The organism is Stenotrophomonas sp. NA06056, from assembly GCF_013364355.1.
In the GTDB taxonomy this organism is placed as follows: Bacteria; Pseudomonadota; Gammaproteobacteria; order Xanthomonadales; family Xanthomonadaceae; genus Stenotrophomonas.
Map to the genome: position 1 here is coordinate 1,538,855 of NZ_CP054931.1, position 226,780 is coordinate 1,765,634.

Here is a 226,780-nt window from a genome sequence, read left to right on the forward strand (position 1 = left end):
TAGGAATGGTCGAGGAAGGCAATGTCCTCGCCCAGCGGCTCGCGCCGGTTCATCGCCGCACGCAGTGCCGAGCCTGCGCCGTCGGCACCCACCAGCGTATCGAAGCGGATATCGTGCGGACTGTCGTCACGATCATCGATGAAGCGCGCGTAGCCGGCATCGAAATCGACCGTGTGCAGGCGGCGGTGGAAATGCACAGTGGCACCAGCCTGCTCGGCCAGCTCCAGCAGCGTGGTGTTCAGGTCGCTGCGATGGATCGACCAGATCACTTCGCTGTCGTCGCGACCGTAACGCTGCAGCTGTGGCTCGCCCTCGCGCGGGTGCACCATGCGTCCGCGCATCATCACCGCGCGCGCCATCACTTCCTCTTCCACACCGGCCTGGCGCAATGCATTGCGTCCGCGCTCGGCCAGGGCCAGGTTGATCGAGCGGCCGCTTTCATAGTCGGCAATGCGCGGATCGCCACGGCGTTCGTACAGGGTGATGCGCCAGCCCTGCCGTGACAGCAGGATGGCCAGCAGGGAGCCGGCCAGGCCAGCGCCGACAATGCTCAGCGAGCGGGATGCATGTGCGATCAACGAACTGTCCAGCAGTAAGGGGAGGGCGGCTTACAGGCCGGCCCAGGCTTCCACTTCCTCGACGAAGTGGTGCACGTCGAGGTAGCGGTTGTAGAGCGGAGTGGGCGAGATGCGGATCACGTCCGGCTCGCGCCAGTCACCCAGCACGCCGATGGCGCGTAGATGTTCGAACAGGGCGCGCCCTCGCTCGCGGCCGCCGATCACGCGCAGCGACAGCTGGCAGCCGCGCCGCTCTGGCTCGGCCGGGGTGACGATCTCCAGCACCTGCGGCAAGCGCGAACGTACCAGCGCGTCGAGCATGCCGGTCAGTGCCAGCGACTTGCTACGCAGCGATTCCATGCCAGCGCGTTCAAACAGGTCCAGTGACGCACGCAGCGGCGCCAGGCCGAGGATCGGTGGGTTGCTCAGCTGCCAGCCCTCGGCGCCGACCGCGGGCTGGAACTGCGGGGCCATCTGGAAGCGGGTGGCTTCTTCATGGCCCCACCAGCCGGCAAAGCGTGGCAGCGTGGTGTCGCGATGATGGCGCTCGTGCACGAAGGCACCGGCCACGGCGCCCGGGCCGCTGTTGAGGTATTTGTAGTGGCACCACACGGCGAAGTCCGGGGCGACGTCATGCAGGTGCAGCGGCAGGTTGCCGACCGAGTGCGCCAGGTCGAAGCCGATGCGCGCACCCTGCAGGCGTGCCGCGCGGGTGATCGCATCCAGGTCGAAGGCCTGGCCGCTGCGGTACTGCACGCCAGGCCACAGCACCAGCGCCAGCCGCGGACCGTGCGCGGCGATCGCGCGTTCGATGGCGGCCATCGAGATCGTGCCGTTGGCTTCATCCGGCTGCACTTCCACCAGGCAGTCGGCCGGGTCGAAACCGTGGAAGCGGATCTGTGCTTCCACTGCATGGCGGTCGGTGGGGAATGCACCGGCTTCCATCAGGATCACCGGGCGCTCGGCTGTTGGCCGGTAGAAACTGACCATCATCAGGTGCAGGTTCACGCTCAACGTGTTCATCGCCACCACTTCGCTGGGCAGTGCACCGACCACGCGCGCCAGCTGCGCGCTGACCAGTCGGTGATACGACAGCCATTGGGTCGGCCCGGTGAAGTGCCCTTCCACCGCCAGTTCACCCCACTGCTTCATCACTTCCTGCACTGCCGCTTGCGCACCGCGCGGTTGCAGGCCCAGTGAGTTGCCGACGAAGTAGGTCTGTTCACCGCCGCCATGGCGCGGAATCAGGAATTCCTGCCGCAGCGGCCGCAGCGGATCGGCGGCATCAAGGGCAATGGCGTGGGTGCGGCTGAGCAGGTCGGACATGGTCGGGCAACAGGCTGCAACGGGGTTGCCAGTGTAGCGCCTGGGGCCAGCGTGATGCCGCGCGGCGCGCTCGCCGGGCATGGCCCGGCGCTACCTGGGAATCACGCACACCGGTAGCGTCGGGCCATGCCCGGCGGACGCATCAGGCGTCGCGATGCCCGGCGAACGTTCAGCCCGCCGCCGGTGCCGGCAACGGATCCACATGGCCGCATTCACTGCAGGTACGCAGTTCCAGGCTGGCCTGGTAGCGCGCAAACACCTTCGGCAGGTCGGTCTCGATGTTCTGCAGCGTGAAGTACTCTTCGTACAGCTTGTGGTTGCAGCGTTCGCAATGCCAGATCACGCCATCGCGCTCATGCGGCAGGCGCTTGCGCTCCACCACCAGGCCGACGCCGCCGGGTGGGCGCCGCGGTGAGTGCGGCACCTTGCCCGGCAGCAGGAAGATCTCGCCGGCGCGGATCGGAATATCGCGCACCGCGCCGTCCTCCTGCACCTTCAGTACCATCTCGCCTTCCAGCTGATAAAACCACTCCGGGCCCTCGTCGTAGTGGAAATCGGTGCGGCTGTTCGGGCCGCCGACCACCATCACGATGAAATCACCGTTGTCGATCATCTTGTTGCCCACCGGCGGTTTCAGCAGGTGGCGGTGTTCTTCGATCCAGGCATGCAGGTTGATCGGCGATGCGAGCATGGTTGTCTTCCGTAGGGAATCAGTCGCGCTTGCCTTTGCGCGGGACGTAGGACAGGGCCTTCTCATAGGCCGGCTGCAGCTCTTCCTGCGAACCCACGTCGATGCCCATTTCGCGAACGCGGCCGTCCTTCAGGCTGTACACCCAGCCATGCACCATCAGTTTCTGGCCGCGGGCCCAGGCATCCTGCACGATGGTCGAGCGGCACAGGTTGGCGACCTGTTCGATCACGTTCAGTTCGCACAGGCGCGCGTGCTTGAGTTCGTCGGTCTCGATGGCATCGAGAATGGCTGTGTGCTTCTGCATCACGTCGCCGACGTGGCGCAGCCAGTTGTCGGCCAGGCCGACGCGGGTGTTGTGCAGGCAGGCATGCACGCCGCCGCAACCGTAGTGGCCGACGATCAGGATGTGCTTCACCTTCAGCTGGTCCACCGCGTACTGCACTACGCTCAGGCAGTTCAGATCGGTGTGGGCGACCACGTTGGCGACATTGCGGTGCACGAACACCTCACCCGGGGCCATGCCGATGATCTGGTTGGCCGGAACGCGCGAGTCGGAACAGCCGATCCACAGGTATTCCGGATGCTGCTGCTTGGCCAGCTGATGGAAGAAGTCCGGGTCTTCCTTCTCGATCCGGTCCGCCCAGTCGCGGTTGTTCTGCAGCAGCTTGTGGATGTCTTTCATGTTCGGGGTCCCTGACGTCGGGTGGGGGCAAGGCGCGGCCGATCTGGTCGCGTCGTCGCGGGAAACAGCGCGCTCAGCTGCCTGCGGCGGCTTCGTCGCGATACCGGCGCATCCACTGCGCCAGTTCGGTTGAATGGGCATTGTCCAGGCTTTCCAGCTCGGTAATCACCGCCTGCTGGTTGGCCTCGGGGTGGTTCTGGCTCAGCTTCAACTTCAGCTGCACCTGTTCGACGGTGAAGCGGAAGCCGACGATGCCGCGCAGCTGGCGACGGTGATCATCACGTTCGGGCTCGAACCGCCACGCCTGGCCGACGCTGGCTTCGAAACGGTCGCCGGTATCGCTGACCAGCTGGGCCAGGGCATCGGTATCGTCGAAGGTCTGCAGCTGGCCGTGCAGCTCGGCGGCGGCGTAGTTCCAGGTAGGCACCCGCGCCGCTGGCTCCTTGTCCGGGTACCAGCTGGCCGAGACATAGCCATGCGGCCCGTCCACCAGCACCTTGGCCGCACCGCTGTGGCGTGCCTGCGGGTTGGCGCGGGCCCAATGGCCGCGCAGCTCGACGTGGTCGCCGTCGCGCTGGTACAGCACGGGCAGCCGGGTCAGTTCCGGCAGGCCATCGCCACCGGCGGTAAGCACGGTGACGAATGGATCACGCGCCAGCAGGCGATCCAGCCACAGCAGGTCGGTCTCGGCAAAGGCGCGTGGGGTGAACATTGGCTGGCCTCAGGCGCGGCTGCCGAGCGACTGCACCATGCGCCCGCGCAGGCCTTCGTCGCTGCCCGCCTGCGGTGGCTGCACTTCATGCAGCGAGAAGCCGCGTACCAGCGCATCTTCTTCGTCCAGGCCGTCGTACTCGACGAACTCGGCATCGAACAGCTGCGAGCGGGCGGTGTCCTCGCTGTCGTAGCTCAGCGTATTGCCGTCGCTGTCGAGCACCTCGGCGGTGCCGGCCTCGCGGATGCGCAGGCGCGCCCAGATCAGGGTGTTGCCGAGGCTGGCCAGCCACCAGCTGTCGCGGACGTGGGAAAGGTCGTTCATGTGTGTCTTACCAGAGCGAGGCCAGCCAGAGCAGGGCAGCCATGCCCAGTCCGGCCAGCAGGGTCAGCAGCGATACCCAGGCGGGCGTCGCCAACCCGGACAGCGACCGGTCCGGCTGGGTGCGGTATTCGCGCCGCAGCAGCCAGCCCAGCGCATCGGGCTTGAGGAAGGCGCCACTGCCGAAGCGCTGCGCCAGCGCCGGATGGCGATCGCGCACATGCACCAGGGTCAGCGGCCAGAAGATCACGAAGGCACTGAACCCGGCCACTGCAACGCCGACGAAACACAGGGCGAAGAACAGGGTCATGGGGGCAGTACCTCCGTGGTCGTGGGTGTGGGCTTAGAAGTCCGCGCTGCCCGGGGCGCGCGGGTAGGGGATCGCATCGCGGATGTTGGACAGGCCGCAGACGTAGACCACCAGGCGCTCGAAGCCCAGGCCGAAGCCGGCGTGCGGCACCGAACCGTAACGGCGGAAATCGCGATACCAACTGTAATGCTCGCGATCCAGGCCGAACTGCGCCATGCGCGCGTCCAGTACATCCAGACGCTCTTCGCGCTGGCTACCGCCGATGATCTCGCCGATGCCCGGGGCCAGCACGTCCATCGCAGCGACGGTCCTGCCGTCATCGTTCAGGCGCATGTAGAAGGCCTTGATGTGCTCGGGGTAGTTGGTCACCACCACCGGGCGGCCGACATGTTCCTCGGTCAGCCAGCGCTCGTGCTCGGTCTGCAGATCCAGGCCCCATTCGACCGGGAAGTCGAACTTCTTGCCGGACTTCTGCAGCAGGCTGACCGCATCGGTGTAGTCGATGCGCTCGAACGGCGCGTTGATGAAGTCTTCCAGCTTGGTGATCGCGTTCTTGTCCACGCGCTCGGCGATGAAGGCCAGGTCGTCACCGCGCTCGTTGAGCACCGCACGGAACAGGTACTTCAGGAATTCTTCGGCCAGGCGCGCGTCTTCAGCCAGGTCGGCGAAGGCGATTTCCGGCTCGATCATCCAGAACTCCGCCAGGTGGCGGGTGGTGTGGCTGTTCTCGGCGCGGAAGGTCGGGCCGAAGGTGTAGACCTTGCTCAGCGCCAGGCAGTAGGCCTCGACGTTCAACTGGCCGGACACGGTCAGGAAGGTTTCCTTGCCGAAGAAGTCGCGGCTGAAATCGATCGCGCCCTTCTCGTCGCGCGGCAGGTTCACCATGTCCAGGGTGGACACGCGGAACATCTGGCCGGCGCCTTCAGCGTCGGATGTGGTGATGATCGGGGTGCTGATCCAGTTGAAGCCGTTCTCGTGGAAGAAACGGTGCACGGCCTGGGCCAGGCAGTTGCGGATGCGGGTAACCGCGCCGAACAGGTTGGTGCGCGGGCGCAGGTGCGCCACTTCACGCAGGAACTCCGGCGACATCGGTTTGGGCTGGATCGGGTAGGTGAGCGGGTCTTCGACCCAGCCGACCACCTCCAGCGCGCTGGCCTGGATCTCGAACGACTGGCCCTTGCCCTGCGACTTCACCAGGGTGCCGGTGGCGATGACCGAGCAGCCGCTGGTCAGGCGCTTGATCTCGTCGAAATTGCCCAGGGTGTCGTTGGCCACGACCTGGATCGGCGCGAAGCAGGAACCGTCGCTCACATTGACGAAGGCCAGATTCGCTGAACCGCGCACCGTGCGCACCCATCCGCGTACCGTGACTTCGCCACCTTCCGGGATCTTCCCGGCAAGCGCATGTTCAACGCTGACCACCGTCATGACTTGAATCCTCTGCTGATCGACTCGATCTGTGAACACGGGAGTTTACCGGTTGCAGCGTTCTGCTTGCGAGGCATTTCTGCGCCGCTCGGATCCTTATAATGTCCCCGTATCCTTGGAGTGAGCCTCATGGCCGTCAGCCTGACCCCCATCGCCTTCGAGCGCGTGCAGCGCTTTGTTGCCCAGACCCCCGGCGCGCTGGGCCTGCGTTTTGGCGTGACCAAGACCGGTTGCTCGGGCTGGGGCCACATCACCGACCTGGCCCGCGACGAGCGCGCGGACGACACCGTGTTCGAACAGGACGGGGTGAAGATCTACGTCGACGCCAAGAGCCTGGCCCTGGTGGACGGCACCGTGATCGACTTCGGCAAGCAGGGCCTGAGCGAGACCTTCACGTTCAGCAACCCCAATGCCACCGCCGAGTGCGGCTGCGGCGAGAGCTTCACCACCGACGCCGACAAGGCCTGACGCGCGGTTTTGGCGCCCGCCGGGCATGGCCCGGCGCTACCGCCTGGCAGGTGCCGACCTTGGTCGGCACGAAAGGACCCACGGATGGAACGCCCGGTTTTCACCTATCACCCCAACGCCTACGCACTGTCCTTCGAGGACATCGGCGGGGTCTGCGACTGCTGTGGCGAGCCGCGGACACTGCGCTACCGGGGACCGTTCTACACCTGCTTGGCCCCGGATTACCTGTGCCCATGGTGCATTGCCGATGGCAGGGCCGCAGCCAGTTACGACGGCGAGTTCACTGGATGGAGTGATATCGAGGGGGTGTCGCCGGACCCGGCCGACCCGCCGCCGAGCATTGCCCGCCCGCTGCTGCTGGAAATCTGCGAGCGCACGCCGGGCTATGCCTGCTGGCAGCAGTCGGTCTGGCTCACCCACTGCGAACGGCCCTGCGCCTTCCTCGGCTATGCCGGCAACGAGGACCTCCAGCCCATCCTCCACGAGGTCCGGCCGGACGTGGCCGAGGCCAACCCGCGCGACGCCGACTGGGTGCTGGAACATCTGAGCCGCGATGGCCCGATGGTCGGGTGCCTGTTCCAGTGCCTGGAATGCGGCCAGCATCGCCTTCATGTCGATCTGGAGTAGCCCAGGGCGGTTTCAGGGTTCGCCGCCGCCCGGTTCAGGTTGCTTGGCCCCCGCCGGTTGCCCATCCGCCCCCATCTGCGCCATAATGCGCGGCTTCCTGCCTCCCTGGCAGGATCCCTTGCCCCACCGCGGTATCAACGGCGGGGGGCTGTCCGGCCGCAAGGCCACATCCGAAAGGTAGAAGAAACATGAGTCGTCATTACGAAATCGTGTTCATGGTCCACCCGGACCAGAGCGAGCAGGTCCCGGCCATGATCGAGCGTTACAAGTCGCTGGTCGAGAACGGCAACGGCACCATCCACCGTCTGGAAGACTGGGGCCGCCGCCAGCTGGCGTACCCGATCCAGAACCTGGTGAAGGCGCACTACGTGCTGCTGAACATCGAAGTCGACCAGGCCGTGCTGACCGAACTGACCGAGAGCTTCCGCTTCAACGACGCCGTGCTGCGCAACCTGGTCATCAAGCGTGACGAGGCTGACACCGAGCAGTCGCTGATCATGAAGAGCAAGGACGAGAAGGGCGACAAGCCCGAGCGTGGTGAGCGTCGTCGTCGTGATGACGAAGAAGGCGAAACCACCCCCGCCGCTGACAACGATGCCGGCGACGACGCCGCTTCGGCCGCCTAAGGAGCACTGACATGTCCAAGTTCTTCCGTCGCCGCAAGTTCTGCAAGTTCACGGCCGAAGGTGTCAAGGAGATCGACTACAAGGATCTCAACACCCTGCGCCAGTACCTGACCGAGAACGGCAAGATCGTGCCGAGCCGCGTCACCGGTACCAAGTCGAAGTACCAGCGTCAGCTGGCGACCGCCGTCAAGCGCGCTCGCTTCCTGGCCCTGATTCCGTACACCGACAACCACGACGTCTGATGCCGGCGGGGCAGCTTCGCGCTGCCCCCGCTGTGCCAGCTATTCGGACAGCCTTTGTTGCGGGGCACGCGCCTCGCTAACGAATAACTTATCTGGAGCAATACCATGCAGCTGATCCTCCTGCAGAAAGTCACCAACCTCGGCAACCTGGGCGACCTGGTCGACGTGAAGCCGGGCTATGGCCGTAACTTCCTCGTGCCGCAGGGCAAGGCCGTTCCGGCCACCGAGAGCAACAAGGCCGAGTTCGAAGCCAAGCGCGCTGATTACGAAGCCAAGGCCCAGTCCATCCACGCCGAAGCCGAAGCCCGCAAGGCCAAGCTGGAAGGCGCGAGCGTGACCGTCGCCGCCAACGCTTCGACCGAAGGCAAGCTGTACGGCTCGGTCGGCGCCCGCGAAATCGCCGATGCCTTCACCGCTGCCGGCCTGCCGCTGAGCAAGAGCGAAGTCATCCTGGGCGAAGGCGCCTTCCGCAACATTGGTGAGTACGACGTCCTGGTGCACCTGCACGCTGACGTGGAAACCACCGTCAAGGTTGTGGTCGAAGCCGAAAAGGCCTGATCCCACGCCGCAAGGCCTGGTATCACCAGAACGGGCGCCCGCAAGGGTGCCCGTTTTGTTTTGGGCAATGGCGCCCCGGCGCTTGTCGCGCGCCCCGGCACGTAGCGTCGAGCCATGCGCGATCGGCCCGAGAGGGAACGTCGATCCGCCCCTTGTTGATTCAGCATGAATCCATTGATATCAACGCGTTGCGTTCAGTCTCAGGGCGCTGACGGGTGTTCTGAAGTGCCTCAGGCGAGACCGGGTAGCGGAAAAGGAGGTCGAGCGTGGAGCCTCCTCCCCGGTCATCCCGCCCGTGGAACATTCGCCCCGCTATACTCATTCCATTGCGTCACCCTTGGCCTTGTTGAATTCTTTTGAAATCAACGGCTTGAGGTGCTGGCTGACCTGACATCCACTATGGTGGCGGCCGTAAGGCCCTTGCCCGGAACCCAATCACGCCATGCGTCTTTCCACGATCAAGCTGTCCGGCTTCAAGTCCTTCGTCGATCCGACCACGCTGCACCTGCCGACCAACATGACCGGCGTGGTGGGCCCCAATGGCTGCGGCAAGTCGAACATCATCGACGCCGTGCGCTGGGTCATGGGCGAGAGTTCGGCCAGCCGCCTGCGTGGTGACTCGCTCACCGACGTTATCTTCTCTGGTTCCAATGCCCGCAAGCCGGTTTCGCAGGCCACTGTCGAGCTGATCTTCGACAACTCCGATCACACGATTTCCGGCGAGTACGCCTCGTTCAACGAGATCTCGGTCAAGCGCACCGTCAGCCGCGACGGCAGCAGCAACTACTACCTCAACGGCACCAAGTGCCGCCGCCGCGACATCACCGACCTGTTCCTCGGCACCGGCCTGGGGCCACGCAGCTACTCGATCATCGAGCAGGGCATGATCAGCCAGATCATCGAGGCGCGTCCGGAAGACCTGCGCGTGTACCTGGAAGAGGCTGCAGGCATCTCCAAGTACAAGGAGCGCCGCAAGGAAACCGAGACCCGCATCCGCCACACGCGCGAGAACCTGGATCGCCTTGGCGACCTGCGCGAGGAAATCACCAAGCAGCTGGAACACCTCAAGCGGCAGGCAAAACAGGCCGAGCAGTACCAGGCGCTGCAGGAAGAGCGCCGGGTCAAGGACGCGGAGTGGAAGGCCTTGGAATATCGTGGCCTGGACGGTCGCCTGTCCAAGCTGCGCGAAGGGCTGTCGCAGGAAGAAACCCGCCTGCAGCAGCTGATTGCCGATCAGCGTGACGCCGAGGCCCGGATCGAGACCTCGCGCGTTCGCCGCGAGGAGGCTGCCGACGCGCTCAACGCCGCGCAGGCCGAGGTCTATCAGGTGGGCAGCACGTTGGCCCGTCTCGAACAGCAGATCCAGCACCAGCGCGAACTGTCGCAACGCCTGCACAAGGCGCGCGATGAAACCCGCCAGGCACTGGCCGAACTGGGCCAGCACATCAGTGGTGACGAAGCCAAGTTGATGGTGCTGCGCGAGGCGGTCGATGCGGCCACCCCGCAGCTGGAAGAACTGCAGGAAGAAAACGAGATCAAGCAGGAGGGCCTGCGTGAGGCCGAAACGCGGCTGTCCGATTGGCAGCAGCGTTGGGAGCAGCACACGTCGCAGAGTTCGGAGGCCTCGCGTGCCGGTGAGGTTGAGCGCACCCGCGTGGACTACCTGGACAAGCAGATTCTTGATGCCGATCGTCGCCGCGAAGCACTGGCGGCCGAGCGCGCTGGCCTCGACGTGGATGCGCTGGACGAGGTCTTCGAGCAGCTGCACCTGCAGCACGAGACTCAGAAGACCGCGCTGGATGAGCTGACCGAACAGGTCGAGGAGCGCAAGCACGGTGTTGCTGCGGTGCAGGAGCAGCAGCGCAATGGCCAGAACGAACTGGCTGAACTGCGCAAGCAGGTCAATGGTCTGCGCGGGCGCCTGTCCTCGCTGGAAACCCTGCAACAGGCCGCGCTTGGCCAGGAGCAGGGCGCGGCGGTGGCATGGCTGAAGTCGCGTGGCCTGGATTCGGCCGCACGCGTGGGTGAACGCCTGGATGTCGATGCCGGCTGGGAAAACGCAGTGGAAAGCGCCCTCGGCCAGTTGATCGAAGGCGTGCTGGTCGACGACCCGGCCAGCCTGGTCGATGCGTTGGGCGAGCTGGGCGAAGGCCGCATCGCGCTGGTTGCCAATGACGGCGCGGACCTGAAGGTCGCACCGACCTCGCTGGCTGCGCGTGTGCGTGGCCCGGCACCGATCCGTCGCCTGCTGGCGCGCCTGCACGGCGCGCGCGACCTTGCCGAAGCCAATGCATTGCAGGCCAGCCTGCCTGAGGGCGATTCCATCATCACCCAGGGCGGTGAGCGTCTGGGCGAGGGCTGGGTGCGCGTGTCGCGCTCCGGTGCCGCCAAGCAGGGCGCGCTGCTGCGCGAACGCGAAATCAACGAGCTGCGCGAGCAGATCGAGCAGCTGCAATCGCGCGAAGCCGAACTGGAAGAACAGCTGGCCGGTTTCCGTGAGCATCTGCTGGCGGCCGAACAGCAGCGCGAGGATGCGCAGCGGGCGCTGTACCTGGCGCACCGCGCGGTGTCCGAACTGGCGGGCCAGCTGCAGGGCCAGCAGGGCAAGGTCGAGGCTGCACGTACGCGCATCGACCGTATCGAAGGCGAGCTGAGCCAGTTGCTGGAGACCCTGGACATCAACCGCGAGCAGGCGCGTGAAGCGCGTTCGCGGCTGGAGAATGCGGTCAACAGCATGGGCGACCTGGAGTCGAACCGGCAGGGCCTGGAGGGCGAGCGCCGTCAGCTGACCGAGGCGCGCGATCTGGCCCGCGACGCCGCCCGCGCAGTACGCGAGCGTTCGCACGCCTTGGCCCTGACCCTGGAATCGCAGCGCGCCCAGGTGGCCTCGTTGAGCCAGGCGCTGGAACGCATGAGTACCCAGCGCGGCCAGCTGGATTCGCGCTTGGGCGAACTGCATTCGCAGCTGGACGAAGGCGATACACCGGTCGAGTCGCTGCAGGCCGAGCACCAGAACGCGCTGGAAGAGCGGGTGCGTGCCGATCGCGTGCTGACCGAAGCACGCACGCTGCTGGATGGCATCGACGCCGAACTGCGCAATTACGAGCAGACCCGCCACCAGCGCGACGAGCAGGCGTTGTCCCAGCGCGAGCGTATTTCGCAGCGCAAGCTGGATCAGCAGGCATTGGTGCTGAGTGCAGAAACCCTGCAGGGTGCAGTGGAGAAGGCCGGTTTCGTGCTGCAGGATGTGATCAACGCGCTGCCGGAAGAGGCACGCCTGGGCGACTGGGAGCAGGCCGTGCACCAGATCGATGGCCGCATGCGCCGGCTGGAGCCGGTCAACCTGGCGGCGATCCACGAATATGGCGAAGCCTCGCAGCGCTCGGAGTATCTGGATGCCCAGCACGTGGATCTGACCACCGCGCTGGAGACTCTGGAAGATGCGATCCGCAAGATCGACCGTGAGACCCGTGGCCGCTTCAAGGACACTTTCGATCGCGTCAACGCCGGGGTCCAGGCGTTGTATCCGCGCCTGTTCGGCGGCGGTCACGCCTACCTGGAACTGACCGGCGAAGACCTGCTCGACACCGGTGTGACCATCATGGCGCGCCCCCCGGGCAAGCGGGTGTCGAGCATTTCGCTGCTGTCCGGTGGCGAAAAGGCGATGACCGCGGTGGCGCTGGTGTTTGCCATCTTCCAGCTCAACCCCGCGCCGTTCTGCCTGCTGGACGAGGTGGACGCGCCGCTGGACGAAGCCAACGTCGGCCGCCTGGCCAACATGGTCAAGGAAATGAGCGAAAAGGTGCAGTTCTTGTTCGTCAGCCACAACAAGGCCACGATGGAAGCGGCGCACCAGTTGTCGGGCGTGACGATGCGCGAACCGGGTGTCAGCCGCCTGGTCAGCGTGGACCTGGAAGAAGCCGCGCGATTGGCGGGCGCGGCCTGACGTGCCATCCTAGTTACCTGAATGAACTAGCCGGAGAACCTAACGAATGTCCGACACGGCACTGTTGCGCATCGGCATCCTGGCCGCCGGCCTGCTGTTGGTCGCTGCGATCTTCCTGTTTGGCCGTCCCAAGAAGAAGCCCCAGGGCCGTCGCTTGGACAGCGCCGAGCCGACCGCCGGCGAGCGCCGCGAGCCGGTGCTGGGCGAGGATGGCGTGCCTGTGGCCGACGCCCGCGTCGAGCCTGGCATGGGCGATGCGGTCGAGCAGGCCGAACTGGGCCTGCCCGATGTCGATGGCGCGGCCAACGACCTGGGCAAGCGTGCGACGCAGGATTTCGACAAGATCGTGTCGCTGTTCGTCGCCGCCCGCGCTGGCGAGCAACTGCGCGGCGAAGACATCGTCGTGGCCGCGGAAAAGACCGGCCTGGTGTTTGGCCACATGAATGTCTTCCACCGGCTGGTCGAGGGTCATCCCGAACGCGGCCCGATCTTCTCGATGGCCAGCATCATGAAGCCGGGCAGCTTCGACATGGGCAACATCCGCGCAATGGAAACCCCGGCCATCGCCTTCTTCCTGACCCTGCCGGCGCCGCTGACCGCGCTGGATGCATGGGAGAAGATGCTGCCGACCGTGCAGCGCATGGCCGAGCTGTTGGATGGCGTGGTGTTGGACGACAGCCGCAACGCGCTCGGTCGCCAGCGCATCGCCCACATCCGCGACGAACTGCGCGCCTACGACCGTCAGCACCAGGCCCCGCCGTTGACCAAGACCCCACGCTGGTAGGCACAGCAGGTCCTGGCGTGCCGACCAACGGTCGGCACCCACCAGACCAGTAGATCCACGCCATGCGTGGATTCGGTCAGGCCGGTACGCCCGCCACTTTCGCGAACGCTTTGCGGAACGCCGCCATCTCTTCCTCGGTACCCACGGTCACGCGCACGCGCTGCGGCCAGATCGGCCAGCTGCGGCCGATCACTACGCCGTTGTCCGCCATGGCCTTGGCGAAGGCGGCTCCATCGCGCTGCACATCCACCACGAAGCAGTTCGCTTCCGTTGGCAGGCAATGGAAGCCACGCTTGCCCAACCAGGCGATGGTGGCCTGCCGTGCCTTGGCATTCTGCAGGCGTCGCTGCGGGATCAGCTGCAGGTCGCGCAGGCTGGCCAGTGCCGCCGCCAGGGCAGGCACCGGCAGCGGATTCTCGCCCAGGCTGGCCAGCTCGCGCAGGCGCTCGGGATGCGCCGCCGCCACGCCAAGGCGCAGGCCGGCCATGCCGTACAGCTTGGAGAAGGTGCGCAGCACGATCAGATCATCGCGCCGGGCCACCTGTGCAATCAGGCTGGGCTGTTCGCTGTACTGCAGATAGGCCTCGTCCAGCAGCACGCGGGTACTGGCCGGCTTGTTGGCCAGCAGCCAGGCCAGTTCGTCGGCGGGACTGATCGAGCCGGTAGGATTATTGGGATTGCACACGTACAGCAGGCCGGTCGGTCGCGCGTGCGCGGCGGCTGCCATCGCGCGCAGGTCATGTGCGCCATCGCTGCGCAGTGGCACCTTCTGCACATGGGCGCCGCGTGCGGCTGCCTTCTCGCCCAGCGTCTCGAAGGTCGGGTCGGCCACCACCAGGCCCGCCTGCGGGCCAGTCCACAGGGTCGCCGCACGGTTCAGCGGTTCGCTCGAGCCCGGATACAGGCGCACATGGTCGGCGGGGATGCCGGCCTGGGCGATGAAGGCGTCGCGCACTTCACCGGCCAAGGCGAAGCGGTAACGGCCGCAGCTGGCGATGCTGTCGCGCGCCGCCTGCTGGGCAGCAGGCGAGGGGCCGTAGGGGCATTCGTTGAAGTTGAGCAGCACCGCGCCCGTATCGGCGTTGGGCGGGGCCACGGTCGCCGGCTGTGCATGGGCCGGCCGAGGCAGGCCGCTGCTGGCGAGCGCGAGGCCGGCGCCGGCCAGTTGCAGGAAGTGGCGACGGGAGGCGGGCAGGGTCACAGGCACGGTTCCGGAAGGGCGACCGACGCACGCTAGCGCCGGCAGTGTTGGCCGGCAAGTAGTTGTGTAGAGCCGCTGCCAGGCTCGACTGTTGTTCGCCGTCCGTTGAGCCTGGTTCGACGCTGCAGACAGGGCCTGACGCGCAGGCGCGGTAGAATTCCCGGCCATCCCAGAACCCGCAGATTCCGATGAGCATCAGCCCCGCCGAACGTGCCGAAGTCCTGCGCCGGCAGATCGCCCAGGCCAATCGTGCCTATCACGAGCTGGATGCGCCGGAGATCCCCGACGTCGACTACGACCGCTTGGTGCGTGAGCTGGAGGCACTGGAACGCGAGCATCCCGACCTCGCCCGTGCCGACAGCCCGACCCAGCAAGTGGGCGCCCGCCCGTCGGGTCGCTTTGCCGAAGTCACCCATGCGGTGCCGATGCTGTCGCTGTCCAATGCCTTCAGCGATGAGGAAGTGGCCGACTTCGTGCGCCGCATCGATGAGCGCCTGCGCCGCGGCACCCTGCGTTTCTCCGCCGAACCGAAGATGGACGGCCTGGCGATCAGCCTGCGTTACGAGGACGGCCATTTCGTGCTGGGCGCCACCCGTGGCGATGGCAGCACCGGTGAGGATGTGACCGCCAATCTGCGCGAGATCGGCGACATCCCCAAGCGCCTGAAAGGCAAGGACTGGCCGGATGTGCTGGAAGTGCGTGGCGAGGTCTACATGGCCCGTGCCGACTTCGAGGCCTACAACGAGCGCGCGCGCCTGCATGGCGGCAAGGTACTGGCCAATCCGCGAAATGCCGCCGCCGGTTCGCTGCGCCAGCTTGACCCGAAGATCAGTGCGCAGCGCAGGCTCAGTTTCTTCACCTACGGCACCGGTGACGTGCAGGCCGGTGAGCTGCCCGATACGCATTCGGGCACGCTGGCGCAGCTGCGCGAATGGGGCTTTCCGGTCAGCGACCTGTGCAAGGTGGTGGAAGGCAGCGACGGACTCCTGGCGTATTACCGCGACATCGGCGAGCGTCGCGACAGCCTGGCATTCGATATCGATGGTGTGGTCTACAAGCTCGATGACCGCGCCGGTCAGCAGACCATGGGCTTCGTTTCGCGCGCACCACGCTGGGCCATCGCGCACAAGTTCCCGGCGCAGGAGCAGAGCACCACGCTGGAAGCCATCGAAATCCAGATCGGCCGTACAGGTGCTGCCACCCCGGTGGCGCGTCTTGCGCCGGTCGCAGTGGCGGGGGTGATCGTCTCCAACGCCACCCTGCACAACGCCGATCAGATCGCGCGCCTGGACGTGCGGGTGGGCGACAGCGTGATCGTGCGCCGTGCCGGCGATGTGATCCCGGAAGTGGTCAGCGTCATCCTCGACCGCCGCCCTGCGGGCACCATGCCCTGGCAGATGCCGACCAGCTGTCCGGTGTGTGGTTCGGAGATCGTGCGCGAAGAAGGTGCTGCCGCATGGCGCTGCTCGGGCGAGCTGTCCTGCCCGGCACAGCGCAAGGAGGCCATCGCCCACTTTGCCTCACGACGGGCGATGGATATCGACGGTCTCGGTGACAAGTACATCGAAACCCTGGTGGACGCCGGCATCGTCAAGAGCGTGGCCGATCTGTATCGCCTCACCCGTGATCAACTGCTGCACCTGAAGCTGGTGCTGGATGCTGAAGATCCTTCCGCACTCGCTGCCAGCCTGAAACTGCACCTGCCGGCCGAAGGCAGCGGCGCGGTGCTCAACGCGGTGTTGAAGCTGGATGGCAGCGATGCAGGATGGCGTGCGCAGGCATTGGCGCAGCCGGCAGCCTTCGAATGGAACACGAAAAAGATCGCCACCAAGTGGGCGGACAACCTGATTGCCGCGATCGATGCCAGCCGTGACGCAACGCTGGAACGACTGCTGTTCGCGCTGGGCATCGAGCACGTTGGCGAGAGCACCGCCAAGGCGCTGGCGCAGTGGTTTGGCGATCTGGCGTTGATCCGCCGTCTGCCGTGGCCGCTGTTCAAGCGCGTGCCGGATATCGGTGGCGAAGTGGCGCGCTCGCTGGGCCACTTCTTCGAACAGGAAGGCAACCAGCAGGCCATCGATGCGCTGCTGCAGGTGGGGCAGGTACGCATCAGCGACGTGCATCCGCCAAGCGCCAAGCTGCGCGAAGGCCTTGACCTGGCCCAGCTGCTGGTTGAAGCGGAGATTCCCGGTATCACCCGCCTGCGTGCGGAGAAGCTGGTCGCCGCATTGCCCAGCGCACAGTCGGTGCTGGACGCCGAGCACGGTCAGTTCGTCAACGCCGGGTTGCCCGACGATACCGCCCGAGGCGTCGCTGACTGGCTGGACAGCGATGGCCATGGCGCGATGCTGCTGGCGGCCGAAGCGGAGATGAAGCACATCCTGGCTACTGCACCGACACTGGCCGACGTGGTGGCCGGCCCGCTGGACGGGCAGACGGTGGTGCTCACCGGCACCCTGGCCCAGCTCAATCGCGATACCGCCAAGGAGCGCCTGGAGGCGCTGGGCGCCAAGGTGTCCGGCAGCGTATCGAAGAAGACCAGCTTCGTGGTTGCCGGCACCGAGGCGGGTTCCAAACTGGACAAGGCGCAATCGCTGGGCGTTCCGGTGTGGGATGAAGAGCGTCTGCTGGCCTACCTCGCCGAACACGAATGACGAACCGGCCGGGCGCGCAGGCGCCCGGCACGCAACCTCAAAGGAACACTGATGCAGACCGCCCCGCTGGATTTCCGCCTGGCCACCCGTGCTGACGAGGAACTGCTGATCGCGCTGATGCGCGATTTCTACGCCGAAGACAAGATCGAATTCGACGATGCGCGCGTGCGCCGTGGTGTCGATGCACTGCTGGCTGATCCGCGCAACGGCGAGGTACTGCTGTGGCTGGACGAAGTTGCGGCCGTGGTGGGCTATGCGGTGATCGCGATGGGCTTCAGCCTGGAGCAGGGCGGTCATTTCATGCTGCTGGACGAGCTCTACCTCAGCCATCGCGCGCGTGGTCGTGGCCGTGGCAAGCGGGCACTGGCCATCTGCGAACAACGTGCGCGTGGGCGCGGGGTCAGCCGGCTGCGTCTGGAGGTCAACCATCACAACGAACTGGCGCGCCGCCTGTACCTGGCCAGCGGCTACATCGATGACACCCGCGATCTGCTGACCCTGCCGCTGGACCATCCGCGCCCGGAGGGCATCCTGTGAGCGAGGCACTGCTGCGCAACCTGCAACAGCGAGCCACCCTCAATGCGCTGGTGCGGCGCTTCTTCGCCGAGCGTGGCGTGCTGGAAGTGGAAACGCCGATCCTGTCGGTGGCGGGCAACACCGAGCCGAACATCGACAGCTTCCACACCGATTTCAGCGGCCACGTCGATGCGGGTGGTCGCCGCCGCTGGCTGCGCACCTCGCCGGAGTTTCCGCTCAAACGCCTGCTCGCCGCCGGCGTTGGCGATTGCTATGAGCTGGGCCGGGTGTTCCGCAATGGCGAAGCCGGCGGCCGCCACAATCCCGAGTTCACCATGCTGGAGTGGTATCGGCTTGGCTGGGACCATCATCGGCTGCTGCAGGAAACCGCAGAGCTGGTTGCGCAGGCGCTGGCGCTGGTTGGCCGCAGCGCGAGGTTGCATGTGTTGAGCTATCGCGAACTGTTCCAGCAACAGGCCGGCGTGGACCCGTTCGATGCCGACGAGGCAGAACTGCGGGCCGCGCTGGGCGAAGTGCATATCGATCCGGTGGGCCTGACCCGCGATGACTGGCTGGATCTGTTGATGACGCACCGTATCCAACCGCATTTCGATGACGCGGTCATGACCGTCGTCCACGACTGGCCCGCCAGCCAGGCGGCGCTGGCGCGCATCCGCGCTGGCACACCGCCGTTGGCCGAGCGTTTCGAGTTGTACCTGGGCCCGGTGGAACTGGCCAATGGTTATCACGAACTGAACGATGCGACGGAACAGCGCGCGCGTTTCCAGCATGATCTGCAGCGCCGCCACGCACGGGGACAGGTGCAGCCCGCACTGGATGAAGCGTTGTTGCAGGTGCTGCCCTCAATGCCGTCCTGCGCCGGCGTTGCCGTTGGCGTTGATCGCCTGTTGATGGCGATGCACCGTACGCCGCGCATCGCCGACGTGCTTGCATTCGATTTCGCCCACGCATGACCTGATGATTTCCCATGGACCTTGCAGGCTGAACGAAAATGGGCTTTCTCGCGCTTGATTCAGCAAGCACGATGATGCTCTTATCACAGTCGATACCGCACACTTGCGTCGTGGTTCATCCATTCATGGGGAAGGCTTTGGTCAAGTGGTTTGCGGTCGTGGCTGCACCGATGTACTCCATGGCGATATGGGGTGCTCTGCTTCCGTCGGCCGCATCGGCGCAGTCGATTGGCTATGACGGCGAAGTGGTGACCTGCGAATCCCGCGACATGGGCTGGGTGCACTGCGATATCGACGTCAGCAACGGCGTCGACCTGATCCGCCAGTTGTCCAGCAACAGCTGCATCCGTGGCAGCGAGTGGGGTACTGACCGCAGTGGCGTGTGGGTGACCCTGGGCTGCCGTGCCGAGTTCCGCGCGCGCCCTGCAGAAAATGCCGCCGCGCCATCGGCCGAGGGGCGCAAGCGCCTGGTGCGGCGGGTGGTGCGCTGTGAGTCCAATGGTCGTCCGCAGAGCTGCCCGGTACGCCTGGATGGTGCGCCGGTGAGGTTGCTGCGGCAGCTGTCCGTGCTGCCGTGCCGGGAAGGGCAGGGCTGGGGCTACAAGCGCAACGAGGTATGGACCACCCGGGGTTGTCAGGGTGATTTCGAGGTGGCCGACGAGCAGGGCCGTTTCGTCGACATGCCGCGCCGGCTGACCTGCGAATCCAAGTCCAAGAAGCGCCGCTTCTGCGGTGCCAGCATCTCCACCAGCGCTACCATCTCCAACCAGCTTTCCAGTACCCCGTGCGAGGAAGGCAGTACCTGGGGCTGGAACCGCAACGGCATCTGGGTCGACGGCGGCTGCCGCGCCGAATTCTCGGTGAATTGAATCCCGGCGGGGTCCATCCGCGCGTGGCGTGGCCCTACAATGGGGCCATGAACACTGCCTCCGACCTCGACTACGCCCGCTACGACCACATCCGCCCGATTCTGTGGACCGGCGATGCCCTGCAACTGCTTGACCAGCGCAAGCTGCCGTTCGTGGTCGAGCATGTCGCCTGCCATGACAGCGATGAGGTCGCCGCTGCCATCCACGCCCTGACCGTGCGCGGTGCGCCGGCCATCGGCATTGCCGCTGCCTGGGGTGTGGTACTGGCCGCGCGAGATGTGCAGGCGGCCGACGGAGCGCATGCCCTGCAGCAGCTGGAACCCGCGCTGCAGCGGCTGAACGCCTCGCGCCCGACCGCAGTGAACCTGGCCTGGGCGCTGGCACGCATGCGACGTTGCCTGAGTGCTGCCGGTGCCGATTGGAAGGCGCTGCTGGAGGCTGAAGCACAGGCCATTGCCGAGGAAGACCTGGCCGCCAACCGCCATATGGGCGCGCTCGGTGCCGGCCTGATCGAGGCCGGTAGCGGCGTGTTGACCCACTGCAATACCGGTTCGCTGGCCACCGCTGGCTTTGGTACGGCGCTGGGCGTGATCCGCGCCGGTATGGCCCAGGACCGCATCGCCCGCGTGTTCGCCGGTGAGACCCGGCCGTGGCTGCAGGGGGCGCGCCTGACCGTATGGGAGCTGCAGCAGGACGGCATCGACGCGACCCTGATCGCCGACTCGGCCGCCTCGCACCTGATGAAGACCGGTGCCGTGCAATGGGTGATCGTGGGCGCCGACCGGATCTGCGCCAACGGCGATACCGCCAACAAGATCGGCACCTACCAGCTGGCCATCGCGGCCCGCCATCACGGGGTGAAGTTCATGGTCGTGGCGCCGTCCTCGACGGTGGACATGGATACCGTGGACGGCAGCCAGATCGAGATCGAACAGCGCGATCCGGGTGAACTGTACGGCGTGGGCGGCACCCGCACCGTGGCCGAGGGCATCGCGGCCTGGAATCCGGTGTTCGATGTCACCCCGGGCGAGCTGATCGATGCCATCGTGACCGAGCGCGGGGTGATCCTGAACCCGACCGCGGAAAACATGCGCGCCGCCTTCGGCGGCTGACGCGGGCGGGGGCGGCTCCCTTTCCGCAGGAAGGGGCTCTAACCCCTGACGGGTCCCATCCATGCATGGCGTGGATCTACCGACCTTCGTCCCTGGTAGTGCCGGCCACTGGCCGGCAGTCCCTAAGTTCCTGATTTGTGCCGGTAAAATCACCGTAAAAGCAGGCGGAAAACGGCCCCGTGTGGTAGAATCCAGCGGTTGAATCGAGGTTCCGGCACGACCGCCCCCGGGTGGATGCGCCGGACTGGACCGCTACCAGACAACGGAACCCGAATGGCAGAAACCGCCAAGGAAATCATCCAGGTCAACCTGGAAGACGAGATGCGCAAGAGCTACCTCGATTACGCCATGAGCGTGATCGTGGGCCGCGCGCTGCCAGATGCGCGCGATGGCCTCAAGCCGGTGCATCGTCGTGTGCTGTTTGCGATGAATGAACTCAACGCGCACAGCAACAAGCCCTACTTCAAGTCGGCACGTATCGTCGGTGACGTCATCGGTAAGTACCACCCGCATGGCGACCAGTCGGTGTACGACACGCTGGTGCGATTGGCACAGCCGTTCTCGCTGCGCTACATGCTGGTCGATGGCCAGGGTAACTTCGGTTCGGTCGACGGCGACTCCGCCGCAGCGATGCGATACACCGAGGCGCGCATGTCGCGGCTCGCGCATGAGCTGATGGCGGACATCGACAAGGAAACCGTCGATTTCCAGCCCAACTACGACGAAAAGGAACTGGAGCCGACGGTCATGCCGACCCGGTTCCCGAACCTGCTGGTCAATGGTTCGGCCGGTATCGCGGTGGGCATGGCGACCAACATTCCGCCGCACAACCTCACCGAATCGATCAATGCCTGCATCGCGCTGATCGACAATCCTGACATCGATATCGACGGCCTGATGGAGTTCATCCCGGGCCCGGATTTCCCGACTGCAGGCATCATCAACGGCACCGCCGGCATCATCGCCGGTTACCGCACCGGCCGTGGCCGCGTGCGCATCCGTGCCAAGGCGGATGTCGAAGTGGCCGACAACGGCCGCGAATCGATCATCGTCACTGAAATTCCTTACCAGGTGAACAAGGCGCGTCTGATCGAGAAGATCGCCGAGCTGGTCAAGGAAAAGAAGATCGAGGGCATCAGCGAGCTGCGCGATGAGTCCGACAAGGACGGCATGCGCATCTACATCGAAATCAAGCGCGGCGAGTCGGCCGAGGTTGTGCTCAACAACCTCTACCAGCAGACCCAGATGGAATCGGTGTTCGGCATCAACATGGTGGCGCTGGTCGACGGCCGCCCGCAGCTGCTGAACCTGAAGCAGATGCTGGAGGCCTTCGTCCGCCACCGTCGCGAAGTGGTCACCCGCCGCACCGTGTTCGAGCTGCGCAAGGCGCGTGCCCGTGCCCACGTGCTGGAAGGCCTGACCGTTGCGCTGGCCAACATCGACGAGATGATCGAACTGATCAAGACCTCGCCGAACCCGGGTGAAGCACGCGAGCGCATGCTTGCGCGCCTGTGGGAACCGGGCCTGGTGGGTTCGATGCTCGGCGCCGCCGGTGCCGAAGCCTCGCGTCCCGATGACCTGCCCAAGGGTGTGGGCCTGATCGAAGGCGGCTACCAGCTGACCGAGATCCAGGCGACCCAGATCCTGGAAATGCGCCTGCACCGCCTGACCGGGCTGGAGCAGGATCGCCTGACCGAGGAATACAAGCAGCTGCTGGAAGTGATCGCCGGGCTGATCCATATCCTGGAAGATCCCGACCGCCTGCTGCAGGTGATCCGCGAAGAGCTGATCAACGTGCGTGCCGAGTTCGGTGACGAGCGCCGTACCGAAATCCGTCACAGCGAAGAAGACCTGGACATCCTCGACCTGATCGCCCCGGAAGACGTGGTGGTCACCCTGTCGCACGCTGGTTACGTGAAGCGCCAGCCGGTCAGCGCCTACCGTGCCCAGCGTCGTGGCGGCCGTGGCCGCAGCGCGGCGTCGACCAAGGAAGAGGATTTCATCGAGCAGCTGTGGCTGGTCAATACGCACGACACGCTGTTGACCTTCACCAGTTCGGGCAAGGTGTTCTGGCTGCCGGTGTACCAGCTGCCCGAAGCCGGTTCCAACGCCCGCGGCCGTCCGATCATCAACTGGATTCCGCTGGAGCCGGGTGAACGCGTGCAGGCCGTGCTGCCGGTGCGGGAGTACGCCGATGGCCAGTTCGTGTTCTTCGCCACGAAGAACGGTACGGTCAAGAAGACCCCGCTGGGCGAGTTCGCCTTCCGTCTGGCCCGCGGCAAGATCGCGATCAACCTCGACGAGGGCGATGCCCTGGTCGGCGTTGGCCTGACTGACGGCGAGCGCGACATCCTGCTGTTCGCGTCCAACGGCAAGACCGTGCGCTTCGGTGAAGACAAGGTCCGCTCGATGGGTCGTACCGCTACCGGCGTGCGCGGCATCAAGATGCCGGCCGGCGAAGAAGTGGTCAGCCTGATCGTGGCCGAGAGTGCTGGCGGCATCGAGGATGAGAACGAGGACGACAACGGTGTCGAGGAAGCCATCGCCACCGGCGATGCGTTGATCGAAGGTGCCGACGACGCCAACCTGCGTTATATCCTCACCGCCACCGAAAACGGCTACGGCAAGCGCACCCCGCTGCCGGACTACCCGCGCAAGGGTCGTGGCACGCAGGGCGTCATCGGCATCCAGACCACCGAGCGCAATGGCAAGCTGGTCGCCGCGGTGCTGATGGGCACCGACGATGAAGTCCTGCTGATCTCCGATGGCGGCACCCTGGTGCGTACCCGTGGCTCGGAAATCAGCCGCGTCGGCCGCAATACCCAGGGCGTGACCCTGATCCGTCTGTCCAAGGACGAGAAGCTGCAGGCGGTGGAGCGCATGGATGCCTCGATCGACGAGGACGAGGACGAGGTGGCTGTTGCTGCCGCGGCCGCGACCGACGGCGCACCGGCTGCTGCCAGCAGCGAGGACGCCGCGCAGGAGTGATCCTGTCGCGACACCGAGGTACCCGACGACGCCGGCCTTGCGCCGGCGTCGTCGTGTCTGCCGTCGAAAATACGCACGCACTTCACGGTGACGATGGCATAAGGGCGCATGCTGCCCCCGGAGATCGTCGATGTCCGCCACGCCGCAGTCCGCTTCCGTCGCAACGCCCACCTCCCGCCACCCGCTGATCACCGTCCTGGCCTTGTTGCTGATCGTGCTCGGCCTGATCATCGGCGGGCTGGGTGGCTGGCTGGCCAGCCTCGGCGGCTCTTGGTACTACGCCATCGCCGGCCTCGGCCTGCTGGTCTGCGGCATCCTGCTGTGGGGCAATCGCCGCAGCGGTGCACTGCTGTATGCACTGGTCTTCCTCGGCAGCCTGCTGTGGACCTGGTGGGAATCGGGCAGCGACTACTGGCGCTGGGTGCCACGCCTGGGCCTGGTGACCGCGCTCGGCATCGTCCTGGCATTGCTGGCGCCGACCCTGCAGGCACCGGTATCCAAGCGCCTGTCGCGCAGCGTGGCTGCCGCGCTGATGCTGATCTTCGTGGCCGCCTTCGGCCTCGCGTTTGCCCCCCATGGCCTGGTCGATGGTCACCAGCCGTTCCCGGAGCCTGCCGTCAGCGCCGGCCTCGATCCGACCCGTGACACCACTGGCTTGCAGCCGGCCGATCAGCCGGCGGAGGGCGATTGGCCTGCGTGGGGGCGCAGCAATGCGGCAACGCGCTATTCGCCGCTGCAGCAGGTCACGCCTGAAAACGTCGGCACCCTGCAACTGGCCTGGCAGTTCCGCACCGGTGACCTGCCGAAGAAGCGCTGGGGTGCGGAAACCACGCCCTTGAAGATCGGCGACCGACTGTACCTGTGCACCGCCCGCAACCAGCTGATCGCCCTTGATGCAGGAAGCGGGAAGGAACTGTGGCGTTTCGATCCGAAGGTGAAGGATGCCTCGATCCCGTACACGGCCGCCTGCCGTGGCGTGTCCTATTACGAACAGCCCAGCGCACCCACCTATGCCGATGCAGCGTTGGCCGATGCCGCCGCCGATCTTGCCCTGCCAGCACCACCGCCGACGCCATCCGGTCGCAGCGCAGCGCCCGGCAGTCGTCCCGCCTGCAGCGCACGCATCATCGAAGGCACGCTGGACGGACGCCTGATCGCGGTGGACGCCGACAGTGGCCGTCCCTGCGCCGGTTTCGGCAACAACGGCCAGGTCGACATCACCCTGGGCATGGGCGACGTGCCGCCGGGCTACGTATCGATCACCTCGCCGCCGGCGATCGTCCGCGGGGTCATCGTCACCGGTCACCAGGTGCTGGATGGCCAGCGCCGTGACGCGCCCTCCGGCGTGATCCAGGCCTATGACGCAGTCAGCGGCAAGCTGCGCTGGGCATGGGATATGGATCAGCCCGAGCGCAGCGGTCTGCCACCGCGCGAGCAGACCTACACGCGTGGCACACCGAACATGTGGACCACTGCGACCGGTGATGAAGCACTGGGCCTGGTGTACCTGCCGATGGGCAATTCAGCGGGCGATTACTGGAGTGGCTCGCGCACGGAAAACCAGAACACGTACGCGACCTCGCTGGTCGCCATTGATGTAGCCAGCGGCAAGCCGGTCTGGCATTTCCAGGCGGTGCGCAAGGACGTCTGGGATTACGACCTCGGTTCACAGGCCAGCCTGATTGAGTATCCGACAGCATCGGGCAAGGTGCCGGCGATCCTGCTGCCCACCAAGCAGGGCGACCTGTACGTCCTCGACCGTCGCAACGGCCAGCTGCTGACTCCGGCCGAAGAGCGCAAAGTGCCGCAAGGCGGCGTAGAGCCCGAGCAGCGTGCCGCTACCCAGCTGTTCTCGCTGTACCACACGCTGCGGCGCGACGAGGCGCTGACCGAGCGCGACATGTGGGGCATCACCCCCATCGACCAGCTGGTCTGCCGCATCCAGTTCCGCAAGGCGCATTACGAAGGGTTCTACACGCCGCCCAGCAGCGATCACCATTCCATCGAATACCCCGGCTACAACGGCGGCTCGGACTGGGGCAGCGTGGCCATCGATACGCGGCGCGGCGTGATCGTGGCCAACTACAACGACATGCCCAACTACAACCGGCTGGTGCCGCGCGCCGAGGCCGACCGCAAGGGCTGGCTGCCGCGCGAGAAGATCCGGTTCGACAAGGGTGGTGCAGAAGGCGCGGGCGACCCGCAGGTGGGCACGCCGTATGGCATCCAGGTCAACGCTGGTTGGCGGCTGCCGTTCACCGGCCTGCTGTGCAAGCAGCCTCCCTATGGCGGTATCCGTGCCATCGACCTGCGTACCGGCAAGTTGCTGTGGGACCGTCCATTCGGCAGTGCGCGCGGCAACGGACCGTTCGGCATCCGCTCCGGCCTGCCGATCGAGATCGGCACGCCTAACAATGGTGGTTCGGTGATCACCGCCAGCGGACTGATCTTCATCGCCGCAGCAACCGACGACCTGCTGCGCGCGATCGACCTGAAGACCGGCAAGGAACTGTGGCACGCGAAGCTGCCGGCCGGTGGCCAGGCCAATCCGATGGTGTATGAGCAGGGTGGGCGCCAGTACGTGGTAATCGTCGCAGCCGGGCATCACTTCATGGAGACCCCGAAGGGTGACTACGTGATGGCCTATGCATTGCCCAAGTAGAGGCGACCAACGGTCGCCTCCGTTCTGCGACGGTTGATCAAACCGTCACCACCACCTTGCCGATCTGCTCGTTCGATTCCAGGTAGCGGTGCGCGTCCTGGATCTGTGCGAACGTAAACACCTTGGCGATCAGCGGCGCCAGCACGCCCTTTTCCAGGCCGTCGACAATGAACGCCTTCGCACGCGCCAGCGCTGCGTCGTCAGACACGATTTCCGAGTACAGGTAGCCCTTCAGCGTCAGCGACTTGCCCAGTACGTTGAACAGCGGGAACGGCGTCGGCTCGCTGCTCAGCGCGCCATACTCCAGCAGGATGCCGCCGCGTGCCATCGCCTCGGTGAGCGGCACGAACTGAGGGCCGCCGATGGGATCGAATACCACGCGCGCGCCCGCACCTGCGGTGATGCGTGCAACTTCGGCCACCAGGTCCTGTTCCTGGGTGGCGATGACATGGGCGGCGCCGGCATCGAGCAGCGCCTGGCGCTTGCCTGGGCCACGGGTTACCGCAATCGGCGTCGCGCCCACCGCATTGGCGATCTGGATGGCGGCCAGGCCAACGCTGCTTGACGCTGCGGTGATGATCACGAAATCGCCGGCAGCCAGCTTGGCCTGCTCCAGCAGCGCGCCCCAGGCGGTGACGTACTGCATCCACACCGCAGCGGCCTGCTCGAAGCCCAGTGACGTTGGATGCTTCACCACCAGCCGCGCCGGTATGTTGGCCAGCTCGCCGTAGGTGCCCCAACGGGCGATGTCCAACGGCGGCACCACGCTGACCGCATCGCCTGCAGCGAAGCCGGTCAGCGCGCTGCCCACGGCTTCAACCACGCCCGCCGCTTCATAGCCGAGGCGGCTCGGGAACTCGGCCTGCTGCAGATAGGCGCCGTTGCGGAACATCACCTCGGCGCGGTTCAGGCCGATGGCCTTGACCCGGATCTGGATCTCATCGGTGGCAGGAGCGGGTACGTCGATATCGTCAACGCGCAGCACATCGGCGTCGCCATAGGCGTGGATGCGGACAACCTGGGTCATGGGGGTCTCCAAAGGGAACGCCGGCTGGTGGCCGGGCAGGGGGAACAGAGCGCTACTGTGCGCGTGGCCGACGAACGATAGAAGGGGTAATCTGGCGTTTCATTGGAAAACAATAGTTTGCAATGGACCTGATCGTACCCCTGCGCAGCTTCGCCAAGGTGGCCGAGGTGGGCTCGTTCGCCGCCGCTGCCGACGCATTGGACCTGTCGCCGCAACTGGTCGGCAAGCATGTGCAGACGCTGGAACAGCATCTGGGCGTGCGCCTGCTCAACCGCACCACACGCAAGCAGAGCCTGACCGACTTCGGGCAGGCGTACCTGGCCCGCGCCCGGGTCATCCTGGAGGAAGTGGAGAGTGCCGAGCAGTTGGCCGAAATCGCGCGCGGTCGACCGATGGGCCGGCTGCGGATCAGTGCGCCGGTCACCTTCGGCGTGCACGCGCTGGGGCCGGCGGTGGTGGCCTACATGCAGCAGTATCCCGACGTGCAGGTGGATCTGAACCTGTCCAACAGCCTGGTCAACGTGGTTGAAGACGGCTACGACCTGGTGTTCCGCACCGGTGACCTTGCCGACAGCGGCCTGGTCGCGCGGCGGCTGGGGCCGTACCCGCTGGCCCTGTGCGCCGCGCCCGGCTATCTGGCCGCACGGCCGCCGATCGTCCACCCGCAGGACCTGAGCCGGCACGAATGCCTGGGCTTCGCCCACTCGATGATCCGTACGCGGTGGAGCTTCCATGACCCGCAGGGCGGGGTGTTGACCGTGCCGGTCTCCAGTCGCTTCATGGTCAACCAGGCCGAGCCGTTGCTGACCGCTGCGGTCGGTGGGCTGGGACTGATCCTGCAGCCGTTCGAGATGATGTCTGCTGCCCTGGCCAGCGGCGGACTGGTGGAGGTGCTGCCTCGGTTCGTGCCCGTATCCACCTCGATCAACCTGCTGTATCCCCGCGACCGCCAGGTGACGCCGAAGCTGCGCAGCTTCCTGGACTTCTGCGTGGCGCGCTTCACCGAACGGAGCATGGCGCGCGTGTGTTGATTGAAGCATGCGCAGCGAGCGGAGGCCTCGGTCGTTTACGATGACGTCTCGCTCCATCTGCAGAGGATCTGCCATCACCGTGTTGCATCTTTCCGCGTCCTGTTCTGTCCGCCTCGGATGCGGCGTTGGATTGCTGCTGCTGATCGGCAGCGCCGTCACTGCCAACGCACAGACGCCCGCCGCCGCGATCGCAGAGTGGGAATTGCACGGGCGCGCGGAAGGCCTGGCCCGGCCGGACACCGTCTGCCAGGATTTCCTCCAAGCGATGGGGCGAAAACCTGCCGAACTGGAGTACATCGGCTGCACGCAGGACGACGCCTCATACCTGCAGCCGATGGAAGCGCGGTATCGCGTCAGCGGCGCATCGGCGGCGAGGATTGAAGCCTACCTGCAGCAGACCTTCGGCATGCCGCCATTAACGTATGTCTGCTGTGGCTGGAGCAACGGCGCACCCTATTTCTGGCGCCAGCGGCCGGGCAGCGTCAATTACCAGATCGGCATGGGCGTGGAATCGCTGCATCATCCGCGCGGGCAGTGGAGTGCGATTCCCTACTTCGCGGTGACCGTTGCGGTGAACCGGAAAAGCCCGTGATGGCGTACGCTTGGGCACCGACCACTGGCGTACATGGAATGACGAACATGCCTCCGATGCTGCTCCGCGTTGCTGCCATCACGCTCACCCTGGCGATGAGTCCGATGGCCATCGCCGCCACCGCTGAACCGCTGCAGTTGCAGCAGGCCGAAGCGCTGACGTACTGGAAGCCGGTGGAGGGCACTTTCCGCCCACGACTGAATGCCGATCCCGGGCGCGTGCAGTTCGCAGAGGAGGTGACCGTGGCCTATTCGGTCAACAAGCGCGGCCGGACCTATGACGTGAAGGTGGTGGATGCCAAGCCATCGACGGCCTTCAGCGGCTGGGCGTTGAATGCGGTCAAGGCGATGCGCTTCACTGCAACGGACAGCAACACCGAGCGTACGCCGATCCGCAGCGAAATGACCGCACGCTGGGGCGGCAGCAGCAAGTAGCGCGTCAGGTCGGTACCCGCACCATCTTCGCCATCAGGTGTTCAACCACGCCCGCTGGGTCCGCCGTGCGGCCCACATGCGTGCTGGACATCTGCACCACCGAGCTGCGCTTGGCGGTCAGGAAATGGAAGCGCGCGCGCGCGGGCAGCTGCGCGATGGGGCCGGCGCTGGCATCGCCCCGGCAGATCGCCACGATGGCATCCAGCCACGGCTGCAGGGCTTCAATATCCAGCGCGGGCGCGAAGGCCTGCAGGCGCGCGGCATCGATCTCGATCGCCGCTTCCAGGTGACGTGCCCCCGGGCAGGACACGATCACGCCGACGTTGATGAACTCCTCGCGCTCCACCCGCGGTACCACGCGGATGACCGCATAGTCATACGTGTGCAGCGTGGGCACGGATGGCCTCCTGCACGAACACCGCCCGCACCTTCAGGCGATGCTTCAGATAGTTGATGTAGCCCTGCCGGTAGGCCTGGGGACTGTCGAACGCTGGCTCATCCACCAGCCAGCTGTCCGGCACCTGGCCGACGATGCGTTCGATTTCGGCATCCGGCAGGCGCGCGGCCAGCTCGGCATCCACTTCGGCGATGCGGCTTGCGAACGACAGCAGCACGTGGTCACGAATCAGCACGAAGGGTTTTTCGCAGGCATCGCCGGCATTGGCCCAGTCGTGATGGAAGTACATCGCCGCGCCGTGGTCGATCAGATACAGCTTGCGGTGCCAGACCATCAGGTTCGGATTGCGCGTGGTGCGGTCGACGTTGCTGGTGAACGCATCGAACCAGACGATGCGCGAGGCCAGGTCAGCGTCCACCGGCATCGCCGCCGGGTCATAGTTGATCGCGCCGGGCAGGTAATCCATACCCAGGTTCAGGCCCTCGCTGGCGCGGATCAGGTCCTGGATCTCCGGGTCGGGTTCGGTGCGGGCGAACTCGCTGTCCAGCTCCACAAACAGGATTTCCGGAATCGGCAGGCCCACCGCGCGTGCCATCTCGCCCGCGATCAGTTCGGCAATCAGCGCCTTTGGCCCTTGGCCGGCACCACGGAACTTGAGCACCGCCATGCCGTCGTCGTCGGTCTCGACCACGGCGGGCAGTGAGCCACCTTCCCGCAAGGGGGTGATGTAGCGGAGGGCATGGACAGTACGCATGGGCGCATTCTAGCGTGGCCCATGGGTGGGGTGCGCCGGGCGATGCCCGGCGCCATCCTTGACCTCAGTGCGACAGCGCGCTGCGCTGCTGTTCCTGCACCTGCTGGCGCGTCTGCTCTTGCGAGGCGTGGTCGGCCTGGCGCTGGTTGACGATAGCGAGGCTGTCCAGGCTTTCCTGCACCGGCCGCTGTACGGCTTCAGCGGTGGCTGCCGATGCGCGCAGCGACGCAGGATCATCCAGCGCGCCCTTCACCACGAACACATTCTGCGCCGCGGCGATATCCCCCGACTGTCGGCTGAGCACCACATGATCCACGCGGTCCAGGCCGTTCTCGCGGGCCAGCACCAGCAGGCTCGCGCTCAGGCGTTCACTGGAGGCGTCAAAGCTGCGGCCGTTGGCGGCATCCAACTCTGCCACCTTGCCGCGGATCTGATCGTGCAGGGCGCGGTCGTTGCCGCCCGCCAGCGGTGCTGTCTGCGCCGTGATCGGCACGTGGGCGTAGGTGCCCACGGTGTGATCGAAATAGTGCAGCGTGGACGGCGAGGTGCTGGTGTCGAAGTAGGGCTGCCGTGGTGGCGCGCCTTTACCCAGAGAGAGGCCGTTCTGTTCCAGCAGGCTTTCCTGCAGGCCCAGCTGCGCCATGTTCACCGACATCCGGCTGATGCCATCAGGTGCGGGGTTCTTGGCTTCTTCCTCGCAGGCGCGGCCGATGGCATCGGTGGCGTAGTAGTTCTGGTAATCCGAATTGCCGTTGGGACCCAGCCGCGACGACACGCCTTCGTCGTAGTAGTGCTTGCCCATGCCCTCGATGTTGGCGGCAGTGGCGGTCATGCTCAGGTCTTCATTGAGTGTGAGGTCCGGATGCGCGGTATAGGTCATCGGTGGGCCAGGCTGCACGCGCACGAATTCCTTGGCACGGGTACTTGCTCCGTAGACATCCTGCAGCGTGGCGTCCGGGTTGGCGGTCTTGACCATGCCTACCAATGCGTTCCAGCCCTCGATGTTCGCCGATGCCTCATCGCGCCGGTTGGCTGCGAGCAGGGTGCCGATGGCCTGGGTGTAGTCGTGGGTCGAGTCGCGTGCGGCAATGTCTGCAATATCGGCATCAAACTGCTTATAGGCAAGTTCGGTCGCTGCATCATTGAACCCATGCTGCAGCTCATGGCCCAGCACGAAGGTCAGCTCTGCAGCGTCGTGCCTATCCGGGGCTGTTGGGGTGGACAGACTGGATGCTGGCAGGCTGATCGTCTTTGCGCCGCCGTCGTACTCGCCGCCCACGCTGCTGTCGGCAGGCAGCAGCTCAAAGCGCTGCAGATGACCGGCGGCGATGGCCGCGTCGACCTGGGTTGCCAGCGCCGGAGAATTGGCAATGGCCCTGCGAAGGTTGTCGACCTGATCGGTCGTTACATCGGGTTTTCCTGCAAATTCGGTCAGCAGGCGTTCCGTATCCGCTGAAAGCGTAGGCATGGTGCGGTGCTCCTTACTGCACGGTGACAAGGCGGACGCAGGCATGCGCCGGCTCGCCAGACGGGGTCGGATTCTCGGCCATCGTGTCGACCTTGATGATCAGGTTCGGGCGATCGAAACGGTCATGGATGACGCGGCCGTGCTCGCCGCGCGTTGTTTCGCGCTTGAAGCCCGCTGCCTGCAGGCCCGAGGCGAACTGATCGAAGTCGACCTGGCAGATCGCCGTTGCGTTGGCTTTGCGCTCGGCGGTGGTATCGATGAAATTGAGATCCAGGCGCGCATCGGCGGCGCCAGCCTTCCTGATTTCGAGGCCGTAGCTCCATTCCGGCGTCAGTGTGCCGCCGTAGCCGAAATGACCCGGGCCGAAACTCTGCGCAGGTGCCTGCATGGCGTGCGATACCCGTTCAAGGGTCAGTTCACGGGTGGAGGTGGTGTCCTTGATCAGATCCAGCAGACGCAACAGGAGTTGGTCTGCGGTGAGCGCAGACGGCGTTGCGGCGTCGGAGGCGGTCGATGCCATGGTAACGGGTCCTTGAGAAGTCGACGAACGATCAGTCGCATGTGTGCAGGCGCAGAGCGAGGCCGAACATAGGGCGATTGCCCACGGCCGTGTGAATGCGTACCCAAACATAAGCGTTCCCTGCATGTTGAGCGCTGACCCTAGAGTGGGTCAGGTGAATCACAGGTTAAATGCAATTGACGATTGCTGGAATCGGGGCAGGATGCATTCGGCTCAGGTAGTTGCTGCAAGCGGAGTGGCCGGGCCCGGAAGCCACGGAATTTTCTTCACTTCGCCATTCCGTCAGCGGTGGCAGCATCCAACCGTGTAGACGATCAAGCGCAGGCGTGGCCTTGCGTAGCGGGTGTCCCTGCCGCTTTCCCGCGACCGGCACTCCGCAACCAGTTTCCGGCACATTGCGCAGCGTTGAACGTGGCCCTGCGAGGCCACTCCCCCGGCAAGGAGGCCCGCGATGCACAGTCCTGTTCACGCGTATACCCACCGCATCAGGGACCGGCCTGTGGCACAGGCAGCGGGTGCGGGTGTTTACGAATTTGCTGAAACCGCTGCTGCGGTTCATGCAGCCTCAGACAGAATTCTTCCGTGAGTTGAGCACCGATGGTCGGCTCTGCATCCCGCCGTGCGCAGAGCCGCTACATGCATGCGAGTCGCCCCACGATGCTGTTTCGTTCGCAGCACTGGGCGCGCATCTCGTCCACGATGTCCACGCAGGCTTCCGAGGTGCACGATGAGCAACGAATCGAGAGGAGCCCTGCCGCCCCTGGATCTGGATGATGCCAAGGCCGAGCAGATGATTGGCAAGCTGGTACTGGTGGGCGTCACCCGTTTTGGTGGCGATGGCCAGGTGCAGGGGCTGGAACAGTTTGCTGGCACCGTGCTGCGGGTCAGCGCCGAAGAGGGACTGGTGCTGGCCGATGGTGATGACGGGCATGAGCGCTACCTGCCGCCGATGCTGGACCAGTACCTGCCGGCCGCGCCGGGTGAGTACCAGTTGCGGTCCAGTGGCGTGACGGTGATCGATCCCGATTATCTGTCCACCTGGGAACTGCACGCACGGCAGTAGGCGAGGGGCATCCGGGGTGGGGGCAGGCCAGGTGTGGCCATAGCTTTGCAGGATGGGGCGACTAGTCCTTCCGGCCCATTTGCCGATGGGCAGGGGGTGCTAGATTCGGCCCATGCCCGCAGTGCGGGTATCCAACTCACTCCCAGGGGATAAGGATGCTCATCCGTCGTACCTCTCTGGCGGCGGCCGTTGCCGTTGCCACGCTCGGCCTGCTGGCCGCCGGCCCGGCGCTTGCCGACTATGCCAAGCCGCCCGAGCACCTGCTGAAGGTGCTCAAGGCCCCGCCGCCGCCAGCACCGAACATCGATCCCAGCGGCCAGCGCCTGCTGCTGACCACCGCGCAGACCTATCCGTCCATCACCCGCGTGGCGCAGCCGTACCTGAAGCTGGCCGGTGTGCGCCTGGAGCCGAAGAACCGCAGCCGCCACGACACCCCTGGCGGGTACGGTATTCCGGCCTGCGTGGCCGACTTCACCCTGGTCGAGATCGTCAGCGGCAAGAGCACCAAGGTCAACCTGCCGCAGGGCTGCGCCACCGGCGCGCTGTGGTCGGCCGACGGCAGCCATTTCGCCTTCCAGAACGCGGTCGATACCAGCGTGCAGCTGTGGGTGGGTGACGCCGCCACCGGCCAGGTGAAGCAGGTGCCGAATGTGCAGCTGAACCCGATCTTCGGCTACACCGTGCAGTGGCTGGGCGGCAGCCAGCGCCTGCTGGTGAAGATGGTCCCCGCCAACCAGGGTCCGGCGCCGTCCAACGGTGGTGTGCCGACCGGTCCGGATGCGCAGGAATCGCTGGGCAGCAGCGGCGAGAGCAGCACTTATGAAGCCCGCGACACGCTGACCAGCGTGCATGACGAAACGCTGTTTGCCTACTACGGCGCCTCGCAACTGGCCGTGGTCGATACCGCCGCCGGCAGCGTGCGCCCGGTCGGGCAGCCGGCACTGTTCAACGAAGTCAGTGCCGCCCCCGATGGCGTGCACGTGCTGACCGAAACGATCAAGGCGCCGTACTCGCATGCGGTGACCTACCAGCGCTTCGCCAATGACGTGGCGGTGCTGGACGCCAGCAATGGCCGCAGCACGCCGATTGCCAGCCTGCCGCTGGCCGACCGCGTGCCGGTGCACGGCGTACCGGAAGGTCCGCGTGGCTTCGACTGGCGCGCCACCGACCCGGCCACCCTGATCTATGCCGAAGCGCTGGACAAGGGCGACTGGAAGGTCAGCGTGCCGCACCGCGACCGCGTGCTGACGCTGAAGGCACCGTTCACTGGCAAGCCGGTCGAGATCACCCGCACCGCGCAGCGCTTCGAAGGTTTCGCGTGGACCGCTGACCCGGCTGTGGCGTTCCAGTACGAGAACGACGAGAACCGTCACTGGATGCAGACCCGCATCGTCGATGTGGACCAGCCCAAGAAGGAAGGCCGTCTGCTGTGGGACATGTCCAGTGACGAGCTGTACGGCAACCCGGGCAACCTGGTTTACAAGCGTCTTCCCAATGGTGCACAGGTCGTGCGCCAGGAAGGCAACTTCGTGTTCCTCAGCGGCCGTGGCGCATCGCCACAGGGCGACCGTCCGTTCCTGGATCGCCTGGACCTGGGCTCGTTGAAGAGCGAGCGCCTGTTCCGCAGCAGTGCCGACGCCTACGAGCAGTTCCTCGGCTTCAGCAACGCGCCGGGCCGCTACCTGACGTGGCACCAGTCGGTGATCGATCCGCCGAATGCCTTCATCCGCCAGCAGGGTGAGGCGGTGGCCGATGCGAAGACCGGTGAGGCGCAGTTCGCGTCCACCGCGACCGCGTTGACCACGCTGGCCGACCCCACCCCGGAGGTGCGGAAGATCCAGAAACGCCTGGTGACCTACAAGCGCGCCGATGGCGTGGACCTGTCGTTCACCCTGTACACGCCGCCGGGCTACAAGGAAGGTCAGCGCGTGCCGGCGATCCTGTACGCGTACCCGGCCGACTTCGCCAACGCCGCACAGGCCGGCCAGGTATCCGGTTCGCAGCAGACCTTCACCCGTCTGCAGCCGTACCGCCTGATGCTGCTGGCCGGTTACGCGATCATCGACAACGCCTCGTTCCCGATCGTGGGTGACCCGAAGAACGCCTACGACACCTATCTGGAACAGCTGGAAGCCGACGCCAAGGCGGCGGTGGACAAGGCGGTGGAACTGGGCGTGGTCGACCGCAATCGCATCGGCGTGACCGGCCACAGCCATGGCGGCCTGATGACCGCCAACCTGATCGCCCACACGAATCTGTTCAAGGCCGGCGTGGCAACCAGTGGCTCGTACAACAAGACGTTCACCCCGTTCGGTTTCCAGAACGAACGCCGCTCGGTGTGGCAGGCGCAGGATGTGTACCTGAAGGCCTCGCCGTTCTTCTACGCCGACAAGATCAAGCTGCCGCTGCTGCTGGTCCACGGCGAGGACGATGCCAACCCGGGCACCGAGCCGTTCCAGTCGCGCAAGCTGTACCAGGCGATCCGTGGCAATGGCGGCACCACCCGCCTGGTGATGCTGCCGAACGAGCCGCACTGGTACACCGCGCTGGAGTCGAACGAACAGCTGGTCCATGAAATGCTCAACTGGTTCGATACTTACGTGAAGAACGCGAAGTGATCCGGAAAGGCCGCCCTTCGGGGCGGCCTTTTTGATTCTGGCGCCCTGTCCAGGTATCCCCCTGTGCGTGTTGCGTAACCATCTGTGATGCAGGCGCGAACCGGCCACAAAGCTGCGGTACGCTGCGAATCTGATGTCCGCTACGGGTTCGCTCCATGAAGGCCTTCATCCTCGCCGTATCGCTGTCGATGTCCGTTGTCCCGGTCGCTGCATTGGGCCAGCCGCTGCCCGGTGAGCTGGCTGCGCTGGGCATCACCCCCGGCATGCCCTATACCAAGGCCAAGCGGCTGCTTGATGCCGCAGGATGGCAGGCGAGCCCGCCACGCGACGCGCCCGAAGCACTGGAGGGCTTCCCGGAAGTCGGCTGCCAGAAGGGCGGCAGCAACTGCAGCAGTACCTTCGCCAAGGATGGGCAGCAGGTCGCTATGCAGGTGGGAACCACGCTGGCGGGTCAGCCCTTCGTGCAGGGCGGTCGCTGAGCGCGACGCGCGCTTATCCCAGCGGGAGGTTCTCCAGCGCACGCGACATCCGATCATGCAGGTCGCGTACGCGTTCGGCCTTGGCATCCACACGACGCTCGTCGCCAAAACTGCGGACATAGGCGCATGCGGCGAAACCGGCACTTTCCCTTTCGTATTCGGCAATCCACGCCAGGCGGTCGGGGTTGCTGGCCTGCTCGGCCGACCAGGCCGCCACCGGCGGACGGATGCGGGCGATGATGCCAAGCCGCCACGGTTTGGGTGTCAGCCGCGCACGGAAGCAATGCTGCAGTGTGCACATGCGTGCATACAACGCGTCGGTACCCAACGCCTTGAAGAAGGCATGCACCTGCGCATCCTGTGGTTCGAATGTGGCGTGCATTGCCAGCACGCGCAGCCCGGCTGGGGTGCGGTAGGCACGCAGATGCCAGTCGGGGTGACGCGCGACGAACGCCTGCACGCCCTGCAGCGCAATGCCTTCGGCGCCACCGGAGCGGGCGAGCCGGCGCTTGCGCCGCTGCGACATGATCGCGTTGACCAGGACCATGGCGATACCGCCGGCCCCCAGGCCGATGTTGAAGTTGCCCAAGGCCCCACCGATCAGTGCACCGGCCGCCAGCAGCCCCACTGCACCGAGCAGCGGCAAGGCACAGCCTGACGGGGTGGGTACGTGGTCGATATCGGCAAACAGCACATCGGGGGTATTCAGGCACAGCGCGCCGTAGCTGTTGCGGGTGACGATGACATCATCGCTGCGTTGCACGATCTGCTCGCGGATCGGGATGCCGTCGACACCGTAGTTGGTCCGTCGCTCGCGACGCGGCACGGTCTGGCCGCTGAGGATGGCATCGAGCGCTTCGCGTGCACGCGCATCGGCATGGGCCTGTGCCGCCTCGGGGCCGTCGTCGGACCAGCCGAATCGGCGAACCACCACCGGCCGGCCCCGGTACCTGTCCTGCAGGCGGGCTTCGGCCCAGTACGCTGGCACGATCATCATCCTGTCTTCCCCTTGCTTCCATGGCCGCCGGTCGCCGGGAGTCTGGCACAGGAGAGGAGGGGGTTGCACGATACGGCAGCGCATGCGCTGCCACAGTGATAGATTGCGCGCTTCGCGTGCACTCCACCAAGGACGGGGCCATGTTCGTGTTGTTGCGTTGCCTGCTTGCCCTGGCCCTCGGCGGGTCGATCGCGACGTCCCAGGCGGCGGTGTCGGGACCAGAAATACTGATTACCGATGCCACCCGCTTCTACGCGTTGTATGAGTCGGCTGGCGGCAAACCCAGCGTGGCCCAGCTGGAGCAGTATCTGGCACAGGGCACGCCGAGCCTGGCGCAGTTTGCGAAGCTGCGCCGGGTGACCGCCGAGCGCATGGCCGAAGCGATGGCGCGCGAACCTGCGGTGTATGCCAATGGACGGACCTGCCTGGCGGAACTGCCCGCAGTCCGGCAGCGACTGGTGCAGGTGTTTGCCAACCTGCAGGCAATCTACCCGCAGGCGAAGTTTCCGCCGGTGGCGATCGTGGTGGGGCGCGGCAAGCCGGTTGGCATGACGTATCCCGACGGGGTGGTGATCGGCCTGGAAGCGCTGTGCGCGGCAGATTTCATGAGCGCGAACGCGCAGGATCGCTTCGTACACGTCATCGCGCATGAGTACGTGCATATCCAGCAGACCGGCGTGAGCGAGTACGAACCGGGCGACCCACAGGCGACGGTGTTGCGTGAGTCGCTGGGCGAAGGTATCGCCGAGTTCATCGCCGAGCTGATTTCCGGCGACGTCGGCAATGGTCGGCACGCTGGATGGACGCGGGGCAGGGAAGTGCATATCGAAAGCGCGTTCGCGCTGGATATGGATAACACCGATCTTAAGCCCTGGCTGTACAACTACACGCCGGGTTCGAAGGAACCCTACGACCTGGGCTACTGGGTGGGCTATCGCATCGCCAAGGCGTATTACCTGCAGGCCGACAACAAGCGCGATGCGGTGCGGGCGCTGATCCAGCAGGACAACCCGAAGACGATCCTGGAGGCCAGCGGCTGGACGCCGGGCATGTGGATGCCGGCCAAGGTGACGGGCGTGGCGGCGAGGGCTGCCCGATGATCTGTTCCATAGGAAAGAAACCATGATCGCAGGAACGTGGAAGGATACTGCCCATGCACCAATTTGATCCGAATGAAAATCCATTCGTGGATGACCTCCTGCGCCTGCTTGACTCGGCGAGGGGGCGGTTCTCCCAGGGGCACATGCGCGCGCTGGCCCGGGTCTATGTTTCAAGGTTGTATGGCGTGGATCCAGCTGGCTTCCTGCAGGACTTGCGCGGACAGTCGGAAGCTCCAGTGCGCTGCAGTATCCGTGTGATGCTGGATGGGGATGACCTGTCGATACGCGAGGTTGGCGGGTGGATTCGCCAAGAGCACGTGCGTGATTCTCCGCCGGACCGCACACGATTGATTCTTGTCCATGTCGGTACCGAAGGTGTGACAGAGCTCTTCAGCGGTCGACGCCACGTGTTGCGCCAACAGCTGCGTGAACTGGCCATTCGCCTTGGGATCGAATCCCACCGTGTCTTGCGGTCATGGATCCGCCATCCCGCGCTGTCCGCTGTGTTGGACCTTGTCGCTGATGAAGAGGGACGTGTTGTACCGCTCGATGGTGCTGCGGCGCGGGACGCCTACTGGCGCGATGACTCTGACGAAGATGTGGGCGCTTGGGAGCATCACGAGTACGATCCTCCGCGTGCCGACACAGACGACGGTCGAGGTCGCCACGGAGGTTCCGGCGGCGGACGCGGTGGAGACGGCGAAGGTCCGCGAGGCCCCGACGATCGCGGTGAACCGGCGTCGGGTCGGGGCGGCGTGATGGAAGTGCTTGACCACCCGATTCTGTTTTCAGCCGATCCACTGCTGTTGTCCAACATCCTGGGGGATCTGTGATGAGCACGGTCATCTCTGCTTCTGAACCTGATGATGCGCTGGATGTGCTGACCTTGCTTTCGCTGAAGATCGCGCCGCGGCAGTTCGACTTGAGCTATCGGTTCTCCAACATCAGCATCCGTGACCAGATCGTGCGAGCACAGATGCTTATCCAGCAGCTTAAACAGCTCGGTGCAGTGGGTGCTGATGCGGACAGGTCTGATCCACGCCCGTCATTCGATCTGCTGATCTGCGGCGCCGGTGCGGCGGGTCTGGCTGCGGCGCTGGAAGCGGAGCGGCTGGGTCTGCGCTTCGTCCTCATGGATACCGATGCCCGGGCGGGAGTGGGGGGTGTGCTGCGTTCCCCTGCTGCCAGGTACGTCAGTGCGGCCATGTACGAATGGCCGCACAGCAACCATGAAAACCACCGTTATCCGCTCCGCTCGACCGCATTCGGCGTTTCGAAAGTAGCACTGCAGCTGGACATGGTCGCGCCCTTGCAGGCAGCGCAGGTTGGCAGTGCAATCAATGCTGCCTACAACACGGAAGTGACGAACTGGACCCAGCGTGCGTTGAACTGGGGCGCGCAATCCTACGTCCGCGGCGAGTCGTGCTTCGTGCGGGATGCAAAGCTTGAATCGTGGTCCAAAAGGCGCCTGCAGGAGATGACCAGCAGTCGGGTGAGCGTGCACGGCCTACCGCTGAAATTTCGCTCGCTTCCCGCTCTGTGCGTGACGTCTGGAGGGAGGACGGAGGCGCACCGCTTCCGCTTCGTGGTCTACGCCATGGGCTATGCGAAAGAGAAGAACCAGTACGCGGATGGAAAGGATTGCCCAGTCGCCTACTCGAATGCCGGATTCTGGGAGTGCGACAAGATTCTGCAGCCTTCGCTGGGGTTCACGCACTCCCCGCGGGTTGCGATTCTGGGTTCTGGTGACGGCGCTTTGCAGGATGCCTTGCGGTGCCTGTTGAAGGCCGATCATCCGCTTCACGCTTGGAACAAGATCATTGCCAACCCGGCGGTAGCCGCGTCCGTCGAGATAAGCCAGGCGCTGCGTGAGCTGGCAACATTCGACATGCATGCGACGGTGGCAGCCACATGGAGTGCCTCGCCCCGGCTCTTCAAGCGCTTGGACCTTCGCTTTGCCAAGGTCGCAAAGAAGTTGCTGGCGTCAGCCGCAGTGGGCGCAGCTGTTGCCTCGGCCGTGCTGGGGATGCTTCGATCCGATGTCAAGGAAGTGGTGTTGATCACCCACTCAGGATATTTCAGCAAGGCATACGCGCTGAACCGTTTTCTGGTGATCCTTCTGTACATGGTGTTGAAGAACACCGCGGCAGGTAGCGCACCTGGTCTGCTTTTCAGGCGTGGACCTGTGAAGAATTTCAGCGTCGCCGGACATGCCATGATGCAACGCGGCGGGACGCTGCAGCTTACCTCGGGCAACGAGAAATTCGACCTGATCATCATCAGAGGCGGATTGAAAACGGATACGCTCGATGCGTTCCCGCATAGAGTTGGCCTGACAGGACGCGATACGGGACGTGCCGGACTTGGACGTGTTCCGCTTCCGATCCGTCCGCCGCTACTCTGAAGGAGAATTCATGATGGGAATTGGGAAGTATCTGGGGTTTCTGCTTGGCCTGCTTGTCGCCAGCGGCGGTGTTCGTGCAGATCAAGGTGCTGCTGTGTCGAGGTTGCTGGTGACACCTGTCGATCAACTCAGCAGGGATGAGGTGAGCTATCTGCAGCGAACCGTCGCTGATTTCGCGCAACTGCAGAAGTACCGCGCCGCCAACACCGCACTGCCAGCGCCACGGGGCGGCCACCCACGCGTGGTGTTTTTCGGCGATTCGATCACCGAAGGCTGGGGCGCGGACGGCAGCAGTACCTTCTTCCCAGGCAAGGGCTACATCAATCGTGGCATCAGCGGGCAGACCACCGCACAGATGCTGGTGCGCTTTTCGCAGGATGTGCTGGCGCTGCGCCCGAACGTGGTAGTGATACTGGCCGGCACCAATGACATCGCCGGCAATACCGGCCCGGCGACGCAGGCGATGATCGAGGACAACCTGCAGGCCATGCTGGACCTGGCGAAAGCGCATGGCATTGCGGTGGTGCTGGCGTCGGTGTTGCCGGTCAGCGAGTACCCGTGGATGCCGGGCATCGCACCTGCGCCCAAGGTGCGTGCATTGAATGCCGCGCTGAAGCGCGAAGCCGATGCACGGGGTCTGGTCTATCTGGACTATTACGCGGCGATGGCCAACCGTGCCGGTGGGCTGGATGCGCAGTTGGCAACCGATGGCGTGCACCCGACGGCGAGGGGCTATGCGCTGATGGCACCGCTGGCCGAGGCCGCGATCAAGCGCGCGCAGGCGAACGTGCCCAAGCGCTGAGCCTGGCTCGTGCCGGCCGCTGGCCGGTAACCTGTTCGGCATGCACATGGAGGTTGCCGGCCAGCGGCCGGCACTACCCGATCGGAAGCTCGACCAGCAGCCACTCACAGAACCGCATCACCAGCGGATCGCGGGCGCTGTCCTCATGCAGCAACCAACTCCAGCGCGGTCCTCGTACATAGGCCTCGTCCAGCGGCTGCAGCAGGCCCTGCGCGCGCGCGGGTGCGGCCAATAGTTCGCTGACCAGTGCGATGCCCAGGCCCTGGCACGCGGCATCCAGCAGTTGTCCTGGCTCGGAGAAATTCAGGCCTTCGCGCTGCTGGCCGACGTCGGCGCCGCCCTGCACCTGCCACTGGCTCCAGTCCATCTCGCGCTCGCCGTGCAGGGTGCTGCGCTCGGCAACAGGTAGCGCCAGCACACCGGGGTGGCAGGCCGGATACAGGCGGTCCTGCAGCAGCACGCGATGCTCGCAATGCGCCTGTGCCTGCAGATCATCGCGAACGCTGATGTCCAGCGTCTGTGCGGTCATGTCCGGTGCCTCTTCGCTGGTCAACAGCCACAGGTCGGCCTGCGGATGCTGGCGGCGGAAGTCGCCCAGCCGCGGTACCAGCCAGTGGCGCGCGAAGGCGGGGCTGGTGTTGACGATCAGTTGATTCGGCTTGCGGTACTGGTCGAGCCGGCGGATGCCACTGGCCAGCTGCCGCAGCAGCGACTGCGTGGTTTCCAGCAGGTCGATGCCTGCATCGGTCAGGGTTACGCTGCGGCCCTGGCGGAAGAACAACGGCTGTTCCAGGGAGTCTTCCAGCCCGCGGATCTGCTGGCTGATGGCAGACTGACTGAGGTGCAGTTCTTCGGCGGCACGATGGAAGCTGCCGAGCCGAGCGGCAGCCTCGAAGCCGCGCAGGGCGTTCAGTGGGGGCCAATGCTTGAGCATAATTGATAAGCCTGGCTGATCATTTTTCCGCTGAATCTATCGTTTGTTCTTGTCAATCTGCAAGTGCAGCATGGGCTTGTCGCGCATCAGCCGGTGCGCCTGAACCGATCAGCTGGACTTCACGGTCCGCCTCTGGAGCCTGTCATGCCTACCCGTCGTCATTTCATCACCCAACTCGCCGCAACCGCCGGCCTGGGCGGCTTGGCCGCGCTGGGTCTGACCGGACTACCCGCCCGCGCCCGTGCCGCTGCACCGGCCGGGTGGCAGATGCCCGATGAGCACGGTCCGCAGGAGCGCGTGTTCCTGGCCTTCGCCGCACAGCCGCGGGTATGGGGCGCGCAGGCCGATGCAGTGAACAATGCTGTCGCCCGTCTGGCGCGCACCATCGCCCGCCATCAGCCGGTCAGCGTGCTGTGCCGTCCTGCACAGCGCCGGCAGGCGCAGGAGCGCTGCGGCAGTGACAACATCGAATTCCTCGACGTGCCGCTGGACGATATCTGGGTGCGCGACTACGGCGGCTGTTTCGTCACCAACGACAACGGCGGGCTCGGCTTGGTCGACTTCAACTTCAATGGCTGGGGCGGCAAGCAGAGCGCGCGCAACGACGGTGCAGTAGCACCATGGCTGGCGCAGATGACCGGCGCGACGCTGCTGGAAAGCGATCTGGTGGGCGAGGGCGGTGGCATCGAAGTCGATGGCCACGGCACCGCGATCCTGACCGAAAGCTGCTGGGTAAACCGCAACCGCAATCCGGGCTGGTCACGCGCGGATATCGAAGCGGAGTTGAAGCACCACCTGGGCCTGCGCAAGGTGGTCTGGTTGCCCGGCATCGCTGGCGAAGACATCACCGATGCGCATGTGGATTTCTACGCACGCTTCGTGCGCCCCGGCGTGGTGATCGCCAACCTGGACAATGATCCGGAATCGTACGATTACGATCTGACCCGCGAGCATCTGCAGATCCTGCGCGAGGCCACCGATGCCGACGGTCGCAGGCTGCAGGTGCGCACGCTGCCGCCGCCGCTGGGCGGGCGCGACAATGTGCACACCCGCGACAATGACGATCTTGCCCGGGGCTACATCAATTACCTGCCGATCAACGGTGCGGTGATCGCACCGCAGTTTGGTGACGCGAAGGCCGATGGTTACTGTCGTGAACTGCTGGAAGACCTGTATCCCGGCCGCACCATCGAGCAGGTGGATATCGATGCGATTGCCGGTGGCGGCGGCGGCATCCATTGCGTGACCAAGAACATGCCGCGGGTGTAATGCGTCGGCGCGGCGAGGCTGCGATACAGTGTCTGCCGAGCCGGCCGCGCACGGTGGCCGCCAGGGACGACGAGGCAGGGAATGCGGAAGGGAATCGGCAGCAGGCTGCGCGTGGCCAGCGTGGCCACGGTACTGATGCTTGCAGGTCAGGCGAGCGCCATTGATTCGCCTGCAACGTCAGCGGTCACGCGGGAAGCGGTGGATGGCGTTTCGCTGAGCGAATGGACCGCCCGTTGGTGGCGCTGGGCCAATGCGCAGAGGGTGGCACCCTACATGGATCCGGACGGTCGCCTCTGCGAACTGGGACAGGAGGGACCGGTCTGGAACCTGGCAGGGACCAATGGCCGCTTCCAGCCGCGCAGGCAGTGCGTGGTGCCCGAGGGCAGACACCTGTTGCTGCCCATCATCAACATGGCCAGTTACCAGACCGGGGAAGACGTAACCTGCGAGGAGTTGCAGGCCGGTGCGGCGATCAACAACGACTATCTGGTCAGTGCGGTGGTGCTGCTGGACGGGCAGCCGCTGGGTGACATGCGCCTGCACCGGGTGAAGAGCGATGGTTGTTTCCGCATGGATCCGGACGACGACGATTCGCGATTGGCGGCGGCCGATGGCTACTGGCTGATGCTCAAGCCACTGACGCCGGGTCGGCACACCGTGAGCGTCGGCGCCAACTACGGCGCGCCTGAAGGTGGCGCGTACAGCCAGATGCGGCAGACCTTCGAGTATGTGCTGCATGTGGGTGGCCGCACGCAGATTACCCTTGTCGCGCCCCCCGCGATGATGGAGGCGTCTGCACCCTGAAATTCGCGGCAGGGCTCAATCATGGTCCTGTTTCAACGCCAGATCGGCCGCCAGCAGTGCCTCGGCTGCTGCACTCAGGGCCGGCGAGGGCGGGGCAACCACGCCGATCGATTCCATCATCTGCGGCATGCCGACGAACTGACGTGCGCGGCGGTCGTAGATGCCGGTGATCAGCAGCGCGCGCGTGGCGGTTTTCTGCTCCGGACCGATCAGCACGCGCTGCTCCATGATGCCGCGTGAGCCGACCCAGCCGACCAGCCGCGTTTCCAGGGTGAAGCGCTGGAACGGCTTCAGCTCACGGCGGAACTGGATGGTGCCGGCGCCAACGATCGGCGCCCACTTCTCGCGCAGCGCCACTTTGCCCAGGCCCATGCGCAGGATCAGGTCCAGCCGGCCCAGGTCGAAGATGTTCCAGTAGCGGCCGTTGGTCATGTGCAGGTTGCTGTCCAGGTCATTGGGCAGCACCCGGAATGACAGGCGCGAGACCGCGAATGGCGCGTCGAGCTTCGGTCGGAACAGGCTGCACAGCAGCAGGTGGAGCAGGCGGAACCAGAGATTCATGACTATGACGACTGTTATAGAACGGTCAATACGCTAGTCTATGACGACTGTCTTAGCAAGGAGCCTGCCATGAGCCCGCGCTCGTCCGATGCCCCCCAGCGTGTGATCGATGCCGCGGCGCAGATGCTCGCGCGGGTGGGCCTCAATGCCACCAGCATCCGCGAAGTGACCAAGCTGGCTGAAGCGCCACTGGGCTCCACGTACCACCACTTCCCGGGCGGCAAGCAGGAACTGCTGGCACGGGCCACCACGATGGCTGGCGACAAGGTGGAGACCCTGCTGATCGAGCTGCTGAAGGAAGGCGCGGTGCAGGGATTGCAGCAGTTCCTGGCGCTATGGCGCGAGCGCCTGCTGCGCAGCGGTTTTCGCGCCGGCTGCCCGGTGCTGGCGGCGGCGGTTGAAGAGCCGGTGGAAGCTGCGCCCAGCCAACCGCGCGCAGCCGCCGCCGAGGTATTCGCGCGCTGGCAGGGCCACCTGACCGAAGCGTTCGTTGCCGAAGGACGCGCGCATGCCGATGCGGCAGGCTTGGCCAGTCTGGTGATCGCCAGCGTGGAAGGGGCGGTGGCGATGAGTCGCGCACGGCAGGACATCGCCCCGTTCGACCAGGTGGCAGAGCAGCTGCTGCGGGCTGCATCACACCGCTGAGGGTTGCACGGTCTACTTGAAGAGCATGTAGGCCCAACCTGCAAACATCGGTAACAGCACGGCGATCATCGATGCACCCAGCCAGCGCGCATAACGGCGGGCTGCGTCGCCACCTTGCCTTTTCAGTGCCCAGGCGTGCAGGGGCAAGATCAGCAGGGCCTGCAGAACGAAGGCCGCCAGTGCGGCAAGCCACAGCGCAAATACGCCCAGGCAGCCGTCACTGAAACAATAGGTGCCGAACCACGATCCCCAGCCCGCCAGGCCGATCATCGGCAGGAACATCACGCTGGCGACAGGGCGGGTGAACTGGGACGCTTGCATGCTGGGGCCGATCCATTCCGTGGCTGCCCAGAATATAGGATCTACACCATGCTGCGGTTGCCTTGGGGCCTGCGGGAATGCGATTGGATGAGGACTGTAGACGCGCCGCCACGGCAGGGTAGAATCCTGCCAGCGCAGCCCGCGCGTGCTTGGCAAGGATGTCTGCATGCTGCATCACCTCTCGCTGGGTGTCCGCGATCTGGACGCTGCCGGCTGCTTCTACGATGCGGTGCTCGCAGCCCTTGGCTATCGCCGCGTCTTCGAAGACGACACCGCAATCGGCTATGGCTTGGTCGATGATGAAGACCTGCTCTGCCTGAAGCTGCGCGACGATGCGGCTGCGCCGGGACCTGGCTTTCATCTGGCGCTGGCGGCAACCACGCGTGCAGCCGTTGATGACTTCCATCGTGCGGCCCTGGCAACCGGAGGCCAGGACAATGGAACTGCGGGCATGCGCCCGGATTACGGCGACCATTACTACGCCGCCTTCGTGATCGATCCTGATGGCCATCGCATCGAGGCAGTGACCAAGGCGGCGATATGAGCAACCGACGCCCGCCCGTTTCCCTGCCGAGCAGCCGCAGCACCGAAGCGATGCGTGCACGCCGACAGCTGCAGCATCGTGGCTGGCCGCGGCTGCAGATGGCCTTGATCGTTGCGTTGACTGGAGCCGCCGGATTCCTTGCATCGCACCTGCTGCGGCTGGCGGGCATCGACGCGATGCTGCTGCGCTATCCCCTGGCCGTTCTGCTGGCCTATGGCGTGTTCCTGCTGCTGATGTGGATCTGGATCCGTTGGCGCTGGGATGCCGTGGCCGACGGACTGGGTTCCGGGCCTGATGGCAATGGCAGCCAGGGATCGCCGTGGAGCGGCAGCGGTGGGCACTCCGGCGGGGGCGGCGCGTCCGCCTCCTGGGGCGACGCTGCAGCGTCCTCCAGCACGAGTGCCGACAGCACGTCGTTGTTGGACGTAGCCGACGGCGAGGCAGGCCTGCCGCTGCTGGCCGTTCTCGGCATCGTTGCGCTGGTGGCTACGGTGCTCTTGGCCAGTGTCTGGGTGGTCTGGTCGGCGCCGGTACTGATGGCCGAACTGTTGGTGGATGCGGCCATCGCCGGTGGTCTGTACAAGCGTATGCAGGGCATGCAGGCGCAGGGCTGGTGGCGGCTGTGTTTGTCCCATACGATCTGGCCGCTGCTGGGCCTGCTGGTGTTTTTCGCCGGGCTGGGCTGGCTTGCGCAGGAGCTGGCGCCCGGTGCGATCAGTCTGATGCAGGTGTTCAAGGCGTTGTAGCAGGAACGGCCCCGACGTTGAGTTTCAATCACACGCAAGGAGAAGCGCATGGATGTCGCTGCACGCGGTAACAGGAAGTTCGTTCGTTGGTTGATGGTGGCGATGTTTGCCCTGTTGATGCCCTTCGCGGTGATGGCTCAGTCCGGGCCTACATCGAACCCGCCCACAGCGGAGGCGGCCGCAGAAGAAGCCCAGTGCCGCGCCTGCGCCTATGAACGCATTGGGCACAAGATGGACATCGGCCTGGTGGCGCTGGTGTCTTTGCTGGTGGTTGCGCTGCTGGTGGCCATTTCCCGCGAGTGGGGCACGACGTCGCAGCGCTGGACCTGTCGCACCATGGCGCTGCTGCTGGTGGGACTGGGGGTGGCGCTGCTGTGGTGGGCAGGCAGCATCATCTACCTCGGCTACAACCCTTGGCAGGAGGACGCCGCTCCGCTGGATTCAGCGTTGACCTCCACACTGCTCAGCACGTCGCCGAAGTGGCTGGCGGCAATGGTGCTGATCGCTTTTGCGCCAGCCATCTGGAAGCGCAGCGAACGACTGCCAGCGTGGCGTATCGGCTGACCTGGGATCAGCGGCGCCGGATCATGTCCGGCGCCGCCTGCTGGAATCAGTCGAAGCGCCAGCGCACGCCCGCATACACGCCGCGGCCTTCGCCGGGCGTGGAGCGTGCCACGTCCTTGCCGGCATCGTTGTAACCGGGGGTGACGGTGGCGGCGTAGTGGCGGTCACCGATGTTGCGCATCTCCGCCCACAGTTGCCAGCGGCCGCCCGGTGCGTCGTAACCGATGCGACTGCCGAAGATGACGTGGCTGTCGGACCAGTAGCTGTTGGCATAGTCCACCGCGATGCGCGAGGCGTACTCGGTGTTCAGTGCGGCATACGCGCCCGAGGCGTGGTCGAAGCGCAGCTCGGCCTGGTAGGCATGGCGCGGTAGGCCAGGCAAGCGATTGCGGCCGAAGCGCGCGTCATGGCGATAGCGGAAGTCGCTGAAGGTATAGGCCTGGCGCAGCGACAAGCGGCCCGGCGCGGCCTGCCACACGGTGCTGTCCAGACCCGCCTCGATGCCACGGTGCACGGTGGGACTGGCGTTGTTCTCGGCGATGAACAGGTTCGGCACCGGCTGCAGCTCCACGCTCAGCAGTTCGTGCTTCACGTGCGCGTAGTAGCCAGTCAGTTCCCAACGGCCCAGCGCGGCGTCGCCCCGCGCACCCAGTTCCAGCGTCGTGGCGGTCTGGTTCTGCATCGGAACCGGCGCGCGCTGGCGGCCGGTGGACGGGCCATTGCCAGGCCCGAAGTACTGGTTCGAGCCCCAGATCATCGACCACGGATGCGGCGCCTCAACCGAGCGGCTGAGGTTGCCGAACCACTGCATCTGCGGCGTCTGCTGCCAGGTGAAGCCCAGCCGCGGCGCGTAGTCCCAGTCGTGGTCGCGCAGGCGGCCACCACTGCTCGGCCAGGTCACCTGCACATCGCGGCGGGTGTTGATCAGCGCCAGCCCGGTCTGCACGCGCAGCCGATCATTCAGCGCCAGGTTGTTGCCGATATGCAGCGTGCTGTCGGTACCGTGATGGCGGAAATCGCGGGTACGGGTACCGGCGGCATAGCCGTTGTTGGCAAAGCGCAGCGACTCCCGCACATCGGCATCCAGGTCGTGGGTGACGCGCAGGCCGATGGTGGTCTCGCTGTCCAAACCGAACAGCGCATGGCGGCGGCGGTAGTCCAGCGTGGCGTTGAGGTTGGCGTAGTCCAGCTGTTGGCGGTACAGGCTTTCGTTCAAGTCCATCGGGTACTTGTGATAGACCAGCCCGGCCTGCAGCGAGGAATTCTCATCGATCTGCAGGGTGGTGACGTTGCCCACCCAGGTGCTGCCGGGCTGCGGGCGGCGCGCATCGATGGCGAGGTTGGCAGGGTTCGCCGCGCGCGGATCGTTGCGGATCTGTTCGCGGGTCAGGCGCCCGGGCGTTTCGTGGTTGGTTTCGCGGTAGCGCACGAAGAAGCGGGTCTGCAGATCCGGGGTGATCTGCCAGCCGATGTTGGCCATCGCGCCCTTGCCATCGCCAGAGGCATGCCGTTGGTAGCCGTCGAATTCGGTATCGGTATAGGCCAGGAAGTAGTCGACGTCGCCACTGACGCCGCCCCAGCTGAGGCCGCGCTTCTGGTAGCCACGGCTGCCGGCTTCGTAATGCAGCTGCACGCCAGACGAGTCGCGACCGCTGCGGCTGATGTAGTCGATGGCACCGCCAAGTGCCAACGCGCCGCGCTCGAAACCGTTGGCGCCGCGCAGCACTTCCACCCGCGACAGCCACAGCGGTTCCAGCAGTTCGTAAGGCGTGCCGCCTGGACCGGTCAGCGGCAGGCCGTCGACCGATACCGCGATGCCGGAAGCATGCGCGCCCGGGCCACGGTTGATGCCGGAGCCGCGGATCGAGATCTTGGTGCCCTCGTTGCCTGGCGACTGCGCGCTGATGCCGGGCTGGTAGGCCAGCACATCGGCACTGCTGGACAGGCGGCTGTCAGCCTTGGCCACATCGATGACGTTGCTGGCGCCCGGCACGCGCTTCAGCGCTTCGCGCGCCTGTGCGCTGGCATCGGCGGCAGCGGTGACCCGTACGGCATCCAGCGTGGTGGCCTGCGGGGCCGCAGCGGCGGTGGAGGAGAGGCCGAGGGAAACGGCCAGGAACAGCAGCGAGGGGGTGGGGCGGTACGACGAGAGCGACATACGGGAATGCTGTAAACCACAAAAGTGGCGCGCAAGTTAACAGGTCGAGGGCGTCACGTCACCCATCGGCCGCGTATGGGCCGCCCGCAGCATCCATGTAGAGCCGAGCCTATGCTCGGCTATCGCGCGCAGCGCGGGCTTTCTGCCATCGCAACGAAGAGCAGCCGTGCATGGGCTCGGCGCTACAGCAGGGTCTACGGCGAAGGCTTCGCCAGCGCCTTCGACTTCGCATACAGCCGCTCAGCGGTTTCCTTCTCACCCAGCACGGCATGACACTCGGCCAGGCTGTCCCACACATTGGCCGAATCCGGATACAGCTCGGTGTTGAGGGCGAACACCTTCAACGCCCTGCGTGCACCAAGGCTCTCGCGGATGGCATAGCCATCGGTATTGATCGCGCGTTCCAGTTCGTTGGCTGCCATGCCGCTGCTGTCGCGCAACCACCTGCGCAGGGCTGGTGCAGCGCCTGCATCATCATCCAGCGCATAAGCGATCAGCCGCTCGGCCAGCACTGCATGGGGGAACTCGTTCGGTGCAGCCACCGCCATCGTGCTTTCCACCAGTGTGCTCGACCAGACATTGCGGGCACTGCCGTTGGTCAGGTACACGAACACCCAGTAGCCATTGGCCAGCGTGCCCTTGTAGGCCAGTCGTGCACGCACGCGGGTGCCGCCATCGTGACCGACCTGGGTGTAGCCGTCGCTGCGGGTGGTGTCCCAGCCGGTGGAGAAGAAATTGCTGCCACCACTGCTCAGCTTCTGCGGTTGCCACAGTGTTTCCAGCGTTGCCGTGCGTAACAATTTGCCGGTCGCCAGGGCCTGCAGGAAACGATTCATGTCACCCACGGTGGTCTGCAGGTCGGCATGGCCCCAGCCGTAGTTCGGCCACGGATCTTCGTTGGCGGGCTGCAATGTGCCGTCCTTGCCGATGTACGGCACCGCCGCGTGTTGGCCTGGCACGCTCGCCACGCCCCAGGAAGTGCGGGTCATCTTCAAAGGCTGCAGGATGCGTTCGCGCGCGATGGCGGGGTAGGGCTTGCGGTAATGCGCTTCCAGCAATGCGGTCAGCACCAGGTAGTTGGCCTGGGTGTACTGCACGCGGCTGCCGGTGGCGAACTGCATCGGCGCGGCAGCGGCCACCTTCAGCGCAGCAGCAAGATCCGGAGCCACACCGGTGTAGCCCTTGCTGAGCAGACGATTGTCCGCCCGATCGTAGTACTCGCCGATGCCCGAACTGTGATTGAGAAAGTCGCGCACGGCGATCACCTGCCAGACGGCCGGCAGATCCGGCACATAGCGGCTGGCCGGCGCATCCAGATCCACCTTGCCTTGATCCACCAGCTGCATCACCAGCGTGCTGGTCAGCAGTTTGGCCATCGACTGCGCAGTGAAAACGGAATCGACGGTGGCCGGCGCGTGGGTGGCCGGGTCACGCTCGCCGCTGGCGCCCTGGTACAGCACCTGGCCGTTGTGCGCGACCAGCACCGCCTGCCCCGCGATGCCGTACCGATCACGGTTGGTCTGCAGCTGCGCGTCCAACCGGCTGGCCACGTCGGATGGGGCGGCGAACGCGGCGCCCGGCAGCAGGCAGAGCAGGGCGACGGTGTGGCGAAGCAGTCGGTTCATGGCACATCAACCCGAGGGTGAGGCCGCACTATGGAAATCCCACCGTGGCCGGTCAAGGGCCATCGGTGGGGTGTGCGATGCCGGCCGCGGGTCAGCGACCGAACGCCTTCTCCACGCCCAGCAGCACCGACTGGTCGTTGCCGCTGCTGTTGTCCAGGCGCACCTGGTACTCGGCGCGCAGCATCCAGTCGCTGGCCGTACGCAGGCCGATACCCGCGCCGAGCAGGCCATGGTTGCGTGACTGCCCATACAACGTGGTGCGGTACAACGGGCCGCCGGGCAGATCGGCGTAACCCAGCCGCGCGTCCTGCGCGCCCTGCAGGTCATGGCCGAATTCGGCGCGCAGTTGCGGCGACCACACCGCCTCGTCGCGCTTGATGGCCCAGCGTGCCAGCGCACCCACGGTGGCGGTGGACAAGGTCACCGTCTGCGCCTGGTAGGCCAGCACGTACACCGCGTCGCCCTGTTCGGTGAAGCCATCCAGCCGTGCACGTGCCGCATCCAGCCGCGCGTAGGGTGTGAACACCAGTGCCTTGCCGATGAAGCGGTAGCCAGTGGACAGCGAGCCGAACCACTGCGTGCCATCGCGGCTGCCCTGCACCTGGCCGCCGCTGTCGGTTACATGGCGGCGTGAATCCAGCGACAGCCACTGGTAGCCCAGCAACGCATCGATGAACACCGCATCGGAAGGCCGGTAGCTGGCGTACAACGCGGCGCTGTAGCTGTCCACCGTGCTGCGGCTGCCCTTGTTGCCGATATCCGAACTGTCATGGCCGTAGCCGATGCCACCGCCCACCGACAGTTGGCCGCTGATGGCGCGGTCCGCGCCCAAGCTCAGCCCGGAGGTGGTGAAGTCGGTGCCGCTGTCACGTCCGCCACCGCCTGCCGTGCCGAAGTTCAGTGCGCCGCCGGTCCATAGCGACCATTCGCCGAGCAGGCCATCGGGCGGCAGGCCGGCTGCGAACGGCGTGGCCGGTGATTGCGCATCGGCCTGCAGCAGATAGCGGCGGCTGGCGTCCTGCAGATCCTGGGGCATCGTGTTGCGGGCCGGCTGGCGTGCGGCACGGGCCGAGCCCAGGGTGATGCCGTTGCTGAAACCGGTGCCGTCGCCGCTGTGCAGTTGCTCCAGGCGGCGCTGGAAGTTGTTGATCTGGCCCAGCGCCATGCGTCGGGTGGCGTCGGCCTGCGCCGACAGGATGCCTCGCACCTCCGCGTCCTGGCTGGGGTCGCTGCGCGGGGTCACGGTGACGGTGACCGTGCCGGCGGCCGAGGTCGCGTAGGCATTGCTCAGCGTGTAGCTGATCAGTGCGGTACCGCCGAAGGAGGAAGCGGCTTCGAAGCTCAGCACGTAGCCGTCCGGCGTGGACTGCACGCGTGCGCTGCCCGCCGTGGCCGGCGCGACCGACAGCACATTGGCTGCGGTGAAGGGCCCACCGCGGGCGGTGCGGCTGAGGTTGATCTGCACGCTCTGTCCGGCCAGTGCACTGGCCGCCACCGCGGCAACCACCGGGGCCGGGTTGACGGTCAGGGTTACCCGCGCCGGCTGCGAGGCGCCAAAGGCGTTGCTAAGGGTGTAATCGAAGGTGACCACACCGTTGAAATCGGCCGCAGCGGTGTAGCGCAGATCGGTGCCCTGCACCTGCACGCTGCCGGTGGCAGGCGCAGTGACGATGGCGGCTGCGGTGAAGGGGCCATTGCTGGCACCGTCGGCGGCCTTGAGGGTGACGGTCGTGCCCGCCAGCACGGTGGCGGTCTGTGTGGCGGCTACCGGCGCTGGCCCTGCGCTGACGGTCACGGTCACCGTGGCCGGCGTGGAGGTGCCGCCCGGACCGGTCGCGGTGTACTGCAGCGTGTCGGTGCCGAAGTAGTTCTGCGTCGGCGTGTAGGTGATCCGAGTGCCTGCGACCACGGCGCTGCCGTGGGCGGGCGCCTGGGTGATCGCGAGCTGGCTGATCGGCCCGCTGTCATTGCCGGTCACATCCAGCGTGACGCTGCCGTTGGCGGCGACGGTAGCCGCATCGTCCACCGCGATCGGTACCGGTTGGGCCAGGTTGATGGTGTAGGCCTGCTGGCCGGTTGCGCCGAAACTGTCGGTCGCTGTGACGGTGAAAGTAGCCGGGCCTGCGCTTGTCGGCGTGCCGGACAGTACACCGGTCGTCGACAACACCAGGCCGGCGGGCAGGCTGCCGCCGGTGATGGCGAAGCTGTACGGGTTGATGCCACCGGTCACGCTCAGCGTCGTCGATGGGTAGGCCGCGCCGACCTGCCCGTTGGACAGGGTGAGCGGAGTGAACACGAAGGACGGAGTGATGATGTTGAGAACGAAAGTCCGGGTAGCGGTCTGCCCGGCCTGGTCTTGAACCTGCACGGTGAAGGGGTAGGTGCCGGACCCCGTGGTTGTGCCGCTGATCAACCCGGCAGGGTTCAGTACCAGCCCGTTGGGCAGCGCGCCGCCGGTGATGGTGAAGGTGTACGGCTGCGCGCCGCCCTGTGCGATCAGGGTCTGCGAATACGGCACGCCACGCGTCGGACTGGGCAGTGACGTGGTGGCAATGGTCACCGCGCCGCCGGGAATGGTGATCTGGAATGACTGCGTCACATCCATGGCAGGGTGATATGTGCCGTTGCCTGCCTGGCGTGCAACGACCGTGCAGCTGCCAGGAGCTTTGGCACGCAACTGGTTGCCATTGACGATGTCGCAGATGTTCACCGTCTGTGAGTCCAGTTGCACCGGCAGGCCGGACGTGCTGCTTGCGACCAGCGGTGTAGTGGTGCCGAAGTTCAGCGAACCGGGATTGTTGAAGGTGATGTACTGCGTGATCTGCGGTGTGATTGGGGGCGAGGGCATCGATGCCGGACTATCGCCATCGGCATTGCGTGCGGTGACGGTGAAGGTGTAGGTGGTGCCGCGGGTCAGGCCGTTGACCGTTATCGGACTGGCGGCACCGGTCGCGATCAGGCCCTCGGGACTGGAAGTGACGGTGTAATCGAGGATCTGGCTTCCCCCTGTGTTGCCCGGTGCGCTGAAGCCCACGACTACCGAGGCGGGTGTGGCCGCGCTGCCGCCTGACGTGCTTACGCTGGTGACGGTTGGCGCATCGGGCACGGCCGCCTGGCTGCTGGCTGGTGCCAGACTGCACAGGATCAGGAACACCAGCGCCAGCAACGGCACCACGACTGACTTGCGGCCCAGCGCGCCTGCGCCGTTCCGTTCGAAGAATCCGAACATGTATCCCCCTGGTGCGGACCGCCGCCGCATCGGACAACGCGCCCCCTGCGTGTCGACAACATCCGCTGTGATCGATGTTTCCCCTGGCCTGCGTGGGGCGGGCCGAGTGCATCATACCCAAACGCCCGCCATACGCGAGGTTGGTCACATTATCGGCGGCAGCAGCGCGGTACCGACCGACGGCGGGGTTGCGTCGCAGGGAGGTGCCGGCCAGCGGCCGGCACTACCACATGTTCCGGAAGTGCCGGCCTCAGGCCGGCAACCCCGCATCAGCCAAGAATTCCTGGCAGATCCAATCCCTTTTCCTTCGCGCACTCAATCGCGATCTCATAACCCGCATCGGCATGGCGCATCACGCCGGTGGCCGGGTCATTCCACAGCACGCGTGCAATACGCTTTGCTGCCGCCTCGGTGCCGTCGCAGACGATCACCATGCCGGCGTGCTGCGAGAAGCCCATGCCCACGCCGCCGCCGTGATGCAGCGACACCCAGGTCGCGCCACTGGCGGTGTTGAGCAGGGCGTTCAGCAGCGGCCAGTCGGAGACCGCATCGGAACCATCGGCCATCGCTTCGGTTTCGCGGTTCGGCGAAGCCACGCTGCCAGAATCCAGATGGTCGCGGCCGATCACCACCGGCGCTTTCAGTTCGCCGTTGGCGACCATCTCGTTGAAGGCCAGGCCCAGGCGATCACGGTCGCCCAAGCCGACCCAGCAGATGCGCGCCGGCAGGCCCTGGAACTTGATCTTCTCGGCGGCCATGTCCAGCCAGCGATGCAGGTGCGGGTTGTCCGGAATCAGTTCCTTTACCTTGGCATCGGTCTTGGCGATGTCTTCCGGGTCGCCACTCAGCGCCGCCCAGCGGAACGGGCCGATGCCGCGGCAGAACAGCGGACGGATATACGCCGGTACGAAGCCGGGGAAGTCGAACGCGTTGGCCACGCCTTCTTCCAGCGCCATCTGCCGCAGGTTGTTGCCGTAGTCCACGGTGGGCACGCCCAGCGCGTGGAAGCCGAGCATGGCGCGGATGTGGTTGGCCATCGACGCGCGCGCAGCCTTCTCCACTTCCTTCGGCGCAGACACGCGCTTGTCGTCCCATTGCTCGACCGTCCAGCCCTGCGGCAGGTAGCCGTTCACCGGGTCATGCGCGGAGGTCTGGTCGGTCAGCAGGTCCGGCTTCACGCCGCGCTTGAGCAGTTCGGCCAGCACGTCCGCCACATTGCCCAGCAGGCCCACCGACTTCGGGGTGCCAGCCTTGCACGATTCGTCGATCAACCGCAGCGCTTCGTCCAGGTTGTCGGTCCAGGTGTCCAGGTAGCCGGTGCGCAGGCGCATGTCGATGCTGCTTTTGCGGCACTCGACGGCCAGGCAGGAAGCACCGGCCATCACGGCGGCCAGCGGCTGTGCGCCGCCCATGCCACCGAGGCCGCCGGTGAACAGCCACTTGCCGGTCAGGTCGCCACCGAAGTGCTGGCGGCCCATTTCCACGAAGGTTTCGTAGGTGCCCTGCACGATGCCCTGCGCGCCGATGTAGATCCAGCTGCCGGCGGTCATCTGGCCGTACATCGCCAGGCCCTTCTTATCCAGTTCGTTGAAGTGGTCCCAGTTGGCCCAGCGCGGCACCAGGTTGGAATTGGCGATCAGCACGCGCGGTGCATCGGCATGGGTGCGGAACACGCCCACCGGCTTGCCCGACTGCACCAGCAGGGTCTGGTCATCGTCCAGGCGCTTGAGCGTTTCGACGATGGCGTCAAAGCTTTCCCAGTCGCGCGCGGCGCGGCCGATGCCCCCGTACACCACCAGTTCCTGCGGCCGCTCGGCCACGTCCGGGTGCAGGTTGTTCATCAGCATGCGCAACGGCGCTTCGGTCAGCCAGCTCTTGGCGTTCAGCGTGGTGCCGGTCGGTGCGGTGATGGTGCGGGACGGGTCGTTGCGGGTCATGCGGCGCTCCGGTTCGTAGCGAATTCAAGGCAGGCATTGAGCACCTGCGCCAGGGTGTGGCGCAGCGGTGCGGCGTGGTCGGGGTCGAGCGGGGTGGGCCAGCTGTGCTCGTCCACCTGGTCGGGCAGGGGCTCGTGCATGTAGCCGCGGCAGGCCAGTTCCATCTGCAGGCTGTGCACGCCGCCGGCGACGTTGCTGTAGTGGCGGGTGATCCAGCCACCCTTGAAGCGGCCGTTGCGCACGTGGCTCATGCCGCTGATCTTCAGCAGGTTTTCCACCACATCACTCAGTGCGTTGTCGCACGACGTGTCCGGTGCACCGGACGGTCCGGCAGTGCCGAGGTTGAACTGCGGCAGCTCGCCATCGAACAGGTGCGGAATATGCGAGCGGATCGAATGCGCGTCGTACACCACCACCGTACCGTGCTGCGCGCGCAGGCGGGTGATCTGTGCGGCCAGCGCATCGTGGTAGGGCAGGAAATACGTGTCGCGGCGCCGAGCAATCTCGGCTTCATCCGGCTCGCGTCCAGCGTGATAGAGCGGCTGGTTGTCGAAGGTGGTCAGCGGGCACAGGCCGGTGGTGTTCTGGCCCGGGTACAGCGACACGCCGCTGGGATCGCGATTGAGGTCGATCACCGAACGCGAGATCGCTGAGCGCACCGTGGTCGCACCCATGCCACGTACGAAGTCATACAGCTCATGCACCCACCAGTCGGCATCGCGACGCGCCAGCCACGGCGAGTGGTAATCGCCGATCAGGTCATGCGGCAGCTCGCTGCCGGTATGCGGGAAGCTGACGATGAGGGGGGCGTCGCCCTCGTGTACCGTCAGCCATTCGGGATGGGTATTCATACCTGCGGTTCCACGGTTGGCAGCAGCTCATCCAAGCCCTGTGCCAGCGCGCCGCTGCGCACCAGGTTCGTGGCGGTCACCATGTCCGGATGGAAGTAGCGGTCTTCTTCCAGCGTCGGCACCTGCGCGCGCAGGGTGGCGCGCACGGATTCCAGCGCGGCACTGGAGCGCAGCGGCGCATGGAAATCGCAGCCCTGCGCGGCAGCCAGCAGCTCGATGCCGATCACGTTGGCCGCGTTCTCGGCCATCTGCATCAGCCGGCGTGCGCCATGCGCGGCCATCGACACATGGTCTTCCTGGTTGGCCGATGTCGGGATCGAATCGACGCTGGCCGGGTAGGCGCGCTGCTTGTTTTCCGAAACCAGCGCCGCAGCGGTCACCTGCGGAATCATGAAGCCGGAATTCAGGCCCGGTCGCGGGGTCAGGAACGCGGGCAGGCCGGACAGTGCCGGGTCCACCAGCATCGCCAGGCGGCGCTCGCTGATCGAGCCGATCTCGCACACCGCCATCGCCAGCATGTCGGCGGCAAAGGCCACCGGCTCGGCGTGGAAGTTGCCGCCGGACAGCGCCTCACCGGTATCGGTGAACACCAGCGGATTGTCGGACACGCCATTGGCTTCGATTTCCAGCGTGGTCGCAGCCTGGCGCAGGATGTCCAGCGCCGCGCCCATCACCTGCGGTTGGCAGCGCAGGCAGTACGGGTCCTGCACGCGCACGTCGTTGTCGCGGTGCGATTCGCGGATGCCCGAGTCCAGCATCAGCGTACGCAGGGCGGCAGCGGTGGCGATCTGCCCGCGCTGGCCACGCAGGGCATGGATGCGCGGATCGAACGGCGTGTCCGAGCCCTTGGCTGCTTCCACTGACAGCGCGCCGGTGACCAGTGCGGCCTGGAACACGGTTTCGATTTCAAACAGACCGGCCAGTGCGTAGGCGGTGGAGAACTGGGTGCCGTTGAGCAGGGCCAGGCCTTCCTTCGCGCCCAGTTCCACCGGCTGCAGGCCGGCACGTGCCAGTGCTTCCGCGGCGGGCAGGCGCTCATCGCCAACGAAGGCCTCGCCTACGCCGATCATCACGCTGGCCAGGTGCGAGAGCGGCGCGAGGTCGCCCGAAGCACCGACCGATCCCTGTGCCGGCACCACCGGCAGCACGCCCTTCACCAGCATCGCTTCCAGCAGCAACAGCGTTTCTTCGCGTACGCCGGAAGCACCCTGGGCCAGGCTGACCAGCTTCAACGCCATCATCAGCCGCACTACATTCGCCGGCATCGGCTCGCCCACCCCCGCGGCGTGCGAAAGCACGATATTCCGCTGCAGGGTGGCCAGGTCCTCGCGCTCGATGCGCACGCTGGCCAGCTTGCCGAAACCGGTGTTGATGCCATACACCGGCGCGCCCTTGGCGACGATGGCGGCCACCGTTGCGGCGCTCGCGCGCACCGCCGGCAACGCGGCCGGATCTAGCGACAGCGGCGCACCGCGATAGACCTGCCGCCACTGGGCAAGGGTGACATGGCCGGGGCGAAGAACCAGGGTGTTGCTCATGTGTTGCTCCAGGAGACAGGCAGGTCGGGCTGTCCGCGCAGTACGCGCGCGTGCAGCGGGTTGAATCCAATGCGATAGACCAGGTCGGCGGGCGCGTCGATGTCCCAGATCGCCAGGTCGCAGTCCATACCGACGGCGAGGCGGCCGATGCGTTCGCCATGGCCCAGCGCGCGCGCCGCTTCGCGAGTGAAGCCGGCGATGCATTCGTCCACGGTCAGGCGGAACAGGGTGGCGCCCAAGTTCATCGCCAGCAGCGGGCTGGTCAGCGGCGAGGTGCCCGGGTTGCTGTCGGTGGCCAGCGCCAGCGGCACGCCGGCCGCGCGCAGCGCAGCGATCGGCGGCAGGCTGGTGTCGCGGGTGAAATAGAACGCGCCGGGCAGCAGCACGGCGACGGTACCGGCGGCGGCCATCGCGGCAATGCCGGCGTCGTCCAGATGCTCGATGTGGTCAGCCGACAGCGCACCGAAGCCGGCCGCCAGTTCGGCACCATGCTGGTTGCTCAACTGTTCGGCATGGATCTTGATCGCCAGCCCGTGCGCGCGCGCTGCTTCGAAGACCTGACGGGCCTGTGCCGGCGAAAACGCGATGTTCTCGCAGAAGATGTCCACGGCCTCGGCCAGGCCTTCGGCAGCGATGGCGGGGATCATCACCTCGCACACCTCGTCGGTGTATTCCTGTGCCTCGCGGCCCGGCGGAACCGCGTGTGCCCCCAAGAAGGTCGGCACCACGTTCACCCGGCATTCTTCGCCCAGCGCACGGGCCACCTGCAGCTGCTTGCGCTCGTCCTGCAGGGTCAGGCCGTAGCCGGATTTGATCTCGATGGTGGTCACGCCTTCGGCGCGCATCGCCAGCAGGCGAGGGCGGCTCTCGTGTGCCAACTGCTCTGGCGAGGCAGCGCGGGTAGCGCGTACCGTGGAGACAATGCCGCCGCCGGCACGGGCGATCTCGGCATAGCTCACGCCCTGCAGGCGCTGCTCGAATTCGTTGGCGCGGTTGCCGGCGTAGACCAGGTGGGTGTGGCAGTCGATCAGCCCCGGCGACACCCAGCGGCCTTCGCCGTCGATGCGGGTGGTCGGCTGCAGGTGGGCATCGCTGCCGGCGGGGCCGACATGCACGATGCGGCCATCGGTGGCGGCCAGTACTGCATCGCGAAGGACACCCAACCCCTCGCCATCGAGGGTCATCAGGTGGACGTTGGACCAGAGGGTATCGACGTGCATGGCATCCACAACGCGGCTGTGCTTATATGTCTATACAATATAGGCGTCCAATTCGGGTTGTCCAGCCATGTCCGATTCGCGTTCCCCGCACTCCTTCCATGCCGCCCACGCCTTGCTGGCTGACGGCTGGGCCGCCGATGTCCGCCTGCAGGTGCAGGAGGGGCGCATCGCCGCGATCACGCGCGGGCAGGCGGCGCAGGATGGCGATACCCGCGTGGGCATCCTGGTGCCGGGCCTGCCGAACCTGCACAGCCACGCCTTCCAGCGCGGCATGGCGGGGCTGACCGAGATCGGGGGCGGCGACGGTGACAGCTTCTGGAGCTGGCGCGAACTGATGTACCGCTTCCTGGCCCATCTGCGTCCGGACGCAGTGCAGGCCATCGCCGCCCAGGCCTACATGGAGATGCTGGAAAGCGGCTTCACCCGCGTCGGCGAATTCCACTACCTGCACCACGATGCCGATGGCCGCCCCTACGCCAACCGCGCCGAAATGAGCGTGCAGATTGCCGCGGCGGCCGAGCAGACTGGCATCGGCCTGACCCTGCTGCCGGTGTTCTACGCACACGCCGATTTCGGTGGCGCGCCGCCGAACCCGGCACAGCGCCGCCTGATTCACGACGTGGACGGGTTCGCGCAGCTGCTCGATGGCGCCCGCACCGCGCTGACCACGCTGCCCGATGCGGTGCTCGGCATTGCCCCGCACAGCCTGCGCGCGGTGACCGGCGACGAGCTGAGCGCGCTGCTGCCGCTGACCGACGGCCCGGTTCATATCCATATCGCCGAGCAGGTGCGCGAGGTCGAGGCCTGCCTGGCGTGGAGTGGCAGGCGCCCGGTGCAGTGGCTGTACGAACATGCCCCGGTCGATGCGCGTTGGTGCCTGGTGCACGCCACCCACATCACCGACGACGAGCGTGCGCAGATGGTCGCCAGCAAAGCCGTGGCCGGCCTGTGTCCGATTACCGAAGCCAACCTGGGCGACGGCCTGTTCCCGATGCAAGCGTTTGCGCGCGAGGGTGGGCGCTTCGGCGTCGGCTCCGATTCCAATGTGCTGATCGATGCCGCAGAAGAACTGCGCCTGCTGGAATACGGCCAGCGCCTGACCCTGCGCGGTCGCAACGTGCTGGCCCCGGATGCCGGCCGCAGCACCGGGCGCTTCCTGTTTGAAGGGGCGCTGCAGGGCGGTGCACAGGCGCTTGGCGTGGCTGCCGGCCTGCAGGTGGGTGCCAGCGCTGACATGGTTGAACTGGATGCTGCGCACCCCGCGTTGCAGGCGCGACACGGTGACGCATGGCTTGACAGCTGGGTGTTCGCCGCACGTAATGGCGCGCTGCGATCGGTCTGGCGCCATGGCCGCCAGTGCGTGGCCGACGGCCGCCACGTGCAGCGCGAGGCGATCACCACCGCCTTCGCCGCTGCCCTGCGTGGCGTGCTGGGCTGATCGCCTCCCACCATCGAGACCCCACTACGTGAAGGCCAGCAAGTCCGCCACGCTCAACCAGCGCATCCGCAGCGACCTGGAAAGCCGCATCCTCAGCGGGGAGTGGGCGCCGGGCTTCCGTATTCCGTACGAGCACGAGCTGATGGAGCAGTACGGTTGCTCGCGGATGACGGTGAACAAGGTGCTGACGGCGCTGGCCGAGAGCGGCATGATCGAGCGCCGCCGACGAGCGGGTTCTTTTGTTGCTCGGCAGCCACCGCACCTGGAGCAGGTGGCGCTGGAAATCCCGGACATCGCGATGGAGGTTGGTTCGCGCGGGCATCAGTACGGCTACCGCCTGCTGCAGCGCGAACTGCGCCTGGCCGAGTCAGCCAATGTCGGTGAAGTGGAACTGGCCGGCAGTGAACAGCTGCTGGCGATGCGCTGCCTGCATCTGGCCGACGGCCGGCCGCTGGCGCTGGAGCATCGCTTGATCAGCCCGGTCGGCGTGCCCGAGGTGCTGGAAGTGGACTTCAGTACCACCGCACCGGGCAGCTGGCTGCTGCAGAACGTGTCGTGGACACGCGCCCAGCACCGCATCAGCGCCTGGGGCGCCGACGCGTCCACCGCCAAGCTGCTGGACGTGAAGCCCGGTACCGCCTGCCTGGTGATCGAGCGCCTGACCTGGCGCGGCGAACAGCCGATCACCCGCGTGCGTCAGATGTTCCTGGGGGATGCCTGGGATCTGGTCGCCCGCTTCGCGCCGGGCGCGCGATAGGGGCGAAGACACCGTTCTCCGAGGCGGTACCGGCGCTGTCGTCTTGCGCTCTGTCGTTGCGTGTGTACGATGTGTATGGTTCCTGCATCAAGAGCGGGGACCTTATCCGGGAGCTGGAAGCGGCGGGCTGGTCCTGCCGCCGTATCCGCGGATCCCATCATGTATTCGTGCATCCGCACCGGCCTCACATCATCACCGTTCCGCATCCCAAAAAGGATCTGGGAAAAGGGTTGGTACAGGCATTGCGGAAGCTTGCGGGACTGACGTAGGAAGCCCTCATGCGATATCCAGTCTTGATCGAGGCCGGCGATGAACGTACCGCGTGGAGCGTGATCGTGCCGGATCTGCCCGGCTGCTTCTCGGCTGCCGACACGCTTGACGATGCGTTGACGTCTGCTGAGGAGGCGGCACTGGGATGGATCGATGCCGCGTTGGATGCAGGCCGCCCGATTCCGCGCCCTTCATCGCCGCAGAAGGTTGTTGCCGAGGCCGATGAAACAACAGCGTGGATCCTCGCTTACATCTGCATCGATCCTTCTTTGCTGGACGACACCATCGAGCGGGTCAATATCAGCCTGCCGCGCCGCATCCTTGCGCGCCTGGATGCGCAGGCCAAGGCGGCAGGCGAGTCGCGCTCAAGTTACATCGCGCATCTGGCGGCACAGGGCTGACGACGCGGCGGCCGAGCTTGTGCCCGGCGCGAGACCCCTCATCCCATCAATACGTCGCGCACTGCCGCCAGCGCACCGGCTCATCCACGCCGGGGCGGGCGTTGAGCTGCACACGTACGTTGCGCAGGGCGGGGTAGCGCAGCACTTCCTGGCACACGCGTGGCCACACCGTTTCCAGCTCGCCGGTACGGTTGATGGCCAGCGTCTGCCGGGTCAGCCAAACACCGCTGGCGATGCCGGATTGCCCGGCCAGCGCGCGGGCCAGTTCAGCCTGGTAACGGTCCAGCGTGGCAGCGTCGGGGTTGGGATTGCTGCGCGCGTCGTCCGAGTTTTTCGGCGCGGGCGCGGGCGCGGCGGCCACGGTGGCAGGTGCGTCTGCGGCCTTGTCCGGCCCTTCGGGCGTCGGCAGGGGCTGTGCAGCCGGGGGCACGACGGGTGCGATGATGGGTGCCGGCGTTGGCTCCGCCTTCTCGCTGCGCAGGCCTTGCAGGCCAAGCCCGACCAGCAGGCCCAGCGTCACTGAAGCCAGTGCGGCGATGGCGATGCGGCGCAGCGCTTCATGGCGGGCGATGGCGCGCACGCGGGTGTCAACATCGGTTGGCAGGTAGGGCTGCAGCAGCGGCCACAGGCGCGGACCATCGATCACTTCCACCGCCTGCTTCTCAGCAGCGGCCAGGCCATCACGCTCAACCCGGCCTTCAGTGATCAACATGCCGCCCTTGGCGCCCGCCAGTCGCGCGGCAGCGCCCAGTTCGTTCACCGCAGCGGTGCCGATGCGGTAGGCCAGGCCGTGCTTGCACGACACCCGCCAGGTGTTCGGGCCATCGCTGAGCAGGAAGTCGCTGCTCGGCTCACGGCTTTCCTCGTTCGGGTCCTGCAGCTCGCGCAGGCCGCGCTGCTCGCGCAGCATGCGCTTGATCAGGGTCGAGAACTCGCGCCAGTGCATGCCCGCCAAGGCCTGCAGGCCCAGTTGCATTTCGGTACGTCGGCGCTTGAACCACCAGAGGTAGACGGTGGCCAGGGCACAGGTAAACAGGGCCGACAGCAGGGCCAGAATCCAGGGAAGCATGCAGGGCGACGACGGAAGGGGCGAAAACGGAAGCCCACAGTGTAAAGGGCCGACCGGTCGATTGCGTCAGGGTATCCCCGACAACAAGCGTGATGCAGCCCGCAGATCCGCACGCGCCAGACACGAAAAACCCGCCAATCCTGAAGCCGTGAGGGGAGGGAACAAACGGCAGCCGAAGCGATTGGCGGGTTCTACGCGATTGTCAACGAAAATTTATTGCGTTGCAACAAAGTCGGTTCAGGGCGTGCTGCCCGGCGACTGGTGGCTGCCTGGCGAGGGTGCATCGACATCGGTAGCAGCGCGATGTTCCAGCTTGGCCAAGCGGGCGGTCAGGGCATCGATGCGCGCTTCCAGTGCGGTCACTTGATCGGCGGTCGGCACGTGCAGGCGCTTGAGCACGCCCTGGACCTGGTCGTCGAACGCCTTGTTGACCTTGTCCCAGGTGCCGGAGGCCCTCTCGCGGGCTTCGTCCAGGGAGTGTTCGACGTTGTCGCGCCAGCCCGGCTCCTGCTCGCCGTTGCGCTCACGGCGGCGGGCCTCCCAGGCTTCGCCTTCCTTCACCAGGCCATCGAAGAAGCGGCCTCCCTCTGCCTGCGCGCGCCCCAGGGCGCCCAGCCCGGCCAGCCAGACCTGCTGTGCCGAATCGCTCAGCCTGCGCGAAAAGCGCTCTGCCTGGTCGCCGAAGCCGGCATCGTCGTCGCGGCGGTCATCATTCTCGTAACGGTTCATCGCATTCCCCGGGGGAGTTGGGCCTGCCCCCGAGAGTAGCGCGCGCCGACGTTGCTGGGCCGTGATGGCCGCAGCGCAGGTTCAGCCCAGCTTTTCCTTCAGCACACGCTGGATCTCGCTTTCGACCATGCCCTTCATCGCCGACAGCAGGAAGCCCAGCTTGGCCGTTACCCGCACTGCGCCCGGCTGCAGTTCGATCGCACCGTCCACGCCACTGCCGGAGAAGTTCAACACGTCTGCAGCCCACGAGGATTTCAGGCCGAAGCGTTCGCCCAGCTTGGCGGCAACCTGTTCGATCGCTTCACGTGCCTGGGTGTCGGGCAGGCTGTGGGCGTGGCGGACATCGATGGTGGACATGCAGGCTCCTGGCGCAGGGCGGGGATCAATTGAGAGGGCGAGCATTGTGCGCATCGACAGCGCCCACGCCAAGCGCTCATCGCAGGTTCTTCTTCGTGGGCGGCCAACCTGCTAGGCTGCGCCGCGTGCAGAACCTGCTAGTTCACTTCAGTCAACAACAACAGCCCGACCAGCCCCTGCGGCCCGGGGTGCAGCGCATCGTGCGCCAGGCAAACGGCAGCGTACGCCTGGGTGATGCCGGCAATGGCGCGCTGCTGCTTGCGCAGTTCTGCATGGATGATCGCGGCCTTTGGCTGCAGGTCGGCAACGGTATCCGCGGCATCCATGTGAATGGTCGCCCGGTACGGCGCATGGCCCTGCTGCGGGCGGGTGACGCGGTCTACGTGGACGGTGTGGAGATGGTCCTGCAGGGCGAGGTCGACACCTTGTTGCAGGCACCGGCACCGGCAGCCAGCGTCGAAGGCAACGGTGACGAGCAGCGCCTGCTGCGCGGTGTGGGTGGCCTGCATCATGGCCGCAGTTACCCCCTGTCGCGCGCGCGGGTGATCGGCCGTGGCAGCGATGTCGACATCGAGATCGACGAGCCCGCCTTCGCCGACCAGCACGCGCGAGTGGAAGTACACGGCGAGCGGGTATTGCTGCGTGATCTGGGGAGTGCCGATGGCACCCGGGTCAACGGCGTCGCCGTGCGCCACTGCTGGCTGCAGGCCGGCGACCAGGTCGTGTTCGATGGCCAGCACCGGTTCGTGCTGGAGGTACCGCATGACCCGCGTCGGCGCCCGCCGCTGGCCGATGACGAAGAAAGCGACGAAGCCGAGCAGGCGCCGGTGGTGCCGGTCGCCCCGCGTCGGGTCCGTCGCTGGCCGTGGCTGCTGGGCAGTGCGTTGCTCTTGGCCGCGGTGCTCAGCCTGCTGCTCTGGTTCGGCGCGCGCTGATCTGCGTTCGCCGGATATGGCCCGGCGCTACCCCTGACGCGCGACGTGCCCTGCTCTGGCAGGTGCCAGCCGTGGTTGGCACATTCCCTCCGCGCTCATGACGCCTTCCGGCGTACGCCAACCAAGGTTGGCGGGTACCAGGACATCAGCCTCCCCCGGCGCGGCGAAATGGATTCCAATGAAACCAAATTTCCCTTGCGCCACAAGGCCGCAAGGCTGGTGCAGTGCGGCATACTAGGGGTCTTGCCCCACAGGTGTGCCATGACGCGCGCGTTCAACTTCAGTGCCGGCCCTGCAACGTTGCCGGAATCGGTCCTGCGCCAGGCGCAGGCGGAAATGCTGGACTGGCACGGTAGCGGTGCCTCCATCGTGGAAATGAGCCATCGCGGACCGGAATTCATGTCCGTGGCCGCCGAAGCCGAGGCAGACCTGCGTCGCCTGCTCGACATCCCCGAAGACTATGCGGTGCTGTTCCTGCCCGGTGGCGCCACTACCCAGCAGGCGTTGATCCCGCTCAACTTCGCCAGCCCCGGACAGCGTGCCGACTACGTGGTCAGCGGCCACTGGGGAAAGACTGCGGTCAAGCAGGCCGGTCCTTATGTGGACGTCAACATCGCCGCCAGCAGCGAGGCCAACGGCTACCGCGCACTGCCCGAGCGCAGCAGTTGGCAGCTCTCGCCCGATGCCGCTTACGTGCACATCACCGCCAACGAGACCATCCACGGCGTCGAGTTCCGTGATGTGCCCGAGACCGGCAACGTGCCGCTGGTGGCCGATTTCAGTTCGTCCATCGCCAGCGAGCCGCTGGATGTACGCCGCTACGGCGTCATTTACGCCGGTGCGCAGAAGAACCTGGGTCCGGTCGGCATCGCGGTGATGATCATCCGTCGCGACCTGCTGGAGCGCAGTGGCCAGCCGCGCGCGGACATCTTCGACTATCGCTCGCATGTCGCCCGCGATTCCATGCTCAACACGCCGCCTACCTGGAACTGGTACCTGGCCGGCCTGGTGTTCAAGTGGATGCTGGCCGAAGGCGGTGTGGTCGAGTTCGCCAAGCGCAACGCCGCCAAGGCCGCGCTGGTGTATGGCGCCATCGACGCGTCCGGCGGGTTCTACCGCAACGAAGTCGCGCATTCGGCGCGCTCGCGGATGAACATCCCGTTCTTCCTGCCCAATACCGATCTCGATGCACGCTTCGTCGCCGATGCCAAGGCCGCCGGCCTGCTGGCGCTGAAGGGCCACAAGGTGGTGGGTGGCATCCGCGCCTCGCTTTACAACGCCATGCCGCTGGCCGGAGCTGAGGCGCTGGTCGCCTTCATGGCCGATTTCCAGCAGCGTCACGGCTGAGCAATGAACGGCGCGCATCGTCGGGTGCGCGCCCCGCAACAAGGAATTCCGATGGCAAGCAAACCCAGCAAGAAGGCGTCGAAGAAGGCCGAACCGGCCAAGGACAGCGCCACCTCCAAGCCCAAGGGCAAGTCGAAGGCAACCGCAGTACCCACCCTGGCGCCACTGGCGCTGGCCGATGTGCGTTCGAAGATCGACCAGATCGACCGTGACATCCAGAGCCTGATCGCCGAGCGCGCCAACTTCGCCCACCAGGTCGGCAAGGCCAAGGGCAAGCTCGCCGCCGCCGTCGATTACTACCGCCCCGAGCGCGAAGCGCAGGTGCTGCGCATGGTGGTGGACCGTAACGAAGGCCCGCTCAGCGACGAAGTGCTGGTGCATGTCTACCGCGAAATCATGTCGGCCTGCCTGGCCCAGCAGGAGCCGCTGAAGATCGGCTACCTCGGCCCGGAAGGCACCTTCAGCCAGCAGGCTGTGCTCAAGCACTTCGGCCGCTCGGCACTGGGCCTGCCGATGGCCAGCATCGAAGAAGTGTTCCAGGAAGTGGAAGCCGGCAATGCCGACTTCGGCGTGGTGCCGGTGGAGAACTCGGGGCAGGGCACCATCCAGATCACCCTGGACATGTTCCTGACCTCCAACCTGAAGATCTGCGGCGAAGTGGAACTGCGCGTGCAGCAGTACCTGATGTCGCGCAGTGGTCGCATCGAGGACATCGAACGCGTCTACGGCCATCCGCAGTCGTTCATGCAGACCTCGGCATGGATGCGCGCCAACCTGCCCAAGGCCGAGAAGATCCCGGTGGCCAGCAACGCCGAAGGCGCGCGCCGTGCACGCAATGCCGATGATGCCGCGGCCATTGGCGGCGAGAGCGCCGGCCACGTGTACGGCCTGAAGAAGGTGGTCACCAAGCCGATCCAGAACGATGCCGACAACACCACCCGTTTCCTGGTGGTGGGCCGCAACATCTTCCCGACCTCCGGCCACGACCGTACCTCGGTGCTGGTGTTCATCCATGACAAGCCCGGCGCGCTGTTCGACGTGCTCAGCCCGTTCGCGCGCCATGGCATCAGCATGAACCGCATCGAGTCGCGACCCTCGCACCACGGCAAGTGGGAATACGGCTTCTTCATCGACCTGGCCGGCCACATCGACGACGCACCGATGCAGGCCGCATTGGCCGAACTGGAAGCGCACTCGGCGCAGATCAAGGTGCTTGGCTCCTATCCGGTCGCCGTGCCCTGAGTGCTGCTGTTGCGGTGGCCATGGCCGCCGCCCCCTGATGCATCGCCGGCGCTGCCGGTGTTTACGGAATGATCGAACGATGAGCAACGCGCAACACTGGATCGCCCGCAAGGGCCAGCCGCTGCAGGGCAGCCTGACCATTCCCGGCGACAAGTCGGTCTCGCACCGTTCGGTGATGTTCGCCGCGCTGGCTGATGGCACCTCGCATATCGAAGGCTTCCTGGAAGGTGAAGACACCCGCGCCACGGCGCGCATCTTCAGCCAGCTCGGCGTGCGCATCGAAACGCCCAGCCCGTCGCAGCGCATCGTGCATGGCGTCGGGATCGACGGCCTGCAGGCACCCAGCGCACCGCTGGATTGCGGCAACGCCGGTACCGGCATGCGCCTGCTGGCCGGCCTGCTGGCGGGCCAGGCGTTCGACTGCACGCTGATCGGCGACGAATCACTGTCCGGCCGCCCGATGCGCCGTGTCACCGGCCCACTGTCGCAGATGGGCGCGAAGATCGACACCGAGGAAGACGGCACGCCGCCGCTGCACGTGCATGGCGGGCAGTCGCTGCACGGCATCGACTTTGCCTCGCCGGTGGCCAGCGCGCAGATCAAATCTGCGGTGCTGTTGGCCGGCCTGTACGCGCATGGCGAGACCAGCGTGACCGAACCGCACCCGACCCGTGACTACACCGAGCGCATGCTGTCCGCGTTCGGCGTGGACATCGAATTCTCGCCGGGCAAGGCGCGCCTGCGTGGCGGCCAGCGCTTGCGCGCGACCGACATCGTGGTACCGGCCGACTTCTCCTCGGCCGCGTTCTTCCTGGTCGCGGCCAGCATCATTCCCGGTTCCGAGCTGCGGCTGAAGCAGGTCGGCCTCAATCCGCGCCGTACCGGCCTGCTGCACGCGCTGCGCCTGATGGGCGCGGACATCACCGAAGAGAATCCGGCAGAGCAGGGCGGCGAACCGGTGGCCGACCTGGTGGTGCGCTACGCGCCGCTGAAGGGTGCGCGGATTCCGGAGGAGCTGGTGCCGGACATGATCGACGAATTCCCGGCGTTGTTCGTTGCCGCTGCCGCTGCCGAAGGCCAAACCGTGGTGACCGGCGCCGCCGAGCTGCGGGTGAAGGAATCCGATCGTCTGGCGGCGATGGCGACCGGCCTGCGCGCACTGGGCATGCAGGTGGATGAAACCGAAGACGGCGCCACCCTGCACGGCGGCGTAGCGCTGGGCAGCGGCACCATCGAAAGCCACGGCGACCATCGTATTGCGATGGCCTTCGCCATTGCTGGCCAGATCAGCCATGGCGAAGTGCGTGTCAACGACATCGCCAACGTCGTAACGTCGTTCCCGGACTTCGATGGACTGGCCCGCAGCGCGGGCTTCAACCTGGCCTGATCGGCGTCGCAACCGCCGGGCCACGCCCGGCGGATCACATCGCCCGGTAGGTGCCGACCTTGGTCGGCACGCTTCTCCCCATAAAAAAACGGAGGCCGAAGCCTCCGTCGAAACATCACGAACCCCTCGTCCGCGATCAACGCTGCTCGGTACGGAAATCCACCGGCACCCGCACCACGCTGGCCACGGCGCGGCCCTGGTGCACGGCCGGCTCGAACTTCCAGCCCTGCACCGTGTTCAACACGGCGCGGTCCAGGTCACGGCTGCGTTCGCCGCTGCGCGACACGATCGCCGCATCGGTCACGTTGCCGCGGGTATCCACGTTCAAGCTCGCAACCACGCTGCCCTGCACGCCACTACGCAGCGCAGCGGCCGGGTAACTCGGCTTGGTATTGCTGGCCAGCGGACGCGCCTCGCGGTTGCGTACGGCCGGAGCGGCCTTGCGCTCGCTCTGCGCGGGCGCGGCCTGGCGCGTCGCGGCGGCAGGCGTGGTGGCAACCGGCGTTTCGGTGGCCGGCAGCAAGCGCTCGCTTACCGGCGCAGGCGCAGCTTCGTCATGATTGGAAAAGCGCAGCCAGACCAGTGCGGCTGCGAACATCGCCACGATCAGGGCCAACCACAGCCAGGGAGAGGTCGAGCGCGGCTCAAGCGCCCCATCCTGCTGCAGTTGCGGGGAATGGAGGTTTTCGTGGGTGGTGGCAGTCATCGCAAACTCCTCGCGTCAGTAACGACGCCCAGAGTGTTGCCCGGGGCGGCGTCGCAGCGTGTCAGCGTTGCGTCAACGCGACCTGCAAGGTTCAGTTTTTCTGCCGGGAAGCGTTCAGTTACTGAGGCTTGAAATCGAACGGCACTTCAATGCTGCCCGGCACCGGTTGGCCATTGCTGACCGCTGGGCTGAAGCGCCAGCGGCGCACGGCATCGGTTGCCGCGCGGTCCAGTTCACGCGAGCCGCTGCGCTGGATCACCGTCACGTTGTTCGGATAGCCGGTGGCGTCCACGTCCACCCGTACCACCACGCTGCCCGCCTCGCCGCGGCGCAGGGCAGCGGCCGGGTAGGCCGGCGGCGGTGACTGGCCGGCAATCGGCATCGGCTGCGCATTGGCGGTTGCCGGTGCCGCAGTACCCGGCGTGGCCGGCGCCGCTTCAACCGTGGCTGGGGGCGGCGGCGGGGCGGTTTCCACCAGCTTCGGCGCATCTTCTGCGTCAGGCACCGGGACCGGCTTGGCATCGGGCATGTCGCTGGAACCTGCGGCCGCGGCCAGCGGCTCGGGCAGCGGTTCCACCTGCGCGGTTTCCTGTGGGGTCTGTGCGGCCGGGTCGGCGCGGAAGAATTCCTTGTCGCGTCCGGTCAGCCAGACCAGCACGAACAGCAGGATGCCCACGCCGAAGGCGATGCCAGCGATCTTCAGGGCGTTGCGCGGGATATGCACGGTGAACGACTTGGCAGGCGACGGACGGGGAGCAGACATGGACCAGACCAGTACGGAATGCCTCGATTCTGCCACGCCCGGAATGAACCGGGCGGCAGAAATCCGTATAACAGGCGATAATCCCGTTCCTGTTACCCACCACGACGCCCGCCATGCTTGATCCAGCCCTGCTCCGCCACCAGCCCGCCGACCTCGCCGAACGCCTGCGCACCAGCCGCGGCTTCGAGCTCGACGTGTCTGCCCTGGAGTCACTGGAGGCGGATCGCAAGCGCATCCAGGTGCGTACCCAGGAGCTGCAGAGCCTGCGCAACAGTCGCTCCAAGGCCATCGGCCAGGCCAAGGCCAAGGGTGAGGACGTTTCGGCCATCATGGCCGAGGTGGCCGCCTTCGCCGATGAGCTGAAGGCCTCGGAAGTGGCCCTGGACGAGCTGCGCGAGAAGATCGACACGATCTCGATGGGCATCCCGAACCTTCCGGCCGATGACGTGCCGGCCGGTGCCGACGAGAGCGAGAACGTCGAGCAGTCGCGCTGGGGTACCCCGCGCCAGTTCGATTTCAAGGTGCTCGACCACGTCGAACTGGGCGCACGCAACAAGTGGCTGGACGGCGAAACCGCCGCCAAGCTGTCCGGTTCGCGCTTCACCGTGCTGCGTGGCCCGATCGCGCGCCTGCACCGTGCCCTGGCCCAATTCATGCTCGACCTGCACAGCGGCGAGCACGAGTACCAGGAAACCAACGTACCGGTGATCGTCAATGCTGACAGCCTGTACGGCACCGGTCAGCTGCCCAAGTTCGAAGAAGACATGTTCATCACCCAGCTGGGTGAGCAGAAGCGTTACCTGATCTCGACCTCGGAGATCTCGCTGACCAACATCGCCCGAGACGAGATCCTCGACGCCGAGCGCCTGCCGCTGCGCATGACCGCCCACTCGCTGTGCTTCCGTTCCGAAGCCGGCAGCGGTGGTCGTGACGTGCGCGGCATGATCCGCCAGCACCAGTTCGAGAAGGTCGAGCTGGTCTCGATCTGCCGCCCGGAAGACAGCGACGCCGAGCACCAGCGCATGACCCGTTGTGCCGAAGTGGTGCTGGAAAAGCTGGGTCTGCCGTACCGCAAGGTGCTGCTGTGCACCGGCGACATGGGCTTCTCGGCCATCAAGACCTACGACCTGGAAGTCTGGCTGCCGTCGCAGGACACCTACCGCGAGATTTCCTCGTGCTCGAACTGTGGCGACTTCCAGGCCCGTCGCATGCAGGCCCGCTGGCGCAACCCGGCCACTGGCAAGCCGGAGCTGGCGCACACGCTGAACGGTTCGGGCGTGGCCGTCGGCCGCGCGATGATCGCAGTGATGGAGAACTACCAGAACGCCGATGGCAGCATCACCGTGCCCGAGGCCCTGCGCCCGTACATGGGCGGTATCGAAACCATCGGTTGAATCTGGTGGGTGCCATGCTTGCATGGCACCCCATCCACGCATGGCGAGGATCTACCGACGCGGTGCGGCATCCACGCATGGCGAGGATCTACCGACGCGGTGCGGCATCCACGCATGGCGAGGATCTACCGACGCGGTGCGGCATCCACGCATGGCGAGGATCTACCGACGCGGTGCGGCATCCACGCATGGCGAGGATCTACCGACGCGGTGCGGCATCCACGCATGGCGTGGATCTACCGACGCGGTGCGGCATCCACGCATGGCGAGGATCTACCGACGCGGTGCGGCATCCACGCATGGCGAGGATCTACCGACGCGGTGCGGCATCCACGCATGGCGAGGATCTACCGACGCGGTGCGGCATCCACGCATGGCGAGGATCTACCGACGCGGTGCGGCATCCACGCATGGCGTGGATCTACCGATGCGGTGTGGCATCCCGGCGCCGGGGACTTGGATCCGCCGTGCGGGACGTTTGGGGCTCTACAGTAGATCCACGCCATGCGTGGATAGCGCAATCCATCAACCCGCAACGCGCAGCTTCTCCAGCGGCACCCAACCCGCCTCCCCATTCTCCGGCACACACCACGCCCAACCATTGAGCGTGCGCACGCCGCGCAATGGCTGGCCCGGGTCCACATCCAGTTCCCGCGCGCAGTAGTCCTCCGTGGCGAATGCGCCACCCTGCGCATCGCGACCGATCACTGGCGCCGGCACGAACCCCGGCTGCTGCCCCTTGGCCTCGCACAGAAACCAATCGTCCCAGCCCTCGGGCCCCTCATAACGCTCGCCTACCACCAGTGCCTGTCCACGGAGCAGGGTGATCGGGTGTGGGAATTCGCTGCGGTGCGCAGCCGTCACGATGTAGTTCATCGCACCATGGTGGCAAAAAAAGACGGCCCTGCAAGAAGCAGGGCCGCCAGGGTAGGGTGGGCCGGGATGGGGGAGGGAATCCCGGCCCGCGTTCAGCGCCCAGACGAGGGAGAGAGGCGCCGAACGCTGGAACGCGTTACGCCGCAGCCACTTCCGCCGTTTCATGCGACGGCAGCGCTGCCAGTGCACCGGCAATCGCGTCTTCGCGATGCTGCGGTGAATAGGCGATGCCCTCGGCACGCACGAACTCGATGTCGTTGATGCCCCAGAAGGCGAACGTCTGGCGCAGGAAGGGCTCCTGGAAGTCCGCCGGCGAATCGGTGTAGATGCCGCCACGGCTGCTGACCACGATCACCCGCTTGCCACCGGCCAGGCCCACCGGGCCGTTCTCGGTGTACTTGAAGGTGCGCCCAGCCACCGCCACGCGGTCGATCCAGGCCTTCAGGGTGGAGGGCACGCTGAAGTTGTACATCGGCGCGCCGATCACCACGATGTCAGCCGCGAGGAACTGCTCGAGCACCTGTTCAGCATCGGCCGCTTCAGCGGCGTCGGTCTTGGCCAGCGAACCACTGCGCAGATGCGGTACCGGATTGGCGTCAAGATCGCGATAATCAACCTGCAGGCCGTCGATCTGCTGCTTGAACTGGGCCACCACGGCGGCGGTCAGGTGGCGGGAGACGGAGTTGTCGCCAAGCACGCTGGCGTCGATGTGCAGAAGCTTCATGGCAGTACCTATGTTCGGGAGAGGTGGCGGGCTTGCCGCCGACGGAGAGAACGATAGGTTGTTGCAAGGGCGGGATAAAGGTGGTTGAATGCCACGTATTGTTCTACTAATGGAACTCGGGTATGCATGACCTGAATGATCTGTACTACTTTGCGATGGTGGTCGACCACGGCGGTTTCGCCGCCGCCGAGCGCGCACTGGGCATCCCCAAGTCGCGCCTGAGCCGCCGCATCAGCCAGCTGGAAACCGACCTGGGCGTGCGCCTGCTGCAGCGCTCCACGCGGCGCTTTGCCGTTACCGACGTCGGCACCAGCGTGCACCGCCACGCCCAGACCATGCTGGCCGAGGCCCAAGCCGCGCGCGAGGTGGTGGACCGCCTCAGCGCAGAGCCGCGCGGCCTGGTGCGCGCCAGCGTGCCGGTCTCGCTGGCGCAGATGCAGCTGCCCAAGCTGCTGCCCAAGTTCCTGGAGCAGTACCCGAAGGTGCGGCTGCAGCTGAACATCAGCAACCGCCGCGTGGACATCATCAACGAAGGCTACGACGTGGCCCTGCGCGTGCGTTCGCGCCTGGACGACGACGGCAGCCTGGTGATGCGCAGCTTCGGCCAGGTGCAGGAACTGCTGGTGGCCAGCCCGAAGTACCTGGACCGCGCCGGCCGCCCGAAAGATCCGGAAGAACTGGCCAACCACGTCACCCTGAGCATCAGCGAAGACGAGGCGCGCCAGCGCTGGGAGCTGCACGGACCGGAAGGCGCCGTGCGCCGGGTAGACCTGCAGCCGCGCGTGGCCGGTTTCGACTTCCCGCTGCTGCAGAGCATGGTGAAGGACGGCTTCGGCATCACCATGCTGCCGGAAACCGTCTGCGCCGATGCCGTGCGCAATGGCGAGCTGGAAGTAGTGCTGCCGGACTGGTCGCTGCCGCAGGGCGTGTGCCATGCCGTGTTCGCCTCGCGCCGCGGCCTGCTGCCGGCGGTGCGGGTGTTCATCGACTTCCTGGCCGAGCACCTGCCGCCGCAGCTGGAGGCCTCGCGCCTGGATTGCGGTGGCGCCTGCGAAAAGGCCAAGGAGCGCATCAAGGCCAGTGCGCTGGGTGCGTTGGCGGTGGACGCGGGCTGAGGCCGAGATCCGATGGAACGACGGTCTTGGGCAAATCGCCCAGCCGTGCGAGAATGCGTGCCCGGCCAGCAGGCTGGGCCGATACGGAGAGATGGCCGAGCGGTTTAAGGCACCGGTCTTGAAAACCGGCGAAGGGTTAAACCTTCCGTGGGTTCGAATCCCACTCTCTCCGCCAAGAATGCAAAAACGCCCCGAAAGGGGCGTTTGCATTTGTGCGGCAACGAAAAAGTGCGGTCAAAACGCAGGCTCGATCACCGGAGAAGAATCAACTGTCGGGTAGGAAAGTCGATACTTCCGCGTGGTGTCCGCATCCACCAGGATCTCGATGGAGCGTCGCCTGGCCATTGCGGCCTTGGTAACGCCCAGCGCGCACAAGCCCGTGGCTTCCAGCACAGTCGCAGTCATCAGATGCCGCCCCGGCTTCAACGCAAACGTCACCGTTTCAGCAGTGTTGAGGTGAGCGGCCATTCTTTCGTCAACCATGACGCCCACGGCGCACTTTCCGTTGATCGCACCTACGTCGCGTGTCACCACGACATTGCCGGTTGAAGGCCCCTGATCAGCAAGTGCGAATACCCGTTCAGTGGGCACCGGTCTGACGTCCGCCGCCTCGGGTTGTCGGGTGGGTAAGGCACAACTCGCGGCCAGTAGTGGAACGGAGCACATCGTGATGCGCATGATGATCTTGACGGTTCTGCGATACATGCTTCCCTCCCTGTAGGAAAAAATGTTCCAGCGCGACAGCATGGTCTGTTGGCGCGACTTTACAGGAAGCGGGAGTGACCTCGTCCATGGCTCTGCCGGGACGTCGGCTTTCGCCCGCAGGTCGCCACAAGTAGCTCTGAATCTGTCTATCAGATGGGCGTTTCGCTGATGAATTCTGCGAGGGGACTACTGACCCACACCACCGTCGATTGGCTGCGTTTAGCCCGTGCGCATCGCGGCCCGCGTCTGCTCCTGGGCGTGATCGTGCTGGGCAACTTGCTGTGCCTGCGAATGTTGTTCGACCTTGGCAAGCGAATGCTCTACGGGCGTATTGATCGCCTCGCTGATCGCCACCGACGCCCGCAGGTGCGCCGGGTTGTCGAGCTCGCCCTGTACAGCGAACATGCGTGGGCTCGAGCCGTTGGCAGGCGGGTTGCCCAGCACGACGTGATCGACACGCTCCAGGCCATTGCTCTTGGCGGTCGCCAGGAGGCTGGCCGTTACCCGCTCACTGGTTTCGTCGAAGCTGCGCCCGTGCTTGGCGTCCACGGCCGATACGCCATCGCGGATCTGCTGGTAGAGCGAATGGTCAGGGTGGCCTTCCTTCCTGGGATCCAGATGTGCCTTGTCCAAGGTGGATTCGATGCTTTGCTGCAACGGGCTCTTGGGAGAGAAGCCCGGATTGCTCAGGGAAGGCGAGCCCTTGTCGGTTACGTCCTGGATCAGTCGCTCGCCGGGTTTGAGCGCATTGCGGGCCTGTTGCCCCGCTTCGGCCTCGCGGCGAGCGTAGGCGCCCGCGTCCTCGGTGCCGCGCAGATAGTTGACGCCATCACGCAGAAGTCCGGGGCCGCCGCCGACAAGCACCGTCGCTCCCACACGCAGTTGATGGATATCGTTACGGTACTCGGCGATTCTGCGCAGGTCTTCAGGATCTTTGACCCGGGCGTTGGGGTCGTCCAGCACAGAGTGCGCCACCCCCTTGTCGGTCATGTGGTCAAGGAAGTGAACCAATCGATGGGAGTCGCCCAACTGCACAGCCACGGCGGCGGAGATCGCGTGGCCGCTCCTCAATCCGGGCGCCATGAGGGACGCGACGCGCTGGCCCTGCTCGGCAGTGCGCAGAGCCTCCAGTTCCTTGGGAAGCGCGTACATCTCCACCTTGCCGTAGTGCGGGCCACCTGCACTGACCAGATCGCCTGCCATCACGTGGTTGGTGAAGGGGGCCGCATTGGCAGGTTGTCCTTCGGGTATGCGGTAGGCCAACCCGGCGGCGCCATACGGATTGAAGGCGTCGCCGGGGAGGTTGTAGTGGTGTGCGGTGATCTGGGAATGTGCGCCGCCCAAGGAGTGGCCGGTGACGTGTACTGGTCCAGATCCCCGTTCTTCAGCCAGCTTGATTGCTTGCTTGGTCAGCGCGAGAGCGTCGCTGAGTTGAGCGTTGATTCTGGCGGTGACCATTGCAGCATCGACGCCGCCATCAAGCATGGCCTGACGGTCAAACTCGGTGCCTCGATGGGCGACGATGATTTCGTTGGTTTCCAGGTTCTGATAGACGGCACCTTGGTAACCGGTGGCGGAATCCCTCCGGGCCAACACCTCGTACTCCACTCCGTTGATGATGGTTCGTTCAGGTTCGTCTGGATTGCTTTTGTTAGGTAATTTGTATGCGTTGTCCGCAATGGCGGCGCTGGTGATCGGGTTCATAAGGCCTCTCCTTCAATCCTTTGGGAGATATCTATAGGGAAGTAACTTTGACGGTCGGTCGCTGGGAGTTTTTCGAACATGGTTTGAGACAGTGTCCATGCCCATTCAGGGTTCTGCCCGGGAATCCTGGGGGTCAACACCTTTTCCACATATGTGGTAGAGCCTCTGTCACCTTCGATCTTTCGAACCGGAGCCGAGGCTGCAGCGTTGATCCTGCGCTCTTCTATTGCAAAGGTGAAAGACGTTTTCACCAGGCTTGGACTCCAGGTGCAAGGACCGCGGCCATAGTAGTCAGCAATCGCCATCCCATCCTTGAACACTGTGGTGGTGAACTCGGTCTCGCTGATGCGTTGTACCGGGAACTCAACCGATTGCTGCTGCGGGGCGTACTGCACACCTTCGTAATTGTTGATGGGCGGGAGGCAGAGTGGGTCAATCTCGTATGAGACGAAGACCTTGGGAATGGGGACATCCACAGGTGCATCGTTGACACGGATCACAATCGGCAACGCGTCCTTGGGTGCGGGATTCTCGCGGTAAACCGGATATGAGCGTTCCTTTTGGCATCCTGCAGAGGCCAGTGTAATCAACGTGATCAGCGCAACATGAGGAAGGGCGGGGATAAATTTCAGCATGATCGGTCCATGTCGCTGATTGAGGTGCTGCGGGAGTGCGCCTGCACAGGGCTACTACGGAGCATCGTTGTCGATGCGTGAAGCAGCAGATAGGGCCGCCCTGATCGTTGCCCCGTTGGGCATTGAATTCGGTCATGGGAGGTCGTGTCATGCCGGGCATTTTGGGGCAGATGCGACAGCGTGCGCCTTGCGGAACGCACGATCCCATAGTCTCTATCCTTGCGGCTCCGTGATGCGGAGCCTTGCGTGATCGCGTTCACCGGCGCTCCATTGCTCTGTGTCATCTGACTATACGGCCCGCTTCAGCTGGGCTCCACGGTCTCGGCTCTTCACGCCACGGTAAGAGCGCTGGATCACACGTTCAGAATGCCTCACCCCATGGCAATTTTCCGATGACGGCGCAGAGGGTTGAGATGTGGGAGCCTTCGGCGCCATCCGGGTGCCCACGGCAATGCGTACCGGCAGACGTTGGCCCATTCGATCATCATGCGGTGTCTCTTCACCAGCGTTGTGCCTCGCTTGCTGGCGGCGTGGCCTTGTCGCAGACTTCGTGCGCTTGGCGGTCTTGGACAGGACGTCCGTGAGTTGGGGGGAGAGCCCACCTGTCGCAGCGACCAGCGAGCGGTCGCTGACGAGTCAAGAGCGTTGGGTCAGGCTGCTTGAACCTTCCGCGCCCTGAGGAGCCGCGCCGTAACCAGGCCCAGAGCTACCAGACCTGAGGCAATGGCCAGCCATAGCATCAGAAGCGAATTGTCAGTATCTCCAGTGGCCACCGCCACGGACGGATCGTGGAGGTAGTAGCGGATATCAATCTCCTCGGCTTCGTCGGAAGCACGCATCTGATTGCCCAGGCTGTTGGATACTGCAATCTTCTCCACCCGCTCCTGGCCGTCTTCAGTTTCGAACTCGACATTCAGGACGAAATTGTTCTCTCGACCCTTTCGCTCATCCCAGGTGACTTCGGTTACCAGGCCCACGGCATCCCGCCCGTCGAGTCCGTCGGTGAGGGCATGGCGATGATGGTCTTTGTAGGCCACCACGGAAAGTGCGATAGCCACACCCGCGGCAACGAGAATGTTGCGCCAAGAAGTGAAATTCACGATCAGCTCCCAGTTCGACTGAAGCGGGCGACCTTACTGGCCCGCGCGATTGCGTCCAATCCAATGGGCTTGATGGGCATGGAGTGCGCGCGCCACTTGGCGGCCAGTTAGCCCTTGCAGTGGAAGCGTTTTCCGCCGGAATCCACGACGCCCGGACGGATCGAATCGCCGAGCGCGCATGGGGCAGATTGCGTCGATCTGCGCATTGGTGGCAGGTATGCCGGGAAACACTCGAGCAACTGAAGTATGTTGAAGGGATCGAGGAGCTGGAAATTCCTTATTCGGTTTCGGTGGAAGATCCGCGCGCGCAAGGTACTACGATCACGCTATCGAGGGATAAGCGTACGTTGGAAGCCGACCTACACAAGGCGATGGGGCATAATCTCTGGATCTTCGGGCCAGAGTTCACTTTGTTCTCCTCCAACACGACGCTGAAGCGAATTATTGAAGAGTTTCTTGATAAAAAGTACGCAGGTAGAAGCACCTCGGATCGTCCTGATCTGATGCTGCAGCAGAACTTTTTCGGAGAGTACCTGTTGATCGAGTTCAAGCGTCCTTCGCATGCTCTGACCATCGGTGACTACCAGCAGGCGACCGGCTACAGGCATCACTTGGTGCCGTTTACTCCCAAGCGGATCCGGGTGTTTGTGATTGGCGGAGATCGAGGGGAATTCCCTACGGCTCATCTAGAACCCGATGTTGTAGGTACATCTTTCTTGGATGTGATCTCGATGGCTCGGACACAGTTGGAGTGGAAGCTTAAGTAGTGGTCAATCTCGACGAGCCCGTGCACCTGAACGGCGATCGGCGGCTAGTACCGCTGATCGCTACTGTGCCCTATTAAGCTATCTAGGCATCTCGCCACGCATATCCAGCGCCCGGCCGATAGGCGTCAGCATTGATGTTGCACCAGGCGCCCTTATGGACGTTCGTGTAATCAAGGCGCTGACCATCGTCGACGATGCCACGCAAGAGGCGGTGGCGGTCGTGGTCGAGCGGGCTCCGGCTACGGCGTGGCACGGGTGCTGGACCGGCTGGCACTGACGCGAGGCCTGCCGCAGTTGATCCGGACCAACAACGGCAAGGAGTTCTGCGGCAAGACGATGTTGGCGTGGGCCTGCGAGCTGCATCCGGTTCAGATTGGTCAGGCGATTCGAAGCAGAAGCCGATGCAGAGCTTAGCTCCAGAATTGCGGATGTTGGCTGCTGGAAAACGGCCGACGACCAAGCATGGCTGGCGGCGTCTAGACGGGGCTTTCCGTTTGTGGGGCGATCCCAGAGTCCGTTGCCCGTCCGTCGCGCTGCCTAATCAGGCGGAACGCGGCTTGCCTGTTCTTTTGCGAGAGACTTCTGCTCATCGAGACTGTGCGTAGATGATCGCGCACCTTGTCGTAAGCATCGCTTGGCGAATCTGCCACCCACCCAAGTGCCAATGCAGTCCAATAGTCTGATTCGCACTGAAGCCCCGCCGTAATGGTTTGTATATACGGGAAATCTGGTCCGAGAATCGCCTCAACGTCCCTAAGTGGCTGTTCAAGTAAGATGAGCGCGCGCACAAAGTCATCGGCGCTGATCAGACTGTACGTGTTTAGCGGGCTGCTGACTCGCCAGTGGCCTTCCTCTCCCATGAATACTGTGGTGTTTCCTGCAGTTACTGTCCGCGCGGCTTCACCGTTGGGGGAGAGGTACAGCCCTGGGTCGTTCCAGCCAGAAGGGTAGGTTATGTCCGATGGCACCTCGGCTGGATTGAGGTAGATGCAGGTGTCCTGTAGTGGTGATACCAGCTCCGCCCGCGCGTTTTCCAGCATTGGTGCTCCGTCTGCGCTGGTCGGTTCCTGAGCATGCGCCCGGGATGTCCCGCCGGTGGCAACAGGCGCATCTTCGCCGGTTCTTTCGCCCGGCGATCGGGTGCGCCGATCGCGAACCCATGTGACGACCGAAACCCATATCAGCGCCACCAACAAGATCGGAACCAGGGTGAGAAGCGATGCAGCGTGGACGCCTTGGACCGGTGGTTGATGCAGTTGTGCCAGTACCCAGGCAATGGTCCAGATCGAAAAAATGATAAGACTGACCAGTAGGCGCCAGGGAAGGTCGCGAAAGTGCCAGGGGCGCGTGAGCAAGAGGAGGACGACAATCTCTGCAGCGGATATCGATGAGAACCTTACTACCAGATCGCCGGGATAAGACTGATCTTGCCGGGAAATTCCGTGGCTGCTGATCCATTGATCCGGCTGAAAGCCGGTCGTGATGTAGAGCACAGTGAGGCCAATCCAGACCGCCGCGGCAATTCCAAGCGCTGTAGTGCGTGGTGAGGGTTTCATGCAGGGGGGGCTCCGATTTCGTTTCCGCTGAGTGCTCGGCAGTTGCGGCAGTTCTACCGGGCGGGAGCTGTCGCTGAGGTGAGCTCCCAGTGTTACGTGAGCGGGCGCGGCGCCTTATGTAGGCGGAAGACGCGCGGATGGGATGTGATGACCTTGGCGGGATGCATACTCCGGCGCATGAAGATTTCCTCTCGAATGCCGGCGACCACACCTCAACGCGCAGGCGGTTTGCACACCGGGTCGTACGAAACCTCGTATGTAGAGAAGTGACGGCCATCCTTCTCTAGTTTCGCGTGATCCAGCATCGCGAGCATTTCCGAGCGCCCGAGTGTCTGAGAGCCACCCTCTCCGTCGAGAGTCAACGTGTAGCCATCCCTCAACGCAGCGCGGATATCACGCTTGTAGGATATGTAGTGGGCCACCCATTCAGACTGCGACGGGCCAATCACCGATGATCGATCGTAGCTGCTGATATTGGATGCATGCGTCGTTGTGGCGCGAATGGAATGATCGCAGTGATTCTTCAGCGTGATACGCACGTGGTACGTCTGCTGAGGGCACCCCGCGAGGGCCATTACAAGCATCAGTGCGCCGATGCTTCTGATGGAAGGGGTGTGCTTTCGAATCCGCTCCCGACTTGCTGCCTTGATCATCGCTCGTCCTGCGCATCCTGGGGGTCGACGTCGTCATCCTCCGCAGCTGCGTCCGCCATCGAATTGATGTAGTTGGCTGTTCCTCCAGGCAGCGATTCGGGCGAAAGTGCCAAGGCCGCCATCGTCATGTTGGTTTGGAAGACGTACGGGTACGGCACCCAGCCTGGAGCATCGTTGTCGGGATCGCGTTGCAGGGCCCAGGTGAAGTGGACGGGTACCGTGGCTGGTTTCTGCAGGTCTGTCAGGTAGCTTTTCCAGCTCCGCTTGGTGTCTGGTATCAAATCACCCTGACTTGCATAGGCCGGTTCATCCGCCTCCATGTGCTGAATCTCGGGAATCATGCAGCGCATGCGCACGATAGCCAGCTCGCTCCCATCCGCGTTAAGTGCTGTGGGAGGGCTTGGCAGCACGGGAGCGCAGCGAATGCGGCGCTGCGCTTCGGTCATCACCTTGTAGAGCACCCGCCCGCCCTGAGCGTCCTCGATCGCTGCGGCCATGACGCCGTCCAATCCGTCGCGATATGTGCTGAGGTACTCATCGCGCACTTCTTCTTCGGTGCTGCCTGTCACCAATGAGTGAAATCGAACAATCGATTCATCGTCTTGCTGGAGGATCACGCGCATTCCAAGTGCCGCGACCTCCTCGGGGCCCGCCTCGCTCGCGTTGCCAAGACCAGGCACAGCCGCAAGCCAGGCAGCCGTCAGCCAGGAACACGTGCGCACGCTGCTGTAATTCATCCTCAAGTTCCCATCCCCTCGCAGTCGCAGGCGTCATAGTTGTCGAACAGGCTGTCAAGCTCTGTTTTCACATGTTTGATCAACGTAACCATCAACTCGGCAGCCGACGTATTGATGCCATTGCGTAGTTCCCAGCGGTCCTCGCCCGCGCGTAGTACGACGGAGACGGTAATTGCGCGAGGTTCAACGCGTTCGGTCGGCTGTGTATATCGCGCAATGAACGCGGCCATTCGTGCCTCAGGATCGATGCCGCGTAGTCGGGCGCTGTCCTGTTCCGTGAGCGCGACGGGCATGGGGACCAGGCATGTGGCAGTGGCCTTGATCACGGGAAATGCGGGCGATCCCAACTCGGTGGGCTCCTCACCGGTGACGGTGCAGCGGGCCTCCCGCACGCGTTGAGGAAGGGCCGCCAGGACTGGTAAGGGCGCATAAGCGGATTGGGCAAAGCCTTCGGACAGCAGCATGAGCTCTTTCTGTCCGGAGTTCATTAAATGCTCAAATGCGGCCTCGAATGACTCCTCTTTCCCGCTTCCGTGATAGGTGGTCAGGGTGAGGTAGCTGTGCTTGTTCTGCCGAACGGTGCTGTCCAGAATCAGCTGACCTACGGCCTGCACCGACAAGCCACCCATGTCGTCTGGATGCACGCTGTCGCGAGTCAGATAGAATGCGCGCTCCTCGATTTCCTTGAACGCTTTCTTGTGCATCACACTTGCGAGGCGCACAAGCGAGCCGCTGTCAACCTTCCACTTGGCTGTCTCAGGTACTCTGGGCCGATAGAGTTCAACCCACGACTCGAAGCGGCGAACTGGCTCTGACGTCGCCGCTAGCGCCGCAGCGTCGGCCAGCAGGGTGAGCCGCTCGCGCCGGGACCGCGTGGTCTGTTTGGTTTCCTCAGGAATCGTGATGTCGGCAAAGCTGCAGCTTACCGTGACTTCCCGCCGGGCGACGCCGGTGCCGGGCGCGGGAAGGGTGCCACTGCCTGAAACGTCGCACTTGCCATTCGCCATGACCGCATCAATGCTGCGGAAGTATCGGGCGCGGATGTTTTCCAGCTCCGCTGTTTTCATGGCGGAGTAGGTGTCGCGACGCCACCGGCGGCTGTCGGAACGCGATTCCACCAAGGCAGACATTTCGGCTTTCGACTCGCTCTCTGAATGGCCGTAGTAACTACTGAGGGTGCGCGCGCTCTCGGCATCGTCGAACAGGAGCTGGCGTACTGCATGTACTGCTAGCTGCTCATATCGCTTCTGTTGGGTCTGCGGCGCCGGGTCCTCCTCGGCAGCGCTGGCCATCGCCGCAGGGAAGAACACGGCTGCAAAGAGAATGGCCAAGCGGTTCAGACTGATCATTTGGACCTCGGGGTGTGATCGTTGAGGTTCATAGGTGCCGATGGCAGCGAGGACGCTGCGCAGGGCGCGCCGTCCTGGATGAACCCCGCCTGGGAGCTTGCAGCAGTCATGCCGTGGCGGCTATGCAACAAGTTGCAAAACAATGCCTCTACGGTCGATGCGCAGCACGAGGACTCCCGTCGAGATCTGCATAATGGCGGCGCTTTAGCTGATTCGATCGTCGTAATCGGCTAGGCCGTTGGTGACGGTCGACCGCTTCGATGCGTGCGCTACGTCACGGCTCCAGTACGCAGAAGGCTCCCGCTGTCGCACGCTGCACGCAATGCTGTTTCTGCCTCTTTTCAGAACCGGAAGGCGCGCGAATCATGGCCCGGCCAAGGCACAAGCCTTGGCCGGGATTGGCGTCCCGAACTTACGAGATACACGGTGTCGGGCTTGCAGTTGAATTTGCAGTACCGACAATGCACCGCTTGCCAGCTCATGGCGGACGGTGCGTGGGGATCAGTCGATCCGCCGGCTTTCGTATCTCGTATCCGGCACGCCAACCCGCACCGTCCGCCACCTCGCATCTGCAGGTGGCCACACCGTGAGGTTGCCGCTATGCCTGACCTGCTTCCCGACTATCCCCGCCTGCACGCGCTGCTCGGCGATGCCGCGCGCGATCTCCCCAATGCTCTTGCCGAAAAGATGGAAGACGCCCTCAGTGATGCCGCCGAGTCTGCGCCTACCTCGGCGTTCTTCACGTTCCTGCAAGGTCACGGCAAGGGCCGTCGCGTTGATGGCGTGCCTTGGACCGAAACCCGCCTTACACCCGGCCGCGCCTTCGATCTGGCCTTGGCCACCCGCAGCGCATCAGGCATCACCGCGCTCACTGCCATGTTGCACGCCGCACACGTGGCGCGGGAGAACGACGAGCCAGGCTTCTATCCGTCGGCGGCACTGGTGGATGGTCTGTTTGATGCCTGCGAAGCATTGTCGCTGCAGGTAGAGCGCTGTCTCGTCCCTTGACTTGCCGGCGTATTGCCACGAACAGGATGAGGGGGTAGCCCGGTGCTCCCCATCCTCTGATCCTCGGTACTCTCAGGTAGACTCCGGAAAAACAACCTGGGGGAAATGAATGAAGAACGTCGCAGCGCTGGCCATTGCAGCCGCTGTTCTTTCGCTGGCCGGATGCTCTACGGTGCCAGTGACGGAGGCCCAGGCCAAGCCGGTCCCTTCCGAGCGGGTCTACCTGCCGCAGTACTTCCAGAAGTCTGCTGAGCGATCAGCAACCATCTATATCAGCCGTGACAAAGGTTACTCTGGCTCCGGCTGCTCGCATGACATCTATCTCAACAACGAGAAGGTGATGGCGATCAGGCAGTCCGAGGCGGCCACGCTCCATGTTGTTCCGGGGGCCTACTTCCTCAAACTGGAAACAGGCGGTGGTCTCTGCCCGAACATTTCCACTTCGCAGAATATGACGCTGGGCGCGGGCGAGCGTCAGGTGTATCGCGTGCTGATTCCCTCCGATGGCAATCTTCGTCTGACGCGAGATCAGTAAGCTGGGGGCAGCGTTCCCGGCAAAGCCGGCCCGCTGCCTCTTGTCCCTGTTGCACGGATCGCAAAGGAACATTCTCGAATGGAATTCGAGCACTGGATAACCTGGTCACCCGGATGTTTCGAGGCCACTGCCCTTAAGCAGGGATGGCGTTTCGATGTCAGTCAAGGACTTTGGCGGATCGACATCAACCGGGTAGAAGCACACCTGCAGCAGGATCTGGCCGCCCAGCAGTTCGGCAATTCCGTCGCCCGTTTCATTTTCGGATTTGAGATGCATCGCCTGGGCGGCGTGCTGGACGATGAAACCGTTCTGCAATCCATGGCGGCGACACGCGATCTCACACGCTACTACCGATCCAAGCGCGCGTTGCTGGCGGTCGGTCAGCTTGAATGGACGCAGGTCCGCCATCTCGATGCAGCTGCTCAATGGGGCGCCTATAGCTCCACTTTGCTGCATGCGGTCGGCAATTGGAGTGGCCAATCACGCAGGCCGAAGGACTTTGACGTCTCCTCATTCCGTACAGCGATTCAGCAGAGCCTGCAGGCGCTGACGGAGGATCAATACGCTGTCGATCCGGAATCAATGGACCTTTCGCCGCCCGAGTGGGATGAAGCTGGTCGATTCATTCATCGGAATCTGGATCCCGGTTCGCTCGATGGTTGAGCTGCCTGTGAAGTGGTAGACCAAGGTCACGACGACTTCGGAAGTGTTCGAAATGCCTGAAGAGATATTCCCGGGGCCTGTTCCACCGACGTCAATCTTCCTATAGTGGGTCCAGCCCCCCAATGGAATGGCCCGATGCACCCGATGTCCTCCGGGCGGTGCCTTGCACTCGCAATCGCAATCGCCGTTAGCGCCAGTGCCTGCGCACGGCCGCCGTCCACCGAAAACGAAAGGAATCCCGCCATGTCTGGCGCAACACAGACCGGCCGCACGCTCAACGGCCACACCTATTCCGACGCGCCCGTGGACGTGAAGCTGGGGCAGAATACCTTCCGCATCCCCGCCAACTATCTGGACAGCCAGATCGCGCCATGGCCGGGGGAGGGTGTGACGCTGGTGATCGAATGGCCGGACATGAAGCCGACGCCGCCCGGTGCCCGTGCCAATCCGCGTACGAATGATTTCCGCAAGGAGATTGCCGTCCGTATCAACTACATCGATCGCATTCCAATTGAAACTTCGCTTTCAAGGCTTTCCTCAAATGAAGCCATCACGGAGGAAAGCTCTGTGGAAAGGGGGGATCCCAGGGACCGTCTCGATCAACGCGTTGCACAGCCCGAGGCCTTGGGGCTGACGCCCTATGCAATCGACGAAGCGAAGATGGTGCTGTACGCGAAGAAGTATGAGGCGCGGTATGGGAAGCCGCCTGTCCGCAATCCGGCATCCGAACGCGACTGGTATGTTGCACGAGACGGTGCCGGGAATCTGACCAGCTTCATCAAGTGCGACAGCGCAATGTTCCTGGGGGACGGAGTTCGCCTGACGCAAGATCAGGTCGTTGATCTGGACGATCCTGTGGCTGCCGGATGCGTTCATTACTTTGTCGATATCTCTGACAGTCTCTCCATCTCCCTGCATTACAAGAGAGCTTTCTTGAAGGACTGGAAGCGCATGGAAGATGCTGTTCGTAGTGTTCTTGCGACATCACGGACACGATAAGCGACGAGGCTCAAGGAGAAAGCAATGAGCGGCCTGACCCAGAAGGACGTCAGAATCCTCAACGATTATGCGGATGCCGGTAATCGTGAGCTGTACTGGAACTACCTGTCGCAACTGCCGGGTGCGGACGGCTACGGTACGCTTGCACTGGGCGTAGTACGCAATGACAGCTTGCCTGGGCGCGTGGCCAATGCCTACGCGCAAAGCCATGCCAGATCTCAGACTGACGAAGGTTCGCGTTTTCCCAATGCCGAGCTGAGCGAGCGCCAGTGGGAAGCATTCGGGCGGACGCTGCTGCTGGAAGATCTGCAGCTTCGACAGGCGTGGATGGGAAACGGACGTGCGGATCTCGCGCTGAATCTGCCTGGTGCCGACGTCATGCTCGCTCATGACCGCGCTTTCGAGCAGCACAGACTGGATCCGAATTGCTGGACTCCTCGAGTGCTCCTGCAAGCCGCCTCGGACAAGAGCGGTCCCGAAAAGCTGGAACAGATCTGGACCAACATGCTCAACAATGACTATGCCGGAGGCCCGCGCGTAGGCAACACCAGCGTCGATGCCATCAGCCAGATGGGATGGGCGAAGGGTGGGCAGTACCTCACCCGGTTGAGCGTGCTGGAGGCTACCCAGGCACTGGAGGGGCGTTCAGCAGTCGATCCGAACATCATCGGTGGCAACAGCTACTACGCGATGTACTTCGAAGCGGACAGGAAGTGGGCAAGTGTCAGCGCGAGTGGCGGCCACATGTCGCTGCGCGAGATCACCAATCCGACCCGCATCGCCGAACTCAACGATGCCCGCGACGTCCGCCTGGAGCGGCAGCAGAAGGCTACCCAGTTCCACCCGGAAGACCCGTATCGAACCATCACACGCAGCCCGCTCACTGCATCGGTTGACGGCGTGCCCGACCTCCAGCGCGGCGCGTCGCGTCTGGCGGATATCGGGCCGGGCCACGCCGATTACGGTCTGTTGCAGCAGGTCAGCGGGCATGTCGCCGGCATCGACGCAAAAGCAGGGCGCACGCCGGATGAAAGCAGTGAACGACTGACTGCCAGCGTGATGGCCCTGGCCCGGCAAAACAACCTGGAGCGTGCCGACCATGTGCTGCTCAGCGCGCAGACGGCGGACAGCCCGGCTGGTCGCAACGTGTTCGTCGTGCAGGGTGATATGAACGACCCGGCGCACCTGAGGGCTTCCATGCCCACCGATGTGGCGGTGCAGACGCCGGTGGAGCAGTCCTTGCAGCGGCTGGAACTGGCCAGCGCGGAACGGCAGGAGGCGTTGTCGCAGCGCCAGCAGCAGGAGCTGGACAACCAGGTGCGCGAGCATCCGCAGATGCGCATGGCGTAGTGCGCAGCAGGGCGGAGCAATGGGGGGTTTCCATTGCCCCGCACCGGTCACTTGCCGGGTGCGTCCGCTGTCTGCGCCGCCACCATCGCCTGCTGCATCTCCCTCAGTGACAGATAGCCGTCACCATCGGTATCCAGCCCCGTGAAGTACTTCGCAATTTCCGGTACCACGGTCGCTTCTTCCTTGCTGATCTTCCCGTCCTTGTTCTTGTCCATCGCAGTGAACGCGGCATCGATCGAGTCTGCCTGCTTGCTGAAGCGCGCCTGCTGATAAGCGCTGAATTCGGCCTTTTCGACGTGACCATCCTTGTTGCTGTCCATCGCGGTGAACGTGGAATCGATATAGGCCTGTTTCGGGTCGGCGGGAGCGGCCTGTGCAAGCAGCGGGGCAGCGCACAGCGCGACCAGCAGGATGTTCTTGTTCATATGCATGTTGTCCGTGAATGAGGGGGGGATCAGCGGCAGGGGGAGGTGTAGCCATTACGATCGCGATAGCTGTCGGTACGGCGGTCGTAGTTGCCGTAGCGGTTCATGCAGTAGTCGGCACGTTCGCGGGTTTCGCGTTCGCGTTTGGCGGCAGCAGCGATCACGCCAGCCACCACGGCCGCACCCACTACGCCCACCACTACGCCTGTGGTCTTGGCGTCGTGGCGGCGCTCACGTTCGCGATCACGCTCCCGCTCACGTTCGCGGCGCTGCCAGTCATCGCGTTCGCGGTCGCGATAGTCCTGGTTCCACTGCGGGTTGTAGCGGTCGCCACGCTGGGCATGGGCATCGCCGGAGTAGGGCATCAGCACCAGCAGTTGTGCGGCGGCTGCAAGCAGCAGCGCAGTCCTTCCTGTTTTCAGAAACATCGTCCAGCTCCTGTGCGGACATTGTTGGTAGCTGCAGTACACCCCGCAGACATTGCGCGAACCTGCCGTCCTCGCAGGCAATTGCAACGACTACCGGACCAGCGCTTCCACCGGGTCCAGCTGCGCCGCGCGACGTGCAGGAAGGAAGCCGAAGCCGATACCGATCAGGCTGGAGCACGCGAATGCCGCAATGATCGAGCCCGCCGAGAACACCAGGCTGAAGCCTACGTCGGCCAGTGCCAGCACCGCGCCCAGCAGCAAGGCCACAGCAATGCCCAGCATGCCGCCAAGCAGGCACACCAGCACCGACTCGATCAGGAACTGCTGCAGGATGTCGCTGCGACGCGCGCCCACGGCCATGCGTACGCCGATCTCGCGGGTGCGCTCGGTCACCGATACCAGCATGATGTTCATCACCCCGATACCGCCTACCACCAGCGCGATGGCGGCAATGGAGCTGATCATCATGGTGAGGATGCCGGTGGTCTGTTCGATCGACTGGCGGATCTGCGCGTTGTTGCTCATGTAGAAGTCGGCGCTGCCATGACGGCGCGTCAGCAACCGCGCAATGGCCTGCTCGGCCGCGTCCATGCTGATCGCATCGGATACGCGCACGGTGACGCTGGACACATGGCTCTGCCCCAGCATCCGCGCCATCGCCGTGGTGTAGGGCATCCACACCCGTAGCAGCGACGTGTCGCCGGCCGCACCGGCATCCTTCTTCACTACACCCACCACGCGCACCGGTACGTTGCCCAGCAGCAGGGTCTGCCCGATGGGGTTCTCGGCTGCGGCGAAGAAGCGCGCGCGGGTGTTGGCATCGATGATCGCCACCTGCTGGTAGCCCGCCACGCCCGGTGCGCCGAAGAAGATGCCTTCACCCAGCTTCAATCCGTGCACGCGGAAGTACTGTTCACTGACGCCCTGTATCTGCACATTCGCCGAGCGGTTGCCGCGCAGGGCGGTACCGGTGGTGGCGACGCCAGGGGTGGCGCTGTCCACGAAGGGTTGCCCAGCCAGGGCCACGCTGTCGCCCGGCGTGAGCGTCTCCACCCGCGCTGCGTGCAGGTCGCCAAAGCCTGAGCCTGGGTAGATCTCGATGGTGCTGGTGCCCAGCGAAGAGATGTTGGACAGGATGGCCTGCCGTGCGCCCGTACCGAGCGCGACCACCGACACCACCGAGGCAATGCCGATGATGATGCCGAGCATGGTCAGGAAGGTACGCATGCGATGTGCGTTCATGGCGCGCAGGGCCATGCGGAAGGCTTCGGCGAAGCGATCACGCACGGCCTGCCAGCCGCTGCCATCGCTGCGCTGCGGGAGCACGGTCGGCGCCGCACCCGCTGCCGACGCAGTAGCCGTGGCACGATCATCGACAATCCGCCCATCGCGTATCTCGATGATGCGCTGGGCGTGCTCGGCCACGGCCATGTCGTGGGTTACCAGCACCACCGTGTGGCCTTCGGCATGCAGCTCGCCGAGGATCTTCATCACTTCCTTGCCCGACTGTGTATCCAGCGCGCCGGTAGGTTCGTCGGCAAAGATCACCGCACCGCCATTCATCAGTGCGCGGGCAATCGACACGCGCTGCTGCTGGCCACCGGACAGCTCGCCGGGCAGATGCTGCATGCGTTCACCCAGGCCCAGCCGCGCCAGCAGTCCAGCGGCCCGTGCGTGGCGCTCAGCGGCGGCCATGCCGGCATAGATCGCGGGCACTTCGACATTGGACAGCGCGGTCAGGTCGGTCAGCAGATGGTAGCGCTGGAAGATGAAGCCGAAGTGCTCGCGGCGCAGTTCGGCCAGTTCGTCGGGCGACATCTGCGCGGTTTCGCGCCCGTCGATCTGGTAGGTACCGGCAGAGGGCCGATCCAGGCAGCCGAGGATGTTCATCAGCGTGGACTTGCCCGAGCCCGACTGGCCCACGATGGCGACCAGTTCACCGGCGCGGATGTCCAGGTCCACGCCGTCCAGTACCACCAGGGTCTGTTCACCGGCGGCGAATTCACGGCGCACCCCGCGTACGCTCAGCAGTGGCTCGCTCATCGTTGCACTCATCGGGGCTGCGCGGGCGCGGTGGCCGCCTCGTCGCTGGCCTGCGCCAGCACCACCTGCTCGCCTTCCTTCAAGCCGCTGCGCACCTGCGCCTGGATCTGGTCATCCAGCCCGATGGTGATACGCCGCGCCACGGCGCGCCCGTCTGCAGCACGCACCTGCACGGTGTAGCTGCCGTCGCCCGCCCGCGCGCCCAGCGCAGCGGAGGGGATGGTCAGCACGTTGTGGGCGCGGCCCAGCACGATGCGCACCTGTGCGGTCATGTAGCTGCGCAGGCGTCCGTCGGTGTTGTCCACGTCGAACTGGCCGTTGTAGTACATGGCGGTGCGGCTGCCAGCGGACAGTGCGGGTGACGCGAGGCTGGACGTGTCTTCGTTGGTGATTGATTCGGGCGCCGGCGCGATGTCGCGCAGGGTGCTGCTGTAGCGGCGGCCTGCATCGCCCAGGATGGTGAAGAAGGCCTCCTGGCCGATCGTGGTGTGCACGACATCGGCCTCGGAGATCTCGGCATAGACGGTCATCACGTCCTGGTTGCCCAGCATGACGATGGTCGGTGCGCTCTGTACCGCGTTCACCGTCTGTCCTTCGCGGGCGACGACCGCCAGTACCGTGCCATCGGTGGGGGCGGTGATGCGGGTGTATTCCAGGTTGGTCTGCGCGATGTCCACGTCGGTCTGCCGCTGCACGATCTCACCGTCCAGTGCGGTGATCTGTTCGCGGGTCGCGTCCACCTTGGCCTTTGCAGCGTCGAAGTCGGCACGCGCCACCAGCTGGGACTCCACCAGTCGTCGCTGCCGCTGCAGGGTCAGCTCGTACTGGCGCAGATCAGTGGCCAGTGCATCGCGGTTGGCCCGTGCGGTGCGTTGCGCCGCCTGCGCACTCAGCAGCGCATTGCGCTGGGTACGTGAATCGATGTCGGCAATCGGGTCACCGGCTTTCACCTTGTCACCCAGTTTCACGTGCAGGCTTTCGATGCGGCCAGAGACCTGCGCGCCCACGCTCACCAGCCGCGATGGCTTCAGGGTGCCGGTGGCTTCCACCACCTGTTCGATGTTTCCACGCACCACCGGCGCTAGCTGCAACGGTGGCGGCGGTGCGGGTCGCAGCCACAGCCAAGCGGCAATGGTGGCGCACGATATGGCGCCAGCAATCATCAGCAATCGGCGGTGTTTGCGCGGTGCAGTGCTCATCGGCACAGCATCCAGAAGAGGGCGGTCATCGGTGGTCCTCGCGGCGAAAGAGATGCACGCGCCGGATGCGGGCGTGGATGGCCGTCGAGTCTCGATGCGTTGGGTTGCGTGAACCTTGCGGCGCTGCCGTGGATGTCAGCCCGCAGCCTTGGCACTGAGCAGCGCCACGGCGATGAACTGCAGGGCGCTTGCCAGCACCAGCAGCGTGCTGCGCAGGCGCTCGGACGTCATGCGCACGCTGCAGACCTGGCATAGCGCACCCACCGCCAGCCCCGTGACAGCGAGTGTGCTGGTGGAGTGCGGGTGCACGCCTTGTACCACCGCAGGTGCCGACGCACTTGCCAACATCATCCAGGCGGCATGCTTATCGATGTTGCGCAGAGGAGCCGGGATTGGTCGCGATGATGTTGATTGCCATGCGGACAGCGCGTGCAGCGCGCCATGCACGACGATGAAGAACAGCACAGCGCTGGTCATGGACACGTATGCATGGCGGTGCGTGGAAATCACCATCGCGCTGCCAGGCAGCAACAGGAACAGCGCGGCAAATAGACGCATGAGAACGTCCGGACGCGTGGTCTCGGGTATCGCACGCAGCCACTGCGGCCAATGCGGCAACCCGCGCGCACGAGCGGTGCGCGGGCCTCGATTCCACGCCGCTGCCGTCAGGCCGGATGCAGCCGGTGTCGCATGGGTTCGGGCAGCAGAGGAGGGGGGAGGAGTTCCTTCGGTCACGCGCAGGCTTCCTGTCAGGACGGAACGCGATGGCACCGAAGATGCCATCGGTTCGATGCTGCGCAGCAAACATTGCCGCAACCTTGCCTGCCATTGCCATCTGCTGCGCGTGGACAGGCGGCAGTCACGGATGTGGGGACGTCTTCAGTGTTCTACGGTGACGCAGCGGCGACGCCCGGATGCAGCGGGAATTCCACGCGGATCAATGCGCCGCCGCCGGGAGCATCCAGAATCGTGACGTGGCCGCCGTGACGGTCGATGACCTGCCGCACCAGGTTCAGTCCCAGGCCCGCGCCGGTCTGACGTGGTCGCAGCCGCTGGAACGGCTCGAACACGCGTTCGCGCTGGTCCAGCGGAATGCCGGGGCCATCGTCTTCCACTTCCAGGCAACTGCCCTGCACGCGCACGATGATCTGGCGTCCGCCATGCTCGGCGGCATTCAACACAAGGTTGGAGATCACCCGCTCCACCGCGCCCGCTTCGCCCAGTACCGGGAAGTGTGGTTCCACCGCTACCGCCACGGTCTTGTCCGACTGGATCAGCAGGGGCGCCAGATCGGCCGCAACGCGTTTGGCCACCCGCGCCAGGTTGAGGGTTTCCTTCGGGCCATCCTCTTCCATGCGGTGAAGGTCCAGCAGCTGCTCGGCCAGCGTCGCCAGCCGCGCGACTTCCACGGCCAGACTGCGCGAGGTCGAATCGTCTGCGGTGTCGATCTTAAGCCGCAGGATCGCGATCGGCGTGCGTAGCTCGTGCGCCGCTGCGGCGATGAATCGGCGCTGCCGCTCGTGTCCTTCATCCAGCCGGCCCAATGCGTCGTTGACGGCTGTCACCAGCGGCGCGATCTCCACTGGCACGGCGGTTTCGGTCAGGCGGATGCCGCGACGGCTGGCCGAAATGTTGCGGGCTTCCTCCGCGATGCGCTCGACACCGGCCAGTGCGCGCCGCACGATGATCGGCGTCAGGATGATGGTGGCCAGTGCCAGAAGCAGGAAAATCGGCAGGGTGATGATGTGCGCGGCCAACGCCATCTGCATGGTCAGCGAATCGGTTTCGCCATGGGCCATGATGGTCAGCTTGCCGGCCGGCCCACTGTGCTGGCGCACCACCACCGCCAGGCCATCGCTGCGATCACGGCCGCGCAGGTCGCCATAGGGGATGCCATCGAGGGCGCCAACCAGCGAGGCATAGGCCGGTGGCACATGTCCGAAGGTGACATGGTGTCCATGCTCGTCCTCGGCGATGAACCACGCACCGGGGACGATCTTCAGCAGCTCGGCCAGCTCCGGTGTGTGCGCTACGTACAGTTCGCCATTGCGGTCGCGGTGCACCGCCTCGGCGGCTACTGGCGCGAAGGTCTGGATGGTGTAGTAGCCACCGCTGTCGGCACGAACCAGCACCATCAACAGGGCGAAGAAGGCCACCAGCAAGGCCAGCAGCTGGTAGATCAGCGTCTTGACGATCAGCGGGCGCTTCAACGACGGGCGACGCGCCATCACTTGCTTTCCCGCATCAGATAGCCAACCCCGCGAATGGCGTGGATCTCCACACCGGCATCGGCATCGGCCAGCTTGCGGCGCAGGCGCGAGACGTGCGAATCCAGCGTGTTGGAATGGATGCCGTCGTCGAAGCCATACACCGCCATCTCGATGGATTCGCGCAGCACGGTGCGGCCCAGGCGTCGAGCGAGGGCGGCCAGCACCCGGATCTCGCGGCGCGGCAGCTCCAGCCGCTGGCCGCCGACACTGGCCTCGCCCGAGGCGGGGTCGAACACCAGCCGGCCGATGCTGAGGGTCTCTACCTGCAGACCACTTGGGCGCCGGCCCGCAGCGCGGATGCGCGCGAACAGTTCCTCCAGCGCGAAGGGCTTGGCCAGGTAGTCATCGGCCCCTTCATCCAGACCGGCAATCCGGTCCGGCAACTGGCCCAGCGCGCTCAGCACGATGATCGGCACCCCGGGATTGTGCTCGCGCAGCAGGGAAATCAACGCCAGGCCATCGCCATCGGGCAGGGTCCGGTCCAATAGCACCAGATCGTGCAGCCCGCACAGAGCCGCCTCCCGGGCCAATGCCAGCGTGTTGGCCAGGTCCACTACATAGCGCTCACGCTGCAGGGCAGACTTGAGGGTGGCGGCTAGTTCGGCTTCGTCTTCGATCAGCAGGATGTGCATCAGCAGGGCTTGGGGCAGGGAGGGGCCACAGAGGGCGGTTCGGCACGCGCCGGCACCGTATTACAGGAACATTGCGTGAACATGGCGTTCCTGCGCATCTGCCGGAAGGCCAATGGCGGGCGGCAAAGAAGACGAGGGCCCGGCGCAAGGTTCACGCAATCCAGGCGCTCCAGCCTTGGCGCCCTTCGTAGTTCTCATCCCCTGGAGTCACCATGAAGTTGTTTGTTCCGCTGCTGTTCCTCGCCGCGCTCACCGGTTGCACCACCGCCAAGATGACCGTCACCCCCGACGGCCGCCGTGGCGTTTCCATCGACTGCAGTGGCTCCAGCTCCTGGAGCGGGTGCTACGAGAAGGCCGGGCAGATGTGCCCGGGTGGCTACGTGGTCTTCAGCAAGGATGGCGATGAGGGCAACGCCATTGCGGTGGGCAACAAGAACGGCTTCACCTCCACGCAGATGGCCACGCGTTCGATGCTGGTGTCCTGCTCGGGCTGATGCCGGCCGGGGAGGTGGCCATTGCACCTCCCTGGCGCGTTGCTCAAAGGCGCTGGCCTAGAACTAGAAGCTGTAGCCAGCCTGCACATACACCCGGCGCGGCTCGCCCGGGAAATGGCCGTTGCGCTCGATGAAGCCGCTGGCCGCGTACACCTTGTCGAACAGGTTCTTGATGTTGGCCTGGAACTGCCACTGCTTCCACGTGGTTTTCCAGCTCATATCGAACACCGTGTAGGGCTTCACCCGTTGGCCATCCAGGCTGATGCGCTCATCCACGTAGTCGGCACCAAAGCCGATGGCCGAACGGATCGCGGGCAGATCGTAGCGTGTCCACAGGCCCAGCTTGTTGCGCGGTGCATTGGCGAAGCGGTCGCCAGAGGCATTGGTGATGCCGTTGGGCCCCGCGTCTTTCACCCGCGCATCGTTGTAGGCGTAGGTCAGGTTCAGCACCCAGCGCTCGGTCACGTCGGCCAGAAGATCCAGTTCCATGCCGGTGCTGCGCACCAGGCCCAACGCCGCCAGCTGGTTCACGCCATTGATGACCTCGCCAGTGGCCTGCACGATGTTGCTGCGGTCGATGCGGTAGGCCGCCAGGTTCAGGCTCACGCGTTCGGCCAGCAGCGATTTCATGCCCACTTCCCATTGCCTGCTGCGCTCTGCATCGAACGGTCCGCCTGTCGCGGAGTTCTGGTTTGCTGCTGACTGCGGTACGAAGCCGCTGGCCACGTTGGCATACAGGTTCAGACCATCGCGCACGGTGAAGGTACTGCCGAGCCGCCAGCTGATGTCGTTGCCGTCCACGCTGCTGCCGGCGATGCGGTCATCATCCTTGAACCCATCCCAGCGCAGGCCGGCCAGCACGTGCCAGCGCGGTGTCAAGGCAAGCTCATCCTGCAGATACCCGCCATAGCGCTTGCTGCGTGTGCTGGTGCTGCGCCAGGGCAGCGCCGACAGGTTGTAGTCGTGCCAGGTACTGGCGCCGTACACCGGGTTGAACAGATCAATGCCACGCACCGGGCCGGCGCCGCGGGCGAGGTCGGCGCTGTTGGCCGTCTGCGCGGTGAAATCCGCATCCAGCTGGTACACGTCCGCGCCGAACAGCACCTTGTGTTCGATCGCACCGGTGCTTGCCCGCCACACCGCGTTGGCGTTGGCGGTGAACGCCTCGTTGTCGCGGATCTGGTTGCGCAGCTGGCGGGTCATCCATTCGGCCACGCCATCGCGGTCGCGGTCGATCAGGCCCATCGGCTCGTGATACATCTGGTGCTCGTTGTTGCTGAACCAGCGTGCGGCGACGTCCACGTCCAGGTCGTCGCGCGGCGCGAAGCGGTACTGCGCCAGCGCAACCTTGGCCCGCATGTCCAGGAAATCGCTGTCCTCGTTGTGGTTCCAGCGGCGGTCGGTCAGGAAATTGCCCTTGTCATCGACCGGCACACCGCGCAGGCGGTTGCCGCCCAGATTCTGGGCAATGTCGGTGAACTGCAGCACCAGCTCGCCGGTGTCGCCCACATCGAAGGCCAGCGAGGCATCGCCGATCACGCTTTCACTGTCGGTGTTCCAGCGCACGCCCTGCTCGTTGTCGCCATACAGGCCGGCGCGGTAGCGCACCGTGCCGGCTGCGTTCAACGGCCCGGTACCTTCGATCGAGCCGGCGCGGAAATCCCTGTTTCCCACCTGCAGTTCAACGCGGCGTTCGGCAGTGGCCTTTGGCTTGCGGGTCACGTAGTTGATGACGCCGCCAGCGTCGCCACCACCGTACAACGCGCCGGCCGGCCCCTTCAGCACCTCCACCCGCTCGATGTTGAACAACTGCGGTACCGAGAAGCCCGCGTAGGGATCGCCGCGGAGGCCGTCATACAGCACGTTCTCCTGACGGAACCCACGCAGGGTCACCCCGGCATAGCTGAAGTAGCTGATGCCGCTGATGCTGCGATAGAGATCGGTCACCTGGCGTGCGGCCTGGTCGTCGATCAGCTCGCGCGGCAGCACCTGGATGGACTGCGGCACGAGTTCCAGCGGGGTATCGGTACGGGTGCCGACAGCGGCATCATCTACCCGGTACAGCGTCTGAGCGCGCCCGCGCACCTCCACCTTGTCCAGCTCCTGCACGCTCCTCGACGGAGCGTCGGCGGCATAGCCTGTAGCAGCGAAGGCCAGTGTCGTGGTGAGGCACAGAATGCTCTGGCGGGGCAGGAGGTGGGGCATGGGCGTTGTCGATGTGGCTGCAAATGAGAAAGATTAGCATTTGCGACGGCCCGGTACCCATCCCCCGATTGCGCTATGGACACGAGGACGGGTCCGTATAGGGCGTACCGGCCAGTGCCACCAGCGTCCCCGTGGCGCCGCGCACGATCAGCGGCACCATCGCCTGCCGCGGATCGCCGCCGTCCGACAGCACGCGCAGTCCCTGTTCGTAGGCGGTCACCATCGACGCCATCAGCATCGATGCACCCAGTCGCGCGTCGGCATCCTCGACGGGTCGCCCCGCAGACTCAGCCATCAACTGTGCCAGGTCATCGGTCAGCAGCGCCTGCAGCTGCCGCGCATGGGCCACCAATACCGCGCTCTGCGCCACGGTTTTCCAGAACGACGCTGCACCGGCATTGATCCGCAGCAACGGATGGCCGGTGTCCAGCAGTTCCCGCACCAGCGCCTGGAAGGCGGCCAGCGGCGTCATGGATGCGCGCGCGGCCATGCCGTCACGCAGCAGCTGTCGCGCTTCCTCATCGCGGTCGAACACCAGCTGTTCCTTGCTGGCGAAGTAGTTGAACACCGTCTTGCGCGACACCCCGGCGGCGTCGGCGATCTCGCTCATCGACACTGCCTCGAAGCCGCGCTCGATGATCAGCCGGGTGGCGACGTCGGAAATCGCCTGTCGGGTCTCGGCTTTACGTTGTTCACGGCGGCCGGGCGGCGGGGTCATGGGTGGTTCACTTGTGGAAAAGTGCACCGAGTGTAACATTGTCACCGCCAGAGCGCCGACCCGGTGCTCACGAGGATTTTCAATGCGGTACGACGTCGTCATTGCCGGGGCTGGCCCGGTTGGGCTGTTCCTGGCCTGCGAGCTGGGCCGGTCCGGATGCTCGGTGCTGGTGCTGGAGCAGGCGGCCTCGCCGGAGTCGCCGCTGAAGCGCCTGCCGTTCGGCCTGCGTGGATTGAATGCCCCCACACTGGAGGCACTCGACCGGCGCGGCCTGCTGGATGCCGTGGCTGCCGGCCAGGTGCTGAAGCCGGAGAAAGGCCCGCCGCCGCCGGGCACCGCACATTGGTTGTCGCAGCCGCGCAGGCTGGGTGGGCACTTCGCCGGTATCCCGTTCGCGCTGGACAACGTCGACAGCGGTCGCTGGCCTTGGCGCCTGCCCACCCCGGTCGGCACGCAGATGGCGGTGGAGCTGCAGGCGCTGGAGGCCGTGCTGGCCGAGCGCGCACAGGCGCTGGGCGTGCTGATCCTGCGTGGTGCGGGCGTGCAGGACGTGCGCTCGGGTACCGATCAGGTCCAGGTCGAGGCAGGCGGGCAATCCTTCCGCGGGCGCTGGCTGGTCGGCTGCGATGGTGGCCGCAGCACCGTGCGCAAGCAGTGTGGCTTTGCCTTCGCCGGCACCGATCCGGAGTTCACCGGCCACTCGCTCAGCGTTGAGCTGGAAGATCCGACGGTGCTCAGCCCGGGGCGTCACACCACCGCGCAGGGCATGTGCAATTTCAATCCGCCAGGCACCATCGCCCTGGCCGATTTCGACGGCGGCGCCGGCCATCGCCAGCCACTCGACCGCGATACGGCACAGGCGCTGCTGCGCCGTATCTCCGGCCGCGACGCAACGATCACCACACTGCACCTGGCCACCACCTGGACCGATGGCGCACGGCAGGCCACCGCCTATCGTCGTGGCCGGGTGCTGTTGGCAGGCGATGCCGCGCATGTGCATTCGCCGCTGGGCGGGCAGGGCTTGAACCTGGGCCTGGGGGATGCAATGAACCTGGGCTGGAAGCTGGCTGCCGTCGTGCGCGGCGAGGCAGGTGAAGCGCTGTTGGACACCTATCAGGCCGAACGCCATCCGATCGGTGCTCGCGTGCTGGAGTGGTCGCGCGCGCAGGTCGCACTGATGCGGCCAAGTGCGGGCTCTCGTGCACTGGCTGCGATCGTGGCCGATCTGGCGGAAACGCAGGATGGCGCCACCTATCTCGCCGAGCGCGTGTGGGGTGTGGGCCAGCGGCTGGATCTGGGGCAGGCTCACCCGTTGGTCGGCCGCAGCGCGCCGGATTTCGTGCTGGCCGACGGTCGCCGCATGGGTGAACTGCTGCGCGCAGGGCAGGCGGTGCTGCTGGTGTTCGATGCCGCTGCCGCGTTGTGCGGGGCGGCTGATGCCGAACGGGCCCGCATTCTGTACATCGCGCAGCCGGCCGTCGATTCGCTGGGCCTGTCCGCGCTGCTGGTTCGTCCGGATGGCATTGTCGCCTGGGCCAGTGATGGAGCCGATGCGGCAGGCTTGGCGCAGGCGGTACGGGAATGGATGGGGTCAATGGGCAACGAAGCGGTTGCCTGAACGCCGGCGCAGCCCGTGCAGGGCTGCGCCGCCCTCATTCAGAGGTCCTTCTTCTTGCCGCTCAGGTCCAGCGGCTGGTCACTGCCTTTGCGCTCGCTCGACCAGACCTCGATGCTCTTGCTGCAGCGGCTTTCGCGGGCGGCAACTTCAGGCGGCAGGTCCTTCACATGCGGCGACTCCTGGCAGGCGGCGTGCATGGCGGAGTCATCATAGGTGGCACAGGCGCTGATCGACGTGAGTGCAAGGACACCGAGGGCGGAGCGAAACAGGGGCTGCAGGAGGCGCATGGGGAGCTCGAGAGGGGGCCGGTCTGGCTATCGAATTCAATCCGTGACCGGGCACACACGCAATCCGACTGACGGCACTTGTTACAGGATAACAATTATGGAAATACTCGACAGTTGCCGGCTACCGATCAGGCAATGCAGATCAGGAACACCGTCGACAGCGCGAGCATCAACACGAACACGCGCCGGCTCAAGGCCAGGCAGGTCAGGCAGGCTGCCAGTGCCCATGCCGCCAACAGGACACATCCCAGCAGCCACAGCCCGACCGTCATCATCGAGCCGGCCGCTGCGGCGGACAATGCAGAAGCCTTGAACAGCGCCACGCCCAGCACGCTGCCCAGCGCGCCGGCCCGCAGGGCAATCGCATCGTGGCAGGCAGGGGATATCTGGCGGTGCATGAGGGCTGTGTCGCGCGTGGAAAGCTGGCGTGCGTAACTCTGCAGCAAGGCGGATCTACGCCGCGTGTTCGTCAACCTGCTGTGTGGTTGCCGCGTGCGAAATGCTGCCGCCTCAGTCGAACTCGCCGTCCGCCGCTTCCAGGCGTCGACGGTACTCGGCCCGGTGCTTGAACAGCCGCTGGCACTCCTCTGACCGATGGATGCGGCTGCCAGGCTCGTTCGCCACCGAGTCGCACATCTTGGCGATATGGTTGTTCTCAGCCAACTGCATGACGAAGAACACCGCAGTGATGCCAGTGCCCAGCAGCACCACGTACAGCAGGCGGCTGAGCCAGCGTGAGCGCTTGCGCTCGACGTGCTGTTGCAGCGTCAGGTCGAAGCGGATGATGCTCAGCACGATCCAGACCACGCTGACGAGGAAGCAGAGTGTTGGCAGCAGCCCGCGCCAGAGTCCCGCTTCGTAGACCGATTCGCTGTAGTGCACCGCCGCGCCGGCACCGGCGATGGCAATTGCCAACGCCCAGTTGCGGCCCAGCGAAAGCAGGTCATCGAGCAGCTTTTCGCGTTTATGGGGAGTGACTGGCACGGAGCATCCTTGAGCAAGATCCTCGGCCGCCGCTTGCGGCCGATCTGCGCCGATGGTGGGGCATCACCCACGCGATGAGAAGCCGGAGACGGCTGCAACCCGTCGCGGGTTTCAGCGGCTGCTGGCGACAGCAGCCTTGCGATTCTTCTCCAGCATCACCGACACGCACCACAGCAGCAGGCCGCCGACCGCCGTCGCCGCGCCTACGTAACCGGTGGTGGCCGGGCTGAAGCCGGCGCTGATCGCCATGCCGCCCAGCCACGGGCCGAGTGCATTGGCGGTGTTGAACGCCGCATGGTTGGAGGCGGCGGCCAGGGTCTGCGCTTCGCCGGCCACGTCCATCAGGCGGGTCTGCAGCACCGCAGCGAGGGCGCCCATCGTGCCCACGGTGATGATCATCGGGCCGATGGTCCACACCGATTCGGCAGCCAGCGGGTACAGCAGCAGCATCACGATCGACCACACCAGCACCACCGCGGCGGCCTTGAAGTGGAACTTGTCGACCAGCCAGCCACCGGCGATGTTGCCGATGATCGCGCCGACACCGAACACGCCCACTGCCAGCGGCATCCATGACTCGGCCACGCCGGTCACCTGCACCAGGGTCGGTGCCAGATAGGTGAACACGCAGAACATGCCGGCAAAGCCCACCGCACCGATCGACAACGCCAGCCACACCTGGGTGGTGTTGAACGCGCGCAGCTCGCGCATCGGCGAGGTCCGCACCTCATCCGGGTCGGGCAGCAGGAAGCGCGCGATCATCGCCACCGTGGCGATGGCCAGCACGCTGACCAGGGCGAAGGCCGTGCGCCAGCTCAGCTGCTGACCCAGCCAGGTGGTCAGCGGATTGCCGATCAGGATCGCCACGGACAGGCCGAGCAGGACGCGCGACATCGCTTGACCACGCTGGCCGGCCGGGCTGATCGCTGCCGCCACCAGCATCGCCACGCCGAAGTAGGCGCCATGCGGCAGGCCGGCGACGAAGCGTGCCACCAGCATCGTGCCGTAGTTCGGAGCCAACGCGCTGGCCAGATTGCCGACGGCATAGAAGCCCATCAGCGCCAGTAGAAGCTTGCGGCGGGGGAAGCTGGCGCCGACGAAGGCCAGGATCGGTGCACCGACCACTACGCCGATGGCGTAAGCGCTGATCAGGTGGCCGACCTGGGTTTCGCTGATCGAAAGGCCGCGGCTGATCTCCAGCATCAGGCCCATGCTGGCGAATTCGCTGGTGCCGATGGCGAAGCCGCCCAGTGACAGGGCAAGGATGATGAGGGTGCGCTGGCGCGGCGTCAGCCGAGCGGCCAGAGAGGAATTGGGGCTCATGCGGGGGCGCAAAGGGGCGGGGAAGCGCTCCATTGTACTGCTGCATTGCAGCAGGCATCAGCCGGTCTAGGGGTAAATCAGTGTTTGATGGGTGATGCTGCCCGCGTGGCCTCCTGGCCAAGCGCCGCCAAGGCGTCTCGGTATTTATCACGCAGGCGCTGGGCGGTGGCGACATCCTGTGACGCCAACCGCGTTTCATCGGCGTTGTCGGCGTTGTCGGCGATATCGGCCAGCTTGACCTTCAGTGCCAGCGGATCTGTCGCTATCCGCATGGGCCTCCATCGCCAGCGTTCGTGCGCGTGCCACCCGGTCCATTGCGATCTCCCCGGCTCAAGCGTGTATTGTCGACGGGTCGTCTGCATGCCGCCACCACGGCCATGCAGGCATCATCGGACGCTGCAGGAATGGCATCTGGATTCCATCACGGAGATGAGACATGCAGGAATACACCCATCAGCTGGAATTACGCGGCCGCTTCCGTCTGGTAGCGGTGACCCACGAGCCGGTGTACGCTCCCGGCGATGTGGTCGGCCATGCGGTCATTGTCGACGATGGGGAGCGTCTGACCGACCTGATGTCGTTGGCCGATGCGCGCCGGTACCTTCAGGAACTGGTGCGGGAAGAGGGCGTGGAGCCCGGGCTGGAGAATGAAGTCAACCTGCGGAAGAAGGCGTCCCAGCGACGTCGCCGCTAAGCCGTCGCGCCCATGAGGCGCATCATGGAGGATTCGGGTGTTGTCCAGTAAGAAGTATCTGCTTATCGCCATCATCACGCTGGCGACCCTGCTGCTCGGGTTCGTGTTTTCCGGTTACCTGACACTGCTGCTGCTTGGTCTGGATACCAAGCTGCTCACCTGGAATACCTATTACCAGTATTTCCACGCCATCGGCCAGCCGCAGGTTGCCCCGTTCGTGGGCAAGATCAAATGGGGCGGTTATCTCGGCTTCGGCCTGCCGCTGCTGGTGCTGGCCATCGTCGGCCTGGTCGTGCTGCTGAAGAAAGACAAGCGCTCGCTGCACGGTGACGCGCGCTTTGCCACCGGCGCTGATCTGGCCAAGCACGGCATGTTCAAGAAGAGCGGCCAGAGCATCGTGGTCGGCAGCCATGGCGGCAAGCTGGTGCGCCTGGATGGCCAGCAGTTCGTCATCCTGGCTGCGCCGACCCGTTCGGGCAAGGGTGTCGGCGTGGTTATTCCGAACCTGCTGGAGTACGGCGAATCGCTGGTGGTGCTGGACATCAAACAGGAAAACTTCGACCTGACCAGTGGTTGGCGCGCCAGCCAGGGGCAGGAGATCTACCTGTTCAACCCCTTCGCCGAAGACCGCCGCACCCATCGCTGGAACCCGCTCAGCTACGTCTCGGATGACCCGGCGTTCCGTGTCTCGGACCTGATGAGCATCGGCGCGATGCTTTACCCGGATGGCTCGGAAGACCAGAAATTCTGGATCAGCCAGGCGCGCAATGCCTTCATCGCCTTCACGCTGTATCTGTTCGAGAACTGGGATGACGAGCGCAGCAGCGGCTTCCCGGGTGGGCAGGGCACACCGACCCTGGGCGCGGTCTATCGCCTTTCCTCCGGCGATGGCAGTGACCTGAAGAAGTTCCTCAAGGGCCTGTCCGAGCGCCCGTTCCTGAGCAGCAACGCGCGTTCGGCGTTCGCCAACATGCTGTCCCAGGCCGACGAGACCTTTGCTTCGATCCTGGGCACCTTCAAGGAGCCGTTGAATCCCTGGATCAACCCTGTGCTGGACAAGGCCACCAGCACCAACGACTTCCTGCTGACCGACGTGCGCAAGAAGAAGATGACCATCTATATCGGCATCCAGCCCAACAAACTGGCCGAAAGCCGATTGATCATCAACCTGTTCTTCAGCCAGCTGATCAACCTCAATACCAAGGAACTGCCCAAGTCCAATCCGGACCTGAAGTACCAGTGCCTGCTGTTGATGGACGAATTCACCTCGATCGGCAAGGTCGAAATCATCGCCTCGGCGGTGTCCTACATGGCTGGTTACAACGTGCGCCTGCTGCCGATCATCCAGAGCATGTCGCAGCTCGATGCCACCTATGGCCGCGAAGTCTCGCGCACGATCATCACCAACCACGCGCTGCAGATCCTGTACGCCCCGCGCGAACAGCAGGATGCCAACGACTATTCGGACATGCTGGGTTACACCACCATCCGCAAGAAGAACGTTACCCACGCGCGTGAAAAGACCCATAGCTTCACCGAGGAGCGCCGCGCGCTGATGCTGCCGCAGGAACTCAAGGCGATGGGGCCAGACCATGAGGTTTTCCTTTACGAAGGCATCCCGCATCCGGTCAAGTGCGACAAGATTCGCTATTACAAGGATCGCTATTTCACGTCACGTCTACTGCCAAAGGTTGACGTGCCGATGCTTGATGTCTAACTTGCAGGCTTGAAAGTGTGACGAATGCACGCATTCATGGAAGTGAATTAGTGAATTGCGTCAAAGAAGCGCCATACGTTGGTCAAAATTCAGATTTGTCTGACATCGAATTGACGCGTAGATGTGCGACTCTATGCATGGCTTGCGAATCTGTGTGATTCGTCATGCTTTCAGAGTGGCCAGGAGTTTCAGCCATGGGAACAGGGATGGTTCCGACGTTGGTGAGGGTGCGTGATGGTGGCCTCGGATGAGGTTGCTGCACGCGACTTGGTTGGCAGCTTTCGAGCTGCAGGGGAACCGTGCCCATGTGCTGTTAAGCAGTGCATTTGTCGCGTTTCCGGCGTGCATCGCGCAGTGCCGGACGACCAAGGGACCAACATCGGGACTGCTTTTTCGTACGTCAAAGTGAAGCCCGTATGAATCAGGCGTTTATCGCAAAAATGTCCATCGCCGCAGTGGCGGCGTTGATGGTGGCAGGTTGTGCTACCAAGCCCGCACCCGACTTCGGAGGGCGCTGGAAGCCGGTCAACCGTTTTGCGACGGCTCCGACCGAGATTCCGCTGTACTCCAGCTACGTCTATCAGGCGTCGCCGATGGATCGCACGTTGAAGGCCATGCTCGAGCGCTGGGCCAAGGATTCCGGTCGCACGCTGGACTATCGCCTCAGTTCGGATTTCACCCTGTATGGCGCGGTGTCGGAGATCGACACCACCAACGCACAGCAGGCCGTGATCGATCTCACGGCGGCCTATGCGGCGCAGGGCGTTTCCGTCTCCATCGTCGGCAACCAGATCGTCGTGCAGAGCGCTGGATCGACGCCGACCGCGTCGGCCCAGGATCCTGAAGCCAGCAGCGGCACCTGAGACCGCGTCGAAATCATCGAACGTGCCGCACCCCGCGCCTGGCGCAGGGGCGCCACGCCCATTGATGTTTCAGCAGTACGGAAGAACCCATGTTCCGCAAGAAGGATGCAGGCAACAGCCCCAAGGTCGAGCAGTCGGTCGCCAAAGCGGTCAGCTACGAGATCACCGTGGCCGACATGGCCCGGCGCAGCGAGCGTCGTGCCTGGTGGGTCGCCACCGGCTCGTTGCTGATGTCGCTGGCGCTGGCCGGTGGCTACTACTACATGCTGCCGCTGAAGGAGAAAGTGCCGTTCCTGGTGATGGCCGATGCCTATACGGGTACGGCGACGGTTGCGCGCTTGCGCGGCACGTTCCAGGGCGAGACGATCACCAGCAACGAAGCGGTCAACCGCAGCAACGTCGCCCAGTACGTGCTGGCACGTGAGTCGTACGACTCGGCGGTGATGGGCCTGCGCGACTGGGAGCTGGTGTTTGTGATGTCCAGCGGTCCTGTCGCCCAGAGCATGCGTCAGCGCTATGCCGGCAACAATCCGCAGAACCCGTTCGTGATGTACGGTCGCGAGAAAGCGATCCGGGTCAAGATCCTCAGCATCACCCCGCTGGGTACCGAGGCAAACGGCAGTTTCCGCGGCGCTTCGGTGCGCATCCAGCGCAGCCTGCTCGACAAGCGTAGTGGCGCGGCGACCTATCTGGACAACCAGCTGGTGACGATGCGCTTCGAGTACAACCAGAACCTGGCGTTGTCCGAACAGGATCGTGTACTCAATCCGCTGGCCTTCCAGGTCACCGAATACCGCGTCGACAACGATTACGCACGTGGCGTGCCGGTGCCGGACGATGGCGCGATGCAGGCGCAGGCGCAGCAGGCCGCGCAGCAGGCCGCGCAGCAGGCACAGGGCATCTATGATCCGAACAACCCTGCCGCGGCAACCATGATTGATCCTGCAACGGGCCAACCTGTGGCAGTGCCAGTCAATGAGCAGGGGCAGCCGATGCAAGGCCAGCCCATGCAGGGGCAACCGATGCAAGGCCAGCCGATGCAGGGCCAGCCGATGCAGGGGCAACCGATGCAGCAGGGGCAGGCCATGCCGCCGGCGCCGAACAATTCCACCGGAAATGCTGATGGAGCAAGCAACCGATGAGTAGTCGAAAAGTCAGGGGGAGCGCATTGGCGCTGCTGTCGTTGCTGTCGCTGGTGTTTTCCACCGCGGCGATGGCACAGGCGGTAGACCATTACGAGTATGAGAAGGACCGCATCTATCCGGTTCGCACCGGCCTGGGTCTGACCACCCAGATCGAGCTGAGCCCGAACGAAAAGATCCTCGACTACAGCACCGGCTTCAGCAGCGGCTGGGAGCTGACCCGCCGCGAGAACGTGTTCTACATCAAGCCGAAAAACGTCGATGTCGACACCAACATGATGGTGCGCACCGAAACCCATTCGTACATCTTCGAACTGAAGGTGGTGGCGACCGATTGGCGCCAGCTCGAGCAGGCCCGTCGTGCCGGCGTGCAGTACAAGATCGCCTTCAGCTACCCGAACGACACCGTGTTCGGTGTTGCCCAGGAGGCCGTGGAGGAAGAGGCACAGCCGCTGTTGAGCACGGAGTTGGCCAAGGATCGCCAGTACAACTTCAACTACTCCTATTCGACCAGCAAGGCGAAGAAGATGGGGTGGCTGATTCCGGTCAACGCGTACGACGATGGTCGTTTCACCTACCTGAAACTTCCGAACTCGCCGGAGTACAAGACCGGCATTTTCCCGGCCGTGTTCGGCCGTGAGAAAGAGTACGGCGAGGATTTCGTGGTCAACACCACCGTTGAAGGCAACACCTTGATCGTCCACGGGACCTACCCGTACCTGGTCATCCGCCACGGCGATTTCGTCGTTGGTCTGCGAAGGAACGTGAAGAAATGAGCCAGCAGAACACTCCCGGAAGCGATCCAAACAACGGGCGCGACGACGCTCAGAGCCCCTACGGCAACGTTTCTGGCGCTGCGCCCGAGGCGTCGTCCAATCCGTATTTCGGCAACACCCAGGCCGGCCCTGCGCCGGATCTGGACGCCGGTGCACCGCAGCTGCGCTCGTCTGAAGAACAGCGCCTGAACCGCAAGGCGCTGCTGTTCCTGGGCGGTATCGTGGTGCTGCTGGTGGCCATGGGCTTCCTGCTGTTCCGCAAGGGGCAGGAAGACAAGGATGCCCCGGCGGACGTCAACAAAACCGCGCGCGCAGTGACGCCTGAGCTGCCGACGGCTACACCACCGCCGCAGGCTGCTGCCGATCCGATCCAGATGGTGCCGCCGCTACCGCCGCCGCCGCCGATGGATTCCACCCCGCTGTTCGTTCCCCAGTCAGATTCGGCACGCGAGATGGACCGTGGCCCGACGTTGCTGGACCGCCGCATCGGCTCCGGGAGCGGGATGGGTGGTGGTGATGGACAGGATGGCAACGGGGGCAATGGCGGCCGCGGCATGGATGAGTACACCCGTGCCATGCTGGCCCAGCTGCCCAACAACCAGGCGGCGCCGGCAAAGGTCCGTCGCGGACCGGACGTGGAAGACGTGTCCAACGCCAGCTACATCCGCAGCCCGGATGCGCTGCTGGTGCGCGGCACCTATCTGCGCTGCGTGCTGGAAACCCGCATCATCACCGATATCGCCGGCTATACCTCCTGCCTGGTGACCGAGCCGGTCTATTCGATCAACGGCCGCAACCTGCTGCTGCCGAAGGGTTCGAAGATCTATGGTGCATACGGTGGCGGCCCAACCGGGAAGCGCGTGGAAGTCATCTGGGATCGCATCACGACCCCGAACGGCATCGACGTGGCCATGTCGAGTCCTGGCGTGGACCAGCTGGGTGGCGCCGGTCATCCGGGTCAGTACAGCGCTCACTGGGGTAGTCGCATCGCGTCGGCCCTGATGATCAGCCTGATCGCTGACGCCTTCAAATACGCTGCCGCAGAGCACGGTCCGGAGTCGACCACCGTCGCCAGCAATGGCTTCGCTGTCCGCTCGCCCTATGAGAGCGCCACCGCACGCACCATGGAGCGTCTGGCCAATGAGGCCCTCAGCGAAGGTCGTCGTCCGCCGACTGTCACCATCAACCAGGGCACGATCGTGAATGTCTACGTCGCAAAGGACGTTGATTTCACCAGCGTGCTGAACCCGCGCCGGTAAACCAGAACGATCATGGACGCCGAAGTGTCGCCCCTCGCCCTCGTCTCCAGCGATTTCCTGCGCTATCAGTACGAAGTGCTGGGCATCGCCGAGTACATGACTTCGCCTGACGTGACGGAAATCTGCATCAACCGTCCGGGCGAGCTGTACCTGGAGACGCGGGCAGGGTGGCAGCACGTGAGCGTGCCGAGCCTGACCTTCGAACGGGCCCGGCAGTTCTGCACCGCGGTGGTCAACGAGAGCAACACTGGTCAGCGCATTACCGATGCCGACCCGGTTGTGTCGCTGACCTTCCCGACCGGACAGCGTGCGCAGTTCGTGATTCCGCCGGCCTGCGACGCAGGCAAGGTGTCGATCACGATCCGTCTGCCGTCCAAACACACCAAGTCGCTCACCCAGTACCACGAGGATGGCTTCTTCAACCAGATCCTCGAGCAGGATGGTGGGGTCAGCGAGCAGGATCGCGAACTGCTGGAACTGCGGCATTCCCGCGAGTACGCTGAATTTTTCCGGCGTGCGGTGATGTACCGCAAGAACATCGTCGTCTCTGGCGCCACCGGTAGCGGCAAGACCACCTTCATGAAGGCGTTGGTCAACCATATCCCGGACAGCGAGCGCCTGGTCACCATCGAAGATGCGCGCGAACTGTTTCTGACCCAACCCAACGTCGTGCACCTGCTGTATTCCAAGGGCGGGCAGAGTGCCAGCAACGTGACGGCCAAAAGCTGCATGGAAGCCTGCCTGCGCATGAAGCCCGAACGCATCATCCTCGCCGAGCTGCGTGGCGATGAGGCGTTCTACTTCATCCGTAACTGCGCGTCTGGTCACCCCGGCTCGATCACCAGCTGCCACGCCGGCAGCCCGGAGCAGACCTGGGACCAGCTGGCGCTGATGGTGAAGGCGTCGACCGAAGGTTCGGGTCTGGAGTTCAACGTCATCAAGCGTCTGCTGATGATGACCATCGACATCGTCGTGCATATCAAGGCGCATGCAGGCTCGCGCTATATCACCGGTATCGATTTCAATCCTGGGCGCGCCCAGGGGCAGGAGGGCTGAGCGATGTTGCCAGGACTTGAAATGATGGCGTGCCCGGAGATGGCCGTCTCGATGGACGTCATGCAGCACGTCATCAATGTGGAATCCTCGCGCAACCCCTACGCCATCGGCGTGGTCGGTGGTGCGCTTGCGCGCCAGCCCAAGGCGCTGGACGAAGCGCTTGCCACCGTGCGCATGCTGGAGGAAAAGGGGTACAACTTCTCCATCGGCCTGGCCCAGGTCAATCGCTACAACCTGGCCAAGTACGGCCTGGATTCGTACGAAAAGGCCTTCCAGCAGTGCCCGAACCTGCAGGCGGGTTCCCGCATCCTGGCCGAGTGCTACAAGCGCTCGGGCAAGGATTGGGGCAAGTCATTCAGTTGCTACTACTCGGGCAACTTCGAAACCGGCTTCCGCCATGGTTATGTGCAGAAAGTGTATGACTCGATCCGTCGTGGACAGCAGGTTGCCTCCAATGGCGTTGCGCCGATCGACGTGATCAATCGTGGTGAGCGCCGTACCGTCAAGGTGGAGCATCACCCGCAACTGGCGTCTCCGGCACAGGCACGTATCGTCGCCCAGGCCAGTACCCCGGTGTATGTGCCGTCCAACGATCCGGCGCGAGCCTATACCGTCTATCCATCCGCCGGTGCGATGGCGCGCAGCAGTCTGGTCAATCTTGCCGATCAGGCGCTGTCCCGCGTTGTGCTGGGTTCGGTGGACCGAATGATGCAGCCGGAAGGCCCGGCAGGCGCAGGCTATCCGCAGTCGCCGCAGCAGATTCCGCAGCAGAATCCGCAGGTCAGGCAGGGGCAGGGTGGGCCTGTCATGCCGCAGCAGCTTCCTGGAGCCGTCGCCGGCGACGATGCCCCGGTCATGCTGCGCCCATGGAGCGAGCGGAACGCACCTGTGGCCGGAAACGGCAACGCATACAACGCGCCAGCGGCAGCGCCGGTGCAACAGATTCCCGCAGGGGATGCGGCCTTCGTGTTCTGACGAAGTCGTGGTACGGCCAGTCCCCCGGCTGGTCGATTCAGTTGTGTTAGTCCATCAACAAGGAAATCAATCCATGAAGCGATCCAATCTCGACCTCGTCCAGGCCCAGCGCACGCTGAAGACCCTGCTGATGGCCACCTTCTTTGCTGGCGCCGTGTTTGCTCCGCAGGTGTTTGCGTCCGGTCCCACCGATTTCGGTGGCACCGACGAAAAGGTCTGCGGCTTCTTCAGCAACATCAATGGCCTACTGAATATCGCCTCGATCGCCGTAGTGACCATCGCGGTCATCTTCGCCGGCTACCAGATTGCGTTCGCGCACAAGCGCATCTCTGACGTCGCGTCAATCCTGATCGGTGGCGTCCTGATCGGTGCCGCTGGTCAGATCGCGCGCATGCTGTTGGGTGAAGGCAGCGACGGTAAGTGCGGTGGCGGTGCGGCCGGCGGCATGGCCCTCCACATCCAGAACGCCATCCAGTACTACAGTGCATAAGAACGTTCTGTTCCGGGGTTGCACACGCCCAGCGATGTTTCTGGGCGTTCCCTACCTGCCGTTCTTTATGGTGGCCGGCGGGTTGCTGCTCTTGAGCATGTACACGAACTTCTGGTTCCTGCTGACCATTCCGGTGGCCATCTTCATCATGCGTCAGATGGCCAAGCGTGACGAAATGATCTTCCGGCTGCTGGGCCTGAGGCTGATGTTCAAGCTCCGGGTTCGCAACGTGCAGGAACACGAAGGAATGTGGGTGTTCAACCCGAATCACTACCGCAACAAGCCAGCCCGAATGGATTGAGGGCTGGATCGGACAAGGTGGGCGTCAGACGCCCACCTCGTCCACTCCGAATCTTCGTCGGCAGTACCCTTTGGAAGCAGTCGCATGTTCAGCCCAGATACGTCCATCAGCGAATTCATTCCTCTGTCCTCGCATGTAGCCCCGAACGTGGTGAAGACCACGGGCGGCGATTATCTGTTGACCTGGCACCTGGAAGGGTTGCCGTTCGTGGGGCGCGAAGAATGGGAGCTGGAGCATCGGCACAACACCTTCAATCGGTTGCTGCAGACGCTGCGCGCGCCGGATTTCGTCAACGTCGCCTTCTGGGTGCATGACATCCGCCGTCGCCGCACGTTGAAGGGCAAGAGCAGCTACAAGCAGCGCTTCAACCAGGACGTGTCCGACCAGTACATGGGCATGCTTTCCTCGCAGCGCATCATGCAGAACGAGCTGTACCTGACCATGCTCTACCGGCCGGTAGTGGCCGGCAAGCGCTTCGTGGAGAAGTCGGCCAACGTCGACAAGCTCCGCGCCGAGCAGGAACAGGCCGTCGAGAAGCTGATGGAACTGGCTGGCAACGTCGAAGCCGTCATCCGCGACTACGCGCCGTACCGCCTGGGCATGTACGAAGCCAAGAACGGCGTGGTGTTCTCCGAGACCCTGGAGCTCTTCGGCTACTTGATCAATCGCATCGATGAGCCCGTGCCGGTGCTGTCGGCACCAGTGAAGGACTACCTGCCGGTCAGCCGGCACATGTTCTCGGCCAAGACCGGTGACTTCGTGATCAACACGCCCAACGGCGTCAATCACTTCGGCGCTATCCTCAACATCAAGGAGTATGCCGAGGGCACCTACCCGGGCATCCTCAACGGACTGAAGTATCTGGACTTCGAGTACGTCATCACCCATTCGTTCAGCCCGATGGGGCGCCAGGACGCGCTGAAGGTGCTCGACCGCACCAAAGGCATGATGATTTCCTCCGGCGACAAGGCCGTCAGCCAGATCGTCGAGCTTGACCAGGCGATGGATCATCTGTCTTCGGGCAACTTCGTACTGGGCGAGTACCACTTCATCATGGCGGTCTATGGTGACAGCCAGGCCAAGCTGTCGCAGAACGTGGCTACCACCCGTGCCGAGCTGTCCAATGCCGGCTTCGTGACCACCAAGGAAGACTTGGCTGTCACCTCGTCGTTCTATTCGCAGATTCCGGCCAACTGGCGCTTCCGTACCCGTCTGGCCAACGTCAGCTCGCTGAACTTCCTCGGCCTGTCGCCGCTGCACAACTTCGCCACCGGCAAGCAGCACAACAATCCGTGGGGCGACTGCGTCACCACGCTGCAGACGACCAACGGCCAGCCGTACTACTTCAACTTCCATGCCACCCACCCGTCGGAAAACTCGCTGGGTGAAAAGGCGATCGCCAACACCATGGTGATCGGTAAGTCGGGTACCGGTAAGACCGCACTGATCAACTTCCTGCTCAGCCAGGTGCAGAAGTACGAACCGTCGCCGACCATCTTCTTCTTCGACAAGGACCGCGGCGCGGAGATCTTCGTTCGCGCTTGTGGTGGCAACTATCTGGCCCTGGAGAACGGCGCGCCGACCGGCTTCAATCCGTTCCAGTGCGAGAACAACGAAAGCAATGTGCAGTTCCTGGCCGACCTGATCAAGGTGCTGGCAGGCAAGCGCGAATACAGCTCCCGCGAAGAAGAGGATATCTACCGCGCGGTGGAGAGCATGCTCGATACGCCGATGCATCTGCGCAGCATGACCAATTTCCAGAAGAGCCTGCCCAACATGGGCGACGACGGCCTGTACGCGCGCATGCGCCGCTGGACCTCGGGCAACTCGCTGGGCTGGGTATTCGACAACCCGGTGGATACCGTGGACCTGAGCAAGGCCAACATCATCGGTTTCGACTACACCGACATCATCGACAACCCCGAAGTGCGCGTGCCGGTCATCAACTACCTGCTGCACCGTCTGGAGTCGCTGATCGACGGTCGTCCGTTGATCTACGTAATGGACGAATTCTGGAAGATTCTGGACGGTGAGGGTGGCCTGAAGGAATTCGCCAAGAACAAGCAGAAGACCATCCGTAAGCAGAATGGCCTGGGCATTTTCGCGACGCAGAGCCCGGAGGACGCGCTGAAGAGCGATATCTCCGCGGCGCTTATCGAGCAGACTGCCACGTTGATCCTGCTTCCGAACCCGAACGCCAGCAAGAGCGACTACATGGACGGCCTGAAGCTGACCGAGGCCGAGTTCAAGGTGGTCACCGCCTTGGATGAGCGCTCGCGCTGTTTCCTGGTCAAGCAGGGTCACGCGTCCAGCGTATGCCAGCTCAACCTGCGCGGGATGGACGACATTCTGTCGGTGATCTCGGCGTCCACTGACAACATCGACATCATGCATCGCGTATTGCAGACGGCTGCGGTACGCGCACGGGTGACGGTGGATGAGCTGACGCCGGAACAGTGGCTTGAAGATTTCTACAAGAATCGAAAGGGCTCGGGCAAGGCGGCTGTCGCAGAGCGCGACACTGTTACCTGATCCGCGAGACGGCCTGCCCGAAGACTACGAGTTCCGATCAATGGAGACTGATATGAACAATACCAAGCAAGCTTCCTCGCCCCGCCGCCGCGCGCCCCGTCTTGCAGCGATGACCGTGGCAGCCATGATGGCGCTCAGCACCGCCAATGTCAGCGCCTGGATTCCCGTGCAGGAGACCGGTACCAGCCTTATCCAGCACCTGCTCAATCAGATCAACACCTACAAGACCGAGGCGACCGCCTACGCGGCCAAAGCGCAGGACGCGGTCGAGTACGCCGAGCAGAACACCCGCTGGATCCGCACGCTGGAGCAGTATCGCCAGGCGCTGATCCAGGTGCAGGCGGCGGTGAACAGCTTCGGCATGCCCGACAGCGCGCCGCTGGTGCCGGTGGCGCCGAACTATCTGGTTGCCGAAACCTGCGGCAAGGCGCTGGACTTCAGCCTGGAGTCCGCCTTCAAGGTGTTCGTGTTCAATCCGCAGGCGGATGTGAAGGAGCAGCAGATGCAGATCTGCGTCAACATCCGGATGATGCAGAACCGCAAGTACAACGACGCGATCGATTTCCTGACCCAGACCGTTCCGCGCATCAACAACTCCTTGACCCGCATCCTCAAGATCCGCCTGACCAACAACGATCAGGGCACCGTCCAGGGTGCCGACAGCGAATCGATCCGCACCGCCAATGACATTGCCGCACTTGCCCAGAGCTGGGAAGCACGGATGAAATCCTATGATGCCTATATCGAGGTCATGGAGGCCAACCAGAAGGTGGTGGCACAGGCCGCATTGAAGGGGGACCCGACCAAGCAGCTGATCAGCGACATGGTCAAGACCACCGCGCTGAAGGGCGCGCTCAGCGTCAAATGATTGCAGGCCGCTAGTACGTAGACAGGCGCTGCAAAGCGATGCGGCGTTTTTTGCAGTAACGGAATTACCAAGGGATTGTGGAAATGACGATCAGGTGGCTGGCCAACTTTGATTTCTCAGGCGGATTGCAGGATCTGCTGGGCTACGCGGTGCGTGTCCAGTCGATCGGCGATTTCGTCTTCTTCAAGCTGATCATGGATTACCTGCGCGACAGGATCAGTGACTATGGCATCGACCTGATGGGGCGCATGATGTCCTGGGTCGGTGGTATAGCCCTGGTGCTGATGACGCTGTGGGTATTGATCCAGGGCTTCCGGATCGTCACCGGCCGCAGCCGCGACTCCATGATGGTGCTGGTGACCAACATGGCGCGCGCGGCGTTGATTGTGAGCGTTGCCACCAGCATGGCGATGTTCGGCAGCAACCTGCAGAAATTCCTCAACGAGGACGTCAAAGGCCTGATCACCCACGTGGTGACCGGCAAGGACCAGCAGCCGGAAGACCAGATCGACAAGAGCCTGGCATGGATGCAGGTGGCGCTGTCGAGCATTGATGGCATCAAGATCCTGAACGATCCAGGGCTGCAGGCGGACAAGACCCGGGCGCTGTGGTTCATCGGCATGGGCACGGGCGGTCCGGCGGTCACCGCTGGTGCGATGTTGCTGCTCTACGAGGTCGCGCTGGCGCTGTTCATCGGCCTGGGTCCCTTGTTCATTCTGTGTCTGCTGTTCGACCAGACCAAGCAGCTGTTCCAGCGATGGCTGTTCTACGGCATCGGCACGATGTTCTCGATGGCGGTACTGGCAGCGATGGTATCGATCGCGCTGGACATGGTGATCCGTGTCTCAGCCGCGTTCTGGTCCACCGCCCTGGTCAACAAGTTCCTGCTCGACGGCGCCTCCAGCGACGGCATGACCAGCCAGGCGATGCAGCAGGGCGGCATGGGCCTGATCCTCACGACCCTGATTCTGACTGCGCCCCCAATGGCGGCGATGTTCTTCCAGGGGACCTTGGGTGGTTTCGCGCCATACTCCCAGATCGGTGGATCGGCAGCGGGCCAGCCGGGTCCGCAGGGTCAGCCGCCGGGTTCGTATACGCCGGCAGCACCTGTCAAGACTGAGGCTCAGAGCAGTACCGTTGAAACGAATCAGATGGTAAGGAGTTCGTCGTCGCAAGGCTCATCTCCTAATCCAGGGCTCGCGCCGGATCACCTTGGTGCGGCGAGGAGTAAGTGATTTTTAGTATTAGTTTTAGTCTCAAATTAAGAGGTACTGATGCCTATTTCATACAGAAGTTCACTGATGGTGCCTGTCTTGGTCTGTGTAGCCTTTGCATTCTCAGGAGAAGTGAACGCGGAGGGTAGATGTCCTCCTGGCCAGTATCCAATAGGGGACAGCCGCGCTCCAGGCTGCGCTCCAATCCCTGCTGGTGGTGGCGGAGCTGCGGAAGGGCCGCGTGCCACTGGCCGTTGGATAAAGACATGGGGAGCGATTGCAACTTCCTCTACCGGCGCCTCAGGAACAGTCACTGGTGAGGTTAAGAAATCAGACGCCGCGAAGAATGCAGTTTCTGAATGTGCTAGCTCAGGGGCGCGTGATTGCCGAGTTTCGTTTACCTACAAGAATCAGTGCGCTGCGGCGGCTGTTCCTAGCTCTGGAACCCCTGGGACTAGCTTTGGCAGTGCAGCTACGGAAGAGCTTGCCAAAGGCGTAGCTACTAAATTGTGCGATTCCCGCGGCGGACGTGGCTGTGATGTTGTTTACTCAGCCTGCACAGAGCCAAAATTCGAAGCGTTTTGACGCATCGATAGCTGGCATCGCGATGGTGGCGCTGGCTGCAGCGCCAATAATGGCGATCTTCTTCCTGGCTGGCAGCGATGATCTCAATCTCGCTGTACATGGTGTCTCGGCAGCGCGCTGATCGCCTGCGTTGGTCAATAGATTCCTGCTCGATGGTGCCTCCAGCGACGGCATGACCAGCCAGGCCATGCAGCAGGGCGGCATGGGCTTGATCCTCACGACCCTGATTCTGACTGCGCCCCCAATGGCGGCCATGTTCTTCCTGGGGACCCTGGGTGGTTTCGCGCCATACTCCCAGATCGGTGGCTCGGCTGCTGGCCAGCCGGGTCCACAGGGCAGCCGCCGGGTTCGTATACGCCGCCGGCACCGGAGAAGGGTGATTCGCGGAGCGGGGACGCTCATGCTGGAAGCATGATGCGAAATTCGATGCCTCAGAGATCTTCCAGTGAGCAGCGAGTTGCGCCCAGTACGCTGGGTGCTGCTAGGTCAAATGAATGATGGCGATTGGGATGATTGCCGAAGGGGTGGGAACCATGAGCAAGAAATCAGTTGAAAAAGTAGTAATCAAGCTCTTCTTCTTTTCAGTGTTTCTCTGCTCCGCTGGATCTGCTATTGCCGAGGGGCGCTGTCCGCCCGGTCAGTATCCAATAGGCGATAGTCGTGCTCCGGGATGTGCGCCAATTCCGGCTGGCGGAAGCGCAGCGGACGCCGGCCCCAGGGCAACTGGTCGGTGGATCAAAACTTGGGGCGCGATTGCAATGTCCAATTCCGGGGCGTCGGGAGTCTCGGTCGGGAAGGTAAAAAAGAGCGACGCTGAGAAGGCTGCGATGGCTGAATGTGTAGGAACTGGTGCCCGTGACTGCGAAATTGCGTTTACATATAAGAATCAATGCGCTGCTGCTGCGACTGCTGCTTCGGGTACGCAGGGCACGACCTTTGGCAGAGCTGCGACTGTAGACATTGCGAAGACGCTCGCGATTGACCTCTGCCGCAATCGAGGGGGGCAGGGTTGTGACGTGGTGTACTCAGCTTGCACAGAACCAAAGTTCGAGGCGTTCTAATCGCATAAGTTCACCAAAGTCTGATGATCCTGTCTTGATGGGTAGAGATGAGGGGCGCCAAGGTCAGATGGAGAGCAGGCCAAGTAAGGGCGCGACGCGGTTGACCCTATCGAGCATCGATGGCTACAGCGTTTTGAACACCACGAGACTGTAGGCCTAGAAGGCGTCGTAGTTGACGCGTTCGCCTCTGGCGAATCAGGGCGCACTGGCGGAGCATATTTGAGGCTAATCACTCCTAGGATCATGCTTCGCCGCTGATCGCTGAGCAAACACAATGTCACTGCGTTGGATGTGCAAATGGCCAGCTCAGTTGGGTGCGCACACATGGTCATTGGGAGAGGCGGCAAGCGAATGATGGGATACAGGTCGTTCTCAGGACGCTTGCTGTTGGCGTCACTTCTGCTGTTTCTCTTTTTTTGTTTCTGCGAGGGTGCTCTTGCCGAGGGCCGCTGTCCTCCGGGCCAGTACCCAATAGGGGATAGTCGTGCGCCTGGCTGTGCTCCGATTCCTGATGGTGGAGGCTCCGACCTTCAGCAGGGGCCAGTAGCGACGGGGAAATGGGAGACGAGGTGGGGGGCGATTGCAGAGGATTCGGGCACACTCACCACCGGTGCAGCATTTTCGATGAAGTCGAAGCGGCGTGCAGTAAGTGCCGCGATCGCGGAATGTAGTCGCCTGGGAGGTAAACAGTGCAAGCTCAGGCTCGCCTATCACAATCAGTGCGTAGCGATTGCCGACCCATCAGCTCAATCGCTCGCTCGCTCCTCTGGTCAGTCGATGGCCGTCACTGCTGAGACTGAAGATAAGGCAAAGGAAATAGCGCTTAGTCAATGCCAAGCCTATGGAAGCGGGCAGATATGTAACGTGGTGTATTCCGGTTGCAGTATGTCCGAATTCAAGGCCTTCTGATTGCACTATGCGTCCTCTTCGGCTGGCCTGCACGAGCATCGACGCCCGGCCTTGTAGGTTGGTTGATCTCAGGTGCTCTTTCTAAATGGCTTATAGAGCATGGTGGGTAGGTGTGATGCTCATGTCTTTGACCTGATTGTGCTCCGACCAGAAGCAATGATGTGACGCCCGGGACATATTGCTCAGCACGGAGAGGATGGTGGAGCAATGATGTGCGTGGAGTATCCAGGGAGTAGATATCCAAGGAGTAGTCGGTGGCCAGGGTGTGCAGGGTTGCGCGCCCATCCCCGTGAGTAGCACAGGCTCGCCGCACAGCAATCGTCCCAACTGGGCGCAGACCGTGCGCGGCGTGGCGATGGATGCCCGCGGCGACACTTTCATCAGCAACTCGATGCGTTCGCGGGGCAGGGCCAAGCGCGCGTCCATGAAGGAGTGCAGGGAATTCGGCAAGGGCGAATGCACGTTGGCGACCCTGTCCCAAGCCCAATGCGTGGTGGTCGCCCATGCGGGTCTGGGCACTGAGACCACCAGCGTCGTCGCAGCCATGTCCGAACAGGGCGCGGTCATTGTCGCGATGCAGCAATGCAGCGCGAAGGTCGCATGGAAGCAGATGCAACAGGATCAATGCAGGATCGCCAACACGGCCTGCACGGCGGATCTGTTCGTCAGGTAGGGCACCATTCACGTTAAGCCCAATTTTTATGTGATCAATTCCGCTTTTCGCTTCTCCCGACCTTCGACGCGGCAAAGCTCCTCGCGGTAAGCTCCCCGCGCGTCATAAAAATGACGCGCCAGTGCCACCGAACGCAGGAGCTTTTCCGTCCAATGAGGACTCTGTCTGCCCGCCCGACGGGTGACGCTTGCCACTATCGCGGCCATGCCGTGCGCGGGGCTATGATCGGCGTCTGCGCAGGCGAGGGCGAGCCGGAACACCACCTTCCGGCCGGCCTACAACGCGAGCATCGGCGAGACGAATTTGAAGGAGTGGGAGGGGATGGAAGACAGGGTTGGCGCACTCATGGACGATGCTCTGGCATTTGTTCCGTCCGGTGCGAACCTGCTGGAAGCCGTCAGGGGCGAGCTCAACGGCGATGGCATCGAGTACCAGTTGCTGGTCATCGACCAACCGACGCCGGAAGGGCTGGTGCCCGGCCAGCACGGACCCAACCGGGTGCTGCTGTTGCTGCGCGGTGACGGGCGCGGGCGCTGGCAGCTGGCCGCGCGCAACGACAAGCTGGTGCCGTGTTCCACCCGCGGTGGCCTGGCTGGCGACCCTTTTGCGTATGCAATGGTTGAGGAAGACACCTTCAGCGTGATCACCAACGGCGGCAGCCGCGAGCGCTGGAGCAGCACGTACCGCTTCCGCTATGCCTCGGCGGACAAATCCTGTTGGGTGGATGGGGTGAGACGCAAGGTCGTGGACATCGAGACCGAAGCGACCAACATCCGGGACTTCTCGGTGGCGGAACTGGGCAGGGTGCGGTTCGAGGACTTCGACCCGTCCAGTGTCGCCGAGGTGTCGCTTCCATGAGCCAAGCTCCAACCGGCGGAAAGGAATCCGCGCTGATGAACATCCAGGAGTTGCACTGTGTCGACCGATAGAGAGTCGCAACTGCTGCGGCAGGCGACCAACGCCGGCATCGACTCCCCCCTTGAACTGGCCAATTTCATGGCCCAGGCAGGGCACGAGTCACGCGGCTTGAGCCGGCTCAACGAGAGCTTCAACTACACCCGGGGCATCTCGCAGATCCCGGTGGAAGCGGCATGGCGCAATGGCACCGAGGCGCTGGAATCCGCGCGCCAGGAAGCCCTGCGCGGGCGTCCGGGTGACCTGGCCGAGCTGATGTATGGCGGCCGGATGGGCAACGATGCGCCCGGTGACGCGCTGAAGTACCACGGGCGCGGTTATCTGCCGCTGACCGGCAAGGAAAGCTATGAGCGCGCCGGCAGTGCGCTGGATCTGGACCTGGTCAATCAGCCCGAACTGGCGTCGCAGCCGGAACACGCTGGACGCATCGCCGTGTGGCAATGGCAGAACCGTGTGCCGGAACAGGCACGCGAGGACGTGCGTGAAGCGACCTACGCCATCAACGGCGCCGTCAACGGGGTGGAAGACCGGCTCAAGCGTTTCGAGGCGTGGCAGCAGAAGCTGACCCCCGACGTGATGGACCGGCTTGCCCGCGGCGAAGTGGGGGAGCGCGCGCAGCTGCCCGAGCCGGCGCGCGATATGTCCGATCCGGCCCATGCCGGCAGCCGGCTGTTCACCGACGCGCGTGGCCACCTGCAGCAGTTGGGGCCGCAGAGCGGTCTGCGCAGCCAACAGGAGTTGGACAATGCGGCCGGCGCGCTGGCGCTGAGCGCGCAGAAGGCCGGCATGAGCCGCATCGACCACGTGGTGGCGGGCACCGATGGCAGGGCGCTGTTCGCGGTGCAGGGCGCCATGGGGGACCCGGCGATGCAGCGCTCGATGGTGGAGCGTGAGGCCGCCGCCCAGCTGCCGTTGGAGCAGAGCAGCCAGCAGTTGGCCGCCGAAGCCTCTTCCCGCCAGGAACAGGCCGCTGCGGTTTCCCGCGAGCAGGAGCAGAACCGCTCGCGATCGCTGTAATCTGGGCACCGCCTGCAGGTCGGAGACCGGCGGGCCCATCGCACGACACCGAGCACCCTCGGGTGCCTACATGGATCTCTTTGTAAGGACACAACATGCGAAACACTTCCCTGATTTCCAAGGCGGCCCAGCGCGGTCGCGGTCCGGCACTGTGGCTGCTGCCGCTCGGACTGGCCTCCGCCATGGCCCACGCGCAACAAGCCCCGGACGCTCCGGCGGTTCCCGCAGTCGAGGAGGCGGTGTCAGTGGCCACGACAAGCGCGCAGGCGCCTGCGGACAGCGCAACGGATGTCGCCACTGCCCCGGCTCCCGTCGCAGCGCCTGAGCCGGCGCCTGCAGTGGTTGCTGCACCTGTTCCCGCGGCGGAGCCGTCCGTGCCGCCGGCACCCGCACCGCAGCCAGTACCGACAACGGACGTCGCTCCGGAAGCCGTCTCCGCCGAACCCGCGATCGCATCCGCACCTGCGGCTGCGCTGGTGGCACCTGTGGCCGACGCTGCTACCGCCAATGCTGCGCCGGCTACCGCTGTTGCAGCAGGCGCTGCTGCAGCACCGCAGCCGACTCCCGTGCCGGCGTCACCCTCCGTTGTCGCCGCTGCACAGGTGCCCGACACCGCGCCGGCTCCCGCACCCGTCCCGCCGCCAGCCCCGGCCCCCGTCGCACCACCGATCATTCCGCTGGCGCCCGACCAGGCCGCCGAGCGGCAGCTCGGTGCGCGCTGCCCTGTCGATCTGGCCGGTCGGCTGGCACCGCAGGGCGATCTGATGATCGGCGCCTGCCAGGGCACACTGCCGCCGCACCTGGCGGCGCTGCTGGTTGCCTTGCCCGAGCAGGACATCCACCTGCCGCGCGCCTGGCGCGAGCGCGACGTGCGCCAGAAAGCATGGTTCAAGGCCGTGGCCGGCATGGGCCAGCGCCCGGACTTCATCGCCCGCCTGGGCGACATCTGGGTGCGTTCGTTTGAAGGCGCGAATGCGTCGACGACCACCTACCTGGTGTCGGCGCCGTTCGACTGTGCTGACGGCGCGCTGCCCAACGAGAACACCGCAGAACCGGTCCGTCTTGCGGCCGGCGGTTGCGGGCAGGCCTACGTCCGCCAGCGCGTGTACCAGGTGGGCAGCGATGGTGTGCCGCAGGACGTCACCGCAAAGGCAATGCCAGCGGCACCGTCGATCGCTGAGGCCGATCGTGCGCGGCACCGCGCCCGCCAAGGCAAGGTGAGCCTGGATCACAGCAAGTTGCAGTACGGGCCGGCCATGCGCTGGTTCGTGCAGTACCCGGAATCGCCGCAGAAGACCGGTCCGCACAGTTTCAGCGACTGGAACCGTGAACATCTGGCCTTCGTCGTCTGGAACGGCACGGGCTTCGAGCTGCGCGATACCGTGACGCGCGCGCAGTGGCCGTGTGATCCGGTGGCGCCGGGGGACAAGGCCTGTGGCGGTTTCCCGGACTCGGGTCCAGATGCGTACGTGCTGGCAGGGCCGGCAGTGAGCTCGGCGGTTTCCAGCCCCTGATAGCAGGACGAAAGCAGCGGGAGCCGATCAACCGGCTCCCGTGGCTTCAATCAGGCCTGCATGCTGCGGGCCTGGTTCTGCTGTTGTTCCAGTTGCTGCTCACGGTCTTGAGCCAGGCGCTGCCCCGTGGCCTGCTGGTCAATCCGTTGGCTGCTCTGCTCCAGTGGTGTGTTCATCGCCACGGCAGTGTCCACCGACACGCGCAGATGTGCCGGGTCACCGCCCTGGCCCTGCACCGCGAAGCTGCGGGAGGCATCGGCATTCATCACCACGTCGTCGATGCGCTTGCCGCCTGCAGCATGCATCTCGGCGGCAAGGCTGCCAGCCAGCTGCGTGCTCATCACGTCCGGCACGCGCCCGGCCCGCACGTCCTGGGCATGCACGCCACGGATCGCGTCGTTGAACAGCGGGTTGCCCAGATGGTTGGCATCGTCCATGCGCAGCATGCTGGTGTGATGGCCGTTCTTCTCCGCTTCGCGGCGCGCCGGTTCACCCGGCTGCAACGGGCCGCGGATGTGGTCGTACAGATCGATGGCGCCGCCGGGAATGCCGCGCGCTCCACGGGTAACGCCACTGCGCAGGGATTCCACGTCGTCGCGGTACTCCTCGATCATCTTGGCGTTGTCTTTCGCCAACTGCTGCGTTTCCGGATGCTTCAGCACCGAGCCGTCGCCGAGGAAGTTGCCCAGCTTGTGCGCGCCGAACGAGCTGCCTGCTGCAAGGATTGGACGATCCGGGATCAGGTCGCGCAGTGGGTGGTTGCTGAAGCCGGCCGCTGACAGCCTCTTGATCTCATCCGGGTTGGCGTAGATGCGTACCTGGCCGAAGTGGGGCGAAGCAGCACTGACTGGATCGGACGCCATGACGTGGTTGATCATGGTGTTGCCGCCTTCGGGGATGCGGTAGCTGAGGCTGACCGCGCCATAGGCGTTGAAGGTCTCGCCCTTGACATTGAAGTGGTGCGAGGTGATCTGGGCCAGGGCGCCGCCGAGGGAGTGGCCGGTGACGGTGACCTGGGGAGCCCGGCCTCCAAATGCGGCGTCCTGCGCTGCGATGTCCAAAGCGCTTCGGGTCAAAGCGATTGCATCGGGCGCCTGCACATTTGTGCGCGCGACGACCATGCCTCCGTCAGTCAGGATCGCATCGCGGCCAATCTGTTCGGTCCCGCGATGGGCGACGACGATTTCGTCAGTGTCGGTTCGCTGGTAGACCGTGCCTTGATAACCATTGAGGCGATTGTTGACGTGCTCAAGGATCTTGTACTGGTGTCCATTGAGCGTGACTTTCTCTTCCTGGCCAGGTGCGCGGCGCCCCACTGCGCGATCCTTGTAGGCATCATCGGACAGCGCGGCGTAGTCCTGCGAAGTAATGGTCATTGGGTGACCTCACTGGCGCTGAGACTCATCGTGAACAACTTGCCCTGGAGTTCAGCAACGTAGTCGGCAGGATTGGCCTTGCCAGTCGCTGGGTAATTGGCAGCGAGTGGTGCTCGCGGGTAGGCCGTTTCGGGATAGAAGAGCGTATGCGCGCTGCCATCGGTCAAGGGTTTGGCGTCGACGAACGTCAGGAACCGCGTTTCGCCTTCAGCACCCGTGGCCTTGAGCATTGCGCCCGCGCCGATGAATTCCCAGGTGCAGACGCCGCGACCGTAGTAGTCCTCATCCAGCATGCGATCGACGTAAACGGTGCCGCGGTACTCGCCATCGGCCACCTTGCGCAGCTCCACCGGCTCCTGGCTGGTGATGCGCGCAGCGGTGCCGGTGGCCGGCTCGATATGGCCGCACTGGTCTTCGTTGGTGACGTCGTACTGCGCAACGCCCTCGACCACCGCGAAATCACCGGGGGCATCCTTCAAGCGCAGCACCAGTTCATAGGCCTTGCGCGGGCTGGGGTTGAGCTTGGCGAGGCCACGCCCACCCTGGGCGACATCGGCTTCGGCAGCGGCACGTTCCTGGTTCATGGCGGTCTCCGGATTGCAGGCAGTCAATAGAAGCAGAGCAAGGCACGGAAGCATCCTGGGGCGCAATGTCGGCCTCCCTGGGGCATAGAGGGATATGTGGAGCAGGCCACTCACCGCGCGGGATTCTGCGCAGCGATCATGGTTGAGAATCTCTCTTCGGTGCGTGGGGGACCTGCATCAGAAGTGATTCGACGTTCATGCGCTCCCTTTGGCGTGATACGGCGTGGTACATCCATGTCCATATATCCTTCCCTGGTGACAGGTCCTGCGATTATGGAGTGCCCGGGAAAGCCGGCGCCAGCTGCCTCTGGACAAGCGTGCCGATTTATTGACGCATTCGGCGAGGGGTGAAGCCAGTGAATCGACTGCGGCACAGGCGATTCGATGGTGCAAAGGCGTTTCAATGTCGCAATCGGCTCTGACTATCAATTTGTGACTTGAATCATGAATTCACACCTTCCTTACCCTGACAAAATGCCTGCCATGAACCTTGCAATCCGCCCGGAATCCGTCGGCGACCATGCCGCCATTCACAAGCTCACCGAAATGGCGTTCCGCGATGCTGTCCACAGCAGCCACACCGAACAGCACATCGTCGATGCATTGCGCGAGCGCGGCGAGTTGAGCATCTCGCTGGTGGCAGAGGATGCGGGCCAACTGATCGGTCATGTCGCGCTGTCTCCGGTCAACGTACAGGACGGTAGCCAGGGCTGGTTCGGGCTGGGGCCGATCTCGGTGCTGCCGGAACAGCAGGGAAAGGGCGTGGGTACGGCGTTGATGAATGCAGCGATCGAGGCCCTGCGCACGCAGGGCGCACGGGGCTGCGTGTTGTTGGGTGAGCCAGGCTATTACGGGCGTTTTGGTTTCCGTGCCGTACCGGATCTGGTGCTGCCGGGCGTGCCGGCGGAGTACTTCCAGACGCTGTGCCTGCAGCCGCCGATGGCGCAGGGCGTGGTGCGTTACTCGCCGGCCTTCGACGCGGTGGGCTGATCGGGGGCGGCGGCCGGCGCCCCGGTCGCCGGTCAGCCGTGATGGCGCAGGTGGATGAGGGGATAGGGACGACCCTGCGAATCCACTGGCGAGCGGCTGGTTTCCACGAAGCCCATGCGCCGATAGAAGCCCACGGCCTGCGCATTCTGCGCGTTGACGTCAGTGCTCAGGTGCGGATGCAGAGCCAGCGCGTGCTGTAACAGCTGCCGGCCGATACCGGTGCCCCGTACGTCCGGATCGATGAACAGTGCTTCCATGTGGGTGCCGTCGATCAGCATGAAACCCAAGGGCCGATCCTGCGCATCGACAGCGACGACCATCGGCGCCTGCGGCAGGAAGCCAGCGACTTCGGCATCGATGGCCTGGCGGTCCTCGGCACTGAGGAAGTCATGGGTGGCGTCGACGGCCCTGCGCCAGAGATCGACGAGCGCGTCGCCATCAGTGGCGCGGGAAGGGCGCAGGGTGGTCATGGGATCGGCCAAGGTGCTTTGGAGTATCCGGATTGTACCGATGTGCCAAGCACCAACAAAAAGCCCCGCCGAAGCGGGGCTTGGGGTATCACGATGTGGTGCGCTTTACTGCACGGTGCAGCCGGACACTGCCGGGAAGCCGATGACTTCGCCATTGCCGGTGCAGGCCAGGGTGACCTTCTGCCCCTTCTTCAGGCTGGCAGCCACGTCCTTCGGCAGGTCGCTGGCCTGTACGAAGCCGAACGGCTTGGCGGTCAGCTGCACGACCGGCTTGTCCATGAAGTCCGAGCTGATCGAATCGACCGTGCCGGAAACCAACAGCGCCTTGCCCTTGTACTTGCCGTCAGCAGCGATCTCGTTGTCCTGGTAATCGCTGAACATCGTGGTGGCGGTCACTTCCAGAGCCGAGGCGGCGGCCACTGCGGCATCGCTGGCGATGTCGGTGGTTGCGGTTTCCGCGGCCTTGGCGGCAGCATCTGCCTCCGCGGCGGCGGACGAGACGCTGGCTTCGGCAACGGCCGCATCGTACTGGCCCTTGCTCTGTGCGCTGATGCCGCTCATGGTGCCGGCAAAGATCGCCAGGCCGACGAAGTACACGATCGGCGAAACGATGATCGAGCCCAGCAGCTGGAACAGGCCCTTCATGGCGCCGCCCTTGGCCATTGCGACGATGGCAAGGATGAAGGCCACCAGGTTCAACGGCCAGCCCAGGAACAGGCCCAGGCCGGGGAACGGCACGAGGAAGCACAACCAAGCGATCGCCAGCGTGATCCATGCGGCTTTTCCGGCAGGGCTGGTGGCCTGCACGGTGGTATCTGCAACTGCGTTCAAAACTACCCCCTGTAGAGATCGAAAGGTGAAATCGTTGCCGGTAAACGGCAGTGCACCGTCGTCAAGTGTCGAAAGCGCTGGCGAAGCGTGAAGGAGTCTTCACGCAAGATCAAGTCGCGATGCAGTGTTGGCGTGGCGCGATGCTTCACATCCAGGCAGCGGAAGCGCCAAAAAGCCTGCGTTACACTAGCCGTGCGCTCACTCCTTGAATCCGAGAAACGCCATGACTGATGCCTTGGGCGTGCCGGTGCACGACGTTGATGAGAGCTGGATGCGCCACGCACTGGCATTGGCCGAACGCGCGCAGCGCGAGTTCGATGAGATCCCGGTTGGCGCAGTGCTGGTGGGTGCCGACGGCCAGCTGCTGGGCGAGGGCTGGAACCTCAACATCGCCTCGCACGATCCGAGCGCGCATGCCGAGATCGTTGCCATGCGCGAGGGCGGGCGGGTGCTGGCCAATCACCGTCTGATCGGCAGCACCCTGTATGTCACGCTGGAGCCCTGCGCGATGTGTGCGATGGCGATCGTACATGCACGGGTGGCGCGTCTGGTCTACGGTGCCAGTGATCCCAAGACGGGTGCCTGTGGCAGCGTGTTCGATCTGGTGGGTGATGCCCGCCACAATCACCGGGTCGAGGTACATGCTGGGGTATTGGCCAAGGAGGCCAGCAACCGTCTCACCAATTATTTCCGGGCCAAGCGCGGCAAGCCGCCGCTGCTGCTGGAGGACCACGCTGGCGAGGGCTGAGTGGCGAAAGGGTATGATGGCCGCCACTTTCCTTTACCGGCAGGCCTCGTGCCTGCCCAGCAACGAGGCGACACGATGGCAGAGAACGGCGCGGCCAACGAGCGACTGATCTGGATCGACCTGGAAATGACCGGGTTGGATACCGACAACGATTCGATCATCGAGATCGCCACCGTGGTGACCGATGCCCAGCTCAACGTGCTGGCCGAGGGCCCGGAGTTCGCCATCCACCATCCGCTGGAAACACTGGAAGCGATGGACGAATGGAACCGCAACCAGCATCGTCGTTCGGGCCTGTGGCAGCGCGTCATCGACAGCACCACGACGCTTGGCCAGGCTGAAGCGCAGACCGTGGCCTTCCTGGCGCAGTGGATTCCGGCCGGCGCGTCGCCGATGTCGGGCAACTCCATCTGTCAGGACCGTCGCTTCCTGCACCGGCAGATGCCGCGGTTGGAGAAGTACTTCCACTACCGCAACCTGGACGTATCCACGGTGAAGGAGCTGGCCAAGCGCTGGGCGCCCACCGTGGCCGCTGGGGTGGGCAAGAACAGCAACCACACCGCGCTGAGCGATGTGCATGATTCGATCAACGAACTGCGCCATTACCGCCAGTTCATGGGCGCGCTGTCGGGCCTGCCGGGCGTCTGACGATCATGCCGGCGCCGGGCCATGCCCGGCGAGCGCCACGTCGTGGTCTGCAGCCTCAGGGGAACCAGTTCGGCCCACGGTCGGGGCCGCCTACACCTGCATGGAAATCGCGGGCGCAATCGGAAGTGATCCTCTGGAAGCCATTGGAACAGATCCGGGATACGTCCTCGCTGTCCTGATTGAATGCCTCGGTGAAATCGCGAAGCACCACTTCAAGCTGGGCGTTGTCGTTGCGCAGCAGTGCGGTGGAACACTTTCCGGTGAACGAGGCAACAATCGCGCACTTCTGTCCGCTGCGCGCGTTGCAGGTTTTCAGCGCCTGCTTGTTGGCCCCCTTCTGTTTGTGCTGGAAAACACTCCAGCCAAGCACCAGACCGTCCGGCGAACGTGCATAGGCGATCCACTGCGGTACTCTTTTTGAGCTGCCGATTGATGAAGGCGCGTATTCGCCACCACCAGCGCCAGGAATCGGAGCGCACCCCATTACCCCCGTCTCGCTGCCGATGGGGTAGGAGCCGGGCGGGCAGCGGCCTTCGGCGTTCACGTTGCCTGCCCAGCCGAGGCTGGCAAGAAGGAGGGTTCCGATCAACAGCACTCGTGCGTACATGGCGCGTCCTTGTAGTGGTTCATCCATGCCGCCTGGCGTACAGGGCGGCTGCCGGGATCATAGCCCCCTTCCGAACGGGCCACCACGAACCGTTCAACTCTCCAGCGCTAAGATCGGCCCATGAACGAGCCCATCCTGCTGCCCCGTGATATCGCCCACGACGCTGGCGACTGGTCTGACCTGCAGCGGGCGGTAGCCCTGCTGGAAGCGCCCACGATCACCGCGCGCATGGCCAACCTGGTAGGGACGCCGCTGGAGTTCGCGGTGAAGGCGCTTCCCACCTCGGTGTCCAACCGCATCCACGGTGCGGTGCAGGCGGCGTTGTCCAAATCCGTGCAGGCCGCGCTGTGGAGCATGGACAACACGCCGGGCAAGGGTGCCTCGACACGTTGGCACAAGCTGGCGGCGGCGACGTCCGGCGCGGTCGGTGGTGCGTTCGGCTTCGCCGCGCTGTTCATCGAGCTGCCGGTGTCGACCACGATCATGATGCGTGCGGTGGCCGACGTGGCGCGCAGCGAGGGCTTCGATCTGTCCGATTTCGGCACCCGCCAGGCCTGCCTGGAGGTATTTGCGTTGGGCGGCAATTCGCCACGTGATGATGCCAGCGAGACCGGCTACTACCTTGCCCGTGGCTTCACCACCGATGTCATGCGCCATCTCTCGGCCGAGCTGGCCGGGCGCGTGGTGACCGGGCGCGACCTGACCTTGGGCGTGGCACCCAAGGAAGCCGGCAAGCTGTTGGCCAAGCTGGTGGAAAAGGTCGCCGCCCGCTTCGGCGTGGTGATCACCGAGAAGTTCGCCGCGCAGGCGGTGCCGATCGTCGGTGCGGCAGCCGGCGCGACGCTCAATACCATGTTCACTGACTACTACCAGGACATGGCGCGCGGCCATTTCATCGTGCGCCGGCTGGAGCTGAAGTACGGCGAGGACGTGGTGCGCAGCTGCTATGACCGCATCGCGCACGGCGGGGCGTTGATCGAACCGACGTTGTAATCCACGCACTGGGTGGATGCGGCATCGTTGCCCTGGCGGCACAACTGTTTTGCGTGGATGCGCCTGTTGCGCACCGAGCGCCATCCCCATCCTTGCTGGCAATCCCCCGCAAGAGAATGCCGCCATGTTGTTCACCCCCCACCGCCTGGGCGCGCTGACGCTGCCCAACCGTATCGTGATGCCGCCGATGACCCGCTCGCGTGCGGCTGCCGGCAATGTCGCCACTGCACAGATGGCCGAGTACTACGCCCAGCGCGCCGGTGCCGGCCTGATCGTCAGCGAAGGCACCCAGATCAGCCCGCAGGGGCAGGGCTATGCCTGGACTCCGGGCATTCACAGCCAGGCGCAGGTGCAGGGCTGGCGCAGGGTCACCGATGCCGTACACGCGGCCGGTGGGCGCATCTATGCCCAGCTCTGGCATGTGGGCCGGGTGTCCCATGTGGCCTTGCAGCCGGACGGTGCGGCCCCGGTGTCTGCCTCGGCACTGCTGGCCGAAGGCGTGAAGGTCTTCGTCGATCCGACCGGCGCTGGCCCGGAATCCGGCGTGGGCGAAATGCTCCAGCACTCGATGCCGCGCGCGCTGGCCGAGGAGGAGATTCCCGGCATCGTGGCCGACTATGCGCAGGCCACCCGCAATGCACTGGCCGCCGGCTTCGATGGCGTCGAACTGCACGGCGCCAACGGCTACCTGATCAATCAGTTCATCGACTCGCAGGCCAACCAGCGTACCGATGGCTACGGCGGTTCGCTGCAGAACCGGCTGCGTTTCCTGCGCGAGGTGGTGCAGGCGGTGGTGGCGGTGGCGGGTGGTGATCGTGTTGGCGTGCGCCTGGCGCCGCTGACCACGCTGCAGGGCGCGGTGGACGACACGCCGCAGGCGACCTATCTGGCCGCTGCGCACTTGCTCGGCGAGCTGGGCGTTGGCTACCTGCACATCGCAGAGGCCGATTGGGAGGACGCGCCGTTGATGCCGGTGGCGTTCAAGCAGGCGCTGCGGATGATCTATCCGGGCACGTTGATCTATGCCGGCAAGTACAGCGCCGAGCGCGCCGGGCAGGCATTGACGGAAGGCTGGGCCGATCTGATCGGCTTCGGTCGGCCGTTCATCGCCAACCCGGATCTGCCCGAGCGCCTGCGCACCGGTGCGGCGTTGAACGCACCGGACCGTGCGACCTACTTTGGTGGAGGAGAGGGCGGTTACACCGATTACCCGGCGTTGGAAGAGGCTGCGCTCGCCTGATGCGGTAGTGCCGGCCGCTGGCCGGCATCCCAGGGAATCCACATCATGGAGGTTGCCGGGCATGGCCCGGCGCTACCGATGCCGGTGGGTGGGTGCCGACCGTTGGTCGGCACTCCGCATCAGGGCTTGTCGCGCACCAGCGCGTCCGCCTCGATCACGCCGCCATCCTTGCCATGCAGGTACAGGTGCATGTCCTGCTGCGGATACGGAATGTTGATGCCGGCCTTGTCGTAGCCCAGCTTGATCTGCTCCAGCAGGGTGACCTTGGTGCCGAAGTGATCGGCCGACTTCACATAGCAGCGGATGCCCAGATTGATCGCGTGCGCCCCCAGCTCGTACACCACCACGTCCGGTGCCGGTGTCTGCAGCACGCGTGGGTCGGCCTTCATCAGCGCCAGGGCGGTATCGCGGGCCAGCTGGATGTTGTCTTCGTAACCGATGCCCACCACCAGTTCGACGCGGCGGGTGGGCTCTGCCGTCAGGTTGATGATCGGCGCGGCAGTGATCAGCGTGTTGGGGATGGTGGTGTGCTGGTTGTCGGCACCGGTGATCACGGTCTGGAAAATGCGTACCTCGCGCACCGTGCCGGTCTGGCCTGCGATGGTTACCACATCGCCCACGCGGAACGGGCGCAGGGTCACCAGCATCACGCCCGAGGCGATGTTGGACAGCGAATCCTTCAGTGCCAGGCCAACGGCCAGGCCCGCGGTGCCGAGTACGGCCAGCAGCGGAGTGATCTGCACGCCCAGCGTACCGATGGCCAGGATCACCACGATCACCAGCGAGGCCGCGTAGACCACATTGCGCAGGAAGCTGCCCAGCATCGGGTCCACACCCATGCGCGCGGTCGCGCGTGGCATCGCATTGGACAGGCGACGTGCCACCCACATGCCGACCAGCAGCACGACGATGGCGGCCAGCAACGGCACGCCGTAGGTTTCCAGCAGGCGCTCCCAGTCGAGCGAGTGGAACCAGGATGTCGTTGCGGGGGCGGGTGGGGCAGTGGCGATCATGCGGACTCCTTTGCGACGGGAACAGGTGCGACAGGAACATGGCGTGCGCGGACGCCAGAAACAGCAAGCCCCGCAGAAGCGGGGCTTGCGTGCACTTCATTATGGGCTGGCGTCGATGAAAGCGACGTCAGCCATCACGTGTCAGCGGATCAACCGTTGGCCTTCAGCTTGGCCAGTCGCAGCCAGGTGTCGACCACGGTATCGGGATTCAGCGACACCGACTCGATGCCTTCCTGCATCAGCCACTCAGCCAGATCCGGATGATCGGACGGGCCCTGGCCGCAGATGCCGACGTACTTGCCCTTGGCACGTGCCGACTTGATCGCCATCGACAGCAGCTTCTTCACCGCGGGGTTACGTTCGTCGAACAGGTGCGCGACGATCGACGAGTCGCGATCCAGGCCCAGGGTCAGCTGGGTCAGGTCGTTGGAGCCGATCGAGAAGCCGTCGAAGATTTCCAGGAACTCATCGGCGAGCAATGCGTTGGACGGCACTTCGCACATCATGATGATCTTCAGGCCGTTTTCGCCCTGCTTCAGGCCATTCTGGGCCAGTACCTCGACGACCTTGCGGCCTTCTTCCAGGGTGCGCACGAACGGAATCATGACCCACAGGTTGTCCAGGCCCATTTCGTTGCGCACGCGCAGCACGGCCTTGCACTCCAGCGCGAAGGCGGCCGAGAAGCTCGGGTCGACGTAACGGCTGGCGCCGCGGAAGCCGATCATCGGGTTCTCTTCGTGCGGCTCGTAGCCGCTGCCGCCGATCAGGTTGGCGTACTCGTTGGACTTGAAGTCCGACAGACGCACGATCACCGGATTCGGAGCGACCGAAGCGGTCAGGGTGGCGATGCCTTCGGCCAGACGGTCCACGTAGAAGCCGACCGGATCGGAATAACCGGCGATCTTCTCGTCGATCTTCTTCTTCGTCGCGGCGTCCTGGCGGTCGTACTCCAGCAGGGCGTTGGGGTGGATGCCGATGTGGCTGGCGATGATCATTTCCAGGCGTGCCAGGCCGATGCCGGCGTTCGGCAGCTGGCCGAAGTCGAAGGCACGTTCCGGGTTGGCCACGTTCATCATGATCTTCAACGGTGCCGGCGGCATGTTGCCCAGATCGGTGGTGGTGCGCTCGAAACCGAGCTTGCCTTCGTAGATGAAGCCGGTATCGCCTTCAGCGCAGCTGACGGTGACCAGCTGGCCATCTTCGATGACCTTGGTCGCGTTGCCCGAACCGACCACGGCCGGCACGCCCAGCTCACGCGCGATGATCGCTGCGTGGCAGGTACGGCCACCGCGGTTGGTGACGATCGCCGAAGCGCGCTTCATCACCGGCTCCCAATCGGGGTCGGTCATGTCGGCGATCAGCACGTCGCCCGGCTGCACGCGGTTCATGTCTTCCAGCGTCTTCACCACGCGGGCCACGCCGGCACCGATCTTGGCACCGACGGCGCGGCCTTCGGCCAGCACGTTGCCGCCCTTTTCGGTCAGCGCGAAACGCTCGATCTGGGTGGCATGGCTGCGCGACTTCACGGTCTCCGGACGCGCCTGCACGATGAACAGCTTGCCGCTGACACCGTCCTTGGCCCACTCGATGTCCATCGGGCGGCCGTAGTGCTTTTCGATGGTCAGCGCCTGGCGCGACAGTTCGGCCACGTCTTCATCGTTGATCGAGAAGGTGGTGCGCAGTTCAGCCGGGGTGTCTTCGATCCTGACGCGCTCGCCGGGGACATCCGAATACACCATGCGGATCGCCTTGCTGCCGAGCGAACGGCGCAGGATCGCCGGCTTGCCGGCCTGCAGGGTGGGCTTGTAGACGTAGAACTCGTCGGGGTTGACCGCGCCCTGCACGACCATTTCGCCGAGGCCGAACGAGGAGGTGACGAACACCACGTCGCGGAAGCCGGATTCGGTGTCCAGGGTGAACAGCACGCCGGACGAGCCGACACCCGAACGCACCATCAGCTGCACGCCGGCCGACAGGAACACGTCCTCGTGCTTGAAGCCGTGGTGCACGCGGTAGGCGATGGCACGGTCGTTGTACAGCGAGGCGAACACTTCCTTGACCTTGTGCACGACATCGTCGGCACCGGTGACGTTGAGGAAGGTTTCCTGCTGACCGGCGAAGGAGGCATCGGGCAGATCTTCGGCAGTGGCCGAAGAGCGCACGGCCACGGCCACATCGCCACCGCCGTTGTCGGCGCTGAGCTTGGCGTAGGCGCTGCGGATGTCCTGGTCCAGCTGCGGCTGCAGCGGGGCATCGATCACCCAGCTACGGATTTCCTTGCCGGCCGCGGTCAGCGCGGTGACGTCTTCGACGTCCAGCGTGGCCAGCTTGTCGAAGATGCGCTTGGACAGGTCGTTGTGCGCGATGAAGTCCTTGAAGGCTTCAGACGTGGTCGCATAACCTCCAGGAACGGAGACGCCCAGACCGGCCAGGTTGCCGATCATCTCGCCCAGCGAGGAATTCTTGCCGCCTACGCGGGCCAGGTCGGCCAGACGCAGTTCGTGCAACCACAGGATGTTCTCGTTCAAGCGCGATGCTCCGTTTGGCCATCGCCCGAGGCGGGCTTGGATGGCCGCGTCCGTAGGAAGAAGCCGATATGATGCCGGGCAGACCGCTGTCGGCACAAGCTTGTGTTGGCGGCCCTTTTAGGCTTCGTAGGGGGTAAAAGCGCGCATGTCGACCATCCGTCCGGTGTTCTACGTTTCCGATGGAACCGGTATCACCGCTGAAACCATTGGGCATAGCCTGCTGACCCAGTTCTCTGGGTTCAGCTTCATTACCGACCGGATGTCATTTGTCGATGACCCCGAAAAAGCCCGGGAAGCGTGTGCCCGGATCCAGGCGGCGGGGGAGCGGTACCAGGTCCGGCCGATCGTGGTGAACTCCTGCGTGGACCAGAGCCTGAGCGTGATCCTGTCCGAAAGCGGGGCGCTGATGCTGGATGTGTTCGCCCCGTTCATCGAGCCGTTGGAGCGCGAACTGTCCAGCTCGCGGCTGAACCGGGTCGGCCAGGCCCACGGCATGGTCGACTTCGACACCTACCACCGGCGCATCAACGCGATGAACTTCGCGCTGACCCATGACGATGGCATCGCGGTGAATTACGACGATGCCGACGTGATCCTGGTGGCGGTGTCGCGGGCGGGCAAGACGCCGACCTGCATCTACCTGGCTCTGCATTACGGGGTGCGCGCGGCCAACTACCCGTTGACCGACGAGGATCTGGAGAGCGACCGCCTGCCGCCACGGCTGCGCAACTACCGGCGCAAGCTGTTCGGCCTGACCATCGACCCGGACCGCCTGCAGCAGATCCGCCAGGAGCGCCGGCCCAATTCGCGCTACGCCAATCTGGACACCTGCAAGCGCGAGGTGGCCGCAGCGGAGGTCATGTTCCAGATGGAGCGCATCCCGACCCTCAGCACCACCCATACCTCGATCGAGGAGATCTCCAGCAAGGTGCTGGGTACGCTGGGGCTGCAGCGCGAGCTGTACTGATATTTTCCTTCGCGCCGCGCCGCGCCGCGCTGCCGGCCAGCAGCCGGCACTGCCAATGGGCGCTTCAACTGCGCCCTGTAGAGCCGAGCCCACGCTCGGCTGGGCCACCGGGTTCTGTCCGAAGTGCAGCCGAGCATGGGCTCGGCTCTACAAGGGGCGGCGCCGTTGGCGGCTTGGCTGGGGGTTGAACCGTCCCCACGTTGAAGCACCAACGTGTAGGATCAGCCCATGGCCCGAGCATTGCCCCGTACCGAGCGCATTCCCCGCCTCAGCCGGTTGAGCTGGCTGATGGGGCTGTACGCAGAGAACTACCGCCACCTGGTGCGCTTGTTCGCTCCAGCCGAACTGGTGGCGGGGAGCTACGTATCTTCGGTGGGCGATGGCCTGGACGTGCGCCTGGATGTGATCGAGTGCCACCGCTACACGGTGGAACTGCGCCTGACCTATGACCTCGCCGACCCCGTGACCGGTGAACCGGATCCATCGGCCTTCGTCCGCCTGTACCGCGACGCGCGCCAGGCCGAGACCACCCACTGCTACGTCGGTCGCCGCTGGCAGGACACCATGGGCCTGTACCCGCCGCCGGCCGAGCTGATCAGCCATCGCATGCGGATGAACACCTTCCTGGGCAAGTGGCTGGAATATCTGGCCGAGCGCGGCCATGGCGTGGCCACCCTGCGCCGTGACCCTGACGGCAACGCCGCGGGTGCCGGTGACCGTCGCCTGTCGCTGGTGCGCTGATCGGCCATAATCCACGGCTGACCCGCCGCCGGATTCGCACATGCCGTATACCCCGATCGTCGCCACCCTGGGCTATGTGCTCTCGCCCGATCGTCGCCAGGTGCTGATGATCCACCGCAACACCCGTCCCGGTGACCACCATCTGGGCAAGTACAACGGGCTGGGCGGCAAGATCGAGGCGGACGAGGACGTGGCCGCCAGCATGCGTCGCGAGATCCAGGAAGAGGCCGGCATCGACTGCACCGCCATGCGCCTGCGCGGCACCCTCAGCTGGCCGGGCTTCGGCAAGCACGGGGAAGACTGGCTGGGCTTCGTCTTTGTCATCGACAGCTTCGAAGGTGCCCCGCACGGTGGCAATCACGAAGGCACCCTGGAGTGGGTGGACGTGGACAAGCTGGACCAGCTGCCGATGTGGGAGGGCGACCGCAACTTCCTGCCGCTGGTGTTCGATGCCGACCCGCGCCCGTTTCACGGGGTGATGCCGTACAAGGACGGGCGCATGGTGAGCTGGTCTTACAGCCGGCTGTGACCCGGGGCACTGGGTGGGTGACACCCGGGATTGGCGCACTCTCCCGATGAATTAATGCCCGGGTAATATTGACGAAGACAAATTACCCGGGCAATATTCGCGCATCGCCCCTGATGCCATTGCCATGCCCGTGTCCCGACTGCCCCCCTTCAGCTGTTTCGACGGCTATCGCCTGGTTGCTTCCGGCACTGCGGAGATCGCCGCGCTGGCACTCAAACAGCTGCGCGCCGACAACGCCGGAGGTCCGCTGCTGGTGTTCGACAACGCCACCGGCCGTACCCGGGATTTCGATACCCGTGGCAGTGACGCGCAGTTGCTGGCACGCGTGGCCGAAGGGTATCCAACGGCCGTGGAGGCGGACGCCGAAGCGATTGTTGAAGATGCGCCTGCAGCCCCGCGTGGCCGCGGCCGCCCGAAGCTGGGCGTGGTCGCACGAGAAGTAACGCTGCTGCCACGCCACTGGACGTGGTTGGCCGAACAGCCGGGTGGAGCTTCCGTGGTTCTGCGCAGGCTGGTGGAAGCGGCCGGCCGCACCGGTGCCCAGAAGGACCGGCAGCGTCGTGATGCCGAGCGCGCCTATCACTTCCTGCAGACCATCGCCGGTGACCTGCCGGGCTTCGAGGAGGCTATCCGTATGCTGTTCGCGCACGACCGCGCTGGCCTGGAAACAGCGTTGCAGCGCTGGCCCGAGCACGTGCGCGAGCATGCCCTGCGACTGGCGTTTGACGTGCCGCCAGATCGTACGGACGACTGACCCACACCGTCGCTGAGCGACAGCGTCATCTGATCGCGGGCCATGGCCCGTTCCCCTTGTGCTTGCTTTGCTGGCGGAAATGCCGGGCAGGGCGGCGCGTTGCCCAGAGAATTCCATGAGCACTCCTGCACACTCGACACCTCCGGCTGCCCCAGCGCTGTGGCGTACCTATCTGGCCCTGCTGCTGCCGATGCTGCTGACCAATGCGCTGCAGCTGGCCGCCGGAACACTGGACAATGTCTATCTCGGCCATCTGCTGGGTACGCAGGCGGTGGCGGCGGCCGCCGCGTTCTTCCCGGTCTTCTTCCTGCTGCTGGCCCTGGTCATGGGCCTGGCGACGGGCGCGATGGTGCTGATCGGCCAGGCCTGGGGTGCAGGCCGGCCGCAACAGGTGCGCGCCGTGGCCGGCAGTGCGGTGGCGCTGTCGCTGCTGCTGTCACTGCTGGTAATGGCGCTGGGCGGCATCTTTACGCCGCAGCTGCTGGCGGCACTGGGCACACCAGCGCCGATCCTCGCCGAGTCCATCGTCTACGCACGCGTGCTGCTGCTGGGGGCGCCAGCGTTCTTCCTGCTGTGGCTGGCCACCGCCGTGAGCCGCGCGGTGGGCGATGCGAAGACGCCACTGCAGGCGTTGTTGCTGGCCACCGTGATCGGCCTGCTGTGCACACCGCTGCTGATCCTGGGCTGGGGTGGCCTGCCACAGTTGGGCGCGTCCAGTGCCGCAATGTCGGCGGCGTTCGCCTCACTGCTGGCACTGGCCTGGCTGCTGTGGCGCTGGCATCGTCTGGGGCATCCGCTGGCACCGGGCCATGAACTGTGGGGTGCAATCCGCTTCGATGGCAAGATCATTCGTTCGATGCTGCGCATCGGCGTACCGTCATCACTGCAGATGCTCAGCCTGGCCATTGCCGAGATCGTGCTGCTGGGCTGGATCAACCGTTACGGCTACACGGCCACGGCGGCCTATGGCGCGGTCAACCAGCTGATGAGCTGGGTGCAGTTGCCGGCGATGTCACTGGGCATCACCGCCACCATCCTGGCCGCGCATGCGATGGGCGCTGGACGTACGGCGCGGTTGCCGGCCATCGCCCGCACCGGTGTGTTGCTTGGGCTGGCGGTGCTGACGGTTGTGGTAGTGCTGGTGACACTGCTGGCGCCCTGGTTGACCGGCCTGATCCTGGCCGCGCCAGAAGTACGCGGGTTGGCCACGCTGCAGTTGCGCACGGTGGTGTGGGGCGTGCTGGCGATGGGAGGTACCGCGGTGCTGGTCGGGGTAATGCGGGGCAGCGGGACCGTGCTGCTGCCGGCCTTGCTGGGCATGGCGGCCGTGTTGCTGCTGGAGCTGCCGCTGGCGATGTGGCTGCAGGCGCGCCACGGGCTGGCCGGAGTGTGGTGGGCGTGGCCGCTGGGATTGCTGGCGATGCTGGTGCTGCAGGTGCTCTGTTTCGCGCGTTGGCGGCGACGGACGCAAGGTGGGTAGTACCGGCCGCTGGTCGGCAAACCGGAACGGCCGTGGCAAGCCTGCCTGCGGCCGGCTCTACCACGTGGTCGGATTGCATCCGGCGAAAATCAGCGCCGATGCGCCAGCAACAGATGGAAATGTTTCTCCCGCGCCTGCCCATCATTGCCGGGCGCGGTTTCCAGATGGCTGCGCCAGGCCGAGAGGCTGAACCCGGATACGCGCAGTGCCAGCTCCACGGCGTCCAGTTCATGCAGCTGGAAATCGGCGGCAAAGGGCAGGCTGCGCATGAAGGTCGCATCGCCAAAGGCAAGGCAAAGGCGGCCACCGCGGTGCAGCACCCGTGCCAGTTCATCCAGCACCGGGGCAAGATTGGGCCAGAAGTACAGGGTGTTGACCGCCAACGCCGCATCCACCGAGGCATCGCCGGCTGGCAGGGCGTGGGCATCGCCGTGGCGCATCATGGCGCGATCGGTCAAGCCAGCGCTGGCCAGCCGCCGGTTGCCGGCTTCAACCATGGCAAGGGAAAGCTCGACACCGAGGTAATGGCTGCCCGCGGCCCGCAGCAGTTCGGGCGCGAATGCTGCATTGCCGGGGCCGATCTCCAGAATCCGTTCGCCCGCCTTCACCGCCAGCAGGCCGATCGCGGCCAGGTTCAGGGCGCCGTTGCTGCGGTTCATAGATTCGCCCACGGCCAGCGCGGCATCGCCATGGGGCTGCCGCAGCTGCGCGGCCAGGGTGCGTGCATCCAGCATCAACATCGTCCGTCGGTAAGGAGTCGGACGTGGCGGCGGCGGGTCCGCCGCAGACCATAGCGCCAGCCGATCAGCTTGGGAAGTAGGGAAACCCCGGCTTGAGGTGATGAGGAAATGTCCACCGTCGCAGTCGGTGAGAACCACTTGTCCACAGGGGGTGTGGATTACGCGTGGGCAACTTTGTGGATAAGCGCTGACAGGCGCCACCCCCCTAGGCTGTCAAGATGGGTGGCGAAAAATTCACCGCTGGTGAGGATCGGTGAGTGACGGGTGAAGGACAGGGGCAGCCCACGCTGTTGCCGTTGGCAGCGCTCGCGGTACCCTGTGGGCCTTGATGCCCCGTGAGACTTCATGAAACGTCACTTCTCGATGCTGCGCGAGTTCCATCTGGCGGACTGGTTTACCCTCGCCAACGCTTTCTGCGGCACCGGCGCGGTGTTTGCCGCGATGCGATTCCTGCAGGATGGCGAGCGCGGCTATCTGCTGTTCGGCATGGCGCTGATCCCGCTGGCTTTCATTTTCGATGCACTGGACGGGCGCATCGCGCGCTGGCGCAAGTCCAGTTCGACCTTGGGCCGCGAGCTCGACTCGTTGTCGGACGTGATTTCCTTCGGTGTCGCACCCGCCGCGCTGGCCTATGCCTGTGGCATGCAGGGGGGCTGGGATTGGCTGGTGCTGAGCTACTTCGTCTGCTGCGGCGTCAGCCGCCTGGCCCGCTACAACGTGACCGCCGAGGCCATGAGCGGTGACGAAGGCAAGGTGAAGTACTTCGAGGGAACGCCGATTCCCACCAGCCTGGCGCTGGTGATCGTGCTGGCGATCGCTGCCGGCACCGATGCCATCGGCCACGACCTGTGGCTGGGCCAGTGGCAGATCGGCCCTTGGCAGCTGCACCCGCTGGTGCTGCTGTTCGCCTTGTCCGGGTCGCTGATGATCAGCAAGACTCTGCGCATTCCCAAGCCATGACCCCGTCCTGCGGAGGAGCGCGATGACCAACTCGGCCAACGACGCCGGCAGCAGCGATTTCGAAAACCTCGCCCGGCAGTATTTCGGCGCCTGGGGTGATGCGCTGCGCCATGCGACTGTGCCGGGAGCGCCTGCTGGCGACGACCCGGGCAGCTGGAAGCGCCTGTTCGACTGGTGGGGGCAACTGCTGCCCGAGACCGGTGCGGTCGCGCCGGAAGAGGCCGTGCGGCGGTTCCGCGAACAGGCAGGCAGCTGGTACGGCACCATGCAGGAAGTGGCTGCACGCTTTGCCGGCCGCGATGCCAGCAGTGCCGAGGTGGCCCAGGCCTGGCGTGAAGCAGTGAAGGGGCAGGGTGACGGCATGCTGCGATGGATGCTGCAGGGAGCCCGAGGCAGCACCCATGCCGGCGCTGCTCCGCCAGAGTTCACCGCGTGGTTCCAGCAGTTGCAGACGCTGGCCGGTCCTTGGCTGCAGAGCCCGGCGTTCGGGCCCGGCCGCGAGCACCAGGCGCGGTGGCAGGCCCTGCTGCGCGCCCAGGAGGAGTACCAGTATCACTCGCAGGCCTATGTCGAGCAGATCAAGCAGGCGCTGGAAGAAGCGTTCGACCTGTTCGAGCAGCGTCTGGCCGAGCATGAGCAACCGGGCAGCCAGCTGACCAGCGCGCGGGCGATGTTCGATCTGTGGATCGAAGTGGCCGAGGAGGCTTACGCCAAGGTCGCCATGTCTGCCCCTTTCCAGCAGATCTATGCCGCGCTGGGCAATGCGCAGATGCGCCTGCGCGCGGGGCTGCAACGCGAGGTGGAACAGATGAGTGAACGCATCGGCCTGCCGACCCGCACCGAGATGGATGCCGCCCACCGCCGTATCGCCGAGCTTGAGCGCAATCTGCGCCGGCTGCAGGCCCAGGTGGCGGCGCTTGCGGGTACCGACGCGGTTGATCCGGTGGCGCAGCCCGCGCCTGCCAGGGTGAAGCCCGTGGCGCGCAAGCCTGCTGCGAAGAAAACAGCTGCGAAGAAGGCGCCAGCGAAGAAAACTGCCGCGAAGAAGGCGCCAGCGAAGAAGGCCACCTCCCGCACCACCACGCGGAGGTCGTAAGCCATGAAAGGACCGCTGGGCTTCAATGCCGATGACCTGATGCAGGAGACCCTGGCCATGCAGCGCAAGCTGATGGAAGGGTTGAAGCTGTTGCCGCAGGTGGAGGATGTCGACTACGGCGCTACCGCCCGCGAGGAAGTCTGGCGCGATGGCAAGGTGGTGCTGTATCGCTTCGTCGGCGAGAGCGCACCGGTCCGGCGCACGCCGCTGCTGATCGTTTACGCACTGGTCAACCGCCCATACATGGTCGACCTGCAGGCCGATCGCTCACTGGTGCAGAAGCTGCTTGCGCTGGGCCAGGACGTGTACGTGCTGGACTGGGGCTATCCGGATCGTTCCGAGCGCTACCAGACGCTTGAGGATTACCTGCTGCGCTACATCGATGGTGCGGTGGATGCGCTGCGCGCACGCAGTGGAGGCCCGGTCGACATGCTGGGCATCTGCCAGGGCGGCGTGTTCGCGCTGTGCTACGCCGCGCTGCGCCGGCAGAAGCTGGGCAATCTGATCACCATGGTCACCCCGGTCGATTTCCAGACCGCCGACAACATGTTGTCGCACTGGGCGCAGCAGGTGGACGTGGATCTGCTGGTGGACACGCTGGGCAACATTCCGGCCGACCTGATGAATGCCAGCTACCTGATGCTCAAGCCGTTCCGCCTGAACGTGCAGAAGTACGTGGGTCTGCTCGACATCCTCGATGACAAGGCCGCGCTGGAAGATTTCCTTCGCATGGAAAAGTGGATCTTCGACTCACCCGATCTGGCGGGCGAGGCCTTCCGTGAGTTCATCAAGCAGTTCTACCAGGGCAATGGCCTGATGAACGGCACGGTGAAGATAGGCGAAGAGGCGGTGGATCTGTCGCAAGTGACGCTGCCGGTGCTGAACATCTATGCCGAGCAGGACCATCTGGTGCCACCGGATGCATCACGCGCGATGCGCGTCCGGCTGGGTACGCAGGACTACACCGAATCCAGTTTCCGCGGTGGGCATATTGGTATCTACGTCTCCGGCCGCGCGCAGCGCGAAGTGCCGGCGACCATCGACAACTGGCTGAAGGAACGCACGCCGTGAAGTACTTCCCCCTGGTCGCGCTCGCGCTGGCCTTTGCTCCGGGCATTGCAGGCGCCGCGCCGAGCGCCGATGCGCGCCGCGAGATCGCGCAGCTGATCGGCAGCCTTGACGGCTCCCAGTGCCAGTTCCAGCGCAATGGCAGCTGGTACGGTCCCGCCGATGCGCGCGCCCACCTGCAGCGCAAGTACGACTACCTGCTGAAGAAGGACATGGTGGACACCGCTGAGCAGTTCATCGAGCGTGCGGCGAGCCAGAGCAGCATGAGTGGCAAGGCGTACCGGATCCGCTGCCCCGGCCAGTCCGAGCAGACCTCTGCGGCCTGGTTCGGCGCCCGCCTGCAGGCGTTGCGCCAACGCACGCCGTAGACATGAGCCGGGTGTAGAGTCGAGCCACGCTCGACTGCTCTTTCTGATTCCCGAGGAGACGCCGCCATGAACGCTGTGCCGCGCACCCTGTCGCGTTCGCTGAACGACCGCATGATTGCCGGGGTGATGGGCGGCATCGCCCATCGTTTCGGCTGGAACCCCACCTTGGTACGGGTGCTGTACGTGGTGATCTCGCTGGCGTCGGCCGCCTTCCCGGGCATCCTGGTCTACCTGCTGCTGTGGCTGCTGATCCCCAACGAGGCCGATTGAACGCCGCGTCCCGGCCCTGGCCGATCTGGCTGCGCGCGCTGCAGGTGCTGGGCGCGCTGTGGACTGTGCCCAATACCCTGATCGGCCTGCTTGGCGGTCTGGCCGGGCTGCTGGGGGGCGCGAAGATGCGCTGGAGCGGTCGAGACTGCGCGGTGGTTTTCGACCATTGGCCGTGGGGCCCGGGCGGAGCGATCACCCTGGGCAACGTGATCCTGCACACCGGTCACGACCTGGGCATGTGCTGCCGTACCTACGCGCATCAGGCGGGGTGGGGCGTGGAGCCGTTGATCCGGCTGGATGACCATGAGCGCGCACACGTGTACCAGTACCTGGTGCTGGGGCCGTTGTACCTGCCGGTGTACCTGCTGTGTGGTGGGGTGAGTGCACGCAATCCGTTCGAGCGCGCGGCGGATCATTACGCGCGGTTCGGGCATGGCTGGTGGCCGTAGTTTCCAGCCAACGGCGCAGCCCCTCGTGGGTGGTCGCGTAGAGCGATTCATGTGATTGGGCCGGGCGGGGTGGGTTCGCGGGACACGCCGTAAACCCATCCCTGGGGGCTCGATGGCGCCATCCATGGCGCCAACGGTCCCGCGAACCCACCCCGCCCGACCCCTGACAGTTTCTCGGCGCGTCCAGCCACGGAAAAGAAAAAGAACAGCAGAAGCAGGTCGCGCGCTGCGCTTGCTCGTGTAGAGCCGAGCCTGCGCTCGGCTTCGCGGACTGGCTTGAACGCAGCCGAGCGTGGGCTCGGCTCTACAGGAAGCGGCCAGCCAGGCCGCTTTTGCTTTTGATCTTCTTTTTCTTCTCCGTGGGTGGCGGCAGGCACCAGGAACCTGTCAGCGGCCGGGTGGGTAGGCATTGCGGGGTGTCCGCGGCATGGATGCCGCGGCCAAGCCCCCAAGGATGGGTTCACGGCGTCCCCGCAATGCCTACCCACCCGGCCAGCCCCCAGCAATCCGGCTGTTGCATTCCGCGACCAACCACACCCACCCACGAGGGGCTGCGCCGTTGGCTGGAAATCCCTCCATTCGTTAGCCGGAAGTTAAAGATCCGTAAGCATTCTGCTGCGATCCCGCAGTCATCTGCATGCAACCGATCGTCATTAGTCTTCGTGACGTTCCAGTCAGCTTGGTCGCGGTAAGCTCTACCCTGATGAGCTCGCAAGTACCGCTCATCGTGTGCAGTACGCAGTAGCAATTTGGAGGAATACATCACATGGCAATCGTTCTTTATGTCGGTGGTAGCAAGGATGGCGAGAAGGGCGTGGTGCCCTACGGCTTCAGCAAATCCCGCGCCGATACCGCGCTGGGGCCGGAGTTCTACACGGAGCGGTTCATGGAACTGCAGGGTGTCGGCAAGGTCCGCTTGATGGCGCTGGAGAGCCTGCGTGACGACATCGTCATGCAGCGTGCCGCCCGCCACTACCGCTGACCTTCGCACTACGCGGCAGGACGCGCCCCACCATCGCGCGTCCGCGCCGGCATCCCAGCCCGGGGCCCGTCCGAGCCCCCCTTGCCAGGATGCCGGCGTCCGATCCGGACCCGCCGCCTGAACCGCCGTTCTGTCAACGCCTTGTCCCTGCCGCCCGCGCATTGCAAGAATGAGCCTTTCCCGCAATGCGGCCCAGGCCGGAAACAATGCACGACGCCAAGCACGCCCAGCGCCAGATCGCTCAGCAGATCGCCCAGACCATCGCCGATGAAATCGGTGCCCAGACCGCCCAGGTCAGCGCCGCCGTCGGTCTGCTCGATGAAGGCGCCAGCGTTCCGTTCATCGCCCGCTACCGCAAGGAAGTCACCGGCGGTCTGGACGACACCCAGCTGCGCAACCTGGAAACACGCCTGACCTACCTGCGCGAGCTGGAAGACCGCCGTGCTGCGGTGCTGACCAGCATCGGCGAGCAGGGCAAGCTCAGCGACGAGCTGCGCAACGAGATCCTCGCTGCCGACACCAAGAGCCGGCTGGAAGATCTGTACCTGCCGTACAAGCCCAAGCGTCGCACCCGCGCGCAGATCGCGCGTGAAGCCGGGCTGGAGCCGCTGGCCGACGGCCTGCTGGGCGATCCGACGCAGGACCCTCAGGTCTTTGCCGCCACCTTCGTGGATGCCGACAAGGGCGTAGCCGATACCAAGGCCGCGCTGGAAGGGGCCCGCGCGATCCTGATGGAGCGCTGGGGTGAGGACGCCACGCTGGTGGGTGAACTGCGCAGCTGGTTGAGCGAGCAGGGCGTGATCCGTGCCCGCGTTGCCGAAGGCAAGGAAACCGAGGGCGCCAAGTACCGCGATTATTTCGAACACGCCGAGTCGCTGGCGAAGATCCCCTCGCACCGGTTGCTGGCGCTGTTCCGCGCGCGCCGCGAGGAGATCCTGTTCCTGGAACTGGACCCGGGCAAGGATGCGGAGGCGGGACATCAGTACGCCGAAGGGCGGGTGGCGCACAACGCCGGCATTCGCGATGCGGGGCGTCCGGGTGATCGCTGGCTGCTGGATGCCTGCCGCCTGACCTGGCGGGCCAAGCTGCATATGCATCTGCTGCTGGACCTGTTCAACCAGGCCCGCGAGAAGGCTGAGGCCGAAGCCATCGCAGTGTTCGGCGACAACCTCAAGGATCTGCTGCTGGCCGCGCCGGCCGGCCCGAAAAGCGTGCTGGGACTGGACCCGGGCATCCGCACCGGCTGCAAGATCGCCGTGGTCGACGCCACCGGCAAGCTGGTCGCCACCGATACCATCTACCCGCATGAACCCCGCCGGCAGTGGGATCAGTCGCTGCAGACGATCAAGCAGCTGTGTGCCAAGCACAACGTACAGCTGATCGCGATCGGCAACGGTACTGCCAGCCGCGAGACCGACAAGCTGGCGGGTGAAGCCATCAAGGCCCTGGGCGACAACGCACCGCAGAAAATCGTGGTCAGTGAAGCCGGGGCGTCGGTGTACTCGGCGTCGGAAACGGCGGCCAAAGAGTTCCCTGACCTGGACGTGTCGATTCGTGGCGCAGTATCGATTGCCCGCCGTCTGCAGGACCCGCTGGCCGAGCTGGTGAAGATCGAGCCGAAAGCGATCGGCGTGGGGCAGTACCAGCACGATGTGGATCAGTACCGCCTGGCGCGTGCGCTGGATGCGCGCGTGGAGGACTGCGTGAACGCCGTTGGCGTGTACGTCAACACGGCGTCGGCGGCACTGCTGTCGCGCGTGTCGGGCCTGTCGTCGACGGTGGCCGAGAACATCGTGCGCCACCGCGATGACAACGGTCCGTTCAAGCGTCGCAAGGACCTCTTGAAGGTGTCGCGATTGGGCGAGAAGACGTTCGAACAATGTGCGGGCTTCCTGCGTATCGCCGATGGCGATCAGCCGCTGGATGCGTCGTCGGTGCATCCGGAAGCCTACCCGGTGGTCGAGCGCATCGTGGCCAGCACCGCGCGTCCGATCAAGGCGTTGATCGGCGACGGCAGTTTCCTGCGCGGGTTGAAGGCCGAGCAGTTCACCGACGAGACATTCGGTGTGCCGACTGTGCGCGACATCCTCAAGGAACTGGAAAAGCCTGGCCGTGATCCGCGCCCGGAATTCAAGGCCGCCCGTTTCGCCGATGGCGTCGAGGACATCAAGGACCTGCGCGAGGGCATGGTGCTGGAGGGAGTGGTCAGCAACGTGGCCGCATTCGGTGCGTTCGTCGATATCGGCGTGCACCAGGATGGCCTGATCCACATCTCGGCGCTGTCGGACACCTACGTGAAAGATCCGCGCGACGTGGTCAAGGCCGGCGACATCGTCAAGGTGAAGGTGCTGGAGGTGGATGTGCCGCGCAAGCGGATCGCCCTGACCCGTCGTCTGGACGATACGCCCGGCCAGGCCACCAGCCGCCCGGGCAGCCGTGACGAACGCAGCCAGGGTCAGCCGCCGCGTCGCGACGCTGGCAACCCCGGGCAGGGGCGTGGCCAAGGCCGCAACCAGGGCAGTGGTGGGCGCCCGGCACAGGCTTCGCCGCCCGCCAACAATGCCCTGGCCGAGGCGTTCGCCCGGGCCAAGCGCAGCTGAGTCTGCCGTCCCCCTCCCGGCGCGGCCCGGATGGGGGACTTGTCGATGTTCCCCGGCAATGCGCACACTTGCGCTGGAAGGGGGGCTTGGGGCCCCGCTGCCGCTGGGGAGGCCATGCCGTCAGCACCGTCTGCCTTGTTCCGTGACCGCTGTGGCACCGCGCCACGGCCTGCGGGCAGCTGCGTCTGCAGGGGAGGCGGCTGATGGCCGATCACGGCAACAGCGCCAACGCACTGCTGGAACGCCGGCTGCAGGAACTGGCCGAGGAGCGTCGTCGTCTGGCGATGATCATCGAGGGCACTGCGGCCGGCACCTGGGAATGGAACGTCCAGAGCGGACAGATGCGGGTCAACGAACGCTGGGCCGAGATCGTCGGCTACCGGCTGGACGAGCTGGAACCCATCTGCCAGAAGACCTTCATCGCGCTGGTCCATCCAGATGATCTGGCGCTGTCCGATGCAGCCCTGCAGGACCACTTCGATGGCCGCAGTGACCACTACGTCTGCCTGTTGCGGATGCGCCACAAGAACGGTGAATGGATCTGGATCCACGATCGCGGCCGGGTATTCGAGTGGGACGGGCAGGGCAGGCCGCTATGGATGGCCGGCGCCCATGCCGACGTCACCGAACTGCAGCAGGCGCGCCAGGATGCGGCCGAGATGCGGCAGCGCCTGCAGGCGGTGGTGGATGCATCCGACGAAGTGGCGGTGATCGCTACCGACACCGACGGCATCATCACATTGTTCAATACCGGCGCCGAGCGCCTGCTCGGCTACCGCGCCGAAGAGGTGTTGGGACACGCCAATCCCGGCATCTTCCATGATCCAGATGAAATGGCTGCCTATCTGGCGCCGCTGGCTGATGCACAAGGCAGGGCGCCAACCATCTTCCAGGCATTGACCGCGCAGGCACAGGGACAGACGTTTTCGCGGCAATGGACGTTCCTGCGCAAGGATGGGCAGCGCCGCCAGGTGCGCCTGTCGATCAGCCGCATGGATGGCACAGATGGCGAGCGCATCGGCTACGTCGGCATGGCCATCGACATCACCGAGATCCTGCAGGCACGCGCCGAGGCCCGCCTTGCGGCAGACAAGTTCGCCGGTGCCTTCACTTCGGCGGCGCTGGGCATGGCGCTGGTGTCGCTGGAAGGGCGCTGGCTGGACGTCAACGATGCGCTGTGCCGCATTCTGGGCTATCCGCGTGAGGAGCTGCTGCAGGTCGATTTCCAGCGGTTGACCCATCCGGCCGATCTGCAGACCGACCTGGCCCTGGTGCAGGATCTGCTGGCGGGGCGACGCACCCACTATCACCTTGAAAAGCGCTACGTGGGCCGTGATGGCAACACCATCTGGGCGCGGCTGTCGGTATCGCTGGTACGCAATGAGCGCGGTGAGCCGCTGCATTTCGTGTCGCAGATCCAGGATGTCAGCGCCCAGCGCAGCAGCGAGCAGCGCTTGTTCGAAAGCGAGCAGCGCAGCCGCATCACCCTCGATGCCGTCGCCGACCTGGTCCTCAGCGTCGCGTTGGATGGCCGTATTGAATATGCCAATGCGGCTGCGGTGCGCCTGCTTGCCGGCGATGGCGCGCTGTCGCTTGCCGGCCACAACGTGCAGGATGTGTTGGCGCTGACCACCGAATATGCCCCGCAGTCGTTGCTGGATGTCGCGGTGCTGCTGGATCCGGACGGCAATGCGGTGGATCTGCATGCTGATCTGCTGCTGCGGATGGGCGCGACGACAGTACCGGTGGACCTGACCCGGGCCTGGCTGCGTGACGACGAGGGGCATGTGCGCGGCGCCGTGTGGGTACTGCGCGATGACACGCAACAGCGCGCCCGACAGCGTGAGGCGCGGCACCTGGCCGAGATGGATCCGTTGACCGAACTGGGCAACCGGCGTGGCTTCGAGGCGCACCTGCAACAGGCGATCACCCGGGTCGAGCGGACGGGCCAGGCGGCTTCGCTGATGTACATCGACCTGGACCGGTTCAAGCCGATCAACGATACCTTTGGCCATCTGGCCGGCGATGCAGTGCTGTGGGCCGTGGCCAGCGTGCTGCGTCATGGTGTCCGCGATTCGGATGTGGTGGCGCGCCTGGGCGGTGACGAATTCGCGGTGATCCTGTCCGGCTGCAGCCCGCGGCGAGCGGCCCGCATCGGTGGTGAGCTGCTGCATACCCTGTCCAACCTGTCCATTCCGTGGGACCAGCACCGGCTGCGGATCGGTGCCAGCATCGGCATTGCGCCGCTTGCCGCCGGCATGAGCGTGGACCAGGCCGTTGCCGCCGCGGATGCCCAGTGCTATCGGGCCAAGGCGATGGGCCGCAACAACGTGCAGGTGCAGGGCGAAGCCAGTGAACTGCCCGGCGGTCCCCCGACGGACGGCAGCGACGGCTGATCTCAGCCTGTGAGAGGGGCGCGGCGAATACTGCGCCAACGCCCCACCTTCGCAGGCAAACGAAATGACGTCCTGGAACCTGAGTGCAGTTCGTGCCTATGCGCCGGCCATTGTTGGCTGGTCCCTGGCGCTCTCCGGCTGGCTGCGGCTGGAGCAGCTGCGCAGCGATCAGCAGGCCCGGATGCTGGTCCCCGTGGTGCAGTGGGGCGTGGTGGTGATGCTGCTGGTCACGCTGGGCTGCATCGTCGCTGCCAGCGTGACGATCTGGCGAGCCGCGCGTCGTGATGCGCAGCAACGCCGGTAGCGGTACTGCCACAGTGATCAGGTGCGGGCCTCAGCGCAGCACCACCTCGGCATCCACCAGTTGCACGTCGTGCATCATGTTGAGGTAGGCCTCGTAATAGCCTTTGTGCGAAGCGCCAACGATGGCCAGCAGGCGCGTTCCCGGCTGCTGACCCAGCACTTCGCGGATGTTGGCGACCATGCGCAGGTTGCGGGTTTCCCAGTAGCCCACGTAGTTGCGACCAAAGCCCTGCGGGGAGGGCTCTGCCAGCGCGGCGCCGAAGTCCGCCTGGTAGGCCTGCAGCCCGACGCCGGGGCGGTTGTAGGCGCGGTACAGGTCCAGCACACCATCGGCCTTGCCGAGGTTGGCATACAGCGGCTTGTCGGCTTCCCGCCGTGCGTTTGCCTGCGGGTTGTCCCAGGCCTTCATGATCGCTTCGCCTGCCGCCTTCTCGTCCTCCGGCGGGGTGGGCGAATCGGCGGTGTGGTCGTCCACCGCCCACAGGCGTTCCAGCCCCAGCCGGGCAGCGAGGACTGCCGCGACCAGGTTGGTTTCATTGCGGCGGGTCAGGCTCTTGTCGAGAATCTCGACCAGCGCGGCATCGAGGCCATCGTCGGCGATCCGGTCCTGCACAGGCAGACGCAGCCATTGCACCTGTGCCGATCCGCGCTCACCAGCGGCCAGGAACACCGCGGCCAGGTGCCGACGCTGCGCTGCGGTCGGGCTTGCCGGCCACGCCGACAGCAGGCGCCCCATCTCGACGTTGGCGCTGGGCACGTCGAGGCCGGTGGCCATGTGGGCCGCATGGGTGTCGAAGCAGTAGGTTTCAACGCTTTCGGCATAGCGGCCGGGATTGCGACGCATGAAGTCGCATTGCAGGCCGGACAGGTCCTCGGTGGCAATCGCCTCCGGGCGCCAACCGGCCAAACGCTGCAGCAACGGCTCAAGCATGGCCGGCTCGAAGGTCTTTGGCAGCCCTGACAGATGTGCCGTCCCAAGCACCAGCACTTCATTGCGACGACCGGCGGGCGGTCCCTTCAGCTGGTCGGGATGGAAGCTGGGACGGAACCCTGCGTCGCTGGCCACTGCGCCGGCACTGCACAGACTGAGGAAGATGATGGCGCTCAGGCGTCGAGACATGGTGCCTCCAAAGGAAAATCCAGTCAGTGCAGCGCATGCTGCCGGCAGTGTGTCGGCAAAGGATGTCCCGATGGTCATTTCAACCTTCTGCGCGCCTGCTGCATCCCTTTCCGCCGGCGCTGGTCCAGAATGGTGTCTGGAAGACTTTTGGAAGCGCGCCATGGATGAAATCGCCACCATCGTAGCCGCAGGTGCCGTGTTGGGTGCCGTGGCCGGCTGGGTCGGGCCGGCCAGATGGCGATGGCTGTTGTTGCGGCTGGCGCCGTTGCTGCTGGTGCCGTTCGCGTTGTACATCCTGGCGACCCGCAACTGGTTCCTCGGTGGCGGCGGGCCACTGGTGGAACCCTCCCTGCTGGTCGTCTGCGGCAGTCTGGGCTACCTGCCGGCGGTGCTGGCCACCCTGCTGCTGCGCTGGCTTCTGCGGCGCGCTGCCGACCAGGGGTTGGCCCCCTAAAGTTGCCGGCAACCCTGCCGCTACCATCTCTGGAGCCCGCTGCTGGCTCCTGCTGCCGGACCCGAGGCTGCCTCCGATAGGCGGCCCGTGCTGTGTGCTCCGCCGCTGTTTGATGATGATCGCAGCTGCCTTACTGTTTCTGCCAGTCGCTCGAGTGACGCCTTCCGGCGTCTGCACGTCCCAGGCAATCGAAGTTGCCGCCGGGCATCCCGCCCGGCGGGTCGCAACCGCTACCCGGACACCGAGGATCAGACGATGCTTATTTCAGGCTCCATGGAAGGTGCTCACGCGCCGGCCGAAGTGCTCACCCGTTGGTCTCCCTTGCGCGCGCTGCAGGGAGTGTTGGGCAGGCAGCGTCGCGCCACCGAGGTGGCCGAACAGCACCGGCGGCACGTCGAGCTCGAGGCCCAGGTTGCCGCACTGCATCGGGTGCAGGCGGTCATCGAGTTCGCCCTCGACGGCACCATTCTGCAGGCCAATGACAACTTCCTGCAGGCAGTGGGCTATCGCCTGGATGAGATCCAGGGCCGGCATCACTCCCTGTTCGTCGATCCCGAACACGCGCGCAGTAACGGATACCGTGACTTCTGGGCGCGGTTGGGTCGCGGTGAATTCGATGCAGGGCAGTACCAGCGCTTCGGCAAGGGTGGGCGCGAGATATGGATCCAGGCGTCCTACAACCCGGTGCTTGACCAGCACGGGAGACCGTACAAGGTGGTCAAGTTTGCAACCGACATCACCGCGCAGAAGCAGCAGGCGGCCGAGTCGGCGGGGCAACTGGCGGCCATCGACAAATCGCAGGCGGTGATCGAGTTCAGCATGGATGGCCGCATCCTGACGGCCAATGCGAACTTCCTGGCCGCCACCGGCTATACGTTGGAAGAGGTGCGTGGCCAGCATCATTCGCTGTTCGTCGAGACCGACTACCGGGCCAGTGCCGAGTATCGCCGGTTCTGGGAAAAGCTCGGTGCCGGCGAGTACGACGCAGGCCAGTATCGGCGGCTGGGCAAAGGGGGGCGCGAAGTATGGATCCAAGCATCGTACAACCCGATTCTCGATGCCGGCGGACGGCCGTTCAAGGTCGTCAAGTACGCCACCGACATCACCGCGCAGGTGCATGAAAGCCAGGCCATGCAGCGCGCCGTGGCACAGACGCGCGAGGTGGTGGCGTCGGCGAAGGAGGGCGACCTGACCCGGAGCATCGCCATGGCCGACAAGACTGGCCTGATCGCCGAGTTGTGCGGTGGCGTCAACGCGCTGGTCGAAGCAATGGCCGGAATCATTGGCCAGATCAAGTTCGCAGCGGACACCATTGCGGTCGGCGCGAGCGAGATCGCCGAAGGCAACAACGACCTGTCCCAGCGCACCGAACAGCAGGCGGCATCCCTGGAAGAAACCGCAGTGTCGATGAAGGGTCTGGCCGAGACTGTGCAGCGCACCGCGACCAACGCGCGCCAGGCCAGCCAGCTGGCGGGTGGCGCCGCCGATGTGGCCGCACGCGGTGGCCAGGTGGTGCACGAAGTGGTTTCGACGATGGCGGTGATCAACGCCTCCTCGCGTCGCATCGTCGACATCATCGGTGTAATCGATGGCATTGCGTTCCAGACCAACATCCTGGCACTGAACGCGGCCGTGGAAGCGGCGCGTGCCGGTGAGCATGGGCGTGGTTTCGCCGTGGTCGCCACCGAGATCCGCGAACTCTCGCAGCGCTCGGCGGGTGCGGCGAAGGAAATCAAGCAGCTGATCGATGCGTCGGTTGCCAACGTCGGCGCCGGGACGGCGCAGGTCGAGAGTGCAGGGCGGACCATGGACGAGATCGTGGTCGACGTGCGCCGGGTCAGTGATCTGATGACCGAGATCAGCGCCGCTGCGCAACAGCAGAGCGACGACATCCAGCAGATGAACCACGCGGTGGATCTGATCGACCAGGGCACGCAGCAGAATGCGGCGCTGGTGGAAGAGGCCTCAGCGGCCGCACGCAGCATGGAGGAGCAGTCCTCGCAGCTGCTGCAGACAGTGGCTGGGTTCCGTGTGCATGCGGGGCCCGGTGCAGGGCATAGCCATGGCGTGCATGCGCCGGCGCTGCGGGTGGTGTAGCGCGCCGAACCGCGCCGGCCTATGGGGCGGCGCGGTTTTCGCCTTGGTCGCCATGCAGCTGCGGGTGAGTGTCGGCGGCGGCGGCGGTCGAGCAGGGCAAGTCCGGAAACGACAAAGGCCGGGTCGTAGACCTGGCCTTTGATCGTGGTGCCGGTGAAAGGACTCGAACCTTCATGGGGTCACCCCCGGCTGATTTTGAGTCAGCTGCGTATACCATTCCGCCACACCGGCAGCAGCGGGCTAGTGTACCCGAGCTCGGCCGGTGTTCATAGAGGTGCGCACGAACGGAGCTGAAATGGCTTGAAATTGTCGGCATCGGCCAGCTGCTGGCTATACTGTGAAGGCTTAACAGGCACGGGAGCGATAGCCTATGTCAGCGTTGCAGGACCTGCGGGTGCTGGTAGTTGAAAACGACGAGATGAGTGCGGCCTTGCTGCAGATGCAGCTGGTGCAGTCCGGCGCTCTGGTCGTTGGCTTGGCCGCGACCGTTGCCGAGGCGCTGCGCCTGCTGGAAGAGGCCGCCCCTGACGTGGCCCTGCTGGATTACCGGTTGGCCCATAACGAAACCAGTGAACCGGTTGCGGCGGCACTGACCGCGCGTGGTGTGCCGTTCGTGCTCGCCACCGGCATGGCCGCTGAACAACTGCCGGTCGCGATGCAGTTGGGTGTGCTGCTGATCAAGCCGTATCTGTCGGCGGAACTGTCCAAGGCCCTGGTTCGCGCTGTCGGGCGTTCCAGCGCCAACGCCTGATCCAACCGCTCAGGCGGCTTCCTCATGGACGTAATGGATGTCCTCGCGATCGTCGAGGATGGCGTACTGCGCCGCCAGATTGTCGGGGTCCGGGTTGAGCCAGGTGTCCAGATGCTCGGCGCGGATCGGTAGTACGCCACGATCATGGCCGGCAGCGGCGACATCGATTGACGGTCCATCGGTGATGGTGGCGAAAGACAGCAGGCGCCCTTCCGGACCCTCCCATTCGGCCCACAGGCAGGCCAGCAACAGGTCGCGCGGTGGATCCGGCCGGAACTCCAGCACGACATCCTGTACCTTCTCGTCATTGTGCAGGGTGCGGCCGGCAATGGCGTGGCGAGGTACGTGCTCGTAGAAAGCCTGTACCACCACCACGCCATGGCGCAGCCCGAAAGCGCCGCGCCAATAGCCTTCCAGGCTGTCCCGCCGCGCATTGTAGGTGCCCGGGTAGAGCACATCGTTGCGGGCGGGCTTGTCCGGCAGCCGGCATTGATAGCGCATGGGCTTGATCACGCGCCGACCATTTTCGCTGACCATCACCGGAGCATAGGTGCCGGGAAAAATACGGTTGTCGCGTGGCAGCAGCTGTTCCCGATGCAGGTCGTCCAGCCGGGCCTGCGCGCGGTCGATGCGGTTGCCGGCAACACGCAGGTCATTGCGTGCCTTCTGCGTGGGCCGGGTGGCCAGGGTCGCATTGGCAATGTCGCGACGTTCAAGCTGCCGCTCCAGCTCGGCCTGCAGCTGCTGCCGCTCCTGTGCATGCCATTGCTGGATCTTCGCCACGATGTCGCGGCCCAGTTCGGTGCGCGCGCCTGCAAATCCGTCGTCCATGGCCTTCGGCGTTTTCGGCCGTTTCTTGCCGGGATCATGCGCATAGAGTTCGGCGAATTCCTCCAGGGAGAGGACGGCGCCGAACTCACGCACCAGCTTGGCGTAGTCGGCGCGGATCAGAGCGGAATAGCACATGGGACTCTGCCGGAAGATGGGTCGCAGCGGCTGCGACGAGGATGCGGCAGGATAGCTCGACCTTCCAGGAGACGTTGCATGAATGATCCAGAGACGATCCAGTTCCGCGAGGCGGTGCCGACGGTCGAAGACTACTGCCAGCTGCGCGCAGTGGCGGGCCTCAGCGCAAAGACCCGTGAGGCGGCGACGCGGGCGTTGCCCAACACCATCTTCGGTGTCTGCGCTTACCAGGGCAGCGAACTGGTAGCGATGGGCCGGATCATCGGCGATGGCGGTTGCCACCTGCAGGTCTGCGATATCGCCGTGTTGCCCCGCCTGCAGGGTCAGGGTCTTGGCAAGGCGGTGATGCAGCGTCTGAGCGACTGGATGCAGGGCAACCTGCCGCCGTCGGCGTATGTGAGTCTGTTGGCCGATGGCGAAGCGCATCGGCTATATGCGCAGTTTGGCTTTGCGCCGACTGCGCCCGCATCGATCGGCATGTATCGCCGGTTCTGAGATGCTGTCACCGCAGAATCGCAGGCAAAGAAAAACCCCGGCCGAAGCCGGGGTTTCAAAGATTGGCGTCCCCACGGGGATTCGAACCCCGGTCGCCACCGTGAAAGGGTGATGTCCTAGGCCTCTAGACGATGGGGACGCACGAAAAACTTCAAGTTGTAGAACTTTCGACGGCCTAATGCCGAAAGTGGTGGAGCCAAGCGGGATCGAACCGCTGACCTCCTGCATGCCATGCAGGCGCTCTCCCAGCTGAGCTATGGCCCCATGAAACTTCGGATTCCTGCTGGGAGCAGGGTCCTCTTTGAAACTGGCGTCCCCACGGGGATTCGAACCCCGGTCGCCACCGTGAAAGGGTGATGTCCTAGGCCTCTAGACGATGGGGACGCACGAAAAACTTCAAGTTGTAGAACTCTCGACGGCCTAATGTCGAAAGTGGTGGAGCCAAGCGGGATCGAACCGCTGACCTCCTGCATGCCATGCAGGCGCTCTCCCAGCTGAGCTATGGCCCCGTGTTACCGAGCCGCCTATCATACCTGCCTGTTCACATTTGTGGAAGCTTTTTTTAAAGCTTTTTCATCGAATCGTTCATTGCCGCAAGGGCAGGGAGCGTTTCGACGCCACAACCTGAATGCCGGTGGGCGGTGAACAAAAAAGACCCGGTTATCGGCCGGGTCCTCGTTGTTCATGATGAGTGGCGTCCCCACGGGGATTCGAACCCCGGTCGCCACCGTGAAAGGGTGATGTCCTAGGCCTCTAGACGATGGGGACGCAGATCTCATCAATGTTCTTTGCGACCTTTCGACGGCCTAATGCCGAAAGTATGGTGGAGCCAAGCGGGATCGAACCGCTGACCTCCTGCATGCCATGCAGGCGCTCTCCCAGCTGAGCTATGGCCCCACGTCGCTGAGGAGCGAAATAATAGCTGTGCCCCCGGGGGTTGGCAAGCGCTTTGTTGCACTTTTCTTCACGCAGTGCGCGCGATGGCGCAGCTGCGTTTTCCGCAGATGGGACAGCACATGCGTTGTCACCGACACCCAGGGTTCAGCGCTCTTCACCGGTCAGCGCGGCCAGGATCGGGCACTGGTCGAGCGTGCCGTGTCCAGGGCAGGCATCGACCAGCTGGGAGAGCGCGCCATGCATGCGCTGCAGCTCCGCCATCCGCAGTTCAATGTCCTGCAGTCGAATCCGTGCGGTGTCACGCACGCTGCCCATGTCCTGCGGAGGATGGTCGCTGAGAGAAAGCAGTTCACCGATCTCGTCGAGACTGAAGCCCAATGCCTTTGCCCGACGGATGAAGCGAAGACGTCGCAGATCCTGCTCACCGAAGATGCGGTAGCCGCCTGCCGAGCGCGCCGCGGTGGGCAGCAGCTGCTGACGTTCGTAGTAGCGGACGGTGTCGATGGGGACGCCAGCCTGGCGTGCCAACTGACCAATGTTCACGGCGGACTCCTTGGGACCTGCCGTGCATAGTCATCCCTTGAGTCTGGTCCAGAGTCAAGGCTTTGTCGGCGTCCCCTATTCAGCACACTTTGCAACTTTCTTCATAGCCCCCGGGGGCAAGCACTTCCTACCCTTCGCCTGAACTGGCCGCTCGACGGCCTGAACCGGAAGAGGAGGTGGGGAGTGGAGGGAATCAGGAGCGAAGGATTCGTCGAGGTTGCGGTGGTTGAATACCCGGGAGGTGACCCGTCGGCTGCGTCGGTGCTTGCCGAAATGGCGCACGTCGCCAATCGCCTGGCTCAACAGCAGCGGCGGCCCTGCAAACGGGTGCTGGTCACCCGCTGGATTGTGCCGGCCAGCAATACCGGGGTGCATCGCATTGCCGGTGCCGAGATGCTGGATGCGGCCATTCCTGCGGTGATCGCTTTGCCGGGTCAGGTCAGTTCCAGCGCCTCGGTGCGTGCCGAGGATGTCCTGCTGGATTGGCTGCGGGCGCACTACGACGGCGGCAGCCTGCTGGCCGCTGCGGGCGATGGGGTCAGTGTGCTGGCGCGGGCCGGGCTGCTGACGGGGCGTACGGTATCCGGCCCTGACCTCAATCGTCATCCGGCGTTGCAGGTGCAGGTCGGCGGCTGGGCGCCCAGTGAACGCGCGCTCGTCGATGATGGCGATCTGCTTACCGTAGGCGGCGCACAGGCGTGGCGCTTCCTTGGCCTGCGGCTGCTTTACCGGCTGCATGGCCAGGGCGTTGCCAGCGCGGTGGCGCAGCAGCTGGGGATCGTGGTGCCGGTGGGGATCCAGCAGGATCTCGAGCGATTCAGTGCCAATTTTGCCCACGGCGACCGTGACGTGCTGAAGGCGCAGCGTTGGCTGCACACCACGGCTGCGCGTGGGGCCACGCTGGGGGCGATCTGTGAGATTTCCGGATTGGAGCCGCGAACCCTGCAGCGCCGCTTCCTGAAAGCGACCGGGTTGCGGCCCATCGAATACTGCCAGCGACTGCGGGTGGCCAAGGCGCAGACGCTGCTGCAGCAGGGCGCCAGCATCGATGAAGTTGCCTGGGGTGTGGGTTACGCGGATCAGAGCGCATTCCGCCGGCTGTTCCTGCGCATCGTCGGCATGACACCCGCCAACTATCGTCGCCACGTAAGCAGCAAGCGCCGCGATCGACCGCTGACGTCTGCCGTGGCCGGCAGCCTGCGTGGACTGAGCGCCTCACCGGGCGCACAACTGGGTCGCAACGCCGCTTGATGAACGACGTTGAATGCGCCGCACTTGCAACGCGGGCACGGCGCTTTGACCATGCGGGTCTGTGCAGGCGAAAGCGGGTGAGCTGATGTCGAGTGTTGGACCGGTGCCGATGCCGGTGGTGTTGATTCTGATCTTCCTGCTGCTGGCGATGGCCATTGCGCGAATCTGGTCGCGTGCTGCGCCTGGTCAGGACCGGCCGCCGGCAGCTGGAATGGTGCTGGACATGCTGCTGGTTGGCCTGCTGTGCGGCCGGTTGTCCTTTGTCGCAGCGCATTTCAGCCTCTATCGTGAAGCACCCTGGAGCGTGCTGCAGATTGCCGATGGTGGGTATCACCTGCCCGTTGTCATTGGCGCTGGATTTGTCTGGGCGCTGTGGCGGCTGCGCAGGCGGCGCCCGTTGCGGGTGCCGGTGCTGGCGGGTGCGCTGGTTGGGGTGTTGTTGTGGGGTGGCGCAAGCCAGGGGCTGGCGTACTGGCAGGCACAGCAGATGCCACTGCCCGCGCTGCAGGTGGTCGACCTGCAGGGTAGGGCGATTGACCTGGAGCACTTTCGTGGCAAGCCACTGGTGCTGAATCTGTGGGCCAGCTGGTGTGGCCCGTGTCGCCGGGAGATGCCGGTACTGGCGACGGCCCAGCAGAAACATGCCGACGTCCAGTTCGTCTTCCTCAACCAGGGCGAGACCCTTGCGGAGGTCCAGACCTTTCTTGCCGCTGAACACATCGCGCTGGGCAATGTGCTGCTGGATGAGGCGTCGGCTGCGTCGTCCACGCTGGACGTCCGGGCTTTTCCTTCCACGCTGTTCTTCGATGCGCAGGGACGATTGCAGGAACTGCATCTCGGCGAACTGACCCAGGCCGGTCTTGAACACAAACTGCGCCGGCTGCGGTAGCCTGCGCTGGCATCTCACTACGGAGTTTCCATGTTGTCGATTTCCCCGCGCATCGCGCATACGCTGATGCTGCCCGCCATGCTGGCGCTGGCTGCCTGCAGCCAGGCACAGACCCCGCCGGGCAAGGATGCTGCTGCACCGGCAACAGCTTCGGCCTCGGCAGCGGCCAAGAAGGGTGAGTTGCCGGCTGTCCTGAAGGGCATCGAGAAGCATGGCTTCGAGGTGGTCTCCGAATTCGACGCCCCGGGTGGCCTGCGCGGTTTTGCCGGCATGGTTGGCGGGCAGCAGCCGGCGGCGGCCTACGTGACCGCCGATGGCAAGCATGTGCTGGTGGGCAGCCTGTTCGACGCCGAAGGCAACGAGGTTGCGGCCGAGACGCTGGAGAAGCTGGTTGCTGCGCCGATGTCGGCCAAGATGTGGAGCAAGCTGGAATCCAGTGCCTGGGTACGCGATGGCAAGGCGGATGCACCGCGTGTGGTGTACACCTTCAGTGATGCCAACTGCCCTTACTGCCACAAGTTCTGGGAGGCGGCACGTCCCTGGGTGGACGCAGGAAAGGTGCAGTTGCGGCACATCATGGTCGGTGTGATCCGTGAGGACAGCCCGGCCAAGGCGGCGGCGATCATGGCCGCACGCGATCCCAGTGCGGCACTGCTGGAGAACGAGCATCAGTTCGACCGTGGTGGCATCAAGCCGCTGCCCAGCATCAGCCGGGAGATCGCAGCCAAACTGGATGCCAACCAGGTGCTGATGGTTGAGATGGGCTTCCAGGGCACGCCTGGCATCCTGTTCCAGGATGCTCAGGGTCAGGTGCAGCGACGTGCCGGCCTTCCGCAGGGCAACGATCTGCAGGCGGTACTCGGTCCGCGCTGAGGCCTCCGTCATGCTGTACTGATCGACAGGCCCGCATGGCAACGTGCGGGCCTGTTGCTTTCTGCGACAATCGCGGCGATGAGGGCTGCGCACCTCATGAACAGATGTCACCTCTGAATCGTGACTGACATCAAGCATTTCGCCTTGATCCCAATCAAGGCCAAAAACGACATTTGAACTAGCCTTGGCGCATGGAATACAGCGTCACTGCGCGATGGATGCCGCATATGTCACGCCCTCGCGCGGGGCAGTGTGCCGTGCCATTCACGACATTCTCACCCAACGCTTGCTACCCAGACCGCTGCGGTCGCCACCCCTTCGGCAGCACTGCCGCAGTGGTAACGGCTGCGGCGCAGCCTGGGCATTCGGGGCAGTGTCATCGCCCTGTTGCCTGCAACGCGCAGGCTGGCGACGGTCGTCCACGCAGTACCTGCATTTCCAGCAACGGCTCGTTGAGGTCGGGGCGGCGCACGCGCGCTGCATGGCCGAACAGCGGGCGTTCCAGTCCGGGGAGGATGCAATGCGCTTGGCGGTACTGAGTCTGGGGTGTCTGACGGCGATGGCAGCGATGCCGTTGCATGCACAGGAGGATGCGCAGGCGTTGCGTCGGGAGATCGACGCGATGCGGCGGACGCTGGAAGGCATGCAGCAGCGGCTTGACCAGCTTGAACGACGTGGGGAGCATGCGGCTGCGGCGGTGCCTCCTTCTGCGGTGCCGTCGGCGGTGCCCGCTGCATCGCAGGCGACCGTGTTGGCGCCAATCACTGGCGTCCTGCACCCCACCCAGGTGCATGGCGTGGCGCCGCCGGTGCTGCCACAGCGTGAATCGGTGGCCGATCCTTCAACGGCAGCCTCGCGTCCAGACAGTGCCGCCGGCCCCACCGATCCCGACCTGAAAGGCTTCTTTGCCATCCCCGGTACCGACACCGTGATCCGTATCGGTGGCTACGCCAAGCTCGATGCGATTGCAGATTCGCGCGGCGCGGGGGACGAGGATCAGTTCATTCCTTCGTCGATGCCGGTGGGCGGCGATCATCGCGACGTCTCCAACTTCAACATCCACGCCAAGCAGACGCGCTTCAGCTTCGAGGCGCGGCGGCCGACGACGCGCGGCAACCTGCGCTTCTATCTGGAGAATGATTTCTTCGGCAGCAGCGATGGCTATGAATTCCGCCTGCGCCATGCCTATGGCCAGCTGGGCAACACCTACGCAGGCTATGGCTATTCCAGCTTCATGGATCCGGACAGCCTGCCCGATACGCTGGATTTTGCTGGCCCCGGTGGCGCCGGCTATCTGCTCGTGGCTGGCATCCATCACAGCTTTGCGCTGGGCAAGGGCAACACCCTGACGCTGGCCGCCGAAGACCCGGACACCGAGCTGGCCGGTGCCAGCGATACGCTGGCGGCAGTCAATCGATTGCCGGATGTGAGTGCCATCGCGCGCATGGAGCGCGACTGGGGCCATCTGCAACTGGGCGTCGTGGCGCGCAATCTGGCCTACGACGGCGATGCCCGTCGTGACCGTGTCTTTGCCGGTGGCGCGCAGCTCAGTGGCTCCGCCTCGGTGGGGGAACGCGATCTGCTGCTGTTCGGCGCGTTGGGCGGCCGTGGCCTGAGCCGCTACACGGCCGACCTCACCGGCTCCGGTCTGGATGCCGTGGTGGGTGCCGATGGGCGCATCGATGCACTGGACCTGCACGGCGGCTTCGTCGGCTACACCCATTACTGGTCGGATCTGTGGCGCTCGAACCTGATCTACGGCCAGCTGACCCTGGAGCGCAATGCAGCGCTGCCGACCGATGCATTCCGGCAAAGCCGCTACGGCGTGTTCAACCTGATCTGGAGTCCGGCACCGACGTGGACAATGGGCATGGAGCTGCTGTACGGCCGTCTGCAGCAGCAGGACGGAGCACGCGGCGACACGGTCCGGGTGCAGGGCAGCCTGCAATACAACTTCATCAAATAGGCGCCAGCGGCAGCACGCCAGCGTAGCCATTCCCCACGCCCGGATTCACCGGGCCCATGCCAGGTACAGGAGATTGTCATGGCAGAAGCAAAGAAAATCGGGGTGGTCGGAGCCACCTTCCTCGTCGCCGGCAACATGATGGGCTCAGGCGTGTTCCTGTTGCCCTCCAGCCTGGCCAAGATTGGTACCGCCTCGATCTGGGGGTGGCTGATCACCACGGCCGGTGCGCTGCTGCTGGCCTTCGTGTTCGCCAAGCTCGGCAAGCTGGCGCCCAAGGCGGGCGGCCCGTACGCGTATGCCCGTGATTGGTTCGGCCCCTACATGGGCTTCCAGACCAACACCATCTACTGGTTTGCCAACTGGATCGGCAACGTCGCCATTCCCATCGCGGCGGTCGGGTACTTCAGTTACTTCTTCCCGATCCTGTCCGAGCCGCTGGTGCGCTGCATCGCGGTGCTGATCCTGGTGTGGGCGTTGAGCTTTGCCAACATGATCGGCCCGGCCTTCGTCAGCCGCGTGCAGACGGTCACCACCAGCTTCGCGCTGGTGCCGATCCTGGGCATCGCCATCTTCGGCTGGTTCTTCTTCGACGCCGACATCTTCAAGGGTGCCTACAACGTATCCGGCGAATCGAACTTCGGTGCGATCTCCAGCGCTGCGGCGCTGACCCTGTGGGCCTTCATCGGCGTTGAATCCGCTTCGGTCACCGCTGGCGTGGTGGAGAACCCGGAAAAGAACGTGGCCCGTGCCACCCTGGCCGGTGTGTTCCTGGCCGCCATCGCCTACATCGCCAGTTCGTCGGTGATCATGGGCATGGTGCCCAACGGCGAACTGCAGACCTCCGATGCACCGTTCGCGCTGGCCGCGGCCAAGGCAGTCGGTGGCTGGGGTGGTGCGCTGGTCAGTCTGTGTGCGTTCATCGGCGCCGCTGGCTCGCTGGGCGGCTGGATCCTGCTGACCGCGCAGAGCGCCAAGGCGGCCTCCGACGATGGCCTGTTCCCGAGCATCTTCAGCAAGACCAACAAGGACGATGTGCCGGTCAAGGGCGTGCTGATCGTGGCGGTGCTGATGACCCTGGCGGTGCTGGTGACCTCCACCTCGAAGACCGCCTCGGCCCAGTTCGATGTGATCACCTCGGCCGCGGTGGTGCTCACCCTGCTGCCCTACATCTATTCCTGCGTGGCCTGCTACTTCGTGGTCGAGCGCTCGCACACCATCATCCACACCGGCGCGTTCTGGACCTTGACCAGCCTGACCGTCGTGTACTGCCTGTGGGCGATCTACGGCTCGTCGGGAACGATCGTTCAGTACGCCTTCCTGTTCGTGCTGTTCATCACCGTGTTCTATCCCTTCTTCAGCGAGGAGCGTCGCCAGCAGCGGCAGCGTTCCCGCGAGGCGGCGGCGATTTCGTCCGGCGCCCAGCGTTCCTGAGTTAGACAAGGAGAAACAACGTGTATTTCAAGTCCCTGGATTATCCGGTCATCGTCATTGACGGCGACTACGATTCACCGCGCATCGGCGGCATTCTCATCCGCGCGCTGGTGGAAGAGCTGCGCAGCGGCGACCAGCGCGTGCTGTGCGGCCTGAACCTGGACGACGCCCGCGCCGGCGCCCGTACCTATGTGGCCGCGTCGGCGGTGCTGATCTCGATCGACGGTAGCGAGGAGGTCGATGGTGAGTTCCAGCGCCTGACCGCCTTCCTGCGCGAGCAGAGCGCGCGCCGCGCCAACCTGCCGGTGTTCCTGTACGGTGAGCGCCGCACCATCGAGAAGGTGCCGAGCAAGCTGCTCAAGTACATCCACGGCTTCATCTTCCTGTTCGAAGACACCAAGAGCTTCATCTCGCGGCAGGTGATGCGTGCGGCCGAAGACTACATGCAGAACCTGCTGCCGCCATTCTTCAAGGCGTTGATCCATCACGCGGCCGAGTCGAATTACTCCTGGCATACGCCGGGCCATGCCGGCGGCGTGGCCTTCACCAAGTCACCGGTCGGGCGCGCCTTCCACCAGTTCTATGGTGAGAACACGCTGCGCAGCGATCTGTCGATCTCGGTGCCGGAGCTGGGCTCGCTGCTTGACCACACCGGCCCGATCAAGGACGCCGAGAACGAGGCGGCCCGCAACTTCGGTGCCGACCATACCTTCTTCGTCACCAACGGTACGTCGACGGCCAACAAGATCGTGTGGCACGGCACCGTGGCCCGCGGCGACGTGGTGTTCGTCGACCGCAACTGCCACAAGTCGCTGCTGCATTCGTTGATCATGACCGGCGCGGTGCCGGTGTATTTCACGCCCAGCCGTAACGCGCACGGCATCATCGGTCCGATCAGCCTGGACCAGTTCACCCCGGAAGCACTGCAGCAGCGCATCGCCGCCAATCCGCTGGCCAGCCAGGCCTACCACGCCGGCTCCAAGCCGCGCATCGCGGTGGTGACCAACTCGACCTACGACGGCCTGTGCTACAACGCCGAGAAGATCGCCGATGAGATCGGCAGCGCGGTCGACTTCCTGCATTTCGATGAAGCCTGGTATGCCTATGCCGCATTCCATCCGTTCTACGAGAACCACTACGGCATGGCCAAGGGCAAGCCGCGCGAGCAGGATGCGATCATCTTCACCACGCATTCGACCCACAAGCTGCTGGCGGCGTTCTCGCAGGCGTCGATGATCCATGTGCGCAACTCGGCCAGCCGCGACCTGGACGCCGAACGCTTCAACGAAGCGTTCATGATGCACACCTCGACCAGCCCGCACTACGGGGTGATCGCCGCGTGCGATGTGGCTTCGAAGATGATGGAGGGCGATGCCGGTCGATCGCTGGTGCAGGAAATGCACGACGAGGCGATTGCCTTCCGCCGGGCGATGCTGCACGTGCGCGACGATCTGGGTCGCGATGACTGGTGGTTCAGTGTATGGCAGCCGACCCAGGTCGAGCGCAGCCTGGACAAGGGGGATACGCCGGCGCCGCTGGTCGCCAAGCGCGAGGAGTGGTACCTGCAGCCCGATGCGCATTGGCATGGGTTCGAAAACCTGGTCGACGACTATGTGCTGATCGATCCGATCAAGGTGACCCTGTTGACCCCGGGTCTGTCGATGGACGGCAGCATGGGCAAGCTGGGCATCCCGGCAGCGGTGCTGAGCAAGTTCCTGTGGGGCCGCGGCATCACCGTGGAGAAGACCAATCTGTACTCGGTGCTGTTCCTGTTCTCGATGGGCATCACCAAGGGCAAGTGGAGCACGCTGGTTACTGAACTGATGGCGTTCAAGGAGCTGTATGACCGCAACGCGCCGCTGAGCCAGGCTTTGCCGTCGCTTGCCGCCGATTACCCTGCTGCGTATGCCGGCTGGGGCCTGCGCGACCTGTGCGACGCATTGCATGCGTTCAACCAGGAATTTGCGGTGGCCAAGGTGATGCGTGAGATGTACGTGGACCTGCCGACACCGGTGATGACCCCGGCTGATGCCTACAACCACCTGGTGAAGGGCGAGATCGAGCGGGTCGACATCGAGCAGATCAGCGGTCGTATCGCTGCGACGATGCTGGTGCCGTACCCGCCGGGCATCCCGACGATCATGCCGGGCGAGCGCTTCGGCGACCGCGACGAGCCGATCATCCAGTCGCTGCGCATCGCCCGCGAGCAGAACGCGCGCTTCCCGGGCTTCGAGTCGGACGTGCATGGCCTTATCATCGAGCGCGATGGCGACGTGCCGTCCTACAAGGTGGAGGTGCTGAAGGCCTGAGCCGGTACGGTCGGCCCTTCGGCGAACGATGGATACCGCGCGTGAGCAACGCATCCTGAAGTTCTCGATCGGGGTCACCGTGGCGGTCAGCGCGGTCGGCTTCATCGGTGGCCTGCTGGTGGGATCGCAGGCCATCCTGTTCGACGGCATCTACAGCCTGGTCGACGTCGCCCTGACCCTGGTGTCGTTGTCGGTGCTGCGGCTGGTGGCGCGGGAACACAGCCCGCGCTTCCAGTATGGCTATTGGCACCTGGAGCCGATGGTCGAGGCGCTGGGTGGGGTGATCCTGTCGTTGGCCTGCGTGTATGCGCTGGCCAACGCAGTCATTGGATTGACCACCGGCGGGCACGAAGTGAAGTTCGGGCCTGCGCTGTGGTGGGCGGCGTTGCTGAGCGCCAGCAACCTGGGCATGGCCGCGTTCGTGGCGCAGCGTGCGCGCAGGTTGCAGTCGGCATTGCTGTGGCTGGATGTGCGCGGCTGGCTGCTGGGTGGGTTGATGAGCCTGGCGGTGGTGCTGGCGTTCGTGTTGGCGCTGGCGCTGCACGGTGGGCAGTGGCACCACTGGGTGCCCTATCTGGATTCGATCGTGCTGGCGTTGATCAGCCTGGCGGTGTTGCCGGTGCCGGCGCGCAGTGCGTGGAAGGCCATGCGGGAAGTGCTGCAGGTGGCACCCGATGACCTGGACGAGCGCGTGCAGCAGGTGATGCAGGCATTCGTGGCCGAGCATGGCTATGCCGGCTTCACCAGCCATGTCGCGAAGATGGGGCGGATGCGGTTCATCGAAATCCACATCCTGACCTCGCCGTCGACGCCGCTGGGCACGGTGGGCGAGGTGGATGCGATGCGCGATGAGATCGCGGTGCGGATGGACGCGCGAAGCAGCACGTTCTGGCTGACGATCGATTTCACTGCGGACCCGGCGTGGACCTGATGTTGTTGCCGCCGATCGTTGCGTGCGGTGGGCCGCTCTGTTGCATGCAATGGGTTTGACCTCAACAGCAGTTGAGGTCGCAGACTGCCTCGCATTCCCCACGAGGCATGCGGTATGAACCTGCTGACCACTCCAGACTTCAGCCATGGCCTGCTGGACCTGTTCGATCCCCCTGGCCTGCACGATCCCAGTGCCAACGGATATTCGCACGTGGCGGTGGTACGACTGCCAGCGCGTGTGATCCATATCGCCGGGCAGGGTGGCGAAGATGACCAGGGAAACCTGTCGCCGAGCTTCGAGGAGCAGGTGTCGCAGGCACTGGACAATCTGCAGACCGCGCTGCGCTCGGCCCATGCGGACCTGACCGATGTTGCGCGACTGCGGATCCTGGTGGTCGACCACGATGAGGACCGCCTGGGCATCATCGCCCGCCAGGTGCGGCGGCGCTGGGCCAATCGCCCGGCACCGACCTGCACGCTGATTCCGGTGCCGCGGCTGGCGTTGGACGGAATGCTGTTCGAGATCGAGGCCGAGGCCTACAGCGCCTAGCGCAGGTAGTACTCCACCGGCACCACCAGTTCCTGCGGAGCCGGCAATTCTTCTGGAATCCGCGGCAGGGGCTGCGCGCGTCGGAATGTCTGCAGCGCGCTTTCATCCAGCATCGGCTGTCCGCTGGGCTGCTCCAGGCGCAATGCCAGCAGGTGGCCGTCGCGGCTGATGCTGGCCCTGACCCATGCGGTGCCCTGCTGGCGCCGCGACCTCGCTACGGCGGGGTAGTAGCGGTAACGCTCCAGCCGCGCCATCAGGCGGGCTTCCCACTGGTCGCTGGCGGCGCCGGCCTGGAAGTCCGCCGGTGGTGCGTCCGGGGCGGGCGGTGCGGCCGTGATCGATGCCGGTGCGGAACGGGCATCGGTCGCGGCCGCAGGCGGGGCCACGGGCAAGGGCTGGTGGCCGTCGCCATTCTTCTCGCTGGCGGCGAGGTTGCCTTCGGGGGCCGCCGTAGCCCGTGGCGGCGGGGGTGCTTTGCGCGCTTCGGCCGCCCGCGATTGCTGCGCCTGGCTGGGGCGCTCGGCCTGCAGCTCTTCCACCGGCTGCGGGGGCGTGGCCGGTGCCAGCAGGCGCAGGCTGATGCGCACGTCCTGTTCGGGAGGCGGCAGCGGCGGCGGGGTGGACACCCAATGGACGAACAGCAGCAACGGCAGCAGGTGCAGCCCGATGCTGATCGTCACCGCTTGCCAGTGCTGCCGACGCTCACTCATCGCTGACCACCCACATCAGGTCGGCATCATCGCCCGCCACCGCTTCGCCGGCTGATGCCAGCGCGATCACCAACGATGGCGCAGATGCTGGCAGATAGCCGGGCACGCCGGTGCCACGCAGCACATGCCAGCGGCCGGCGACCAGCAGGGCAGGGGGCGTCGACTGCATCAACACCTGTGCCATCCGCGTGTCGCGTGCGTGCTGAACCGCAAGCATGCCGTCGAGCATGGGCGCGGCGCCGGCGTGCTGGGCCAGTACCACCGCTGACAACCGCTGCCGTGCGCCGTCGACCGGGAACACGACGGCGGGCGATGACGCCAGCAGTGCGTTGACTTCAGGGCGCGACAGGTTGCCGCCGTGCAGGCGGATGCTGCTATCGGCGGCGATCCGCACCAATCCGCCATAGCGTGTCCATGGCCAGCGGGGATCCCAGTCCAGCAGTTCGGCCAGGCGCTGCGGTTCGACCTGACGGCCCTTGTCCAGCCAGCGCTGCACGCGCTGCAGTCGCGGCTGGCGGTCGCTGGCGATCATCTCCAGCACCAGCGCACCCTGCGGACGCTGCTGCTGCAGTGCCTGCAGCAGCCAGCGTTCGGCTGCATGGTCGGCATCGACATCGTGACGTTCGCCGAGCAGCACGCGCTCGGCGGCGGCAACCCGCTGCGCGAAGTCAGCCTGATCCAGTTCTGTGCCACTGGCCAGATCGATCACTTTGCCGGGCATCGGCTGCGCGCTGGCTGCTGCCGCCAGCGCGATCAACCCCAGCGCCAGCCAGCGTCGGTCAGAACGCCACATTGACGCCCACCGAAACGGTCCGGCCACGGCCGTTGCCGCGATCCAGCACCGGGCTGAAGATGCTGTCGATGGAGGCGTTGTTGTCATAGGCCTTGTTCTGCAGGTTTTCGATGTTCAGCCACAGCGTGGTGTTGGCCTGTGGCTTGAAGCTGGCGTAGAAATCCAGCAGCACGCCGGTGCCGCCGGTCTTGCGGGTCTGGAAGAAGTCGTAGCCCTCTTCGGTGGGGCCGGAGTACTCGGCGCGCACCCCTGCCTGCAGGCGTTGCTGCCACCAGCGGCCGCCGACATCCAGCGTCCAGTAACGGTCGGGCAGGGCGGTGATGTCTTCCAGGTTGACGAATTCGATGGCTGGCGCGCTGGTATGCGAGCGGGTCCAGCTGAGGGTGGCGTGGTAGTGCTCGCTGGCGTAGTGCGCTTCCAGTTCCAGGCCGCGCATGCGCACCACGCCGGGATGGTTCATCCAGCGCGTGGTGGTGCTGAAGTCGTCCACCTCCAGGCTGTCGGTCCACGCGTTGAGCTGCGGGTCGCTGTCGATCGGCACCACGAACGGTTCGACTTCCGGCGGATGCACGATCAGCAGGTACTGCGGCTTGATGTAGTCGCGGATGCGGTTGTCGAAGCGGGTCAGGCGCAGCTGCGCCAGGTCGCCGTCGACCAGCAGCGAGCTGGCGCTGAGGTTGGCGCCGAACTGCAGGTTGCGCGAACGTTCGCGGCGCAGGAAGGGGTTGGCGCCGACGCCGTCGGCATCGCTCATGCCTTCCAGCGGGATCTTCTCGAAGAACATTTCCTGCACGCGCGGCGGCCGCGAGGTGCGCGAGACTTCGGCAAACAGCTGCAGCCAGTCGGTGGCCTGCACCGACAGCGAGAGGCTGGGGCTGAGCGCATGCTGGGTGCGATCGACGTCGATGCCACCGCCGCCGATCTCCAGGCATTGCCCAGGCACATCCGAACAGGTGGGGACGTGGCCGCGGATGTTGTAGCGGTCCTGGCGCAGGCCCGCCGACAGCGCGTAGATGTCGTACTGCAGCTGCAGCGTGGTGAACACACTGTCGAGTTGGCTGCGCCCTTGTGGGTTGGCACCACGCAGGGTCGGGGTATCGGCAACGAAGATGTCCGACTGGTGCTTGATGCCGGTGTTCCAGCGAGCCTGTACGGCGCCGATGTCGAAACGGCTTGTGTTGTCCACGGTCCAGCTGCTCAGGCTGCTGTGGGTACGCCGGCCGATGTAGCTGGAATCTTCCACGGGCGGATAGAACAGGCGGGTCTTGTTGGCGGCGAAGCTGGCGCGCAGGTCGATCCACGGCGAGTAGGGCGTGTAGTGGTAGCTGGCCCGCTGGTTGCGAGCGGAAATCTGCCACGGGTAGTTGTGGTAGAAGTCGTTTTCATAGTGCATGTGGCTCAGGTCCAGGCGGTGCTGGTCGCTGGGTTGCAGGCGCGCTTTCAACAGCCAGCTGCTGGGCTGCTGGCTGCCTGGGTCGGCGGTGTTCTTCTGGCCGTGGGAAGTGGCGTATTCACTGCTGCGGCTGCTGCTGGCGGCGGCCAACAGGCCGAACTGACGATCGCCACCGTCTTCGCTGTGACGCCAGGCACCGGCGAAGGTACGTCCGCTGCCATAGCCGTTGTTGCCATGCCGATAGCCTGCGCGCAGGCCCCACTCGCGGCCGTCGGAGACCAGGTCTTCGATGTCCAGGGTGCGGAAGTTGGCGCTGCCGGCCAGCGTGCCGGCACCATCACCACCGCTGACCGCGCCGCGCTGTACGTCGACGCCTGCCAGCAGGAACGGGTCCACGTAGGCGAACGGACCGCCCGAGCCATGGCCGGCGTTGTTGCGGAAGGTCTGGGTGACGCCGTCGATCATGGTGTTGACCCGGCCTGCGCCGGCCATGCCGCGGATGTTGACCTGCAGGCCGGGCTGGCTGCGCGAGTGGAAGCTGTGCGTGCCGGGCATCGAGCGCAGCAGGCTGTTGCCATCCTGCCGTTCGGCCATGGCAACGCGCTCGCTGCCGACCGTCGGTGCGAAGCCGTCCTGCGTGGCCGGAACGTACTGGCTCGCCCCGGCACCCGGTGCAATGGCATGGGCGCTGCGCCCCTGCACGCGCAGCGGGCCGGTCTGGCGGCTGCCATCGTCGGTGCTGGCCGGGGCCGGTTCGAGAGTGGCACGGCGCGCATCGATGAAGCGCGCGCGCAGGCCACTGCCGGCCAGCAGCCGTGCCAATGCCTGGGCGTCGTCGAAGTCACCCTGCAGGGCGGGCGCGCTCTGGCTGGCAGGAAGGGCACGGCCGATCACCAGGTCGACACCGCTGAGGCGGCTGTAAGCGTCGAGTGCGGTGACCAGCGGCTGGGCAGGAATATCGTAGTGGCGGGTTGCGCTGGTCTGTGCCGGCGCGGTGGCAGCAAGCACGGGGGCGATACCGGCGCAGGCAAGAGACAGCGCGAGGACAAGGGGGCGGTGGGACAGCATCGGGGGCTCCAGGGAGTGACGCAGTGCGTCGTCACCCTGGGAAGACGCAGCAGTGGCCCGGATGTCAGGGTCGATGCGTTCAGCGCGCATCGGACGATGCCTTCGCCGGCAGCCACACCTGCAGGTTGGGCCCGATACGGACAACGCGCACGTGCAGCGCGACGGCCAGCTGGTCGCGGCTGCGCGCTGCCGCATCGGCGTCGGCCAGCACCGTGACCGGTTGCTGCCGCAGTGCGTCGCCGGCGATCCAGGTGCGGCCGCCGTGCCAGCGATCCAGATCCTGCACGACGTCAGCCAGTGGCGCGGAGATCCAGGCCAGCCGGCGTTCGCGCCATGCCAGCTGCGCTGGGGTTGCTGCAAGTGCGGGCGCGGGCGCAGTGCCATCGAAGCGCAGCTGCTGGCCGGCGGCCGCTTCGCGGCTGCCCGTGCCACTGTCCACGCGCACCTGGTGTTCGGTGACGGTCACTACGCTCGCATCACCACTGACCGCGATGTCGAAGGCAGTACCCAGCGCCGTGACCGTACCGTGCGGCGTATGTACCTGGAACGGACGGTCACGATCAGGTGCGACCTGGAACCAGGCTTGGCCGTGCCGCAGCTGCAACGCACGCCGGTTGGCATCGATACGCACGCCCAGTTCGCTGTCGGGCGAGAGCTGCAGGCGTGAACCGTCTTCCAGGCGCACCTCTTCGATCTCGCCGGATGCCGTGCGCAGTGTCTGTTCCGGCAGGGGGGCGCTGTGCCGGGTATAGATGCCGAGTGCGCACAGCAGCAGCACGGCGATGCCGGCTTCGCGCAGGCGCCGGCGTTGTCGACGCTGTTGCTGCCGTTGCACGCTCGGCAGCGCTGCGCCGGCCTGCCACAGCTGCAACAGATGCTGGTACTGGGCCGCGTGGCGCGGATCGGCCTCATACCACTGGGTGAAGGCGACTTCGTCACGCTGTTCGTCGTGTGCATGCAGCCACCAGCGTGCAGCTTCGCGGGCGATCGGATCCTGGCTCATGCGGTCGGCACCTGCTGCAGGGCCACCAGCGCGCGCAGCAGATGGCCATGTGCGGTCTGCCGGCTGATGCCGAGCTGGCGGCCAATGTCGGCCAGGCTGCACTGCTCGATGCGCGCCAGCAGGAACACCTCGCGCGAGCGCGGCGGCAGGGCGGCGATGATCGCATCGAGGTGACGCAGTTGTTCGGCATCGAGCAGGCATTGCTCGGGCAACGGGGCGGGATCGGCGATGGCCTGCAGCTGCGCGTCATCCAGGGCCTCTTCGCGACGCCGTTGGATCAGGCGATAGTGGTCGGCAATCAGGTTGTGGGCGACGCGATACAGATAGGCGCGGCCATTGCTGAGCAGGCCGCTGGCGGCAACTTTGACGACACGCAGCCAGGTTTCCTGGACGACATCATCGGCGTCACTGCGTTGCGGGAGTTTGCGACGGACGTGGGCGTGCAGCGGCCGGTAGTGGGCGGCGCACAGCTGCGCGACATCCGTCGATTCGACAGGCGTGGGCACGGGGCGGACGAAGGCTGGGGAAGGGAACAGCCCGCGGCGGCAAGGGCAGCGGCGTCACCTTACAGCAAAAGAGAATCATTTGCATCTAGGGGCGATGATTGCTTGGCGCGCATGCCTTGCTGTACTAGCCCGCGGACGTGCGAGGGTGCGTGCAGAGCGCGTCAGGTCGAGCGCGCGGCATGTGCCATCTGCAGCAGCAAGCGGTGCGCAGGGAACAAACGCAAGCTGGGGTAGCGGGAGCGATGGTAGGCATCCCAGTAGCTGGTGGCGCGTTGTCGGCAGAGGTCGACGAAGGCGCGGTTCTCGCCGATGAGCGCCGCATAGCGCTGCAGGCCGGTCTGCTGCACCTGGATCGCCACGGCCGATGCGATCTCATCCACGTACTCACCCAGCAACGCGATGTGGAAGGCATGCACCCAGGGCATCGGCGAGGGCCCCAGCGTCTCGATCGCACGTTGCCGTACATGTCCGTCGCAGTGACGCGAGAGCAGGCAGAGGCAGAGGGCACGTGTATCGCCCTGCAGTTGGGATGCGAGTCGGAACAGGTCAGTGGCGTCAGCGTAGATGCGATAGGGGAACCGCAGCAGCTCTCCGCCGAGGATGAGGCTGCGTTCACCATTGGCCGACAGGTTGTCGATCCGGCCCAGCCGTTGCTGAAGGTCGGTACAGGTTGCCCGCAATGCGCGTGGAACATCGATCACTGCGATGGTTCCGCCAGCGTGCTGCCGCGATAGTCGCAGTGGATCTGCAGGCGCTCCGTGGCGTTGGGGTGCAGATCAAAGCCGCACCGCTGCAGCGCATCCCCGGCCGCGGCAACGGCGTCGGCATGGCGGCTGACGCGGTGCTGCTGCCAGCGCAGTGGAGTGAACACGCCCAGCGGAAGCAGGCGCAGGCGCTGACCATGCAGGACCAGCGAGACATCTACATGACGCCCGTCCAGGTCGTGGCCATTGGCGCCGAAGATGGCGTCGATCTCATCATGGCGGTGCCGATAGCAGCAGCGGAACACGGCGATGCCCAGCCGCCGGACCATGCGCCGGAAGCCCCCCAGTGTTCCCTGGCTGCATTCGAAGCCGCGGGTGATCAGCAGACGCAACGTTGGCGGCAGCAGTGCCTGCGCATCGAGCAGGCGCTGCAGGACCTCGGCCTCGAGGACGACCTGTGACGCGGGCCAGCGCGGGGCAATGCGCAGGCCGTCGATGGTGCCGCGTGGCAGTTTCAGCATGCGTGAAGCTTCGCATGGGAGTGGGGAGCCGGATAGTGTCGGCCGCTGGCCGGCAAACGTGTTCTCGCGCCGGGTGCCGGCCAGCGACCGGCACTACCATGACGATGGTCAAAGATCGCGGTACTGGATCTGTGCGGCCAGCACGCGCAGGCCCTCGGCGGTGCTGGAGAGGATGCGTTCCTCGCCGATGCCCTTCTGCCGCTGCAGGGTGAAGCCTTCGGCAGCGGGCAGGCGTGCGGCGATGGCATCGATGCGTTGCAGCGCATTGGGGCCGTCGCAGTCGACATGGCCCCAATGGATGCCGTTGTGCTGGATGGTCAGGCGGTAGTGCATGGGCGGGTCTCCGGCAGGTCGTGCAGCCACTGATGGAACATCGCGGTCGCCGCGGCGGCCAGAGGCCCGCCATAGCGCCGGGCCTGCGCACGCAGGTCGATGGGGTCGATGCCAGCCTCGGCCAGTTCCAGCGCGTGGCCGATCAACCAGCGCTCGAACTGACGCGCGTCCAGTTCGGGATGGCATTGCAGGGCGAGGGCGTGGTGGCCGATGGAGAATGCCTGGTGGCGGCAGGCGGGCGTGCTGGCAAGGCGCCGCGCGCCCACCGGCAGTTCGAAGGCTTCGCCATGCCAATGCAGCACCGGGATGCCCTGCAATGCCTGCAATGGCGAGCGCTGCCCTTCATCGGTGAGCAGCAGCGGTGCGAAACCGATTTCCTTGCCACCGGTGGGGGCGACGCCAGCGTGTAGTGCGCGCGCGATCAACTGAGCGCCGAGACAGATGCCGAGTGTTGGTCGCTGCTGCTGCAGCCGACGCTGCAGCAACGCGATGCTGTCGGCAAGGAACGGATAGGCCGCTTCATCATTGACGCTGATCGGGCCCCCCAGCACCACCAGCAGATCGGCATCTTCGGCGGCATCGAGTGCATCCACGCCGGCCTGCAGGACCTGCACCTGCCATCCCTGCGCGAGCAGCAGCGGATACAGGGTGCCGAGATCTTCAAAGGCGACGTGCTGCAGGGCAACAGCGCGCTTCATGCCGGTGCTCCCGGGGTGGGCCAGTAGAAACTGTCGGGCGTGGAGCGCGCACCGAAGATCGCCTGGCCGACGCGGACGACAGTGGCGCCCTCCTCGATGGCGACTTCAAAGTCGCCGGACATGCCCATCGACAGCTGCGACAGATCGAGGCCAGCCGGTGCCGTCTGCTGCAGCTGATCGCGCAGCTCGCGCAGGCGCACGAAGCAGGCGCGCACGCGTTCCACCTCCGGAGTGAAGATGGCCAGGGTCATCAGGCCGCGCACGCGCAGGCGGTCGAAGGCCGGCAGGTGCTGCACGAAGTCGGCCACTGCGGCCGGCTCCAGGCCGTATTTGCTGGGCTCGGCCGAGGTGTTGACCTGTACGAACACGTCCAGCGTACGGCTCTCCAGCAGCAGCCGTTGCTGCAGTGCCTCGGCCACGCGCAGGCTGTCCAGCGCCTGGAACTCACTGGCGAAGCGTGCGACGTAGCGGGCCTTGTTGGTCTGCAGGTGGCCAATGACCGACCAATGCACACCCAGGTCTGCCATTGACTCGGCCTTGCGCTGCGCCTCCTGTACCTTGTTCTCGCCCAGTTCGTGGCAACCGGCGGCGACCGCCATGCGGATGCGCGCTTCATCGACGGTCTTGCTGACCGGCAGCAGGCGCACGCTGGCCGGATCACGACCGGCGCGGGTACAGGCGCTGGCGATGCGTTGTCGCACGATGGCGAGGTTGGCGGCGATCTGTTCGACGGACTGGGCGACGGGCCAGTCGGCGGGGGCGAGGGACATGGGGCACCTCCGGTGCGGGGTGGCCAGGGTGGGATACACTGGCACAGGACAAGAGATAGTTTGGCATAGGACAAAATGAAAATCACCGGGAGCAGCGCCGAGGCGATCTTCGACAGCATCCGAGAGGGCATCGGCAGTGGCCACCTGGTGGCGGGCAGCGTACTGCCGCCGGTGCGGGATCTGGCCGATCAGCTGGGGGTCAACCGCAATACCGTGGCCGCCGCCTACAAGCGGCTGGATGCGGCAGGCCTGGCCAGTACGGCGGGACGTCGCGGCACCGTGGTGCGCGGCCTGCCAGCGACGATGGCGCGCGAGGGCAGTGCACCGGGCCTGGCGCTGCACGACCTGGCCGGTGGTAATCCGGATCCGCGCTGCCTGCCCAGCCTGCGCGTGGCTGCGACGGCCTCGCGCCTGTATGGGGTGGAGACGGTTGATATCCGCATGCAACGCCTGGCACGAGCCTCGCTGGATGCCGATTGCCCGCCGGGCTATGCGCTGGAACTGACCCACGGCGCGGTCGATGGCATCGAGCGCCTGCTGTCGGCGTGGCTGCTGCCGGGGGACCGCATTGCAGTGGAGGACCCCTGCTTCCTGGGCAGCCTCAATGTGCTCGGGGCGGCCGGGCATGCGCCGTTGCCGGTGGCGGTGGATGCGCACGGCATGCAGGTGGAATCGCTGCGGCAGGCGCTGGATGCAGGCGCACGTGCGGTGCTGCTGACCCCACGCGCACACAATCCCACCGGCGCCAGCCTGGATGCGAAGCGTGCGCGTGCGCTGCGTCAGTTGCTGTCCGGCTATCCGCAGGTGGCGGTGTTGATTGACGACCACTACGCGCTGCTTTCGCAACAGGCCTATCACTCGGCATTGCCGATGGATGGTCGGCGTTGGGCGCTGCTGCGTTCGTTGTCCAAGGCGCTGGGCCCGGACCTGCGCGTGGCCTGGTTGGCCTGCGATGGGCAGACCGCCGCGCGCCTGCGGCTGCGATTGGCAGCGGGCACCGGCTGGGTCAGCCATCTGTTGCAGGATGCGGCCAGTGCGGTATTGGAGTCGGCGCAGCAACGGGCGAAGGTCACGGCGGCCGGTGAGCGCTACCAGCAGCGGCTGCAGGGGCTGCAGGCGCTTCTGCGGGCGCGTGGGTTGCCGACACCCATGCCGATGGAAGGCTTGAATCTGTGGCTGCCACTGTCGGCCGACAGTACGCCGCAGGTGCTGGCGCTGGCGGCGCGTGGCTGGCATGTGCGTGGGGGCGAGGTGTTTGCCGTGTCTGCACCTGCGCATGGGCTGCGCATCACCTGTGCGGCACTCGGCCCGCCGCAGCAACGGCGATTGGCTGATGACCTGGCGGCGGTATGCGGGGTGTAGCGTCGAGCTGGGCTCGACTTTGTTTCGCCTTTGTAGAGCCGAGCCATGCTCGGCTGCTGTTGGTGGAAGCAGTCGAGCATGGCTCGACGCTGAAGAAGCAGATCACGGCGCGGCGTTCGCACCGGGTCGCACGTAGTAGGACTGGCCGCTGTCATCGAGGAAAACCAGTTCCGGCTTGCCCTGCCAGGAGCTCAGCATGGCGCCGGTGTTGTTCTGGTGCTTGACCATCAGGCTGGCGCCGCGATCCGGGTTGGCGACCACTTTGAAGACTTCGGTGGTGCCGGTGGCATCATCAAGAGTCAGCAGGGCTTCGCCACCCCGGTCGCTGGTGCCGTAGCCGCCGCGCTCGGAACCATCGGGGCCGAGCAGGATCAGGCCGGACAGCGCGGCGGCACGCGGCCCTTGCGGGCGGCCCTGGCTGAGAGGATCGGGGACCGGCGCACCGAGGATCACCCGCGGCTGGCCGCTGGCATCGTGGATGATCAGGCCGCGCGCTTCGATCACGCGTTGCGGTGACTGGCTGCGATGCAGGTTCCAGGCGGTCCAGCCGGAAACGAGCAACGCGAGTATGGCGACCACCAGGGTGGTCAGGGTCAGGGCACGAGCCATTGTGTATTCCTTCCTTGGACGTGACTGACGATAGCGGAATCCGGTTGGTCGTGACCAGTCCATTGTGTGACGGTGTGTATCGTCAATGGAAATCGCGGCTGTGGCTGCGCAGTCCCTGCAGCAGTTCATCCAGGCAGTGCATGCGTTGCACGATCACATGCTGCACGCCATCCACGCGTTCCAGCCGGCCATCGATCTGCATCAGCTGCGTGTCTACCAGGATGTGGTGCTGGCGGTCGGCCAGATGTCGCCAGACCACGGCATTGACCATGCCGGTTTCATCTTCCAGGGTAAGGAAGGTGACGCCGCTGGCGGTCTGCGGGCGCTGGCGCATGCGTACCAGGCCGGCGATGCGTACGCGCCGGCCATGGCTGTGGTTGGCCAGTTGCGCGGCATCCAGGCAACCGCGGGTCCGCAGTTGCGCACGCAGGAACGACATCGGATGGCGGCCAAGGGTGGTGCCGGTGCTGCGGTAATCGGCCTGCATGTCTTCCCAGGCACTGGGCAGGGGCAGGGCTACGCGCGCTTCGGCGGTGGCGCGGGCCTGGTCGAACAATGGCAGGCGATTTTCCACGCCGGAAATATCCCAGCGCGCACGATGACGATGGCCGCTGAGACCACGCAGGGCGCCGGCATCGGCGAGCAGGCCCTGCTGGCGGCGATCCAGTGCGGTGCGCTGGCAGAGGTCGCCGACATCGTCGAACGGACGCCGCGCGCGTTCGCGCATGATGACCTGCGCGGCCGGTTCGCTGCAGCCATCAACCAGGCGCAGGCCGAGGCGGATTGCCGCCGCGCCTTTGCTGAAGTCCAGCGTGCAGTCCCAGTCGCTGTGGCGCACGTCCACCGGCAATACCGTGATGCCATGCCGGCGCGCATCCTGCAGCAGCTGGTCGGGGCTGTAGAAACCCAGCGGCTGGCTGTTGATCAGGCTGGCGGCGAACGCGGCTGGGTGATGGCACTTCAGCCAGCAGCTGGCATAGGTAAGCAGGGCGAAGCTGGCGGCGTGGCTTTCCGGGAAGCCGTAATCGCCGAAGCCCTTGATCTGCTCGAACAGGTGTTCGCCATATTCCAGGCTGAAGTTGTTTTTCAGCATGCCGGTCAGCAGTTTTTCGCGGTGCGGTTCCAGGCCGCCACGGCGCTTCCAGGCGGCCATCGAGCGGCGCAGTGCGTCGGCTTCGCCTGCAGTGTAGCCCGCTGCATCCACCGCCAGCTGCATCACCTGTTCCTGGAACAAGGGCACACCGAGCGTGCGGGCAAATACGCGCTCCAACCGCGCGGGATAGAGTGGATTTTCTGGATCGTTCAACGCTTCCGGGCCCTGTTCGCGCAGGATCCGCCGACGCTCCAGGTAGGGATGGACCATGTCGCCCTGGATCGGGCCTGGGCGCACGATCGCGACTTCGATCACCAGATCGTAGAATTCGCGCGGCTGCATGCGTGGCAGCATCGCCATCTGCGCGCGCGACTCGATCTGGAACACGCCGATGGTGTCGGCGGCGCAGATCATGTCGTAGGTCGGTTTGTCTTCATCGGGGATCGCATCCATGCGCCCACTGTGAAGCCCGTGCTGGTGCAGCATGGCCAGGCATTTGCGGATGGCGGTGAGCATGCCCAGCGCCAGGCAGTCGACCTTCATCAGGCCGGTGGCGTCCAGGTCATCCTTGTCCCACTGGATGACGGTGCGGTCGGCCATTGCCGCGTTCTCCACCGGCACCAGCGTCGACAGCGGGTGTTCGGAAATCACGAAGCCGCCCGGATGCTGCGACAGGTGGCGGGGGAAATCGATCAGCTCGGCGGTCAATGCCAGCAACCGGCGCATCAACGGTGTTTCCGGATCGAAACCGCGCTCGCGCAGGGTTTCCGGCAGCGGGATGTTGCCGCCCCAATGGTCCATCGCCGCGCCCAGTTCGTTGACCTGGTCCATCGGCAGGCCCAGCGCACGGGCGACATCGCGGATCGCGCTGCGGCCACGGTAGCTGATCGCCACAGCCGTCAACGCGGCACGCTCGCGGCCATAGCGGTTGAACACGTACTGCAGCACTTCCTCGCGGCGCTCGTGTTCGAAGTCGATGTCGATATCCGGTGGTTCATCACGCTCGGCGGAGATGAAGCGTTCGAACAGCAGGTTGCTGCGCGCCGGGTCGATCTCGGTCACGCCCAGCACGAAACACACCGCCGAATTGGCAGCCGAGCCACGGCCCTGGCAGAGGATGTCCCGGCTGCGGGCGAAGCGCACGATGTCCTGCACGGTGAGGAAATAGGAGGCGTAGTTCTTCTGTTTGATCAGCGCCAGTTCGTGTTCGATCTGCTTGCGCTGGGCTGGCTCGATGCCCTTCTTCCAGCGCCACGGAATGCCGCGCTCGACCAGCACGCGCAGCCAGCTGTCCGGGTCGTGGCCTTCGGGCACCAGTTCGCGGGGATAGGTGTACTTCAACTGGTCCAGGGTGAAGTGGCAGCGTTCGGCGATGCGCAGGGTCTCGGCCAGCAGCGCGGGGGGATACAGCTGGGCCAGGGAGGTGCGCGGGCGCAGGTGGCGCTCACCGTTGGGGAACAGGCGCCAGCCGGCTTCGGCCACGCTGCAGCGGTGGCGGATCGCGGTCAGCGTGTCCTGCAGGGCGCGGCGTCGGCGCACGTGCATGTGCACATCGCCGCTGGCCACCAGTGGCAACTGGTGGCGTTCGCCGAAAGCCTGCGACTGCTGCAGCCGGCGCGTGTCGTCGTGTTCGTGGTGCAGCTCCACCGCCAGCCACAGGCGGTCGTTGAACGCTGCGCGCAGCAGTTGCAGATGGCCGGCATCGGGTTGCCGGTCCAGCCACAGGCACAGCAGGCCGTCGGCCAGGGCGTGCAGATCTTCGCGCAGGCAGCGGTATTCGCCCTTGCCTGCGCGCCGCCGGCAGGTAGTGATCAGCTGGCACAGGCTGGCATAGGCCTCCTGGTCGGTGCACAGCAGGGCCAGTTTCGGCCCGTCTTCAACCTGGAACTCGGCGCCGACGATCAGGGCCACGCCGTGTGTCTTCGCCGCCTGCCACGCGCGCACGATGCCGGCCAACGAGCATTCGTCGGTGATCGCCAACGCGCGATAGCCCTGGCCGGCCGCGCGCGCGAACAGTTCCTCGGCGATCGAGGCGCCACGCTGGAAACTGAAGGCCGACAGGCAATGCAGCTCGGCGTACCCGGGCAGGTCGGTGTGCATGGGAATCAACCGAACCAGCCGTGCAGCATCCACGGCGCATGCGGATCATTGCGCGTGCGGAAGGCCCAACCGCGTTGGCCCTGCGCGGTTTCCACCACGTAATAGTCGCGGCGTGCGTCGGCCTGGTCCCACCAGCCCGATTCGATCCGCTCCGGCCCGGCGACGATGCGCAGGCGCGGATCGCGCAGTGGCTGCGGCGTATCCAGCAACCAGCCGGGGCGCAGCGGCCACCAGGCGGGTGGCTTGGCCGGTGTCTGGGTGCCGCTGGCACGTTCGGGGCGATGATCGGCCTGCACGGCCAGCGGCTGCACGGCATCATCGCCAAGGCGGGCACGCAGGCGCTCGCGCAACTGGTTCCATGGCATCGCCTGCGCCGGGCGCGTGTCGAACAGATCGCGCGCGGCCGGCACGAACGGCGGTAGCTGCTCGGCCTGCAGACGCAACGCACGGCTGCCGGCGGGCAGGGCGAACGCTTCCATGCGGTTGCGTGCGATCTCGAACAGCAGCGCCGCGTCGCGTTCGGGGGCCAGCAGGCCGATGGTCAGCACGCTGGCTGGCAGCAGGTCGTGTTCGAAATGCAGGTCGAAACGCTGCACGCCGCCATCGCGTGAACACAGGAACGCGGCCAGGTCCAACAGCAGGCGCCGCAGCGGAAACAGCAGGGCCTGGCTGGATTCGATTTCGTATTCGAACTCGATGCGCGCATCGAACCGGTCCGGCGGTTGGTAATAGCGCAGCGGCGCGTTGCCCAGGCCGCGCACGGCATCCAGCTGCTGCAGTACTTCGGGGGCGAAACGGCGGGCCAGGCTCTCGCGTGGCAGGTCGAAAGCTGCACCCAGCGTGCGCAGGCCGGAGCGTGCCAGCACGGTCACCGCATCAACGGGCAGGCCACTACGCGCCAGTGGCAGCTGCGCCAGTGCGGCGGGCAGTTGCTGCGCGTCGATGCCCAGGCCATCGTGCACATTGGCCAGCACGCGCGCGGCATGCGGGTTGGGGGCGGCGACCAGGCGATGGCGGAAGCCCAGTTCGTGCAGGCCGTGGCGCAGGCGTTGTTCGATCGTCAGCCAATCGCCGAACAGGGCACGGCTGGCACCGATTTCCAGCACCAGCGCATGCGGAAAATCGAGGCTGACCAGCGAACTGGTGGCATACAGCCAGCTGGCCAGCAACTGCCGGGTGTGCTGTTCGGCGCTGGGATCGTAGTCGTGCAGCTGCAGGTCCTGCACCAGTACCTGCGCCGCCGACAACAGCATGCCCGGGCGCAGTCCGGCGGCCCGTGCGGCAGGACTGACCGCACGCAGCACACGACGCTGCGCCGGCCCCTGCAGCAGCACCAGTGGCCGCTGCGGATCCGGCTGCAGGCGCAGCACGCTGTCCAGCGCCAGCTGCGGCAACAACAGGCAGGCCCAGTGCATGGCGGGGCCTCAGTGGGCGATGGCCAGCGGCAGCGGCTGCGCCGGTGGCAGCCCGCCACGGCACTTCAACACCCGCACCTGGCCGTGGTCGAGCTGCAGGCGCAGGCTGGCCGGGGAGGGATTGCGGGCGGCGCGGGCCTCGCGGAACACGAAACCCAGGCACTGGCCGCTGTCGGCGGCAACCTGCAGGCGGCGCAGGGCGCGATCGTCGGCCTGTTGCGGCCAGCACAGCACGGCGGCACAGGCAGCAGAACGCAGGCACTGCTCGGTCGCCCACAACGCTTGCTTCGGTGCGGCGTGGATGATCTGCAGCTGGGCCAGGTCGAGCCCGGCGGCGGCCCATGCCGGCGCATGGGGGCGGTAGGGCGGGGCGACCAGCACGATCGGCCGTTCGCGCTGGCTCAGCGTTGCCAGCGCCGGCCAGACCAGGGCCAGTTCGCCGACCCCGGGCGCGGCCTGCAGCACTTCGCACAGCCCGCTGGCCGGCCAGCCACCGCCGGGCAGGCGCGCGTCCAGCGCCGGGTGGCCACTGGCCAGATGGTCGCTGGCCTGCCCCTGGCGTGCCGGCCCGCGCCAGACCTGGCGGCTGTCCAGCAGGCGGTCGAGGGCGACGACGGCACCCATCAGCCGGTCCTCCAGGGGAGGTGCCGGGCTGATGGGCAGCGGCAGGAGTGGGTGGGAACGGCAGGCATGGAGCGAGTATCGACAGGCCGATATCAAGGGCTGAGACCGGACATGCTACTCGGCTTGTGAGTAATATTACTAATGAAATCGGAGGGTGGGGTTTCAGGTTGCTGAAGGGGGTAAAGCATCCACGCATGGCGTGGATCTACTGGACAGAGCCCCGGTAGATCCACGCCATGCGTGGATGGGAAGGTGGGAATGGAGTGACCTTCCCGCAGTAGATCCACACCATGCGTGGATGGGAAGGTGGGAATGGAGTGACCTTCCCGCGGTAGATCCACGCCATGCGTGGATGGGAGAACGGTGCCGACCAAGGTCGGCACCCACAGGCCCCGGTTACGGGCGGACCGGCAACGCCACCGGGCGCAGCGGTGCGGCGTCGCCACCGCGGATCTTCAGCGGGCCACCGATGAAGGCGAACTCGTAGACCTTGTCACGGGCCAGTTCATCCAGCGCCACCAGTTCGATGATCGGCGCGCCCTGCTGGGCCAGCAGGTAGGTGTGCAACGGCACGTAGTCGTCGGACACTTCGGAGGGGAAGGTCTCGAAGCTGAGATTGTCGGCGCCGACGATCATCGCGCCGCTGTCCTCGACCAGGAAACGCGCCGCATCCAGGCCCATGCCCGGCGGATTGGCCATGTAGGCCTTCGGCTGTTCGAACAGGCGCATGCGACCGGTGCGGATCAGCACGATGTCGCCCTGCTGCAGCTGCATGTGCTGGCGTGCCAGCGCATCCTTCAGGTCCTGGCGGGTGACACGGTAGCTGTCGGGAAGCATGTCCATGCCCTTGGCGCCAGCCACGTCGATCAGCACGCCACGCGCGATCAGCGGCGGGAATTTTTCGATGCCGGTGACGTTCCAGCCGCGATCGCCGAGGTGCTTGTCGGCCTCGAAGCCATTCCAGATCTTTCCGTGGATGCCGAAGTGGTTCAGCGCATCGATATGGGTGCCGGTGTGGCTGTACATCGAGAAAGCGGTGCCGGTGTAGCTGCGGGTAAGGTTCATCGTCTCGCCCACGCCCATCGGGTCGTCCATCACCGTGCCGCGCGGGGTGTGGGTCATCCAGAACTGGTAGTGCGGGTCACCGGCATCCTGCCAGCTGGGCATGCCGACGTAGTACTCGGTCGCCAGGTCATAGGCCTTGCCGCCGCTGACCCGCGACAGGATCGCCGCGCGCGAGGCCTCGGTGATCAGGTTGAGGCGGCCGATCTCGTCCTTCGGCCCCCAGGGGCTGGTACCGACCTGCTGGCCGGAAGGAACGCGTTCGTGCGCGGACACGGTGGTGGAAGCGGCGGCCAACAGCAGGGCCAGCGCGGTGGTCAGGGTACGTGGGGTCATGGGGTATCTCCTTGCGGGGTGGGGGACGGTGCGGCTCAGGCCGCGACCAGGTGCGCCAGGGCCTGGCGCAGGTGTGGCAGCGGCAGGGTCTGCAGGCGCAGGCCGTTGCCGCCGATCACGGTAGGAATGGAGCGGATACCGAGGGCAGCGGCTTCGGCACGATCGGCCTGCACGCGCTGGTGCACGTGGTCGCTGCGCATGGCGTCAGCGAAGGTGCCGCGGGGATGTCCCAGCGCTTCGGCGATGTCCAGCAGCACCTCGGCATCGCCGATGTTGCGGTGCTGGTGCAGGTGCGCCCATTGCACGGCATCGAACATTGCGCCGTGCGCGTCGTTGCCGCCGAGCATGCCGGCCGCCTGGCAGGCCAATGCGCCGAGCCAGCCGGAGGGATACTCGAAGTCCTGGGCACGCATGCCGTCGATATCGATGCGCGCGCTGTCGTCATGTGCGGCGCAGTCGGCCCAGTGACCCAGGATGATGGCCTTGGCACGCGGCATCGAGCCGAACACCTCGATCATCTGTTCGCGCGAGTCCTGCAGCACGAAGCTGCGGTGGCGGACCTGGATGCCGAGTTCGGCCGAGACCTGCTGCAGGCGCGGGGCCAGCACGAAGCACCAGCCGCAGACCACGTCATGGAAGAAATCGACCACCGGTGCAGTGGTGGTCAGCGAAGGAGAGGCGATCATCGGCCTGCCGTCCGTGAGAGGGGAGGCGGCAGAGTAGGTGGCGCCGCCGGGCCGAAACAGCACGCGGCGGGCAGCTCAGTTTTCGCTGGCGGTTACGAATCCAGGCCGGCGCAGGCGGGCAGCTCGGCGTGCAGGAAATCGATGAAGGCGCGTACCTTCGATTGCAGGTGGCGCGCGGTGGGGTAGACCGCGTACACGAATCGCGGCGGATAGCGATGGTCGGGCAGCACCTGCTGCAGCTCACCGCTGGCCAGCGCCGGTGCGGCCAGGAACGAGGGCAGCGCACCGATACCGACGCCGGCGACCAGCAGGTCACGCAGCAGCAGGCTGTTGTTGGCGGTGACCCGTGTCGGCAAGGTCACCGTCACCTGGCCATCGGGGCCGAGCAGCGGCCAGCTGCCGGGCGAATCGGACAGGCTGTAGCCGAGCACGCTGTGCGCCTGCAGGTCTTCCACCGCCTGCGGTGCCGGATGGTGCTGCAGGTACGACGGCGCCGCGCACAACACCTGCTGCAGCGACGCCAGGCGGCGTGCGACCAGTCGCGAATCTTCCAGCTCGGCACGGATGCGCAGGGAGACATCGAAACCTTCGCCGACCGCATCGAGCAGCCGGTCTTCCATTACCAGGTCCAGTGCAAGCTGCGGATGCTGCTGCAGGAAACGTGGCAGCAGCGGCGACAGCGTGCTCAGTGCGAACGACTGCGGTGCGTTGACGCGCAGGCGTCCGCTCACTTCACCGCGCTGCTGGGCGATGCCGCGCTCCAGTGCGTCCAGCTCATCAAGCAGGCGGCAGCATTCGCGGTAATAGGCATGGCCGGTTTCGGTCAGGCTCATGCGGCGGGTGGTCCGCTGCAGCAGCACTACGCCCAGGTGCGTTTCCAGCGTGCGCAGCTGCTTGCTCAGCCCGGCTGGCGACAGGCCCAGGTCTTCGGCGGCACGGGCCAGGCTGCCGCGTTCGACGATGCGGCGGAAGGCGCGCATCAAGGTGAAGGAGTCCATGCCGGTCCCGGCCGCGATGAGGTCGCCATTGTAGAACCACGCCGCGCGCGGATGGACGACGCGTGGTTGCGCCGTTTGTTCAAGTCGGCAGCCTGCACGCCCCGCAAACATGCAGGCCCCTCACTTCCCGGGTTGCCCATGAAGCACTGGATGCTCCGCTTGTATGCCCCGTTGTTCCTGCTGGGCTTTGTCACTGCCGCCATCGTATGGGTCGGTCACTACCACGGCGACCCGTTGTGGCTGCTTGCCTTGCTGGCTGTCGCCATCGCGGTGTCGTTCGCTGCCGAGCGGAGGTGGCCATACGATCCGGCGTTCAACCACCACCATGGCGACCGCCTGCGCGACGTCCTGCATGCACTGGTCAATGAAGGCCTGAACCTGCTGTCGATCGCCACGGTACCGCTGCTGGCGGCGACCGTGCCCTGGCACATCTGGCCGATGCAGTGGCCATTCGCGCTGCAGGTGCTGGTGGCGATCATCGCGGCTGACCTTGGCATCACCCTGGTCCACTACGCCAGCCATCGCATCGGCTGGTTGTGGCGGCTGCATGCGGTGCATCACAGCGTGACCCGCATGTACGGTTTCAATGGATTGATGAAGCACCCGCTGCACCAGGCCGCCGAAGCAGTGGGCGGCGTACTGCCGCTGCTGCTGTTGGGCATGCCGATGCCGGTGGCCGCAGTGCTGGCGTTCGCCATCGCGATCCAGTTGCTGCTGCAGCATTCCAACGTGGACATGCGTCCCGGTGTGCTGGGCAGGGTGATGGCATGGGCGCCGCTGCATCGCTTCCACCACATCCGCTATGGCACTGCAGGCGATGTCAATTTCGGCTTGTTCCTGACCGTGTGGGACCACCTGCTGGGGACGGCATTCGATGCACCGGGTTATCGGTTGGGGCAGCGTGATCTGGGCATCGGCAGCCAGCCGGACTATCCGCAGGCGTATTCCGCACAACTGCTGGCGCCGTTCCGGGAGCTGCCCCATGGCGAGGTGCCGGAGGTGCCTGAAGGTCTGCGCAGGCGCGGTTGATTGGTGCGTCAGGCCGTATGCAGCTGCAGGCCCTGCAGTTGCGCGGCACCGATGCCGAACATGCGGCGCAGGCTGCGCGACAGGTGGGCCAGGTCGGCGAAACCGGCGGCATGCGCGCTGTCGGTCAGGCTGTGCCCGCGCAGATGATGCGCCAGCGCGCTGCGCAGCCGTTGCCACAGCACCCAGCCGCGCAGGGTCACCGCCAGCTCGGACTGGAAGCGCCGATGCAGTTGGCTGGTCGACAGATGCGCGGCCTCGGCGATATCGGTGGCCGGCACCGGGCCGGGCAGGTGCTGGGTGATGCGGGCCAGCGCCGCCTGCACGCGACGGTCCAAAGGCTGCGGGCGGCTCAGCCGTGGCAGCCACTCGTGCAGCTGCGCCGCATTGCCTGGCAACGACTGCAGATGCTGCTGGATCTGTTCGAGATCGGCATGTGCCGGTTCGAGGAACACCGTGCAGCCGTCAGCGGGTGCTGACAGGATCGTGTGTGGCTGGAAGGAGGGCAGCCAAAACCGCTGGCCCTGCTGCCGCACGCCACCGATCTCGATGTGCCAGGCAGCGGTTTCGCTCAGCAGCAGTTGATGGGCGTAATGCGCATGCGCAGCGCTGTCACCGGCGTGGCCGTGCAGCACCGCCACGTGTGCATCCAGCAGCAGAGTGCCATTCCAGGGTAGAGCGTTGTGGGGCATGGTCGCATTGTAGATCCACGCCATGTGTGGATGGATCTCCATCGAAATCGGATAGCTCGAATTGAACTGGAAAAGCATCCACGCATGGCGTGGATCTACTGACCACCAGCCAACTGTCCAAGGCGGGGCACTGTGGGTGTGCGGGGTGTGAGCCGCATGGATGCGGCGACCAAGCCCCCATGGAAGGGTTTACGGCGTCCCCGCAGGCCCACAGTGCCCCGCCATCCCACGGAATGCGGCATTTGATTCTGCTGTTGCCTTGGCCGTTGCCTCGGCAGGTGCCGGGCGCAGCCCGGCCGTCACCTCACCGCCCGTGTGGGTCTGGCCGATGGTGCACGTACTCGACCACGGTACCGTCCGGATGCACCGCATTGAACGCCGCACCGGTGGGTACCACCTGCAGCGGGAAGATGATCTCGGCACCAGCGGCCACCAGCTTGTCGTGATAGGGCCGGACGTCGTCGACCAGCAACGTGCCCGTGGTTGACGTGAACGGCGCCAGCGCCTCGTCGCAGCCTTCGATCAGCAGGAACGCACCGACCATCGCCAGGCGCAGGCCCGCCTCGGGAAACGGAAAGCCGGCATCGGCGACCACACCCTGCAACTGCTCGTAGAAGGCCACGCTGCGTTCCAGCTCGCCGGGGGCGACGAATACCCGGATCAGCACGCGCGGACTGCGCTGGCTGGAGGTGTCACAGCGGTCGCGCCAGAGATGGTCGAAGTCGCGATGTACGGTCATGGGCTCGATTCGTCGCCGGGGAGATCCATTATCGGCAGCCTCGCGCGGCCTGCTGATGACCGCCGGTGATGGGCTGATAACCACAGTGCAGGTGGCGTCTGTGACTTAGGTCCTGTTGACAGGTGTGAACGCCCTCGCACACTCTTCACATGATGGGTCGCCCTGCGCGGCCCGGACAGGCAGGTTGTCACGCACGGGAGGAGGGTCCCGCGCGCAGACCGGTCCGTCCTCTGGCCTGCAAGGCGTTGCCCGGCAACGCGTGCGCGGCATGACGCTGCACCCTTCGGCGGCACTTTCCCTGGACCGATTGCCTTGGCAACGGAATTACGCCTGCCGATGAAAACGTTTACAAAGCCGCTCGCCCTGTCCCTGGCCCTCTCTGCCGCACTGGCCACCCCGGCCTGGGCCGACTCCGCCGCCTTCACCGTGCTGACCCTGGAGCAGGCGCCGACAGCGGACGCGATGCCGGCCCTGGCCGCCCAGTTGAAGACCCTGCAGGTGGACGCGGTCAGCGTTCGCCAGGTACAGCGCGGCATCGGCCAGGTCGATCCGCTGCAGCTGCTGGCCGATGGCCTGGGCTACCAGTACCGCTTCATCGCTGCCGGCAAGGACGATGGCCAGACCCAGCGGGGCCAGGCCGTGTTGACCCGGCTGCCGATCGCCGCCGAATCCGGCCCGGACCAGCCGGGCCTGAACTACCTGCGCCTGGATGACGGTCGCCATACGGTGGCGGTCTACACCGACGCTGGCGCCGGTGCCACGCAGTTGCCGGCGCTGGTGTCGCGTTCGCGGCTTGGCGCACCCGCGGTGCTGCTCGGTGCGGTAGCCGGTGAATCGGCCAAGGCGGCCGGCTTCGACCCGGCGCGCGTGGCCCTGGAAGCCGACGCCAGCTATTTCAGCGATGGTTTCCAGGCCGCCAGCAGTGCGCCGTTCAAGGTGGAAGGCAGCACGCTGCGTGCGACCCTGCTGACCCTGGCCTATGCCGCCGACAAGGGCGGCGAGCAGCCGTGGATGGACACCACGCTCACCGCCGATGCGCGCGCTGCGCTGTTGCTGAAGGCGATGACCGAGGACGAGAAGTTCCAGATGCTGCACAGCTACTTCGGGCTGGGCAAGGACGGCGGCAAACTGCCGGAAGGTGCAGTGGGCTCGGCCGGTTTCGTGCCGGGCGTGGCGCGCCTGGGCATTCCGTCGCAGCAGTCGGCCGACGCCGGTGTGGGCGTGACCAATCCCGGTGGTATCCGCCCGGGTGATTTCGCCACGGCGATGCCGTCGGGCCCGTCCACGGCGTCGACCTGGAACCGCGGTGTTGCCTTTGCCGGTGGCGCCACGATGGGCCGCGAAGCCTGGCAGCAGCGCTTCAACATCCTGCTGTCCGGCAGCGTCAACCTGCAGCGTGACCCGCGCAACGGCCGCAACTTCGAATACGCCGGCGAAGACCCGCTGCTGGCCGGTTCGATGGTCGGCGCGGTGATCCAGGGCGTGCAGAGCCAGCACGTTATCTCCTCGATGAAGCACTTTGCGCTGAACGACATGGAGACCCGACGCAACTTCCATGACGTGCGTATCGGCGAACAGGCCATGCACGAATCGGATCTGCTGGCGTTTGAGATCGCACTGGAAGCCGGTCGCCCGGGCGTGGCGATGTGCTCGTACAACAAGATCAACGGCACCTACGGCTGCGAGAACGGCTACCTGATGAACCAGGTGCTGAAGCAGGAATGGAAGTTCCCCGGCTTCGTGATGTCCGACTGGGGTGGCGTGCACAGCGGTTCGAAGGCGGCGCTGGCCGGCCTGGACCAGCAGTCGGCCGGTGAAGTGTTCGATGCAGCGGTGTTCTTCGACGAACCGCTGCGTCTGGCGGTCCACGGTGGCGTGGTGCCGCAGGCGCGCCTGAACGACATGGTGGCGCGCATCCTGCGCACGATGTTCCTGCACGGCAACTTCGACAACCCGCCGCAGCACCAGAAGGTCGATGCCGAGGCCGGTTTTGCCGTGGCCCAGCGCACGGTGGAAGAAGGCAGCGTGCTGCTGCGCAATGAAGGCAGCCTGCTGCCGCTGGCTGACAGCGCCAAGCGCATCGTCATCATCGGCGGCCATGCCGACAAGGGCGTGATCGGCGGCGGTGGTTCGTCGATGGTGGGCGTCACCGCCAAGGGTACCAACGCGGTGCCGGGCGTGCTGCCGACCACCTGGCCGGGTCCGGTGATCTTCCACCCGTCCTCGCCGTTGGAATCGCTGCGAGCGGCGCGTCCGGATGCCACCATCACCTATGTGGACGGGACCAACGCCGTCGCTGCGGCCAAGGCTGCCGCGCAGGCGGATGTGGCCATCGTGTTCGCCACCCAGTGGGCGGCCGAATCGGTGGACCTGCCGGACATGCAGCTGCCGGACAACCAGGATGCGCTGATTTCGGCGGTGGCCAAGGCCAACCCGAAGACCGTGCTGGTGCTGGAGACCAACGGCCCGGTGCGCACGCCGTGGCTGGCGCAGGTGCCGGCGGTGCTGCAGGCCTGGTACCCGGGCATTCGTGGCGGTGAAGGCATTGCCGCACTGCTGACCGGCCAGGCCAATCCGTCCGGCCGCCTGCCGGTGACCTGGGTGGTGGACGAGTCGCAGTTGCCGCGTCCGCACATCGACGGCCTCGGCTTCAAGCCGGCCAAGCCGTTCGGCGATGTGTTCGATTTCGATATCGAAGGCGCCAACGTCGGCTACAAGTGGATGGCGGCCAAGGGCCTGACCCCGACCTTCGCCTTCGGCCACGGCCTGTCCTACACCTCGTTCGCCTATGAAAACCTGAAGGTCAGCGTGGAAGGTTCGCGTCTGGTTGCCAGCGTCGACATCCGCAACACCGGCAAGCGTGCCGGTGCCGACGTCGCCCAGCTGTACCTGAAGCTGCCGGCCGGCAGCATCACGCCGATCCGCCTGATCGGCTACGACAAGGTCGAGCTGCAGCCGGGTGAGCAGCGCCGCATCCGCATCGAAGCCGAGCCGAAGACCCTGGCCCACTACGATGCGCAGGCCCGCCAGTGGAAGATCGACGGTGGTACCTATCAGGTGCAGCTGTCGCGCAACGCGGCCGAGCCGCTGCAGAGCGTGGATGTGCAGTTGGTGGAGCAGATGCTGCGCTGATGCCTGAAGACACGGCCCCGGAAGGGGCCGTATTTGTTTAAGGTGTTTCTGTAGAGCCGAGCCCACGCTCGGCTGATGAACGGCCAAGGCCGAGCAGGCGAGCAGCCGAGCATGGGCTCGGCTCTACACAGGCGCGCTGCCAAACCACCCGCGCAGGAAATCGATCAGCTGCCGCACCTTGGGCGACGGCTGCGTGCTGTGCGGGTACACCGCGTACACGCTCTGCTGCGGGAAGCGATGGTGGCGCAGCACCGGCCGCAGGCGGTCGTGGGCGAGGTCGTCCTCGATCAGCCAGCGCGGCAGTACCGTGACGCCGGCGCCGGATACGGCGAATGCGCGAAGGCTGCTGGCACCATCCACGCGCACCACCGCATTGCCGGGGTTGGTGGCGAACAGGGCATCGCTGCCGTCCGATGCGACCACCGGTACATCGGCCAGGCGCGGATAGCCGAGGCGGGGCAGGGTGCCCAGCTGCACTGGATCATCTACACCCTCCGCTGACTCCAGACGCGCCAGCAATGCCGGAGCGGCGACTGCGCACAACGGGTGCCGCTCCAGTTCAGTGGCGTGCAGCTGCGAATCGGGCAGGCGGCCGAGGCGGATGGCCAGGTCGAAGCGTTCGGGAATCAGATCGGCCGGTGCCGGCGACGTCGACAGGTGCAGTACCAGCGCCGGATGCTGGGTGCGGAAGGCTTCCAGTGCTGGAATCAGCCGCAGCTGCGCGTATTCCGGGGTGGTGGTCAGGCGCAGTACGCCCTGCAGCTGATGCTGGTCGCGGCGTGCGGCATCGATCGCCACCTGTGCGGCGTCCAGCGCCTGCACGCAGTGCTGCAGGAACTGTTCGCCGGCCTCGGTCAGCGCCAGGTGGCGGGTACTGCGCAAAAGCAGGGTCACGCCCAGCTCCTGCTCCAGCCGCTTCAGGTTGAAGCTGACCACCGCACGGCTCAGGCCAAGGCGCTCGGCGGCGGCGGTCAGGCTGCCGGCCTCGACCACGGCGCGGAAGATATCGAAGCGATCGAGGCTGACCATGGTGGCTTATTGTCAAAACAGATTTGACAGTGTTGCAGCTGTTGTCGTGTTTTTCCAACAACGCCGGTCCGCCATGCTGGCGCCTTCGTTGCTGGAGCCTGCTGATGCCTTCCCCGCACCTGCGCCATGAGGCGATCTTCCTGCTGGTGTTCGCACTGGACCTGGTCAACATGTTCATCGCCACGGTGGCCTATCCGGCGCTGGCGGCCGAGCTGCATGCCGACGTCGGTACTCTGGCCTGGGTGGGCACCGCGTACATGCTGGGCCTGGGCGTGGTGATTCCGCTGGCGCCGTGGCTGGCCGCGCGCTGTGGCGAACGGCGCCTGCTGCTCACGGCCCTGCTGCTGTTCGCAGTGGCTGCGGCCCTGGCCGGCGCTGCGCCATCCATTGGCTGGTTGCTGGGCTGGCGGTTGCTGCAGGGGCTGGCCGGTGGCCTGCTGATTCCGGTGGCGCAGGCGGCTGCGTACCGGCAGTGCACGCCTGAACAACGCGGTGCCCTGACCCGGCGCATCCTGCTGGTGGCGTTGCTGGTGCCAGCACTGGCGCCTGCACTCGGCGGCCTGCTGGTGCAATGGTTGTCCTGGCGCGGCGTGCTGTGGGCCAGCCTGCCGCTGGTGGCGCTGGCGATCACCCTGGTGCTGACGTGGATGCCGGCTGATGGCCGGCGCAGTGCGCCGCGACTGCAGGGCTATGCGTTGACTACCGCAATGTCTGCGCTGGGCGCGTTGCTGCTGGCGCTGACCTGGCTGGGTGAGTCCGGGCATCGCTTCACCGGTGCGGGGTTGCTGCTGCTGGCGGTGGTGCTGGGCATCGCCCATCTGCGCCATGCGCGCCGGCAGCCGCAGCCGCTGCTGCGCTGGTCGCTGCTGTCCCATCGAGGCCTGCGCATGGCGATGCTGGTCTATCTGGCGGTGCCGGGGGTGTTCATCGGCAGCCAGCTGGCCAGTACCCTGCAGTTGAATCATGCCGGTTACAGCGCCGCGCAGATCGGCGCACTGATGCTGCCGTGGGCGCTGGCTTCGGCACTGGCGATCAGCGGCAGCCGGCGATTGCTGGCGCGCTTCGGGCCGGGCACGGTGCTGCGGCTGGGCATGGTCCTGCAGGCCAGCGGTCTGCTGCTGATGGCGCTGCAATCGCAGCCCCCGTTTTTGCTGGCCGCCATGCTGTTCGCCTTGATGGGCGCAGGCGGCAGCCTGTGCAGCAGCACCGCGCAGACGCTGGCGTTCCATGGTGTGGACGCTGAGGCGCTGGGCGATGCCAGTGCGCTGTGGAACCTCAACCGCCAGCTCAGCTTCTGCCTGGGTACCGCCGCCATCGCCTTGCTGCTTGCCTTGGCCATGCAGTGGTGGCCGGCGCATGCCACCGGCGCAGCGCTGGGCATGGCTGCCGTTCTCACCTTGCTCCCGTTGGCGCTGCTGCGCCGGACGCAGCTGCATTCCCTTTCCCCTCCGGAGATTGCTTGATGGACATCACCGCCGAACACGAGATCCACCTTCTGCATGACAAACTGCAGGCTTGGTTCCGCGCAGAGGCCGCGGCCGATGCGCTGGACGATCTGATGACGCACTTCTGCGCGGACTTCAGCATGGTCGGCATCTCGGGCCGCAGGCTGGACCGCGCTGCCGTGCAGGCACTGTTCGCAGGTGGGCACGGTGCCCGACCGGAGCTGCGGATCGCCATTGAGGCCGTGCAGACGGTGGAGGCGCCGTCGCCGCTGGCAGTGCTGCGCTACCGCGAGGGACATGCCGTTGACGAGGGAGAAAGCGCATGGCGGGAGTCGCTGGCGGTGCTGCGGCAGGAAGGCGGCCGCTGGCGCTGGTTGGCGCTGCATGAGGTGGCGGCAGCCTGATGGATCCGCCGGGCATGGCCCGGCGCTACCGTGGTTGGCCGTGAACGGGTAGCGCCGGGCCATGCCCGGCGAGCGCAGCGGCAGCAGCCCGCACATGTGCCATCAGTCCTGCCTGTAAACGCCGCAGAATGCAAAGCCGGCACACGCTTTGCCGGGGGCTACGGGAGTAGGCTGGGGTCTTTCCTGCCGGGAGGTGATGTCCATGCGTGTGCGTGCCGTTGCTGTTGCCGTAGCCTTGAGTCTGTCCAGCACAGTGCTGGCCGCCGACACGCCGCCGATGACCCCGGACATCAGCGGAAAACCTTTCGTCGCTCCCGATGTTGGCCGCGACTACGACAAGCGCGTGGTGATGGTGCCGATGCGCGATGGCACCAAGCTGTATACGGTGATCGTGGTGCCCAAGGGCGCCCACAACGCGCCGATCCTGTTGACCCGCACACCGTACGACGCCGCAGGCCGCGCCAACCGCAGCGACTCACCGCGCATGCGCGATCTGTTGCCGCAGGGCGATGAAGTGTTCGTCGATGGCGGCTACATCCGTGTGTTCCAGGACATCCGTGGCAAGTACGGCTCCGAAGGCGATTACGTGATGACCCGGCCGCTGCGCGGGCCGCTGAACGGCACCAAGGTGGATCACTCCACCGATGCGTGGGACACCATCGATTGGCTGGTCAAGCATGTGCCGGAAAGCAATGGCAAGGTCGGCATGCTCGGTTCATCGTATGAAGGCTTCACCGTGGTGATGGCGCTGACAGATCCGCACCCGGCATTGAAAGTGGCGGCGCCGCAGAGCCCGATGGTGGATGGCTGGATGGGCGACGACTGGCTCAACTACGGCGCATTCCGCCAGGTCAATTTCAACTACTTCGCGATGCAGACCGAGAAGCGTGGCAAGGGCGCGCCGTTGCCGTCCCTGGGCTACGACGATTACAGCACCTTCCTGCGCATCGGCTCGGCCGGCGACTACGCGCGCTTCACCGGCGTGGACCAGCTGACCTGGTGGAAAAAGTTGGTACAACACCCAACCTACGACGCGTTCTGGCAGGGCCAGGCGCTGGATGCGGTGATGGCGAAGACGCCGCTGAAGGTGCCGACCATGTGGCTGCAGGGCCTGTGGGACCAGGAGGACATGTGGGGCGCCAACCATGCCTACCAAGCGATGGAAGGACGCGATACCGGCAACACCCACAACTACCTGGTGATGGGGCCGTGGCGGCACAGCCAGGTGAACTATGACGGCAGCCAACTCGGGGCGCTGAAGTTCGATGGCGATACCGCGCTGCAGTTCCGCCGCGACGTGCTCAAGCCGTTCTTCGACCAGTACCTGGTGGACGGCGCACCGAAGGCCGATACGCCACCAGTACTGGTCTACAACACCGGTGAAAACCACTGGGACCGCCTGCAGGACTGGCCGCGCAGCTGTGAAAAAGCGTGTGCTGCCAGCAGCAAGCCGCTGTACCTGCGTGCGGGTGGCAAGTTGGCGTTCCAGGCGCCGGCAGCGGGCGAGGGCGACTACGAGGAGTACGTGTCCGATCCGGCCAAGCCGGTGCCGTTCGTGCCGCGTCCGGTGCGCTTTGGCGACCGCGACATGTGGACCACCTGGCTGGTCAAGGACCAGCGCTTCGTCGATGGCCGGCCTGATGTGCTGACCTTCATCACCGAGCCGTTGACCGCACCGCTGCGCATCGGTGGCACGCCGGTGGTGAACCTGCAGGCGTCCACCAGCGGCACCGACAGCGACTGGGTGGTGAAGCTGATCGACGTGTATCCGGACCAGGAGGCATCGACGCCGGAGATGGGCGGCTATGAGCTGCCGGTGTCGCTGGCGATCTTCCGCGGTCGCTACCGTGAAAGCTTCAGCGATCCGAAGGCATTGGCGGCCAACCAGGTACTGCCGTACCGCTTCGACCTGCCCAATGCCAACCACACCTTCCAGAAAGGGCACCGGGTGATGGTGCAGGTGCAGTCCAGCCTGTTCCCGCTGTACGACCGCAATCCGCAGAGCTACGTGCCCAACATCTACCTGGCCAAGCCGGCTGACTACCAGAAGGCCACGCAGCGGGTATGGCACAGCGCCGCACAGGCCAGCTTCATCGAACTGCCGGTGTACTGAGCTGTGCCGGGAGGGATGCCGGCCAAAGGTCGGCATCCGTTTCTGCAACGGCGACGCAGTGATTGCATCGTCCACCTGCATCGCATAGCGTGCAGCGCTGCTCTGGATGGTGTGAACGATGAAAAGGATGTTTCTCTGCTGCGCGCTCTCGGCCTGCGGTGTGGCGATGGCCGCTCCTGGTGCCTTCGCACCGCAGCTGAGCGGTTTTGAAGGCGACCCACTGCTGGGTGCGGACGGTCGCCTGCGGGTGGCACCAGATGGCTCGAGCATCATTCCGCTGGGACCGGATCGCTGGTACCGCAGCGACTGGTACCAGCAGACAGGCAACGGCAAAGCGCAGCGCTCGCAGTGGTTCGATGATGAAGGACGGCTGCTGCACGCGTCCACGCGAGGCATCCGCTACGGCGACCGTCTTGAAGGCAGCGATCTTCTCTGGAAAGTCGAGCTGCGCGATGAGCAGGGCCGTTATCAGGGGTCCGGGCTGGCCGATGCCCAGGGAACGGTGCCGTTCCCGCCGATGCGCGAGGCCGGTGATTGGGTGGTGATCGCGCCGGACCGGATCGCTTGGCAGGGGCGCGATGGCGGGGCACGCATCTTCAGCCCCGATGGGCGGGAAGTCCTGCGCATCGATGCGCAGGAGATCTGGGTAGGCGGACCCTTCGCAGATCGGAAGGCCTACGTGATCTGTGGTGACTACGACATCGCCCCGTGTCGCGTGCAGGATGAGAAGGGCGCGGTGCTGTTGAGCGCCATCTTCGACGAGGCGCGTCCAGCGGGCGACGACGGCTGGTGGCTGCGTCAGCTGGACACCTGGGCGCGTGTCGATGCGGCGGGCACGCGCGTTGACCGGGCGCTGTACCAGGGCGTGGCGCGATGGCCGCGTTATCGCAGCAGCGTCAGGTTCGATCGTGCTGCAGACAGGCCACTGGAGATGACTCGCCATGCCAACGGCCTTGAGAGCGACGCGCCGGAGCGTGGCTGGTTGCTGCAGGATGGCCGCTTCGTCGCCCTGCCTGCGAGCGCCACCGGCTCGATGATGGACTATTGTCCGGGACGCTGGCTGCTGCGTGCCGAAGGCGAGGTCGATTCGATCGTGGACGCGCAGGGAACGGTGGTCGCGCAGGCGCGCTCATTGGGTTCCAACGACCACCCGCAGTTTCCTTGGCGGCTGCGCAATGCCTATGACGGTGTCGGTGCGGCGATCCTCGATTGTGATGGCAGGGTGCTGTTCGAGCAGGCAGACGTGGTCGACTATCGCGCGACCGATGCTGGTGTACTGGGCACGCTGGCGGGCGAACGATCACCGCGCCTGTGGATTGGCGGCGATCTGCGGCCGCACCTGATGCCCGCAGGCCTGCGCCTGCAGGAAGACTACATCGCTCCACCGCTGCTGGTGCTGGGCGATGACGAAGGCAACGCGCACCTCTACAACACGCAGCAGGGGAAGGTCGTGGCGACATCCTTCGGCTCGGTCGAAGCGCTGACTGCCGCGCATCTGATCTTCCTGCGTGACGGCGGCTACGGAATGATGCTGGCCGATGGTCGCGAGGTGTTGCCGCCGATCCATGCGCAGATCCTGCCGATGTCGGCCGAGCGGGTCTGGACACGCCAGCACGTCGGGCGCGATGGCGACTGGAAAAGCGAGATCACCCTGTTCGATGGCAACCAGCACGTGCTGGTACGCCGCCGGTTCGAATCCGGTGCAATGGGCAGGGTGCCTGTGCGCGAAGGCGGCGATCGCGTGCCTGGGATCCTCGCCCTGTCGCTGGATATTGCCGTGGACGACACCAACTATGGAGTGCGCCAGTGGCTTGGGCCTGACGGCCAGGTACTGGCCAGTGCCATTCACTGCAGCGAGGAACAGCGTGGGGGCGAGGGCGACTCAGGGGTCCTGCTGGGCCGAGGCTGGCGTGTGGACAGCGATCCAAAGCGGCCTTGCCAGGTACCTGCGACGGTAATGCAGGCGGCGCAGGATAGCGGCATCCACTAGTGTTTCATGCGGCGCTGGGCCCTGCAGGGTCCAGCGCGGGCAGGAACACCCCAGAGCTTCAGCCGACCTTCGAAGGACCGGTGCGCCAGCGGCTGGGCACCAGCCCAAAGCGCTTGCGGAATGCCGCAGCGAAGTTGCTGGGATGCCGATAACCGGTTTCCGCAGCAGCCTGCTCCACGCTCCAGCCCGATTGGCGAAGGCCCTGCTCGGCGTGTCGCATGCGTTGCTCGTGCAGGTAGTCGAATACCGAGCAGCCGTATACCTGGACGAAGTGGCGGCGCAGCGCGCTGGGGCTCATGCAGGCCAGCTGGGCCAGCTCGACCAGGCTGTGCGCATGGCCGGGATCGTCATGCAGGAAGGTCCGCACGCGCTCCAGCCGGCTGCGCTGGCCGCTGCGCAGCATGCGTGTGCCGTCAACGTGCAGGTCCTCGGCTTGCAGGCCCACCGTCAGCATCTGCAGCGCCACGCCTTCGCGCCAGAGTGCATCCAGGTCGCCCTGCCAAGGGCTTTTGAACAGCTGCGAGAGGGTCGGCAACATCGCGTGCGGGACGGCCCAGTGGCGGCATTCCAGTGGCGCGCGCAACGCCTGCTGCAGCTGCGGTTGCTGGAACAGGTCCGGATCCATATCGGCGGGCACCAGCAGGCTGATGCCACGCAGGCGCGTATTGCCCGGATGGACGCCAACCATTGCCACATGATCGCGGTGGCTGGTGGTCACTGCGGTGCCTGCGCGCAGGCAGAAGTCACTGCGGTTGGGAACCTGCACGTCGACCTGGCCCTGCAGCATCACGCGGATGACCAGGCCGGGCCGTTCATGCGCGGTGGCGGTATAGGCGATGCGGTTGTGCACATCCGATGCCAGCAGGCTCATGCCCCCGCGCAGGGTCTGTTCGTGCAGGTCGCCGTGACCGGCCCATTGTTCTTCGCTCAGGTCGCTTGGATCGGCGCGGTAGTCATAGCCGTGGCGCTGGCCAAAACGGCGGTAATCGGCAAACGTGAAATATCGGGACATCGCTCGGCGCTCAACCATAGAAGATGGGTGCCGGCGACCAGTGGCCCGCACGTTCCATCGTGCACCTGCAGCGCGGATCGGTCCTGCGCTTTCAGAGGTAGAAATAGATCCCTGTCATTTTCTCCAATGCCAGCCCGAATGCGATATCCAGCGGGTCAATCGATTGGCATTTACGGCCAAGTTGAAGGTCGCGCAGCAATGCGCGGGCGTACTGCAACTGCTCGGGTTGGGTGATCGACTCGTCTTCGTAGTGGTCAAAGAGCAGGCCGAGCCGGGCATTGAGCGTGGCAAGGAAGCCGCTGTCGAACAGAAGGTCGACCGTGGCATCGCTGAGCATCACCTCGTACAGGTCGCCGGGCAGGCAGGAATCGGTATCCAGCCGCCGTTCGGCATCGCTGGAAAGCGGAACGCAGGCTGTACGCATCGGCGCTTCTGTGGCGGGCATGCGCGCAAGTATCGCGCATGAAGCGCTTTCGTCACGAAGAAGGGCGTAGTGTCTGTGTGGTCGGACTATTTTGTCCGAATCGGTTCCCAACAGATGGAGATCACAGATGATTGATTATCGGCTCAACGGAAAAACCGCGATCGTAACCGGCGGTGTTTCCGGCATCGGCCTGGCGGTAGCGGAAACGCTCGCTGCATCCGGTGCACGCATTTCGGTGTGGGACCTGAAGCAGGAGGCGGTGGATGCAACGGTAGCCGCACTGCGCAGCCAAGGGGCTGAGGCCATCGGCATTGCCCTGGATGTCACCGACGAGGCTGCGGTGGAAGCGGCCGTGCAGCGCACGGTGAAGGAACTGGGCGGCGTGCACATCGCGGTGAACAATGCGGGCATCGGCGGGCCAGCGGCAAGCAGCGGTGACTATCCGATCGATGGCTGGAAACGCGTGGTCGATGTGAACCTGACCAGTGTTTTCCTGTGCCAACGGGCGCAGATCCAGGCGATGCGTGCGGCGGGCAGCGGCGGCAGCATCATCAACATGGCCTCCATCCTGGGCCAGGTGGGGTATGCCGGCTCGACCGCATATGCAGCGGCCAAGCATGGCGTGGTCGGCCTGACCCAGACGGCTGCGTGGGAGCACGCCGCCGATGGCATCCGCATCAATGCGGTGGGCCCCGGCTTCATCAATACGCCGTTGCTTGAAAAGATGGACGCCAAGGTACGTGCAACGCTGGAAGGGCGGCATGCGCTCAAGCGCTTGGGAACACCGCAGGAAGTGGCCGCGCTTGTCGCCTGGCTGGCCAGCGACGACGCCTCGTTCGCCACGGGCACGTATTACGCCATCGATGGTGGCTATCTGGCGCAGTAACCGGATGCAACAGAGGTGCGCATGGCGGTGATCACTGGATCCACGCCATGCGTGGACGATTCCGTGCGGTGAAGAGGGCGTGCCACCGCCTTCACCCCCGTCCCACGGCCGCCGAGCAACGCTCCGGGAAACCTCCGGAGCCTCGCTATGGAACTGACCCAGGACATGTCCATTCTGCTGCGCGTGGCCGCCGCCATGCTCTTTGGCGGCGTGCTGGGCGTCGAGCGCGAGATGGGCAAGCATGCTGCCGGCCTGCGCACGCACATGCTGATTGCCGGTGCTGCGGCGCTGATCGTCGGGCTCGGTGATTCGGTGGCAGAACATTTCCAGCAGGAGCGCTATCGCGACCTGCTGCAGGTCGACCCGGTGCGCCTGATCGAAGCGGTGGTGGCCTGCGTCGGTTTCGTTGCCGCAGGCACCATCCTGCGTGGCAATCGCGAGGACCAGGTCAGCGGGCTCACCACCGCCAGTTCGCTGGTCATGGCCGCTGCCATCGGCATTGCCGTGGGCATCGGCAAGTACGTGATCGCGCTCGGCGTCAGCGTGCTGTGCGTGCTGGTGCTCGCCCTGATCCGACGGGTGGAGAGGAAGCTGTAAGCCGAAAAATGGTACTACCAATAATTGCGTATAGCCCTATGGTCTAATAGGCTCTTCGCAGGATTGGCGGTTCAATTCGCGCCTGTGGTCCGATCATTGGTCAAAGTGGTACGACCAATGGTGGCGGACACGACGCCCCCACGCGGTGGGGAACCTCCTGTTCCTGTCGAGAGCCCTCATGCAGCCCTGGCAACACGTGTACGACCCCGCTGGCAACCTGTGGTTGTCGAGCCTGATCGCGCTGCTGCCGATCGCCTTCTTCTTCATTGCCCTGGCCGTGCTGCGCATGAAGGGCTGGATCGCCGGCACCCTCACCGTGGCCATCGCGCTTGGCGTGGCGCTGCTGTTCTATCGCATGCCCGTGGCGCAGGCGCTGGGCGCGGCCGGCTTCGGCTTCGTCTATGGCCTGTGGCCGATTGCGTGGATCATCATCGGCGCGGTGTTCCTGTACAAGGTTTCGGTCAAGACCGGCCAGTTCGACATCATCCGCGCCTCGATCCTGTCGGTCACCGAGGACCAGCGGTTGCAGATGCTGATGGTCGGCTTTGCCTTCGGAGCCTTCCTGGAAGGCGCGGCCGGGTTCGGTGCGCCGGTGGCGATCACCGCCGCGCTGCTGGTCGGGCTGGGCTTCAAGCCGTTGTATGCGGCCGGGCTGTGCCTGATCGTCAACACCGCGCCGGTGGCGTTCGGCGCGATGGGCATTCCGATCATCGTGGCGGGGCAGGTGACGGGACTGGATGCGTTCGAGATCGGCCAGATGGCGGGTCGCCAGCTGCCGTTCCTGACCATCATCGTGCTGTTCTGGATCATGGCGATCATGGATGGCTGGCGTGGCATCAAGGAAACCTGGCCGGCGGTGCTGGTGGCCGGTGGCTCGTTCGCCATCGCCCAGTACCTGACCTCCAACTTCATCGGCCCGGAACTGCCGGACATCACCGCCTCGCTGGCGTCGCTGGTCTGCCTGACCCTGTTCCTGCGCCGTTGGAAGCCGGTGCGGATCTTCCGCTTCGATACCGAAACCAGCGCCGAGGCGGCTGCACAGGCGCTGGAAGCGCCGCGCCATAGCGTCGGCCAGATCGCCAAGGCATGGTCGCCGTTCCTGATCCTCACCGCGATGGTCACCGTGTGGAGCATCAAGCCGTTCAAGTCGTTGTTCGCAGCTGGTGGCCCGTTGGAGAGCTGGGTGCTGAAGATCCCGGTGCCGGGCCTGGACCAGCTGGTGCAGAAGATGCCGCCGATCGTCGATGCGCCGCTGAGCTATGAGGCGGTCTACAAGTTCGACTGGTTCTCGGCCACCGGTACCTCGATCATTCTCGCTGCGGTGATCGCGATCATCGCGCTGCGGATGCCGGCCAAGGCAGCGCTGCAGACCTTCGGCGAAACCGTGCGCGAGCTGCGCATGCCGATCTTCTCCATCGGCATGGTGCTGGCCTTCGCCTTCATCGCCAACTATTCGGGCCTGTCGGCCACGCTGGCGCTGGCATTGGCGCACACCGGCAAGGCGTTCCCGTTCTTCTCGCCGTTCCTGGGCTGGCTGGGCGTGTTCCTGACCGGTTCGGATACCTCGTCCAATGCGCTGTTCTCGGCGCTGCAGGCCACCACCGCGCAGCAGATCGGCGTGTCCGACGTGCTGCTGGTGGCGGCCAACACCACCGGCGGCGTCACCGGCAAGATGATCTCGCCGCAGTCCATTGCCATTGCCTGCGCAGCGGTGGGCCTGGCCGGCAAGGAATCGGACCTGTTCCGCTTCACCGTCAAGCACAGCCTGATCTTCACCACGATGGTCGGCCTGATCACCCTGGCCCAGGCCTACTGGCTGACCTGGATGATTCCCTGAGCATGCACAACAGGCCGACCAACAGCGGCGGGCTTCGGGCCACAATGACGCCATGAGTACACAACGGGTTTCGGACAAGGTGGCCGCGCAGCTGCGTGCGCTGGTTCAGGAGCGGCAGCTGCAGCCGGGCGACAGGCTGCCGGCCGAGCGCACGCTGTCGGTGCAGCTGGGGGTCTCGCGCACCGCGCTGCGCGAGGCCATCGCGCAGTTGGCCAGCCACGGCCTGCTGACCGCGCGGGTGGGCGGTGGCACCTATGTGAGCGAGCCCGCCGCACGGGCACGGCAGGCACTGGATGAGCCGCTGGTGCCGTACCTGCCGTTGTTCCAGGGCGACCCGGAATATCGATTCGACGTGCTGGAGATCCGCCACGCGCTGGAAGGCGCTACGGCCTGGCACGCGGCGTTGCGCGCGACCGACGAGGACCGCGCGCGTATCGCCCAGGCGTTCCAGACCATGATGGACGCGCACGGAAAGGACGATCCCACCGGCGAGGCCGAGGCGGATGCGGCCTTCCATCTGTCCATCGCCGAGGCGTCACACAATCTGGTGCTGCTGCAGGTGATGCGTGGCCTGTTCGAGCTGCTGCAGACCAACATCTCGCAGAGCCGTGAAAAGCTGTACACCTCGGCCAGGACCTTCTCGCCGTTGTCAGACCAGCACCGCGAGATGATGGATGCGGTGCTGGCCGGCGACCCCGAACGTGCGCGCGCCGCCGCGCATGCCCACCTCGAGTTCGTGCACACCACGCTGCGCACCCTCGATGACAACGAAGCCCGGCGTACGCGGGCTTCGCGTCTACCTTCCCCACACGGTTGACCCCATGATCATTTCCGCCTCCACCGACTACCGTGCAGCAGCCGAACGTCGCCTGCCGCCGTTCCTGTTCCACTACATCGATGGCGGCGCCTATGCCGAGCACACGCTGAAGCGAAACGTGTCCGACCTGTCCGACATCGCGCTGCGCCAGCGCATCCTGCGCAACATGTCTGACCTGAGCCTGGAAACCGAGCTGTTCGGCGAGAAGCTGGCAATGCCGGTGGCGCTGGCCCCGGTTGGCCTGACCGGCATGTACGCCCGCCGTGGCGAGGTACAGGCTGCACGCGCGGCCGACAGCCGCGGCATTCCGTTCACCCTGTCCACCGTGTCGGTGTGCCCGATCGAAGAAGTCGCGCCGGCGATCCAGCGCCCGATGTGGTTCCAGCTGTACGTGCTGCGCGACCGTGGTTTCATGCGCAATGCACTGGAGCGCGCACAGGCGGCGGGCGTGACCACGCTGGTGTTCACCGTGGACATGCCGGTACCCGGTGCGCGCTATCGCGACGCACACTCGGGCATGAGTGGTCCGAACGCTGCAATGCGCCGCATCGGCCAGGCCATCACCCATCCGCGCTGGGCGTGGGACGTGGGCCTGCGCGGACGCCCGCATGACCTCGGCAACATTTCCACCTACCGTGGCAACCCTACGGGCCTGGAGGACTACATCGGTTGGCTGGGCAGCAACTTCGATCCGTCCATTTCGTGGAAGGATCTGGAATGGATCCGCGAGTTCTGGAAGGGTCCGATGGTGATCAAGGGCATCCTCGACCCGGACGATGCGCGTGACGCGGTCGCCTTCGGCGCCGATGGCATCGTGGTCTCCAACCACGGCGGCCGCCAGCTCGATGGTGTGTTGTCCACTGCGCGCGCCTTGCCAGCCATTGCCGACGCGGTGCAGGGCGACCTGAAGATCCTCGCCGATTCGGGTATCCGCACCGGTCTGGACGTGGTGCGCATGCTGGCGCTGGGTGCCGATACCGTGCTGCTGGGTCGCGCCTTCGTCTACGCGCTTGCCGCGCAGGGCGAGGCCGGCGTGGCCAACCTGCTGGACCTGATCGCCAAGGAAATGCGCGTGGCGATGACATTGACCGGCGCGCACTGCATCGCCGATATCGGCCGTGATTCGCTGGTGCGCCTGCCATGAGTGATCGCAATACGGTGCTGGAACAGTTGCGTGCCGCGGTGGGGGACCGCCACGTACTGACCGGTGACAAGGCCACCCGTCGCTTCCGTCGCGGCTATCGCTTCGGCGACGGCCCGGTACTGGCGGTGGTGCGCCCGGGTACGCTGCTGCAGCTGTGGCGTGTGCTGCAGGCGGCGGTGCAGGGCGGCGCGGCGGTCATCCTGCAGGCAGCCAATACCGGCCTGACCGGCGGTTCCACCCCGGATGGCGACGATTATGGCCGGCCGATCGTGCTGGTCAGCACCCTGCGCCTGACCGGCATCCAGCTGTTGAACGAGGGGCGGCAGGTGCTGTGCCTGCCCGGCGCGACGCTGGACCGTCTGGAGCAGACGCTGGCACCGCTCGGCCGTGAGCCGCACTCGGTGATCGGCTCGTCCTGCATCGGTGCCTCGGTGCTGGGCGGTATCTGCAACAACTCCGGCGGCGCGCTGGTGCGCCGCGGCCCGGCCTATACCGAGCTGGCGCTGTATGCGCAGGTCGACGCACAGGGCGAACTGCAACTGGTCAACCATCTGGGCATCGCGCTGGGCGATACGCCCGAACAGATCCTGCAACGCTTGCAGGATGGCGACTACCGCGCCGCAGATGTCAGCAATGGAGATGGCCGCGCCGCCTCCGATCCGCGTTACGCCGAGGAAGTACGCAAGGTCGACGCCGATACCCCGGCACGCTTCAATGCCGATCCCAGCCGCCATTTCGAGGCGGCCGGTTCGGCCGGCAAGCTGGCCGTGTTCGCGGTGCGCCTGGATACCTTCGAGAAGGAGGCCGCCGAGGTCTTCTATATCGGCAGCAACCGCACCGACAGCCTGACCGCGATCCGCCGCCAGCTGCTGTCCGGCTTCGAGCGCCTGCCGATCGCCGGTGAATACATCCACCGCGATGCCTATGACATCGGCGAGCGCTACGGCAAGGACAGTTTCCTGCTGATCGACACGCTCGGCACCGCGCGCGTACCGGCGGCATTCGCGCTGAAGAGCCGGGTCGATGGCTGGTTCGAACGTCTTGGCCTGCGTGGTGTCACCGACCGGGTGATGCAGGCGCTGACCGGTCTGCTGCCTTCGCACCTGCCCAAGCGCATGGGCGAGTTCCGCCAGCGGTACGAGCATCACCTGCTGCTGAAGGTTTCCGCACAGGATGCGGCCGCCACCGAGGCGTGGCTGCGCAGCTTCTTCAACGACCATGAAGGTGGTTACTTCCACTGCACGGCGGACGAAGGGCGCAAGGCGTTCCTGCACCGCTTCGCCGTGGCCGGTGCCGCCGTGCGTTATCGCGAAGTGCACCGCGGGCAGGTGCAGGACATCGTGGCGCTGGACATCGCGCTGCGCCGCGACGATGCCGACTGGTTCGAGCAGCTGCCGGCCGATATCGATGGCCGCCTGCTGCACAAGCTGTACTACGGCCACTTCCTGTGCCACGTGTTCCACCAGGACTACATCGCGCGCAAGGGCGAAGACCCGATGGCCATCGAGCACGCGATGTGGGCGTTGCTGGACCAGCGCGGTGCCGAGTATCCGGCCGAACACAATGTCGGTCATCTGTATCCGGCCAAGCCGGCGCTGGCCGACTTCTACCGCACGCTGGACCCGAGCAATACCTTCAATCCTGGCATTGGCCAGACGTCGAAGGCAAGGCACTGGGGCAACTGCGACTGCGACGCGCACTGAGCCGCAACGCGACGCCTGCGCTACCATCGGCCCCTCGCAAGGACGCGCCGGTGCGCCCAGGATGATCATGAATTGCACGCGTATTGCATACGCTCTGTTGTCTGCACTGCTGCTGGCATCGTCGCTGCCGGCCGCGGCGGACGTTGCACCCGTTCAACAGGATGCCGCAGGCAACCGGCTTGAAGCGCTGCTGCAGCAGGGCGAGCAGGGAGCGGACGAGCCCGAGCGCTACTGCACTGCCGACGGCCAATGGTGCGTGCGGGCGCTGCCTTCACCGGGCGACGACCAGCCGGCATCGCTGGAAGTTGCCGAGCGCGCAGGTGATGCAGCTGAACCGCAGATGCGCTACGTCCCCATCGACGTGGTTGACGACGGCGACCTGCGGGTCTGGCCCTTCATCGTGCGCCTGGCCGCCGGTACGGGTGCAGGCCAGGCCGTGGCCGATCCGCAGCAGGCGGCACTGCAGAACGTGCTCGTCGGCGGTCTGGTGGAGGTCCGCACGATGTATTCCGGCGGTGGCGCCAGCGCAACGACCCTGCAACTGGCGCGCATCCGCCATCTCGACGAGGGCATCCAGGTGGACGCCGACGTGCTGTCGGTTGCGTTGTCGGCCAACAAGATGATCCGGGCCTGTTTCAGCGAGCGCGATTTCGATCAACGCGCCGGTGCCTGCCACGACGAATACAGCTTTGATGCGCAACTTGCACTGGCAACCGAAGGGCAGGACATGCCCGTGCTGCGCTACCAGACCGAGGCCAGCAATTATCCGGCCGGGGTATCACCGCAGCGGGACTCGTTGGCCAAGGGGCGATTGAAGAAAAAGGACCTGCGTACCGAACAGGACGCGGAATGCAGCTATACGCGGCAGTTCCACTTCAGCGATGGGGTGTTCCACCCCGACCAGGCGCTGCCGGACTGTGCCGGCTATACCGAACCCTGAGCCACATAGAGCCGAGCCTGCGCTCGGCTGTCACGGAAGAGCAGCCGAGCGTGGGCTCGGCTCTACAAAAACTGTGGCGGCGTTTACTCGCAGCGGGTGGCGGTGATGATGTTGTCCTTGTCCACGAACACGCGCAGGCGGTCCTGGCGGATGTCCTTGGTGGTGATGGTGGCCGGGCCGATGGGGTTGACCATGCCGGCACCGCTTTCGCGGGACAAGCGGCGGATGTTCGGCTCGTTGGCGGGCTGGCCGATGGCCCAGCCCAGCTGGCTGGCATCGCAGCGGCCACTGCCTTGGACCTCCGGGCCGGGCGTGCTGACACAGGCCGACAGCAACAGGGCCGAGGCGGGCAGCAACAGAGTCAGGCGGATGGTCATGCGGGCGCTCCTGCGCAGGGGATTGGCGGCACGATAGCACTGACCGCGCGAAACCCGGCAGCGTTCGGGTCATTGCCCGTGCGGCCGCCGCACTGCATAGTGGCCGACGTTGCCGGCAGCGTGCCGGCGGGCAGGCCGGGCCACTCCGGTACAGGTGTTGGGTCCAGTATGACGGCAGGCAGTATCCGTGGCAGGCAGAACACAGTGAAGTCGGTGGCTGTGCTGTCGCTGCTTTGCATGGCAGCAACGGTCGTGGCTGCCGAGCCGATCATCGCGCCCGACGCCGACGCACCTGTGTTCGGTGCCTGGCGCAACCTGCAGACCGAAGCCGGTTACCAGCCGCCCCAGCGCAATCTGGCGTTCGCGATGCTGCCGCAGGCCGCCACCCGGGGTGATCGCTTCGTCATCCTTGACCGTGAAGGCAAGCGCGCGGTGTGCTGCCTGCAGGTGGCCAGCGAGTCGCTGGGTGTTGCCGCGCTGCGCGAGCAGTTCCACCTGCCGCAGGCCGGTGTGACCGATCTGAGCAATGGCCGCAGCCCGGCGCGCCCGTACCTGCCGCATGTCTATGCGATGCAGCGGGTGGATGAACTGGCCGACTATCGTTTCGCCGATGTTGCCGGTGCCTACAGCGATCTGGGTGGGCTGCTGCTGCCTGACGCCGCCGGGCTGGCCGCTGACGGCAGCGAGGTGCGCCTGGGCGAGGCCCATTATCGCCTGCAGTTCCACCGCCAGCCGCTGGCCGATGATGATGGCGCACTGGACCGCTATACCCTGCAGGTGTTGCCCGCCGGTGTCCCGGTCGTGGTTGAAGTGCCGTTCGGCACCTACTGATTGCCACATCCTGTTGGCTAGAATGGCGCGCGGCGCTTCCTGTCGCGCCTGATCCCGCGAGTTGTTGCCGTGCGATTCCTGCTGCTTCCCCTGATGTTGCTGGCCGGCTGTGCCAGTGTGCCTGCCACGCCGCCGCCGGCCCATTCAGATGCGCTGTGGCGCCTGATCGAGCGTGACTGCCAGGGCGCACAGTCGCCCCGTGGTGACTGCCTGCAGGTGCGTCCGGCGGTCGACCACCGCGATGTGCTGGTCAAGGACGCGCACGGCCACTATCAGTTCCTGCTGATGCCGCTGGACAAGGTCAGTGGCATCGAAAGCCCCGCGCTGTACCGACGTGGTGCACCCAATTACTTCGCCGCCGCCTGGCAGGCCCGCGTGCGCACCGAACAGGCGCTGGGCCAACCGCTGCCGCGCAGCGTCGCCAGCCTGGCATTGAATTCACCGCATGGCCGTTCGCAGCATCAGCTGCACATCCACGTCGACTGCCTGCGCGCTGACGTGCTGCAGGCGCTGGAAGACAACCGCACGACGCTCGGTACGCAGTGGGCGCCGCTGCCGGTGCTGCTGCGCGGCCATCGATACCAGGCGCGACTGTTGCCGGGCGAAGCGTTGACCGCCAACCCGCTCAACCTGCTGGCCTATGACCTGAGCGGTGTGGGCGAGGTTGGCCAGTGGAGCCTGCTGGTGGCGGGGCACGAGTACGTGCACGGTGCACCGGGCTTCATCCTGCTGGCCACGCAGCTGGATCCCGGCAGCGACAATGATGCCAGTGCCGAGGAGCTGCAGGACCATGCCTGCAGCGTGTTGACCGGCGCCGATGCTTCGCTGGAGCGGGTGCGCTAGTTTCCTGCCGACTGCCGTTGCCGCCAGAGGGGGGCCGTCAGCGCGTACAACTGGCGGTCCTGCCAGCCCTCGTGATCCAGGTGGTGATCGCGCAGAAGTCCTTCGCGTTCGAAGCCGATCGCCTGCAAGGTGGCAACCAGCGCGCTGCCTGCATCGGGCGGCAGCAGGACGAACAAGCGGTGGATCCCCACCTGTTCGAACAGGAACGTGCACAGCGCCTGCAATGAAGGGGCCAGCTGCCGTTGCCGGGGGCAGCCGCCGGTATGCAGCCAGCGCAGTTCAACGCTGCGCGCATGTGCGCACTGCAGCCGCAGGTTCAGCTCGTCCAGCAGCTCACCCGCTGCATCGAAGCTGCCCAGCAGCAGATGATCGTTGTCGTGCTGCAACTGCGATCGCTGCACACCGCAGAGGAAGCGCGCCTCGGCATCGAGGTGGGCAGGCGGGCTGCAGGTGCGTTCAACCTGACGATAGTGACGACGCCAGGCCACGAGGTCCGAGCGCTGCAGCGCGCGCAGCACGACGGGACCGTGCTGAAGCAGCAGGAGGTGGCGGCGCAGCACGGGTCGCAGCGGTGGCAGGGGAGTAGGGGAATGCCGGTTCATGGGGTGGGACGATGACGCACAGCGGCGAGCGGGAACAATAAAAGAAGTTGCAAACGCAGCACCGTTGCGGCTTGCGGTCTGATTCGGTTCAGGCATAAGGCCATCAGGGCTGGTCATTTCCGTTGCAACCATCCGTTCAGGACACTTTCGTTACGGGATCGTTATGCGCGCACCGTCGCCAGCGCCCCGGACCACCCGCCCAACTCCCCCAGGAAGCCCATGTCCGCCTCTTCCCTGGCGCTGCGCCCGCGTCCGCTGGTGCTTGCCTTGTCGTCCCTGATGCTGGCCTCGTTGCCGGCCTTCGCGCAGGAAAGCGCACCCACCTCATTGCAGGAAGTGAAGGTCACCGGTTCGCGCATTCCGCGCGCCAGTGTCGAGGGGCCATCGCCGGTCACGGTGATCAGCCGCGAGCAGATCGATGCGCAGGGTTATCGCAACGCATTCGATGCGTTGAGTGCGCTTACCGAAAACACCGGCAACGTGCAGGGCGAGGACTTCGGCAATACCTTCACCCCTGCGGCGAACACCATCAACCTGCGTGGCCTGGGCCCGAACCGCACGCTGGTGCTGGTCAACGGCCGACGCCAGGCCGATTATCCGCTGGCCTACGAAGGCTCGGTGAACGTGGTCAACCTGGCCAACATCCCGAGCGCGCTGATCGAGCGCATCGAGGTGCTGGCCGCCGGTGCATCGGCGGTGTACGGCTCCGATGCTATTGCCGGCGTGGTCAACATCATCCTCAAGGACCGCTTCGACGGCGTGGACGTCAACGTGCGTGCCGGCGGCACCCAGCAGGGCGGTGGTGACAACCAGCGCGTGCAGGTGGTCGGCGGCAGCTCGGGCGAACGCTGGGAAGGCCTGTTTGGCTTCGAACTGGATGTACGCAAGGCGATCCACGCGCGGCAGCGCGACTTCATGGATTCGCTGGACGATGATCCCACCGGCAAGGCGCCGCAGCCGACGGCAGTTGCCTATCGTCGCAACGCCGCCACTGGCCGTAACATCGATCCGGGCGCGGCTGGCTGCGATGCGGCTTCGGCCATCTACGGCGGCAGCGTGTTCCGCGCCAACAATCCGCGCCAGGGCTGGTATTGCGGCAGCAACGAAGCCGCTGCCAGCTACTGGACCGTGCAGACCGAGAAGCGCAACCTCAACGGCTACGGTCTGCTGACCTTCCACGTCAACGACACCACCGACCTGTTCGCCGATGTCGCCGTGGGCAGCGCACGGATCCACAACAATACGCGCGCGCCCACCTGGACCTCGTCGCGCAACTACTTCTACAACCAGAACACGGGCAACCTGGAGAGCTGGTATCGCCGGTTCGCGCCAGAGGAGATTGGTGGGCTGCCGCGCAACGCCAACCGCTTCCTGGAAAACTCCTGGTCGTTCAACGTCGGTGCGCGCGGCCAGATCGGTGACAGTGGCTGGGACTACGAAGCGGTCTACAGCCGCTCGCGCTACGAGAACCGTACGCGCCGCCCGGTGCTGCTGGCCGGCATCAACGAGTACCTGCTGGGCCCACAACTGGGCGTGCGCAACGGCGTGGAGGTCTACGCACCGGATCCGTCGCGCCTGTTCCGGCCGCTGACGCCCGATGAGTACGGTCGCCTGTCCGATTATCAGGAAAGTCGCAACGCCGCGTGGCTGCAGACATTCAGTGCGACGGTCAATGGTCGCCTGTTCGCATTGCCGGGTGGCGATGCCGCGTTGGCCGCGGTGGTCGAGGCGGGCAGCCAGGGCTACCGCAACCGACCGGACCCGCGGCTGGGCACCGGTGAATTCTGGAACACCAGCGCCGGCATCGGTGCCGGTGGTGAGCGTGACCGCTACGCGGCGGGCGTTGAATTGCAGCTGCCGTTGCTGCAGTCGTTGACCACCACCCTGGCGGGTCGCTACGACCAGTACCGCGCCGCTGGCGAGCACATCGGCAAGGCCACCTGGAGTTTCGGTGTTGAATTCCGCCCGATCGAAAGCCTGCTGATCCGTGGCACCGCCGCCACCAGCTTCCGTGCGCCGGACATGAACTATGTGTTCGCCACCGAGACCCGTGGCTACAACCCGGGCATGACCGACTACTGGCGCTGCCGCACCGCCGGCCAGTCGTATGACAACTGCGACTACAACGGCCTGTCGATCGACTACAGCAACCGCGCCAACCCGCAACTGCAGCCGGAGTCGGCCAAGTCGTATGGCTTCGGTGTGGTCTGGTCACCGCTGTCCGGGCTGGATTTCAGTGCCGATTACTACGACATCCGCATCGACAACGAGGTGACCAGCCTCGACACCAGCCGCATCCTGCGTGATGAGGCCGATTGCCGACTGGGTCGCACCCTCGGTGGCGAAGCGCGCGACATCGGCTCGCCGCTGTGCCAGGACGCGCTGTCGCGGGTGATCCGCAACCCCTCCAACGCCACCGTGCAGCCGGACCAGGTGACCCGCGTACTGATCAACCCGATCAATGCGGCGTCGGAATCGGTGCGCGGCATCGACCTGAAGGGCAACTGGCGCTTCGATGCGGGCCGCTACGGCCGCTTCACAACGCGTCTGGCCTACACCCTGGTGCTGGAGCACGAGTACAAGCAGTTTGCCGATGACGAAGTGCGCGACATCCGCAATTCGCTGGATGACTGGCAGTGGCGCAGCAAGGCCAATGGCAGCATCACCTGGAACCAGGGCGACTGGACTGCGACGATCTATGGCAACCGCTATGGCTCGTTGCCGAAGAGCGATGGCACCGGCCGTATCGCCCCGTACATGACTTACAACGCCAGTGTGTTCCGCCAGTTCGGCGAGAACCTGACACTGGGTGTGATCGTCAACAACCTGCGCGACAGCCGGCCGCCGGCGGACAGGAATGGCGGGGGGTGGCCGTTCTATCCGGTCGGCAACTACGACCCGTATGGCCGCCAGTTCTGGGTGGAGCTGGATTACCGGTTCCGTTGATCACAGCGGTAAACGAAAGGCCCGGCAATGCCGGGCTTTTCTTTGTCTGGCACTTCGCTTCCAGCGTCATGGAGTGGCATGCTCACAAGGTCACCAGGGAGGAAGCAGCGCATGGACGTTCGTCATCTGATGGTTGTGGTACTTGCAGTTGCGGGCTGTAGCAGCAAGGAAGAAGCACCTGCTGTCGCTGACAAGGATGCCACGATGGCGCCTTCCGATCGGGTTGAGGCAGCGACACCGGCACGTTCCGTTGCTGCATCCGCAGGCACTGCCGCCGCTTCGCCAGGGCTTGCAGTCGTTGCTCCGGCGCCCACTCAATCAGGTGAGGCTTTTCTCTCTGGCGAAAGGAGCCTGTTGAGCGAGGGGGCGATGTCCGTCGAAAGATTCCAGGCAGTGGTCGGTTCGAACAGGGCATTCGCGCAGGCGGTCAGCCAGTTCGAGCAGGACGTGGCGCGCAACCCGGAAGCGCAGGATCTGACCGCGCTGTACAGGTCAGCGGTGACCGCCGCACTGGACGGAAATACGGACCTTGTCTCGTTCGCGTGCGGTTACAGCCTGTGCCTGGGCGAGATCCGCAGCCGGACCGACGACGGCTTCAGCGCTTGGGCACGCTCCTTCGGTGACGGCAATACGCCCCCCGTCTATGCATTCGCAACGGCCGAGTACACCCTGGGCCGGAACCTGCATTCGGGCCGCTTCGTGTTCTCCACCGATCCGGCTGCCAACGGCATTACCACCCAATAGGCCAAGGCATGCTGGGCGGATGAACCGCTACGGCAGTGCCTGCACCAGATACGACTCGATGACGTAGCTGAAGGGCTGCTGTTGGCGGTCGCGCAGCAGGGCGCGCACTTCCAGGATCACGCCGTGGTCGCCTTCGCCGCGCGGCGGCCAGAAGGTCTGGTCGGTCACGGTCTGGCGCTGGAAGCCGAGCGGGCCGACCACGCGGCCGAACGGCTCGTCGGTCGTGTCGAGCACCTGGTTCATGGCCGGGCTGAGATGGTCGGGCAGGTACCAGTTGTCGGCCTCGGACAGCACGCGGCTGCCGCAGGCCAGCTGCACGCGACGGTAACGCAGCGGCGTGGAGGCCGTTGCGCCCAGGGCCTGCAGTACATCGGCCGGTGCGGGCTTGTCCTGGCCATGCACGCGCACCGCGCGGACCCGGGCCTGCTCGGCCAGCCCATGCTCGGCGCACCAGCTTTCCAGCGTGGCGGTAGCGCTTTGGCCGTTCAGCACGCGCTGGTGCAGCACCTCGACCAGCGCAGCCGAGGCGATCCGCTGCTGGCCCGGCGGCGCCTGCAGAGGCGTGCTGGCGCCGGCATCGGTGGCGGACAGGCTGGCGATCGGGGCGGCGGCCAACAGGGACGCGGCCTGCCAGCGGCGAATACGATCGTGGCGGTCGGACGGGCCCATGCGGCATCACAGCGGAAACAGGCGCCCATGTTACCCGTTCAGGCGTGTATCCGGCGTGCCTGTGACGCAGGGTCGCGGGTGGGATTCATCGTGTTGGTGAATGCGTGGTATGCAGATATTTCGTTGGCCGATGGCAATGGCGGTGGGCAGGATGACGCCAGTGTTGGCTTTCCGGGAGATCCAGATGACCCTGCAGTTTGTCCATGGTGGCGTCGATCGCGACGGTACCCCCCTGCATTTCCACCTCCGTGATGGCCGTTTCGACGGCATCAATGGCGATGACGCGGCAGCAGAGGGGGCTCAATGCGTCGATCTGGCCGGCTTTACCGTCCTGCCGGGACTGGTCGACGGCCATATCCATCTGGACAAGAGTTTCGTGGGCGACCGCTGGCATCCGCATCAGCCGGTGAACAGCCTGCGCGAGCGCTTGGCGGTGGAGAAGACCGCGATGGCCGCCGCCGCACCGATGGCGGAGCGAGCCGAGGCCCTGATCCGCCAGTGCAGCGCATTCGGTACGGTGGCAATGCGTTGCCACGTCGACATCGACGGAAGCACCGGCCTGGACCATCTGCAGGCCGTGCGCGAGGCGGCACTGTGCTGTGCCGACATCATGCGCATCCAGCTTGTGGCGTTCCCGCAGGCGGGCGTGATGTCGTGCCCAGGTACGGCGGCAGTTCTGGAACAGGCGATCGCCGCAGGGGTGGAAGTGCTCGGTGGCATCGACCCGAGCACACTGGACGGGGATGCCGAAGGCCAGCTAGGTCTGTTGTTTGGGCTGGCCGAGCGTTATGGCGTGCGCCTGGACATCCACCTGCATGAGCCGGGCGAGACCGGGCTGGCGCAGCTGTTGCGGATCGCGGCGCGCACGCGTGCGTCGTGCCTGCAGGGCAGGGTGGCGGTCAGTCATGCCTATGCGCTGGGTGAGGTGCCGTTGGCGCGGGCGCTGCAGGTGGGTGACGCATTGGCTGCCGCAGGCGTGGCGATCATGAGCAATGCGCCGGGTGACCATCCGTTCCCACCGCTGCGCGCCCTGCACGACGCGGGTGTGCGTGTGTTCGCGGGCAACGACAACATCCGTGACTGCTGGTGGCCGTATGGCAATGGCGACCTGCTGCAGCGGGCAATGCTGCTGGGCTATCGATCAGGCTTCTACACCGATGCGGACCTGATGCTGGCGTTGGACATGGTCACCACCCATGCAGCGGAGGTGATCGGGTTGCCGCAATACGGTATTGCCGAAGGTCTTCCGGCCACCTTCGTGGCGGTGCGTGCCGACCACGGGCCCGCGGCGGTGGCAGCAGTGCCGGGCGAGCGCCGTGTGGTGGTTGACGGCCGCTGGCTGTAGCGGCCGGGCTGCGCCCGGCCCCCATTGGTAGTGCCGGCCGCTGGCCGGCAAGCTCAGAAGCAACAGCAACAGCAAAGGCGTGCAGCCCGTGGGAGGGCGGGGCGGTGTCGGATTGCGGGGACGCCGCAAGTCCCCCTCCGGGGCCCGGCCCAGCCGCTGGCGGCTGTGCGTTCGGACGCTTGCGAAGCAGTGCTTCGCAAGCAAAGCGCCCTCACCCCTGTAGGCTTGGCCGCGGCTTGCTCGTGTGCGCTGTCCTGCGCACACGGCAAGACCGGGGTTGGGCGTCCTGCCCAACCCGCCCGAGGCATGCCTCGGGCCCATGCCGCGGACACCCCGCAATCCGACACCGCCCCGCCTTCGACAGTTCCCCGATGTCTGGTAGATCCACGCCATGCGTGGATGAATCTCCATCGAAATCGAATATTTCGAAATCGGGATGAATAATATCCACGCATGGCGTGGATCTACTGTCGATCAAGGTCGACACCCACCAAGAGCACGCCATGCCATTCCGACAGATCGCGGAGATCTGTCGAAGGCGGGGTGGGTCCGGTTGCGGGGGCGTGAGCGCCATGGATGGCGCGACCGAGCTTACATGGACGTACTTGCAGCGTCCCCCGCAACCGGACCCACCCCGCCTACCCTCAGGAAACCCGCTTCTGCTGTTGCTTCGGCCGTTGCTCTGGCCTCTGCAGGTGCAGGGCGCAGCCCTGCCAACCTTTCACTCCGGCTCGCGCTGTACCTGCCGCCAGAGCTCAGCGGCCAGCGCACGCACCGCATCATCGGCATCGGCGCGATGCAGCAGACCGATCTCGTAGTTGTCGACCACCGGCAGGTCGCGCTCGCCATCGATGACGCGGTGCTCACGGTTGACCGCGCGACGTGGCAGCAGGCTGATGCCGATGCCGTCGGCCACCGCGCCCTGGATGCCGCTCAGCGAAGAACTGGTGAACGCGATGCGCCAGCGCAGGCCCAGTGCCTCGACGGCCTGGATCATCTCGTCGCGGTACAGTCCGCGGGGCGGGAAGGTGACCAGTGGCAGGGGGTCCTGCTGCAGGCTGCTGCTGCGCAGGCTGTCGATCCAGTGCATCGGTTCGCGCCGGCACTGAACGGCCTGGCGGGTGTTGCGACGTTGCTTGACCAGTACCAGGTCCAGCTCGCCATGGTCGAATCCATGGGCCAGATCACGGCTGAGGCCGCTGCTGATTTCCAGCTTGACCTGCGGGTGGCGGCGGCTGAAGGCGGCGAGCATGCGCGTGGTCTGCGCATTGACGAAGTCTTCGGGAACGCCGATGCGCACTGCGGTCTCCACGGTTGCGCCGGCCAAGGCCTGGGCCAGCTCCTCGTTCAGATCCAGCATGCGCCTGGCATAGCCCAGCAGGGTGTGTCCCGCATCGGTGGGATGCACGTCGCGGTGGCCGCGCTCAAGCAGGCGATGGCCGGCAAGCTCCTCCAGACGACGGATTTTCTGGCTGACCGTGGATTGGGTTGAATGCAGGCGCGTGGCCGCGGTGGTGAAGCTGCCACAGTCGGCGACCATCACCAGGGCCCGCAGCAGGTCCAGTTCGAACACTGTTCTATTCGATTTGGCACTGTCTTGCATTTGAACATTTCACTTCTGGATACCCATGCCGACTTCTACCATGCAGGGCAGGGGCCGGCAATGGTCGGCGCCATCGCGCATGAGGAGAGTCACGATGCACCACCCTCGCTCCCTGCAACCTCGTTCGGCATTGGGTCGCATGCTGTTGCTGTTCCTGTTGGTCATGGTGATCCCGGCGTGCACGGCGACTTCCCGAAGCGACGCCGATGCGCAGCTGCGCGATGCCGCCAGCCGCGGCGATGTCGATGCCGTGCGCGAGGCGCTGGACGCGGGTGCCGATCTGGAGGCGCGTGATGTCCAGGGCCGTACGGCCCTGCTGCTGGCCACCCACGGCAACAACGTGGATGCGGCGCGTGAGCTGATCGAGGCTGGCGCCGACGTCAATGCCAAGGACGCGATGCAGGACAGCGCCTATCTGTACGCCGGCGCGCGCGGCCTGGATGAGATCCTGGCGCTGACGCTCGCGCACGGTGCAGACCTGCGCAGCACCAACCGCTATGGCGGTACCGCGCTCATTCCTGCTGCCGAACGCGGCCATGTCGCCACCGTGCATGCGCTGCTGCGCGCCGGCGTGGCCGTTGATCATGTCAATCGCCTGCACTGGACGGCACTGCTGGAGGCGATCCTGCTCGGCGATGGCGGCGCGCGCCACGTGCAGATCGTGCAGCTGCTGCTGGACGCCGGTGCCAACCCCGAGCTTGCCGATGGCGACGGCGTAACGCCGCTGGCACATGCCCGCCAACGCGGTTACACCAACATCGAAACATTGCTGCGCCAACACGGCGCGACGCGCTGACAACCGCCCCTTCCACCCGCACGCTGGCGTGCCCACCAGGATGCTGTCCATGTTCCGTTCCCGTCCGTTGTCCCTTGCCATCCTTCTTGTTGTTGCTCCGCTGTCGGCATCTGCGGCCGAACGCGCCGATCTGCTGATCCGCAACGCCACGGTCGTCGATGTCGAGCACGCACGCAGCGTGCCCGGTCAGAGCGTTGTCATCCGTGGCGAGGACATCGTCGCCGTCGGCCCCGATGCGCAGGTACGCAGCCAGTGGAGCACCCATCGCCAGATCGACGCCAAGGGCAAGTACCTGATTCCGGGCCTGTGGGACATGCACGTGCACTTCGGTGGTGGCCCGGCGCTGGTGGAAGAGAACAAGGCGCTGCTGCCGCTGTACATCGCCCATGGCATCACCACGATCCGTGACTGCTCCGGTGATCTTCCGCAGCAGGTGCTGCAGTGGCGCGGCGAAATCGCCAACGGCACGCTGTTCGGCCCGCGCCTGCTGACGTCGGGTGCGAAGATCGAAGGCATCAAGCCGGTCTGGAAGGGCACGATCGAGGTGGGCAGCAAGGCCGACGCGGACAAGGCGATCGAGCGCCTGCAGCACGACAAGGTCGACTTCGTGAAGATCACCGACAGCACGCTGACCCCGGAACTGTTCCTGTACTCGGCCAGCGCGGCGCGCAAGGCGGGTTTCAAGGCCTCAGGCCATATCCCGATGGCGTTGACGGTGGAGCAGGCAGTGGATGCAGGCCTGGCCTCGATCGAACATCTGGATTATGCCTTCAAGGCTGGCAGCAAGGATGAAGCACGGATCGCCGCCGACTTCGGCGCCGGGCGCATCGACCGCGCTGAAGCCAACCGCCGGCTCGATGCCAGCTTTGATCGCGAAACCGCATTGCATGCGTATCGTGATTTCGCCAAGCGCGGCGTATTCGTGACGCCCACGCTCAACGGCGGTCGTATCCTCGACTTCCTCGACCAGGACGACCATGCCAACGATCCGTATCTGGCCTATATCGGCCCGGGCCTGCGTGCGACCTATGCCTGGCGCGTGGAGCGCGCTGCAAAGGCGACGCCCGCGCAGATCGAGGCGCGCCATGCGCAGTACCACCAGGTGGCTGCGGTGCTGCCATTGCTGCAGGAAGCGGGGGTGACGATCATTGCCGGCACCGATGCGGGTTTCCTCAATTCGTTCAACTACCCGGGTATCGGCCTGCACCAGGAGTTGCAGTTGTTCGTGAAGGAAGGCCTGAGCGCACCGCAGGCGCTGTCCGCCGCGACCCGCTCCGGCCCGGCCTGGTTCGGCCAGATGCAGCGCTACGGCGGTGTCGCCACGGGCAAGGCCGCCGATCTGGTGCTGCTGACCGCCAATCCCCTGCAGGACATCGCCGCCACCGAAAAGATCGACAGCGTGATCCTGCGCGGTGATGTGTACGATCGCGCGGCGCTGGACAGGATGCTGGCCGACACCAAGGCCAAGGTCGCTGGCTGGAATGCTGCGGCGAAGTAGAACCACGCCCGCGTTGATGTGTCCGGCAGCGCCTAGCGTGGTGCCGGCCGCATGCCATGCAGCTGCGGCAGCGCGGCCTTCATGGCGTCGATGAAAGCGCGCAGGCGCAGGGGTTGCTGTCGCGCAGCAGGGAACACCAAGTGCACCGGCAGCGGTGGCGCCTGCCAGTCCGGCAGCAGCTGCACCAGCCGTCCTTCGGTCAGGTCTTTGGCCACCAGCCAGGCCGAAACCACCGCCGCACCCAGGCCAGCACGTGCGGCCTGCTGCACCACGAACAGGTTGTCGCTGAGCAGGCGTGGCGTGATCGACAGCGTGTGTGCGCGGCCTTGCGCGTCGTGCAGCAACAGACGTTCGCGGTAGTAGGTGACCAGCGAGATCCACGGCAAGGCCTGCGCCTGTTCGGGCGTGGTGATCGAACGCGCATCGGCCAGCGACGGTGCGGCCACCACGATGCGCGGTACTTCGGCCAGCGGCAAGGCGACCATGCGCGGTTCATCGACCGCGCCGACCCGCACCGCGCAGTCGATGCCTTCGGCGATGAAGTCCGGGCGGCGGTCCTCAAGGATCCACTCCAGGCTCAACTGTGGGTGCTGGGCCAGGAAATCGAGCATGGTCGGCAGCAGCTGTGCCTGGCCGAATGCATGCGGCACCATCACCCGCAGGCGCCCGCTGAGCATCTGGGTCTGGCCGTGCAGCTCGGCCTGCAGCGCTTCCCATTCGTCCACTACCCGCTGCGCATGGCGTTGGCAGCGCTGGCCGTCCTCGGTCAGCAGCAGGCCGTGGGTGGACCGTTGCAGCAGGCGCAGGCCCAGCTGCCGCTCCAGGGCTTGAAGCCGACGGCTGACGGTGGGCTGGGTGGTACCCAGTTGCAGGGCAGCCGCAGAAAGGCTGCCGCTGTCCACGATACGCAGGAAAGTGCGCAGCAGGTCCAGGCGGTCGCCGCCCGAGGCAAGATCATTCATGCGCATGGCGTATGGGAAGTATGTGGGCGAGCCTACTACAGACGTGCTGCGAATATAGGCACGCTACGCTCCACTTCTCTCCTGGATGCCCCCATGTCCACGCCCTCGCTCTCAACCATCACCGCTGCGCCCAGCGCTGCGCCCGCTCCATCGCTGGTGCTGGCCATGGCCGCTGGCGCGGGCTTCGCGGTCGCCTCGCTCTACTACAGCCAGCCGATGCTGGGCCTGATCGCCCAGGATCTGGGGGCCGGCGAGCGCGCCGTAGGCCTGGTGCCGACCCTGACCCAACTGGGCTATGCGCTGGGCATCCTGTTGCTGGCTCCACTGGGCGACCGCTTCGACCGGCGCAACCTGATCCTGCTGAAGTCGGTGCTGCTGGCGTTGGCCCTGGGTGCGGCGGCCCTGGCCGGCCAGTTGCCGGGGCTCCTTGTTGCCAGCCTGCTGGTGGGGCTGATGGCCACGCTGGCGCAGGACATCGTGCCGGCCGCTGCGGTGCTGGCGCCGGATGCACAGCGCGGGCAGGTAGTGGGCAGGGTAATGACCGGCCTGCTGCTCGGCATCCTGCTGTCGCGCGTGGTCAGCGGCGTGGTGGCCGAAACCTGGGGCTGGCGCGTGCAGTTCGGCCTGGCGGCACTCTCGGTGCTGGCGATGGGCGCGGTGATGGCACGGGCACTGCCGCACTTCGTCGCGACCAGCACGCTGCGCTACCCCGCGTTGCTGGGCTCGTTGCTGGCGCTCTGGCGCGAGCAGCCGCAGTTGCGCCGCGCCGTGGCCAGCCAGTCGCTGCTGGCGGTGGGCTTCAGTGCGTTCTGGTCGACGCTGGCGTTGATGTTGCATGCACGGCTGGGCCTGGGCAGTGCTGCCGCGGGTGCGTTCGGCATCGCCGGTGCTGCCGGCGCGTTGGCTGCGCCCGTTGCTGGCCGCTTCGCCGATCGCTTGGGCAGCCCCGCGGTAGCACGGTTGGCGATTGCGGTTGCGCTGGCAGGCTTTGCCCTGTTGCTGGCCGAGTCGTGGCTACCGTCCGCCGCGCTGCTGCCGTTGCTGGTGGTCAGCGCGTTGCTGTTCGATTTCGGTTTCCAGTCGGCGCTGGTCGCGCACCAGACCCTGGTCTACGGTCTGGTGCCGCCGGCACGCAGCCGCCTCAACGCGTTGTTGTTCACCGGCATGTTCATCGGCATGGCGGCAGGCGGTGCATTGGGCAGCCTGGCGTTGGCGCAGTGGGGGTGGCAGGGCGTGGCGTGGCTGGCGACGATCTGTGCCGGTGGCAGCCTGCTGATCCGGCTGCGTTGAAGGTGTGTTCGGCAGGGCTGCGCCCTGCACCTGCCGAAACAACGGCAACGTCAACGGCAGAAGCTGGATTCCGTGGGAGGGCGGGGCGGTGTCGGATTGCGGGGACGCCGCAAGTACGTCCTTGTAGGCTTGGCCGCGCCATCCATGGCGCGGACACCCCGCAATCCGACACCGCCCCACCTTCGACGGTTTTCCGGTGTCTGATGGACCCATCCCATGCTGGATGAATCTCCATCGAAATCGAATATTTCGACAATTGAACGAAGAGCATCCACGCATGGCGTGGATCTACGTGTCGACCAAGGTCGACACCCACCAACAGCAGGTCATGCCATCCAGACAGATTGCGGAGATCTGTCGAAGGCGGGGTGGGTCCGGTTGCGGGGGTGTCCGCGGCATGGATGCCGCGGCCAAGCCCCCAAGGACGGGTTTACGGCGTCCCCCGCAACCGGACCCACCTCGCCATCCCACGGGTAGCACGCTTCTGACGTTGACGTTGACGTTGACGTTGCCGTTGCTTCGGCCGTTGCTTCGGCGGGTGCCGGGCGCAGCCCGGCCGAACCCCCTTCACTCCTGGCCGGTGTCATCCAGGCTGATGATCCCGCGGCGCAGGGCCTGGGTGACGGCGTGGGTGCGATCGCCGACACCCAGCTTGTCCATCAGGCTCTTCATGTGCGCCTTCACCGTCTGCTCGGAAATCTGCATGCGTTCGCCGATGCGCTTGTTCGATAGACCGCTGGCTACGTGGCGCAGCACTTCGGTTTCGCGCGGCGACAGCCGGTCTTCCACGACATGCGCGGCGATGCTGGCCGCCACCTCTGCCGGTATCGGTGCGCGCCGGCCGCTGGCCACCATGCGTATGGTGTCCACCAGCTCGTGGCGAAGCGTGTCCTTCAACAGGTAGGCGCTGGCGCCAGCCTGCAGCGCACGCACCGCGCGTACATCGCCACGATAGGTCGTCAG

214 protein-coding genes, 8 tRNA genes and 2 pseudogenes (2 of these 224 cut by a window edge) are annotated in these 226,780 nt (G+C 65.3%); 124 read left to right on the forward strand and 100 right to left on the reverse strand.

Annotation, left to right across the window (positions count from 1 at the left end):
- From HUT07_RS06725 to asnS, 8 genes are all read right to left on the reverse strand, one after another.
- Positions 1–578 carry the 5' portion of an NAD(P)/FAD-dependent oxidoreductase gene (locus HUT07_RS06725; RefSeq protein ID WP_176020272.1) on the reverse strand. 790 nt of this gene lie to the left of the window's left edge, so 578 of the gene's 1,368 nt are visible here — the first part of the coding sequence; its start codon is at positions 576–578; its stop codon lies off the left edge, out of view.
- A 30-nt stretch (positions 579–608) separates the two neighbouring features.
- A complete protein-coding gene (gene kynU, locus HUT07_RS06730; protein WP_176020273.1) occupies positions 609–1,883 on the reverse strand; it encodes a kynureninase in 1,275 nt (424 codons plus the stop codon).
- 169 nt (positions 1,884–2,052) lie between these two features.
- The gene (locus tag HUT07_RS06735) at positions 2,053–2,574 is read right to left on the reverse strand and encodes a 3-hydroxyanthranilate 3,4-dioxygenase (protein ID WP_176020274.1); all 522 of its coding nucleotides are present in this window, start codon (positions 2,572–2,574) and stop codon (positions 2,053–2,055) included.
- 19 nt (positions 2,575–2,593) lie between these two features.
- A complete protein-coding gene (gene can / locus HUT07_RS06740) occupies positions 2,594–3,256 on the reverse strand; it encodes a carbonate dehydratase (protein ID WP_176020275.1) in 663 nt (220 codons plus the stop codon).
- A gap of 73 nt (positions 3,257–3,329) precedes the next feature.
- A complete protein-coding gene (locus HUT07_RS06745) occupies positions 3,330–3,968 on the reverse strand; it encodes an FMN-binding negative transcriptional regulator (protein WP_176020276.1) in 639 nt (212 codons plus the stop codon).
- A gap of 9 nt (positions 3,969–3,977) precedes the next feature.
- Positions 3,978–4,292, reverse strand: coding sequence for a hypothetical protein (locus tag HUT07_RS06750; RefSeq protein WP_025876872.1), 315 nt, complete (start codon positions 4,290–4,292; stop codon positions 3,978–3,980).
- A 7-nt stretch (positions 4,293–4,299) separates the two neighbouring features.
- Positions 4,300–4,599: a hypothetical protein gene (locus tag HUT07_RS06755; protein WP_006376524.1), complete on the reverse strand. Its 300-nt coding sequence runs from the start codon at positions 4,597–4,599 to the stop codon at positions 4,300–4,302.
- Between the two features lie 33 nt (positions 4,600–4,632).
- On the reverse strand, positions 4,633–6,027 hold the full coding sequence (gene asnS / locus HUT07_RS06760; protein ID WP_176020277.1) for an asparagine--tRNA ligase: 1,395 nt from the start codon (positions 6,025–6,027) through the stop codon (positions 4,633–4,635).
- A 129-nt stretch (positions 6,028–6,156) separates the two neighbouring features.
- On the opposite strand from asnS, the gene HUT07_RS06765 reads away from it, so the two are divergent.
- The 7 genes from HUT07_RS06765 (at position 6,157) to zipA (ending at position 13,278) form a co-directional block, all read left to right on the forward strand.
- Entirely contained in the window at positions 6,157–6,495 is a 339-nt protein-coding gene (locus HUT07_RS06765; protein ID WP_176020278.1) for an iron-sulfur cluster assembly accessory protein, read from the forward strand.
- An 84-nt stretch (positions 6,496–6,579) separates the two neighbouring features.
- Positions 6,580–7,122 carry a CbrC family protein gene (locus HUT07_RS06770; RefSeq protein WP_176020279.1) on the forward strand — a complete coding sequence of 181 codons (543 nt, stop codon included), beginning with the start codon at positions 6,580–6,582 and terminating at the stop codon, positions 7,120–7,122.
- Between the two features lie 188 nt (positions 7,123–7,310).
- Complete coding sequence (gene rpsF / locus HUT07_RS06775; RefSeq protein WP_025876882.1) at positions 7,311–7,748, forward strand: 30S ribosomal protein S6; 438 nt, start codon at positions 7,311–7,313, stop codon at positions 7,746–7,748.
- 11 nt (positions 7,749–7,759) lie between these two features.
- Positions 7,760–7,990 carry a 30S ribosomal protein S18 gene (gene rpsR, locus HUT07_RS06780; protein WP_002804494.1) on the forward strand — a complete coding sequence of 77 codons (231 nt, stop codon included), beginning with the start codon at positions 7,760–7,762 and terminating at the stop codon, positions 7,988–7,990.
- Positions 7,991–8,095: 105 nt separating this feature from the next.
- Positions 8,096–8,548: a 50S ribosomal protein L9 gene (gene rplI / locus HUT07_RS06785; RefSeq protein ID WP_176020280.1), complete on the forward strand. Its 453-nt coding sequence runs from the start codon at positions 8,096–8,098 to the stop codon at positions 8,546–8,548.
- Between the two features lie 442 nt (positions 8,549–8,990).
- Positions 8,991–12,494: a chromosome segregation protein SMC gene (gene smc, locus HUT07_RS06790; RefSeq protein WP_176020281.1), complete on the forward strand. Its 3,504-nt coding sequence runs from the start codon at positions 8,991–8,993 to the stop codon at positions 12,492–12,494.
- 46 nt (positions 12,495–12,540) lie between these two features.
- Entirely contained in the window at positions 12,541–13,278 is a 738-nt protein-coding gene (gene zipA / locus HUT07_RS06795) for a cell division protein ZipA (protein ID WP_176020282.1), read from the forward strand.
- A 76-nt stretch (positions 13,279–13,354) separates the two neighbouring features.
- Here zipA and HUT07_RS06800 read toward each other — a convergent pair whose 3' ends face one another.
- Complete coding sequence (locus tag HUT07_RS06800) at positions 13,355–14,479, reverse strand: pyridoxal phosphate-dependent aminotransferase (protein WP_176020283.1); 1,125 nt, start codon at positions 14,477–14,479, stop codon at positions 13,355–13,357.
- Between the two features lie 188 nt (positions 14,480–14,667).
- On the opposite strand from HUT07_RS06800, the gene ligA reads away from it, so the two are divergent.
- The 7 genes from ligA to HUT07_RS06835 all read left to right on the forward strand — a co-directional run bounded on the left by ligA (position 14,668) and on the right by HUT07_RS06835 (position 26,254).
- Positions 14,668–17,133 carry an NAD-dependent DNA ligase LigA gene (gene ligA, locus HUT07_RS06805; RefSeq protein WP_176020284.1) on the forward strand — a complete coding sequence of 822 codons (2,466 nt, stop codon included), beginning with the start codon at positions 14,668–14,670 and terminating at the stop codon, positions 17,131–17,133.
- A gap of 51 nt (positions 17,134–17,184) precedes the next feature.
- Positions 17,185–17,670, forward strand: a complete 486-nt coding sequence (locus HUT07_RS06810; RefSeq protein WP_176020285.1) for a GNAT family N-acetyltransferase — start codon at positions 17,185–17,187, stop codon at positions 17,668–17,670.
- Positions 17,667–18,623: an EF-P lysine aminoacylase EpmA gene (gene epmA / locus HUT07_RS06815; protein WP_176020286.1), complete on the forward strand. Its 957-nt coding sequence runs from the start codon at positions 17,667–17,669 to the stop codon at positions 18,621–18,623. Before HUT07_RS06810 ends, epmA begins: the two co-directional genes overlap by 4 nt.
- A 137-nt stretch (positions 18,624–18,760) precedes the next feature.
- Positions 18,761–19,492 (forward strand): DUF3011 domain-containing protein, encoded by a 732-nt coding sequence (locus HUT07_RS06820; protein ID WP_176022490.1) that lies wholly within the window; start codon positions 18,761–18,763, stop codon positions 19,490–19,492.
- 47 nt (positions 19,493–19,539) lie between these two features.
- Positions 19,540–20,604 carry an S-methyl-5-thioribose-1-phosphate isomerase gene (mtnA, locus tag HUT07_RS06825; RefSeq protein ID WP_176020287.1) on the forward strand — a complete coding sequence of 355 codons (1,065 nt, stop codon included), beginning with the start codon at positions 19,540–19,542 and terminating at the stop codon, positions 20,602–20,604.
- Positions 20,605–20,877: 273 nt separating this feature from the next.
- On the forward strand, positions 20,878–23,592 hold the full coding sequence (gene gyrA / locus HUT07_RS06830; RefSeq protein WP_176020288.1) for a DNA gyrase subunit A: 2,715 nt from the start codon (positions 20,878–20,880) through the stop codon (positions 23,590–23,592).
- Positions 23,593–23,722: 130 nt separating this feature from the next.
- Entirely contained in the window at positions 23,723–26,254 is a 2,532-nt protein-coding gene (locus HUT07_RS06835) for a membrane-bound PQQ-dependent dehydrogenase, glucose/quinate/shikimate family (protein ID WP_176020289.1), read from the forward strand.
- A 37-nt stretch (positions 26,255–26,291) separates the two neighbouring features.
- Here the strand turns inward: HUT07_RS06835 and HUT07_RS06840 are convergent, their stop codons facing one another.
- Positions 26,292–27,281 (reverse strand): zinc-dependent alcohol dehydrogenase family protein, encoded by a 990-nt coding sequence (locus HUT07_RS06840; RefSeq protein ID WP_176020290.1) that lies wholly within the window; start codon positions 27,279–27,281, stop codon positions 26,292–26,294.
- A 122-nt stretch (positions 27,282–27,403) separates the two neighbouring features.
- Here HUT07_RS06840 and HUT07_RS06845 point away from each other — a divergent pair, with 122 nt between their 5' ends.
- From HUT07_RS06845 to HUT07_RS06855, 3 genes are all read left to right on the forward strand, one after another.
- Positions 27,404–28,312 carry a LysR substrate-binding domain-containing protein gene (locus tag HUT07_RS06845; RefSeq protein ID WP_176020291.1) on the forward strand — a complete coding sequence of 303 codons (909 nt, stop codon included), beginning with the start codon at positions 27,404–27,406 and terminating at the stop codon, positions 28,310–28,312.
- A 130-nt stretch (positions 28,313–28,442) separates the two neighbouring features.
- A complete protein-coding gene (locus HUT07_RS06850) occupies positions 28,443–28,904 on the forward strand; it encodes a DUF4952 domain-containing protein (protein ID WP_254898809.1) in 462 nt (153 codons plus the stop codon).
- Positions 28,905–28,951: 47 nt separating this feature from the next.
- Positions 28,952–29,338, forward strand: a complete 387-nt coding sequence (locus HUT07_RS06855) for an energy transducer TonB (protein WP_176020292.1) — start codon at positions 28,952–28,954, stop codon at positions 29,336–29,338.
- Positions 29,339–29,342: 4 nt separating this feature from the next.
- Here HUT07_RS06855 and HUT07_RS06860 read toward each other — a convergent pair whose 3' ends face one another.
- The 4 genes from HUT07_RS06860 to HUT07_RS06875 all read right to left on the reverse strand — a co-directional run bounded on the left by HUT07_RS06860 (position 29,343) and on the right by HUT07_RS06875 (position 32,477).
- Positions 29,343–29,735, reverse strand: a complete 393-nt coding sequence (locus HUT07_RS06860) for a DUF3037 domain-containing protein (protein WP_176020293.1) — start codon at positions 29,733–29,735, stop codon at positions 29,343–29,345.
- Positions 29,713–30,489, reverse strand: a complete 777-nt coding sequence (locus HUT07_RS06865) for a HipA family kinase (RefSeq protein WP_176020294.1) — start codon at positions 30,487–30,489, stop codon at positions 29,713–29,715. Before HUT07_RS06865 ends, HUT07_RS06860 begins: the two co-directional genes overlap by 23 nt.
- A gap of 64 nt (positions 30,490–30,553) precedes the next feature.
- A complete protein-coding gene (locus HUT07_RS06870; protein ID WP_176020295.1) occupies positions 30,554–31,957 on the reverse strand; it encodes an XVIPCD domain-containing protein in 1,404 nt (467 codons plus the stop codon).
- Positions 31,958–31,970: 13 nt separating this feature from the next.
- Complete coding sequence (locus HUT07_RS06875; RefSeq protein WP_254898810.1) at positions 31,971–32,477, reverse strand: hypothetical protein; 507 nt, start codon at positions 32,475–32,477, stop codon at positions 31,971–31,973.
- 727 nt (positions 32,478–33,204) lie between these two features.
- Between HUT07_RS06875 and HUT07_RS06880 the strand changes: the two genes are divergently transcribed.
- The 3 genes from HUT07_RS06880 to HUT07_RS06890 all read left to right on the forward strand — a co-directional run bounded on the left by HUT07_RS06880 (position 33,205) and on the right by HUT07_RS06890 (position 36,637).
- Complete coding sequence (locus HUT07_RS06880; RefSeq protein WP_089236083.1) at positions 33,205–33,540, forward strand: hypothetical protein; 336 nt, start codon at positions 33,205–33,207, stop codon at positions 33,538–33,540.
- A 155-nt stretch (positions 33,541–33,695) separates the two neighbouring features.
- Complete coding sequence (locus HUT07_RS06885) at positions 33,696–36,158, forward strand: prolyl oligopeptidase family serine peptidase (RefSeq protein WP_176020296.1); 2,463 nt, start codon at positions 33,696–33,698, stop codon at positions 36,156–36,158.
- A gap of 155 nt (positions 36,159–36,313) precedes the next feature.
- On the forward strand, positions 36,314–36,637 hold the full coding sequence (locus HUT07_RS06890) for a hypothetical protein (RefSeq protein ID WP_176020297.1): 324 nt from the start codon (positions 36,314–36,316) through the stop codon (positions 36,635–36,637).
- A gap of 13 nt (positions 36,638–36,650) precedes the next feature.
- Here HUT07_RS06890 and HUT07_RS06895 read toward each other — a convergent pair whose 3' ends face one another.
- Complete coding sequence (locus HUT07_RS06895; RefSeq protein WP_176020298.1) at positions 36,651–37,634, reverse strand: hypothetical protein; 984 nt, start codon at positions 37,632–37,634, stop codon at positions 36,651–36,653.
- A gap of 140 nt (positions 37,635–37,774) precedes the next feature.
- On the opposite strand from HUT07_RS06895, the gene HUT07_RS06900 reads away from it, so the two are divergent.
- From HUT07_RS06900 to HUT07_RS06915, 4 genes are read left to right on the forward strand one after another with little or no spacing between them, the layout of a single operon-like run.
- Positions 37,775–38,734: a DUF2268 domain-containing putative Zn-dependent protease gene (locus HUT07_RS06900; RefSeq protein WP_176020299.1), complete on the forward strand. Its 960-nt coding sequence runs from the start codon at positions 37,775–37,777 to the stop codon at positions 38,732–38,734.
- A 53-nt stretch (positions 38,735–38,787) separates the two neighbouring features.
- A complete protein-coding gene (locus HUT07_RS06905; RefSeq protein WP_176020300.1) occupies positions 38,788–39,567 on the forward strand; it encodes a hypothetical protein in 780 nt (259 codons plus the stop codon).
- Positions 39,567–41,138 carry an FAD-binding protein gene (locus HUT07_RS06910; RefSeq protein ID WP_176020301.1) on the forward strand — a complete coding sequence of 524 codons (1,572 nt, stop codon included), beginning with the start codon at positions 39,567–39,569 and terminating at the stop codon, positions 41,136–41,138. The genes HUT07_RS06905 and HUT07_RS06910 overlap by 1 nt, the downstream gene beginning before the upstream one ends.
- Positions 41,139–41,148: 10 nt before the next feature.
- A complete protein-coding gene (locus HUT07_RS06915; RefSeq protein WP_176020302.1) occupies positions 41,149–41,940 on the forward strand; it encodes an SGNH/GDSL hydrolase family protein in 792 nt (263 codons plus the stop codon).
- Positions 41,941–42,013: 73 nt separating this feature from the next.
- Here HUT07_RS06915 and HUT07_RS06920 read toward each other — a convergent pair whose 3' ends face one another.
- Positions 42,014–42,874, reverse strand: a complete 861-nt coding sequence (locus HUT07_RS06920; RefSeq protein ID WP_176020303.1) for a LysR family transcriptional regulator — start codon at positions 42,872–42,874, stop codon at positions 42,014–42,016.
- Positions 42,875–43,018: 144 nt separating this feature from the next.
- Between HUT07_RS06920 and HUT07_RS06925 the strand changes: the two genes are divergently transcribed.
- Complete coding sequence (locus HUT07_RS06925; RefSeq protein WP_176020304.1) at positions 43,019–44,143, forward strand: agmatine deiminase family protein; 1,125 nt, start codon at positions 43,019–43,021, stop codon at positions 44,141–44,143.
- An 81-nt stretch (positions 44,144–44,224) separates the two neighbouring features.
- Entirely contained in the window at positions 44,225–44,947 is a 723-nt protein-coding gene (locus HUT07_RS06930) for a hypothetical protein (protein WP_176020305.1), read from the forward strand.
- 15 nt (positions 44,948–44,962) lie between these two features.
- Here HUT07_RS06930 and HUT07_RS06935 read toward each other — a convergent pair whose 3' ends face one another.
- Entirely contained in the window at positions 44,963–45,508 is a 546-nt protein-coding gene (locus HUT07_RS06935) for a thioesterase family protein (RefSeq protein ID WP_176020306.1), read from the reverse strand.
- Between the two features lie 69 nt (positions 45,509–45,577).
- Here HUT07_RS06935 and HUT07_RS06940 point away from each other — a divergent pair, with 69 nt between their 5' ends.
- Entirely contained in the window at positions 45,578–46,153 is a 576-nt protein-coding gene (locus HUT07_RS06940) for a TetR/AcrR family transcriptional regulator (RefSeq protein WP_176020307.1), read from the forward strand.
- Between the two features lie 12 nt (positions 46,154–46,165).
- Here the strand turns inward: HUT07_RS06940 and HUT07_RS06945 are convergent, their stop codons facing one another.
- Entirely contained in the window at positions 46,166–46,642 is a 477-nt protein-coding gene (locus HUT07_RS06945; RefSeq protein ID WP_254898811.1) for a hypothetical protein, read from the reverse strand.
- On the opposite strand from HUT07_RS06945, the gene HUT07_RS06950 reads away from it, so the two are divergent.
- Genes HUT07_RS06950 through HUT07_RS06960 form a run of 3 tightly spaced genes read left to right on the forward strand, consistent with a single transcriptional unit; the run spans position 46,641 to position 48,328 of the window.
- Entirely contained in the window at positions 46,641–47,018 is a 378-nt protein-coding gene (locus HUT07_RS06950; protein ID WP_176020308.1) for a VOC family protein, read from the forward strand. The genes HUT07_RS06945 and HUT07_RS06950 overlap by 2 nt on opposite strands.
- Positions 47,015–47,764, forward strand: coding sequence for a hypothetical protein (locus HUT07_RS06955; protein WP_176020309.1), 750 nt, complete (start codon positions 47,015–47,017; stop codon positions 47,762–47,764). Before HUT07_RS06950 ends, HUT07_RS06955 begins: the two co-directional genes overlap by 4 nt.
- Positions 47,765–47,812: 48 nt before the next feature.
- Positions 47,813–48,328: a hypothetical protein gene (locus HUT07_RS06960; RefSeq protein ID WP_176020310.1), complete on the forward strand. Its 516-nt coding sequence runs from the start codon at positions 47,813–47,815 to the stop codon at positions 48,326–48,328.
- A gap of 46 nt (positions 48,329–48,374) precedes the next feature.
- Here HUT07_RS06960 and HUT07_RS06965 read toward each other — a convergent pair whose 3' ends face one another.
- From HUT07_RS06965 to hutI, 7 genes are all read right to left on the reverse strand, one after another.
- On the reverse strand, positions 48,375–50,486 hold the full coding sequence (locus tag HUT07_RS06965; protein ID WP_176020311.1) for a TonB-dependent receptor: 2,112 nt from the start codon (positions 50,484–50,486) through the stop codon (positions 48,375–48,377).
- Between the two features lie 194 nt (positions 50,487–50,680).
- Positions 50,681–52,111, reverse strand: a complete 1,431-nt coding sequence (locus HUT07_RS06970) for a serine hydrolase domain-containing protein (protein ID WP_176020312.1) — start codon at positions 52,109–52,111, stop codon at positions 50,681–50,683.
- A gap of 91 nt (positions 52,112–52,202) precedes the next feature.
- Complete coding sequence (locus HUT07_RS06975; RefSeq protein ID WP_176020313.1) at positions 52,203–55,340, reverse strand: autotransporter domain-containing protein; 3,138 nt, start codon at positions 55,338–55,340, stop codon at positions 52,203–52,205.
- Between the two features lie 269 nt (positions 55,341–55,609).
- Positions 55,610–57,277 carry a urocanate hydratase gene (hutU, locus tag HUT07_RS06980; RefSeq protein WP_176020314.1) on the reverse strand — a complete coding sequence of 556 codons (1,668 nt, stop codon included), beginning with the start codon at positions 57,275–57,277 and terminating at the stop codon, positions 55,610–55,612.
- Positions 57,274–58,128 (reverse strand): N-formylglutamate deformylase, encoded by an 855-nt coding sequence (gene hutG, locus HUT07_RS06985; RefSeq protein ID WP_176020315.1) that lies wholly within the window; start codon positions 58,126–58,128, stop codon positions 57,274–57,276. Before hutG ends, hutU begins: the two co-directional genes overlap by 4 nt.
- Positions 58,125–59,666: a histidine ammonia-lyase gene (gene hutH / locus HUT07_RS06990; protein WP_176020316.1), complete on the reverse strand. Its 1,542-nt coding sequence runs from the start codon at positions 59,664–59,666 to the stop codon at positions 58,125–58,127. The genes hutG and hutH overlap by 4 nt, the downstream gene beginning before the upstream one ends.
- Complete coding sequence (hutI, locus tag HUT07_RS06995) at positions 59,663–60,886, reverse strand: imidazolonepropionase (RefSeq protein WP_176020317.1); 1,224 nt, start codon at positions 60,884–60,886, stop codon at positions 59,663–59,665. Before hutI ends, hutH begins: the two co-directional genes overlap by 4 nt.
- A gap of 67 nt (positions 60,887–60,953) precedes the next feature.
- Here hutI and HUT07_RS07000 point away from each other — a divergent pair, with 67 nt between their 5' ends.
- From HUT07_RS07000 to HUT07_RS07015, 4 genes are all read left to right on the forward strand, one after another.
- A complete protein-coding gene (locus HUT07_RS07000) occupies positions 60,954–62,324 on the forward strand; it encodes a formimidoylglutamate deiminase (protein ID WP_176020318.1) in 1,371 nt (456 codons plus the stop codon).
- 28 nt (positions 62,325–62,352) lie between these two features.
- Positions 62,353–63,081 (forward strand): histidine utilization repressor, encoded by a 729-nt coding sequence (hutC, locus tag HUT07_RS07005; RefSeq protein ID WP_176020319.1) that lies wholly within the window; start codon positions 62,353–62,355, stop codon positions 63,079–63,081.
- Between the two features lie 71 nt (positions 63,082–63,152).
- Positions 63,153–63,350: a type II toxin-antitoxin system HicA family toxin gene (locus HUT07_RS07010; RefSeq protein WP_254898924.1), complete on the forward strand. Its 198-nt coding sequence runs from the start codon at positions 63,153–63,155 to the stop codon at positions 63,348–63,350.
- Between the two features lie 9 nt (positions 63,351–63,359).
- The gene (locus HUT07_RS07015; RefSeq protein ID WP_176020320.1) at positions 63,360–63,752 is read left to right on the forward strand and encodes a type II toxin-antitoxin system HicB family antitoxin; all 393 of its coding nucleotides are present in this window, start codon (positions 63,360–63,362) and stop codon (positions 63,750–63,752) included.
- A 46-nt stretch (positions 63,753–63,798) separates the two neighbouring features.
- Here the strand turns inward: HUT07_RS07015 and HUT07_RS07020 are convergent, their stop codons facing one another.
- The 3 genes from HUT07_RS07020 to HUT07_RS07030 form a co-directional block, all read right to left on the reverse strand.
- Positions 63,799–64,821, reverse strand: a complete 1,023-nt coding sequence (locus HUT07_RS07020) for a restriction endonuclease (RefSeq protein WP_176020321.1) — start codon at positions 64,819–64,821, stop codon at positions 63,799–63,801.
- Positions 64,822–65,058: 237 nt separating this feature from the next.
- A complete protein-coding gene (locus HUT07_RS07025; RefSeq protein WP_176020322.1) occupies positions 65,059–65,550 on the reverse strand; it encodes a phasin family protein in 492 nt (163 codons plus the stop codon).
- A gap of 81 nt (positions 65,551–65,631) precedes the next feature.
- Positions 65,632–65,907: a polyhydroxyalkanoic acid system family protein gene (locus HUT07_RS07030; protein ID WP_176020323.1), complete on the reverse strand. Its 276-nt coding sequence runs from the start codon at positions 65,905–65,907 to the stop codon at positions 65,632–65,634.
- A gap of 125 nt (positions 65,908–66,032) precedes the next feature.
- Here HUT07_RS07030 and HUT07_RS07035 point away from each other — a divergent pair, with 125 nt between their 5' ends.
- From HUT07_RS07035 to aroA, 4 genes are all read left to right on the forward strand, one after another.
- Positions 66,033–66,842, forward strand: coding sequence for an FHA domain-containing protein (locus HUT07_RS07035; RefSeq protein WP_176020324.1), 810 nt, complete (start codon positions 66,033–66,035; stop codon positions 66,840–66,842).
- 261 nt (positions 66,843–67,103) lie between these two features.
- Positions 67,104–68,189, forward strand: coding sequence for a 3-phosphoserine/phosphohydroxythreonine transaminase (gene serC / locus HUT07_RS07040; RefSeq protein ID WP_176020325.1), 1,086 nt, complete (start codon positions 67,104–67,106; stop codon positions 68,187–68,189).
- Positions 68,190–68,240: 51 nt separating this feature from the next.
- Complete coding sequence (gene pheA / locus HUT07_RS07045) at positions 68,241–69,431, forward strand: prephenate dehydratase (RefSeq protein ID WP_176020326.1); 1,191 nt, start codon at positions 68,241–68,243, stop codon at positions 69,429–69,431.
- 79 nt (positions 69,432–69,510) lie between these two features.
- Positions 69,511–70,818 carry a 3-phosphoshikimate 1-carboxyvinyltransferase gene (aroA, locus tag HUT07_RS07050; protein ID WP_176020327.1) on the forward strand — a complete coding sequence of 436 codons (1,308 nt, stop codon included), beginning with the start codon at positions 69,511–69,513 and terminating at the stop codon, positions 70,816–70,818.
- Positions 70,819–70,954: 136 nt separating this feature from the next.
- Here aroA and HUT07_RS07055 read toward each other — a convergent pair whose 3' ends face one another.
- Positions 70,955–71,524 carry an energy transducer TonB gene (locus tag HUT07_RS07055; protein WP_176020328.1) on the reverse strand — a complete coding sequence of 190 codons (570 nt, stop codon included), beginning with the start codon at positions 71,522–71,524 and terminating at the stop codon, positions 70,955–70,957.
- 118 nt (positions 71,525–71,642) lie between these two features.
- Positions 71,643–72,287, reverse strand: a complete 645-nt coding sequence (locus tag HUT07_RS07060; RefSeq protein ID WP_176020329.1) for an energy transducer TonB — start codon at positions 72,285–72,287, stop codon at positions 71,643–71,645.
- A gap of 113 nt (positions 72,288–72,400) precedes the next feature.
- Here HUT07_RS07060 and serS point away from each other — a divergent pair, with 113 nt between their 5' ends.
- Positions 72,401–73,681 (forward strand): serine--tRNA ligase, encoded by a 1,281-nt coding sequence (gene serS / locus HUT07_RS07065; RefSeq protein ID WP_176020330.1) that lies wholly within the window; start codon positions 72,401–72,403, stop codon positions 73,679–73,681.
- Between the two features lie 525 nt (positions 73,682–74,206).
- On the opposite strand, the gene HUT07_RS07070 is transcribed toward serS, so the two are convergent.
- Together HUT07_RS07070 and HUT07_RS07075 are read right to left on the reverse strand one after the other, a co-directional pair.
- Positions 74,207–74,557, reverse strand: a complete 351-nt coding sequence (locus tag HUT07_RS07070; RefSeq protein WP_176020331.1) for a ligand-binding protein SH3 — start codon at positions 74,555–74,557, stop codon at positions 74,207–74,209.
- 136 nt (positions 74,558–74,693) lie between these two features.
- Positions 74,694–75,281, reverse strand: coding sequence for an NAD(P)H-dependent oxidoreductase (locus tag HUT07_RS07075; protein ID WP_100460395.1), 588 nt, complete (start codon positions 75,279–75,281; stop codon positions 74,694–74,696).
- A 122-nt stretch (positions 75,282–75,403) separates the two neighbouring features.
- Between HUT07_RS07075 and HUT07_RS07080 the strand changes: the two genes are divergently transcribed.
- Both HUT07_RS07080 and HUT07_RS07085 read left to right on the forward strand, forming a co-directional pair.
- Positions 75,404–76,396 (forward strand): LysR family transcriptional regulator, encoded by a 993-nt coding sequence (locus HUT07_RS07080; RefSeq protein WP_025878750.1) that lies wholly within the window; start codon positions 75,404–75,406, stop codon positions 76,394–76,396.
- A gap of 85 nt (positions 76,397–76,481) precedes the next feature.
- Positions 76,482–76,571 (forward strand) — tRNA-Ser (locus HUT07_RS07085).
- A gap of 59 nt (positions 76,572–76,630) precedes the next feature.
- Here HUT07_RS07085 and HUT07_RS07090 read toward each other — a convergent pair.
- The 4 genes from HUT07_RS07090 to HUT07_RS07105 all read right to left on the reverse strand — a co-directional run bounded on the left by HUT07_RS07090 (position 76,631) and on the right by HUT07_RS07105 (position 80,540).
- The gene (locus HUT07_RS07090) at positions 76,631–77,101 is read right to left on the reverse strand and encodes a hypothetical protein (RefSeq protein WP_176020332.1); all 471 of its coding nucleotides are present in this window, start codon (positions 77,099–77,101) and stop codon (positions 76,631–76,633) included.
- A 219-nt stretch (positions 77,102–77,320) separates the two neighbouring features.
- Positions 77,321–78,805 carry an XVIPCD domain-containing protein gene (locus HUT07_RS07095; RefSeq protein ID WP_176020333.1) on the reverse strand — a complete coding sequence of 495 codons (1,485 nt, stop codon included), beginning with the start codon at positions 78,803–78,805 and terminating at the stop codon, positions 77,321–77,323.
- The gene (locus tag HUT07_RS07100; protein ID WP_176020334.1) at positions 78,802–79,440 is read right to left on the reverse strand and encodes a hypothetical protein; all 639 of its coding nucleotides are present in this window, start codon (positions 79,438–79,440) and stop codon (positions 78,802–78,804) included. Before HUT07_RS07100 ends, HUT07_RS07095 begins: the two co-directional genes overlap by 4 nt.
- Before the next feature lie 650 nt (positions 79,441–80,090).
- Positions 80,091–80,540, reverse strand: coding sequence for a hypothetical protein (locus HUT07_RS07105; RefSeq protein ID WP_176020335.1), 450 nt, complete (start codon positions 80,538–80,540; stop codon positions 80,091–80,093).
- An 83-nt stretch (positions 80,541–80,623) separates the two neighbouring features.
- On the opposite strand from HUT07_RS07105, the gene HUT07_RS07110 reads away from it, so the two are divergent.
- Complete coding sequence (locus HUT07_RS07110; RefSeq protein ID WP_176020336.1) at positions 80,624–81,307, forward strand: hypothetical protein; 684 nt, start codon at positions 80,624–80,626, stop codon at positions 81,305–81,307.
- Positions 81,308–81,464: 157 nt separating this feature from the next.
- Positions 81,465–81,658 (forward strand): annotated as a pseudogene (locus HUT07_RS07115) (IS3 family transposase); the annotation flags it as partial.
- Positions 81,659–81,783: 125 nt separating this feature from the next.
- Here the strand turns inward: HUT07_RS07115 and HUT07_RS07120 are convergent.
- The 4 genes from HUT07_RS07120 to HUT07_RS07135 form a co-directional block, all read right to left on the reverse strand.
- On the reverse strand, positions 81,784–82,863 hold the full coding sequence (locus HUT07_RS07120) for a hypothetical protein (RefSeq protein ID WP_176020337.1): 1,080 nt from the start codon (positions 82,861–82,863) through the stop codon (positions 81,784–81,786).
- A 212-nt stretch (positions 82,864–83,075) separates the two neighbouring features.
- Positions 83,076–83,402 (reverse strand): hypothetical protein, encoded by a 327-nt coding sequence (locus HUT07_RS07125; RefSeq protein ID WP_176020338.1) that lies wholly within the window; start codon positions 83,400–83,402, stop codon positions 83,076–83,078.
- 110 nt (positions 83,403–83,512) lie between these two features.
- Positions 83,513–84,253 carry a hypothetical protein gene (locus tag HUT07_RS07130; RefSeq protein ID WP_176020339.1) on the reverse strand — a complete coding sequence of 247 codons (741 nt, stop codon included), beginning with the start codon at positions 84,251–84,253 and terminating at the stop codon, positions 83,513–83,515.
- Between the two features lie 2 nt (positions 84,254–84,255).
- Positions 84,256–85,602 (reverse strand): hypothetical protein, encoded by a 1,347-nt coding sequence (locus tag HUT07_RS07135; protein WP_176020340.1) that lies wholly within the window; start codon positions 85,600–85,602, stop codon positions 84,256–84,258.
- 600 nt (positions 85,603–86,202) lie between these two features.
- Here HUT07_RS07135 and HUT07_RS07140 point away from each other — a divergent pair.
- The 5 genes from HUT07_RS07140 (at position 86,203) to HUT07_RS07160 (ending at position 90,157) form a co-directional block, all read left to right on the forward strand.
- A complete protein-coding gene (locus tag HUT07_RS07140) occupies positions 86,203–86,610 on the forward strand; it encodes a hypothetical protein (protein WP_176020341.1) in 408 nt (135 codons plus the stop codon).
- A gap of 109 nt (positions 86,611–86,719) precedes the next feature.
- The gene (locus HUT07_RS07145; RefSeq protein ID WP_176020342.1) at positions 86,720–87,145 is read left to right on the forward strand and encodes a hypothetical protein; all 426 of its coding nucleotides are present in this window, start codon (positions 86,720–86,722) and stop codon (positions 87,143–87,145) included.
- 78 nt (positions 87,146–87,223) lie between these two features.
- On the forward strand, positions 87,224–87,808 hold the full coding sequence (locus tag HUT07_RS07150) for a hypothetical protein (protein WP_176020343.1): 585 nt from the start codon (positions 87,224–87,226) through the stop codon (positions 87,806–87,808).
- Positions 87,809–87,943: 135 nt separating this feature from the next.
- Positions 87,944–88,807, forward strand: a complete 864-nt coding sequence (locus HUT07_RS07155) for a hypothetical protein (protein ID WP_176020344.1) — start codon at positions 87,944–87,946, stop codon at positions 88,805–88,807.
- Positions 88,808–88,831: 24 nt separating this feature from the next.
- A complete protein-coding gene (locus tag HUT07_RS07160; RefSeq protein ID WP_176020345.1) occupies positions 88,832–90,157 on the forward strand; it encodes an XVIPCD domain-containing protein in 1,326 nt (441 codons plus the stop codon).
- 47 nt (positions 90,158–90,204) lie between these two features.
- Here the strand turns inward: HUT07_RS07160 and HUT07_RS07165 are convergent, their stop codons facing one another.
- From HUT07_RS07165 to HUT07_RS07195, 7 genes are all read right to left on the reverse strand, one after another.
- Positions 90,205–90,582, reverse strand: coding sequence for an EF-hand domain-containing protein (locus HUT07_RS07165; RefSeq protein ID WP_176020346.1), 378 nt, complete (start codon positions 90,580–90,582; stop codon positions 90,205–90,207).
- A 29-nt stretch (positions 90,583–90,611) separates the two neighbouring features.
- Positions 90,612–91,010 (reverse strand): hypothetical protein, encoded by a 399-nt coding sequence (locus HUT07_RS07170; RefSeq protein ID WP_176020347.1) that lies wholly within the window; start codon positions 91,008–91,010, stop codon positions 90,612–90,614.
- A gap of 90 nt (positions 91,011–91,100) precedes the next feature.
- On the reverse strand, positions 91,101–93,065 hold the full coding sequence (locus HUT07_RS07175) for a MacB family efflux pump subunit (RefSeq protein WP_176020348.1): 1,965 nt from the start codon (positions 93,063–93,065) through the stop codon (positions 91,101–91,103).
- A complete protein-coding gene (locus tag HUT07_RS07180) occupies positions 93,062–94,252 on the reverse strand; it encodes an efflux RND transporter periplasmic adaptor subunit (protein ID WP_176020349.1) in 1,191 nt (396 codons plus the stop codon). Before HUT07_RS07180 ends, HUT07_RS07175 begins: the two co-directional genes overlap by 4 nt.
- 135 nt (positions 94,253–94,387) lie before the next feature.
- Positions 94,388–94,810, reverse strand: coding sequence for a hypothetical protein (locus HUT07_RS07185; RefSeq protein WP_176020350.1), 423 nt, complete (start codon positions 94,808–94,810; stop codon positions 94,388–94,390).
- A gap of 329 nt (positions 94,811–95,139) precedes the next feature.
- The gene (locus HUT07_RS07190; protein ID WP_176020351.1) at positions 95,140–96,480 is read right to left on the reverse strand and encodes a HAMP domain-containing sensor histidine kinase; all 1,341 of its coding nucleotides are present in this window, start codon (positions 96,478–96,480) and stop codon (positions 95,140–95,142) included.
- Positions 96,480–97,154: a response regulator transcription factor gene (locus HUT07_RS07195; protein ID WP_176020352.1), complete on the reverse strand. Its 675-nt coding sequence runs from the start codon at positions 97,152–97,154 to the stop codon at positions 96,480–96,482. The genes HUT07_RS07190 and HUT07_RS07195 overlap by 1 nt, the downstream gene beginning before the upstream one ends.
- Positions 97,155–97,366: 212 nt before the next feature.
- Between HUT07_RS07195 and HUT07_RS07200 the strand changes: the two genes are divergently transcribed.
- Positions 97,367–97,648, forward strand: coding sequence for a hypothetical protein (locus tag HUT07_RS07200; RefSeq protein ID WP_176020353.1), 282 nt, complete (start codon positions 97,367–97,369; stop codon positions 97,646–97,648).
- Positions 97,649–97,711: 63 nt separating this feature from the next.
- Here the strand turns inward: HUT07_RS07200 and HUT07_RS07205 are convergent, their stop codons facing one another.
- Together HUT07_RS07205 and HUT07_RS07210 are read right to left on the reverse strand one after the other, a co-directional pair.
- Complete coding sequence (locus tag HUT07_RS07205) at positions 97,712–99,805, reverse strand: TonB-dependent receptor (protein WP_343203041.1); 2,094 nt, start codon at positions 99,803–99,805, stop codon at positions 97,712–97,714.
- Positions 99,806–99,926: 121 nt separating this feature from the next.
- On the reverse strand, positions 99,927–100,571 hold the full coding sequence (locus HUT07_RS07210) for a TetR/AcrR family transcriptional regulator (RefSeq protein ID WP_099820673.1): 645 nt from the start codon (positions 100,569–100,571) through the stop codon (positions 99,927–99,929).
- A gap of 82 nt (positions 100,572–100,653) precedes the next feature.
- Between HUT07_RS07210 and HUT07_RS07215 the strand changes: the two genes are divergently transcribed.
- Entirely contained in the window at positions 100,654–102,189 is a 1,536-nt protein-coding gene (locus tag HUT07_RS07215; RefSeq protein WP_176020355.1) for an FAD-dependent monooxygenase, read from the forward strand.
- A 38-nt stretch (positions 102,190–102,227) separates the two neighbouring features.
- On the opposite strand, the gene HUT07_RS07220 is transcribed toward HUT07_RS07215, so the two are convergent.
- The 5 genes from HUT07_RS07220 to HUT07_RS07240 all read right to left on the reverse strand — a co-directional run bounded on the left by HUT07_RS07220 (position 102,228) and on the right by HUT07_RS07240 (position 105,055).
- On the reverse strand, positions 102,228–102,476 hold the full coding sequence (locus tag HUT07_RS07220; protein WP_176020356.1) for a hypothetical protein: 249 nt from the start codon (positions 102,474–102,476) through the stop codon (positions 102,228–102,230).
- Between the two features lie 128 nt (positions 102,477–102,604).
- Entirely contained in the window at positions 102,605–102,874 is a 270-nt protein-coding gene (locus tag HUT07_RS07225; protein ID WP_176020357.1) for a hypothetical protein, read from the reverse strand.
- 112 nt (positions 102,875–102,986) lie between these two features.
- The gene (locus HUT07_RS07230) at positions 102,987–103,460 is read right to left on the reverse strand and encodes a hypothetical protein (RefSeq protein ID WP_176020358.1); all 474 of its coding nucleotides are present in this window, start codon (positions 103,458–103,460) and stop codon (positions 102,987–102,989) included.
- 111 nt (positions 103,461–103,571) lie between these two features.
- Positions 103,572–104,783, reverse strand: coding sequence for an MFS transporter (locus tag HUT07_RS07235; RefSeq protein ID WP_176020359.1), 1,212 nt, complete (start codon positions 104,781–104,783; stop codon positions 103,572–103,574).
- 77 nt (positions 104,784–104,860) lie between these two features.
- Positions 104,861–105,055, reverse strand: coding sequence for a hypothetical protein (locus HUT07_RS07240; RefSeq protein WP_176020360.1), 195 nt, complete (start codon positions 105,053–105,055; stop codon positions 104,861–104,863).
- Positions 105,056–105,219: 164 nt separating this feature from the next.
- Here HUT07_RS07240 and HUT07_RS07245 point away from each other — a divergent pair, with 164 nt between their 5' ends.
- From HUT07_RS07245 to HUT07_RS20420, 20 genes and pseudogenes are all read left to right on the forward strand, one after another.
- The gene (locus HUT07_RS07245; protein ID WP_176020361.1) at positions 105,220–105,477 is read left to right on the forward strand and encodes a hypothetical protein; all 258 of its coding nucleotides are present in this window, start codon (positions 105,220–105,222) and stop codon (positions 105,475–105,477) included.
- A 37-nt stretch (positions 105,478–105,514) separates the two neighbouring features.
- Positions 105,515–107,194: a type IV secretory system conjugative DNA transfer family protein gene (locus HUT07_RS07250; protein ID WP_176020362.1), complete on the forward strand. Its 1,680-nt coding sequence runs from the start codon at positions 105,515–105,517 to the stop codon at positions 107,192–107,194.
- Positions 107,195–107,610: 416 nt separating this feature from the next.
- Positions 107,611–108,057 carry a hypothetical protein gene (locus HUT07_RS07255; protein ID WP_176020363.1) on the forward strand — a complete coding sequence of 149 codons (447 nt, stop codon included), beginning with the start codon at positions 107,611–107,613 and terminating at the stop codon, positions 108,055–108,057.
- Between the two features lie 89 nt (positions 108,058–108,146).
- Positions 108,147–109,199 carry a type IV secretion system protein gene (locus tag HUT07_RS07260; protein ID WP_176020364.1) on the forward strand — a complete coding sequence of 351 codons (1,053 nt, stop codon included), beginning with the start codon at positions 108,147–108,149 and terminating at the stop codon, positions 109,197–109,199.
- Positions 109,196–109,975, forward strand: coding sequence for a TrbG/VirB9 family P-type conjugative transfer protein (locus HUT07_RS07265; RefSeq protein ID WP_176020365.1), 780 nt, complete (start codon positions 109,196–109,198; stop codon positions 109,973–109,975). The genes HUT07_RS07260 and HUT07_RS07265 overlap by 4 nt, the downstream gene beginning before the upstream one ends.
- Positions 109,972–111,234 carry a TrbI/VirB10 family protein gene (locus HUT07_RS07270; protein WP_176020366.1) on the forward strand — a complete coding sequence of 421 codons (1,263 nt, stop codon included), beginning with the start codon at positions 109,972–109,974 and terminating at the stop codon, positions 111,232–111,234. The genes HUT07_RS07265 and HUT07_RS07270 overlap by 4 nt, the downstream gene beginning before the upstream one ends.
- 12 nt (positions 111,235–111,246) lie before the next feature.
- A complete protein-coding gene (gene virB11 / locus HUT07_RS07275) occupies positions 111,247–112,290 on the forward strand; it encodes a P-type DNA transfer ATPase VirB11 (RefSeq protein ID WP_176020367.1) in 1,044 nt (347 codons plus the stop codon).
- Between the two features lie 3 nt (positions 112,291–112,293).
- A pseudogene (locus HUT07_RS20515) lies at positions 112,294–112,833 on the forward strand (lytic transglycosylase domain-containing protein); the annotation flags it as partial.
- A gap of 505 nt (positions 112,834–113,338) precedes the next feature.
- Positions 113,339–113,755: a TrbC/VirB2 family protein gene (locus tag HUT07_RS07285; RefSeq protein ID WP_176020369.1), complete on the forward strand. Its 417-nt coding sequence runs from the start codon at positions 113,339–113,341 to the stop codon at positions 113,753–113,755.
- Complete coding sequence (locus HUT07_RS07290; RefSeq protein ID WP_154880788.1) at positions 113,748–114,056, forward strand: VirB3 family type IV secretion system protein; 309 nt, start codon at positions 113,748–113,750, stop codon at positions 114,054–114,056. Before HUT07_RS07285 ends, HUT07_RS07290 begins: the two co-directional genes overlap by 8 nt.
- Positions 114,057–114,140: 84 nt before the next feature.
- Positions 114,141–116,588, forward strand: coding sequence for a VirB4 family type IV secretion/conjugal transfer ATPase (locus HUT07_RS07295; protein WP_176020370.1), 2,448 nt, complete (start codon positions 114,141–114,143; stop codon positions 116,586–116,588).
- Between the two features lie 52 nt (positions 116,589–116,640).
- Positions 116,641–117,456 (forward strand): hypothetical protein, encoded by an 816-nt coding sequence (locus tag HUT07_RS07300; RefSeq protein WP_176020371.1) that lies wholly within the window; start codon positions 116,641–116,643, stop codon positions 117,454–117,456.
- Between the two features lie 83 nt (positions 117,457–117,539).
- A complete protein-coding gene (locus HUT07_RS07305) occupies positions 117,540–118,691 on the forward strand; it encodes a type IV secretion system protein (protein WP_254898812.1) in 1,152 nt (383 codons plus the stop codon).
- Positions 118,692–118,757: 66 nt separating this feature from the next.
- Positions 118,758–119,255: a DUF4189 domain-containing protein gene (locus HUT07_RS07310; protein ID WP_176022494.1), complete on the forward strand. Its 498-nt coding sequence runs from the start codon at positions 118,758–118,760 to the stop codon at positions 119,253–119,255.
- On the forward strand, positions 119,209–119,376 hold the full coding sequence (locus tag HUT07_RS07315; protein ID WP_176019162.1) for a hypothetical protein: 168 nt from the start codon (positions 119,209–119,211) through the stop codon (positions 119,374–119,376). Before HUT07_RS07310 ends, HUT07_RS07315 begins: the two co-directional genes overlap by 47 nt.
- 412 nt (positions 119,377–119,788) lie before the next feature.
- Positions 119,789–120,316 carry a DUF4189 domain-containing protein gene (locus HUT07_RS20490; RefSeq protein WP_176020372.1) on the forward strand — a complete coding sequence of 176 codons (528 nt, stop codon included), beginning with the start codon at positions 119,789–119,791 and terminating at the stop codon, positions 120,314–120,316.
- A 1,264-nt stretch (positions 120,317–121,580) separates the two neighbouring features.
- The gene (locus HUT07_RS07330) at positions 121,581–121,898 is read left to right on the forward strand and encodes a DUF4189 domain-containing protein (RefSeq protein ID WP_254898926.1); all 318 of its coding nucleotides are present in this window, start codon (positions 121,581–121,583) and stop codon (positions 121,896–121,898) included.
- Positions 121,899–122,219: 321 nt separating this feature from the next.
- Positions 122,220–122,756 carry a hypothetical protein gene (locus HUT07_RS07335; RefSeq protein WP_176020374.1) on the forward strand — a complete coding sequence of 179 codons (537 nt, stop codon included), beginning with the start codon at positions 122,220–122,222 and terminating at the stop codon, positions 122,754–122,756.
- A gap of 57 nt (positions 122,757–122,813) precedes the next feature.
- The gene (locus HUT07_RS07340; protein WP_176020375.1) at positions 122,814–123,830 is read left to right on the forward strand and encodes an XVIPCD domain-containing protein; all 1,017 of its coding nucleotides are present in this window, start codon (positions 122,814–122,816) and stop codon (positions 123,828–123,830) included.
- Positions 123,831–123,925: 95 nt separating this feature from the next.
- Positions 123,926–125,344 carry a hypothetical protein gene (locus HUT07_RS20420; RefSeq protein WP_254898813.1) on the forward strand — a complete coding sequence of 473 codons (1,419 nt, stop codon included), beginning with the start codon at positions 123,926–123,928 and terminating at the stop codon, positions 125,342–125,344.
- A gap of 50 nt (positions 125,345–125,394) precedes the next feature.
- Here HUT07_RS20420 and HUT07_RS07350 read toward each other — a convergent pair whose 3' ends face one another.
- Positions 125,395–126,720, reverse strand: coding sequence for an XVIPCD domain-containing protein (locus tag HUT07_RS07350; RefSeq protein ID WP_176020376.1), 1,326 nt, complete (start codon positions 126,718–126,720; stop codon positions 125,395–125,397).
- Complete coding sequence (locus HUT07_RS07355; RefSeq protein ID WP_176020377.1) at positions 126,717–127,370, reverse strand: hypothetical protein; 654 nt, start codon at positions 127,368–127,370, stop codon at positions 126,717–126,719. Before HUT07_RS07355 ends, HUT07_RS07350 begins: the two co-directional genes overlap by 4 nt.
- Positions 127,371–127,787: 417 nt before the next feature.
- On the opposite strand from HUT07_RS07355, the gene HUT07_RS07360 reads away from it, so the two are divergent.
- Positions 127,788–128,294 (forward strand): N-acetyltransferase, encoded by a 507-nt coding sequence (locus tag HUT07_RS07360; protein WP_176020378.1) that lies wholly within the window; start codon positions 127,788–127,790, stop codon positions 128,292–128,294.
- 32 nt (positions 128,295–128,326) lie between these two features.
- Here HUT07_RS07360 and HUT07_RS07365 read toward each other — a convergent pair whose 3' ends face one another.
- Together HUT07_RS07365 and HUT07_RS07370 are read right to left on the reverse strand one after the other, a co-directional pair.
- Complete coding sequence (locus tag HUT07_RS07365; protein ID WP_176020379.1) at positions 128,327–128,764, reverse strand: acetyltransferase; 438 nt, start codon at positions 128,762–128,764, stop codon at positions 128,327–128,329.
- A gap of 105 nt (positions 128,765–128,869) precedes the next feature.
- Entirely contained in the window at positions 128,870–129,595 is a 726-nt protein-coding gene (locus HUT07_RS07370; protein ID WP_217706634.1) for an OB-fold putative lipoprotein, read from the reverse strand.
- Between the two features lie 223 nt (positions 129,596–129,818).
- On the opposite strand from HUT07_RS07370, the gene tadA reads away from it, so the two are divergent.
- Together tadA and orn are read left to right on the forward strand one after the other, a co-directional pair.
- Positions 129,819–130,343 carry a tRNA adenosine(34) deaminase TadA gene (gene tadA, locus HUT07_RS07375; protein ID WP_176020380.1) on the forward strand — a complete coding sequence of 175 codons (525 nt, stop codon included), beginning with the start codon at positions 129,819–129,821 and terminating at the stop codon, positions 130,341–130,343.
- Between the two features lie 75 nt (positions 130,344–130,418).
- Positions 130,419–130,991, forward strand: a complete 573-nt coding sequence (gene orn / locus HUT07_RS07380) for an oligoribonuclease (RefSeq protein ID WP_176020381.1) — start codon at positions 130,419–130,421, stop codon at positions 130,989–130,991.
- Between the two features lie 55 nt (positions 130,992–131,046).
- Here orn and HUT07_RS07385 read toward each other — a convergent pair whose 3' ends face one another.
- Positions 131,047–131,598 (reverse strand): DUF4189 domain-containing protein, encoded by a 552-nt coding sequence (locus HUT07_RS07385; RefSeq protein ID WP_176020382.1) that lies wholly within the window; start codon positions 131,596–131,598, stop codon positions 131,047–131,049.
- 120 nt (positions 131,599–131,718) lie between these two features.
- Between HUT07_RS07385 and HUT07_RS07390 the strand changes: the two genes are divergently transcribed.
- Positions 131,719–132,591 carry an EcsC family protein gene (locus tag HUT07_RS07390; protein ID WP_176020383.1) on the forward strand — a complete coding sequence of 291 codons (873 nt, stop codon included), beginning with the start codon at positions 131,719–131,721 and terminating at the stop codon, positions 132,589–132,591.
- Positions 132,592–132,715: 124 nt separating this feature from the next.
- Entirely contained in the window at positions 132,716–133,831 is a 1,116-nt protein-coding gene (locus tag HUT07_RS07395; protein ID WP_176020384.1) for an alkene reductase, read from the forward strand.
- Positions 133,832–133,950: 119 nt separating this feature from the next.
- On the opposite strand, the gene HUT07_RS07400 is transcribed toward HUT07_RS07395, so the two are convergent.
- Positions 133,951–134,844 carry a mechanosensitive ion channel domain-containing protein gene (locus HUT07_RS07400; protein WP_176020385.1) on the reverse strand — a complete coding sequence of 298 codons (894 nt, stop codon included), beginning with the start codon at positions 134,842–134,844 and terminating at the stop codon, positions 133,951–133,953.
- 149 nt (positions 134,845–134,993) lie between these two features.
- Positions 134,994–137,372 (reverse strand): phosphoenolpyruvate synthase, encoded by a 2,379-nt coding sequence (gene ppsA / locus HUT07_RS07405; RefSeq protein WP_176020386.1) that lies wholly within the window; start codon positions 137,370–137,372, stop codon positions 134,994–134,996.
- Positions 137,373–137,517: 145 nt separating this feature from the next.
- Between ppsA and HUT07_RS07410 the strand changes: the two genes are divergently transcribed.
- The 5 genes from HUT07_RS07410 to HUT07_RS07430 all read left to right on the forward strand — a co-directional run bounded on the left by HUT07_RS07410 (position 137,518) and on the right by HUT07_RS07430 (position 141,843).
- Positions 137,518–138,339: a pyruvate, water dikinase regulatory protein gene (locus HUT07_RS07410; protein ID WP_089236004.1), complete on the forward strand. Its 822-nt coding sequence runs from the start codon at positions 137,518–137,520 to the stop codon at positions 138,337–138,339.
- Between the two features lie 228 nt (positions 138,340–138,567).
- On the forward strand, positions 138,568–139,080 hold the full coding sequence (locus tag HUT07_RS07415; RefSeq protein ID WP_176020387.1) for a DUF1249 domain-containing protein: 513 nt from the start codon (positions 138,568–138,570) through the stop codon (positions 139,078–139,080).
- A 40-nt stretch (positions 139,081–139,120) separates the two neighbouring features.
- Positions 139,121–139,609 (forward strand): 8-oxo-dGTP diphosphatase, encoded by a 489-nt coding sequence (locus tag HUT07_RS07420; protein ID WP_176020388.1) that lies wholly within the window; start codon positions 139,121–139,123, stop codon positions 139,607–139,609.
- A gap of 124 nt (positions 139,610–139,733) precedes the next feature.
- Positions 139,734–140,363, forward strand: a complete 630-nt coding sequence (locus tag HUT07_RS07425; RefSeq protein ID WP_176020389.1) for a DUF2239 family protein — start codon at positions 139,734–139,736, stop codon at positions 140,361–140,363.
- 115 nt (positions 140,364–140,478) lie between these two features.
- Positions 140,479–141,843, forward strand: coding sequence for an MATE family efflux transporter (locus HUT07_RS07430; RefSeq protein WP_176020390.1), 1,365 nt, complete (start codon positions 140,479–140,481; stop codon positions 141,841–141,843).
- 89 nt (positions 141,844–141,932) lie between these two features.
- Here HUT07_RS07430 and HUT07_RS07435 read toward each other — a convergent pair whose 3' ends face one another.
- On the reverse strand, positions 141,933–142,583 hold the full coding sequence (locus tag HUT07_RS07435; RefSeq protein WP_176020391.1) for a class I SAM-dependent methyltransferase: 651 nt from the start codon (positions 142,581–142,583) through the stop codon (positions 141,933–141,935).
- A 345-nt stretch (positions 142,584–142,928) separates the two neighbouring features.
- Between HUT07_RS07435 and HUT07_RS07440 the strand changes: the two genes are divergently transcribed.
- From HUT07_RS07440 to HUT07_RS07485, 10 genes are all read left to right on the forward strand, one after another.
- The gene (locus HUT07_RS07440) at positions 142,929–143,543 is read left to right on the forward strand and encodes a phosphatidylcholine/phosphatidylserine synthase (protein ID WP_025879258.1); all 615 of its coding nucleotides are present in this window, start codon (positions 142,929–142,931) and stop codon (positions 143,541–143,543) included.
- Positions 143,544–143,565: 22 nt separating this feature from the next.
- Positions 143,566–144,639, forward strand: a complete 1,074-nt coding sequence (phaE, locus tag HUT07_RS07445; RefSeq protein ID WP_176020392.1) for a class III poly(R)-hydroxyalkanoic acid synthase subunit PhaE — start codon at positions 143,566–143,568, stop codon at positions 144,637–144,639.
- Between the two features lie 3 nt (positions 144,640–144,642).
- Positions 144,643–145,710, forward strand: coding sequence for a class III poly(R)-hydroxyalkanoic acid synthase subunit PhaC (locus tag HUT07_RS07450; protein WP_176020393.1), 1,068 nt, complete (start codon positions 144,643–144,645; stop codon positions 145,708–145,710).
- A complete protein-coding gene (locus HUT07_RS07455; protein ID WP_176020394.1) occupies positions 145,707–146,075 on the forward strand; it encodes a YfeK family protein in 369 nt (122 codons plus the stop codon). The genes HUT07_RS07450 and HUT07_RS07455 overlap by 4 nt, the downstream gene beginning before the upstream one ends.
- Before the next feature lie 66 nt (positions 146,076–146,141).
- Positions 146,142–146,345, forward strand: coding sequence for a PspC domain-containing protein (locus tag HUT07_RS07460; protein WP_176020395.1), 204 nt, complete (start codon positions 146,142–146,144; stop codon positions 146,343–146,345).
- Positions 146,342–146,794 carry a hypothetical protein gene (locus tag HUT07_RS07465; protein WP_049467519.1) on the forward strand — a complete coding sequence of 151 codons (453 nt, stop codon included), beginning with the start codon at positions 146,342–146,344 and terminating at the stop codon, positions 146,792–146,794. Before HUT07_RS07460 ends, HUT07_RS07465 begins: the two co-directional genes overlap by 4 nt.
- A gap of 766 nt (positions 146,795–147,560) precedes the next feature.
- Complete coding sequence (locus HUT07_RS07470) at positions 147,561–147,776, forward strand: hypothetical protein (protein WP_025879252.1); 216 nt, start codon at positions 147,561–147,563, stop codon at positions 147,774–147,776.
- Between the two features lie 206 nt (positions 147,777–147,982).
- On the forward strand, positions 147,983–150,376 hold the full coding sequence (locus HUT07_RS07475) for a Tex family protein (protein WP_176020396.1): 2,394 nt from the start codon (positions 147,983–147,985) through the stop codon (positions 150,374–150,376).
- Positions 150,377–150,579: 203 nt separating this feature from the next.
- Positions 150,580–152,772 (forward strand): PAS domain S-box protein, encoded by a 2,193-nt coding sequence (locus HUT07_RS07480; protein WP_176020397.1) that lies wholly within the window; start codon positions 150,580–150,582, stop codon positions 152,770–152,772.
- Positions 152,773–152,836: 64 nt separating this feature from the next.
- Positions 152,837–153,076, forward strand: a complete 240-nt coding sequence (locus HUT07_RS07485; protein WP_176020398.1) for a hypothetical protein — start codon at positions 152,837–152,839, stop codon at positions 153,074–153,076.
- A 30-nt stretch (positions 153,077–153,106) separates the two neighbouring features.
- Here HUT07_RS07485 and HUT07_RS07490 read toward each other — a convergent pair whose 3' ends face one another.
- Positions 153,107–154,195: a DUF5694 domain-containing protein gene (locus HUT07_RS07490; RefSeq protein ID WP_176020399.1), complete on the reverse strand. Its 1,089-nt coding sequence runs from the start codon at positions 154,193–154,195 to the stop codon at positions 153,107–153,109.
- A gap of 160 nt (positions 154,196–154,355) precedes the next feature.
- Here HUT07_RS07490 and HUT07_RS07495 point away from each other — a divergent pair, with 160 nt between their 5' ends.
- Together HUT07_RS07495 and HUT07_RS07500 are read left to right on the forward strand one after the other, a co-directional pair.
- Complete coding sequence (locus HUT07_RS07495; protein WP_176020400.1) at positions 154,356–154,649, forward strand: hypothetical protein; 294 nt, start codon at positions 154,356–154,358, stop codon at positions 154,647–154,649.
- A 255-nt stretch (positions 154,650–154,904) separates the two neighbouring features.
- Positions 154,905–156,746 carry a methyl-accepting chemotaxis protein gene (locus HUT07_RS07500; RefSeq protein ID WP_176020401.1) on the forward strand — a complete coding sequence of 614 codons (1,842 nt, stop codon included), beginning with the start codon at positions 154,905–154,907 and terminating at the stop codon, positions 156,744–156,746.
- Positions 156,747–156,891: 145 nt separating this feature from the next.
- On the opposite strand, the gene HUT07_RS07505 is transcribed toward HUT07_RS07500, so the two are convergent.
- A tRNA-Leu gene (locus tag HUT07_RS07505) sits at positions 156,892–156,977 on the reverse strand.
- Positions 156,978–157,116: 139 nt separating this feature from the next.
- Here HUT07_RS07505 and HUT07_RS07510 point away from each other — a divergent pair.
- A complete protein-coding gene (locus HUT07_RS07510) occupies positions 157,117–157,497 on the forward strand; it encodes a response regulator (RefSeq protein WP_176020402.1) in 381 nt (126 codons plus the stop codon).
- 9 nt (positions 157,498–157,506) lie between these two features.
- Here HUT07_RS07510 and HUT07_RS07515 read toward each other — a convergent pair whose 3' ends face one another.
- Positions 157,507–158,463 (reverse strand): SOS response-associated peptidase family protein, encoded by a 957-nt coding sequence (locus HUT07_RS07515; RefSeq protein ID WP_176020403.1) that lies wholly within the window; start codon positions 158,461–158,463, stop codon positions 157,507–157,509.
- Between the two features lie 78 nt (positions 158,464–158,541).
- On the opposite strand from HUT07_RS07515, the gene HUT07_RS07520 reads away from it, so the two are divergent.
- Positions 158,542–158,958, forward strand: coding sequence for a GNAT family N-acetyltransferase (locus HUT07_RS07520; protein ID WP_176020404.1), 417 nt, complete (start codon positions 158,542–158,544; stop codon positions 158,956–158,958).
- 63 nt (positions 158,959–159,021) lie between these two features.
- Here HUT07_RS07520 and HUT07_RS07525 read toward each other — a convergent pair.
- From HUT07_RS07525 to HUT07_RS07555, 7 genes are all read right to left on the reverse strand, one after another.
- A tRNA-Glu gene (locus HUT07_RS07525) sits at positions 159,022–159,097 on the reverse strand.
- A 49-nt stretch (positions 159,098–159,146) separates the two neighbouring features.
- Positions 159,147–159,222, reverse strand: a tRNA-Ala gene (locus HUT07_RS07530).
- A 44-nt stretch (positions 159,223–159,266) separates the two neighbouring features.
- Positions 159,267–159,342: transfer RNA gene (locus tag HUT07_RS07535), tRNA-Glu, on the reverse strand.
- Between the two features lie 49 nt (positions 159,343–159,391).
- A tRNA-Ala gene (locus HUT07_RS07540) sits at positions 159,392–159,467 on the reverse strand.
- 183 nt (positions 159,468–159,650) lie between these two features.
- Positions 159,651–159,726: transfer RNA gene (locus tag HUT07_RS07545), tRNA-Glu, on the reverse strand.
- 53 nt (positions 159,727–159,779) lie between these two features.
- A tRNA-Ala gene (locus HUT07_RS07550) sits at positions 159,780–159,855 on the reverse strand.
- Positions 159,856–159,999: 144 nt separating this feature from the next.
- Positions 160,000–160,398, reverse strand: coding sequence for a heavy metal-responsive transcriptional regulator (locus HUT07_RS07555; protein ID WP_176020405.1), 399 nt, complete (start codon positions 160,396–160,398; stop codon positions 160,000–160,002).
- Between the two features lie 183 nt (positions 160,399–160,581).
- Between HUT07_RS07555 and HUT07_RS07560 the strand changes: the two genes are divergently transcribed.
- The 8 genes from HUT07_RS07560 to HUT07_RS07595 all read left to right on the forward strand — a co-directional run bounded on the left by HUT07_RS07560 (position 160,582) and on the right by HUT07_RS07595 (position 170,597).
- A complete protein-coding gene (locus HUT07_RS07560; protein ID WP_176020406.1) occupies positions 160,582–161,649 on the forward strand; it encodes a helix-turn-helix domain-containing protein in 1,068 nt (355 codons plus the stop codon).
- 85 nt (positions 161,650–161,734) lie between these two features.
- On the forward strand, positions 161,735–162,538 hold the full coding sequence (locus HUT07_RS07565) for a TlpA disulfide reductase family protein (protein WP_176020407.1): 804 nt from the start codon (positions 161,735–161,737) through the stop codon (positions 162,536–162,538).
- Between the two features lie 30 nt (positions 162,539–162,568).
- On the forward strand, positions 162,569–163,411 hold the full coding sequence (gene dsbG / locus HUT07_RS07570) for a thiol:disulfide interchange protein DsbG (protein WP_176020408.1): 843 nt from the start codon (positions 162,569–162,571) through the stop codon (positions 163,409–163,411).
- Positions 163,412–163,931: 520 nt separating this feature from the next.
- Positions 163,932–165,377, forward strand: coding sequence for a DcaP family trimeric outer membrane transporter (locus HUT07_RS07575; protein WP_176022498.1), 1,446 nt, complete (start codon positions 163,932–163,934; stop codon positions 165,375–165,377).
- Positions 165,378–165,455: 78 nt separating this feature from the next.
- Positions 165,456–166,808: an arginine/agmatine antiporter gene (gene adiC, locus HUT07_RS07580; RefSeq protein ID WP_176020409.1), complete on the forward strand. Its 1,353-nt coding sequence runs from the start codon at positions 165,456–165,458 to the stop codon at positions 166,806–166,808.
- Positions 166,809–166,828: 20 nt separating this feature from the next.
- Positions 166,829–169,117, forward strand: coding sequence for an Orn/Lys/Arg decarboxylase N-terminal domain-containing protein (locus HUT07_RS07585; protein WP_176020410.1), 2,289 nt, complete (start codon positions 166,829–166,831; stop codon positions 169,115–169,117).
- Between the two features lie 28 nt (positions 169,118–169,145).
- The gene (locus HUT07_RS07590; protein ID WP_176020411.1) at positions 169,146–170,048 is read left to right on the forward strand and encodes a cation diffusion facilitator family transporter; all 903 of its coding nucleotides are present in this window, start codon (positions 169,146–169,148) and stop codon (positions 170,046–170,048) included.
- A gap of 114 nt (positions 170,049–170,162) precedes the next feature.
- A complete protein-coding gene (locus HUT07_RS07595; protein ID WP_049464364.1) occupies positions 170,163–170,597 on the forward strand; it encodes a RidA family protein in 435 nt (144 codons plus the stop codon).
- Here the strand turns inward: HUT07_RS07595 and HUT07_RS07600 are convergent.
- The 10 genes from HUT07_RS07600 to HUT07_RS07645 form a co-directional block, all read right to left on the reverse strand.
- Positions 170,594–171,307, reverse strand: coding sequence for an energy transducer TonB (locus HUT07_RS07600; RefSeq protein WP_176020412.1), 714 nt, complete (start codon positions 171,305–171,307; stop codon positions 170,594–170,596). The genes HUT07_RS07595 and HUT07_RS07600 overlap by 4 nt on opposite strands.
- Positions 171,300–172,100 carry a ChaN family lipoprotein gene (locus HUT07_RS07605; protein ID WP_176020413.1) on the reverse strand — a complete coding sequence of 267 codons (801 nt, stop codon included), beginning with the start codon at positions 172,098–172,100 and terminating at the stop codon, positions 171,300–171,302. The genes HUT07_RS07600 and HUT07_RS07605 overlap by 8 nt, the downstream gene beginning before the upstream one ends.
- Positions 172,087–174,561, reverse strand: coding sequence for a TonB-dependent receptor (locus HUT07_RS07610; protein ID WP_176022499.1), 2,475 nt, complete (start codon positions 174,559–174,561; stop codon positions 172,087–172,089). The genes HUT07_RS07605 and HUT07_RS07610 overlap by 14 nt, the downstream gene beginning before the upstream one ends.
- 79 nt (positions 174,562–174,640) lie before the next feature.
- Entirely contained in the window at positions 174,641–175,564 is a 924-nt protein-coding gene (locus tag HUT07_RS07615; RefSeq protein ID WP_176020414.1) for a FecR domain-containing protein, read from the reverse strand.
- Positions 175,561–176,070, reverse strand: a complete 510-nt coding sequence (locus tag HUT07_RS07620; RefSeq protein ID WP_176020415.1) for an RNA polymerase sigma factor — start codon at positions 176,068–176,070, stop codon at positions 175,561–175,563. Before HUT07_RS07620 ends, HUT07_RS07615 begins: the two co-directional genes overlap by 4 nt.
- 161 nt (positions 176,071–176,231) lie before the next feature.
- Positions 176,232–176,771: a hypothetical protein gene (locus tag HUT07_RS07625; RefSeq protein ID WP_176020416.1), complete on the reverse strand. Its 540-nt coding sequence runs from the start codon at positions 176,769–176,771 to the stop codon at positions 176,232–176,234.
- Entirely contained in the window at positions 176,768–177,295 is a 528-nt protein-coding gene (locus HUT07_RS07630; protein ID WP_176020417.1) for a hypothetical protein, read from the reverse strand. Before HUT07_RS07630 ends, HUT07_RS07625 begins: the two co-directional genes overlap by 4 nt.
- A 108-nt stretch (positions 177,296–177,403) precedes the next feature.
- Positions 177,404–177,628: a hypothetical protein gene (locus HUT07_RS07635; RefSeq protein ID WP_176020418.1), complete on the reverse strand. Its 225-nt coding sequence runs from the start codon at positions 177,626–177,628 to the stop codon at positions 177,404–177,406.
- Positions 177,613–178,326 carry a glutamine amidotransferase gene (locus HUT07_RS07640; RefSeq protein WP_176020419.1) on the reverse strand — a complete coding sequence of 238 codons (714 nt, stop codon included), beginning with the start codon at positions 178,324–178,326 and terminating at the stop codon, positions 177,613–177,615. The genes HUT07_RS07635 and HUT07_RS07640 overlap by 16 nt, the downstream gene beginning before the upstream one ends.
- On the reverse strand, positions 178,323–179,096 hold the full coding sequence (locus tag HUT07_RS07645; RefSeq protein WP_176020420.1) for a YggS family pyridoxal phosphate-dependent enzyme: 774 nt from the start codon (positions 179,094–179,096) through the stop codon (positions 178,323–178,325). Before HUT07_RS07645 ends, HUT07_RS07640 begins: the two co-directional genes overlap by 4 nt.
- A gap of 75 nt (positions 179,097–179,171) precedes the next feature.
- Here HUT07_RS07645 and ptsJ point away from each other — a divergent pair, with 75 nt between their 5' ends.
- Positions 179,172–180,458 (forward strand): transcriptional regulator PtsJ, encoded by a 1,287-nt coding sequence (gene ptsJ / locus HUT07_RS07650; RefSeq protein WP_176020421.1) that lies wholly within the window; start codon positions 179,172–179,174, stop codon positions 180,456–180,458.
- Positions 180,459–180,560: 102 nt separating this feature from the next.
- Here ptsJ and HUT07_RS07655 read toward each other — a convergent pair whose 3' ends face one another.
- The 7 genes from HUT07_RS07655 to HUT07_RS07685 form a co-directional block, all read right to left on the reverse strand.
- Positions 180,561–181,067: a hypothetical protein gene (locus HUT07_RS07655; protein WP_176020422.1), complete on the reverse strand. Its 507-nt coding sequence runs from the start codon at positions 181,065–181,067 to the stop codon at positions 180,561–180,563.
- 82 nt (positions 181,068–181,149) lie between these two features.
- A complete protein-coding gene (locus tag HUT07_RS07660) occupies positions 181,150–184,260 on the reverse strand; it encodes an error-prone DNA polymerase (protein WP_176020423.1) in 3,111 nt (1,036 codons plus the stop codon).
- Positions 184,261–184,265: 5 nt separating this feature from the next.
- Positions 184,266–185,675: a DNA polymerase Y family protein gene (locus HUT07_RS07665; protein WP_176020424.1), complete on the reverse strand. Its 1,410-nt coding sequence runs from the start codon at positions 185,673–185,675 to the stop codon at positions 184,266–184,268.
- A gap of 9 nt (positions 185,676–185,684) precedes the next feature.
- On the reverse strand, positions 185,685–186,299 hold the full coding sequence (gene imuA / locus HUT07_RS07670) for a translesion DNA synthesis-associated protein ImuA (RefSeq protein WP_176020425.1): 615 nt from the start codon (positions 186,297–186,299) through the stop codon (positions 185,685–185,687).
- A gap of 396 nt (positions 186,300–186,695) precedes the next feature.
- Positions 186,696–187,697, reverse strand: a complete 1,002-nt coding sequence (locus HUT07_RS07675) for a cyclase family protein (RefSeq protein WP_176020426.1) — start codon at positions 187,695–187,697, stop codon at positions 186,696–186,698.
- Between the two features lie 35 nt (positions 187,698–187,732).
- The gene (locus tag HUT07_RS07680; protein WP_176020427.1) at positions 187,733–188,383 is read right to left on the reverse strand and encodes a DsbA family protein; all 651 of its coding nucleotides are present in this window, start codon (positions 188,381–188,383) and stop codon (positions 187,733–187,735) included.
- A 92-nt stretch (positions 188,384–188,475) separates the two neighbouring features.
- Positions 188,476–189,381 (reverse strand): LysR family transcriptional regulator, encoded by a 906-nt coding sequence (locus HUT07_RS07685; protein ID WP_176020428.1) that lies wholly within the window; start codon positions 189,379–189,381, stop codon positions 188,476–188,478.
- Between the two features lie 150 nt (positions 189,382–189,531).
- Between HUT07_RS07685 and HUT07_RS07690 the strand changes: the two genes are divergently transcribed.
- Positions 189,532–190,410 carry a sterol desaturase family protein gene (locus tag HUT07_RS07690; protein ID WP_254898815.1) on the forward strand — a complete coding sequence of 293 codons (879 nt, stop codon included), beginning with the start codon at positions 189,532–189,534 and terminating at the stop codon, positions 190,408–190,410.
- An 8-nt stretch (positions 190,411–190,418) separates the two neighbouring features.
- Here HUT07_RS07690 and HUT07_RS07695 read toward each other — a convergent pair whose 3' ends face one another.
- A complete protein-coding gene (locus HUT07_RS07695) occupies positions 190,419–191,123 on the reverse strand; it encodes an AraC family transcriptional regulator (protein WP_176020430.1) in 705 nt (234 codons plus the stop codon).
- 280 nt (positions 191,124–191,403) lie between these two features.
- Complete coding sequence (locus HUT07_RS07700; protein ID WP_176020431.1) at positions 191,404–191,838, reverse strand: VOC family protein; 435 nt, start codon at positions 191,836–191,838, stop codon at positions 191,404–191,406.
- 336 nt (positions 191,839–192,174) lie between these two features.
- On the opposite strand from HUT07_RS07700, the gene HUT07_RS07705 reads away from it, so the two are divergent.
- Positions 192,175–194,970 (forward strand): glycoside hydrolase family 3 C-terminal domain-containing protein, encoded by a 2,796-nt coding sequence (locus tag HUT07_RS07705; RefSeq protein WP_176020432.1) that lies wholly within the window; start codon positions 192,175–192,177, stop codon positions 194,968–194,970.
- Between the two features lie 123 nt (positions 194,971–195,093).
- On the opposite strand, the gene HUT07_RS07710 is transcribed toward HUT07_RS07705, so the two are convergent.
- Positions 195,094–195,999 carry a LysR family transcriptional regulator gene (locus tag HUT07_RS07710; RefSeq protein ID WP_176020433.1) on the reverse strand — a complete coding sequence of 302 codons (906 nt, stop codon included), beginning with the start codon at positions 195,997–195,999 and terminating at the stop codon, positions 195,094–195,096.
- Between the two features lie 104 nt (positions 196,000–196,103).
- On the opposite strand from HUT07_RS07710, the gene HUT07_RS07715 reads away from it, so the two are divergent.
- The 4 genes from HUT07_RS07715 (at position 196,104) to HUT07_RS07730 (ending at position 201,951) form a co-directional block, all read left to right on the forward strand.
- Positions 196,104–197,462: an MFS transporter gene (locus HUT07_RS07715; RefSeq protein ID WP_176020434.1), complete on the forward strand. Its 1,359-nt coding sequence runs from the start codon at positions 196,104–196,106 to the stop codon at positions 197,460–197,462.
- The gene (locus HUT07_RS07720; protein WP_176020435.1) at positions 197,462–197,848 is read left to right on the forward strand and encodes a DUF4440 domain-containing protein; all 387 of its coding nucleotides are present in this window, start codon (positions 197,462–197,464) and stop codon (positions 197,846–197,848) included. The genes HUT07_RS07715 and HUT07_RS07720 overlap by 1 nt, the downstream gene beginning before the upstream one ends.
- A 202-nt stretch (positions 197,849–198,050) precedes the next feature.
- Positions 198,051–199,961, forward strand: a complete 1,911-nt coding sequence (locus tag HUT07_RS07725) for a CocE/NonD family hydrolase (protein ID WP_176020436.1) — start codon at positions 198,051–198,053, stop codon at positions 199,959–199,961.
- A gap of 118 nt (positions 199,962–200,079) precedes the next feature.
- Positions 200,080–201,951, forward strand: coding sequence for a hypothetical protein (locus tag HUT07_RS07730; protein WP_254898816.1), 1,872 nt, complete (start codon positions 200,080–200,082; stop codon positions 201,949–201,951).
- A gap of 58 nt (positions 201,952–202,009) precedes the next feature.
- Here the strand turns inward: HUT07_RS07730 and HUT07_RS07735 are convergent, their stop codons facing one another.
- Positions 202,010–202,963: an AraC family transcriptional regulator gene (locus HUT07_RS07735; RefSeq protein WP_176020437.1), complete on the reverse strand. Its 954-nt coding sequence runs from the start codon at positions 202,961–202,963 to the stop codon at positions 202,010–202,012.
- Positions 202,964–203,054: 91 nt separating this feature from the next.
- Positions 203,055–203,387, reverse strand: coding sequence for a hypothetical protein (locus HUT07_RS07740; RefSeq protein WP_176020438.1), 333 nt, complete (start codon positions 203,385–203,387; stop codon positions 203,055–203,057).
- A 127-nt stretch (positions 203,388–203,514) separates the two neighbouring features.
- Between HUT07_RS07740 and HUT07_RS07745 the strand changes: the two genes are divergently transcribed.
- The 7 genes from HUT07_RS07745 to HUT07_RS07775 all read left to right on the forward strand — a co-directional run bounded on the left by HUT07_RS07745 (position 203,515) and on the right by HUT07_RS07775 (position 211,311).
- The gene (locus HUT07_RS07745) at positions 203,515–204,273 is read left to right on the forward strand and encodes an SDR family NAD(P)-dependent oxidoreductase (protein WP_176020439.1); all 759 of its coding nucleotides are present in this window, start codon (positions 203,515–203,517) and stop codon (positions 204,271–204,273) included.
- A gap of 147 nt (positions 204,274–204,420) precedes the next feature.
- Positions 204,421–204,870 carry an MgtC/SapB family protein gene (locus HUT07_RS07750; protein WP_176020440.1) on the forward strand — a complete coding sequence of 150 codons (450 nt, stop codon included), beginning with the start codon at positions 204,421–204,423 and terminating at the stop codon, positions 204,868–204,870.
- 178 nt (positions 204,871–205,048) lie between these two features.
- On the forward strand, positions 205,049–206,707 hold the full coding sequence (gene lldP, locus HUT07_RS07755; RefSeq protein ID WP_176020441.1) for an L-lactate permease: 1,659 nt from the start codon (positions 205,049–205,051) through the stop codon (positions 206,705–206,707).
- A gap of 52 nt (positions 206,708–206,759) precedes the next feature.
- Positions 206,760–207,524 (forward strand): transcriptional regulator LldR, encoded by a 765-nt coding sequence (gene lldR, locus HUT07_RS07760; RefSeq protein ID WP_176020442.1) that lies wholly within the window; start codon positions 206,760–206,762, stop codon positions 207,522–207,524.
- A 4-nt stretch (positions 207,525–207,528) separates the two neighbouring features.
- The gene (lldD, locus tag HUT07_RS07765) at positions 207,529–208,668 is read left to right on the forward strand and encodes an FMN-dependent L-lactate dehydrogenase LldD (RefSeq protein ID WP_176020443.1); all 1,140 of its coding nucleotides are present in this window, start codon (positions 207,529–207,531) and stop codon (positions 208,666–208,668) included.
- Entirely contained in the window at positions 208,665–210,371 is a 1,707-nt protein-coding gene (gene dld, locus HUT07_RS07770; RefSeq protein ID WP_176020444.1) for a D-lactate dehydrogenase, read from the forward strand. Before lldD ends, dld begins: the two co-directional genes overlap by 4 nt.
- 67 nt (positions 210,372–210,438) lie before the next feature.
- Positions 210,439–211,311, forward strand: coding sequence for a hypothetical protein (locus HUT07_RS07775; protein WP_176020445.1), 873 nt, complete (start codon positions 210,439–210,441; stop codon positions 211,309–211,311).
- A gap of 83 nt (positions 211,312–211,394) precedes the next feature.
- Here the strand turns inward: HUT07_RS07775 and HUT07_RS07780 are convergent, their stop codons facing one another.
- Positions 211,395–211,688 (reverse strand): I78 family peptidase inhibitor, encoded by a 294-nt coding sequence (locus tag HUT07_RS07780; protein ID WP_176020446.1) that lies wholly within the window; start codon positions 211,686–211,688, stop codon positions 211,395–211,397.
- Positions 211,689–211,856: 168 nt separating this feature from the next.
- Between HUT07_RS07780 and HUT07_RS07785 the strand changes: the two genes are divergently transcribed.
- Positions 211,857–212,519, forward strand: a complete 663-nt coding sequence (locus HUT07_RS07785; protein WP_176020447.1) for a decarboxylase — start codon at positions 211,857–211,859, stop codon at positions 212,517–212,519.
- Between the two features lie 51 nt (positions 212,520–212,570).
- Positions 212,571–213,362 carry a CDP-diacylglycerol diphosphatase gene (locus HUT07_RS07790; protein ID WP_303246017.1) on the forward strand — a complete coding sequence of 264 codons (792 nt, stop codon included), beginning with the start codon at positions 212,571–212,573 and terminating at the stop codon, positions 213,360–213,362.
- On the opposite strand, the gene HUT07_RS07795 is transcribed toward HUT07_RS07790, so the two are convergent.
- Positions 213,359–213,964, reverse strand: coding sequence for a GNAT family protein (locus HUT07_RS07795; RefSeq protein ID WP_176020448.1), 606 nt, complete (start codon positions 213,962–213,964; stop codon positions 213,359–213,361). The two genes, HUT07_RS07790 and HUT07_RS07795, sit on opposite strands and share 4 nt — an antisense overlap.
- A 219-nt stretch (positions 213,965–214,183) precedes the next feature.
- Between HUT07_RS07795 and HUT07_RS07800 the strand changes: the two genes are divergently transcribed.
- Positions 214,184–216,910 (forward strand): TonB-dependent receptor, encoded by a 2,727-nt coding sequence (locus HUT07_RS07800; RefSeq protein ID WP_176020449.1) that lies wholly within the window; start codon positions 214,184–214,186, stop codon positions 216,908–216,910.
- Positions 216,911–217,279: 369 nt separating this feature from the next.
- The gene (locus HUT07_RS20425) at positions 217,280–217,654 is read left to right on the forward strand and encodes a hypothetical protein (RefSeq protein WP_254898818.1); all 375 of its coding nucleotides are present in this window, start codon (positions 217,280–217,282) and stop codon (positions 217,652–217,654) included.
- Positions 217,655–217,681: 27 nt separating this feature from the next.
- Here HUT07_RS20425 and HUT07_RS07810 read toward each other — a convergent pair whose 3' ends face one another.
- The gene (locus HUT07_RS07810; RefSeq protein ID WP_176020451.1) at positions 217,682–218,323 is read right to left on the reverse strand and encodes a hypothetical protein; all 642 of its coding nucleotides are present in this window, start codon (positions 218,321–218,323) and stop codon (positions 217,682–217,684) included.
- A 184-nt stretch (positions 218,324–218,507) separates the two neighbouring features.
- Between HUT07_RS07810 and HUT07_RS07815 the strand changes: the two genes are divergently transcribed.
- Positions 218,508–219,668: an amidohydrolase family protein gene (locus tag HUT07_RS07815; RefSeq protein ID WP_176020452.1), complete on the forward strand. Its 1,161-nt coding sequence runs from the start codon at positions 218,508–218,510 to the stop codon at positions 219,666–219,668.
- 721 nt (positions 219,669–220,389) lie between these two features.
- Here the strand turns inward: HUT07_RS07815 and HUT07_RS07820 are convergent.
- Positions 220,390–221,271, reverse strand: coding sequence for a LysR substrate-binding domain-containing protein (locus tag HUT07_RS07820; RefSeq protein ID WP_176020453.1), 882 nt, complete (start codon positions 221,269–221,271; stop codon positions 220,390–220,392).
- A 94-nt stretch (positions 221,272–221,365) separates the two neighbouring features.
- On the opposite strand from HUT07_RS07820, the gene HUT07_RS07825 reads away from it, so the two are divergent.
- The gene (locus tag HUT07_RS07825) at positions 221,366–222,067 is read left to right on the forward strand and encodes an ankyrin repeat domain-containing protein (protein ID WP_176020454.1); all 702 of its coding nucleotides are present in this window, start codon (positions 221,366–221,368) and stop codon (positions 222,065–222,067) included.
- A 49-nt stretch (positions 222,068–222,116) separates the two neighbouring features.
- The gene (locus tag HUT07_RS07830) at positions 222,117–223,565 is read left to right on the forward strand and encodes an amidohydrolase family protein (protein WP_176020455.1); all 1,449 of its coding nucleotides are present in this window, start codon (positions 222,117–222,119) and stop codon (positions 223,563–223,565) included.
- Positions 223,566–223,597: 32 nt separating this feature from the next.
- Here HUT07_RS07830 and HUT07_RS07835 read toward each other — a convergent pair whose 3' ends face one another.
- Positions 223,598–224,527 (reverse strand): LysR family transcriptional regulator, encoded by a 930-nt coding sequence (locus HUT07_RS07835; protein WP_176020456.1) that lies wholly within the window; start codon positions 224,525–224,527, stop codon positions 223,598–223,600.
- Between the two features lie 93 nt (positions 224,528–224,620).
- Between HUT07_RS07835 and HUT07_RS07840 the strand changes: the two genes are divergently transcribed.
- Positions 224,621–225,817, forward strand: a complete 1,197-nt coding sequence (locus HUT07_RS07840) for an MFS transporter (RefSeq protein ID WP_176020457.1) — start codon at positions 224,621–224,623, stop codon at positions 225,815–225,817.
- A 567-nt stretch (positions 225,818–226,384) separates the two neighbouring features.
- Here the strand turns inward: HUT07_RS07840 and HUT07_RS07845 are convergent.
- Positions 226,385–226,780: the 3' portion of a response regulator transcription factor gene (locus tag HUT07_RS07845; protein WP_176020458.1), read on the reverse strand. Its footprint extends 258 nt past the window's final position; 396 of the gene's 654 nt are visible here — the last part of the coding sequence; the start codon falls outside the window, past its right edge — the gene reads right to left on this strand; it ends in the stop codon at positions 226,385–226,387.

Coding starts and splice junctions, on each gene's coding strand:
- hutG (WP_176020315.1), bottom strand. CDS start 58,128: ATGAATACCCATCCCGAATGGCTGACGGTACACGAGGGCGACGCCCCC.
- HUT07_RS07200 (WP_176020353.1), top strand. CDS start 97,367: ATGAAGTTGTTTGTTCCGCTGCTGTTCCTCGCCGCGCTCACCGGTTGC.
- HUT07_RS07365 (WP_176020379.1), bottom strand. CDS start 128,764: ATGACCACCCTGCGCCCTTCCCGCGCCACTGATGGCGACGCGCTCGTC.
- HUT07_RS07215 (WP_176020355.1), top strand. CDS start 100,654: ATGCGGTACGACGTCGTCATTGCCGGGGCTGGCCCGGTTGGGCTGTTC.
- HUT07_RS07595 (WP_049464364.1), top strand. CDS start 170,163: ATGAACCTGCTGACCACTCCAGACTTCAGCCATGGCCTGCTGGACCTG.
- HUT07_RS07615 (WP_176020414.1), bottom strand. CDS start 175,564: ATGAGCCAGGATCCGATCGCCCGCGAAGCTGCACGCTGGTGGCTGCAT.
- HUT07_RS07575 (WP_176022498.1), top strand. CDS start 163,932: ATGCGCTTGGCGGTACTGAGTCTGGGGTGTCTGACGGCGATGGCAGCG.
- HUT07_RS06930 (WP_176020305.1), top strand. CDS start 44,225: ATGCGGAAGGGAATCGGCAGCAGGCTGCGCGTGGCCAGCGTGGCCACG.
- pheA (WP_176020326.1), top strand. CDS start 68,241: ATGGCAAGCAAACCCAGCAAGAAGGCGTCGAAGAAGGCCGAACCGGCC.
- HUT07_RS07745 (WP_176020439.1), top strand. CDS start 203,515: ATGATTGATTATCGGCTCAACGGAAAAACCGCGATCGTAACCGGCGGT.
- HUT07_RS07520 (WP_176020404.1), top strand. CDS start 158,542: ATGAATGATCCAGAGACGATCCAGTTCCGCGAGGCGGTGCCGACGGTC.
- HUT07_RS07100 (WP_176020334.1), bottom strand. CDS start 79,440: ATGCTGAAATTTATCCCCGCCCTTCCTCATGTTGCGCTGATCACGTTG.
- HUT07_RS06735 (WP_176020274.1), bottom strand. CDS start 2,574: ATGCTCGCATCGCCGATCAACCTGCATGCCTGGATCGAAGAACACCGC.
- HUT07_RS07705 (WP_176020432.1), top strand. CDS start 192,175: ATGAAAACGTTTACAAAGCCGCTCGCCCTGTCCCTGGCCCTCTCTGCC.
- HUT07_RS07245 (WP_176020361.1), top strand. CDS start 105,220: ATGCAGGAATACACCCATCAGCTGGAATTACGCGGCCGCTTCCGTCTG.
- rplI (WP_176020280.1), top strand. CDS start 8,096: ATGCAGCTGATCCTCCTGCAGAAAGTCACCAACCTCGGCAACCTGGGC.
- HUT07_RS07795 (WP_176020448.1), bottom strand. CDS start 213,964: ATGAACCGGCATTCCCCTACTCCCCTGCCACCGCTGCGACCCGTGCTG.
- HUT07_RS07415 (WP_176020387.1), top strand. CDS start 138,568: ATGGCCCGAGCATTGCCCCGTACCGAGCGCATTCCCCGCCTCAGCCGG.
- HUT07_RS06745 (WP_176020276.1), bottom strand. CDS start 3,968: ATGTTCACCCCACGCGCCTTTGCCGAGACCGACCTGCTGTGGCTGGAT.
- dsbG (WP_176020408.1), top strand. CDS start 162,569: ATGTTGTCGATTTCCCCGCGCATCGCGCATACGCTGATGCTGCCCGCC.
- HUT07_RS07000 (WP_176020318.1), top strand. CDS start 60,954: ATGTCCGATTCGCGTTCCCCGCACTCCTTCCATGCCGCCCACGCCTTG.
- HUT07_RS07610 (WP_176022499.1), bottom strand. CDS start 174,561: ATGCTGTCCCACCGCCCCCTTGTCCTCGCGCTGTCTCTTGCCTGCGCC.
- HUT07_RS07605 (WP_176020413.1), bottom strand. CDS start 172,100: ATGTGGCGTTCTGACCGACGCTGGCTGGCGCTGGGGTTGATCGCGCTG.
- HUT07_RS07160 (WP_176020345.1), top strand. CDS start 88,832: ATGAGCGGCCTGACCCAGAAGGACGTCAGAATCCTCAACGATTATGCG.
- HUT07_RS07305 (WP_254898812.1), top strand. CDS start 117,540: ATGACGATCAGGTGGCTGGCCAACTTTGATTTCTCAGGCGGATTGCAG.
- HUT07_RS07660 (WP_176020423.1), bottom strand. CDS start 184,260: ATGCACACCGACCTGCCCGGGTACGCCGAGCTGCATTGCCTGTCGGCC.
- HUT07_RS07335 (WP_176020374.1), top strand. CDS start 122,220: ATGGAAGACAGGGTTGGCGCACTCATGGACGATGCTCTGGCATTTGTT.
- HUT07_RS07190 (WP_176020351.1), bottom strand. CDS start 96,480: ATGGCGCGTCGCCCGTCGTTGAAGCGCCCGCTGATCGTCAAGACGCTG.
- HUT07_RS07385 (WP_176020382.1), bottom strand. CDS start 131,598: ATGTACGCACGAGTGCTGTTGATCGGAACCCTCCTTCTTGCCAGCCTC.
- HUT07_RS07825 (WP_176020454.1), top strand. CDS start 221,366: ATGCACCACCCTCGCTCCCTGCAACCTCGTTCGGCATTGGGTCGCATG.
- HUT07_RS07400 (WP_176020385.1), bottom strand. CDS start 134,844: ATGATCGCCACTGCCCCACCCGCCCCCGCAACGACATCCTGGTTCCAC.
- HUT07_RS07450 (WP_176020393.1), top strand. CDS start 144,643: ATGAAAGGACCGCTGGGCTTCAATGCCGATGACCTGATGCAGGAGACC.
- HUT07_RS07750 (WP_176020440.1), top strand. CDS start 204,421: ATGGAACTGACCCAGGACATGTCCATTCTGCTGCGCGTGGCCGCCGCC.
- HUT07_RS07195 (WP_176020352.1), bottom strand. CDS start 97,154: ATGCACATCCTGCTGATCGAAGACGAAGCCGAACTAGCCGCCACCCTC.
- HUT07_RS07810 (WP_176020451.1), bottom strand. CDS start 218,323: ATGGGCCCGTCCGACCGCCACGATCGTATTCGCCGCTGGCAGGCCGCG.
- HUT07_RS06970 (WP_176020312.1), bottom strand. CDS start 52,111: ATGAACCGACTGCTTCGCCACACCGTCGCCCTGCTCTGCCTGCTGCCG.
- HUT07_RS06890 (WP_176020297.1), top strand. CDS start 36,314: ATGAAGGCCTTCATCCTCGCCGTATCGCTGTCGATGTCCGTTGTCCCG.
- HUT07_RS07495 (WP_176020400.1), top strand. CDS start 154,356: ATGGATGAAATCGCCACCATCGTAGCCGCAGGTGCCGTGTTGGGTGCC.
- HUT07_RS07710 (WP_176020433.1), bottom strand. CDS start 195,999: ATGGTCAGCCTCGATCGCTTCGATATCTTCCGCGCCGTGGTCGAGGCC.
- hutI (WP_176020317.1), bottom strand. CDS start 60,886: ATGCACGTCGATACCCTCTGGTCCAACGTCCACCTGATGACCCTCGAT.
- HUT07_RS07480 (WP_176020397.1), top strand. CDS start 150,580: ATGGCCGATCACGGCAACAGCGCCAACGCACTGCTGGAACGCCGGCTG.
- HUT07_RS07235 (WP_176020359.1), bottom strand. CDS start 104,783: ATGAGCCCCAATTCCTCTCTGGCCGCTCGGCTGACGCCGCGCCAGCGC.
- HUT07_RS06845 (WP_176020291.1), top strand. CDS start 27,404: ATGGACCTGATCGTACCCCTGCGCAGCTTCGCCAAGGTGGCCGAGGTG.
- HUT07_RS07225 (WP_176020357.1), bottom strand. CDS start 102,874: ATGCACCGCCAGATATCCCCTGCCTGCCACGATGCGATTGCCCTGCGG.
- dld (WP_176020444.1), top strand. CDS start 208,665: ATGAGTGATCGCAATACGGTGCTGGAACAGTTGCGTGCCGCGGTGGGG.
- HUT07_RS06955 (WP_176020309.1), top strand. CDS start 47,015: ATGAGCAACCGACGCCCGCCCGTTTCCCTGCCGAGCAGCCGCAGCACC.
- lldD (WP_176020443.1), top strand. CDS start 207,529: ATGATCATTTCCGCCTCCACCGACTACCGTGCAGCAGCCGAACGTCGC.
- HUT07_RS07260 (WP_176020364.1), top strand. CDS start 108,147: ATGTTCCGCAAGAAGGATGCAGGCAACAGCCCCAAGGTCGAGCAGTCG.
- HUT07_RS07830 (WP_176020455.1), top strand. CDS start 222,117: ATGTTCCGTTCCCGTCCGTTGTCCCTTGCCATCCTTCTTGTTGTTGCT.
- HUT07_RS07075 (WP_100460395.1), bottom strand. CDS start 75,281: ATGAAGCTTCTGCACATCGACGCCAGCGTGCTTGGCGACAACTCCGTC.
- lldP (WP_176020441.1), top strand. CDS start 205,049: ATGCAGCCCTGGCAACACGTGTACGACCCCGCTGGCAACCTGTGGTTG.
- HUT07_RS07645 (WP_176020420.1), bottom strand. CDS start 179,096: ATGTCCCTCGCCCCCGCCGACTGGCCCGTCGCCCAGTCCGTCGAACAG.
- HUT07_RS06925 (WP_176020304.1), top strand. CDS start 43,019: ATGCCTACCCGTCGTCATTTCATCACCCAACTCGCCGCAACCGCCGGC.
- HUT07_RS07840 (WP_176020457.1), top strand. CDS start 224,621: ATGTCCACGCCCTCGCTCTCAACCATCACCGCTGCGCCCAGCGCTGCG.
- HUT07_RS06865 (WP_176020294.1), bottom strand. CDS start 30,489: ATGCGTACTGTCCATGCCCTCCGCTACATCACCCCCTTGCGGGAAGGT.
- HUT07_RS07030 (WP_176020323.1), bottom strand. CDS start 65,907: ATGTCCACCATCGATGTCCGCCACGCCCACAGCCTGCCCGACACCCAG.
- HUT07_RS07140 (WP_176020341.1), top strand. CDS start 86,203: ATGCCTGACCTGCTTCCCGACTATCCCCGCCTGCACGCGCTGCTCGGC.
- HUT07_RS07485 (WP_176020398.1), top strand. CDS start 152,837: ATGACGTCCTGGAACCTGAGTGCAGTTCGTGCCTATGCGCCGGCCATT.
- HUT07_RS07410 (WP_089236004.1), top strand. CDS start 137,518: ATGTCGACCATCCGTCCGGTGTTCTACGTTTCCGATGGAACCGGTATC.
- HUT07_RS06900 (WP_176020299.1), top strand. CDS start 37,775: ATGTTCGTGTTGTTGCGTTGCCTGCTTGCCCTGGCCCTCGGCGGGTCG.
- HUT07_RS06870 (WP_176020295.1), bottom strand. CDS start 31,957: ATGCCTACGCTTTCAGCGGATACGGAACGCCTGCTGACCGAATTTGCA.
- HUT07_RS07170 (WP_176020347.1), bottom strand. CDS start 91,010: ATGTTTCTGAAAACAGGAAGGACTGCGCTGCTGCTTGCAGCCGCCGCA.
- HUT07_RS07330 (WP_254898926.1), top strand. CDS start 121,581: ATGGATGCCCGCGGCGACACTTTCATCAGCAACTCGATGCGTTCGCGG.
- HUT07_RS07285 (WP_176020369.1), top strand. CDS start 113,339: ATGAAGCGATCCAATCTCGACCTCGTCCAGGCCCAGCGCACGCTGAAG.
- HUT07_RS20490 (WP_176020372.1), top strand. CDS start 119,789: ATGAGCAAGAAATCAGTTGAAAAAGTAGTAATCAAGCTCTTCTTCTTT.
- HUT07_RS07070 (WP_176020331.1), bottom strand. CDS start 74,557: ATGAACTACATCGTGACGGCTGCGCACCGCAGCGAATTCCCACACCCG.
- HUT07_RS07315 (WP_176019162.1), top strand. CDS start 119,209: ATGTTGTTTACTCAGCCTGCACAGAGCCAAAATTCGAAGCGTTTTGAC.
- HUT07_RS07270 (WP_176020366.1), top strand. CDS start 109,972: ATGAGCCAGCAGAACACTCCCGGAAGCGATCCAAACAACGGGCGCGAC.
- HUT07_RS07775 (WP_176020445.1), top strand. CDS start 210,439: ATGAATTGCACGCGTATTGCATACGCTCTGTTGTCTGCACTGCTGCTG.
- HUT07_RS07155 (WP_176020344.1), top strand. CDS start 87,944: ATGCACCCGATGTCCTCCGGGCGGTGCCTTGCACTCGCAATCGCAATC.
- HUT07_RS06910 (WP_176020301.1), top strand. CDS start 39,567: ATGAGCACGGTCATCTCTGCTTCTGAACCTGATGATGCGCTGGATGTG.
- tadA (WP_176020380.1), top strand. CDS start 129,819: ATGACTGATGCCTTGGGCGTGCCGGTGCACGACGTTGATGAGAGCTGG.
- virB11 (WP_176020367.1), top strand. CDS start 111,247: ATGGACGCCGAAGTGTCGCCCCTCGCCCTCGTCTCCAGCGATTTCCTG.
- HUT07_RS07300 (WP_176020371.1), top strand. CDS start 116,641: ATGAACAATACCAAGCAAGCTTCCTCGCCCCGCCGCCGCGCGCCCCGT.
- HUT07_RS07350 (WP_176020376.1), bottom strand. CDS start 126,720: ATGACCATTACTTCGCAGGACTACGCCGCGCTGTCCGATGATGCCTAC.
- HUT07_RS07720 (WP_176020435.1), top strand. CDS start 197,462: ATGGACATCACCGCCGAACACGAGATCCACCTTCTGCATGACAAACTG.
- phaE (WP_176020392.1), top strand. CDS start 143,566: ATGACCAACTCGGCCAACGACGCCGGCAGCAGCGATTTCGAAAACCTC.
- HUT07_RS07675 (WP_176020426.1), bottom strand. CDS start 187,697: ATGACCCCACGTACCCTGACCACCGCGCTGGCCCTGCTGTTGGCCGCC.
- HUT07_RS06940 (WP_176020307.1), top strand. CDS start 45,578: ATGAGCCCGCGCTCGTCCGATGCCCCCCAGCGTGTGATCGATGCCGCG.
- HUT07_RS07735 (WP_176020437.1), bottom strand. CDS start 202,963: ATGTCCCGATATTTCACGTTTGCCGATTACCGCCGTTTTGGCCAGCGC.
- HUT07_RS07815 (WP_176020452.1), top strand. CDS start 218,508: ATGACCCTGCAGTTTGTCCATGGTGGCGTCGATCGCGACGGTACCCCC.
- HUT07_RS06880 (WP_089236083.1), top strand. CDS start 33,205: ATGAGCAACGAATCGAGAGGAGCCCTGCCGCCCCTGGATCTGGATGAT.
- HUT07_RS06895 (WP_176020298.1), bottom strand. CDS start 37,634: ATGATGATCGTGCCAGCGTACTGGGCCGAAGCCCGCCTGCAGGACAGG.
- HUT07_RS06875 (WP_254898810.1), bottom strand. CDS start 32,477: ATGGCATCGACCGCCTCCGACGCCGCAACGCCGTCTGCGCTCACCGCA.
- HUT07_RS07835 (WP_176020456.1), bottom strand. CDS start 224,527: ATGAATGATCTTGCCTCGGGCGGCGACCGCCTGGACCTGCTGCGCACT.
- HUT07_RS06765 (WP_176020278.1), top strand. CDS start 6,157: ATGGCCGTCAGCCTGACCCCCATCGCCTTCGAGCGCGTGCAGCGCTTT.
- aroA (WP_176020327.1), top strand. CDS start 69,511: ATGAGCAACGCGCAACACTGGATCGCCCGCAAGGGCCAGCCGCTGCAG.
- HUT07_RS07425 (WP_176020389.1), top strand. CDS start 139,734: ATGCCCGTGTCCCGACTGCCCCCCTTCAGCTGTTTCGACGGCTATCGC.
- HUT07_RS06855 (WP_176020292.1), top strand. CDS start 28,952: ATGCCTCCGATGCTGCTCCGCGTTGCTGCCATCACGCTCACCCTGGCG.
- HUT07_RS07470 (WP_025879252.1), top strand. CDS start 147,561: ATGGCAATCGTTCTTTATGTCGGTGGTAGCAAGGATGGCGAGAAGGGC.
- HUT07_RS06755 (WP_006376524.1), bottom strand. CDS start 4,599: ATGACCCTGTTCTTCGCCCTGTGTTTCGTCGGCGTTGCAGTGGCCGGG.
- zipA (WP_176020282.1), top strand. CDS start 12,541: ATGTCCGACACGGCACTGTTGCGCATCGGCATCCTGGCCGCCGGCCTG.
- HUT07_RS07690 (WP_254898815.1), top strand. CDS start 189,532: ATGCTCCGCTTGTATGCCCCGTTGTTCCTGCTGGGCTTTGTCACTGCC.
- HUT07_RS07265 (WP_176020365.1), top strand. CDS start 109,196: ATGAGTAGTCGAAAAGTCAGGGGGAGCGCATTGGCGCTGCTGTCGTTG.
- HUT07_RS07460 (WP_176020395.1), top strand. CDS start 146,142: ATGAACGCTGTGCCGCGCACCCTGTCGCGTTCGCTGAACGACCGCATG.
- HUT07_RS07685 (WP_176020428.1), bottom strand. CDS start 189,381: ATGGACTCCTTCACCTTGATGCGCGCCTTCCGCCGCATCGTCGAACGC.
- HUT07_RS07240 (WP_176020360.1), bottom strand. CDS start 105,055: ATGCGGATAGCGACAGATCCGCTGGCACTGAAGGTCAAGCTGGCCGAT.
- smc (WP_176020281.1), top strand. CDS start 8,991: ATGCGTCTTTCCACGATCAAGCTGTCCGGCTTCAAGTCCTTCGTCGAT.
- HUT07_RS07025 (WP_176020322.1), bottom strand. CDS start 65,550: ATGAACCGTTACGAGAATGATGACCGCCGCGACGACGATGCCGGCTTC.
- HUT07_RS06905 (WP_176020300.1), top strand. CDS start 38,788: ATGCACCAATTTGATCCGAATGAAAATCCATTCGTGGATGACCTCCTG.
- HUT07_RS07730 (WP_254898816.1), top strand. CDS start 200,080: ATGAAAAGGATGTTTCTCTGCTGCGCGCTCTCGGCCTGCGGTGTGGCG.
- HUT07_RS07640 (WP_176020419.1), bottom strand. CDS start 178,326: ATGAAGCGCGCTGTTGCCCTGCAGCACGTCGCCTTTGAAGATCTCGGC.
- HUT07_RS07165 (WP_176020346.1), bottom strand. CDS start 90,582: ATGAACAAGAACATCCTGCTGGTCGCGCTGTGCGCTGCCCCGCTGCTT.
- HUT07_RS07220 (WP_176020356.1), bottom strand. CDS start 102,476: ATGCGCCTCCTGCAGCCCCTGTTTCGCTCCGCCCTCGGTGTCCTTGCA.
- HUT07_RS07420 (WP_176020388.1), top strand. CDS start 139,121: ATGCCGTATACCCCGATCGTCGCCACCCTGGGCTATGTGCTCTCGCCC.
- HUT07_RS06915 (WP_176020302.1), top strand. CDS start 41,149: ATGATGGGAATTGGGAAGTATCTGGGGTTTCTGCTTGGCCTGCTTGTC.
- HUT07_RS07655 (WP_176020422.1), bottom strand. CDS start 181,067: ATGGCTCGTGCCCTGACCCTGACCACCCTGGTGGTCGCCATACTCGCG.
- HUT07_RS07175 (WP_176020348.1), bottom strand. CDS start 93,065: ATGAGTGCAACGATGAGCGAGCCACTGCTGAGCGTACGCGGGGTGCGC.
- HUT07_RS06810 (WP_176020285.1), top strand. CDS start 17,185: ATGCAGACCGCCCCGCTGGATTTCCGCCTGGCCACCCGTGCTGACGAG.
- serS (WP_176020330.1), top strand. CDS start 72,401: ATGCTTGATCCAGCCCTGCTCCGCCACCAGCCCGCCGACCTCGCCGAA.
- HUT07_RS07785 (WP_176020447.1), top strand. CDS start 211,857: ATGACGGCAGGCAGTATCCGTGGCAGGCAGAACACAGTGAAGTCGGTG.
- HUT07_RS07055 (WP_176020328.1), bottom strand. CDS start 71,524: ATGACTGCCACCACCCACGAAAACCTCCATTCCCCGCAACTGCAGCAG.
- HUT07_RS20425 (WP_254898818.1), top strand. CDS start 217,280: ATGTCCGTCGAAAGATTCCAGGCAGTGGTCGGTTCGAACAGGGCATTC.
- HUT07_RS07725 (WP_176020436.1), top strand. CDS start 198,051: ATGCGTGTGCGTGCCGTTGCTGTTGCCGTAGCCTTGAGTCTGTCCAGC.
- HUT07_RS07060 (WP_176020329.1), bottom strand. CDS start 72,287: ATGTCTGCTCCCCGTCCGTCGCCTGCCAAGTCGTTCACCGTGCATATC.
- HUT07_RS07800 (WP_176020449.1), top strand. CDS start 214,184: ATGTCCGCCTCTTCCCTGGCGCTGCGCCCGCGTCCGCTGGTGCTTGCC.
- HUT07_RS07015 (WP_176020320.1), top strand. CDS start 63,360: ATGCGATATCCAGTCTTGATCGAGGCCGGCGATGAACGTACCGCGTGG.
- HUT07_RS07665 (WP_176020424.1), bottom strand. CDS start 185,675: ATGCACTGGGCCTGCCTGTTGTTGCCGCAGCTGGCGCTGGACAGCGTG.
- HUT07_RS06750 (WP_025876872.1), bottom strand. CDS start 4,292: ATGAACGACCTTTCCCACGTCCGCGACAGCTGGTGGCTGGCCAGCCTC.
- can (WP_176020275.1), bottom strand. CDS start 3,256: ATGAAAGACATCCACAAGCTGCTGCAGAACAACCGCGACTGGGCGGAC.
- adiC (WP_176020409.1), top strand. CDS start 165,456: ATGGCAGAAGCAAAGAAAATCGGGGTGGTCGGAGCCACCTTCCTCGTC.
- HUT07_RS07095 (WP_176020333.1), bottom strand. CDS start 78,805: ATGAACCCGATCACCAGCGCCGCCATTGCGGACAACGCATACAAATTA.
- rpsF (WP_025876882.1), top strand. CDS start 7,311: ATGAGTCGTCATTACGAAATCGTGTTCATGGTCCACCCGGACCAGAGC.
- HUT07_RS07680 (WP_176020427.1), bottom strand. CDS start 188,383: ATGATCGCCTCTCCTTCGCTGACCACCACTGCACCGGTGGTCGATTTC.
- HUT07_RS06975 (WP_176020313.1), bottom strand. CDS start 55,340: ATGTTCGGATTCTTCGAACGGAACGGCGCAGGCGCGCTGGGCCGCAAG.
- HUT07_RS07210 (WP_099820673.1), bottom strand. CDS start 100,571: ATGACCCCGCCGCCCGGCCGCCGTGAACAACGTAAAGCCGAGACCCGA.
- HUT07_RS07515 (WP_176020403.1), bottom strand. CDS start 158,463: ATGTGCTATTCCGCTCTGATCCGCGCCGACTACGCCAAGCTGGTGCGT.
- imuA (WP_176020425.1), bottom strand. CDS start 186,299: ATGGGTGCCGTCGTCGCCCTCGACCGCCTGCTGGACAGCCGCCAGGTC.
- HUT07_RS07695 (WP_176020430.1), bottom strand. CDS start 191,123: ATGGCGTGGATCTACAATGCGACCATGCCCCACAACGCTCTACCCTGG.
- HUT07_RS07360 (WP_176020378.1), top strand. CDS start 127,788: ATGAACCTTGCAATCCGCCCGGAATCCGTCGGCGACCATGCCGCCATT.
- HUT07_RS07150 (WP_176020343.1), top strand. CDS start 87,224: ATGGAATTCGAGCACTGGATAACCTGGTCACCCGGATGTTTCGAGGCC.
- HUT07_RS07120 (WP_176020337.1), bottom strand. CDS start 82,863: ATGAAACCCTCACCACGCACTACAGCGCTTGGAATTGCCGCGGCGGTC.
- ligA (WP_176020284.1), top strand. CDS start 14,668: ATGAGCATCAGCCCCGCCGAACGTGCCGAAGTCCTGCGCCGGCAGATC.
- rpsR (WP_002804494.1), top strand. CDS start 7,760: ATGTCCAAGTTCTTCCGTCGCCGCAAGTTCTGCAAGTTCACGGCCGAA.
- HUT07_RS07135 (WP_176020340.1), bottom strand. CDS start 85,602: ATGATCAGTCTGAACCGCTTGGCCATTCTCTTTGCAGCCGTGTTCTTC.
- orn (WP_176020381.1), top strand. CDS start 130,419: ATGGCAGAGAACGGCGCGGCCAACGAGCGACTGATCTGGATCGACCTG.
- HUT07_RS06920 (WP_176020303.1), bottom strand. CDS start 42,874: ATGCTCAAGCATTGGCCCCCACTGAACGCCCTGCGCGGCTTCGAGGCT.
- HUT07_RS07295 (WP_176020370.1), top strand. CDS start 114,141: ATGTTCAGCCCAGATACGTCCATCAGCGAATTCATTCCTCTGTCCTCG.
- HUT07_RS07440 (WP_025879258.1), top strand. CDS start 142,929: ATGAAACGTCACTTCTCGATGCTGCGCGAGTTCCATCTGGCGGACTGG.
- HUT07_RS07740 (WP_176020438.1), bottom strand. CDS start 203,387: ATGCGTACAGCCTGCGTTCCGCTTTCCAGCGATGCCGAACGGCGGCTG.
- HUT07_RS07310 (WP_176022494.1), top strand. CDS start 118,758: ATGGTGCCTGTCTTGGTCTGTGTAGCCTTTGCATTCTCAGGAGAAGTG.
- serC (WP_176020325.1), top strand. CDS start 67,104: ATGACGCGCGCGTTCAACTTCAGTGCCGGCCCTGCAACGTTGCCGGAA.
- HUT07_RS07080 (WP_025878750.1), top strand. CDS start 75,404: ATGCATGACCTGAATGATCTGTACTACTTTGCGATGGTGGTCGACCAC.
- HUT07_RS06885 (WP_176020296.1), top strand. CDS start 33,696: ATGCTCATCCGTCGTACCTCTCTGGCGGCGGCCGTTGCCGTTGCCACG.
- mtnA (WP_176020287.1), top strand. CDS start 19,540: ATGAACACTGCCTCCGACCTCGACTACGCCCGCTACGACCACATCCGC.
- HUT07_RS06840 (WP_176020290.1), bottom strand. CDS start 27,281: ATGACCCAGGTTGTCCGCATCCACGCCTATGGCGACGCCGATGTGCTG.
- HUT07_RS07500 (WP_176020401.1), top strand. CDS start 154,905: ATGCTTATTTCAGGCTCCATGGAAGGTGCTCACGCGCCGGCCGAAGTG.
- HUT07_RS07395 (WP_176020384.1), top strand. CDS start 132,716: ATGTTGTTCACCCCCCACCGCCTGGGCGCGCTGACGCTGCCCAACCGT.
- HUT07_RS07490 (WP_176020399.1), bottom strand. CDS start 154,195: ATGTCTCGACGCCTGAGCGCCATCATCTTCCTCAGTCTGTGCAGTGCC.
- HUT07_RS06960 (WP_176020310.1), top strand. CDS start 47,813: ATGGATGTCGCTGCACGCGGTAACAGGAAGTTCGTTCGTTGGTTGATG.
- HUT07_RS07475 (WP_176020396.1), top strand. CDS start 147,983: ATGCACGACGCCAAGCACGCCCAGCGCCAGATCGCTCAGCAGATCGCC.
- HUT07_RS07435 (WP_176020391.1), bottom strand. CDS start 142,583: ATGTTGATGCTGGATGCACGCACCCTGGCCGCGCAGCTGCGGCAGCCC.
- HUT07_RS06770 (WP_176020279.1), top strand. CDS start 6,580: ATGGAACGCCCGGTTTTCACCTATCACCCCAACGCCTACGCACTGTCC.
- HUT07_RS07255 (WP_176020363.1), top strand. CDS start 107,611: ATGAATCAGGCGTTTATCGCAAAAATGTCCATCGCCGCAGTGGCGGCG.
- HUT07_RS07780 (WP_176020446.1), bottom strand. CDS start 211,688: ATGACCATCCGCCTGACTCTGTTGCTGCCCGCCTCGGCCCTGTTGCTG.
- HUT07_RS07715 (WP_176020434.1), top strand. CDS start 196,104: ATGCCTTCCCCGCACCTGCGCCATGAGGCGATCTTCCTGCTGGTGTTC.
- HUT07_RS07820 (WP_176020453.1), bottom strand. CDS start 221,271: ATGCAAGACAGTGCCAAATCGAATAGAACAGTGTTCGAACTGGACCTG.
- kynU (WP_176020273.1), bottom strand. CDS start 1,883: ATGTCCGACCTGCTCAGCCGCACCCACGCCATTGCCCTTGATGCCGCC.
- ptsJ (WP_176020421.1), top strand. CDS start 179,172: ATGAAAATCACCGGGAGCAGCGCCGAGGCGATCTTCGACAGCATCCGA.
- asnS (WP_176020277.1), bottom strand. CDS start 6,027: ATGACGGTGGTCAGCGTTGAACATGCGCTTGCCGGGAAGATCCCGGAA.
- HUT07_RS20420 (WP_254898813.1), top strand. CDS start 123,926: ATGCGAAACACTTCCCTGATTTCCAAGGCGGCCCAGCGCGGTCGCGGT.
- HUT07_RS07130 (WP_176020339.1), bottom strand. CDS start 84,253: ATGAATTACAGCAGCGTGCGCACGTGTTCCTGGCTGACGGCTGCCTGG.
- HUT07_RS07635 (WP_176020418.1), bottom strand. CDS start 177,628: ATGCACTACCGCCTGACCATCCAGCACAACGGCATCCATTGGGGCCAT.
- HUT07_RS07510 (WP_176020402.1), top strand. CDS start 157,117: ATGTCAGCGTTGCAGGACCTGCGGGTGCTGGTAGTTGAAAACGACGAG.
- HUT07_RS07145 (WP_176020342.1), top strand. CDS start 86,720: ATGAAGAACGTCGCAGCGCTGGCCATTGCAGCCGCTGTTCTTTCGCTG.
- HUT07_RS07430 (WP_176020390.1), top strand. CDS start 140,479: ATGAGCACTCCTGCACACTCGACACCTCCGGCTGCCCCAGCGCTGTGG.
- HUT07_RS07700 (WP_176020431.1), bottom strand. CDS start 191,838: ATGACCGTACATCGCGACTTCGACCATCTCTGGCGCGACCGCTGTGAC.
- HUT07_RS07185 (WP_176020350.1), bottom strand. CDS start 94,810: ATGCGTCTATTTGCCGCGCTGTTCCTGTTGCTGCCTGGCAGCGCGATG.
- HUT07_RS07180 (WP_176020349.1), bottom strand. CDS start 94,252: ATGAGCACTGCACCGCGCAAACACCGCCGATTGCTGATGATTGCTGGC.
- HUT07_RS06945 (WP_254898811.1), bottom strand. CDS start 46,642: ATGCAGACATCCTTGCCAAGCACGCGCGGGCTGCGCTGGCAGGATTCT.
- HUT07_RS07390 (WP_176020383.1), top strand. CDS start 131,719: ATGAACGAGCCCATCCTGCTGCCCCGTGATATCGCCCACGACGCTGGC.
- HUT07_RS06835 (WP_176020289.1), top strand. CDS start 23,723: ATGTCCGCCACGCCGCAGTCCGCTTCCGTCGCAACGCCCACCTCCCGC.
- hutH (WP_176020316.1), bottom strand. CDS start 59,666: ATGAGCAACACCCTGGTTCTTCGCCCCGGCCATGTCACCCTTGCCCAG.
- HUT07_RS07600 (WP_176020412.1), bottom strand. CDS start 171,307: ATGAGTGAGCGTCGGCAGCACTGGCAAGCGGTGACGATCAGCATCGGG.
- HUT07_RS07565 (WP_176020407.1), top strand. CDS start 161,735: ATGTCGAGTGTTGGACCGGTGCCGATGCCGGTGGTGTTGATTCTGATC.
- HUT07_RS07090 (WP_176020332.1), bottom strand. CDS start 77,101: ATGTATCGCAGAACCGTCAAGATCATCATGCGCATCACGATGTGCTCC.
- HUT07_RS07590 (WP_176020411.1), top strand. CDS start 169,146: ATGGATACCGCGCGTGAGCAACGCATCCTGAAGTTCTCGATCGGGGTC.
- lldR (WP_176020442.1), top strand. CDS start 206,760: ATGAGTACACAACGGGTTTCGGACAAGGTGGCCGCGCAGCTGCGTGCG.
- HUT07_RS06950 (WP_176020308.1), top strand. CDS start 46,641: ATGCTGCATCACCTCTCGCTGGGTGTCCGCGATCTGGACGCTGCCGGC.
- HUT07_RS06965 (WP_176020311.1), bottom strand. CDS start 50,486: ATGTCGCTCTCGTCGTACCGCCCCACCCCCTCGCTGCTGTTCCTGGCC.
- gyrA (WP_176020288.1), top strand. CDS start 20,878: ATGGCAGAAACCGCCAAGGAAATCATCCAGGTCAACCTGGAAGACGAG.
- hutU (WP_176020314.1), bottom strand. CDS start 57,277: ATGACCCGCAACGACCCGTCCCGCACCATCACCGCACCGACCGGCACC.
- HUT07_RS06935 (WP_176020306.1), bottom strand. CDS start 45,508: ATGAATCTCTGGTTCCGCCTGCTCCACCTGCTGCTGTGCAGCCTGTTC.
- HUT07_RS07630 (WP_176020417.1), bottom strand. CDS start 177,295: ATGCTGAAACTGCCACGCGGCACCATCGACGGCCTGCGCATTGCCCCG.
- HUT07_RS07020 (WP_176020321.1), bottom strand. CDS start 64,821: ATGCTTCCCTGGATTCTGGCCCTGCTGTCGGCCCTGTTTACCTGTGCC.